This window comes from Brevibacillus reuszeri, assembly GCF_001187725.1.
Lineage (GTDB): Bacteria > Bacillota > Bacilli > Brevibacillales > Brevibacillaceae > Brevibacillus > Brevibacillus reuszeri.
Genome location: NZ_LGIQ01000007.1, coordinates 55,421 through 286,106, shown reverse-complemented (window position 1 = coordinate 286,106; position 230,686 = coordinate 55,421). Strand labels below are relative to the sequence as shown.

General features: G+C 45.6%; 243 protein-coding genes, 8 tRNA genes, 7 pseudogenes and 2 riboswitches (2 of these 260 cut by a window edge). Of the genes and pseudogenes, 92 read left to right on the top strand and 166 right to left on the bottom strand.

The features are described 5' to 3' along the window. A protein-coding gene (locus ADS79_RS11060; RefSeq protein WP_049738466.1) for a YktB family protein crosses the window boundary here: on the top strand, positions 1-401 show its 3' portion. 250 nt of this gene lie to the left of the window's left edge; 401 of the gene's 651 nt are visible here — the last part of the coding sequence; its start codon lies off the left edge, out of view; the stop codon is at positions 399-401. 225 nt (positions 402-626) lie between these two features. Here the strand turns inward: ADS79_RS11060 and ADS79_RS11055 are convergent, their stop codons facing one another. Beyond that, positions 627-1,598 (bottom strand): NAD(P)H-dependent flavin oxidoreductase, encoded by a 972-nt coding sequence (locus ADS79_RS11055; protein ID WP_049738465.1) that lies wholly within the window; start codon positions 1,596-1,598, stop codon positions 627-629. A gap of 167 nt (positions 1,599-1,765) precedes the next feature. Between ADS79_RS11055 and ADS79_RS11050 the strand changes: the two genes are divergently transcribed. Both ADS79_RS11050 and ADS79_RS11045 read left to right on the top strand, forming a co-directional pair. Further along, positions 1,766-3,238, top strand: a complete 1,473-nt coding sequence (locus ADS79_RS11050; RefSeq protein ID WP_049738464.1) for an aminotransferase class I/II-fold pyridoxal phosphate-dependent enzyme — start codon at positions 1,766-1,768, stop codon at positions 3,236-3,238. A 130-nt stretch (positions 3,239-3,368) separates the two neighbouring features. Next, complete coding sequence (locus ADS79_RS11045; protein ID WP_049738463.1) at positions 3,369-5,327, top strand: beta/alpha barrel domain-containing protein; 1,959 nt, start codon at positions 3,369-3,371, stop codon at positions 5,325-5,327. Positions 5,328-5,395: 68 nt separating this feature from the next. Here ADS79_RS11045 and ADS79_RS11040 read toward each other — a convergent pair whose 3' ends face one another. The 5 genes from ADS79_RS11040 to ADS79_RS11025 all read right to left on the bottom strand — a co-directional run bounded on the left by ADS79_RS11040 (position 5,396) and on the right by ADS79_RS11025 (position 9,706). Further along, positions 5,396-7,522: a TolB family protein gene (locus ADS79_RS11040; protein ID WP_049738462.1), complete on the bottom strand. Its 2,127-nt coding sequence runs from the start codon at positions 7,520-7,522 to the stop codon at positions 5,396-5,398. A 110-nt stretch (positions 7,523-7,632) separates the two neighbouring features. Then, entirely contained in the window at positions 7,633-7,758 is a 126-nt protein-coding gene (locus tag ADS79_RS34295) for a GapA-binding peptide SR1P (protein WP_084765805.1), read from the bottom strand. Positions 7,759-7,905: 147 nt separating this feature from the next. Beyond that, positions 7,906-8,697 (bottom strand): alpha/beta hydrolase, encoded by a 792-nt coding sequence (locus tag ADS79_RS11035; protein WP_049738461.1) that lies wholly within the window; start codon positions 8,695-8,697, stop codon positions 7,906-7,908. Between the two features lie 78 nt (positions 8,698-8,775). Further along, entirely contained in the window at positions 8,776-9,075 is a 300-nt protein-coding gene (locus ADS79_RS11030) for a DUF3055 domain-containing protein (protein ID WP_049738460.1), read from the bottom strand. A gap of 106 nt (positions 9,076-9,181) precedes the next feature. After that, positions 9,182-9,706, bottom strand: a complete 525-nt coding sequence (locus tag ADS79_RS11025; RefSeq protein ID WP_049738459.1) for a MarR family winged helix-turn-helix transcriptional regulator — start codon at positions 9,704-9,706, stop codon at positions 9,182-9,184. A 181-nt stretch (positions 9,707-9,887) separates the two neighbouring features. Here ADS79_RS11025 and ADS79_RS11020 point away from each other — a divergent pair, with 181 nt between their 5' ends. After that, the gene (locus ADS79_RS11020) at positions 9,888-10,316 is read left to right on the top strand and encodes a DUF1885 family protein (protein WP_049738458.1); all 429 of its coding nucleotides are present in this window, start codon (positions 9,888-9,890) and stop codon (positions 10,314-10,316) included. A 115-nt stretch (positions 10,317-10,431) separates the two neighbouring features. After that, positions 10,432-11,070 (top strand): glycoside hydrolase family 73 protein, encoded by a 639-nt coding sequence (locus ADS79_RS11015; protein ID WP_049739054.1) that lies wholly within the window; start codon positions 10,432-10,434, stop codon positions 11,068-11,070. Between the two features lie 163 nt (positions 11,071-11,233). Here the strand turns inward: ADS79_RS11015 and ADS79_RS11010 are convergent, their stop codons facing one another. The 5 genes from ADS79_RS11010 to dapD all read right to left on the bottom strand — a co-directional run bounded on the left by ADS79_RS11010 (position 11,234) and on the right by dapD (position 15,667). Then, complete coding sequence (locus ADS79_RS11010; RefSeq protein ID WP_049738457.1) at positions 11,234-11,596, bottom strand: DUF4912 domain-containing protein; 363 nt, start codon at positions 11,594-11,596, stop codon at positions 11,234-11,236. Between the two features lie 113 nt (positions 11,597-11,709). After that, a complete protein-coding gene (locus tag ADS79_RS11005; protein ID WP_049738456.1) occupies positions 11,710-12,306 on the bottom strand; it encodes a hypothetical protein in 597 nt (198 codons plus the stop codon). Between the two features lie 284 nt (positions 12,307-12,590). Next, positions 12,591-13,724, bottom strand: coding sequence for an N-acetyldiaminopimelate deacetylase (locus ADS79_RS11000; protein ID WP_049738455.1), 1,134 nt, complete (start codon positions 13,722-13,724; stop codon positions 12,591-12,593). Positions 13,725-13,727: 3 nt separating this feature from the next. Then, positions 13,728-14,942 (bottom strand): aspartate aminotransferase family protein, encoded by a 1,215-nt coding sequence (locus ADS79_RS10995; protein WP_049738454.1) that lies wholly within the window; start codon positions 14,940-14,942, stop codon positions 13,728-13,730. 14 nt (positions 14,943-14,956) lie between these two features. After that, positions 14,957-15,667, bottom strand: coding sequence for a 2,3,4,5-tetrahydropyridine-2,6-dicarboxylate N-acetyltransferase (gene dapD / locus ADS79_RS10990; protein ID WP_049738453.1), 711 nt, complete (start codon positions 15,665-15,667; stop codon positions 14,957-14,959). 161 nt (positions 15,668-15,828) lie between these two features. Further along, positions 15,829-16,017: riboswitch (Lysine riboswitch) on the bottom strand. A gap of 149 nt (positions 16,018-16,166) precedes the next feature. On the opposite strand from dapD, the gene ADS79_RS10985 reads away from it, so the two are divergent. Together ADS79_RS10985 and ADS79_RS10980 are read left to right on the top strand one after the other, a co-directional pair. Next, on the top strand, positions 16,167-16,610 hold the full coding sequence (locus ADS79_RS10985; RefSeq protein ID WP_049738452.1) for a flavodoxin: 444 nt from the start codon (positions 16,167-16,169) through the stop codon (positions 16,608-16,610). Positions 16,611-16,706: 96 nt separating this feature from the next. Further along, complete coding sequence (locus ADS79_RS10980) at positions 16,707-17,255, top strand: GNAT family N-acetyltransferase (RefSeq protein WP_049738451.1); 549 nt, start codon at positions 16,707-16,709, stop codon at positions 17,253-17,255. Between the two features lie 5 nt (positions 17,256-17,260). On the opposite strand, the gene ADS79_RS10975 is transcribed toward ADS79_RS10980, so the two are convergent. The 3 genes from ADS79_RS10975 to ADS79_RS10965 all read right to left on the bottom strand — a co-directional run bounded on the left by ADS79_RS10975 (position 17,261) and on the right by ADS79_RS10965 (position 20,403). After that, positions 17,261-18,070 (bottom strand): EcsC family protein, encoded by an 810-nt coding sequence (locus ADS79_RS10975; protein ID WP_049738450.1) that lies wholly within the window; start codon positions 18,068-18,070, stop codon positions 17,261-17,263. A 24-nt stretch (positions 18,071-18,094) separates the two neighbouring features. Beyond that, entirely contained in the window at positions 18,095-18,286 is a 192-nt protein-coding gene (locus ADS79_RS10970; RefSeq protein WP_049738449.1) for a hypothetical protein, read from the bottom strand. An 80-nt stretch (positions 18,287-18,366) separates the two neighbouring features. Beyond that, the gene (locus tag ADS79_RS10965; RefSeq protein ID WP_049738448.1) at positions 18,367-20,403 is read right to left on the bottom strand and encodes a hypothetical protein; all 2,037 of its coding nucleotides are present in this window, start codon (positions 20,401-20,403) and stop codon (positions 18,367-18,369) included. Positions 20,404-20,599: 196 nt separating this feature from the next. Here ADS79_RS10965 and ADS79_RS10960 point away from each other — a divergent pair, with 196 nt between their 5' ends. Both ADS79_RS10960 and ADS79_RS10955 read left to right on the top strand, forming a co-directional pair. After that, positions 20,600-21,370 (top strand): class I SAM-dependent methyltransferase, encoded by a 771-nt coding sequence (locus tag ADS79_RS10960; RefSeq protein ID WP_049738447.1) that lies wholly within the window; start codon positions 20,600-20,602, stop codon positions 21,368-21,370. A gap of 14 nt (positions 21,371-21,384) precedes the next feature. Then, entirely contained in the window at positions 21,385-22,074 is a 690-nt protein-coding gene (locus ADS79_RS10955; protein ID WP_049738446.1) for a hypothetical protein, read from the top strand. Between the two features lie 74 nt (positions 22,075-22,148). On the opposite strand, the gene ADS79_RS10950 is transcribed toward ADS79_RS10955, so the two are convergent. The 3 genes from ADS79_RS10950 to ADS79_RS10940 are packed head-to-tail and all read right to left on the bottom strand — an operon-like array spanning position 22,149 to position 25,892. Continuing rightward, a complete protein-coding gene (locus tag ADS79_RS10950; protein ID WP_049738445.1) occupies positions 22,149-23,684 on the bottom strand; it encodes an efflux RND transporter periplasmic adaptor subunit in 1,536 nt (511 codons plus the stop codon). A gap of 20 nt (positions 23,685-23,704) precedes the next feature. Further along, positions 23,705-25,168 carry an ABC transporter permease gene (locus ADS79_RS10945; RefSeq protein ID WP_049738444.1) on the bottom strand — a complete coding sequence of 488 codons (1,464 nt, stop codon included), beginning with the start codon at positions 25,166-25,168 and terminating at the stop codon, positions 23,705-23,707. 22 nt (positions 25,169-25,190) lie between these two features. Further along, positions 25,191-25,892 (bottom strand): ABC transporter ATP-binding protein, encoded by a 702-nt coding sequence (locus tag ADS79_RS10940; RefSeq protein WP_049738443.1) that lies wholly within the window; start codon positions 25,890-25,892, stop codon positions 25,191-25,193. Positions 25,893-26,112: 220 nt separating this feature from the next. Here ADS79_RS10940 and ADS79_RS35635 point away from each other — a divergent pair, with 220 nt between their 5' ends. Both ADS79_RS35635 and pdxK read left to right on the top strand, forming a co-directional pair. Continuing rightward, positions 26,113-26,283: a hypothetical protein gene (locus ADS79_RS35635; RefSeq protein WP_162839527.1), complete on the top strand. Its 171-nt coding sequence runs from the start codon at positions 26,113-26,115 to the stop codon at positions 26,281-26,283. Positions 26,284-26,524: 241 nt separating this feature from the next. Further along, positions 26,525-27,340, top strand: coding sequence for a pyridoxine/pyridoxal/pyridoxamine kinase (gene pdxK, locus ADS79_RS10935; RefSeq protein WP_049738442.1), 816 nt, complete (start codon positions 26,525-26,527; stop codon positions 27,338-27,340). Positions 27,341-27,443: 103 nt separating this feature from the next. Here the strand turns inward: pdxK and rarD are convergent, their stop codons facing one another. Continuing rightward, positions 27,444-28,352, bottom strand: a complete 909-nt coding sequence (gene rarD, locus ADS79_RS10930; RefSeq protein ID WP_049738441.1) for an EamA family transporter RarD — start codon at positions 28,350-28,352, stop codon at positions 27,444-27,446. Between the two features lie 261 nt (positions 28,353-28,613). Between rarD and ADS79_RS10925 the strand changes: the two genes are divergently transcribed. After that, positions 28,614-29,522: an EamA family transporter gene (locus tag ADS79_RS10925; RefSeq protein ID WP_049738440.1), complete on the top strand. Its 909-nt coding sequence runs from the start codon at positions 28,614-28,616 to the stop codon at positions 29,520-29,522. A gap of 164 nt (positions 29,523-29,686) precedes the next feature. After that, positions 29,687-30,163, top strand: coding sequence for a DinB family protein (locus tag ADS79_RS10920; RefSeq protein ID WP_049738439.1), 477 nt, complete (start codon positions 29,687-29,689; stop codon positions 30,161-30,163). Positions 30,164-30,288: 125 nt separating this feature from the next. Here ADS79_RS10920 and ADS79_RS10915 read toward each other — a convergent pair. The 4 genes from ADS79_RS10915 to ADS79_RS10900 form a co-directional block, all read right to left on the bottom strand. After that, positions 30,289-30,373, bottom strand: a tRNA-Leu gene (locus tag ADS79_RS10915). 28 nt (positions 30,374-30,401) lie between these two features. After that, positions 30,402-30,477 (bottom strand) — tRNA-His (locus ADS79_RS10910). 20 nt (positions 30,478-30,497) lie between these two features. Then, positions 30,498-30,574 (bottom strand) — tRNA-Met (locus tag ADS79_RS10905). Between the two features lie 10 nt (positions 30,575-30,584). Next, positions 30,585-30,658: transfer RNA gene (locus ADS79_RS10900), tRNA-Gly, on the bottom strand. Positions 30,659-31,091: 433 nt separating this feature from the next. On the opposite strand from ADS79_RS10900, the gene pdxR reads away from it, so the two are divergent. Further along, a complete protein-coding gene (gene pdxR / locus ADS79_RS10895; protein ID WP_049738438.1) occupies positions 31,092-32,522 on the top strand; it encodes a MocR-like pyridoxine biosynthesis transcription factor PdxR in 1,431 nt (476 codons plus the stop codon). A 24-nt stretch (positions 32,523-32,546) separates the two neighbouring features. On the opposite strand, the gene ADS79_RS10890 is transcribed toward pdxR, so the two are convergent. Together ADS79_RS10890 and ADS79_RS10885 are read right to left on the bottom strand one after the other, a co-directional pair. Beyond that, a complete protein-coding gene (locus tag ADS79_RS10890) occupies positions 32,547-33,290 on the bottom strand; it encodes a YggS family pyridoxal phosphate-dependent enzyme (protein ID WP_049738437.1) in 744 nt (247 codons plus the stop codon). Positions 33,291-33,380: 90 nt separating this feature from the next. Next, entirely contained in the window at positions 33,381-33,917 is a 537-nt protein-coding gene (locus ADS79_RS10885) for a pyridoxamine 5'-phosphate oxidase family protein (protein WP_049738436.1), read from the bottom strand. 271 nt (positions 33,918-34,188) lie between these two features. Between ADS79_RS10885 and ADS79_RS34290 the strand changes: the two genes are divergently transcribed. The 3 genes from ADS79_RS34290 (at position 34,189) to ADS79_RS10870 (ending at position 38,250) form a co-directional block, all read left to right on the top strand. Continuing rightward, complete coding sequence (locus ADS79_RS34290) at positions 34,189-36,165, top strand: AraC family transcriptional regulator (RefSeq protein ID WP_084765804.1); 1,977 nt, start codon at positions 34,189-34,191, stop codon at positions 36,163-36,165. Positions 36,166-36,253: 88 nt separating this feature from the next. Then, complete coding sequence (locus ADS79_RS10875) at positions 36,254-37,249, top strand: FecCD family ABC transporter permease (protein WP_084765801.1); 996 nt, start codon at positions 36,254-36,256, stop codon at positions 37,247-37,249. Continuing rightward, positions 37,246-38,250 (top strand): FecCD family ABC transporter permease, encoded by a 1,005-nt coding sequence (locus ADS79_RS10870; RefSeq protein WP_049738435.1) that lies wholly within the window; start codon positions 37,246-37,248, stop codon positions 38,248-38,250. The genes ADS79_RS10875 and ADS79_RS10870 overlap by 4 nt, the downstream gene beginning before the upstream one ends. Before the next feature lie 353 nt (positions 38,251-38,603). On the opposite strand, the gene ADS79_RS10865 is transcribed toward ADS79_RS10870, so the two are convergent. Together ADS79_RS10865 and ADS79_RS10860 are read right to left on the bottom strand one after the other, a co-directional pair. Further along, positions 38,604-38,677 (bottom strand) — tRNA-Glu (locus ADS79_RS10865). A gap of 4 nt (positions 38,678-38,681) precedes the next feature. Further along, positions 38,682-38,774 (bottom strand) — tRNA-Ser (locus tag ADS79_RS10860). Between the two features lie 603 nt (positions 38,775-39,377). Here ADS79_RS10860 and ADS79_RS10855 point away from each other — a divergent pair. After that, positions 39,378-39,581: a hypothetical protein gene (locus tag ADS79_RS10855; protein WP_049738434.1), complete on the top strand. Its 204-nt coding sequence runs from the start codon at positions 39,378-39,380 to the stop codon at positions 39,579-39,581. A 153-nt stretch (positions 39,582-39,734) separates the two neighbouring features. On the opposite strand, the gene thiM is transcribed toward ADS79_RS10855, so the two are convergent. Beyond that, positions 39,735-40,544 (bottom strand): hydroxyethylthiazole kinase, encoded by an 810-nt coding sequence (gene thiM, locus ADS79_RS10850; RefSeq protein WP_049738433.1) that lies wholly within the window; start codon positions 40,542-40,544, stop codon positions 39,735-39,737. Between the two features lie 26 nt (positions 40,545-40,570). Continuing rightward, positions 40,571-41,053 carry a hypothetical protein gene (locus ADS79_RS10845; protein ID WP_236699949.1) on the bottom strand — a complete coding sequence of 161 codons (483 nt, stop codon included), beginning with the start codon at positions 41,051-41,053 and terminating at the stop codon, positions 40,571-40,573. A 334-nt stretch (positions 41,054-41,387) separates the two neighbouring features. Between ADS79_RS10845 and ADS79_RS10840 the strand changes: the two genes are divergently transcribed. Beyond that, complete coding sequence (locus ADS79_RS10840; RefSeq protein ID WP_049738432.1) at positions 41,388-42,500, top strand: N-acetylmuramoyl-L-alanine amidase family protein; 1,113 nt, start codon at positions 41,388-41,390, stop codon at positions 42,498-42,500. 108 nt (positions 42,501-42,608) lie between these two features. Here the strand turns inward: ADS79_RS10840 and ADS79_RS10835 are convergent, their stop codons facing one another. From ADS79_RS10835 to ADS79_RS10800, 8 genes are all read right to left on the bottom strand, one after another. Continuing rightward, positions 42,609-43,262, bottom strand: coding sequence for a YitT family protein (locus ADS79_RS10835; protein WP_049738431.1), 654 nt, complete (start codon positions 43,260-43,262; stop codon positions 42,609-42,611). Between the two features lie 285 nt (positions 43,263-43,547). Continuing rightward, positions 43,548-44,114 carry a bifunctional adenosylcobinamide kinase/adenosylcobinamide-phosphate guanylyltransferase gene (cobU, locus tag ADS79_RS10830; protein WP_049738430.1) on the bottom strand — a complete coding sequence of 189 codons (567 nt, stop codon included), beginning with the start codon at positions 44,112-44,114 and terminating at the stop codon, positions 43,548-43,550. Positions 44,115-44,126: 12 nt separating this feature from the next. Further along, a complete protein-coding gene (locus ADS79_RS10825; RefSeq protein WP_049738429.1) occupies positions 44,127-44,909 on the bottom strand; it encodes an ABC transporter ATP-binding protein in 783 nt (260 codons plus the stop codon). 3 nt (positions 44,910-44,912) lie between these two features. Next, the gene (locus ADS79_RS10820; protein WP_049738428.1) at positions 44,913-45,950 is read right to left on the bottom strand and encodes a FecCD family ABC transporter permease; all 1,038 of its coding nucleotides are present in this window, start codon (positions 45,948-45,950) and stop codon (positions 44,913-44,915) included. A 1-nt stretch (position 45,951) separates the two neighbouring features. Next, complete coding sequence (locus ADS79_RS10815) at positions 45,952-46,947, bottom strand: ABC transporter substrate-binding protein (RefSeq protein WP_049738427.1); 996 nt, start codon at positions 46,945-46,947, stop codon at positions 45,952-45,954. A 131-nt stretch (positions 46,948-47,078) separates the two neighbouring features. Further along, positions 47,079-47,229: riboswitch (cobalamin riboswitch) on the bottom strand. 112 nt (positions 47,230-47,341) lie between these two features. Next, a complete protein-coding gene (locus ADS79_RS10805; RefSeq protein WP_049738425.1) occupies positions 47,342-48,295 on the bottom strand; it encodes an MBL fold metallo-hydrolase in 954 nt (317 codons plus the stop codon). Positions 48,296-48,299: 4 nt separating this feature from the next. After that, positions 48,300-48,431, bottom strand: coding sequence for a hypothetical protein (locus ADS79_RS36400; protein WP_255323493.1), 132 nt, complete (start codon positions 48,429-48,431; stop codon positions 48,300-48,302). A 157-nt stretch (positions 48,432-48,588) separates the two neighbouring features. Continuing rightward, positions 48,589-49,350, bottom strand: a complete 762-nt coding sequence (locus ADS79_RS10800; protein WP_049738424.1) for a MerR family transcriptional regulator — start codon at positions 49,348-49,350, stop codon at positions 48,589-48,591. A gap of 256 nt (positions 49,351-49,606) precedes the next feature. On the opposite strand from ADS79_RS10800, the gene ADS79_RS35630 reads away from it, so the two are divergent. Further along, on the top strand, positions 49,607-49,780 hold the full coding sequence (locus tag ADS79_RS35630; RefSeq protein ID WP_162839526.1) for a hypothetical protein: 174 nt from the start codon (positions 49,607-49,609) through the stop codon (positions 49,778-49,780). Between the two features lie 110 nt (positions 49,781-49,890). On the opposite strand, the gene ADS79_RS10795 is transcribed toward ADS79_RS35630, so the two are convergent. The 3 genes from ADS79_RS10795 to ADS79_RS10785 all read right to left on the bottom strand — a co-directional run bounded on the left by ADS79_RS10795 (position 49,891) and on the right by ADS79_RS10785 (position 52,639). Continuing rightward, the gene (locus ADS79_RS10795) at positions 49,891-50,823 is read right to left on the bottom strand and encodes a manganese-dependent inorganic pyrophosphatase (RefSeq protein WP_049738423.1); all 933 of its coding nucleotides are present in this window, start codon (positions 50,821-50,823) and stop codon (positions 49,891-49,893) included. Positions 50,824-50,965: 142 nt separating this feature from the next. Further along, positions 50,966-51,694, bottom strand: a complete 729-nt coding sequence (locus ADS79_RS10790; RefSeq protein WP_255323507.1) for a MerR family transcriptional regulator — start codon at positions 51,692-51,694, stop codon at positions 50,966-50,968. A gap of 183 nt (positions 51,695-51,877) precedes the next feature. Then, complete coding sequence (locus ADS79_RS10785; protein ID WP_049738421.1) at positions 51,878-52,639, bottom strand: SDR family NAD(P)-dependent oxidoreductase; 762 nt, start codon at positions 52,637-52,639, stop codon at positions 51,878-51,880. A 655-nt stretch (positions 52,640-53,294) separates the two neighbouring features. Between ADS79_RS10785 and ADS79_RS10780 the strand changes: the two genes are divergently transcribed. After that, positions 53,295-53,810 carry a GrpB family protein gene (locus ADS79_RS10780; RefSeq protein WP_049738420.1) on the top strand — a complete coding sequence of 172 codons (516 nt, stop codon included), beginning with the start codon at positions 53,295-53,297 and terminating at the stop codon, positions 53,808-53,810. Positions 53,811-53,945: 135 nt separating this feature from the next. Here ADS79_RS10780 and ADS79_RS10775 read toward each other — a convergent pair whose 3' ends face one another. From ADS79_RS10775 to ADS79_RS10750, 6 genes are read right to left on the bottom strand one after another with little or no spacing between them, the layout of a single operon-like run. Beyond that, complete coding sequence (locus ADS79_RS10775) at positions 53,946-55,127, bottom strand: M24 family metallopeptidase (RefSeq protein ID WP_049738419.1); 1,182 nt, start codon at positions 55,125-55,127, stop codon at positions 53,946-53,948. Positions 55,128-55,155: 28 nt separating this feature from the next. Further along, positions 55,156-56,124: an ABC transporter ATP-binding protein gene (locus tag ADS79_RS10770; RefSeq protein ID WP_049738418.1), complete on the bottom strand. Its 969-nt coding sequence runs from the start codon at positions 56,122-56,124 to the stop codon at positions 55,156-55,158. After that, positions 56,114-57,118: an ABC transporter ATP-binding protein gene (locus ADS79_RS10765; protein WP_049738417.1), complete on the bottom strand. Its 1,005-nt coding sequence runs from the start codon at positions 57,116-57,118 to the stop codon at positions 56,114-56,116. The genes ADS79_RS10770 and ADS79_RS10765 overlap by 11 nt, the downstream gene beginning before the upstream one ends. 14 nt (positions 57,119-57,132) lie before the next feature. Continuing rightward, on the bottom strand, positions 57,133-58,044 hold the full coding sequence (locus tag ADS79_RS10760; protein ID WP_141261026.1) for an ABC transporter permease: 912 nt from the start codon (positions 58,042-58,044) through the stop codon (positions 57,133-57,135). Positions 58,045-58,054: 10 nt separating this feature from the next. Then, entirely contained in the window at positions 58,055-58,972 is a 918-nt protein-coding gene (locus tag ADS79_RS10755) for an ABC transporter permease (RefSeq protein ID WP_049738416.1), read from the bottom strand. 46 nt (positions 58,973-59,018) lie between these two features. Next, the gene (locus ADS79_RS10750; RefSeq protein ID WP_049738415.1) at positions 59,019-60,599 is read right to left on the bottom strand and encodes an ABC transporter substrate-binding protein; all 1,581 of its coding nucleotides are present in this window, start codon (positions 60,597-60,599) and stop codon (positions 59,019-59,021) included. Between the two features lie 240 nt (positions 60,600-60,839). On the opposite strand from ADS79_RS10750, the gene ADS79_RS10745 reads away from it, so the two are divergent. From ADS79_RS10745 to ADS79_RS10725, 5 genes and pseudogenes are all read left to right on the top strand, one after another. Next, entirely contained in the window at positions 60,840-62,732 is a 1,893-nt protein-coding gene (locus ADS79_RS10745) for a helix-turn-helix domain-containing protein (RefSeq protein WP_049738414.1), read from the top strand. A 159-nt stretch (positions 62,733-62,891) separates the two neighbouring features. Continuing rightward, positions 62,892-63,679: pseudogene (locus ADS79_RS10740) on the top strand (cytochrome P450). 119 nt (positions 63,680-63,798) lie between these two features. Beyond that, the gene (locus ADS79_RS10735) at positions 63,799-64,179 is read left to right on the top strand and encodes a VOC family protein (protein WP_049738413.1); all 381 of its coding nucleotides are present in this window, start codon (positions 63,799-63,801) and stop codon (positions 64,177-64,179) included. Between the two features lie 284 nt (positions 64,180-64,463). Further along, positions 64,464-65,621, top strand: a complete 1,158-nt coding sequence (locus ADS79_RS10730) for a hypothetical protein (protein WP_049738412.1) — start codon at positions 64,464-64,466, stop codon at positions 65,619-65,621. Between the two features lie 175 nt (positions 65,622-65,796). Continuing rightward, positions 65,797-67,077 (top strand): amidase, encoded by a 1,281-nt coding sequence (locus ADS79_RS10725; protein ID WP_049738411.1) that lies wholly within the window; start codon positions 65,797-65,799, stop codon positions 67,075-67,077. A 69-nt stretch (positions 67,078-67,146) separates the two neighbouring features. Here ADS79_RS10725 and ADS79_RS10720 read toward each other — a convergent pair whose 3' ends face one another. The 5 genes from ADS79_RS10720 to fmdA all read right to left on the bottom strand — a co-directional run bounded on the left by ADS79_RS10720 (position 67,147) and on the right by fmdA (position 70,426). Continuing rightward, entirely contained in the window at positions 67,147-67,662 is a 516-nt protein-coding gene (locus ADS79_RS10720; protein ID WP_049738410.1) for an SRPBCC family protein, read from the bottom strand. A 24-nt stretch (positions 67,663-67,686) separates the two neighbouring features. Then, a complete protein-coding gene (locus ADS79_RS10715) occupies positions 67,687-68,031 on the bottom strand; it encodes an ArsR/SmtB family transcription factor (RefSeq protein ID WP_049738409.1) in 345 nt (114 codons plus the stop codon). A 170-nt stretch (positions 68,032-68,201) separates the two neighbouring features. Then, positions 68,202-68,822, bottom strand: coding sequence for an AmiS/UreI family transporter (locus ADS79_RS10710; protein WP_049738408.1), 621 nt, complete (start codon positions 68,820-68,822; stop codon positions 68,202-68,204). A 22-nt stretch (positions 68,823-68,844) separates the two neighbouring features. After that, positions 68,845-69,156, bottom strand: coding sequence for an FmdB family zinc ribbon protein (locus ADS79_RS34280; RefSeq protein WP_084765791.1), 312 nt, complete (start codon positions 69,154-69,156; stop codon positions 68,845-68,847). Between the two features lie 88 nt (positions 69,157-69,244). Beyond that, positions 69,245-70,426: a formamidase gene (gene fmdA / locus ADS79_RS10705; protein WP_049738407.1), complete on the bottom strand. Its 1,182-nt coding sequence runs from the start codon at positions 70,424-70,426 to the stop codon at positions 69,245-69,247. 315 nt (positions 70,427-70,741) lie between these two features. On the opposite strand from fmdA, the gene ADS79_RS10700 reads away from it, so the two are divergent. Beyond that, on the top strand, positions 70,742-72,178 hold the full coding sequence (locus ADS79_RS10700; protein ID WP_084765789.1) for a sigma-54 interaction domain-containing protein: 1,437 nt from the start codon (positions 70,742-70,744) through the stop codon (positions 72,176-72,178). Between the two features lie 137 nt (positions 72,179-72,315). Next, positions 72,316-73,038, top strand: a complete 723-nt coding sequence (locus tag ADS79_RS10695; protein ID WP_049738406.1) for a Crp/Fnr family transcriptional regulator — start codon at positions 72,316-72,318, stop codon at positions 73,036-73,038. Here the strand turns inward: ADS79_RS10695 and ADS79_RS10690 are convergent. From ADS79_RS10690 to ADS79_RS10665, 6 genes are all read right to left on the bottom strand, one after another. Next, positions 73,019-73,495, bottom strand: a complete 477-nt coding sequence (locus ADS79_RS10690; protein ID WP_161807278.1) for a DUF3830 family protein — start codon at positions 73,493-73,495, stop codon at positions 73,019-73,021. The genes ADS79_RS10695 and ADS79_RS10690 overlap by 20 nt on opposite strands. 17 nt (positions 73,496-73,512) lie before the next feature. Further along, positions 73,513-74,655: an NAD(P)/FAD-dependent oxidoreductase gene (locus ADS79_RS10685; protein WP_049738404.1), complete on the bottom strand. Its 1,143-nt coding sequence runs from the start codon at positions 74,653-74,655 to the stop codon at positions 73,513-73,515. Positions 74,656-74,682: 27 nt separating this feature from the next. Next, on the bottom strand, positions 74,683-75,465 hold the full coding sequence (locus ADS79_RS10680; protein ID WP_409362425.1) for an ABC transporter ATP-binding protein: 783 nt from the start codon (positions 75,463-75,465) through the stop codon (positions 74,683-74,685). Beyond that, positions 75,449-76,240 (bottom strand): M20/M25/M40 family metallo-hydrolase, encoded by a 792-nt coding sequence (locus ADS79_RS10675; RefSeq protein ID WP_049738402.1) that lies wholly within the window; start codon positions 76,238-76,240, stop codon positions 75,449-75,451. Before ADS79_RS10675 ends, ADS79_RS10680 begins: the two co-directional genes overlap by 17 nt. A 200-nt stretch (positions 76,241-76,440) precedes the next feature. After that, complete coding sequence (locus tag ADS79_RS10670; RefSeq protein WP_049738401.1) at positions 76,441-77,160, bottom strand: YebC/PmpR family DNA-binding transcriptional regulator; 720 nt, start codon at positions 77,158-77,160, stop codon at positions 76,441-76,443. A gap of 262 nt (positions 77,161-77,422) precedes the next feature. Further along, positions 77,423-78,187, bottom strand: a complete 765-nt coding sequence (locus tag ADS79_RS10665) for a hypothetical protein (RefSeq protein ID WP_049738400.1) — start codon at positions 78,185-78,187, stop codon at positions 77,423-77,425. An 848-nt stretch (positions 78,188-79,035) separates the two neighbouring features. On the opposite strand from ADS79_RS10665, the gene ADS79_RS10660 reads away from it, so the two are divergent. Next, the gene (locus tag ADS79_RS10660) at positions 79,036-79,428 is read left to right on the top strand and encodes a GNAT family N-acetyltransferase (RefSeq protein WP_049738399.1); all 393 of its coding nucleotides are present in this window, start codon (positions 79,036-79,038) and stop codon (positions 79,426-79,428) included. Positions 79,429-79,959: 531 nt separating this feature from the next. On the opposite strand, the gene rpiA is transcribed toward ADS79_RS10660, so the two are convergent. The 4 genes from rpiA to ileS form a co-directional block, all read right to left on the bottom strand. Then, complete coding sequence (rpiA, locus tag ADS79_RS10655; RefSeq protein ID WP_049738398.1) at positions 79,960-80,634, bottom strand: ribose-5-phosphate isomerase RpiA; 675 nt, start codon at positions 80,632-80,634, stop codon at positions 79,960-79,962. Between the two features lie 98 nt (positions 80,635-80,732). Next, positions 80,733-81,350: an NAD(P)H:quinone oxidoreductase gene (gene wrbA / locus ADS79_RS10650; protein WP_049738397.1), complete on the bottom strand. Its 618-nt coding sequence runs from the start codon at positions 81,348-81,350 to the stop codon at positions 80,733-80,735. Positions 81,351-81,448: 98 nt separating this feature from the next. Further along, positions 81,449-82,387: a ring-cleaving dioxygenase gene (locus tag ADS79_RS10645; RefSeq protein ID WP_049738396.1), complete on the bottom strand. Its 939-nt coding sequence runs from the start codon at positions 82,385-82,387 to the stop codon at positions 81,449-81,451. A 110-nt stretch (positions 82,388-82,497) separates the two neighbouring features. Next, positions 82,498-85,578, bottom strand: a complete 3,081-nt coding sequence (ileS, locus tag ADS79_RS10640; protein ID WP_049738395.1) for an isoleucine--tRNA ligase — start codon at positions 85,576-85,578, stop codon at positions 82,498-82,500. Positions 85,579-85,824: 246 nt separating this feature from the next. On the opposite strand from ileS, the gene ADS79_RS10635 reads away from it, so the two are divergent. After that, the gene (locus tag ADS79_RS10635) at positions 85,825-86,718 is read left to right on the top strand and encodes a LysR family transcriptional regulator (protein ID WP_049738394.1); all 894 of its coding nucleotides are present in this window, start codon (positions 85,825-85,827) and stop codon (positions 86,716-86,718) included. Positions 86,719-86,791: 73 nt separating this feature from the next. Here ADS79_RS10635 and ADS79_RS10630 read toward each other — a convergent pair whose 3' ends face one another. The 6 genes from ADS79_RS10630 to ADS79_RS34275 all read right to left on the bottom strand — a co-directional run bounded on the left by ADS79_RS10630 (position 86,792) and on the right by ADS79_RS34275 (position 91,513). Then, complete coding sequence (locus ADS79_RS10630) at positions 86,792-87,304, bottom strand: GNAT family N-acetyltransferase (protein ID WP_049738393.1); 513 nt, start codon at positions 87,302-87,304, stop codon at positions 86,792-86,794. 148 nt (positions 87,305-87,452) lie between these two features. Beyond that, positions 87,453-88,661, bottom strand: coding sequence for an MFS transporter (locus ADS79_RS10625; protein ID WP_049738392.1), 1,209 nt, complete (start codon positions 88,659-88,661; stop codon positions 87,453-87,455). Beyond that, entirely contained in the window at positions 88,654-89,091 is a 438-nt protein-coding gene (locus ADS79_RS10620; protein WP_049738391.1) for a hypothetical protein, read from the bottom strand. Before ADS79_RS10620 ends, ADS79_RS10625 begins: the two co-directional genes overlap by 8 nt. Positions 89,092-89,214: 123 nt before the next feature. Further along, the gene (locus tag ADS79_RS10615; RefSeq protein ID WP_049738390.1) at positions 89,215-89,412 is read right to left on the bottom strand and encodes a CDGSH iron-sulfur domain-containing protein; all 198 of its coding nucleotides are present in this window, start codon (positions 89,410-89,412) and stop codon (positions 89,215-89,217) included. A gap of 61 nt (positions 89,413-89,473) precedes the next feature. Continuing rightward, positions 89,474-91,309: an amidohydrolase gene (locus ADS79_RS10610; RefSeq protein WP_049738389.1), complete on the bottom strand. Its 1,836-nt coding sequence runs from the start codon at positions 91,307-91,309 to the stop codon at positions 89,474-89,476. Positions 91,310-91,345: 36 nt separating this feature from the next. Next, the gene (locus ADS79_RS34275) at positions 91,346-91,513 is read right to left on the bottom strand and encodes a XapX domain-containing protein (protein ID WP_083497024.1); all 168 of its coding nucleotides are present in this window, start codon (positions 91,511-91,513) and stop codon (positions 91,346-91,348) included. 268 nt (positions 91,514-91,781) lie between these two features. On the opposite strand from ADS79_RS34275, the gene ADS79_RS10605 reads away from it, so the two are divergent. From ADS79_RS10605 to ADS79_RS10595, 3 genes are all read left to right on the top strand, one after another. Beyond that, the gene (locus ADS79_RS10605; RefSeq protein WP_049738388.1) at positions 91,782-92,246 is read left to right on the top strand and encodes a Dps family protein; all 465 of its coding nucleotides are present in this window, start codon (positions 91,782-91,784) and stop codon (positions 92,244-92,246) included. 326 nt (positions 92,247-92,572) lie between these two features. Beyond that, entirely contained in the window at positions 92,573-93,211 is a 639-nt protein-coding gene (locus ADS79_RS10600; RefSeq protein WP_049738387.1) for a hydrolase, read from the top strand. A gap of 59 nt (positions 93,212-93,270) precedes the next feature. Then, positions 93,271-94,110: an alpha/beta fold hydrolase gene (locus tag ADS79_RS10595; RefSeq protein WP_049738386.1), complete on the top strand. Its 840-nt coding sequence runs from the start codon at positions 93,271-93,273 to the stop codon at positions 94,108-94,110. A gap of 175 nt (positions 94,111-94,285) precedes the next feature. Here the strand turns inward: ADS79_RS10595 and ADS79_RS10590 are convergent, their stop codons facing one another. From ADS79_RS10590 to ADS79_RS10565, 9 genes are all read right to left on the bottom strand, one after another. Continuing rightward, the gene (locus ADS79_RS10590) at positions 94,286-95,848 is read right to left on the bottom strand and encodes a response regulator (RefSeq protein WP_049738385.1); all 1,563 of its coding nucleotides are present in this window, start codon (positions 95,846-95,848) and stop codon (positions 94,286-94,288) included. After that, positions 95,841-97,745 (bottom strand): sensor histidine kinase, encoded by a 1,905-nt coding sequence (locus ADS79_RS10585; RefSeq protein ID WP_049739049.1) that lies wholly within the window; start codon positions 97,743-97,745, stop codon positions 95,841-95,843. Before ADS79_RS10585 ends, ADS79_RS10590 begins: the two co-directional genes overlap by 8 nt. Before the next feature lie 35 nt (positions 97,746-97,780). Next, positions 97,781-99,481: an extracellular solute-binding protein gene (locus ADS79_RS10580; RefSeq protein ID WP_049738384.1), complete on the bottom strand. Its 1,701-nt coding sequence runs from the start codon at positions 99,479-99,481 to the stop codon at positions 97,781-97,783. A gap of 450 nt (positions 99,482-99,931) precedes the next feature. Continuing rightward, positions 99,932-100,792, bottom strand: a complete 861-nt coding sequence (locus ADS79_RS10575) for a LysR family transcriptional regulator (RefSeq protein ID WP_049738383.1) — start codon at positions 100,790-100,792, stop codon at positions 99,932-99,934. After that, entirely contained in the window at positions 100,777-101,676 is a 900-nt protein-coding gene (locus ADS79_RS10570) for a LysR family transcriptional regulator (RefSeq protein ID WP_049738382.1), read from the bottom strand. Before ADS79_RS10570 ends, ADS79_RS10575 begins: the two co-directional genes overlap by 16 nt. Positions 101,677-101,819: 143 nt before the next feature. Next, positions 101,820-101,957 (bottom strand): hypothetical protein, encoded by a 138-nt coding sequence (locus tag ADS79_RS35270; protein ID WP_161807277.1) that lies wholly within the window; start codon positions 101,955-101,957, stop codon positions 101,820-101,822. A 31-nt stretch (positions 101,958-101,988) separates the two neighbouring features. Further along, positions 101,989-102,162 carry a hypothetical protein gene (locus ADS79_RS35265; protein ID WP_161807276.1) on the bottom strand — a complete coding sequence of 58 codons (174 nt, stop codon included), beginning with the start codon at positions 102,160-102,162 and terminating at the stop codon, positions 101,989-101,991. A gap of 712 nt (positions 102,163-102,874) precedes the next feature. Continuing rightward, on the bottom strand, positions 102,875-102,952 hold the full coding sequence (locus tag ADS79_RS36840) for a sunset domain-containing protein (RefSeq protein WP_457912072.1): 78 nt from the start codon (positions 102,950-102,952) through the stop codon (positions 102,875-102,877). A gap of 404 nt (positions 102,953-103,356) precedes the next feature. After that, positions 103,357-104,040 (bottom strand): TetR/AcrR family transcriptional regulator, encoded by a 684-nt coding sequence (locus ADS79_RS10565; RefSeq protein ID WP_049738381.1) that lies wholly within the window; start codon positions 104,038-104,040, stop codon positions 103,357-103,359. A gap of 124 nt (positions 104,041-104,164) precedes the next feature. Here ADS79_RS10565 and ADS79_RS10560 point away from each other — a divergent pair, with 124 nt between their 5' ends. Next, positions 104,165-105,673 carry an MFS transporter gene (locus tag ADS79_RS10560; protein WP_049738380.1) on the top strand — a complete coding sequence of 503 codons (1,509 nt, stop codon included), beginning with the start codon at positions 104,165-104,167 and terminating at the stop codon, positions 105,671-105,673. 253 nt (positions 105,674-105,926) lie between these two features. Here the strand turns inward: ADS79_RS10560 and ADS79_RS10555 are convergent, their stop codons facing one another. After that, entirely contained in the window at positions 105,927-106,919 is a 993-nt protein-coding gene (locus tag ADS79_RS10555) for a zinc-dependent alcohol dehydrogenase family protein (RefSeq protein ID WP_141261024.1), read from the bottom strand. 111 nt (positions 106,920-107,030) lie between these two features. Beyond that, the gene (locus ADS79_RS10550) at positions 107,031-107,264 is read right to left on the bottom strand and encodes a hypothetical protein (protein WP_049738378.1); all 234 of its coding nucleotides are present in this window, start codon (positions 107,262-107,264) and stop codon (positions 107,031-107,033) included. Positions 107,265-107,629: 365 nt separating this feature from the next. On the opposite strand from ADS79_RS10550, the pseudogene ADS79_RS36075 reads away from it, so the two are divergent. Next, positions 107,630-107,910 (top strand): annotated as a pseudogene (locus ADS79_RS36075) (transposase); the annotation flags it as partial. A gap of 150 nt (positions 107,911-108,060) precedes the next feature. Here the strand turns inward: ADS79_RS36075 and ADS79_RS10545 are convergent. From ADS79_RS10545 to ADS79_RS10525, 5 genes are all read right to left on the bottom strand, one after another. Then, positions 108,061-108,624, bottom strand: coding sequence for a GNAT family N-acetyltransferase (locus tag ADS79_RS10545; protein WP_049738377.1), 564 nt, complete (start codon positions 108,622-108,624; stop codon positions 108,061-108,063). Positions 108,625-108,879: 255 nt separating this feature from the next. Further along, the gene (locus ADS79_RS10540; RefSeq protein WP_236699947.1) at positions 108,880-109,626 is read right to left on the bottom strand and encodes a hypothetical protein; all 747 of its coding nucleotides are present in this window, start codon (positions 109,624-109,626) and stop codon (positions 108,880-108,882) included. A gap of 370 nt (positions 109,627-109,996) precedes the next feature. Further along, positions 109,997-112,120, bottom strand: a complete 2,124-nt coding sequence (locus tag ADS79_RS10535) for a beta strand repeat-containing protein (protein WP_152969577.1) — start codon at positions 112,118-112,120, stop codon at positions 109,997-109,999. 172 nt (positions 112,121-112,292) lie between these two features. Then, positions 112,293-112,718, bottom strand: coding sequence for a DUF2935 domain-containing protein (locus ADS79_RS10530; RefSeq protein ID WP_049738375.1), 426 nt, complete (start codon positions 112,716-112,718; stop codon positions 112,293-112,295). Between the two features lie 476 nt (positions 112,719-113,194). Continuing rightward, entirely contained in the window at positions 113,195-114,445 is a 1,251-nt protein-coding gene (locus ADS79_RS10525) for an aminopeptidase P family protein (RefSeq protein WP_409362440.1), read from the bottom strand. 572 nt (positions 114,446-115,017) lie between these two features. Between ADS79_RS10525 and ADS79_RS10520 the strand changes: the two genes are divergently transcribed. Beyond that, complete coding sequence (locus tag ADS79_RS10520) at positions 115,018-115,290, top strand: hypothetical protein (RefSeq protein ID WP_049738373.1); 273 nt, start codon at positions 115,018-115,020, stop codon at positions 115,288-115,290. Between the two features lie 162 nt (positions 115,291-115,452). On the opposite strand, the gene ADS79_RS10515 is transcribed toward ADS79_RS10520, so the two are convergent. Beyond that, complete coding sequence (locus tag ADS79_RS10515; protein WP_049738372.1) at positions 115,453-116,922, bottom strand: protein adenylyltransferase SelO; 1,470 nt, start codon at positions 116,920-116,922, stop codon at positions 115,453-115,455. 262 nt (positions 116,923-117,184) lie between these two features. On the opposite strand from ADS79_RS10515, the gene ADS79_RS10510 reads away from it, so the two are divergent. Beyond that, positions 117,185-117,625 (top strand): hypothetical protein, encoded by a 441-nt coding sequence (locus tag ADS79_RS10510; RefSeq protein WP_049738371.1) that lies wholly within the window; start codon positions 117,185-117,187, stop codon positions 117,623-117,625. 24 nt (positions 117,626-117,649) lie between these two features. Here the strand turns inward: ADS79_RS10510 and ADS79_RS10505 are convergent, their stop codons facing one another. Beyond that, entirely contained in the window at positions 117,650-118,309 is a 660-nt protein-coding gene (locus tag ADS79_RS10505; RefSeq protein WP_049738370.1) for a helix-turn-helix transcriptional regulator, read from the bottom strand. Between the two features lie 278 nt (positions 118,310-118,587). On the opposite strand from ADS79_RS10505, the gene murB reads away from it, so the two are divergent. Both murB and ADS79_RS10495 read left to right on the top strand, forming a co-directional pair. Further along, entirely contained in the window at positions 118,588-119,490 is a 903-nt protein-coding gene (gene murB / locus ADS79_RS10500; RefSeq protein ID WP_049738369.1) for a UDP-N-acetylmuramate dehydrogenase, read from the top strand. A 27-nt stretch (positions 119,491-119,517) separates the two neighbouring features. Beyond that, positions 119,518-119,877 (top strand): HesB/IscA family protein, encoded by a 360-nt coding sequence (locus ADS79_RS10495; protein ID WP_049738368.1) that lies wholly within the window; start codon positions 119,518-119,520, stop codon positions 119,875-119,877. 260 nt (positions 119,878-120,137) lie between these two features. Here ADS79_RS10495 and ADS79_RS10490 read toward each other — a convergent pair. The 8 genes and pseudogenes from ADS79_RS10490 to ADS79_RS10455 form a co-directional block, all read right to left on the bottom strand. Continuing rightward, positions 120,138-120,449, bottom strand: a pseudogene (locus tag ADS79_RS10490) (amidohydrolase); the annotation flags it as partial. Between the two features lie 363 nt (positions 120,450-120,812). Next, positions 120,813-122,858 (bottom strand): endonuclease MutS2, encoded by a 2,046-nt coding sequence (locus ADS79_RS10485; RefSeq protein ID WP_049738366.1) that lies wholly within the window; start codon positions 122,856-122,858, stop codon positions 120,813-120,815. A 396-nt stretch (positions 122,859-123,254) separates the two neighbouring features. Then, the gene (locus ADS79_RS10480; RefSeq protein WP_049739048.1) at positions 123,255-124,211 is read right to left on the bottom strand and encodes an ABC transporter ATP-binding protein; all 957 of its coding nucleotides are present in this window, start codon (positions 124,209-124,211) and stop codon (positions 123,255-123,257) included. Positions 124,212-124,231: 20 nt separating this feature from the next. Further along, complete coding sequence (locus ADS79_RS10475; protein WP_049738365.1) at positions 124,232-125,227, bottom strand: ABC transporter ATP-binding protein; 996 nt, start codon at positions 125,225-125,227, stop codon at positions 124,232-124,234. An 11-nt stretch (positions 125,228-125,238) separates the two neighbouring features. Continuing rightward, positions 125,239-126,144: an ABC transporter permease gene (locus ADS79_RS10470; RefSeq protein WP_049738364.1), complete on the bottom strand. Its 906-nt coding sequence runs from the start codon at positions 126,142-126,144 to the stop codon at positions 125,239-125,241. A gap of 15 nt (positions 126,145-126,159) precedes the next feature. Next, on the bottom strand, positions 126,160-127,080 hold the full coding sequence (locus ADS79_RS10465; RefSeq protein WP_049738363.1) for an ABC transporter permease: 921 nt from the start codon (positions 127,078-127,080) through the stop codon (positions 126,160-126,162). A 115-nt stretch (positions 127,081-127,195) separates the two neighbouring features. Then, positions 127,196-128,806 carry an ABC transporter substrate-binding protein gene (locus tag ADS79_RS10460; protein ID WP_049738362.1) on the bottom strand — a complete coding sequence of 537 codons (1,611 nt, stop codon included), beginning with the start codon at positions 128,804-128,806 and terminating at the stop codon, positions 127,196-127,198. A gap of 409 nt (positions 128,807-129,215) precedes the next feature. Next, complete coding sequence (locus tag ADS79_RS10455) at positions 129,216-130,607, bottom strand: M20/M25/M40 family metallo-hydrolase (RefSeq protein ID WP_049738361.1); 1,392 nt, start codon at positions 130,605-130,607, stop codon at positions 129,216-129,218. Positions 130,608-130,989: 382 nt separating this feature from the next. Between ADS79_RS10455 and ADS79_RS10450 the strand changes: the two genes are divergently transcribed. The 4 genes from ADS79_RS10450 to ADS79_RS10435 all read left to right on the top strand — a co-directional run bounded on the left by ADS79_RS10450 (position 130,990) and on the right by ADS79_RS10435 (position 133,378). Continuing rightward, entirely contained in the window at positions 130,990-131,649 is a 660-nt protein-coding gene (locus tag ADS79_RS10450; RefSeq protein ID WP_049738360.1) for a CPBP family glutamic-type intramembrane protease, read from the top strand. 81 nt (positions 131,650-131,730) lie between these two features. Next, positions 131,731-131,901 (top strand): hypothetical protein, encoded by a 171-nt coding sequence (locus tag ADS79_RS10445; protein WP_049739047.1) that lies wholly within the window; start codon positions 131,731-131,733, stop codon positions 131,899-131,901. A 185-nt stretch (positions 131,902-132,086) separates the two neighbouring features. Then, on the top strand, positions 132,087-132,614 hold the full coding sequence (locus tag ADS79_RS10440; protein ID WP_049738359.1) for a tetratricopeptide repeat protein: 528 nt from the start codon (positions 132,087-132,089) through the stop codon (positions 132,612-132,614). Between the two features lie 89 nt (positions 132,615-132,703). After that, positions 132,704-133,378 (top strand): O-methyltransferase, encoded by a 675-nt coding sequence (locus tag ADS79_RS10435; protein ID WP_049738358.1) that lies wholly within the window; start codon positions 132,704-132,706, stop codon positions 133,376-133,378. A 306-nt stretch (positions 133,379-133,684) separates the two neighbouring features. On the opposite strand, the gene spoIIP is transcribed toward ADS79_RS10435, so the two are convergent. The 4 genes from spoIIP to ADS79_RS10415 all read right to left on the bottom strand — a co-directional run bounded on the left by spoIIP (position 133,685) and on the right by ADS79_RS10415 (position 137,895). Beyond that, positions 133,685-135,436: a stage II sporulation protein P gene (spoIIP, locus tag ADS79_RS10430; protein ID WP_049738357.1), complete on the bottom strand. Its 1,752-nt coding sequence runs from the start codon at positions 135,434-135,436 to the stop codon at positions 133,685-133,687. 169 nt (positions 135,437-135,605) lie between these two features. Continuing rightward, positions 135,606-137,021 (bottom strand): alpha/beta hydrolase family protein, encoded by a 1,416-nt coding sequence (locus tag ADS79_RS10425; RefSeq protein ID WP_049738356.1) that lies wholly within the window; start codon positions 137,019-137,021, stop codon positions 135,606-135,608. 83 nt (positions 137,022-137,104) lie between these two features. Continuing rightward, positions 137,105-137,557, bottom strand: a complete 453-nt coding sequence (locus tag ADS79_RS10420) for a MarR family winged helix-turn-helix transcriptional regulator (protein ID WP_049738355.1) — start codon at positions 137,555-137,557, stop codon at positions 137,105-137,107. 155 nt (positions 137,558-137,712) lie between these two features. Next, positions 137,713-137,895 carry a hypothetical protein gene (locus tag ADS79_RS10415; RefSeq protein WP_049738354.1) on the bottom strand — a complete coding sequence of 61 codons (183 nt, stop codon included), beginning with the start codon at positions 137,893-137,895 and terminating at the stop codon, positions 137,713-137,715. A gap of 264 nt (positions 137,896-138,159) precedes the next feature. On the opposite strand from ADS79_RS10415, the gene ADS79_RS10410 reads away from it, so the two are divergent. Further along, positions 138,160-138,504 (top strand): YkgJ family cysteine cluster protein, encoded by a 345-nt coding sequence (locus ADS79_RS10410; protein WP_049738353.1) that lies wholly within the window; start codon positions 138,160-138,162, stop codon positions 138,502-138,504. A gap of 13 nt (positions 138,505-138,517) precedes the next feature. On the opposite strand, the gene ADS79_RS10405 is transcribed toward ADS79_RS10410, so the two are convergent. The 3 genes from ADS79_RS10405 to ADS79_RS10395 form a co-directional block, all read right to left on the bottom strand. After that, positions 138,518-139,363 (bottom strand): nuclease-related domain-containing protein, encoded by an 846-nt coding sequence (locus ADS79_RS10405; RefSeq protein WP_084765782.1) that lies wholly within the window; start codon positions 139,361-139,363, stop codon positions 138,518-138,520. 160 nt (positions 139,364-139,523) lie between these two features. Then, complete coding sequence (locus ADS79_RS10400) at positions 139,524-140,033, bottom strand: hypothetical protein (protein ID WP_049738352.1); 510 nt, start codon at positions 140,031-140,033, stop codon at positions 139,524-139,526. 96 nt (positions 140,034-140,129) lie between these two features. Next, positions 140,130-140,609 (bottom strand): GNAT family N-acetyltransferase, encoded by a 480-nt coding sequence (locus tag ADS79_RS10395; RefSeq protein WP_049739046.1) that lies wholly within the window; start codon positions 140,607-140,609, stop codon positions 140,130-140,132. A 185-nt stretch (positions 140,610-140,794) separates the two neighbouring features. On the opposite strand from ADS79_RS10395, the gene ADS79_RS10390 reads away from it, so the two are divergent. The 3 genes from ADS79_RS10390 to ADS79_RS10380 all read left to right on the top strand — a co-directional run bounded on the left by ADS79_RS10390 (position 140,795) and on the right by ADS79_RS10380 (position 142,536). After that, positions 140,795-141,091: a recombinase family protein gene (locus ADS79_RS10390; RefSeq protein WP_049738351.1), complete on the top strand. Its 297-nt coding sequence runs from the start codon at positions 140,795-140,797 to the stop codon at positions 141,089-141,091. A 152-nt stretch (positions 141,092-141,243) separates the two neighbouring features. Further along, a complete protein-coding gene (locus ADS79_RS10385; protein WP_049738350.1) occupies positions 141,244-141,753 on the top strand; it encodes a hypothetical protein in 510 nt (169 codons plus the stop codon). Between the two features lie 165 nt (positions 141,754-141,918). After that, complete coding sequence (locus ADS79_RS10380; RefSeq protein ID WP_049738349.1) at positions 141,919-142,536, top strand: hypothetical protein; 618 nt, start codon at positions 141,919-141,921, stop codon at positions 142,534-142,536. A gap of 132 nt (positions 142,537-142,668) precedes the next feature. Here the strand turns inward: ADS79_RS10380 and ADS79_RS10375 are convergent, their stop codons facing one another. From ADS79_RS10375 to ADS79_RS10370, 3 genes are read right to left on the bottom strand one after another with little or no spacing between them, the layout of a single operon-like run. Then, positions 142,669-143,106, bottom strand: a complete 438-nt coding sequence (locus tag ADS79_RS10375; protein ID WP_049738348.1) for an HD domain-containing protein — start codon at positions 143,104-143,106, stop codon at positions 142,669-142,671. Positions 143,107-143,133: 27 nt separating this feature from the next. Then, positions 143,134-143,304: a hypothetical protein gene (locus tag ADS79_RS35450; protein ID WP_162490617.1), complete on the bottom strand. Its 171-nt coding sequence runs from the start codon at positions 143,302-143,304 to the stop codon at positions 143,134-143,136. Positions 143,305-143,309: 5 nt separating this feature from the next. After that, positions 143,310-143,966, bottom strand: coding sequence for a DUF3885 domain-containing protein (locus tag ADS79_RS10370; protein ID WP_049738347.1), 657 nt, complete (start codon positions 143,964-143,966; stop codon positions 143,310-143,312). 125 nt (positions 143,967-144,091) lie between these two features. On the opposite strand from ADS79_RS10370, the gene ADS79_RS10365 reads away from it, so the two are divergent. After that, the gene (locus ADS79_RS10365) at positions 144,092-144,355 is read left to right on the top strand and encodes a hypothetical protein (protein WP_049739045.1); all 264 of its coding nucleotides are present in this window, start codon (positions 144,092-144,094) and stop codon (positions 144,353-144,355) included. A gap of 209 nt (positions 144,356-144,564) precedes the next feature. After that, positions 144,565-144,978 carry a DUF6173 family protein gene (locus ADS79_RS10360; protein WP_049738346.1) on the top strand — a complete coding sequence of 138 codons (414 nt, stop codon included), beginning with the start codon at positions 144,565-144,567 and terminating at the stop codon, positions 144,976-144,978. A 10-nt stretch (positions 144,979-144,988) separates the two neighbouring features. Here ADS79_RS10360 and ADS79_RS10355 read toward each other — a convergent pair whose 3' ends face one another. From ADS79_RS10355 to ADS79_RS10350, 3 genes and pseudogenes are all read right to left on the bottom strand, one after another. Then, a complete protein-coding gene (locus ADS79_RS10355) occupies positions 144,989-145,387 on the bottom strand; it encodes a hypothetical protein (RefSeq protein ID WP_049738345.1) in 399 nt (132 codons plus the stop codon). Between the two features lie 48 nt (positions 145,388-145,435). Continuing rightward, a pseudogene (locus tag ADS79_RS36640) lies at positions 145,436-145,651 on the bottom strand (protein tyrosine phosphatase); the annotation flags it as partial. Between the two features lie 38 nt (positions 145,652-145,689). Further along, positions 145,690-146,145, bottom strand: a complete 456-nt coding sequence (locus ADS79_RS10350) for a macro domain-containing protein (protein WP_049738344.1) — start codon at positions 146,143-146,145, stop codon at positions 145,690-145,692. Between the two features lie 501 nt (positions 146,146-146,646). On the opposite strand from ADS79_RS10350, the gene ADS79_RS36070 reads away from it, so the two are divergent. From ADS79_RS36070 to ADS79_RS10340, 3 genes are all read left to right on the top strand, one after another. Further along, on the top strand, positions 146,647-146,877 hold the full coding sequence (locus ADS79_RS36070; protein WP_236699945.1) for a hypothetical protein: 231 nt from the start codon (positions 146,647-146,649) through the stop codon (positions 146,875-146,877). A gap of 21 nt (positions 146,878-146,898) precedes the next feature. Continuing rightward, positions 146,899-147,123, top strand: a complete 225-nt coding sequence (locus ADS79_RS36065; RefSeq protein WP_255323709.1) for a GNAT family N-acetyltransferase — start codon at positions 146,899-146,901, stop codon at positions 147,121-147,123. A gap of 185 nt (positions 147,124-147,308) precedes the next feature. Then, positions 147,309-147,614: a hypothetical protein gene (locus ADS79_RS10340; protein WP_049738343.1), complete on the top strand. Its 306-nt coding sequence runs from the start codon at positions 147,309-147,311 to the stop codon at positions 147,612-147,614. 85 nt (positions 147,615-147,699) lie between these two features. Here ADS79_RS10340 and ADS79_RS10335 read toward each other — a convergent pair whose 3' ends face one another. Beyond that, the gene (locus tag ADS79_RS10335) at positions 147,700-148,164 is read right to left on the bottom strand and encodes a hypothetical protein (protein ID WP_049738342.1); all 465 of its coding nucleotides are present in this window, start codon (positions 148,162-148,164) and stop codon (positions 147,700-147,702) included. A gap of 381 nt (positions 148,165-148,545) precedes the next feature. On the opposite strand from ADS79_RS10335, the gene ADS79_RS10330 reads away from it, so the two are divergent. Then, a complete protein-coding gene (locus ADS79_RS10330) occupies positions 148,546-149,142 on the top strand; it encodes a DJ-1/PfpI family protein (RefSeq protein WP_049738341.1) in 597 nt (198 codons plus the stop codon). Positions 149,143-149,377: 235 nt separating this feature from the next. On the opposite strand, the gene ADS79_RS10325 is transcribed toward ADS79_RS10330, so the two are convergent. The 6 genes and pseudogenes from ADS79_RS10325 to ADS79_RS35260 form a co-directional block, all read right to left on the bottom strand. Then, positions 149,378-150,667, bottom strand: coding sequence for an insecticidal delta-endotoxin Cry8Ea1 family protein (locus ADS79_RS10325; RefSeq protein ID WP_049738340.1), 1,290 nt, complete (start codon positions 150,665-150,667; stop codon positions 149,378-149,380). 1,149 nt (positions 150,668-151,816) lie between these two features. Next, a pseudogene (locus ADS79_RS36060) lies at positions 151,817-152,013 on the bottom strand (group-specific protein); the annotation flags it as partial. A 145-nt stretch (positions 152,014-152,158) separates the two neighbouring features. After that, entirely contained in the window at positions 152,159-152,557 is a 399-nt protein-coding gene (locus tag ADS79_RS34260) for a DUF4183 domain-containing protein (RefSeq protein WP_084765779.1), read from the bottom strand. Between the two features lie 113 nt (positions 152,558-152,670). After that, positions 152,671-152,955 (bottom strand): DUF4183 domain-containing protein, encoded by a 285-nt coding sequence (locus ADS79_RS10315; protein WP_049738339.1) that lies wholly within the window; start codon positions 152,953-152,955, stop codon positions 152,671-152,673. Positions 152,956-153,585: 630 nt separating this feature from the next. Further along, positions 153,586-153,786, bottom strand: a complete 201-nt coding sequence (locus ADS79_RS10310) for a hemolysin XhlA family protein (protein ID WP_049738338.1) — start codon at positions 153,784-153,786, stop codon at positions 153,586-153,588. Positions 153,787-153,871: 85 nt separating this feature from the next. Beyond that, the gene (locus ADS79_RS35260) at positions 153,872-154,015 is read right to left on the bottom strand and encodes a hypothetical protein (RefSeq protein ID WP_161807275.1); all 144 of its coding nucleotides are present in this window, start codon (positions 154,013-154,015) and stop codon (positions 153,872-153,874) included. A gap of 1,567 nt (positions 154,016-155,582) precedes the next feature. On the opposite strand from ADS79_RS35260, the gene ADS79_RS10305 reads away from it, so the two are divergent. Next, positions 155,583-156,608, top strand: coding sequence for a copper amine oxidase N-terminal domain-containing protein (locus tag ADS79_RS10305; RefSeq protein WP_161807274.1), 1,026 nt, complete (start codon positions 155,583-155,585; stop codon positions 156,606-156,608). 785 nt (positions 156,609-157,393) lie between these two features. Here ADS79_RS10305 and ADS79_RS10300 read toward each other — a convergent pair. The 3 genes from ADS79_RS10300 to ADS79_RS10290 form a co-directional block, all read right to left on the bottom strand. Beyond that, entirely contained in the window at positions 157,394-157,636 is a 243-nt protein-coding gene (locus tag ADS79_RS10300) for a permuted SH3 domain-containing protein (protein WP_049738336.1), read from the bottom strand. Positions 157,637-157,735: 99 nt separating this feature from the next. Next, entirely contained in the window at positions 157,736-158,239 is a 504-nt protein-coding gene (locus ADS79_RS10295) for a hypothetical protein (RefSeq protein WP_141261172.1), read from the bottom strand. A 34-nt stretch (positions 158,240-158,273) separates the two neighbouring features. Next, positions 158,274-158,663: a hypothetical protein gene (locus ADS79_RS10290; RefSeq protein ID WP_049738334.1), complete on the bottom strand. Its 390-nt coding sequence runs from the start codon at positions 158,661-158,663 to the stop codon at positions 158,274-158,276. A 1,173-nt stretch (positions 158,664-159,836) separates the two neighbouring features. Between ADS79_RS10290 and ADS79_RS10285 the strand changes: the two genes are divergently transcribed. After that, positions 159,837-160,238 (top strand): hypothetical protein, encoded by a 402-nt coding sequence (locus tag ADS79_RS10285; protein WP_236699943.1) that lies wholly within the window; start codon positions 159,837-159,839, stop codon positions 160,236-160,238. A 337-nt stretch (positions 160,239-160,575) separates the two neighbouring features. Here ADS79_RS10285 and ADS79_RS10280 read toward each other — a convergent pair whose 3' ends face one another. The 4 genes from ADS79_RS10280 to ADS79_RS36055 all read right to left on the bottom strand — a co-directional run bounded on the left by ADS79_RS10280 (position 160,576) and on the right by ADS79_RS36055 (position 162,994). Beyond that, the gene (locus ADS79_RS10280) at positions 160,576-160,848 is read right to left on the bottom strand and encodes a hypothetical protein (RefSeq protein WP_049738333.1); all 273 of its coding nucleotides are present in this window, start codon (positions 160,846-160,848) and stop codon (positions 160,576-160,578) included. Between the two features lie 101 nt (positions 160,849-160,949). After that, the gene (locus ADS79_RS34250; RefSeq protein WP_236699976.1) at positions 160,950-161,042 is read right to left on the bottom strand and encodes a YjcZ family sporulation protein; all 93 of its coding nucleotides are present in this window, start codon (positions 161,040-161,042) and stop codon (positions 160,950-160,952) included. 331 nt (positions 161,043-161,373) lie between these two features. Next, positions 161,374-162,153 carry an alpha/beta fold hydrolase gene (locus ADS79_RS10275; protein ID WP_049738332.1) on the bottom strand — a complete coding sequence of 260 codons (780 nt, stop codon included), beginning with the start codon at positions 162,151-162,153 and terminating at the stop codon, positions 161,374-161,376. Positions 162,154-162,394: 241 nt separating this feature from the next. Continuing rightward, positions 162,395-162,994: a hypothetical protein gene (locus tag ADS79_RS36055; protein WP_236699942.1), complete on the bottom strand. Its 600-nt coding sequence runs from the start codon at positions 162,992-162,994 to the stop codon at positions 162,395-162,397. 1,106 nt (positions 162,995-164,100) lie between these two features. On the opposite strand from ADS79_RS36055, the pseudogene ADS79_RS36635 reads away from it, so the two are divergent. The 3 genes and pseudogenes from ADS79_RS36635 to ADS79_RS10260 form a co-directional block, all read left to right on the top strand. Then, positions 164,101-164,388 (top strand): annotated as a pseudogene (locus ADS79_RS36635) (Ig-like domain-containing protein); the annotation flags it as partial. Between the two features lie 503 nt (positions 164,389-164,891). After that, positions 164,892-165,062 (top strand): hypothetical protein, encoded by a 171-nt coding sequence (locus ADS79_RS35250; protein ID WP_161807273.1) that lies wholly within the window; start codon positions 164,892-164,894, stop codon positions 165,060-165,062. Positions 165,063-165,519: 457 nt separating this feature from the next. Then, the gene (locus ADS79_RS10260; protein ID WP_049738331.1) at positions 165,520-165,915 is read left to right on the top strand and encodes a hypothetical protein; all 396 of its coding nucleotides are present in this window, start codon (positions 165,520-165,522) and stop codon (positions 165,913-165,915) included. 73 nt (positions 165,916-165,988) lie between these two features. On the opposite strand, the gene ADS79_RS10255 is transcribed toward ADS79_RS10260, so the two are convergent. From ADS79_RS10255 to ADS79_RS10235, 7 genes are all read right to left on the bottom strand, one after another. Beyond that, the gene (locus ADS79_RS10255; RefSeq protein ID WP_049738330.1) at positions 165,989-166,477 is read right to left on the bottom strand and encodes a hypothetical protein; all 489 of its coding nucleotides are present in this window, start codon (positions 166,475-166,477) and stop codon (positions 165,989-165,991) included. Next, entirely contained in the window at positions 166,438-166,740 is a 303-nt protein-coding gene (locus ADS79_RS10250) for a zinc-finger domain-containing protein (RefSeq protein WP_049738329.1), read from the bottom strand. The genes ADS79_RS10255 and ADS79_RS10250 overlap by 40 nt, the downstream gene beginning before the upstream one ends. Positions 166,741-166,758: 18 nt before the next feature. Next, positions 166,759-166,923 carry a hypothetical protein gene (locus ADS79_RS34915; RefSeq protein WP_141261203.1) on the bottom strand — a complete coding sequence of 55 codons (165 nt, stop codon included), beginning with the start codon at positions 166,921-166,923 and terminating at the stop codon, positions 166,759-166,761. A gap of 14 nt (positions 166,924-166,937) precedes the next feature. Then, positions 166,938-167,654, bottom strand: coding sequence for a Rha family transcriptional regulator (locus ADS79_RS10245; RefSeq protein WP_049738328.1), 717 nt, complete (start codon positions 167,652-167,654; stop codon positions 166,938-166,940). Positions 167,655-167,674: 20 nt separating this feature from the next. Beyond that, a complete protein-coding gene (locus ADS79_RS10240) occupies positions 167,675-168,046 on the bottom strand; it encodes a hypothetical protein (RefSeq protein WP_049738327.1) in 372 nt (123 codons plus the stop codon). Positions 168,047-168,075: 29 nt separating this feature from the next. Then, positions 168,076-168,219: a hypothetical protein gene (locus ADS79_RS35245; protein ID WP_161807272.1), complete on the bottom strand. Its 144-nt coding sequence runs from the start codon at positions 168,217-168,219 to the stop codon at positions 168,076-168,078. 119 nt (positions 168,220-168,338) lie between these two features. Then, on the bottom strand, positions 168,339-168,536 hold the full coding sequence (locus ADS79_RS10235; RefSeq protein ID WP_049738326.1) for a hypothetical protein: 198 nt from the start codon (positions 168,534-168,536) through the stop codon (positions 168,339-168,341). A 243-nt stretch (positions 168,537-168,779) separates the two neighbouring features. Here ADS79_RS10235 and ADS79_RS10230 point away from each other — a divergent pair. The 4 genes and pseudogenes from ADS79_RS10230 to ADS79_RS10210 form a co-directional block, all read left to right on the top strand. Then, positions 168,780-169,088 (top strand): annotated as a pseudogene (locus tag ADS79_RS10230) (Ig-like domain-containing protein); the annotation flags it as partial. A gap of 138 nt (positions 169,089-169,226) precedes the next feature. Further along, on the top strand, positions 169,227-169,688 hold the full coding sequence (locus tag ADS79_RS10225; protein ID WP_049738324.1) for a GNAT family N-acetyltransferase: 462 nt from the start codon (positions 169,227-169,229) through the stop codon (positions 169,686-169,688). A 262-nt stretch (positions 169,689-169,950) separates the two neighbouring features. Further along, positions 169,951-170,145 carry a tautomerase family protein gene (locus tag ADS79_RS10220; RefSeq protein WP_012685646.1) on the top strand — a complete coding sequence of 65 codons (195 nt, stop codon included), beginning with the start codon at positions 169,951-169,953 and terminating at the stop codon, positions 170,143-170,145. A gap of 629 nt (positions 170,146-170,774) precedes the next feature. After that, complete coding sequence (locus ADS79_RS10210) at positions 170,775-171,263, top strand: SMI1/KNR4 family protein (RefSeq protein WP_049738323.1); 489 nt, start codon at positions 170,775-170,777, stop codon at positions 171,261-171,263. Positions 171,264-171,308: 45 nt separating this feature from the next. On the opposite strand, the gene ADS79_RS35625 is transcribed toward ADS79_RS10210, so the two are convergent. From ADS79_RS35625 to ADS79_RS10200, 4 genes are all read right to left on the bottom strand, one after another. Further along, complete coding sequence (locus ADS79_RS35625) at positions 171,309-171,473, bottom strand: hypothetical protein (protein WP_162839525.1); 165 nt, start codon at positions 171,471-171,473, stop codon at positions 171,309-171,311. 63 nt (positions 171,474-171,536) lie between these two features. Then, a complete protein-coding gene (locus tag ADS79_RS10205) occupies positions 171,537-171,944 on the bottom strand; it encodes a hypothetical protein (protein WP_049738322.1) in 408 nt (135 codons plus the stop codon). 39 nt (positions 171,945-171,983) lie between these two features. After that, a complete protein-coding gene (locus tag ADS79_RS35445) occupies positions 171,984-172,139 on the bottom strand; it encodes a hypothetical protein (protein WP_162490616.1) in 156 nt (51 codons plus the stop codon). 17 nt (positions 172,140-172,156) lie between these two features. Continuing rightward, positions 172,157-172,705, bottom strand: a complete 549-nt coding sequence (locus ADS79_RS10200; RefSeq protein ID WP_049738321.1) for a hypothetical protein — start codon at positions 172,703-172,705, stop codon at positions 172,157-172,159. Between the two features lie 377 nt (positions 172,706-173,082). Here ADS79_RS10200 and ADS79_RS10195 point away from each other — a divergent pair, with 377 nt between their 5' ends. From ADS79_RS10195 to ADS79_RS10175, 5 genes are all read left to right on the top strand, one after another. Beyond that, the gene (locus ADS79_RS10195; RefSeq protein ID WP_174769657.1) at positions 173,083-173,601 is read left to right on the top strand and encodes a DUF3231 family protein; all 519 of its coding nucleotides are present in this window, start codon (positions 173,083-173,085) and stop codon (positions 173,599-173,601) included. Between the two features lie 353 nt (positions 173,602-173,954). After that, entirely contained in the window at positions 173,955-174,335 is a 381-nt protein-coding gene (locus tag ADS79_RS10190) for a DUF1259 domain-containing protein (RefSeq protein WP_049738319.1), read from the top strand. A gap of 353 nt (positions 174,336-174,688) precedes the next feature. Beyond that, a complete protein-coding gene (locus ADS79_RS10185) occupies positions 174,689-174,988 on the top strand; it encodes a hypothetical protein (protein WP_049738318.1) in 300 nt (99 codons plus the stop codon). A 353-nt stretch (positions 174,989-175,341) separates the two neighbouring features. Next, positions 175,342-175,596 carry an Ig-like domain-containing protein gene (locus ADS79_RS36630; RefSeq protein ID WP_409362435.1) on the top strand — a complete coding sequence of 85 codons (255 nt, stop codon included), beginning with the start codon at positions 175,342-175,344 and terminating at the stop codon, positions 175,594-175,596. A gap of 704 nt (positions 175,597-176,300) precedes the next feature. Then, positions 176,301-176,615 carry a hypothetical protein gene (locus ADS79_RS10175; RefSeq protein ID WP_049738316.1) on the top strand — a complete coding sequence of 105 codons (315 nt, stop codon included), beginning with the start codon at positions 176,301-176,303 and terminating at the stop codon, positions 176,613-176,615. A 239-nt stretch (positions 176,616-176,854) separates the two neighbouring features. Here the strand turns inward: ADS79_RS10175 and ADS79_RS10170 are convergent, their stop codons facing one another. After that, a complete protein-coding gene (locus tag ADS79_RS10170; protein WP_141261131.1) occupies positions 176,855-177,517 on the bottom strand; it encodes an IS3 family transposase in 663 nt (220 codons plus the stop codon). Between the two features lie 225 nt (positions 177,518-177,742). Further along, positions 177,743-177,961 (bottom strand): hypothetical protein, encoded by a 219-nt coding sequence (locus ADS79_RS36045; RefSeq protein ID WP_236699941.1) that lies wholly within the window; start codon positions 177,959-177,961, stop codon positions 177,743-177,745. Positions 177,962-178,161: 200 nt separating this feature from the next. On the opposite strand from ADS79_RS36045, the gene ADS79_RS10165 reads away from it, so the two are divergent. Next, positions 178,162-179,265: a tyrosine-type recombinase/integrase gene (locus ADS79_RS10165; protein WP_049738315.1), complete on the top strand. Its 1,104-nt coding sequence runs from the start codon at positions 178,162-178,164 to the stop codon at positions 179,263-179,265. A gap of 3 nt (positions 179,266-179,268) precedes the next feature. On the opposite strand, the gene ADS79_RS10160 is transcribed toward ADS79_RS10165, so the two are convergent. From ADS79_RS10160 to ADS79_RS10150, 3 genes are all read right to left on the bottom strand, one after another. Continuing rightward, positions 179,269-179,344 (bottom strand) — tRNA-Val (locus ADS79_RS10160). 28 nt (positions 179,345-179,372) lie between these two features. Beyond that, a tRNA-Ile gene (locus tag ADS79_RS10155) sits at positions 179,373-179,449 on the bottom strand. A gap of 387 nt (positions 179,450-179,836) precedes the next feature. Beyond that, the gene (locus ADS79_RS10150) at positions 179,837-180,430 is read right to left on the bottom strand and encodes a phosphatidylglycerophosphatase A family protein (RefSeq protein WP_049738314.1); all 594 of its coding nucleotides are present in this window, start codon (positions 180,428-180,430) and stop codon (positions 179,837-179,839) included. A gap of 170 nt (positions 180,431-180,600) precedes the next feature. Here ADS79_RS10150 and ADS79_RS10145 point away from each other — a divergent pair, with 170 nt between their 5' ends. Further along, on the top strand, positions 180,601-181,305 hold the full coding sequence (locus ADS79_RS10145; RefSeq protein WP_049738313.1) for an alpha/beta hydrolase: 705 nt from the start codon (positions 180,601-180,603) through the stop codon (positions 181,303-181,305). A 2-nt stretch (positions 181,306-181,307) separates the two neighbouring features. Here ADS79_RS10145 and ADS79_RS35620 read toward each other — a convergent pair whose 3' ends face one another. Next, positions 181,308-181,466, bottom strand: a complete 159-nt coding sequence (locus ADS79_RS35620; protein WP_162839524.1) for a hypothetical protein — start codon at positions 181,464-181,466, stop codon at positions 181,308-181,310. Positions 181,467-181,613: 147 nt separating this feature from the next. Here ADS79_RS35620 and ADS79_RS10140 point away from each other — a divergent pair, with 147 nt between their 5' ends. From ADS79_RS10140 to ADS79_RS10120, 5 genes are all read left to right on the top strand, one after another. Then, positions 181,614-182,123, top strand: coding sequence for a YjcG family protein (locus tag ADS79_RS10140; RefSeq protein ID WP_049738312.1), 510 nt, complete (start codon positions 181,614-181,616; stop codon positions 182,121-182,123). An 80-nt stretch (positions 182,124-182,203) separates the two neighbouring features. Then, positions 182,204-182,656: a GNAT family N-acetyltransferase gene (locus ADS79_RS10135; RefSeq protein ID WP_049738311.1), complete on the top strand. Its 453-nt coding sequence runs from the start codon at positions 182,204-182,206 to the stop codon at positions 182,654-182,656. A 148-nt stretch (positions 182,657-182,804) separates the two neighbouring features. Beyond that, a complete protein-coding gene (locus tag ADS79_RS10130) occupies positions 182,805-183,320 on the top strand; it encodes a TetR/AcrR family transcriptional regulator (RefSeq protein WP_049738310.1) in 516 nt (171 codons plus the stop codon). A 134-nt stretch (positions 183,321-183,454) separates the two neighbouring features. Further along, a complete protein-coding gene (locus tag ADS79_RS10125; protein ID WP_049738309.1) occupies positions 183,455-183,877 on the top strand; it encodes a DUF3995 domain-containing protein in 423 nt (140 codons plus the stop codon). 88 nt (positions 183,878-183,965) lie between these two features. Further along, positions 183,966-184,724 (top strand): alpha/beta fold hydrolase, encoded by a 759-nt coding sequence (locus tag ADS79_RS10120; protein ID WP_049738308.1) that lies wholly within the window; start codon positions 183,966-183,968, stop codon positions 184,722-184,724. A gap of 134 nt (positions 184,725-184,858) precedes the next feature. Here the strand turns inward: ADS79_RS10120 and ADS79_RS10115 are convergent, their stop codons facing one another. Continuing rightward, complete coding sequence (locus ADS79_RS10115) at positions 184,859-185,701, bottom strand: PHP domain-containing protein (protein WP_049738307.1); 843 nt, start codon at positions 185,699-185,701, stop codon at positions 184,859-184,861. Between the two features lie 108 nt (positions 185,702-185,809). Between ADS79_RS10115 and ADS79_RS10110 the strand changes: the two genes are divergently transcribed. Further along, positions 185,810-186,172, top strand: a complete 363-nt coding sequence (locus ADS79_RS10110; RefSeq protein ID WP_049738306.1) for a hypothetical protein — start codon at positions 185,810-185,812, stop codon at positions 186,170-186,172. On the opposite strand, the gene ADS79_RS10105 is transcribed toward ADS79_RS10110, so the two are convergent. Then, entirely contained in the window at positions 186,142-187,062 is a 921-nt protein-coding gene (locus ADS79_RS10105; RefSeq protein ID WP_049739042.1) for an MBL fold metallo-hydrolase, read from the bottom strand. The two genes, ADS79_RS10110 and ADS79_RS10105, sit on opposite strands and share 31 nt — an antisense overlap. A 54-nt stretch (positions 187,063-187,116) precedes the next feature. Continuing rightward, entirely contained in the window at positions 187,117-187,785 is a 669-nt protein-coding gene (locus tag ADS79_RS10100; RefSeq protein ID WP_084765772.1) for a YitT family protein, read from the bottom strand. 295 nt (positions 187,786-188,080) lie between these two features. Between ADS79_RS10100 and ADS79_RS10095 the strand changes: the two genes are divergently transcribed. Continuing rightward, positions 188,081-189,400, top strand: coding sequence for a hemolysin family protein (locus ADS79_RS10095; RefSeq protein ID WP_049739041.1), 1,320 nt, complete (start codon positions 188,081-188,083; stop codon positions 189,398-189,400). Between the two features lie 112 nt (positions 189,401-189,512). Beyond that, positions 189,513-191,990, top strand: coding sequence for a UvrD-helicase domain-containing protein (locus ADS79_RS10090; RefSeq protein ID WP_049738305.1), 2,478 nt, complete (start codon positions 189,513-189,515; stop codon positions 191,988-191,990). Between the two features lie 133 nt (positions 191,991-192,123). Here ADS79_RS10090 and fabI read toward each other — a convergent pair whose 3' ends face one another. The 3 genes from fabI to ADS79_RS10080 form a co-directional block, all read right to left on the bottom strand. Then, the gene (gene fabI / locus ADS79_RS10085) at positions 192,124-192,897 is read right to left on the bottom strand and encodes an enoyl-ACP reductase FabI (RefSeq protein ID WP_049738304.1); all 774 of its coding nucleotides are present in this window, start codon (positions 192,895-192,897) and stop codon (positions 192,124-192,126) included. Positions 192,898-193,012: 115 nt separating this feature from the next. Further along, positions 193,013-193,168: a hypothetical protein gene (locus ADS79_RS35240; RefSeq protein WP_161807271.1), complete on the bottom strand. Its 156-nt coding sequence runs from the start codon at positions 193,166-193,168 to the stop codon at positions 193,013-193,015. A gap of 67 nt (positions 193,169-193,235) precedes the next feature. Further along, positions 193,236-193,958: a ZIP family metal transporter gene (locus ADS79_RS10080; protein ID WP_049738303.1), complete on the bottom strand. Its 723-nt coding sequence runs from the start codon at positions 193,956-193,958 to the stop codon at positions 193,236-193,238. 234 nt (positions 193,959-194,192) lie between these two features. On the opposite strand from ADS79_RS10080, the gene ADS79_RS10075 reads away from it, so the two are divergent. Then, positions 194,193-194,810, top strand: a complete 618-nt coding sequence (locus tag ADS79_RS10075; protein WP_049738302.1) for a MerR family transcriptional regulator — start codon at positions 194,193-194,195, stop codon at positions 194,808-194,810. Between the two features lie 323 nt (positions 194,811-195,133). After that, complete coding sequence (locus ADS79_RS10070; protein WP_049738301.1) at positions 195,134-196,222, top strand: HD-GYP domain-containing protein; 1,089 nt, start codon at positions 195,134-195,136, stop codon at positions 196,220-196,222. A 3-nt stretch (positions 196,223-196,225) separates the two neighbouring features. Here the strand turns inward: ADS79_RS10070 and ADS79_RS10065 are convergent, their stop codons facing one another. Further along, complete coding sequence (locus tag ADS79_RS10065) at positions 196,226-196,909, bottom strand: TerC family protein (RefSeq protein ID WP_049738300.1); 684 nt, start codon at positions 196,907-196,909, stop codon at positions 196,226-196,228. A 144-nt stretch (positions 196,910-197,053) separates the two neighbouring features. On the opposite strand from ADS79_RS10065, the gene ADS79_RS10060 reads away from it, so the two are divergent. The 4 genes from ADS79_RS10060 to ADS79_RS10045 all read left to right on the top strand — a co-directional run bounded on the left by ADS79_RS10060 (position 197,054) and on the right by ADS79_RS10045 (position 199,855). Then, positions 197,054-197,575 carry a hypothetical protein gene (locus ADS79_RS10060; protein WP_049738299.1) on the top strand — a complete coding sequence of 174 codons (522 nt, stop codon included), beginning with the start codon at positions 197,054-197,056 and terminating at the stop codon, positions 197,573-197,575. Between the two features lie 293 nt (positions 197,576-197,868). Then, positions 197,869-198,345 (top strand): chemotaxis protein CheW, encoded by a 477-nt coding sequence (locus ADS79_RS10055; protein ID WP_049738298.1) that lies wholly within the window; start codon positions 197,869-197,871, stop codon positions 198,343-198,345. A gap of 123 nt (positions 198,346-198,468) precedes the next feature. Beyond that, complete coding sequence (locus ADS79_RS10050) at positions 198,469-199,350, top strand: M23 family metallopeptidase (RefSeq protein WP_049738297.1); 882 nt, start codon at positions 198,469-198,471, stop codon at positions 199,348-199,350. A 76-nt stretch (positions 199,351-199,426) separates the two neighbouring features. After that, a complete protein-coding gene (locus ADS79_RS10045; protein ID WP_049738296.1) occupies positions 199,427-199,855 on the top strand; it encodes a pentapeptide repeat-containing protein in 429 nt (142 codons plus the stop codon). Positions 199,856-200,006: 151 nt separating this feature from the next. Here the strand turns inward: ADS79_RS10045 and ADS79_RS10040 are convergent, their stop codons facing one another. The 7 genes from ADS79_RS10040 to ADS79_RS10010 all read right to left on the bottom strand — a co-directional run bounded on the left by ADS79_RS10040 (position 200,007) and on the right by ADS79_RS10010 (position 206,339). Further along, positions 200,007-200,675 carry a hypothetical protein gene (locus tag ADS79_RS10040; protein WP_049738295.1) on the bottom strand — a complete coding sequence of 223 codons (669 nt, stop codon included), beginning with the start codon at positions 200,673-200,675 and terminating at the stop codon, positions 200,007-200,009. A 49-nt stretch (positions 200,676-200,724) separates the two neighbouring features. Then, entirely contained in the window at positions 200,725-201,321 is a 597-nt protein-coding gene (gene thpR / locus ADS79_RS10035; RefSeq protein ID WP_049738294.1) for an RNA 2',3'-cyclic phosphodiesterase, read from the bottom strand. A 91-nt stretch (positions 201,322-201,412) separates the two neighbouring features. Continuing rightward, entirely contained in the window at positions 201,413-201,901 is a 489-nt protein-coding gene (locus ADS79_RS10030; protein WP_049738293.1) for a hypothetical protein, read from the bottom strand. 150 nt (positions 201,902-202,051) lie between these two features. Further along, complete coding sequence (locus tag ADS79_RS10025; RefSeq protein WP_049738292.1) at positions 202,052-203,092, bottom strand: hypothetical protein; 1,041 nt, start codon at positions 203,090-203,092, stop codon at positions 202,052-202,054. 4 nt (positions 203,093-203,096) lie between these two features. After that, on the bottom strand, positions 203,097-203,897 hold the full coding sequence (surE, locus tag ADS79_RS10020) for a 5'/3'-nucleotidase SurE (RefSeq protein WP_049738291.1): 801 nt from the start codon (positions 203,895-203,897) through the stop codon (positions 203,097-203,099). A 78-nt stretch (positions 203,898-203,975) separates the two neighbouring features. Continuing rightward, positions 203,976-204,401 (bottom strand): tellurite resistance TerB family protein, encoded by a 426-nt coding sequence (locus tag ADS79_RS10015; RefSeq protein WP_049738290.1) that lies wholly within the window; start codon positions 204,399-204,401, stop codon positions 203,976-203,978. 114 nt (positions 204,402-204,515) lie between these two features. Beyond that, positions 204,516-206,339, bottom strand: coding sequence for an SgrR family transcriptional regulator (locus tag ADS79_RS10010; RefSeq protein WP_049738289.1), 1,824 nt, complete (start codon positions 206,337-206,339; stop codon positions 204,516-204,518). Between the two features lie 127 nt (positions 206,340-206,466). On the opposite strand from ADS79_RS10010, the gene ADS79_RS10005 reads away from it, so the two are divergent. After that, positions 206,467-207,690, top strand: coding sequence for an MDR family MFS transporter (locus tag ADS79_RS10005; protein ID WP_049738288.1), 1,224 nt, complete (start codon positions 206,467-206,469; stop codon positions 207,688-207,690). Positions 207,691-207,703: 13 nt separating this feature from the next. Here ADS79_RS10005 and ADS79_RS10000 read toward each other — a convergent pair whose 3' ends face one another. From ADS79_RS10000 to ADS79_RS09980, 5 genes are all read right to left on the bottom strand, one after another. Next, complete coding sequence (locus ADS79_RS10000) at positions 207,704-208,501, bottom strand: ABC transporter ATP-binding protein (protein WP_049738287.1); 798 nt, start codon at positions 208,499-208,501, stop codon at positions 207,704-207,706. Then, entirely contained in the window at positions 208,494-209,426 is a 933-nt protein-coding gene (locus tag ADS79_RS09995; protein ID WP_049738286.1) for an ABC transporter permease, read from the bottom strand. The genes ADS79_RS10000 and ADS79_RS09995 overlap by 8 nt, the downstream gene beginning before the upstream one ends. Positions 209,427-209,453: 27 nt before the next feature. Further along, positions 209,454-210,512: an ABC transporter substrate-binding protein gene (locus ADS79_RS09990; protein ID WP_049739040.1), complete on the bottom strand. Its 1,059-nt coding sequence runs from the start codon at positions 210,510-210,512 to the stop codon at positions 209,454-209,456. Positions 210,513-210,605: 93 nt separating this feature from the next. Further along, positions 210,606-211,616: an ABC transporter substrate-binding protein gene (locus ADS79_RS09985; RefSeq protein ID WP_049738285.1), complete on the bottom strand. Its 1,011-nt coding sequence runs from the start codon at positions 211,614-211,616 to the stop codon at positions 210,606-210,608. A gap of 192 nt (positions 211,617-211,808) precedes the next feature. Next, positions 211,809-213,134 (bottom strand): hemolysin family protein, encoded by a 1,326-nt coding sequence (locus ADS79_RS09980; RefSeq protein WP_049738284.1) that lies wholly within the window; start codon positions 213,132-213,134, stop codon positions 211,809-211,811. 144 nt (positions 213,135-213,278) lie between these two features. Here ADS79_RS09980 and ADS79_RS09975 point away from each other — a divergent pair, with 144 nt between their 5' ends. From ADS79_RS09975 to ADS79_RS09945, 7 genes are all read left to right on the top strand, one after another. Then, on the top strand, positions 213,279-214,943 hold the full coding sequence (locus tag ADS79_RS09975) for a DNA repair helicase XPB (protein WP_049738283.1): 1,665 nt from the start codon (positions 213,279-213,281) through the stop codon (positions 214,941-214,943). 52 nt (positions 214,944-214,995) lie between these two features. Further along, the gene (locus ADS79_RS09970; RefSeq protein WP_049738282.1) at positions 214,996-215,565 is read left to right on the top strand and encodes an RNA polymerase sigma factor; all 570 of its coding nucleotides are present in this window, start codon (positions 214,996-214,998) and stop codon (positions 215,563-215,565) included. After that, entirely contained in the window at positions 215,546-216,940 is a 1,395-nt protein-coding gene (locus ADS79_RS09965) for a hypothetical protein (RefSeq protein ID WP_049738281.1), read from the top strand. Before ADS79_RS09970 ends, ADS79_RS09965 begins: the two co-directional genes overlap by 20 nt. 197 nt (positions 216,941-217,137) lie before the next feature. Beyond that, a complete protein-coding gene (locus ADS79_RS09960; protein WP_049738280.1) occupies positions 217,138-217,617 on the top strand; it encodes a DUF6530 family protein in 480 nt (159 codons plus the stop codon). 1 nt (position 217,618) lies between these two features. Next, positions 217,619-218,827, top strand: coding sequence for an MFS transporter (locus tag ADS79_RS09955; RefSeq protein ID WP_049738279.1), 1,209 nt, complete (start codon positions 217,619-217,621; stop codon positions 218,825-218,827). Between the two features lie 18 nt (positions 218,828-218,845). Beyond that, complete coding sequence (locus tag ADS79_RS09950; RefSeq protein WP_049738278.1) at positions 218,846-219,988, top strand: AAA family ATPase; 1,143 nt, start codon at positions 218,846-218,848, stop codon at positions 219,986-219,988. A gap of 56 nt (positions 219,989-220,044) precedes the next feature. Continuing rightward, a complete protein-coding gene (locus ADS79_RS09945) occupies positions 220,045-221,058 on the top strand; it encodes a vWA domain-containing protein (RefSeq protein ID WP_049738277.1) in 1,014 nt (337 codons plus the stop codon). 75 nt (positions 221,059-221,133) lie between these two features. Here the strand turns inward: ADS79_RS09945 and ADS79_RS09940 are convergent, their stop codons facing one another. The 6 genes from ADS79_RS09940 to ADS79_RS09915 all read right to left on the bottom strand — a co-directional run bounded on the left by ADS79_RS09940 (position 221,134) and on the right by ADS79_RS09915 (position 225,909). Further along, complete coding sequence (locus ADS79_RS09940; RefSeq protein ID WP_049738276.1) at positions 221,134-221,394, bottom strand: DUF2573 family protein; 261 nt, start codon at positions 221,392-221,394, stop codon at positions 221,134-221,136. Between the two features lie 45 nt (positions 221,395-221,439). Beyond that, positions 221,440-222,123: a class I SAM-dependent methyltransferase gene (locus ADS79_RS09935; RefSeq protein WP_049738275.1), complete on the bottom strand. Its 684-nt coding sequence runs from the start codon at positions 222,121-222,123 to the stop codon at positions 221,440-221,442. A 34-nt stretch (positions 222,124-222,157) separates the two neighbouring features. Next, the gene (locus ADS79_RS09930; RefSeq protein WP_049738274.1) at positions 222,158-223,261 is read right to left on the bottom strand and encodes a threonine aldolase family protein; all 1,104 of its coding nucleotides are present in this window, start codon (positions 223,259-223,261) and stop codon (positions 222,158-222,160) included. Between the two features lie 211 nt (positions 223,262-223,472). After that, entirely contained in the window at positions 223,473-223,904 is a 432-nt protein-coding gene (locus tag ADS79_RS09925) for a small multi-drug export protein (protein WP_049738273.1), read from the bottom strand. Positions 223,905-223,988: 84 nt separating this feature from the next. Next, positions 223,989-224,972 (bottom strand): ABC transporter permease, encoded by a 984-nt coding sequence (locus ADS79_RS09920; RefSeq protein ID WP_049738272.1) that lies wholly within the window; start codon positions 224,970-224,972, stop codon positions 223,989-223,991. Then, on the bottom strand, positions 224,950-225,909 hold the full coding sequence (locus ADS79_RS09915) for an ABC transporter ATP-binding protein (RefSeq protein ID WP_049738271.1): 960 nt from the start codon (positions 225,907-225,909) through the stop codon (positions 224,950-224,952). Before ADS79_RS09915 ends, ADS79_RS09920 begins: the two co-directional genes overlap by 23 nt. A 129-nt stretch (positions 225,910-226,038) precedes the next feature. Here ADS79_RS09915 and ADS79_RS09910 point away from each other — a divergent pair, with 129 nt between their 5' ends. Further along, positions 226,039-226,827 carry a GDSL-type esterase/lipase family protein gene (locus ADS79_RS09910; RefSeq protein WP_049738270.1) on the top strand — a complete coding sequence of 263 codons (789 nt, stop codon included), beginning with the start codon at positions 226,039-226,041 and terminating at the stop codon, positions 226,825-226,827. Here the strand turns inward: ADS79_RS09910 and ADS79_RS09905 are convergent. The 5 genes from ADS79_RS09905 to ADS79_RS09885 form a co-directional block, all read right to left on the bottom strand. Beyond that, the gene (locus ADS79_RS09905) at positions 226,819-228,054 is read right to left on the bottom strand and encodes an MDR family MFS transporter (RefSeq protein ID WP_049738269.1); all 1,236 of its coding nucleotides are present in this window, start codon (positions 228,052-228,054) and stop codon (positions 226,819-226,821) included. The two genes, ADS79_RS09910 and ADS79_RS09905, sit on opposite strands and share 9 nt — an antisense overlap. A gap of 190 nt (positions 228,055-228,244) precedes the next feature. Beyond that, on the bottom strand, positions 228,245-228,667 hold the full coding sequence (locus ADS79_RS09900) for a hypothetical protein (protein ID WP_049738268.1): 423 nt from the start codon (positions 228,665-228,667) through the stop codon (positions 228,245-228,247). Between the two features lie 97 nt (positions 228,668-228,764). Further along, positions 228,765-229,397 carry a DUF2306 domain-containing protein gene (locus ADS79_RS09895; RefSeq protein WP_049738267.1) on the bottom strand — a complete coding sequence of 211 codons (633 nt, stop codon included), beginning with the start codon at positions 229,395-229,397 and terminating at the stop codon, positions 228,765-228,767. A 177-nt stretch (positions 229,398-229,574) separates the two neighbouring features. Beyond that, positions 229,575-230,315, bottom strand: a complete 741-nt coding sequence (locus tag ADS79_RS09890; RefSeq protein ID WP_049739039.1) for a GNAT family N-acetyltransferase — start codon at positions 230,313-230,315, stop codon at positions 229,575-229,577. A 200-nt stretch (positions 230,316-230,515) separates the two neighbouring features. Next, positions 230,516-230,686 carry the end of a CcdC protein domain-containing protein gene (locus ADS79_RS09885; protein WP_049738266.1) on the bottom strand. It continues 318 nt past the right edge of the window, so 171 of the gene's 489 nt are visible here — the last part of the coding sequence; its start codon lies beyond the right edge, outside the window; its stop codon occupies positions 230,516-230,518.

The window sequence follows — 230,686 nt, the reverse complement described above, 5'->3', positions numbered from 1 at the left end:
AAAAGCATCCACACTTTCAAATCGGTTTGTGGGGCACACATGTATTCGTATGGTACGCCGTGATTTATGAAGCTCCCGCAAAGACCGAAATCAGCAAAGCAATGAAGGAGCAGCTGGATGAAATGATGACCCTGGTTCCGAATCATTTTCACTGGTCTCCTGACCATACCCAGCCTGCCAGCACGTCTTCACAGGAGCTGGGAAAAGAAGGCGTCCTGAAGCTGGTGAATCGACTCGGTGATGTAAAAAAAGCAGAACTGCTATGCGGTATCACCATTGACCGTAACGATCCGGTTTTGACTGACGGAAATGCCTTTCTGCAACGTCTCGAGGAAACTTTTGCTGTGTTGACCAAGCTTTACAACCTCAGCAACACCAGTGCAACTATCGCCTCCCGATAGTTTTTTATTCACACTCTATCGAGTCCTATTCACGAAAATTCGCCACACGTTACGTTATATGCAAAAGAACAGGTCCGCTTTCTAATGAAAAGTGTCGGCCTGTTCTTTTTTGTGAATAACAACTCAACGTTTTCTATAAAGGTGGATACGACCGCTTGCGGTCAAACACAACCGTCATGACCGTTTTGTTATGATAACGCACCCATCGCAGGGAACAATACCTTATCATACGATTGGCTTTACGTATTTCCCAATACGGCCCCATGTCTCATCAAGATCAGAGAACATGCGCGTGAATAGCTCTTGTACAGAAGGAACGTCATGGATCAGGCCAATGACTTGACCCGCCCAGCCAAACCCATTTTGGTCATCACCGTCATAAATAAAGGTGCGGTTATTTTCTCCGCTGATAAAAGACTTTAATTGCTCGTAACCAGCCCCTTCTCTCTCAAGCTGGAGAATATGATCAGACCCTGAAGTCCGCACTACCCGAGCGGGCGCACCCAACGTCCGTTTAATAACAGCTGTATCTTGCTCTGTGCCTTGTAAAATCGCTTCTTGATATGCCGGATGTGCATGTACACATTCTTTGGTGGCGATAAAACGGGTTCCCATTTCCACACCTTCAGCACCCAGCGCCAATGCTGCGAGGATTCCTCGACCGTCTCCGATACCACCACTTGCCAGTACCGGTATTTTTACGGAGTCTACGACTCGCGGAATCAGTACAAACGTCCCGATATCGTCTCTTCCAAGGTGCCCGCCACCTTCTTGTCCCACTGCCATAACCGCATCGGCGCCAATCGCCTCCGCTTTTTGGGCTTGCCGAACAGAAGCAACCAGCACCAGCTTTTTCACGTCATGACCATCAAGTCTGCGGACCAGCGGTTCAGGATTGCCACCGGTAACAGAAAAAGCTTTTACGCCCTCTTCTATGGCGACATCCAGCAATTCCTCATACGGACGATTATGCTGGCCAATGGCAAAATTCACGCCAAATGGCTTATCGGTCAGGGACCGCACCTTGCGAATTTCTTCGCGCAGTGCTTCTGCCGACGGTAAAGACATAGCTGTTATTTGCCCGAGTCCGCCTGCATTAGACACCGCTGCAGCCAGATTTGCATAAGCTAGATAGGCCAATCCTCCTTGGACAACTGGATAGGTAATCTGAAGCAGTTCACTTACTCTCGTATTCATCCTTCATCACCCCATTTTTGTAAAGCTTCTCGTCCACATTTGCAAACTCCTGCTGCAACGCGTGATTTTGAATAAAAATTCGCTTGCTTTCCCCCCCTATTTTGCTATACTCAATTTGTTTGTTTTTTCCCTATTTATTCTGGATTAGTAAAGCGAGGCGATCGAAAGTGAGACAAATGAAAACTCCTCTGTTCAGCGGGTTGTTGGAGCACGCCAACCGGAACCCGATTCAATTTCACATTCCGGGCCATAAGAAGGGTATGGGCATGCATCCGGCATTTCGCGAGTTCATCGGGGAGAACGCTCTCTCGATAGACCTCATTAACATTGCGCCTCTGGATGACCTGCATCACCCGAAGGCAATGATTAAGGAAGCCCAAGTATTAGCTGCCGAGGCTTTCGGCGCTGACCATACATTTTTTTCCGTTCAAGGGACGAGCGGTGCCATTATGGCTATGATTATGGCAACCTGCAGCCCTGGCGACAAAATTATCGTGCCACGCAACGTGCATAAATCTATCATGTCCGCAATTATTTTTGCAGGTGCCGTTCCTATTTTTATCCATCCAGCGATGGACGAGCGCCTAGGTATCTCTCATGGGATTACAGTGAAAGCCGTGCAAAAAGCACTGGAAACCCATCCGGATGCAGCAGCACTGTTAGTCATCAATCCAACCTATTTCGGGATCGCAGGAGACTTGCGTGAGATTGTTCGCACAGCGCATAACTATGAAATACCGGTATTGGTGGATGAGGCCCATGGTGTTCACATTCATTTTCATGAAGAGCTGCCGATCTCTGCCATGCAAGCAGGCGCAGACATGGCTGCAACCAGCGTCCACAAGCTGGGCGGCTCACTGACACAAACATCGATCTTGAACGTTCGCGAAGGCTTGGTGGACGTCGATCGCGTCAAGACTGTGATGAGTATGCTGACTACGACTTCGACTTCATACATTTTCCTGGCTTCACTTGATATGGCTCGTCAGCATTTGGCACTGAACGGACATCTGCTAGCCGAACAAGCGATGCAGCTGGCTAACAAGGCACGCGATATGATTAATGAAATCCCGCGCATACACTGCGTTGGCAGAGAAATTCTGGGAACAGCTGCTACCTTTGCGATGGACCCGACCAAGCTGTTGATTCATGTACGTGATCTGGGTATTACCGGATGGGAAGTAGAGAACTGGCTGCGCGACAAGTACAACATCGAAGTAGAAATGAGCGATCTGTACAATATCCTCTGCTTCATCACAGCTGGTGACACAGAGGAGTCTATAAAAACGCTGGTTAATGCCCTTCGTGATCTCTCGGTAGAATTCGCACATGCCCAAGCGGAAGACAAACCGACCATTTCATTGCCAAACATTCCGATGCTCTCCACAACTCCGCGCAATGCTTTTTATTCGGAGACAGAGACTATTCCTCTCGTGGAAGCAGCGGGTCGGGTCATAACAGAATTTATCATGGTCTATCCTCCGGGGATTCCGATTTTTTTACCTGGGGAAGTCATTACAGAAGAAAACATCGCCTACATTCTCGAAAACATTCGAGTTGGTTTGCCTGTGCAGGGACCTGAGGACGAGACATTAAAAACGATTAAAGTAGTAAAAAGACAAACAGCCATTTCTGGCTAAGCCAACTACTCCTATTCAAAAGCTGCTGCCTCTTCCCTTGAGACAGCAGCTTTTTATTTCTTTGGATGAATCCACACATCTTTCTGGTAAGATGGAAAAGAGGAAAAAATAGGAAGGGTGTTAATGAGGTATGCCCGATTGGTCGTATCAAACGCTATTTCGACCACTTCTCTTTCTTTTGCCTGCCAAGCAGGCGCGCCGCCTTACACTGACCGCGATCGGCATGCTAGGCAAAATTCCTGGAGGATCACTCCTTATCGAGATCATGGGGCATATGAAGCCACCCGCTTCCTTGTCACGCTCACTCGCTTCTGTTCCTGTTTCGAGTCCAGTCGGTCTGGGTGCAGGTCTGGATATGGATTTACAAGCAACAGAAGCACTCTCCCGCTTTGGCTTTGGCTACATCGAAATCGGTCCAGTCACGCGGAAGCCACATGCAGATTATAACGAGGTGTGGCGAGAGCCAAAGGGTCTAGCCATTTCGTATTCCGATTCTTTGACGAATCCTGGAATCGACAGCTACGAGAAGTGCTTGCAGAAAATGCGTCACGTCGACGTTCCCCTAGGAGCGAGGCTCGGTTTTTGCCGTGGAGCAAGCGTACAGGAGGCTACTGCTGAACGAGCCGAATTGATTCGGGTCTTGGAGCCTTTTTGCGCTTTTTATACACTAGAGCTTTCTCCGAATGAAGCTATTAACTGGGGTACTCACGACTGGAGTGAGCATCTATCCAGCCTACGAGCCTTGACGGATCGCCCGCTCCTTTTGGTGATTCCACCCGACTTGCCAGAACCAGAGGCACGAAGGCTGGTTAAGATTGCACGCACAGAAGGTCTGAACGGTTTGGTTATAGCAGGTGGTATTACGCAACATACCCAGCGTGTACAACGCGACATTCAAGTGACAGGTCCTCCTTCTTTTGAACAAGCCATAGACATGTGCCGCGTGCTAAGGTCTACATGGACTGATGCGACCATAATTGGTTCTGGAGGCATACAGCAGCCTGCCGATGCGCTCACCTTTTTGGATGCAGGTGCAGATTTCGTTCAACTGCATAGTGGCTTGGTTTATTCTGGTCCTGGTTTACCCAAGCGAACGAATGAGTCGATTTGGCAAACGAGCTGTGTCCAAAGGCCTCCTGATGCGCTCTCGTCAGATACCGCTCACCGTGTAAAATCCTGGCTTTTCCCAGCATGGATGTGGGGCATTCTCTTGGGAATCGGAATGATGATTGGTGGTGGAGTGGCCTGGTGGGTTGCTGCTACCAGCGTAATGCTTCCCTATGACGAAAAATTTTTGGGAGCAAGCCCTGCCGATTTGGACATGCTAAATGCCCAACTCCTCGCCTTTATGTCGCATGATCGAATCAGCCTGGCAGGAACGATGCTCTCCATCGGGATTATTTACTTTCAGCTCTCCCGATATGGCTTGCGTAATGGTCTTCATTGGACACGAGTTGCATTTCTCTCTTCTGGAACTGTCGGCTTTGTCAGCTTCTTTTTATTTATTGGCTACGGGTATTTTGACTACTTACACGCGATTCTGTCATTACTGCTGTTTCCCATGTTTTTGCTCGCTTTACGTGAGCCCGCAAAAAAGCAGCTGCTCCCACTTCCGATTGATCTGAACAATAACCGTGACTGGAAAAATGCTTTATGGGGCCAACTGCTTTTTGTCATCATTGGTTTTGGTCTATCAGGTGCGGGCATGATGATTTCCATCATTGGAGTGACTGATGTATTTGTTCCGTCCGATCTGCTTTTTCTATGCGCTTCCGCTGAAACTATGCAAGCTTACAACGACCGGTTGATTCCGCTGATTGCGCATGATCGGGCTGGCTTTGGCGGAGCACTCATTTCGGATGGGATCGGCGTACTCCTGATTAGTCTGTGGGGCTTCCGGCGTGGTGAGAGCTGGGTATGGTGGACATTGTTTCTGGCGGGGATTCCTGGCTTTGTCTCCGGGATTGGCATTCATTTTGCTGTTGGTTATGTTGATTTTTGGCATTTGTTTCCTGCCTATATCGCTGCGTTGCTGTTTTTGATTGGTCTGGTTTTGACACGGCCTTTTTTAACGGCAAAAACATGGTAGTGCTCACGAGACGCTACAATAAAAAACCAGGCAGTACGGATGGTATACATCCTATTGCCTGGTTTTGCTTATTCGTAAATGCGAATCATGATATTATCGAGGTCATCACTGGTGAGTAGATCAATAAATCGGTCGAGGTCATCAATGGCTTCTTCGACGGAAAGCTTAACCTGATCTTTTGTATTTGCAAAGAATACGAATACAAATTTGTCAGGAGAGGTGCTTTTCATCTTTTCTTTGTAGGTTCCATCAGCCATCATGTCTACCAGTACGTATTGTTTGTAATCGCCTGGTTCTGGCTCAGGACCTGGTCCGCCATTATCATCGTCATCATCTTGTGGGCTACTAATGGCCATGGTATAAACAGCTGGCGTTTTATCACGCGTATCAATCCAGACGATACGGTTTCCACCAATGCGCGGTTCAGTTACCTCCGCTTTATCGTTCCAGGAAAGATCAACAAATGATCCATCCTCCACATCGTATAGCTCATAGTAAAAATTTTTGGCATTTGGCGATAGGCGATTGTCCTTGAAGAACACCATATTTCTGGAGGCTTGCGGATTCATTTGGTCACGATCTGTATAGCGCAGCAGATCTGTTGTTCTTTCACGACTGATATTGTACTGAAACAAATCCCAGGAATTGTTTTTATATTCGCTCCAAACAACAAAGTTGTCTCCGATTGCTGCATCTTCGACTTGTACGTTTTTGACAATATCTGTTTGTCTTTCTCTATTGATGTCATACAACGTAACGGTTGCTTTTTTTGAACCTGTTTCGATAACCCAGGAAGCATAATTTCCGTAGATATCGATGCTCAGCGGTTCACCTTTAACGGATGAGGCGCTCTTGTGCTCGCCTGTCTTGAGATCAGTGATCATCAGTTCAGGACGACGTCCGTCATTCATCCATAGCAATTGGCTTCCATCGATTTTAAAAATTTCATCACTTGGCTCTTGTTTATTATCTTCATCCGTGAGCTGTGTTTCCCTGCCCCTTTGGATATCGTAAGAAATGAGCGCTTTCTTGCTATAGTCGTACCAAACAACGTAGCGATTGCTTACTACAGGATGGTTCGGATCTGCATTGGTTTTACTAATGATCTGACTTGTCTTGTTTTTTGTATCGTACAAAACGACTGAGTTGTCGCGCTTTGATTCAGACAGGTAGACAACATAACGATCACTACCGTCTGGTTGCGAAGGCTCACCTACTACCGAGCCCAAAGATACTGCTTCTTTTTCTTTGATGTCGTACAGGTTCAGCTGCAGCTTTTTGTCACTGTTTCGCTTCGAGTACAGGACATAATTTCCATATACGCGCGGTGCATTCCCTTTAAAAATATACGAATCGATCTGTCTGCTTGAGGATTTACCTAAATCCGCACTTTTCAAATCCCCGTCATCTATGTACACATAGGAGCTTTTATAGAGATGAACGTAATTTTTATCGGTTGAACCGTCTGTAACCTTTTTGTTTTTGCCTGTTGTAATGTCGTATTCATAAATCTGGGTATTTTCAGCTGCTTCATTTTCATACAGAATCGTATCGGAATAGATGCTTGGGCGAATCTGATTACCTCGTCCGGTTACAGCTGCTTCTTCTTCTTTTGTATCAATGTCATAGTAATAGATGTCGGCATTACCATCCCGACTGTCTTCCCATGCAACATATGATTCACTCACAACAGGTCGAGTGGCTTTCCCGCTTGTCGATACTTTTTCTTCATCACCCGTATCAATATTGTACAAGTAAATGTCAGTACCCTTGCTAGTCTTATTCGACCAAACCACATGGTTGTCCGCAATTTCTACATCCGCGATGGTTCCTGAGCTCTCACTGATGCGCTTCTCTTTGCCTTTGGAGATATCGTATAGATTTACTGAAGAGTCTTCATCGATCCATACCACGTAATCCCCATCAACTTTTGGACTTGTCTTTTTCGAGCTTTTGCTTCCAATTTTGGTCTCCGTATTTTTACCCAGGTTGTATAGGGTAACCATATTTTCATCTTGGTTAATCCATACCGCATAGTCCTTTGCAATGTCGAAACCAGCTTGCGAGATTTCAGGTTGGCTTTGGTCTAGCTTTACTTCATCACCAATACTCTCTGCAAATGCCGGAGTCCCGCCCCACAGAGAGGTGACCAACAGTGCAGAGGCCAGCCAACCCTGGATCGGTTTTCGTTTCATGAAACAATTCCTCCTTTTTGCAACAATTTAAACATACAGTTCTATTATCATACATGTAGAAAAGGTTGTCAAAAAAAACAGGCCTAAAAATAGGCCTGGTATCATGTGAACTATTCTTTTTCCTGTCTCTCATCAGGGCGACAATCGCAGCTGCATACTGCATAAAGCGTTTTCACCTGATTACATTCAAAGTGCTCAATAATGGTCCCGCAAGATTGACAAACGATCGTTCCCATGTGTATTCCCTCCGCATCCACATTCTTATAGCAGTGTGTGATGGTCATATTCTCGTTAATGTAATGTTATATACATATTAATATGACACATCATTGGGAGTCAATACGGTAATTTTACTCATATTTTTATGAATTAGTATGTCATAATTAGATCTTTTCGTTCATCCATTCTCCTATTTGCCGGAGTATCTTGTCACGCTCAGGTTCATTCAAAATCTCGTGTCGTAAACCCGCTATGCGTTGAAACGTAGCATGTGGCCCTATCCCTTCCGCGAAGCGCTCCACAGCATCGGCGTTGATAATCGTATCATCTCCTGCCTGCATGATTAGTACAGGAATGTCTAGCTTGCCCCTCTCTTCCCATGCTCTCGTCATAGCTCGCTCAAGCTCCTGAAACCACCGCACGCTCACCTTTGGATAATTAAGCGGATCACTTTTATAGGCAGCCTGCACCTGCTCATCCCGCGAAACCATGTCCGGGGTTATTCCATTTGGAATCGTCAGTGTCGGCCACACACGATCCAACCAACGGGCCACCTGCGCCTTCCATTCCGGCACCACGAGCTTTAGCTGCATACACGGCGAAGTCAAAATAAGCCCACTTAGTTCATGTCTACGCTCAAAAACCTGGACAAATCTTGCAGCAATCAACCCTCCGAGACTATGCCCCATGATAAAAACCGGATACTCTCCGCTTATGTCTTTTAGCGCTTCTTCTGTCCACATTCGAGCTGTCTCTATGTATTGTGAAAAGGAATCGATGTGACCTCTAGCTCCAGTGGCGCGTCCCCAGCCTGGCAAATCCCCGGTATATACTGTCCAGCCCTGTTCATTGAGGTATGCCGCCACATGTTCGTACCTTCCATGATGCTCTCCTGTTCCATGGACGAGCACAACTGCTCCTCGCTGATTTTGACTTGGCCACTTATGCTTAAACAATGTAATCTCCCCTCACTGCTCTTGTAGCTAATCTCTTCCTATGTAAAAAACGAGCAGAAGAAATCTTCTGCTCGCTACCTAATACTGATTTTCTTCTAAAGATAAGCTTGGTAAATGCTCTTGGAAAAAGCTGGCGAGGGCCTCCGCTTCACTTTCTGAGTTCAGGCGGAATATCTTTTTCAGATACCCGGGATTGATGGCATCCTCTGAACTGAGAAGGGTTGATTGCCCTGTCTGCATACAGATCACCAACGGCTTTCCATAAAACTTATGCGTGAATACAATTCCAAAGTCGTGGCGAGTACCCTCAGATACAAATCCGAGAAAACGTACATTTGCGTTCTCCGAAACATCATATAAGTGGTCGTAGTGCTCCATCAGCAATCCCTCCTCGTCTTGAAATCGCCTCCAAATACTTTTTAAGTAAATATTCGGAGTAGTTATAAGTATACGCGAAAACCTATGCTTTTGCTACCCATTACACTCAACTTATCAAATGCCTAGGGTTTAACACTCGGTCTTCGCCCTCTTGAATCCATCTCACTTTTTCCGCCCCATGCAAGGATTGGGCGACAAACGAGAGACATTCAAAGAACAGTTCAACCACTGCTGTACTGTAGCGTTCCTCCATTTTCTCCAAGGCATACGTTAAACGGAAAATATCCGGAACACTTCGACGGCTTGCTTCCAGAACCTCTTTTCCTTTTTGAGTTGGATACACATGGACAACTCGCCCATCCAACTCCGATTTCTCGATTGTCACCATTCCTTTCTCCATCAATTTTTTAATATGAATGACGATAGATGAGGGGTGCCAAAAGGTCCAGTCCGCAATTTGGGTCACGCGTACACCTTCATAGCAGTAGATGATCCAGAGAATATTTAGCTGAACAGAGGAATCCAACTCAGCTTCCTTCGCTGCCTTCTCCCAGTCTTCTTTGTTCACAACATCAATGGCGCGCATCGTGTTCAGTGCTTCGAATACGTGTCTAATTGAGGCCTCCTGCATGGGTATACTCCTCCATGATCCTTGATCTTTCATTCCTCGACTATATAAATAGTAGTTATATTTTACACTTTTCAGAAAAGACACGCAATTACTTTTAGTGGCAAATTACCGGCATTGCCAAAGAGTGGAAGCAATGCTACACTAAACGCAGATATTCTTGGTACTGGGAGTGAGTACAATCGTGAAACTGCAATCGGCCTACATCTATTTCGTAGAGGGCTCTACAGCCACTCATGCAAGTATTGACGACGTGAAAGCCAAGTTTACGCGATATGTGGAGATGACCTCCAAAACGGGTCAGCAGCTTGGCTGGACTTATGCAGATGCCGCTTTTCCATATACGGTTGAGGAACGCCCAGAAGGAAAAGACTCCTGGTTTCTGTTGAAGGGGAAAGATCCCGACATGTATAAAGCCATCATCGTCGGAGTCGGACTGACCGAGGAGAACGGGAAGGAAAAACATTATGTGCAAATTTCTTTGCCCGAATCGGCTACACACGGTGATAAAAACAAGGCAAACGAGTACTGTCGTTACCTTGCTCGTACTTTTAAAGCTGAGCTTCATCTGTTTAATAACCGCGTTCAATACTTTCAACCACGCAAGCCATAAATCCGTCCAGCCCAAACAGCCGACCTGCCTCGGCTGTTTTTTTGTCTATTCGCCTCTTCACTGAAGTTCTCATAGTATGTCTAAAGAAGGAATGACAAAAGAAAGTGGGGACTTCATGGAACAACAAGCTTTTATTGATTTGGTTGCAGGCTCTGCCAGACAGTCGTACCTTACCTATCACCTGTTTCCGTCCATTACGATCGCACAAGCCATTCTCGAATCAGGTTGGGGCAAAAAAGTACCCGTAGATCCCGTTACAGGGCGCTCATCCTACAATTTATTCGGAATAAAAGGCACCGGTGTCGCTGGATCTGTGAAGGTCGTAAGCAATGAAGCCATGAACGGTCAAATGGTGCCTCGCACTTCTGAATTCAAGGCGTATTACAACTATCAGCAATCCATTGATGACCACGCGCAATTTTTGTTAAAGCCCGCTTACAAGAAGGTGATCACTGCCTCTACTCCCTACGAAGCCGCGCAGGCCCTCACAAAAGCCGGCTACGCTACTGACCCTGATTACGCTGCAAAGCTGACGCGCATCATCGACTCGTACAATCTCGCCCAGTATGACCAATTTTCGGCTGAGGAGCCTTCTCCTTATCCGGCATGGAAGCTGGACCTTGGAAAAAGAGCATTGAAGGAGGGACTTTTAACTTCCCCCGAGTGGCTCAGCAAGCTGGATGAACCGATGCCTGTGTGGGCTGTCCTCGCTGTTGCACTTCGCTTATTGGATAAGCAGCGTGAAGCCCCCTGAAAACAGAGAAAGACCCTCCATTGGAGAGTCTTTCTTTTTTCAAGTAAGAATGCTTACCTATCGATTGAGTCTTGCTTAAACCTTCTCAACACCTAAACAATTCGGGTAAAGAAGAGCAGCTCCCACGAAAATGAATAGAAGCCTGTTACCATGAGCACGTTGATCAAATCATTTGAGATCTCGATAGCGAGAAGAACCTTCCATCCACCATCCGAATGCCCAGATCTACGCAATATTCCAATCCTTGCGTCACTCCGTACAAAATCCATTCAGAAGAGCGGTGGTTGATATCAAAATCAGTGTAAAGGTCAGTGCCATCATCTCGGATCTCTTTGCGGTCAGTCACATCGAAAAGGCGTAAGACAAATGGCAGCTCGGCAAAAGGAATGGCAAACTTCCTCTCAACTTCCTGCTCGAACTCCTTCGTCATGTTCCACTCTGCTTGGATGGATTGCTCATCTTTCCAAGCAATGCATATACTCGGGCCTTCTACGTCTGTGGATGACCGCGGGGGATTTGTATCCATTCGCTCCCATCGTCCCTTTCTTTCATGTACTTGCTGTCACCAAATTATATTGGCTTTTCCATCTATTATACCATGGGAACTACTCGGGTGGAAACGCATCCAAGCCTTTATTTTTAGCGCCCAACTGTAAATGAATTTTCTCCCACAACCACGTATGACTTGAATTTGTCTGTTTTCATTTGTACTTGAACTTTATAAGTGCCATAGCTCTCTAGCTTGGTTGAAACGAATGGTTCCGAGAAATAAAAGCTGTTTGCATTTTGTGTTGAGTATTTCCATTCTTTTCCTTTATCAACTTCTTTACCGTCTGGTGCGATCAATACCAGCTGCATTCTCAGGTCTTTGGCAACCGGTGCTTCATCTACCTCAACAAAAACGTTAAAGGTACGCGGGATATTTTTGTCACTATAGCCTTTGACCGGATTGCTAAATACAACATTTTTATTTCGTGTCTGCTGAATTCCTTCGACGATCAACAGGTTAACAGTTGGCTTCACGATCTCCATTTTTCCTGTTTGCTGATCATATTCAACAAACCCACCCATCTTGTTCACAATCTCTTCCACCGACTCTGCATTCGAAGCAGGCATATTGGTCCCTACCTGCTCGCCACCGAGCAGAACGTGCATCGCACCTTCCCCCAAGGCAGTGGCAGTTCCCACACCTGCAACAGTCAACGCCAACAAGGCCGACAACCATGCTTTTTTCATGTTTTTAATCCTCCTGTATGTTTGCGCAGTCGCGCTTGTTCTGTCCGAAAGTTCTTCACTTTATTTTATACGTCTATTCAGGCAAATAGTTGTGGTCGAATCTCAAGTTTTTTCAACAATATCCACAATATCCACAGGTTAATCAAACCTAGGACGAAGGACTTATACACAACCTTTGTTAATAACTACTTAAAGCCCTTGACTCGAGTCATTCCGGAAAACGGACTCATACAGGCACAAAAAAAAGAGCGGCCTCAATAAGCCGCTCTTGCACATCTATTTACCTAAGACTGCTTGGAAAGCCAAGTGAAGTAACGGGAAACCAGATGGATGGCCACCTCAATCGCGTCTTCATTCGGTTCGATTTTCGCGTGATGCAAGCCATATGGAGTCTGAACACCCAGCCAAAATAAAAATCCGGGTATCTCCGTCAAAAAGTAGCCAAAGTCTTCACCCGTCATCGCTTCCTTGCAATGAACAAGCGTAACATCATTGCATTCATGTTGTACCCAATCCATAAAGTCATTCGTCAGCTGCTCATTGTTATACACCTGGCAATAGCCGCAGCCATAATCAATCGTAGCCGAGCACTCAAAGCCAGCCTCTATCCCTTTTACAAGCGATTCGATTCTGCCTTTGACAAGCGCCATAGATTCCATGGAAAAGGTCCGGATCGTACCTTCCAGTCTTGCTCTTTCGGCAATGATGTTTTGCTTCGTTCCACCCTCGATTTTGCCCACAGTAATGACAGCTGAGTCCAGTGGGTCAATATTTCGAGCAATTACAGATTGCAGCTGTGTCACCAAATGACTTCCAGCAACCACCATATCGTTTGCCTTGTGCGGAAACGCAGCATGACCGCCTTTGCCGACCAAATCAACAAATAATTCCGATGTGTTCGCAAATAAAATTCCAGGCTTCGTAGCGATATGGCCCACCGGGTACTCGGGAGCAATATGCAGGGCAAAAATACAATCAGGACGCCAGCTTGCGAACTCCTCGCCCTCCATCATCGGCAGAGCTCCACCGGGGCCTTCTTCTGCCGGCTGAAAGAGGAACAGCAGGTCATCAGCAATTGGGTTTTGAACAAAATGCGTCAGAAGTCCAAGGGCAATCGCCATATGCATATCGTGTCCACAGGCATGCATGTAGCCTTCATGTAGCGAACGAAACGGGTAGGAGGTCTCTTCTACGATCGGGAGTCCGTCCATATCTGTACGCCAGGCAATTGTCCGCTTTGGAGCGGTGCCTGCAATTTTGACCAAAATTCCTGTGCGCCACAGCTTGATCTGGAGCCGCTCTTGCGGGAGCTTCTCCAGATAATCAAGCAAGTACTTTTGCGTTTTTACTTCTTGAAAGCCTGGCTCCGGAATTTGATGCAGATCACGACGAATCTGAGCAAATGAGGAAATGGCCATGGCTTACGCACCCTCCCGTGTACCTGTGAGAGCTGCCAGTTGACGAGCAAAAACGTCCATAAAACGATCTACATCCGCTTTTGTCAAAGTCAATGGAGGCAGAAGACGAACGATAGTCTTTTGTGTCACGTCCACGAGTATGCCTTCCTCCAGCAGTTGCTGCTGCAGATGACTCGCTTCTTCAGAAGAGACACTGAGAGGGATACCGACCATCATGCCCTTCCCACGCAATGCCTGAAGCTGATCACCCAGACGCGCGCGCAGTGCCTCCAGCTGATTCCACAGGTACGCAATTACGTCATCCACGCCTTTTACAAATTCTGGATCAAGCAATTCGTCCATGACAGCATTCCCCAAAGCAGCCGATAGTGGGGAAGGAGCAAAGGTCGTTCCATGATCCCCCGGCTTGAACTGGTTCATCAGCTTGGTTCCGGCAATCACACCACCCAGTGGCAGGCCACCACCTACGCCTTTTGCAAACAAGATCAGGTCAGGAGTTACATTCGCATGCTGATAAGCAAAAAGCTTGCCTGTACGTCCCATCCCTGTCTGAATTTCGTCCATCGCAAGCAACATGCCTTCTTCCTGGCAGATCGCTGATACCTCTTGGAGGAATGTCTCTGATAGCGGAACTACACCGCCAGAACCAAGAACAGGCTCCATCAGGACAGCGGCAGGCTTAACTTTTTGGCAAAGCTCTCGCAGACCAGCAGTATCCTGTGCATCCAGCTCATAAACAGAAAAAGCAGGCTGCGGGAAATCCTGATAGACATGAGCTTGCCTGGTCAATCGAACCGCACCGAGCGTTCGGCCGTGGAAGCTGTTTTTGAGGACTACGATTCCCTCACGTCCAGCTCCATCAGCTTTTGTCCATTTATGAATCAGTTTGATTGCAGCTTCTGTCGCCTCCGCCCCGGAGTTGGTAAAAAACACTTTCCCCGGAATCGTATGCTCAACCAGACGCTGCGCCAAACGAATCGCAGGCTGGTTGAGAAAGACATTGGATATATGCAGGAACTGCTCTCCCTGCTCTCGAAGCGCACGCAAAATGCGAGGATGAGAATGACCAAGCACATTCACGGCGAGTCCCGTAAACAAGTCCAAATATGTTTTGCCATTGGTATCGTACAAATAGTTGCCTTCCCCTTTGGCGATTGCTATCGGCAGACGTTTGTACGTAGAGACGATGTATTGTTCATCAAGCGAACGCCAATCCATGAGTACACACTCCCTTAGAGCTGACGTAGTTCCTGTTTGATTTCTGTTTTGGAACGAGTCTTGTCGTCGATTTGCTTGATGACACGAGCTGGGGTACCTGCTACAACGACGTAAGGTGGCACGTCTTCAATTACAACCGCACCGGCTGCTACAACAGCACCTTTTCCTACACGTACACCCTCAAGCACTACAGCGTTGGCACCAATCACTACATCGTCTTCGATGACAACTGGCTGAGCAGAAGGCGGTTCAATGACACCGGCAATAACAGAACCTGCGCCAATGTGGCAGTTTTTCCCGATTGTTCCACGACCACCGACAACTACGTTCATATCAATCATAGTGCCCTCACCAATGACCGCACCGATGTTGATGGAAGCACCCATCATAATCACTGCATTGTTACCGATCGTTACTTGATCACGAATAATCGCGCCTGGCTCGATGCGCGCTTGAATTCCTTTGGTATCGAGCAATGGGATTGCAGAGTTGCGACGATCGCTTTCAACCACGTAGTCTTCGATCTTGTCCGCATTCGTAGCCAGAACAGGCTCGATTTCTTTCCACTCGCCAAACACGACACCAGTTCCACCTGTGATGAACGCTTTTGCACTTGCTCCGAAGTCGATTCCTTCCAGATTCCCCTTCACGTATACCTTCACTGGTGTTTTCTTTTCGCTTTTTTGAATAAACGCGATAATTTCGTTTGCATCCATCATGTTCACAGGTGAGTCCTCCTTTTAATTGACAAGCATGTAAGAATGAACGGCGGAATGATCATCTAGCTGAATCAGGAAGCATATACTTGCAGTTTACCCCTTCTGATTCACTAAAAAAAGCAATGAGTGCATACGCTAACTCATTGCTTTGGATACTCCGCAAGCAAATCGTAAATAGCGCTCCACAAAAGGCTTTTCACCTTTCATGACAGGATGATCATTCTTCACAATCCATCCCAACCATTGCTATTCAGGGGAACAGCAGCAGCTTCGGCGCTTTAGCCTTTCCCCCTTCTCCTGCCCCCTGGCAGATCACGAGAAGATGTACTTATCCTCGGCGCACCTCTATTTAGACTTCCAACTATTAATTTCATTTAACTCTACCAAAATCAATCCATTGTGGCAACAGCTTTATCAAAATGAATTTTGTGTTGACAACGATTCTCATTTTCATTATTTTGTTTATGAGAATGATTTTCATTATCTAACTGGAGGTTTTCTTTTTATGAGCTTTTTGATTGTATACGCGAGCATGTCTGGAAACACACAGGAAATGGCTGAGGCCATCGCAGAGGGAATTCGTTCTACGGGGGCTACGCTTGTGATAAAAGAAGTGATGGATGTCAGCGCACAAGAGCTGGAGTCTTATGATGGAATCGCTCTCGGCGCGTACACATGGGGAGATGGCGAACTGCCAGACGAGTGCCTGGACTTTTACGAAGAAATGAACGACATTGATTTGAGCGGTAAAAAAGTCATCGCTTTTGGGTCATGCGATTCCAACTATGAGCATGTAGGTGCTGCTGTCAATATTCTTTTGGAGAAAGCACGTGAGCGTGGAGCAGAGACTCCCCTGGAAGGGCTAAAGATCGAGCTTACCCCGAATGCGAAGGAAATCGAAAAGTGCAAAGCATTTGGCGTTTCTTTCGTAGAATCACTCGGAGTTTAAACCTTTTCTAGACTCTTTTTTACAAATTGCATTTCTTGCGAGGAGGAAACATGGTACACTATCGATCCACCACTTTTTCTCAGGGAGGATCGCTTGATGCAATTACATACCGATTCTATTTATTTACGCCCTCTTCGTGAACAAGACGCAGCCGAGCTACTGGAGCTTCGGATGAGTAATCAGAACTTCCTGGCGCCATTTGAACCGATCCGTCCTGCTTCTTTCCTGACATTGGAAGGACAACAGCAGCAAGTTGCTCAAGCCATTTTGGACTTCGAGAACGGGACCGGATTTGCTTTTGGCGTTTTTCTTTCTGAAAAAGATGAAATGATCGGTCGTGTCGCCTTGTCCAATGTCGTCCACGGCGTGTGGCAAAACGCTACATTGGGCTATTTTATGGACCAAAGCTGCAATGGACGCGGCTATACTACAGCCGCAGTTGGACTCGTTCTGCAATACGCCTTTACAAAAGCCAAGCTGCATCGCGTTCAGGCTGGGGTGATGCCACGCAATCTCGGGTCTATTCGCGTACTGGAAAAGAACGGATTTCGTTATGAAGGATTGTCTCTGCGCTATTTACAAATCTACGGCACGTGGGAAGACCACAACATGTATGCCATCACGACCGAGGACTGGCAAAAATAGTGCTCTTATTCTCCAGATTGACGCAACCGCTCCAGGATTCGCCGTTTTTGGTACAGCATCATACCAGCCTCGGCGACATCTTGTACGGTTGAACGATTGATATACGCCCCGAACAAAATCCCTGCGATTGGCACCATTTGAAACAGCTTTTTCCACCCAAAATTTTCTGTGTACGTGACAACGACTTCTCTCCAGCCTTGGAGCTGGGCGATGACGTCTTTTTCAGTGGCAGGTTCATCAAAGCGTGACAGCTCATCCAATATTGCCTTTTTGCCAACGATATCGGAGGAAGCGAATTGAAGGCATTTGACAACAAACAGGCGCTCCCGCTTCTCTTCCGGTCGATAGCCATAACACAGAGCCATTTCCTGCAAAATCTTGAGGGATGTGCCGAGCAAAAGCGGAATATCCAAAGCTAATGTAAAAATACCGCCCACACCTGTCGTTGCACCCTGAACTGTGGCAAAGGCGGCCCGTGATTCACTCATTTGGACCGCAACTGCATTCATCTCTGCAAGTGGTATCGTGGCGATCGTCTCTTTATTTAATGACATCGTTCCCGAATTCTTTTGACGGGCACGAAATTTGCTGTAAACAGTTTCATCGGAGACCAGATAGGTACCCCCGGTTTCCAAAAAAGCGGCCATTTCATCCACGGCTGCTCCAAGCTTTTCACGAATGAATTTTGGTGTCATACGATCCAATAATACAAACGGAAGTCTGCCTAATTTTTCCCAAAACCACAAATCCCGCTGCTTCGTTTCCCAGACCTCTACTTCCTTGAGCGCTGCCAGTAAAGACTCTCTTGACTCCATCCACGTTGCCCCTTCCAGGCTGCTTTATGGTTTTTTTCGTTTCAGCTGACATTGATTACGAAGAATTTCCTTCACAAATTCCTGCAGCTCCCTGGCTGTGGAAAAGGACATGAAATCCTCTATTTCTCTTACGATCCCAAGTTTGGAATGTTTCACTTTACCGTCTTCTAAGGAAAAGCCAAACTTCTCGAGAATGGCTCGTTGCTCTTCGGTCATCCTGTTTCCTCCCTGGTCAGTATAGCTGCTCCTATTTATACAAAAAACCCCCGTATAAAAACGGGGGATACTACCTCTTCCTATTGAACATCTATCGTTAGGGTAAGAAGCTCATCGCTTTCCACAAAATCCGTCTGCTTGTTATACGAACGATTCGTAGAAAGTATTTGGCAGCTTGTGTAGCCAAGCGTGTTCGTTACTCTGATGGTGTATTCACCGGGCTTGGCATCGTTGCCCGAAATGATTTTTTTGATGTTCAAATCACTGAGTCCATTGTCTTCATCCTCGCGCAGGCTCGGCTTTAGCGAGTAAATGAGCTTGCCATCGTAGAGCACCTCTACTCGGTTTTCCGAAGTCATTTGTGCCCCATTTGGAGCTTGGCGGGAACCAAAACCGATTTCTCCGTACGACCATTCAACTTTCGGCATATAGTAATTACGCCCATCTTGCTTTATTTTTTTTGTTCCCGTGCGCTCAACGTAGCTGGCTAAGAGAGTAACCTTTTGCCATTCATCCAAATCCATGCTTGACTCAATCATGATCTTTTCTTCATTTGAATACTTCGAGCCGCCCTTTGTCTTCAATGAAATCGGCTTGCTTGGCGGCGCTACCCCTGATTCCATCTGATCGCAAACCAATCCTGATCGTGCTGGAGCATTGTCCTCAATGACTTGCACGTACCCGCACCATGTTTGCTTCGGATCGCGCTTGCTGTAGTAGTTTATTTTATAACGCTCCGGCTTAAAAGTCGAAAGATCCAGGGCTGTGTGATCCCAATTTAACTTTGAATTTTCGACAATGGCGTTATTGACAGCCCAGACACCTGGTCCCTCATCGCTAGGTACCTCCGACCCTTGCAGAAAATGATCAGCAGCTGTTGACAACCAAAACACATGGATCGGCTTTTGATAAACGGTAACTGTGCTATTAGAAGAATACAGATTTTCCTTTTCTGCAATAAGGGAGGAGCCTTTATTTTTTTGAGTGAGCAGATCAAGCGTCACCTTTGGTTCTGTCGGCCCGCAGGCATTCGGTGTACCAGGAATCTGAATTTGGACACTCGCCACCTCACTTCTGCTTGTGCCCGGTGATGACTTGCTTGAAATCGGCTCAAATGTAACCGTCAGCGCCATGCCCGCAAACGTATCAGGGACTACTACATCAAAATATTGGGAGTCGGTCAGTGTTTGACCTGTGCCATTCACCCACCACCGTCCCGGGAACAATGAATACAGTTGAATTTGGCTTGGGGCAGCTGGGGCTGTTATCTTCTGATTCGGAGTGAGCTTCTGTCCGTTTGCATCTCTTCCCTGGTATAAATCAACCGATCCTACATGAATCGTCGTCGTCCACGATGGAAGGTTCACTTCTTCTGGTGTAAAGACAACTTCATATTGCCCTTCCATGATCGGACCCGCCTTATAGGTCTTTCCAGAAAAAGATTTCATCTCCTTCTTTGTGTCCTTTTCTACGTTATACAACGTCCAAGTACCGGTGACCGTACTTGTAAATATCTTCGTGCCATGCAACGCAAATATTCCCATTACTCCATCCGAAGGGATTGCCTCTCCCTCTGCTTTTTCACCTTCAAATACGCTGAAATCAGTACTGCGCGCTGCTACTTGAAAACGGACATGTACTGTGCTTTTCTGCCCTTTTACGTCCGACATGACAAAGGTTAATGTATGTACTCCAGCCGGTAACTGGGATTCAGGAATCGAAATCCGTGGGACCTCCCACCTCAATACCGCTTCCTCCGCGCGCTTCTCCCCAGTTAATGTCGGCATCGCCACATTATCTAGCAAAATCTCATACCGACTCAGATTGGCTCCATTTCCGTAGGTAGTCTGTACCAGGTCAATATCAAGCGGTGTGCCTGGAGGCAAAATGAACTCATCATTTTTCACCCAGTTCCATCCGTTTGCATCCACTCCGACTACTTGAACATTGTTAAATCCAATCTTTTCGTGAATTGGCTGTTGTGCGGGTTTGAAGTGCTGGCTATTTTGTTTCGTCTCGGAAGTGGTCACGGCACCTAATACAGGCGTTGCTACACCTGAGAGCAAGGTGCCAGTTGCCATGCACACGAGCAGTGCTGATACAACCCATTTTTTCACGTATTGTCCTCTCACTTTCTCTCTAAAACTAAACGTGCATACTTTATTCGACAAAAAAATCCAGTTCTCCTGTTAGTAGCAGGTCAGGAAATGACTTCCTTATTTGATATAGGAAAAAACTATGGATAAATAATTTTAAATAGTTTGCAATTATAGGCGATTTGCTGGTAAAACAATAGCTAAGGAGGGATACGATATGACGCAAACAAAGCAGTGGAATGCCGAACTCTATGACGATAAAATGAACTTCGTCTCTCATTATGGCAGAGGATTAATTGATTGGCTACAACCTGTTTCCACAGAACGTATTTTGGATCTCGGGTGTGGTACGGGGGATTTGACTGCGAGTCTGGCTGAATCAGGAGCAACGGTAATGGGTGTCGATTTTTCTGCCGATATGATTAATAGTGCCCGGCAAAAGTATCCTCATCTGCCTTTTCAGATCGCGGATGCGCATACGTTTCGTACCTCTGATTCCTATGACGCGATTTTCTCCAATGCTGCCCTGCACTGGATGAAACGACCTGAAGAGGTAATTGAATCTGTCTGGCTTGCTTTGGCTCCAAAAGGCAGATTTGTGGCAGAATTCGGCGGCAAAGGAAACTGTGAGCTTGTCATAAACGCTCTGCGCACTACCCTTGCACAAAAAGGCATTTCTGCTGATGAACGGATGCCCTGGTATTTTCCTAGCATAGCCGAATACGCAGCCTTATTAGAGCGACAAGGATTCCGTGTCGTCCTGGCCTCACATTATGATCGCCCTACGGTGATGCCTGATGGCGATCGAGGATTACGGCATTGGCTGGACTCATTTTGCAGTCCATTTTTTGCAGATTTGTCTGCCAGTGATATTGATGATGTCTGCTTGCAGGTAACCGAGCTGTTACGCCCCGCTCTGTTCCAGGATGGCAAGTGGATCGTTGATTACAAGCGTATTCGCGTGATTGCAAATAAATCAAGCGAATAGGAGGAATGCTGCACATGAAACGTATTGCTTGTCTGCATGGACACTTCTCTAATATTTCTTTACTTGCAGACGCTTTTGCCTCTGTGGCGATTGACATGGTGCATTATGTCGATCCTGGCTTACTGCTCAATTCAGAGGGGAAGAATGCGCTCTCTTACAAGCAGTCTCAGGCAAAATTACAAGAGCAATTAAACTGGATGCAAACAAGTGCTCCTGATGCGATGGTGATTACTTGCACGCAGTATGCAGCCTGTGTGACGGATGAAGTTGAGGCTGCCAGTGCCTTGCCGATTTTTACGATTGACCAGCCTTTTTTTCACGAGATATGCCATCGTGCAGAGCCGCAAATCCTCCTTTTCTCCAATCCGGCAACAGTCGATCCAACGATGAACCGCTTACGTGACTATGCACACTTACACGGATTGCATCCACAAATTGAAGTTAGCATCATCGAAGGGGCATTCACCCTCTTGCTGGATAATAAACAAGACGCCTACCGTGAAGCTGTGAAAAATGAGCTGCAAAAGCTTGCAACTGCTCATCACCACGCCTCTTTGGCAGTAGCCCAGCTATCTATGTCACCAGTCGCCCAACAATTTACCGCGGAAACGGGAATCGCCGTGTCGCATCCTCTCCGCAGCTTAGTTTCGCAAATGACTGAGAAGCTCGGTCTCACAAAGAAAGAGCACAGTCTGACCTCATAAAAACAGGCAAGCCCCGCTAGCACGTCACAGGAGACGGTCCAGCGGGGCTATTCTTTGTAAAAAATGAACAGAGATTACATCCCTTCTCCATTCATCAGCAATACTTCATCGCCTTCTTTTAGGCCATCGATAATTTCAACAAAATCCGTTCCTTCAACGCCTACTGTTACTTCTTTTGACGTAGGCTCTTCTGTGGTTGGGTCTTTTACCATTACAGATCCCTTGCCTTCCTCCAAAAACTCCACCGCATGGATTGGCAAACGTTTGACATTTTCTTTTTGTTCTACATAAATATCACAATCACCTGTCATCCCATGCTTCATATCTGTTGTATCACTGAGCTCAATCTTTACCGCGAAACGAACGGTCTTGTCTTCCTTTGTTCCTTCTTTTGGAAGCTCGGTCACTTTGCCTTTGAATGGCTTATTTCCAAATGCCGTTACATAAACATCTACGCTCTGTCCCAGCTTGATGGAGGGAATGTCAATTTCGTCAACTGCCGCTACGAAGTACACTGATGTCGTATCCATGATAATGACGGCTGGTTCGCCTGAGCCAGGTGATTCGCCTTCTTTTACATTTACCTTTGTAATGACACCATTGATCGGTGCCTCCACTTGCTTTTTCGCGATTTCCCGTTTCTTTTGCTCCATGGTCAATAGCGATTCTTTCAATGACAGCTCTTTTTCCTGCAGCTCGAGGTCAGATGATGTCATATCCATTTTAAACAGGAGCTGACCTGCTTTCACTTCATCATCCTTTTCAAAATTAACCTTTGCGATTTTTCCATGCGTTCCTGCCAATACTTCCATTTCATCCGGGAGCTCAAATGGTGTTGCCATTTGACTTGCATACAAAGTGCCTTTTGCATCAGTAAATTGGACTTCTCCCATATCTCCTACGTAAATCGCTCCCGGCTTTTTGACAAGCACCTCAACATTATGAACGCCGCCTAGGCCCGCTTCCTTTTTACCAACCAAGTCAATTGCTGTGACGACACCATCTACGTAATAGAGTGACGCTGTAATGAAAATCTTGACCTTTTGTCCTACCCGGAATTGCTCAGCCTCATATGCGCTAAACTTCCCCGTGATTTTCAGATAATCTGTGTTGGTAAGCTTGGCTACTACTGAATCGGGAGTAACAGTGTCCCCGTCCTTGAAAAGAATTTCTTTTACTTTCCCAGCCTTATCCGAGTGGATGCTGTCCTTCTTGTTCTTTAGTTCATCCAATTCTTTTTTGGCGCGAAGGATTGACAATTCCTGCTTTTGCATCTCCAATTGGGCATCCGCACTATCTACGGTAAATAGTACATCTCCCTTTTTAACGGTTTGACCTTCCTTCACCAGCAAACGCTGCACCTTGCCGCTAATTTCCGGCTTTACTTCCTCACGTGCTTTCGCTTCTACGGTACCAGACGAGAAGATGACCTTCTTTACTTCTCCCAGCTCGACTGCAGCTGTTGGAAAAGATGGCTTTTCCATTGGCGTTTCCTCAGTAGCTGCATCTTTGCCTGTAAAATACGTGTAGCCGTAGTATCCCCCACCACCAAGGACGACCGCAATCGCCGCTATGATGATCCATTTTTTCTTTGACTTTTTCTTCTCCATGTCTGCTTCCTCACATTTCTTTATTCAGATCGAATCGCTTGCAACGCACTCAAACGGGATGCCCGTATCGCTGGGAAAATACCAGCCAACAAACCAATGACGAAGGAAAATCCGATTGCAAATAATGCCAGCCAGCCAGGAATAACAGCCAATTTGCTAGGCTCAGCCTCGCCTCCACCGCGGCCATACCCCATATTCAAGCCATCCAGAAGTCCCCCTGAAGCGCCAAAATAGTTGACCAGCTCTACTGCTCCCCAAGCCATGCCCAAGCCAGCCAATCCTCCGATCAGCCCAATAAAACCAGATTCCATCAAGAACAGCCAACGTATATTGAGGACGGTTGCCCCAATAACCTTCATGATCCCGATCTCTTTGGTTCGTTCCAAAATCGACATGATCATCGTATTGACGATACCGATTGTCGCTACCAATAAAGAAATAGCTGCAATTCCGCCAAGCACCATCTGAATCACAAAGAAGAACTTGTTGATCGTCTCAAGCTCACGCGCAGGCGACCATACCTCGTAGCCCTTTTCCTTCAACGCTTTGACGACACTTTCCACCATTTCACGTGACTCTACCTTGACCGTCATCTGATCAAATTCAAATTTATCCTTTTTCGCCTCTTCACGTGTGCGCCGAGTATTCCCGCCCGAGCTCTCATCTCCCCGACTCCGGTTCACCCAATCATTCAGCTCTTTTACGACGCTTAGCGGAGCGTAAACGGCCGACGAGTAACGCCGATTTTCCGACTGCCGAAGCTGACCGACTACGCGTACACGCACTTCCTTTTTCTCGTACTTCGGCTCGTCGTCGATCCGATATTCCCGAGTGAGTACGATTGTGGCTGCTTTATCAACCAGATTAAATGCGGCTGTTTGCTCTCCGCCCCCCATATCAGGTGGCATGAAGGATGCTCCCGCTCCCCCGCCTGATCGATTGGAGTCCGCATTTCTTCTGCGTGCATCGCGTTTTTCCTTTTCTACATCGCGCATTTCACGCGGAACATCATAGGCTACGACAATTTCTTGTGGCGACCCTGACAAATAGGCCCCTTTTTCCACATCATTCTTCCGGTACTCTGCCGATTCGTTCACGTCCACCCCAATGAGCTCAACGTAGCCCTCGCGCCGTCCAACCTTGAGCTTGGCCTGTTCGTAAAGACGCTTCATCGGCATGACTGCTGCTATCCCCGGAATTTGCTTGAGCTCATGGACAGCCTCCATGTTCAGCTTTTTCCGCTCTTCCTCTGGAATCATCCGATCCTCTTCGTAGATGTAGTACATCGGTTCTACATCCATCTCGGTCAAATTCCCAAAATTCTCTAAACTCTTCACTGCACTTTCTTTCAACCCTAAGCTTAGTGCGATCATGGCAACAATGGCGGCAGTACCGATCATGACACCAACCGAGGTTAGTGCAGTACGCAGTTTCATCCGCCATAAATTTCGCCAGACGATTCGAAAAGAATCTATTATCTTCACAATGTGTTCACCTCGTACCCGCCTACGCTGGTCTTGTCCTTTTTTGTACTACCCGCCCGTCTTGCAAATAAATCACGCGGTCAGATTGCTCTGCTACTTCCTGCTCATGGGTAACGATGATGAACGTAGTCCCATTTTCTTTGTTCATTTGCTTCATCAAGTTCATGATTTCCTGCTCTGTCTTACTATCCAGATTTCCTGTCGGTTCATCCGCCAAAATAATTCCAGGCGAATTGACCAATGCGCGAGCGATACTTACCCGCTGCTGCTGTCCACCACTCAGTTCATTTGGCCTGTGGTCGATCCGTCCTTCCAGCCCGACTCGCTCTAAAATCTGTGTAGCTTTTGCCCGGCGCTTTTTCACGCTTTCGCCCGCAAAAATTAATGGAAGCTCGACGTTTTCCAGTGCTGTCAAATTCGGCAGCAAATTGTACGACTGGAAAATGAAGCCCATACTTTTCCGGCGAAACAGGCACAGCTGGTTTTCGGTGTAGCTGGAAATTTCCTCTCCGCTGACTGTTACACTACCCTCCTCCGGCTTCGTCAAACCAGCGAGCAGGTTGAGCAGGGTTGACTTCCCTGAACCCGATGAGCCGCACAACGCGACAAACTCGCCCTTATTCACGTGCAGGTTTATGTCAAACAGCACAGGTACCTTGATCTTGCCCGTTCCGTAGCTGTGATTGACCTCCGTGACAGTCAGTTCTCCTATTGCGTTAGCCATCCTTTTTTACACCTCATTCGCTCACGTAAAATGGAAATGATTAAAACATCTCATACTAAAGACGTAGCATATTCAAAAACGTAACGCACATTAGGAAACATTTTAACGTTCACACAGATGCAACATGTTTTTCAAAATTATGTAACAATCCTGTAACCATTCCCTCCCAGAATCCTGCTATGATAGAGGTGTCAAGAACAAATGAGAGGGCAGATAAAAAATGACCATCTACCGCTTTTTATTCGAAACCGCAACACGCCGATGGGTTGAAATCATCAAAGCTCCAAGTATGTTCGAAGCAGCGAAGCAAGCCAAGCAGCTTGCAACGAAGCGCTCCAAATCCATGTCCACAACTATTTCCTTCTCCTTTCATCACGCAACTTCGCGATAAGAGAATTAAAAATAGAGCTTTTTTTGAAACCGCTTTCTCCATGGAGGAAAGCGGTTTTTTCTTTGTCCCTGTTGGGGCCAGCTACACTCCGCCGTGCTGAATTTGGATCGTACATCTTTTTATTTCAGGGGATATTATTGACACCACCGATTTTTTCCTCTTAATATAGAAGGAGACAGTACAGCGCATGACAGTATAGCTCCGCAGCATCATGACTGCGGCACAAAGGGAGATAATCGAAATGACCATTCGTAAAGCACTGACCATCGCAGGCTCTGACACTAGCGGCGGAGCTGGCCAACAGGCCGATCTAAAAACGTTTCAGGAGCTGGGTGTTTTCGGGATGACCGCTCTCACCGTCATCGTGGCTCAAGATCCTCACAATGATTGGTTCCACGAGGTTTTTCCTATCGACGTGGCTATTCTGGAAAAACAAATCGAAACCGTTCTTGCCGGTATTGGAGTTGACGCAGTCAAAACAGGCATGCTCGGCACTACTGAGCTGGTCGAGCTCGCTACCCGCAAGATTGAACAATATCAATTGAAAAACGTGGTTGTTGACCCCGTTATGATCTGTAAAGGTGCTGAGGCACTCCATCCGGAAATCGCCATCAGCCTGCGCGAAGTATTGCTTCCACGCGCTACCGTAGCGACACCAAACCTGTTTGAAGCAGGAATTTTAAGTCAACTGGGTGCGCTCACAAGCGTGGAGGATATGAAAGAAGCAGCAAAACGCATTCACGATCTCGGTACAGCGTACGTCGTAGTCAAAGGCGGAAGCAAGCTGCAGGTTGGAAATCATGCTGTGGATGTGTTCTATGACGGACAATCTCTCGAGGTGCTGGAATCGGAGCGTTTCGAAACGACCTTCACCCATGGAGCAGGCTGCACATTCTCTGCCGCAATCTGTGCAGAGCTCGCAAAAGGAAATTCGGTACGCGAAGCAGTAGCTGTCGCAAAAGACTTCATCACAGAAGCGATTCGTCATTCCTTTGCCCTGAACAAATACGTAGGCCCTACTAACCACGGCGCATACCGCTTGAGCAAGCACTCATAAGCTATTACACGCAAAAACTCCTGACAAAGCCAGTCTTGCGATTGGTCTGTCAGGAGTTTTTCTATTGAAAGGAAATCTGATCTACTTTGTTATTCGCTCATGGTCAGGCTTCTTTTTTGATTGGTGCACCTGTTTTCATAGAGACCGAAGCAGGTTTTCTCCGCAGCGAGCTGATTGTAAAAATGATCAATGCGCTCCAGATGAGAGAGAAACTGATCAGATGAGTCGTCGTAAATGGCTCATGAAACAGGAAAATTGCCGACAACAGGGAAATGGTCGGTGATAAATACTGAATAAAGCCAACCATCGAAAGCGGCAGACGAATAGCAGCCTGGGCAAACCAATAAAGCGGCAAAGCTGTACCAACTCCTGCCAGTGTCAACAGCAGCACTTGCCACCAGGCCAACAGGGAAATCGTCTCTGTACCACTGATTTGAAGCCAAATCAGGTAGGCTAGCGCAATTGGTGCGACAAAAAGCGTCTCCCATGCCAAGCCAATGATCGCCTCCAGCTTTACCACCTTTTTGGCCAGACCGTAAAAGGCAAACGTCAAGGCAAGCGATAGGGCAATCCACGGAAACTCACCGTATTGAATCGTGATGTATAAGACCCCACAGGCTGCCAATACAAGTGAAACCCACTGTCCTACATGCATCTTTTCTTTTAAGAAAATGACACCCATCAATACAGTAATTAACGGGTTAATGTAGTAGCCAAGGCTTGTTTGCATGACCTGATCATTGTTTACAGCCCAAATGTAAAGAAGCCAGTTAGCACTAATCAAAAGGGAGCAAACAATCAATGCGCCAATCATTTTCGCACCCGAAACAGATTCTCTTAGCTTACGGATGCGCTTGGTAACAACGATAATAATGGCAACGAATAAAACAGACCAAATAATCCGATGGGCGAGGATCTCCCACGCCCCCATCGCTTGGAACACCTTCCAATACAGCGGGAGCAGACCCCACATAAAGTACGCAGCAATCGCGTAAAAAACTCCCTGTTTCATTTTCCTTTGCCTCCAAACGATTTCGCCTTCTTAATGTAATAGTAGTGTAACGGAATAATCACGAAACGGCTATGTATTTACAGGCAGAATACAGGCTTTGCTACACTTTCATTCACTACCAAGGTAACAAAGCAGTTAGCTATCTGATTACCATGTTACCAGAGTAAAGAGGTAGACAAAATTTTATTGTACCAATTTTATAGCTATAGTACAATAGTAAATATTCTTCCGAGTTTAGTCATAAGAAAGGATTTTTTACCTATGACATACTGGCGTTCTGTATTTTTGGTCATAAGCGGGGCCTGCAGCTATGGTGTCCTCTCCCTCTTTTTAAAACATGGATTTCAAGTTGGGTACACACCTTATGAGCTTAGCGGGAGTCAACTGATTTTTGGCGGCTTGATTATGATTGTTATGGCTTCCTTGTTTTCTCGGGAACGGTTTCGCTTCAAGTATTTGCTGATTCTCGCTCCGGTAAGTCTCATGATGGCATGCACTAGCATCTTTTATCATCAAGCTGTGAGTCGCGTATCCGCATCGCTTGCCATTGTACTGTTATTCCAGTTTACATGGATTGGCGTCCTGCTAGAGTCGCTCGTCGATCGCAAATGGCCCACCCTTGAAAAATGGGTTTCGCTGATTATGCTGGGCATCGGTACCGTGCTGGCGAGTGGGCTGGGTGAAAGTGGTTTGCAAAACGTAAGTATTTCCGGACTTATATATGGACTCTTATCAGGTGCTACCTTTGCTTTTGTCATTTTCTTCAGCGGTCGCATCCTGCCACAGATGAATCCTTACTTGCGAAGCGCGATTACGATCAGTATGGCTGCCGTGATGCTCTCTATCGTTTATCCGCCGAACTTTCTTTTGAATGGACAGCTTACCTCCGGGCTTCTGCCACTTGCATTATGTGTAGCTGTGTTCGGATCAGTTATCCCGATTTTTTGCTTGGCAGTTGGCGTTCCGCGTATCGGAAATGGACTGGCTACCATTCTCAGTGCGATTGAACTGCCAGCTGTCGTGCTGTTATCCAGCTTTGTTCTCCACGAGAATGTGACCCTCACACAATGGGGTGGCGTTTTGATGATTCTGGCAGCAATTGGTGTCCCGCAAATCAAATGGCTTCAGTTGTTTACATCCTCTCAGCCTCTCCAGAAGCGAAGTATGTAATGTCGCTTTCCAACCTGAAGACATGAAACAAAAAGACGTGCTGGCTGCTATCTTTCCGGCATGTCTTTTTTTGTTTCTTTGAGAGTTATCTGCTGGCAGGAACTTGCGTTCTCCTTATGGAACTACTTGGACATAAATATCCAAAAATAAGGAGGCCTCTCTAAATGGAAAAGCACCACATCGTCTTGTTCCAGCAGCTACAGGATTATCGCAGTGAAACCTTGCATGCGATCGAAGGCATGACAGAAGAGGAAGTCAATCTAGTACCTGTAGGGTTCAATAACGGCATCCTTTGGAATTTGGGGCATATCTACCTGGATCAATATTTGTGGATTTCGCACTTAACAAAGGAAGAAATATCGATTCCGCCGGGATTCCACGAGTGGTTCGCGTATGGCACTAAACCAGCTGACTGGCAAACACCCCCACCTTCCCTTGATACGCTTCGCCAGCTGCTTGCCAATCAGCCGGAACAGATCCGCACCATGTACGGTGAGCGTCTGGAAGAGGAATTCCCTGCAACGGAGTCAGGCATGCACACGATTTCTCAGGTTCTTGTACGAACGATTTTTCATGAGGGCCTGCATTTGGCAGCCATTACAGCGATTCGTCGCTTTCTGGGTAATACCCAAAACGTCTAACAGGGCATGACAGAACTTCTGCCTCCCTCTTGGTACTGGCACAAAGCAGAAAACCAAAAAAGCTCAGTAGCATCGCCATAACGGGCATTGCACTGAGCTTGATTATTTCTATAAAAAATGTAGGTTGGTGCGGTCGGCGAGACTCGAACTCGCACGGGTCGCCCCGCCACCCCCTCAAGATGGTGTGTCTGCCAATTCCACCACGACCGCAAATGACTGATTCAATTCGAGTAGAAAATGGGGCGATCGATGGGACTTGAACCCACGAGTGCCGGAGCCACAATCCGGTGCGTTAACCCCTTCGCCACGACCGCCACAAACTATCATCTTCTCTTGGTAGCGGCGGAGGGAATCGAACCCCCGACCTTTCGGGTATGAACCGAACGCTCTAACCAGCTGAGCTACACCGCCAAAAAATGGATGGAGCGGGTGATGGGAATCGAACCCACGCGACCAGCTTGGAAGGCTGGAGTTCTACCATTGAACTACACCCGCAAATCAAATGCATGACCACACTCGTACGCTTCCTGTAACATAGACTCCAACGAAAATGGCTACCCGAACTACTGGCAAGACTTACGCCGAGAGGTTCTTTGCTACACTTAATTGTAACACACGTGAAAATAAAGTCAAGAATATGAAATTATGATGCAGGATATTGCTGATCGGGCAAATGAAGGCAGAAGTACTAACACGAATTACAAACCCCGGGTTGTCGAACAAGTCCTGGTCGACTAGCATCAGACACTGATCTGTCTCGTTGTTTCAAAGTCATCATGAACTTCTTCCATTTGTTTGCTTCATTACGCTATGTTGCTAAAGCAAGGATTGTCATGCTAGTATACCAATCATTGGATTTCCATTTTACAGCCCGTCATTATCATTTGAAGCAATCCATAATGACAACACAAATACTGAAGGTGAACAAATGCTAAAAGTAAACCGAGATGACGCCCGGCCCATCTGGCAGCAACTTCTTGATCAAGCGATTCATAACATTTCAACAGGAAAATGGGCACCTGGCGAGCTGCTGCTCCCGTCCCGCGAACTCGCTCCATTGATTGGCGTTTCCCGTTCAACCATACAGATTGTTTACGAGGAGTTATACAGCCGCGGCTACACGGTAACCTCTCGTCGTGGTGGGACGAGAGTGAGCGAATGGATCTATGAAGCTCGTCCACCAGAGGATGCTTCGCCACAGGAACTTTTTCCGCCCGAGTTGCCTTTAATAAGCGACGCAGTCGGACAGCTGCACAGTTGGTTCGGCGGTAAAGAAAATCAAAAAGTAGAGATCGATTTTACTCCCCATGAGCCGTATTTAGATGAACATTTTCAAAGAACTTGGCGGCAATCCTTTTTACAGGCGACCGCAGAAACAAGCCTGGATAGTTGGGCTTACGGTGATCCCTATGGATTTCTACCGCTGCGCGAACAGATTCAACGCTATTTATCCCTCGAACGAGGCGTTCATGTAGATCGTGATCAAATCCTTTTAACCTCAGGTGCACAACATAGTCTTGATTTGATCGCCCAAGCGCTTTTGCATGAAGGCGAGACGGTTTCTGTAGAAGATCCCGGCTTCCCCGCTGCCTGGATGGCGATGAAGTATCGGCGCATGCAAGTTGTCCCCGTTCCGGTCGACGAGTACGGACTTTGTGTGGAACATATTCCTCCTGCGTCCAAACTTGTGTTTGTTACACCATCGCACCAATGTGCAGTTGGAGTCATTCTATCGGAGCCTCGCAGGCAACAATTGTTGCACATGGCTGCCGAGCATCGGTTCTGGATTGTTGAAGATGATTACGACAGTGAATTTCGCTATCGCGGTGATCCGCTCCCAACCTTGTTCAGTCAACGCCCTCAGAACACCCTGTACATGATGAGCTTTTCCAAAATGGTCGCTCCTGGCATTCGCCTATCAGCAATCATCGGTCCCAAAGCAGCTATTCGTCAACTTGCACGCGTCCAGGAATTAACTTATCGCCATCTTCCGATTATGGAGCAATTGACGCTTGCCCATTTTATCGAACACGGTCATTTTATGCGCCATATGCGGCGAGTTCGCAATGTGTATCGGCGCAGACACGAGGCTATGACGAAAGCCATCATCTCGACAGGTCTTGGCAAGCACTTCACATTAAGCGGCGTAGAAACGGGATTACATATGCTTCTTGAGGCTGATCAATCGTTTGGAGAAGAAGCCGTGGCGAAACTGGCGCTCGAAAAAGGAATCCGTGTTTATCCACTCAGCAACTATTGTTTGGCAAGCGATCGGAAAGGTTTTGTACTTGGTTTTGCCAAAGTAGATGAAATAGCCATTGTTGAAGGGATGAAGCGTCTAGCGGGAATGCTTTTATGATCCAAGCATCCCCGCCCACTTCTCCTAGTCATCCTGACGGGCATTTTCATTCCAATAATAACTGTCCGGTAAGTAGCGTTGGCCGAAAACTTTCGTTCCTACGCGAATGATGGTAGCCCCTTCTTCGATTGCTACGGTGAAATCACCGGACATTCCCATCGACAGGATATCCATTTCGACTCGCGAAAGCTTTTTCTCCCTTACCTGCGATTGAATCTCTTTTAGCAACCGGAAACAATGTCGGGTCTCGTCGTTTGTTGCATTCAGCTTTCCAATTGTCATTAAGCCTTTCACGTTTAGTGTTTCGAACTGCGACAATTGTTCGACCAGTTCCAATGCCGCTTCCGGTGGAGCACCGAATTTGCTTTCTTCGTAGGACGTGTTGATTTGCACCAGTATGTTCATCGTTTTGTTCTCTTTGAGAAGCTGCTGGTGCAAAGCTTGCCCCAATTTTAATCGGTCCACAGAATGAATGAGCGTCACATATTTGACCACATCCTTCACTTTATTCGTTTGCAAATGCCCGATAAAATGCCATTCCACCTGCTTGTACTGCTCCATAAGCGGAAATTTTCCCCGCAGTTCCTGCGCTTTGTTTTCTCCAAACAGCGTTTCCCCCGCTTGCATGGCCATCTGCAATTTTTCAAGTGGTACGGTTTTGGTTGCCAATAACAATTTCACGTCCTCGAGGTTGCGCCCCGAAGCTTGGCAAGCCACCTCCATCTGCTGCCGTACGGTTTTGAGATTCCCCGCAACGAGATTTTCCATATTCCCTGCCTTCTTTCTGATGTGGATTGGGATTGATGTGTTCCCCCGCGCCGGGCAAATTAGCCTATGTCTCTCTACTCTTCAAACCAATCACACCGTTTTTCCGGGCCTGAACATTTTTTCTACTTCCAGCGGATTTTCTTTTGCGGTGATGTGCAGTGGATCAATTCGATATACCTGTACCGGGCCACCGAATACTGCTGAACGGTATTTGTCTACGTGCTGCTGGGGCAACGGCCGATTATAGTAGCCGGGCACATATTTATGAATCATTTCTTGCAGCATGTGTGTCGCTTCATCCAGATCGGTGACGGATTCTGCCTTGCCAAAAACCATTACACTCATATACGCTGTGTCCGTCTTGGCTGGCACCGGATCCGTAATCGTTCCATATTCCTCACAAACCGTAAAACAGACCTCTGAATTCGCGCTCATCACCTGATTTCGTCTCCCGCCGGTCGCTCCATGGAAGTAAAGCTTCCCATTTGTCCAAACAAAATTGAGCGGAACAACATACGGAAGCTGACCGTCGACCATGCCAAGATGACCAACCCGCGCTTGCTGCAAAAAAGCCTCAATCTTTCTCTTGTCCAACACTTCTCTTATCTTGTAACGTACCCCATCCATTTTCTTCACTCCTACTGAATTGATGTATGATTTAGGCAAGTTTAGCAAGCATTGGAATGAATAGAAACGTCCATATATACTTAGTTTGAGCAATCCATAATGCAAAAACAGGTAGTATGGGACAAAATGATTCATTTCGTAATTATGCTGTCTTCTTTTTTTGTCTTTTTGTGGAATAGTCATTGTAATTGAGAATCATTATCAAATATAATAAATAGCGACGAACGTTATGAGCATGAAGCTTGGAGTTGGAAGGAGCTAGGCAAAACGAATGAAACTGGACGATCATCTGTTGCTATGGAATCAGGCCTCCGTAAAAGTAATGGATATACGACATAGAAGCATGGAAAGCGGTGAAGAGCTGCTCGCCTATCGGCTGCCAGCGAACGCGTTTCTGTATGCAATCCGCGGAAGCGCGCAAGTAAGACTCGACGGAGTCCTGTACAATACGCAGCGGTTTCATCTATTTCACGGGGGAAAGGGTGCTTGTCTAGATATTACGGCCAAGCAATCGTTCGAATATTACATGATCTTGTACAAGGCGTCGGCCTCCTTTCCGAGCCGTAAGGAATTTACGCGGCAAGTGGAGTTGGACGATCCGTTTCGCATGCAGTACGGATTTGCACCGCAATATCCCGTTTTCTTGCTCGATATCGCCGAGCGAATGGCGAAGGAATGGATCGCAGCCGGTCTTATCGACAAATTGCATGTGAAGTCGTTATTTTATCAATTCATCTACGAGGTCATGCGGCAGCTCGACAAGCAGGGGATCGAACCGGTCAAGCCGGACCCGGTCACCCAAGCTGTGTTGTTCATGAACCAGTATTACGCTCGGCCAATTACGCTTGAATCGCTCGTGGAGATGCTGGACTGCAATCCGCGCCAATTTTTAAGATGGTTCAAGAGACGCCACGAGACGAGCCCAATCGATTATTTAATCCAGCTTCGTATGGCGAAAGCGAAAGAGCTGCTACTTGGGACAGATTGCACGCTCAAAGAAATTGCGGAAAGCGTCGGTTACCAAGACAGCTACTATTTCAGTCGCCTATTCAAAAAAAATGTGGGTGTTTCGCCGACAGCGTTCAAAGAAAACGCGCAGAAGCAGGAGCAACGTCGAAAAAATCCATCCTTCATGTCGACATCTCCCATTGCCCGTCGAGGGCTTGGACGGTATAGTGTTCATGTAATTGATAATCGTTTTCAACAAGAGAGAGAGGGACATTTATCGATGCGCAAAAGGACCAGAACATCTATAGCCGCTACGCTGCTCTTTTGCTTCGCGTTGCTACTCAGCGCATGCTCGGGAGGTACGACACCGAACCCGGTGGCCGGAGGGACGGCAGGACAACAACAAAATACGGAGGCGACAGCACCGGCGTCCCAGACTGCGCCGGATAAAGAAGCGCCCCGCGTCATCAAGCACGCGATGGGCGAAACGACGGTGAACGGCACGCCGAAAAGGGTCGTCATTCTGACCAACGAAGGAACAGAAGCGCTGCTTGCGGTAGGCGTGAAGCCGATCGGTGCCGTCCAGTCGTGGGTCGGCACGCCGTGGTACAACCATATCAAGGACGAGATGAAAGACGTCACGGTCGTAGGCGACGAGCTGCAGCCGAATATCGAGATGATCGCGAGCTTGAAGCCAGATCTCATTATCGGAAACAAAGTCCGGCAGGAGAAAATATACGAGCAATTGAAGCAGATTGCGCCGACCGTATTCGCGGCCGATCTGGCTGGAGACTGGCAAATCAATTTCAGGCTGTACATGGAAGCGGTCAACAAGAAGGACGAAGGCGACAAGGCGATGACGGACTTCAACAAACGCGTGGCTGACGTAAAGGCAAAGCTGGGCAGCAAGGCGGAAACGAAAGTGTCAGTCGTCCGGTTTTCCGCGTCGCAGGTGCGGATATACCAGAAGCAGACGTTCTCCGGGGTGCTGTTGGATCAACTCGGTATTGCTCGTCCGCCCGCTCAGGACAAAGATTCGTTCATCGAGGTACTGACCAAGGAAACGATCCCTAGCATGGACGGAGACGTCATGTTTTACTTCGTGTCGGAACAAACTGGGAAAAGCGATGCGTCGAAGGTTGTCGAGGAATGGAAAAACGACCCACTGTTCAAAAACCTGAACGTTGCCAAAACGAACAAGGTGATTCAGGTGGACGAAGCAGTCTGGAACTCGGCAGGTGGCTACAAAGCGGCAAACTTGTTGCTCGATGAGCTGGCCGCCTATTTCGAAGTGAAATAGTATAAACGCTGGCCGGCGTCGGTTCAAAAATGACGCCGGTTTTTTCTTGTTCAGGATATTAAATGAGGTGAGGAACAATGGGATAGTCATGCGAAGCCGCAAGCGAAAATGGATCGGACTTGCCGCTGGTTGCGCGCTCCTTCTGTTCGGGATGCTAGCTGGCGTCCTATTCGGGCTGCAGAGATTCAGCCTCCACGATCTATGGCTCTCTTATACACAGTTTAACGGCTCGAACGAGCATCTGATATTGACAACATCACGTGTCCCCCGTGTGCTGATCGCCGCCTCCGTCGGAGCGAGCTTGGCCGTTGCCGGGGCGATTATGCAGGTGCTGACAAAAAACCCGATGGCATCGCCTTCTCTGCTCGGAATTAATTCCGGCGCCGTTCTGTTTATCGTTGTCGGCCTTGCCTTCACCGGCTCGTCTCTGCCGATGAGCGGCATGATCTGGGTCGCACTCGGCGGAGCGGCGATAACCTCCTTGTTCGTATACACGCTGAGCATGCACGGTGGCGGCGGTTTCGAGCCGATCAAGCTGACACTTGCCGGGGCGGCCGTTGCCGCCTTCGCGTCCTCGGTCACCTCAGGGATTATGCTCATTTACAAGCATTCGCTAGAAACGGCGCTGCTCTGGATGATCGGCTCCATAGCGGGCAGACAGCTGAGCCATCTGCTGTTCGTCTTGCCATACTTGTGCACCGGTTGGCTCCTCTCGATGCTGATCGCTGGCTCACTTAATGTGCTTGCCTTAGGAGACGACAGTGCGAAGTCACTCGGTCAGCGGCTGATACTAATCCGAGCCGTCTCCGTGCTCGCGGTCATCCTTCTGGCTGGCGGCTCTGTATCGGCAGCGGGACCAATCGCCTTTGTAGGACTCATCGTGCCGCATCTGTGTCGGTACATAGTAGGCAATGATCATAGCTGGCTGCTTCCTTACAGCGCTTTGACCGGAGCGATTTTGCTGGTAGCGGCTGATCTCGCCTCACGCTTCGTCCTTATGCCGAAAGAAGTCCCTGTCGGCGTAGCAACGGCTCTTATCGGCGTCCCTTTCCTAATCTTTGTGGCGAGAAGGAGGAGGTCATGAACAGACGTCCTGCATGGAAAAATGCGACGATCGTAAGCGCACTGGCAGCTGCTGCGCTCGTCCTGGCCGTTTTGTGCCTGTCGCTCGGCAGCATATCCGTTCCAATTCGGGACGTGATCCTGTCGCTTGTAGGCATGAATGAGGAAGGAAGCGATCTGATTATAAGACAGTTTCGTTTGCCACGCATCGTGGCGGCACTCCTGATCGGTGCGGCATTGGCCGTTTCCGGCAGCCTGCTACAAGGGGTGATCCGCAATCCGCTCGCTTCTCCAGATCTACTCGGCGTTTCGGGCGGCGCTTCGGTGGCCGTTGTCGCGTTTATGACCGTCTTTACCGGCTACAGCATTCATTTCGTGCCGGTCATCGCGATCGTTGGCGCCTTCGCCGTGGCTGTGGTCAACTACTTGTTCGCCTGGAAACAGGGAGTCACTCCCTCCAGACTCGTGCTAATCGGTATCGGCATCTCGATGGCGATGAGCGCCTTGACCATGTTTTTGCTGCTGAGCGGTCCGGCCTACCTCGCGGCTCAGGTGCTGAACTGGATGACAGGCAGCTTGTATGGGACGAACTGGAGCTATATCATGGCCATCTGGCCGTGGATCGTCGTTATAATCCCTCTTTCGCTGCTGTGGGCAAAGGAACTGGACATTCAGGCGCTCGGCGAAGAAACGGCGATCGGTCTCGGCAGCAGACTCCAGATGAGCCGACTTGCCGCGATGCTGCTTAGTGTCGCCCTCGCCGGGGTAGCAGTCGGCATCGCCGGCACAATTTCCTTCATTGGCCTGCTTGCCCCGCATATGGCGAGAAAGCTCGTCGGCAATCGCTACGGAATCGTCATTCCGACTGCGGCACTCATCGGCGCGATCGTGCTGCTACTGGCCGACCTGGCGGGAAGAATGCTGTTCCTGCCGCTCGATATCCCAGCGGGCGTGTTTACCGCCGGAGTGGGAGCTCCTTTTTTCCTGTACCTCCTGTTCAGGCGCAAACGGCCAAGATCTTAATCGACAGAATGGAGTAGGAGTCCGTGGGCTAGCCCCCGATTCCTACTCCTGTGATGGATGGGATTCCATACTACAAGAACAAATAGTCGGCAACTACACGCACATGGGTTACATCGCTACCCGTCCCGGTGCACTTTGGCATGAGAACGAAAGCCACGGTTTATTTGGAAAGCTAGACTTAGCAGCAGCCTAAAAAATTGTAAATAGAAAAAAGGTTCCTGCTCTGCCAGAAAAAGCAGAACAAGAACCTTTCGTTGATGAGGTAATGTGGTCGAGAGGACTTGAACCTCCACGGTGTTGCCACCACCAATACCTGAATCTAGCGGACTCTTTGCAAGATGCTATAACTTAGGTGACCCGTAGGGGATTCGAACCCCTGTATGACAGCGTGAAAGGCTGCTGTGTTAAACCGCTTCACCAACGGGCCAAGATGGCGGATGGAGTGGGATTTGAACCCACGAGACGGGTCGACCCCGCCTACACGATTTCCAATCGTGCTCCTTCGGCCGCTCGGACATCCATCCATTTTCATATGTGCCGCGATTTGATCACTTTGGCAAGAATTAATCTACCATATCTAAAAACCGTTTTCAAGGGAAATTTCATTAAAATAATTCCTGCCAAAAAACGGCCACTTGCCTAAAGCAACCACTTGGCATTCGCAATACTCTGGAGTAATACACTCGGTATGGTGGTGGTAGCAAGTGGCCAGAAGAAAAAATCGTAGCGGCCGAATCCCGTGTTTATACGGAAATTGGTGTGGACCAGGATGTTCAGGACCTGGTGCCCCGATTGACGATATTGATTTATGCTGTAAAAAGCACGATCTTTGCTACCAAAAGCGCGGTTATTTTTCTTGCAGCTGTGACCGCGAGTTATTGAGGTGCCTTTCCAATAAAATTAATTACTCCACAGAAAAAGGCCGAATGGCTGCAATGATTTCTTCCTACTTCTCTCGTGCACAATGTCTTCCCGACAAAGAGTAGATGCACTGAGATAAGTGTGTGACTCTCCCCTCACCTGATTCACAAATCGTGTAAAAATCGGACATAAATCTGACAAAATTCCTTTGCAATTCCACTGTATTTTTTTGGTACTCTATGGAGTGTCCAAGGAGGGTACGCAGCATGGAGTTGCACATACGTACAAGCGCCAGACATGCCTTGGCGCTACAGAAAGAAATAACCTGTCATGGCATCTGCATTTCCGCATTACGTCCGTTTGAAAATGATCAAGTAGAGTTTGTATTCCTTTCCATTTCCGAGCACCAGAAGAAGCTGATCTCATATACTTTACGTAACTACAGCTATACTCTAACATACCTATCCTAGTCGCAATCGCAAGATCATTTTCTCCCCCATGATTGGGGGATTTTTTAACGTATAAGAATTCATAAGCGCGACGCTTATGAATTCTGGAGCGCATGGAAACTTTCCGCTAAAACGCGGTCGCTCCTCTTTGGGGAAGCCTCGATAGAGGTTTTCTTATTTCCTTCTCTCTACTTTCCCCATGCGGTGGACGTCATCTGATGTCATCGTTGCCAATGTGTTTAAAAACGCAATTTGAAAGCTGCCTGGCCCCTCCTGCCCAGCTTTGTGAGCAGCAAGCTCAGCAGCAACCCCATAGCAGACCAAGGCATGTACACCCGCTGCCAGTGTATCCTTTTCCACTGCAGCAAACGCACCCATCACAGAAGTAAGCAAGCAGCCAGTGCCTGTCACTTTGGTCAAAATCGGATGTCCATTGTGAATGAGATAGGTTTTCTCACCATTCGAGATTACATCTGTTTTTCCAGTGATTGCAACGATGGTTTGCAGGTGCTTGGCAGCTGCGATTGCCAACGAGATAACATCCTTTTCACCCGCTCCGGCATCCACGCCTTTTATTTGCCACTCTTCCCCAATCGTATTGGCGATCTCTGCTGCATTTCCTCTGATGATAGAGATAGCTAGTTCGTTCACCAATTTTCTCGCGGTTTCTGTCCGATACGGGGTTGCTCCTGCTCCTACGGGATCGAATATGATCGGGACCCCATGCTCATTGGCGGATTTCCCTGCGATCAGCATCGCCTCCACCTCAAGCTCATTTAGAGTCCCCATGTTCAATACGAGAGCACCTGCGATTTTGGCCATGTCAGCTACTTCCTGCTTCGCATAGGCCATTACCGGGGAAGCCCCTAAAGCCAGCAATCCATTAGCGGTAAAATTAGTCACGACGACATTGGTTATATTATGTATGAGCGGATTATACTGGCGTACCCGATCCAGTGATTCTCCAATCCGATGAAGCTCCATGATTTCTGCCCCTTTCTGTCACATCTTCAGGACGCGGGAAGCATTTTATGTACAGTCAAAACTTCGCCGAGCTCTGGATGTTCTTGCCTTTCTCCTATGATGATATAGGAATGCTGCAGAAGAGGCAATTCTCGCATCGAAGCGAGGATGTTCCAGGTATTCTCTTTTTCACAGGTTACATGACTATGAAATAAATAATGACCCGCTCCTTCTTTCAGAATATGAATATGTTCCAAAAATGCCGTAATCTTGATGCGGTCGTCTGGATGAGAAATTCGGTTCTCTTCCACCCACTTTTCCTTCATTTCTTCGACTTTTAGCATTTTCCACTGATCCAAAAACTGCCAATCCTTGGAATGAGGAAAAATATGTTTGGTTTCTTCTAAAAAGTCGTTGTACTCCCCGTGCAGTTGATCGACATAATCCTCTACATCCTCAGAAATGACGCGAATCGAGTCTTCTCCACATGTACGAATATGATGTGCAAGGTACTTGAAGGATTCAATCATATCGAAATCCCCCCATCCCCAAGCCTGTTTGCCGAATACTCCCCCCCGGGTCCGGCATTTTGTGCAACTGAAGTAATAATAAGTAGACATGTAAAATCCCCTATCTCCCTTTTTTGTGTCTATTTCTGGTATCGGAAAAGGAAGCCGTGCAATTTATGTTACATTCGAACCTATTTTAAAAAATAATTTGTAAACTCGTGGATTTACCGGAAAAATTGCGCTCCCAATCGAAATTCCTACATAAAATCAGGAAAAAATACCCTATTAGAATAACGCAATCTTTCTTATCATTGTCCAGGTAAACAAATCAGTCATCACATGTAGAGGTATTTTTATGAATAAAGTTAATGGAAAAATTTACCTTATTATCTGTCTCTGCTTACTCCTCACCCTCCCCTATAGCTGGTTGTGGCCAGTGAGGGCAGCTGAACAAACCAGCGCAAAAGTACTCGCTTCCTCATTAAACGTGCGCAGTGAGCCCAGCTTTGAAGCAGCCGTCGTCGGTTCCTTGTCATATGGCACGATGGTCACCATCTCCAAAGAAGCGTACGGCTGGGCAAAAATAAGCTACAAGCAAACGACAGGCTGGGTGGCAGGCTACTATCTGCAAAAGTCAACGAATAAGGAGACCACCAAACCGTCTCCACCTGCCCCATCTACCGCCTCTTCCAGTGGCAACAAAGGAACGGTAACGGCAGACGCTCTACGCATGCGCAAAGGACCCGGATTAGATCAAGAGATCGTACAAGTTTTGACACTGGGAACTACCCTTGACATTATGGGCCGCAAGCAGGATTGGTTGCAGGTCAAAACCTCCACAGGAAAAACTGGCTGGGTCTCTGCTACCTATGTGAGTGAGAAGTCATCAAGTACAGTAACTCCAAAGAAGGGAACGTCACCTGGGCTGAAGGGAAAAGTCATCGTCATTGATCCGGGGCATGGCGGTAGTGATGTTGGAGCAATAGGACTGACGTGGAAGACAGAAGAAAAGAAGCTCAATCAAGACACAGCACTGAAATTGGCGAGCAAGCTGCGTCAACGCGGGGCACAAGTGATATTGACCCGAAATAGCGACAGCGAAAAGCCTTCCCTCGCACAGCGCGTTGCCGTGAGTGAAGCCAAAGCTGCGGATGCCTTCATCAGCATCCACTACAACTCCTCGATCAAGCCTAACCGAGGAACACTGACGTTTTTTTATTCGCAAACCAAGGATTATCCATTAGCCCAGTCTATCGAGGCTGGGCTGCGTAACAACCTAGGCCTCCCTAGTAATGGCCTTTCCTATGGCGACTATCATGTACTGCGTGAAAACGCGCAGCCGGCTGTACTCGTTGAGCTTGGCTTCCTCACACATGCAAAAGATGAAGCCATCATTCGCACGGCAAGCTATCAGGAAAAAGCAGCACAGGCAATCGCAGATGGTCTTGCTGACTATTTTGCTAACTGATGGGAATAAGGAAATACAAGAAAAGGGCCCTGTCGATTTACTGCCGACAAGGCCCTTTTTCTCAATCTATATGCATGTTTCACAACGATTACTATCCTTGATTTCATATTAACGGTGGGTCATCGAGACATTGCCATGTCCGTGTCCTTCTTCCTTAGCCGCCACATGCGATCCGGCTTCTACGGTCCACGTAATCACACGACTGGAAATGACAACAGCCAAAATGGTATACATCATCTCTTTCATCGGTACATACCAGAACGACAAGCAAAGCACCATGACGTCCAGCAAAAGAAAAATCGTACCAATTGACAATCCTGTGTACTTGCTGAGTAGTAAGGATAAAATATCGTCCCCACCCGTTGCGGCTCCATATCTGAGCACAAGTCCTGTTCCCAGTCCAGTCAATACACCGGACAACAAGGAAGCGACAGGCATCATATTATGGAGGTCCATGACAATCGGGGAATACTGCTCAAAGCATTCATAAAAGCCGGTGAAAGCCAATGATGCCACAATCGTATCCCAGATGAATTGACGCCCTCTAACCAGACATGCCACGATAAACAACGGAATGTCCAACAGAAGCATCATCATCGCCGGTGATAAGTCAAAGGCGTATTTCGCCAATAAGCCCAGTCCGACGAATCCACCCTCAGATAGGTGGTTTTGATAGTTAATGTGATAATACGCAAATGCCAGCAAACATGCACCAAACAAAATCAAACTGTAACGCTTAGAAGCTTGCAGCGCTCTCCTCATCTTGGTTTCCTCGCAATTTTGTCGATTTAGGCTTGGACGGCCAACCGACTACCGAGGAACTTCGTCGTAAGTTTAAGTCGCTACTCATACAAAATGCCCCGCTTTCGTAGTAGGTTGGTACGTCACTAGAGACGTTCGACTACTACGAAGCTAGATGTAGGAGGAGTCATACTGTTTCCAGATCGTCCTATGGGGACGCATGGTATCCTGATCCCTTCCATTGCTTTTCTTTTATTGTAACACAAAAATGGGGAAAAGACGAACATTCTTCGCCTTTCCCCCATTTTAAAAACGAAACGCCCTGCTCTTCAGCTCCACAGGAATTCCGGCAGTAACCAAAAAAACCTGGTCGCTGATCGAAGCCACGCGCTGATTCATCAGACCAGCCAGATCACGAAAAAGTCTACCCAACGGATACTCTGGCACAATGCCATCGCCCACTTCATTCGTGACGAGCAAAACGGTTCCCGGGTAATCTTCTAGAACCGCCAGCAGCTCTGCCAGCTTCTCCATGATGTGCTCCATCGGATTGTCCTTTTCAGCTTGCAACAACAGATTGGATAGCCATAAAATGAGACAATCAACGAGGATCACGCTCTCTTTTGCCACCACATCCGCACGGCTCTTGAAACTTTGCAATACGTCTGCAAGCAGATGCGGTTCTTCCACCGTTTTCCAGGCAAAAGAGGATTGCTCCCGTCGAAGCTGATGATGATTTACCCGTTCGCGGAGCTCTTCATCAAATACAGGGGAGGTCGCGATATAAATTCCCGCTGTACCGAGATGAGCAGCGTATTTTTCGGCAAACGTACTTTTTCCGCTGCGCGCCCCGCCAGTAATTAATACGACCACTCAGACCCCTCCCTATTTCCCCATCTCTGATTTCAAAAAAATCTGTGGTAATTGATGAACGGGATGCTCCATCACAATCGGTCTTGTTCCGTAGACGTCTTCAATCAGGCTGCTCGTCATAATTTCTCTCGGCCCGCCAACTTGTACTTGCTTTCCCTTGTGCAGCATCAAAATCCGGTCACAGTATAGCGACGCTAAATTCAAATCATGCAAGACCGCCACCACCGTCACACCAGTCGTCTTTTGCCAACCTTTCACGATATCCATCAATTGAATTTGATAGCCGATATCCAGGTAGGTCGTCGGCTCATCCAATAGCAGCAGCTTGGGCTTTTGGACAAGTGCCTTCCCCAGTGCAACACGCTGCTTTTCCCCACCGCTTAGCTGGTCAAGTGTCCGATCCTCCAGCGCGCTTAGGCCGAGCATCTCGATGATTTCATCAATGAGTGCCGTCGCATCCTCCGCCTCTTCTCCGAGCCAGTTTTGGAAGGGAAAACGCCCCATCTCCATCACTTCACGGACCCGAAAGCCTACTGGCGGTAAACCCTCTTGCTCCAGCACCGCCAAAATCTGCGCTAGCTCCTTGCGTGCATACTTGCGTAACGGTTTGTCTTGTATGACGATTTCGCCGACATCGTACGGGATCACTCCGGATATCATTTTCAGCAAAGTCGATTTTCCACTGCCATTCGGGCCGATGATACCGAAAAATTCTCCCTTGCACACCGAAAACTCGATCTCTTTTAAAACCGTTGTCTGCTGATATGCCTTTTGAATGCCATTCACTTGAATCATCGTCTACCTCCTGCCCAGCCTTTTGTTCTGCTTCAACAAATAGGCAAAAAACGGAGCCCCCAGAAAAGCAGTAACAACTCCGAGTGGTATTTCTGTCGGACTCAATAGCATTCTCGCCACGGTATCTGCCCACAGTACATAAATTCCACCGCAAATCGTCGCCATAGGAAGCAAGAGACGATAATCCGGCCCCACCAGCATCCGCACGAGATGAGGAACGACGAGGCCGACAAACCCGACAATCCCGGCAATTGAAACTGCCCCTGCCGTCAGCAGTGTAGAAACAATCAGTACAACCAGCTTGGTTCGATCCACGCTAACGCCCAAATGAGCAGCCTGTCTTTCTCCAAGCGCAAACAAATTCAGTGCACGAGCATAAGAAATGAGTACGATTAGCCCAACAAGTAAATACGGCAGCAAAACATATGTAAAATCCCAGCCGCGAAATGACAAGCTACCCATCAGCCAAAAGACGATCTCGTTCACCGCTTTATCCGAGAGCGAGACCATGAACGAAACTAGCGACCCAAGAAAAGCCTGTACGACGACTCCAGATAGCAGCAATGTCTCTGTTTGCAGTTTTCCCTGGGTATTTGCCAGTCGCAAAACAATCCACAAGCTGACAAAGCCCGTAAGGAAAGCAACAACTGGTATGGTCCATTGACCCAAAAAGGAAATGTGTAGTCCAAAAAGAATGAGAAAAGCTGCCCCAACAGCTGAACCGGAAGCAACCCCCATCGTATACGGATCAGCGAGTGGATTGCGCAGTACACCTTGGAACCCAGCTCCGGCAAGAGACAGACATGCCCCTACCAAAACAGCCAAAATTACGCGTGGAAACCGGATTTTCATGACGATTTGTTCAAAGGATTCTGGCCAACTGACGGGAATCACATCTGATAATCCCGGGAGCTGGTGCAAAAGGATCAACCATACTTGAGAAAGAGGGAGCTGTGCAGATCCCAACGAAATGCTGACGACCATCGATGCCAGCAAAGTGAGACACCCCGCTCCTCCCCATAGCAATAAACGCCTTTTCATTTTATTTCACCAGGTCAGGATAGATCGCTTTAGCTACTTCCTTCAAGCCTAGTGTAATGCGCGGACCAGGGCGGGACAGGATATTCTGGTCCATACCAAACACTTGTTTATTTCGAATTGCACTCATTTTTTCCCAGCCTTTTCGCGAAAGAATGATATCTTCCAGCTTTTTGGATGTCGCCTGGTCAACAATTCCTTCCGCATACAAAATGACATCGGGATCATCTTTTAGAATTTTTTCCTCACTGATTGCATTCCAGCCCTCTGTATCCGAAGCCACATTGGTTGCACCTGAGAGCGTAATCAGCTCGTCCATGAACTCGCCTTTTCCAACGGTCCAGCCTGGGGAAAACTCCAAGTACACTTTTTTCTTTTCTTCTGGCTTCAGACCTTTCACAGCCTCAGTCACTTCGGTTATATCCTGCTTCATTTGGGCAACCAGCTTTTCTGCCTGCTCCTGCTTATTGGTGATGACACCCATCGCCACGATATTGTTCATGATGTCATCCAGCTTTTTGGGGTGTGTCACATAGACAGGCATCCCGAGTGACTTCAGCTTGTCAGCAACGGCCTTATCCATCGAAATTCCGCCAATGACGAGATCTGGGTTATGTGACAAGATCGCCTCTTCATTTGGCGTGACGACTCCACCTACTTTTGGCTTGGACACGGCTGCTTCTGGGTAATCATCGTACTCAGATACCCCGACAATCCGATCCTCCAGACCAAGCGCAAATAAAATCTCGGTTTCAGCCGGAGAAGTAGAAACAATTCTTTCAGGTTGTTTTTGGAATGTCACTTCTTTTCCTGTAGCGTCCTTGACCGTAAGTGGATAGGTTGTCTCTTTTACGGTACTTGCGACAGGATTTGTTTGAGATGCTTCCTGCTTTGCCGGGCTTTGTGCATTTGGTGCGGACTGGCTGTTTCCCGCTCCCGAGCATCCAACCAGGCTCAAGGCGAGTAATACAGGAATAAATAGTGGCAGCGATCGTTTCATTTTGAAATCTTCCTTTCTATCCCTACTAAAAAACCCCTGTGCGACTTCTTTCGGCGCAAAGGGGCTGGCTGTTCAGGTTGGACCACATCAAGAGGAACTCCTGAGCTTGCCGTTCCTTTCCGCGAAGGCGCAGGCGCAAAAACAAACAGGCAGGTCTCCTGGCTTACGGCATATACGAATGCCGTTTCACAGTGGCGGGACCGCGCCGGATTTTCACCGACTTCCCTTTTCACCTCGTTTCTTCCTTAGGAGAAGCAAGGCACCTGTTTGTATCAAAATGATTTGGTTGTAAAAGCAGTTGAGACTCATCCACCATGATAGCACTCCTCAGAGAAAAAAAGAACGAAAAAGAAAACCAAAGACCTGAGCGGAATTTGGTTTCTCATTTTTTGTCTTATCCGTTTTGTGCCCTCTTTTGCAAATAGTCGAGTATTCCCATCGAGCATACTTCCAGATCAAGCTTCAGGATGCCAAAAACTTCATGCTGCTTTGATATGCCCGCTGTTTGCAAATCATCCATGACCCGATTCAAAAGACGTGAAGCTAGCTCTTCAAACCCGAGTCCTGCTGCCATAACCGCCTCCCCCTCGGAGACAAATACAGGCAGCCATGCTGTTACCTGGCGATAGACATCCTCTACCTGGTCGGTCATCCCAAAATGCCCAAAGTAGATACGATTCAGATTATACTCCCGATAACCAGCGATCGAATGCAGCATTTTCTCAGGATCAAACTGATTCGGAGAAGTTGAGGGCAAAACGAGATGCAGGCCCTCTTTTTTCAGCTGTGGATAGTGCACCCCTGCGGTATCCCCCGTAAACATTCCTTTACTGACCGGGTCGTAGATGCTGAAATGATGGTTCGCGTGACCTGGGGAGTCTAAAAATTCCAGCGTACATGCTGGACCAATTGCAAGCGTCTCCCCATCTGCCCGAATAAGCAACCGCTCCTCTGGTACAGGAACGATGGGATCAAATAAGGAATCAAACTGCTCCCGGTATACTGCCTTAGCTCCTTCGATGAGTCTGCTCGGGTCGACCAGGTGGCGAGCTCCTTTGGGATGGACGACGATTTTGGCATTCGGGCACTCTTGCATAAACAAGCCCGCACCTCCTGCATGATCAAGATGAATATGTGTAACGATTATGTATTTGACTTGCTCCAGAGAATAACCCAGCTTTGCCAGACCTTCACGAATATACGGAACGGATGGGCTCGGACCTGTTTCGATCAAGGTGAGCTCCTCATCCGCAATCACATAAGTCCCTGTACGCTCAGGCATGCCGAGGTCGAAGCCGTCAATCAGGTGAATGCGCTGTCCCAAATCGAGTGGTTCTTTTGTATTCATAGGATCAAACTCCTTCGTCGTTTTTTATCGGATGACTTGACTGGGTATCGCAAAATGGCTTTAATACCTCTACAATGACGTCTGGACGATCTAAATGAATGGAATGGGTGGCCTTCATTACAATCCTTTGACGCATCAGTCAAGCCCCCACCATGATATTCACTCGTTCATCCTGCCTCTGTCTCCATCTTACCACTTTATTTCCTGATTATTTTGAATGAATTTCATTTTGCATGAGAAAAGCTGCCCATCTGCAGGCAGCTTTTCTGACTTTAATTCGATTTAGAGATAAATTACGGTTTGCTTGTATAAATCACGACAGCATCCCTTAAAAACGCTGCCAGACCAGGCTGTTCTTTCTCGTAGTACGCCGTGAATCGCGGATCGTCGACGTACATCTGGGCGATCCCTGCATGTGCTTCCTTGCTGTAGTGATCCCAGTAAAAGCTCAGCCATTGACGATGCATGTCTGCTGCCTTCTGCGCCAGTTCACTACCAGGATCGCCAGTGGTGAATGCCTGCGCGAGAGTCTGTAACAAATCGGCACCTAGCTGCTCGACCTCTGCGTACTGCTCTTCCGTCATCCCTTTGATTTTCTCGTTTGCCTTATCGACCTGCTCGCTTCCGTATTTCACTCGAATTTCTTCGCCATATTGTTTTTCATTTTCATCTACTAAGTTTTGTTTGAAGCCTTCAAATTTTTGCTTGTCGCTCATTTTCCTTTTTCCCCCTCTTTCGGCTAAGGTCATTTCGACGTTGGCGATAAGTGCATCTAGCTGTGCACGTTTTTCCAGAAGTTTCGCGCGATGCTCCTGCAAAGCGTGGTCAGCGTCATAATGCGGTGAGGTGATGATTTCCTTGATTTCCTCCAAGCTCACACCCAGCTCACGGTAAAAAAGGATTTGCTGCAGTCGATCTACCTCTTGCTGTCCGTAGATGCGATATCCGGATGAATTGATTCTCGCCGGCTTGAGAATATCAATTTCATCGTAATATCGGAGTGTCCGGGTGCTGACACCCGCCAGGAGCCCTAGCTTTTGTACGGTATATTCCAATGTGATCCCTCCTGACAAATTCATCGTACACATTTACGTACCGTCAATGTCAAACACAAACTTGACGAAAAAAAGATCCATTTTTTCAAACGAGGATAATCAAATCCGACAACAATTAACAAACATTTCCTTTTTTATGATACAATTATGTAAGCATTAAAGCATGACAGCATGGACTGTAGGTGAGCGTGGGATGCGATACAGTACGCTCACTTCATAACCTAGCCTTTCGTTGAAAGGAAAAGGAGGAAATCCGATGCTTTATATTATTGGTTTTGTCGTAGCAGTAGTTGCCGCCGGCTACTTCTTTAGCGGCATGCTTAGTCAACGTGCCAGAGACAAGCATGCGATTAAAAATTACACTGACGATGCCTACGCCCAACAATACATTCAGCATAATTCTCATCATCAAAATCTCGGTCCGTTTTAATCTTTCCAAAAGAAAACCTAGCATCGCTATCCCTTTTGACGGGGGCGCGGTTGAATGCCAAAAAAGGCTCCCTAATGCGGGGAGCCTTTTCTTCATCGGAAAAAATGAAATTACAGCGCTTGGAATGTATCGGTCAGTACCGGTACAATTTGTTTCTTGCGGGACACTACGCCTTTGAGAACAGCTTTGTTGCCTGTGAGTGTCACATTGTATGCTTTTTCTACTGCTTGTGTTGCACTGCCCAAAGCAATCGCTACGGAATCGTTGTTCAAAATATCGGTTACGGCAAATAAGAACAGATCGAGTCCTTTTTCACTGATGATGCTATTGATTGCTGCTTCCAATTCAGCTTGACGTGCCAGTACATCATTTACGTCTACTGCATTCACTTGGGCGATTTCTACTTTTGCGCTACCCATTTGGAATTCTTTTGCATCAAGGGAAAGCAGATCGGCAATCGTTTTATCGCTCAGATCAGCGCCTGCCTTGAGCATTTCCAAACCGTACGTCTCGAGGTTCACTCCAGCAATCTCAGCCAACTCGTGAGCAGCAGCTACGTCTTGCTCCGTGCAGGTTGGGGATTTCAACAGCAATGTATCGGAAATAATCGCAGACAGCATCAGTCCAGCGATTTCTTTTGGAATCTCCACACCATTTTCCTTGTACAGCTTTTTCAGAATGGTTGTCGTGCAACCAACTGGCTCCGCACGGAAATAGAGCGGATTGCTTGTTTCAAAATTGGCAATACGATGGTGGTCGATTACTTCAACTACCTGCACTTGCTCAATGTCATTGGCGCTTTGTTGGCGCTCATTGTGGTCAACGAGAATGACTTCGTTGACTTCGTTCGCTACTGTTTCCACCAAGCGTGGTGCCTTCACTTGGAAGTAATCAAGTACGAATTGAGTTTCGCTGCTGATTACACCCAGGCGAACAGGCTCTACATCAGCACCCAGCTTTGTTTTCAAATCAGCGTATACAAGGGCAGAACAAATGGAATCCGTGTCTGGATTTTTATGACCGAAAATGAGTTTTTTTTCCATGATCCATACTCCTTAGACTTGTTTTGGCGACAAAATTATACCATAGGATAGAGGATATTCCCAAGTAACATTATAGGTTCAAAGTTGATGAATGAAAACAACGTTTTGCTGCATTCCCGCGTGCAGGATTCTTGTCCGCGCACTACAGCTCCCTCTCTTTTGGAAGCTGCTTGATGGCTTCCTCGATGAAATCAAGGAGCTTGCTATCGACTGGATAGTGCATGATTAGTTCAGGCGCTTCTTTTTGAATACGCCACAGCTTCTCCCGCAGCTCTTCTCTGCCGGCAAAAATACGGTCGCTTGCTCGCAAGAAGCGCTTTGCCCATGCCCTCGCCTTTTCCGAGGCAGGATCTCTATTTTCATCCGCTTTGATCTCCGCAAACAATTCAATGAATTCCTGTGTCCGCGAATCATTATCCTGAATACGGGGCAAATTCTTCTCCAGGAAATCAAGCTCTTCTTCTGTAAACAGATTGATTAAGCCAACCTGCCTGGCATCAGGCTTTGCTTCATATAAAAGGTGCAGGTATCGGAATAAGTGATCCCAATCCATTTTTCCTTCCAGCTTGATGGAGCGTTGCACAACCAGGATGATTTCCTGCATAAGCTTGTATGTTTTCATCTTATTTTCGATTTCTTCCAGCTGCTGCTGCAATAAGTCTTCCCACTCTAGTGTGGACTCTTCAAAAATGAGCTTGACCTGCTTCAGATTTAACCCGAGCGCTTTTAGCAGACGAATCTTGTATAGCTTTTCAATCTCATCCTCTGTATAGACACGATGACCGCCTTCAGACCAGGAAGACGGCGTCAACAGACCGATCTGGTCATAAAAGCGCAGTGTTCGCTTTGTGATTTGCAGGAGTCGGGCTATCTCACCCGTTCCGTATGTTTTTTCACCCAGAAAAAATCACCCTTTTCATTCGATCATTTTCTTATGTATGAGTCATGTGACGTAAGCTCGAAAAGAACTGAAAAAAGCTGCCGGCAAATCGCCAACAGCTCATTTGGTTGTTCTCTTATTATGGGCAAATTACTCTTTTTTCGTCAACTTTACTTAGCGGACCATAACTCCTCCACCATCGACCATAATGGTTTGTCCAGTGATGTAATCAGAATCCCGGGATGCAAGGAATACAGCTGTCCGTCCAATATCTTTTTCACAATCCCCGATTCGTTTAATCGGCAATTTAGCAAGCGACGCCTCGTACATTTGTGGCTCTTCTTTGGACCAGGCGATCATTCCTGGCGAATTCGCAAACGGACAAATCAGATTGACGTTGATGCCATATGCTCCCCATTCACGGGCAGCTACCCTGGTAAAAGCACGTACCCCTTCTTTTGCTGCCGCATAGGCAGCTTGTCCGTATTGGCCATCGATCGCCGCACCAGAGCCAAAGTTAATAATTTTGCCATAGCCTTCTTCTTTCATATAGGGCAGAACCCCTTTCATGAAAAAGAAGGTAGACAATGTACCAGTCGAGTAAGCCAAATGCACATCATCGGCCGTCATTTCTTCAAAGGTCTTTACTCTGGACGCCTGTGCATTATTGACGAGAATGTCGACCGTCCCCCATTTTGCAATGACGGTATCAATCGTATTTTTTACCTGCTCCTGGTCCGAGACGTCGCAAGCAATCCCGATCGCCTCTACCCCCAGCTCACGCAGCCCTTGTGCAGTGTTCTCGGCATTTTCTGCGTTCATATCAACAACGGCTACATGTGCGCCTTCTTTGGCCATTGCAATTGCTACACCTTGCCCAACACCGCGCCCCGCTCCTGTGACAATCGCTACTTTATTTTCTAAACGTTTGCTCATCATCTTATCCTCCGTTTCATCGAATCCGAGTAGGAATGAGTGTTTTGTGAGTGGTTCTTGTGCTTGAATTCATTGTAAAAGATGACGTAACGTCACTTGCAAGACGTGCCGCGATTTTCCTTTGCCTGTTCTTCCACCATCGTTGAAAATGCGACTGCCAGCGAGCCACATCTTTAAAAAAGAAGCGCGAGTGCCTTCTTCTGCCGAAAACTACGAAAGATGCCGATTGCTCGCCTCAGATAAGCATTCTTTGACTTTGCAGGTATACGTTCTCCTTCCGTATAATAAAAGCAGCCGAGATTTACCAGTCTCGGATACATATGAAAGAGAGCGTGAACCTTTGTGTAAACCATATCGTTTCTATACTACCTTTCTATTTTGAATCATGCAGAAGGAGAAACGATTTTCGTTGGAATTATCCAGTTGGAAAAATCTATTTTTTTGAATCTATCTATTCGTGACCATACAAACAGTGGTCACATCGGTAGTAACCCTGGAGATGAAAAACCCTGCACGTATTACGTTGATCGCACTCTCCAATCAGTCTATGGCAGCGGCATGCAGCGAATCAGATAATCGGAAATAACCTCAGGCACTCTACCACATGAAAGTAGAGTGCCTATTAGTTCATGAGAGCTTGGACGGAGAATAGTCTATGCGAAAAATGACAGTTACCCCGTATAACGAAACGTGGGTACACCAATTCTCACAAGAGGCGAAGATCTTACGTGGGCTTTTTGGCGATGAGTTGCTGGAGATTCATCATATCGGGAGTACGGCTGTCCCAGGATTAAAGGCAAAGCCCATCATTGACATGCTCCCTGTAGTCAAAAATATTGAACGAATCGATTCCTATCATGAATCAATGAGGCAGCTTGGGTATGTACCAAGAGGCGAATTTGGTTTAGAGGGCAGACGCTATTTTCCCAAGGGCGGAGACAACCGCACACACCATGTGCACATTTATCAAACGGGACATCCTGCGATTGATCGTCATCTTGCCTTTCGAGACTATTTGCGCGCTCATCCCGAAGTCGCGAAAGCATATGGGACGTTGAAGGAAGGCTTAGCACTCCGCTACCCCCATGATCCCGCTGCCTATGTAAATGGGAAGGAAGCATGGGTGCTCGCAACCGAGAAAGTGGCTTTGGAATGGTTTGCAGCTCAATAAGGCCATCGACACGTTTACTACTCCTGTCAACAAGCACGGCTCCTGAACACCTGCCAACAAAAAATGGCACCGCGTGATCATTTCTCTGACCACGCAGTACCACCCAATTGATTCCTTTGTAAAATATCTTTACCCCTAGATGCAAATCATCGATTCCAAATCACGCGGATAGTACGTCAGCATCTCAATCCCATCCTTGGTCACTGCCACTGTATCAGAATGACGGAAGCCACCCAGCCCGCGGACGTATATGCCTGGTTCAACGGTCAAAACCATTCCAGGTTGAATGATCGTATGATCTCCGAGGTCAAAGAACGGAGCTTCATGGCCGAGCAAGCCGATGGCATGTCCGGTATGATGTGCGGTCAAATGCTGGATTTCATTTTCCTTAAAGAACGCCTGAACCGCTTCCTCGACTTTTGACATTGGGATACCTGGTTTGATGTTTTGGAAGGCGATATCCTGCGCTTGAACCATGTAAGTAAAGTATTTTTCTTGCTCCTTGCTTACCTCCTGCACAAACATCGTCCGCTCCAGCTCACTGTGGTAGCCCCACACCTCACCAGCTGCACCTGTGACGAGTGTATCCCCCTTTTTCAGCACGAGGTTTTGTGTCACGGCATGCGGGAAAGCAGACATTGCCCCTACTTGCCCACGGAAAAGCGCATACGCTGTATTGCCATGAGGCTTGTAATCAGCGCCAAGCGTCTCGATCATCGCCATAGTCGCCTCGGAGCTCGCTCTCGTCGTAATTTCAATTTCGCTCAGACCTGGCTTGGAATACTTTTGCAGCAAGCGGTGAGCCAAATTTCCCCAACGGCATGATTCCTTAATCAGCTCGATCTCCGCTTGTGATTTGATGACCCGCATCTCTTCTCCCCAGCCATAAATCGATTGGAACTGCTGTGCCTCTAAGAACTGGCTCACTTTTGGCCCGCGATAGCCCATGGACGAACCATAGCCGTCTGCATCAAAGCCTACCCGTTTTCCAGCAAAGCCTGCTTCAAGCAATGCGTCCTTGAAATACTCCATCGGATGACGAAGTCCTGGATACTCTGGGTAGGAATGAACCTTGTCTACATACGCGAATTCCTCCGCATGCTCATGCTCAAGCGCCGGAACAAACAGATGAGTTTGCTGCTGTGGATCTATGAAAAAGCCAATCGGTCTTTCTGTCGGATGAAAATGAAAGCCAGTCAGGTAAAAAATATCCGTGACGCTAAATAAAATCGCACAATCTAGCTGATTTTGTTGCAGTCTTGCAAAAAGCTTTTGCTGACGCTCGAAAATTTCTGCTTTTGGAATGGCTAGTAACATGCGAATCTCCTCTTTTCATGGTTTGATTTTATGTGGAATAGATGTGGCAAGCGACGGTATGATTTCCTACATCCACAACGGGGGGCTTTTCTGTTTTGCAGATCATCATGCAATCCGGGCATCGTGGATGGAAGGTGCAGCCCTGCGGCGGATGGAGGGGACTAGGCACGTCTCCAGTCAAAATCACTCTTTCTTTCTCTTCGTCTGGATGCGTAATCGGAACCGCAGACAAAAGTGCTTTGGTGTACGGGTGCTTCGGATTGGCGAACAGCTCCTCCGTCTGCGCCAGCTCCACCAGCTTACCGAGGTACATGACGCCGACCCGATCCGTAATATGTCGGACGACACTCAGATCGTGAGAAATAAACAGATAGGTCAGATGAAAGTCTCGCTGTAATTGCAGCAGCAGATTGATCACCTGTGACTGAATCGATACGTCCAAAGCTGAAACCGGCTCGTCCGCAATGATCAGCTCAGGCTGGAGAATTACGGCCTTTGCAATCCCAATCCTTTGGCGTTGTCCCCCGGAAAATTCATGCGGATACGAATGCAGATGATATTCTGAGAGTCCGACGATTTCCAAAATTTCGATCGCTTTCTGAACACGTTCTTCCGGCGAATACAACCCATGAACACGCAACGGTTCTGTTAGAATTTGCAGGATCGTCTTTTTCGGATTGAGAGAAGCGTATGGATCTTGGAAAACCATCTGCATTTTGCGGCGCAGCTTCCGCATTTTTTCATAGGAGTGATCTGCAATATTTTCACCCTGAAACCAGATTTCTCCCGAGGTCAGTTCCTGCAATTTGAGAATGGCACGACCAGTCGTGGACTTACCGCAACCACTCTCGCCTACCAGTCCAAACGTCTCCCCTTTATACACGGTGAAGGACACATCATCGACAGCTTTTACTTGCTCCTTTGGCTGGAACCAGCCCGTTTTGACGTCGTAATACTTTTTTAGTTGCTTGATCTCTAGCAAAGGCTCAGGTAGCATGGGCAGCAACCTCCTGATGCTCGCGCACATATAACCAGCAGCGACATGACTGGTGAGGCAAGGAAAGAAGCGGTGGTCTCTCCTCCAAGCACCTGTCGATCACCTGCGGACAGCGCGGTGCGAAGGTGCATCCTTGTGGGAGCTCGTCTGGGCGTGGGACACTCCCCGGGATCGACTTGAGTTCCCCTTTTCGCTCATTGGCATTGGGCATCGATGCAAGCAGACCTCGTGTATAAGGATGCTTCGGTAAATGGAAGATCGTTCTTACGTCCGCATTCTCCACCACCTGACCCGCATACATGACAACGACGCGATCGCACATTTCTGCAACGACTCCAAGATCATGGGTAATCAGCAGAATCGACATCCTTTTTTGTTGCTTAATCTCTTTCATCAGCTGCAGGATTTGCGCTTGAATCGTCACGTCCAGCGCCGTTGTCGGTTCATCTGCGATCAAAAGCTTCGGCTCACAGAGCATAGCAAGCGAAATCATCGCCCGCTGACGCATGCCCCCCGACAACTGATGTGGATACTCATCGATGATCTGCTCCGCTCGGGGAATTCCTACTGACTTTAGCATCTCGATGATTTTGTAGCGGATTTCCTTTTTACTCAGGCGTGTATGCTGTTTGAGGGGTTCGCTGAGCTGCTGTCCGATCGTAAAAACGGGATTGAGCGATGTCATTGGCTCCTGAAAGATCATAGATATTTCATTGCCTCGCAGCTTGCGCATTTCTTTTTCGGAGAGCTGGGTAATATCCCGACCGCCAAAAACGATTCGTCCGCTTTCTATATACGCCATAGGCTTGGGCAGCAAACCCATCATGGATAACGAGGTGATACTTTTACCACAGCCAGATTCACCTACAATCCCCAGCGTCTCTCCCGCATAAACGGTCAGGTCGATCCCGTTTACAGCCTTGACGATTCCATTTGCCGTCTTGATATGTGTCTGTAACTGCTTCACTTCCAATAGCGGGGATTCTTTGCCCATCCTCGTCACCTCTTTCAATTTCCCTTCAGTTCCGGATCGAGAACGTCACGCAGCCAATCCCCGAACAGATTGACACCCAATGCCGTGAGCACAATCGCAATGCCGGGAAACGTAATCAGCCACCAGGCACTGAAAATATAATCCTTGCCTTCACTAAGCATGTTGCCCCAAGCTGGCTGTGGAGGTTGAACGCCAAAGCCTAAAAAGCTGATCGAGGCCTCCGCAATAATATACGTCGCGATTTGCAGGGACGAGAGGACAATAATCGGTGTAAACAAATTCGGGACAATATGCCGAACGATGATTTCCCAGCGAGGAACGCCTGTAGCAATGCATGAAAGAATGAATTCCTTTTCCCGCAAAGCAAGCACCTCACTGCGAACGACCCTCGCATAGATAATCCAGCCGGCAAACACAAGCGAAATGATAATATTTTGCAGACCTGCCCCCATCACAGCATTGATGACGAGCACTAGCAGCACAAAAGGAAAGCTCAGCTTCACGTCCACAATTCGCATGATAATGGTATCTGCCCAGCCACGGAAATACCCGGCGACGAGGCCAAGTGTTGTTCCAATCAGTCCGGCAAACAGAACCGTGCAGCTCCCAATAATAAGAGATACGCTGGTTCCATGAATCAATCTCGAAAAAATATCACGTCCGAGCTGATCAGTCCCAAGCAAATGCCCCTCAGACATCGGCGGCAGCAGCTTCTTGCCCAGCTCTGCCTGATTCGGATCATATGGAGCGATCCACGGGCCACAAATTCCGAGAAAAAGGACGCCAAGGATGATGACAAACCCGATGGTGCCTGTCGGGCTTTTCAGCAGCCGTCGCAAATAAACACGCCACTTCGGTTCCTTTTTACGGGATAGGTTCATAGAACGAGGGTTCACTTCTGACGAGGTTATGGTCGTTTGATTCATGTGGCACCCCCTATTTGAATCGAATTTGCGGATTGACATAGGCATAGAGCACATCGACCACAAAATTCATCACGGAATAGATGAAGGCGATCAAAAACACACCTGCCATGACGACCGGAAAATCCCGGTTTAAAAGCGACTGCATCAAGAGCCGACCCATTCCTGGCCAAGAAAAGACTGCCTCCACAATAACCGCTCCCCCCAGTAAAACTCCCAAATCTAACGCAACGAGCGTGATGATAGGAATCAGCGTATTTTTCAACGCGTACACGGAGAGGATTTTGTAAGTGGGTACCCCCGATGCCTTTGCTGTTCGAATATAATCCTTTCGCAAAACGTCCAGCATGGTCGAACGGGTGAAGCGTGCAAATCGAGCCACACTATACGCAGCCAGGGTCATCGCAGGGAGAATCAGATGAATCAGTGATCCTCCCCCTCCAGTTGGCAGCCATTTGAGCTGAACAGCGAACAAATAGATCAAAATGAGCCCCAGCCAAAAGCTCGGCAATGCCTGACCAAGAACCGTAAAGGCAACCCCTGTCTGATCAAGTAGCGTGTTGCGCTTGTACGCCGAAAGAATTCCGATTGGTATCGCGATCAAAAGGGAAAGTCCGAGCGAGGTAAAAGCAAGCTGAAAGGTCGCCGGTATCCGATCAAGCACCATCTTCAGAGCATCCTCGCGGGTTCGTAACGAATTTCCGAAGTCACCTTGGACGGCGCCCATAATGAACTCCGTATACTGGACGTATAGCGGACGATCAAACCCGAGCGTTTTCCGGAATTCCTCGAGCTGTTCGCGAGGTGCATCTGGCGGCAGAAAAAGTGCGGTAGGATCACCGGATAGACGGATAATGAAAAAGACCGTTGTCAGCGCTAAGAAAAGTACGATTACCACTTGACCCGTTCGTTTGATGACGTAATCTAGCATAAACCCCTCCTGCCTGCGTCAATCCACTTCCTTTACGAGCGCATGGCTACTGATTCCACTTCATCTCGAATACCATGAATTTCTCATCTGGTCTTGGTGTGAACTGCAGATTCTTGGAAACTGCGTACAAATCACCCTGCTGCCAGAGTGGTACCCATGCCGCTTCATCGACCAAACGATGCTGTAGCTCATCAAATGCTTGTTTTCGATCGGCAGGATCAAAAATCGGCAGCGCTTTTTGGATCATGGCTTCTACATCTTTGTCGTAAAAACCGCTATATGGAGCTTTTTCTGTAAACAGGTTTTCGATCGTTCCCTGCGCATCAAAGGCAGGACCCCAGCCGAGGATAAACATGTCCTTCATTTCGTGCTGGCGAATCTTGGCGAGATGATTTCCCCATTCGTTTGCCTGCACGTTAACCTGAATCCCAATTTTTTGCAGCTGTGAGGCAATCGCTTGCGCCACATGCGTGTCCATTGGATAGCGCCCGTTTGGTGTATCCAGCTGAAGCTTCAAGCTTTTCGGATCCATATTCGCTTCTTTTAGCAAAGCGATGGCTTTCTCCGGGTCATAGCCGTAATCTTTGGTCTCGGTATAGTCCTCGTTTACCTTGGAAAGTGGACCAGTCATTTTCGTTCCGTTGCCATTGAGTACCGATTTCAAAAGCTCGTCTACATCAATGGCGTAATTCAGAGCTTGCCGCACTCGCTTGTCTTTTAAAGGACCGTCGTAAAAGGTGTTAAGGGCAAGATAGTTGATCCGTGAAGAGCCGACCATGGCGATCGTCCCGTTGTCACTGTTTTTCACACGCTCGACGGAATCGACCGGGACATTCTTGAACAGGTGAATCTCTCCACTGAGAAAAGCAGAAAGGCGTGCGCTGAATTCCGGTATGATTTTAAAGGTCAGCTTCTTGATGGCAGGTGAGCCTTGCCAATATTCTTCATTTGCCACCAGCTTGAGTGAATCATCACGCGTCCATTTTTCAAATTTGTAGGCACCCGTTCCTACCGGATTCATCGCGGCTTTTTCCAAGCCCACTTCCTGCGTGTGCTTCGGTGCCATAATCAGCAGATCATCCGTAATTCTCAGGACAAGAGTCGGGAACGGTTGTGACGTAATAATGTGAATCGTATTGTCGTCAATCACTTTTACTTCCTTAATATCCTTCCAGCGAGAGCGGTAAAAGGAATTGTTCTTTTCATCCAAAATGTAGTCGATGTTGAATTTTACAGCCTCGGCATTGAACGGCTCTCCATTCGTAAACTTCACGCCTTGTCGAAGCTTGAACTCCCATGTGAGAGGATCGAGATTTTTCCACTCCGTCGCTAGACTCGGAATCAGCGCTCCTTTTTCATCCCGATCGATCAAGGGATCATAAATGTTGCGGATCTGGATATCTGTCACGTAATTGACATCCGTGTTTGCCAGCATGGTAGCGGCATCTGCCTCGAATCCAATAATCAGTTCTTGAGAAGGCGCGGCAGGGGACTCTGTACTTGCTGCTGGCTGTCCAGCAGGCTGTGTAGTCGCTGGGGCAGTACCGGCCGTTTCAGGCGTACAAGCACTGAGGAACACGGCAAAAAGGAGAAGTAAGACCAGGAACACATGATTTTTGCGTAACATTTTAATCCCCCTCTTCTCTAATAAAGACAAATATAACGAAAAATTCTGAATTAGTTAACATTTTATCAAAGAGAGGTTTTCTTTCTACGTATGTTTCTATGAATTTTGAATCATAAACTTGTATGATTTAACAAAAAAAGAGTGTCTAGCATTGTTTCGCTCTTTCTCCATTTTTATAATGAAAGATAGATCATCCTTCCAATCGTTCGTTACTACATTTTTCGAGAAAAAGGTGGGCCCATGAAACGAGAGCTGAGTCACAGACAATTGCAAATGCTGATTCAAGTATCAAACGCCATTAACTCCACTCTGGATCTCGATGTTGTCTTTCATACGATCATGAAAGAGACGCTTTCTGTTATTGAAGCAGCGGATGAAGGTTATTTGTTTTTGTACGATCCAAAAGAAGACTGCCTCATCGCCAAAAGCATCTTCCTGAAAAGCAATGATATTCTCTCTGTTGTTCGGCTGGGACCAGGGGAATCAATGACGGGCATCACCTATTTGAACAAAAAATGCACGTTATTTCCCGATCGTCAGAGTGTTTACGAGGCCACTCGCACCATGTCCGAGACGAATCAGGCCAAATTGCAAGCAGCAGATCCGATCTTCCCCTACTCCGCAGCCTGTGCCCCCATCCTGACAAACGGTGTATGCATCGGGGTCATTACCCTGGACTGTTTTCATCCTGACAAATCGTTTCAACCAGATGATTTGCAATTGCTTGAAGCCATCTCTCATCAGGCAGCTGTTGCTTTGGAGAAGGCCAATTTGTACCGCGCTCAGGAAATCTCGATTTCGTTACTGGAAGAAATGAACGTTCAAATGAACCGACAAAATCAATCCTTGAATCGATCGCTGGAAATTCATCGGCATCTGGCAGACCTGGTTCTACATGGGGAGGGCGTAAACGCGATTCTCGCTTACATTCAACAATTAATGGGAACACCTATCCTCCTTCTCGATCAGATGGGTGCGCTAATCGCCTCCTCTACCGGACCTCTCGCTACTGCCGAAGAAGAAAAGCTTACGTCCATTCGAAATGTCATCCATTCCTTGCCACTGGGAAGTACCACACGCCCGCTAGCCGAGGTAAGCGCGACTGCAAATGGCTTTAGTCTGCTTCCAATTGGTGCCAAAGCCAATTTACTTGGTTATTTGGCGCTACTTACCTCCGATCCAATTGATGAAATCGACAAGGCTGCTCTGGAGCATGCAAGCACCGTGATCTCCTTTGAGTTGGCAAAAGAACAGGCGATCTTTGAAACCCAGCAAAATTTGAAGGGACATTTCATCGAGGAGCTATTTACCGGAAAGATCAATCATCAGCTGATTGATCAGGCGAAGCATTTACAACTGGATGCACACCGCTCCTATCAGGTCCTGACGATTAAACTGGAGGGTACTCATCATGAATCATTTGATCTGTACAAGCGCATCCTTGCTGTTCGTCGAAATCTCACACAGGTTGCAACGGAGCTCTTTTTGCAGCGCTATCCCCACGGCATGATCGTGACCAAAAACGATCATCTCGTCATTCTGCTCTCCTATGGACAGTCCTTCTCAGTACTGGAAACGCAGCGTTTTCTAAAAGATCAGTGTCTGCTTTTTGGAGAATACCTGCAAAAGCAAAAATGGGGGCTAAAAGCTGCAATCGGAATCGGAAGTGTGAAGCGGGGGCTACATGAGGTCTATAAATCATCGGAGGAAGCTGCTAAATGTTTGCAATTTTTAAAAACGTATCAAACCGATTTGCAGTTTGTCAGCTATACAGAGCTTGGAGGCAAACGCTTGCTCCTGCAAAACTCGGCAGATGACCTCATCGCTTACGTATTCGACGTATTGGGCCCGCTGCTTGCCTATGAAAAGGCAAGAAAAAGGGAATTCCTGCTCACCCTCACCACTTATCTGGATAACAGTCTGAAAATGAAAGAAACAGCCCAAAGCCTCAATATTCATCTGAATACCCTCATCTATCGCATCAAGCGAACCGAGGAAATCTTGGGCTTTTCACTCACCAATCATAAGCATTTCATGGACGTATGTATGGCCATCCACGTCTATCAGCTGTTGGGGCAGCAAATCGAACAGCGCCTGACTATTCGTAGGACAAAAAGCAAATCTTACTCGTGAGAATTCATAAAGAAGTCGAATGAAAATTTCTCCGGTAGAGAAGGTTTTTCGCTATGGGCCTTTGATTGGAGACGGCAGAAATCCCTCCCATCCTGACAAAGAATAATAGAATCCTTTTTCAACCATCTTATAACCAATGACTTCATTGGAGGCAGATATATGCAGTCTGAAATTATTCAAAGAGCTGAGATAACCTGTTTTAAAACGAAGCCGAAGAATTTTTTTCCATTATCTTGGTATAAGAAAATGCTGGAGGAAGAACCGATTCTTTATCATGCCGGTACGGATACCTGGAATGTTTTCAGATACAATGATGTTAAGCGAGTTCTATCTGACTACGAGCTCTCTTCAAGTAAACGTACCCGTACGATCACCAATGTTGGATTTTCTGATTTGATTCAAGCCGTATTTGAGGGTGAAAAGTTTACCGATGAGGAAATTGTCCGTATGACAATGTTTCTTCTTGGAGCAGGTATAGAAACAACCAGTCATTTGTTAGCTAGTTCATTTTACTCCTTATTGTATGATGACCCTGAGCTTTACCAAGAACTCCGGAGCAATATCAATCTCGTACCTCTTTTTGTTGAGGAAATGCTTCGTTATCGCTTTCACATTAGCAAAATGGACCGTACTGTGAAGGAGGATAATCACGTCTTGGGTGTTCATATGAAGAAAGGCGATGTAGTGATCGCTTGGATGAGTGCGTCTAACATGGATAAGAATGTTTTCGAAGACCCCTTTACATTAAATATCCACCGTGAGAACAACAACCGTCATCAAACATTCGCAATGGGCCGCATTTCTGCCTCGGGGCACCTCTAGCAAGATTGGAAGCAAACAAAGCGTTCAAAGCCTTTATCGAAACATTCTCTCACATCGAACCAGTACCAGGCTTTGAATTAGAAGATAGCTTGCAGCCCTCAGCTGCAGGACAAGCCTTATCTTAATTACCACTGAAGGTTCAACGCTAAGCAAAAATCAATCGCCTTTATCGAAAAAGTAATCACAGAGTATCAGAAGCATCGGGTTTTTGGCATTACATTTCTTATAGGGAGTGGAAAAATCGATGATCAGCAAAGTCGGTCAAATTATGTTGTATGTAAATAACCAGAATGCAGCGGTAGATTTTTGGACGGAGAAATTAGGATTTAGCGTCATTTCTGAAGAAAACAACGGTCAAGGAATGAGATGGATTGAGATTGCACCAACCAAGGACGCACAAACTAGCATCATCCTGCACAATAAGGAATTCATGGCCAAAATGTCCCCTGGTTTAAATCTCGGTACCCCTTCGCTCCTGTTTTTTTCAGAGAATATCAATGAGCTGCGTAGCGAGCTATCCAATAAAAATGTGAAAGTCGGAGACATTGTAACAATGCCCTCTGGCCGCGTATTTAACTTTGCAGATAACGAAGAGAATTACTTTGCTGTGCTGGAGAAGAAGTAGCTTGCGGATCGTTTGACGAGTGAAGGATCATTGTCATTCGTTCTAATTGTGAAACCGAAAATGGAAATGGCTTTTCATAATAATGCGGCTGACAGGAATCGTCGGCCGCTTTTTTGTGCGGAATAAAGTCTTATCATCAATAGTTCAGCACATCCGAATGATAAAGTAATTTTTTACAGAAAACGAGAAACTTTTCCGTTTTTGATTTGTCTGAATCTGATGAGAACAATTTTTTCTGCTATGTAAAAGATCGAGAAAAGCTACGTTTCAATGGGAGGGAAACCATGAGAAAATTTTCGTTAGCTTGTAAGGGAGGATTATTAACATTCGCTGGCATCGCTGCTCTAGGTTGTTCGGCCGTGTTTGCAGAGGTCGCTATCAATATGGAGGAAACCCAGACTGAATTACCAGCTTATTTTGAGGATTATCCTTTTGAACGACGCTACATGAGCGATGCCTACATGGGGAGAAATTATCAGCTATTTCAGCCGTTTAAGTCCATGTCTGCTAAACGAATATTCGGTATCAGCAACAGACAATTTGAAAAGTATCATGACTATCTTTTCGTAATTGATCAACAAAATCGCTTGTATTTATCCACAGATAATAAGGCACCTGTACAAATCAAGGAGCTGACAGGAGCGAAAGAAGTGTACGCTTCCAGGTACGGAGGATACTACGTCCAATTAGTGAATGGATCACTTTGGTATGCTGATTTTGCAAAGGAAGGCTCGAAAACTTACCCAAAGCCCAAGCAGGTCGAAACAAAAACCAAACAGGTCGTTTTAGAAAAGGTGGATTATGGAAAAGAGGGCTACTTCATCATTGACAGCAACAATAACCTTGTTTTCGTGGATAGAAACCTGACGCGAAAAATGATCGATCAAGACGTTGCTCAGCTTGGAGCTGTTTTTGACCTCATGCCCCCTTATCCCAAAAATGATGAATTTTTCAATGGGATCTATTATGTGAAAAACAATCAACTATGGGCTTATACCCCTTTTCAGGAATCCGAGAAGCAACTGATATGTGACGAGGTCACCCAGCTATCTGATCGCTATTTTTATTGGAAGGACAGACATCGTAAGGTAACAGAAGTAACTCCAGGCTTTCACTTGGAAAGCTTTCTAATTGAGAAAGCCAAAAATCTCCCATCCACCTACAAGCAAGTGACATTTCAAGGTCCTTTCGGATATGCACGAGCCGAAAATGAAGAAAGGAAAGGACTATATACGTATATTATCCAGGAACAAGTAATGGGTGAGAGTGTGGTAAATGACACAAGGACTTTCCCCGATATCTTTGTAAATCCGTGGAGAACGTTACCTGAGCTCCAAAATATTCGCGATCTTACTTCGAATAACCAGCAACTCTTTCTCTTAAATGAAAAAGGACAGGTATTTTCATTAGGAAATGGGCAGTTCCACAAAGTCAGCCCGTGACTACGCCAATCCACTGAAAAGGCAACTGAATAGTTCGGCTGCCTTTTCTAATCGAACAAGCAGTCTACTTCCATAAAACGGAAAATCGTCATAGAACCATCATAAATCGCCGGGAGAGAAGCTCAGTCTGTGGTATCGTAAAATTGCAACAACCACTTTCTGGGGAGGGATATTCTTGCTTCATCATGATGCGTCTTTAGTGGACTTCATCAACCTTTCGCTACCTGATCGGCTCACATACTTTTATGAACGCTATTCTAGAGTTGAACCTTTTGTAAACGCTTTCGTTTCTGAAGAAAATTTCCAAGCTCGTCTAATGCATGATGCAGACCTTTTATCCGAGAAGTTCCCTTCTCATGAGGAGCGTCCCCCTCTTTTCGGTGTCCCCGTCGCGATTAAAGATTTGATTCATGTCGAGGGTTTTCCAACACGAGCAGGCTCTGAGCTGCCTTCTTCGGTTTTAACAGCAAGCGAGGGCTCGATGATCTCGAAGCTACGATCACTGGGCGCTTTATTTGCAGGGAAAACCGTTACGGAAGAGTTTGCTTATCACAGTGTAACACCTACGCGCAATCCTCATAATCTCGCACATACACCTGGCGGCTCAAGCGCGGGCTCCGCTGCTTCGGTGGCTGCTGGAATCTGTTCGCTCTCTGTCGGCACGCAAACCCTTCGCTCGATAATTGCTCCCGCTTCCTTTTGCGGTGTGGTTGGTTTTAAACCGAGCTATCAGCGTGTCGCCTTAGACGGGGTGATTCGACTCTCACCGTCTTTTGACACAATCGGCTTTTTCACACAAGACATGGACAGTGTGCAATTGGCAAGCTCTCATCTCCTTCCTGACTGGCGTCCTTTTTTCTCCGATCAAAAACCTACACTTGGTGTTCCGAATGGTATTTATATGAGTTTTATGTCCGATGAGGTGAGAAGGGTATTTGAGCATCAGCTTCAATCCCTGGAGAAAGCTGGATACACCATTCGCAATGTCGATATGCCTTGGGATGATGCTTTTCTCGCTGGTGATGCCATGATTCGAATGGTTCAAGGGGAAATGGCACAGCTCCATGAAGCCTGGTTTAAACAGTATGAGCATCTATATGGCCCTTCTGTAAAAGCGGCCATTCAAAAAGGACAGACGGTACCTGTAGAAGAATTGGAACAATATCGTGCAGGACAAATAAAAGTAAGAATGGATTTGGAACAGACCAAGCAGAAGAATGGAGTCGACGTGTGGGTTTCACCCTCTCAAGGCGGTGTGGCACCAAAAGGTTTTGAACGAATGGGCTGGTCAGGAATGACGGCAATCTGGTCGTATGCGGGACTTCCAACGATTAGCCTGCCATTGACCAAAATAGACGGCCTGCCTGTGGGCTTCCAATGCATCGGGAGCTTTGGAAATGATGAAGCCTTATTATTTTGGACAAAAGAAATGGAACAAAGCTTTTCTGCTCGCTAAGGGGGCAGCTTGATTGCAAAATAAAACAGCCGCCTGCTAAAAGCGTCAGGCGGCCATCTCCATTTTTTCTTATTTGACTTCGTTCAGACGCTCTTCCAAACGATCCCAAGTCTCGGTAATACCCTGCAACATGCCCATGTCCATCACGGTCTTGAGAGCTTCTGCCGATACATATTCACCGCGATTGACCAGCTTCGTCTTGCCGTCTTGATCAATGAATTCCAGGGTGACGTCAGTAGACGGCAGATCAGGGTTTGTATTGCCTTCTGCATCTGAGAAATAATCGGTGTAGCTGAACATCTCTGGCTCAACAATTTCCTTATAAACACCTTTACCCCAAGATTCCATGCCGTAAAAATCGCCTTGGTTTGGATCTACACATTTCATGCAATAGTGCCAAACGCCGCCAGGACGGAAATCAACGTTGCACACAGGAATTTCCCAGCCTCTCGGTCCCCACCAGCGCTTGAGATGCTCAGCCTCTTTGAACATTTGGAACACAAGCTCACGCGGTGCGTCAAAAACACGCTCCAGCACCAGTACCCGATCGTTTTCTACCCTCGAAACCATTGCATTTTTAGACATTCTAACTCCTCCTCTTGAATGATCTTATGGTTTTTCCTTGTTTTGCAGCTCACGCAAGTATTCTTCCAAATTGTCGAACCTGTCTTCCATGACGCGCTGGAAAGATTTTGCCCAAGCATCCAATGCTTTGAACGGCTCGGGTCGGAGCTTGTAAATCCGGCGGTTGGCTTCTGCCTTCACTTCCAAAATCCCGCTATCGCTTAGCACCTTCAAGTGCTTTGAAGCCTGGGGCTGACGAAGTTCCAGCCGTTCAGCGATTTCCCCTACGGTCAGAGGACCATCGCGCAAGAGTTCGACGATATTCAATCGATTCGGTTCCGCCAAAGCGTTCAGAGTCGTCATGTCCATGCCCGGATTCATCCCTGACATGTCACTCACCTCGTTCAGATATGGTCTCCCGGTATCATATCATCTCCTTCATCCGTTTGGTCATCTTCTTGTTGTTTCAAATATACACCATAGAGAATATTCCTGTAAAGGAATATTTAAAAATAAAAAATGACACCGGTTTTATCCGATGCCATTTCCCCCTGCGCCATTCAAGCAGGAACCGTTTCAGTTGGTTCCTTTCGAAAAACGGGCTTCGCTGCAAAGTACAAATATACAAAAGCAGCGACACATAAAAGCGTAATGACCCAGACGAGCCCAGACGGGATATCATTCCACAGACCCGTCATAGAAAGAAAAGCAGGAATAGCCGCTGTAACCCATGACTGGATTAAAGTAACGAAGCCCGTATATTTGCCAATGTCTCGCTTTAATCCGAGAAGAATAAAGAACAAGGTCCAAAGAAATGCCCACATCAACCAAATAATGCCGAACTTCACATCTCCAAACGTGATGAAATTGACCAGTGAAAACCCGATGGCGAGTATTGCGACCCACAGCGAGTACCAGCCGACGCCTGTCGTATCAAGGTTGCACAGATTGGTGATGCCTACGTACAAATAGGTGAAGCCAAACAAAAAGATTCCGGATGCACCTAATATAGCTGCTGTGTCCCCATTCGCTGTCATGATCAGGTAGAGCGGAGTAATGACTTGCAGAACTCCTACAAATAAATTAAAAATGCCTGCACTTTTTCCTTCCACTTTGCCAAGCAGCATGATGCTGTTGAGAAACAAAACACCTCCGACGTACAACAACCCTACATTTGACACCGGCATCCCTTCCTTTGACGCCTCAGTGCCCTACCATCCATGGGCGCTTTTGGGCGTGTTGATGGGTATGAGTGTGCTTCCCATGTGAATGACCGTGATGTGAGCAGCTACCTCCTTCATGGGAGTGCGATTCTCGCTTTACAATCTTTGGCTCTACGCCTCGTTCAATTCTTTGCCGAAGAGCTTGCGGAGTAAAGATCAGGCCCGGAGCAGAATACATCCGCTTTGACTGTTCCTGGCAATTCGGGCAGTCAACGCTATCTGTTAGTTCGCTTATTTTCAACCACTGAATGAATGGACCACACTCTTCGCACAAAAAGTCATATCTTGGCATCGTATCTGCTCCTTTACTGGGTTACTTGTTTGTCACGACTGACAATCAGACGGCACACGTCAGGGTTACCTATGTCCCATCCCCACTTCTATTTCGGTAAAATGTTTCGGTCGAAGATACTGGTTGGGATCGAAAGCGTGCAGCATGCATTCGGGATATCTACTACCCCTGCAATTCGCCCTTCGACAGGTGCTGTTCCGAGCAGCATATAAGCCTGCTCGCCTGTAAAGCCCATCGCTGTTTTCAAATATTCGATCGCATTCAGGCACGCATTGCGATAGGCGACATTCGTATCCATGTAATATTGCTGTCCGGTTGTTTCGTGGACGGAAATACCCTCAAATACGAGATATTCGGAATAGTGCGGCTCTACTGGACCGGGCTTAAACACCGGATTATTGACAATGTTGTATTTTGCCATTCCGCCTTTAATAACATCTACGTGCAAATCCATCCAGCCTGCCATTTCAATTCCGCCGCAGAAGGTTACCTCACCATCTCCTTGTGAGAAGTGCAGGTCACCCATCGAGAGCTTGGCGCCTTCCACATGGACAGGGAAGTAAATCCGTGTACCTTTCGAAAGGTTTTTAATATCACAGTTTCCGCCATTTTCACGCGGTGGTACTGTTCGCGCAGCCTCTTTGGCGATTCGCTCAAACTCAGCGCCTTGCAGTTTGCCGAGCACAGCGCTATGAGAGGTGGGCAGGTTCGCAAGCGGAGGAACACGCTCTGGATTGGTTGCGACTAGATCACGCTCACGTCTGTTCCATCTGTCCAGCAATTGATGGGAAGGAGCTGTTCCAATCAAGCCCGGATGGATAATACCTGCAAACTTGACGCCTGGCAAATGACGTGAGGTCGTATAAATACCGTGGAAGTCCCAGATCGACTTCGCCGCCTCCGGATAATGATCGACAAGGAAGCAACCGCCGTTTTCTCTGGCAAAAATGCCGTTGAAGCCCCATTCCGAGTTTTGCAATGCCCCGATATCCAAAATATCGACCACTAACAAATCGCCCGGCTCAGCACCGTTAACCCACACTGGACCGCTCAGGACGTGTACGCGGTTGAGGTTTACATCACGGATGTCGGAGGGATCGTCGTTGTTTGAAATTTGACCGTCTGTCCAGTCTTTACATTCGATCCGGAATACAGCTCCAGGGTTGACCGAGACGGTGGCGGGAATATCTGGGTGCCATCGGTTATGACCCGGGGTTTCCTGCTCCTCCATCGGCTTGTTCAAGTCAACGCGAAACAACACTTCTGGCATGCTACTTCCTCCTTTGTCTTCCGTAGATTCATGAGCCTTACATGGAAAGTAATCAAGCAAAAGACATGCCAATTGCCTGTTCGCCCACTTTTTCAAGAATTGCGCGTCTTTTTTCGCATGAAATGAGAATTCCTGCTAATTTCAAGCCTGTGATCACGTATACTAGTAGTAGGTTGGTTTGTAGCAAAATACATCAGGCACTTCTTTGACTTGCCCTCGTCACTCCCCCACAACGCTTGCCCTGCATCATTGCCAATTCGTAGTCTCGCATGATGTCTCAAAATCGGACACCCGTCTCAAGGTCGGACAAATCACTTGCCAAGAAGGGATGCGATACTCATTTTTGAAGTCGGCGCGCCACTCTCGTTACCCTTGATCCCCTCCGACACCAAGCGCTCTTTACATCGCGTAAACGCTCAAGCGTCTATTCATCCAGACCTTCCCTCAGATTCAACTACCCTTCCTTTTGCTATTGTCGGTCGAGACATCGTTGCCGAGGCCATTCCCTCAACCCAACAAGCTAATTCGGAAGCTGTGCCAGATTGGAAAGCTCTCTTACTCGCATGGGGTGAACAAAGTCAGGAATACATCATCGCCATTAGTCACATGCGTGTCGTGCTTTATGTAAGCCGAGCTGCCCGTAAGCCATTTTCCCTCCACCCTGGCTCCATCTTGGATGAAAACTGGGAGGAGGAGATTCTCCGCTTTTGGATGATCGAGATGGTGGACATCGGTACAAGCGCTGCGTTTCGCCTACTTCAATTCCGTCCGCGAACTTCTTATTATGCGAAGTCTACTGAGCTATTTCCGGCTATTCAGACGAACAGCTCTCTATTCCAAGCCCAATTGAAAACCGCTGCGGTCGCGGCTTTGTCTCAATCGAATACATTGCTGCTCGGGGAAACAGGCTCAGGAAAAGAAGTTCTTGCTCGCGCGATTCACGCAAGCAGCTCCCGCAAGAACGGCCCCTTCATCGCTGTAAATATGGCCTGCCTGCCTCGAGAATTGATCGCCAGTGAATTATTCGGGTACACAGATGGAGCTTTTACCGGAGCGAAAAGAGGGGGACATGTCGGGAAATTCGAGGCTGCCAGCACAGGAACGCTATTTCTGGATGAAATCGGGGAAATGCCTCTTGATCTTCAGGTGATGTTGCTTCGAGTACTGGAAGAGCGTAGTGTGATGCGTCTGGGGTCACATGACGAAAAACCACTGGATGTGCGCATCATTGCCGCTACCAATCGCAAGCTGGATGAGGAAGTAAGAGCCGGGCGCTTCCGAGCCGATCTCTATTACCGGCTAAACGTTCTTCAAATTTGCATCCCCCCTTTGCGTGATCGTAAAGAAGATATAGCCCCACTTGCTCAAGGTTTTCTAAAGCAGCTGCAAGACCAATACGCAGCAGGACCAACCGAGCTCAGCGGAGATGTTGTGGGCACTTTGCTCCAGCACACATGGCCAGGAAATGTACGCGAGCTACGCAATGCAATGGAGCGGGCCTTTTTGCTTGCTTTTTATGAAAAGGTGATTACCGCCGGGCATCTACCAATCGAATGGCGACCATCTTCTACACCTCCCCAAAACGATGCTTTCACCAAGGAGCATTCTCTCTTGCGGGATGCAGAGCGTCACACGATTCAGCAGGCGATCACAGAAGCGCAGACGCTTAGCGCTGCTGCCAAAAAGCTGGGCTGCGCAAGAAGTACGCTCTATCGAAAAATGAGAGAGCTCGGAATTAATCACTTCAACTAAATTGACAGCGAAAAGGGAGCCTTCTCTTTCGAAGGACTCCCTTTCATAAAGCTGGTTCCCCTGACCAATCCAGGCTGTGATATAATCCTTTCTAGCAACCTTGCTTTCATCATTTTCTAACAGCAGAGGTGGATACATTGTTAGAATCCATCAGAGATGTATATCAAGCGACCCCCTGGCTGGAAAACCTGCCAAGTCAATGGGATCTGTTGAAAAAAGTCGGAACCCCGATAGAATGCAAAAAAGATACGATGATCTTTGAGCAGGATGACAAAGCCGACTTCCTGTATCTGATTGCGAGTGGTCGAGTTTGCCTGTATGCCAGCACGCCATCTGGCGAAGAGAAAGCAATAGCCTTTATCGGAAAAAACGGCTTGATTGGAGAATACGACCCCTTAAGCAATCTCCCCCATACGACGAGCGCCATTACGGTGTCCAAAACGCTTCTCTACCGAACAAGCGTGAGTCAGTTTAGAGAATTGCTCAAAGAAAATTTTCATCTCGTAGAGCAGCTGCTCCATTTTGAGAGTCGCAAATATCGCCTGCTGTGTGCGCAAGCCCTGCAGCTCAGCTACAGTAAAGCTCCGCATCGCATTTGTGCCACATTAATCCAGCTGGCACTCAATTACGGGTCTCCTCTTGAACAGGGCCAGATCAAGATCACCACTACTTTCACACATCAGGAAGTAGCGAATTTGGTAGGCACGACGCGGATCACGGTGATTAATACACTCAAATGGCTGGAGCGTCACCATATTCTCGTAAAACAAGACAAGTATTATGTGATAACAGATTTAGACCGTCTGGAAGCACTTGTCCAGGATGACACCTGGAAGCTCACTAAGCACGCTGAAGCATGATGGTTTGCTGACCTTCCTGGATCGCCTTTGCCCCCATGTATGCAAAAGCCTCATGGTCGCTCGGCCGAATAACTGCAAACCGATTTCCTGGCACCCAGCCCATCGGGAAAAAGGTACGACAATCCTGACCGTAAAAGCACCCCAAATCATAGATCGCCTGTGGGATACCGTTCCAGGCATACGGCGGCATAAATGTAAACAAGAGGTCACCAGCCGCTGGAAAGCAGGTTTGATTTTCTGGAACAATCTCATGTAACGAGGTTGCAGCGCAGCGCTCCTGCGGCAATTGGATGGACAGCTCCTTTCCCGTATACATCGCATGCTTGCAAAAAATTTGCAGCGGGGTCTCGAGCACCTCCCAGATCGCTTTACACGTAACGGGTGCTTTTTCCGTCAGCAAGTCTGCCCATATCTCTACCTGATGTTCTGGAAAAGATAGCTTGATCTGTTTCGGCATGATTTCTCTTCCTTCCATTAGACCACCCTCGGTTCTGGAATCAATGCATTTTGGCGAAAACGGTTCAAATGGAGTGGCGTAATATCGATCACAGGAGTGTTTCCGATGATCGTATCAGCTATCGTTTCTCCGATCGCAGGGGCCATCATAAAGCCATGCCCGCTCATTCCAATCGCTTGATAATAGCCCGCTACCTCATCCACTCCGCCGAGAATTGCCTGATGGTCAGGAGTGCTGTCATAGGTTCCGTCCACATGCGTCCGGAACTCTACCTGCGCGAGAGGGGGGAACAGCTCCATGCCAACCTCTGCTGCTTTCATCTGATAGTTAAAGCTATGGTATGGGGGCTTCATATCACTGCCAAGATAGCTCAAATAAATGGTTCCGTCCGTAAGCTGCTTCGCTGCAAAGCCTTTTTCAAACGAGATGAGCAGCGGCTCCAGGATGCGCTCTTCAATCCGGTTTGTGTACAAAATCCGGCGAACTTCCGGCTCAATCGGAATGTCCACGCCAATCGTGGCAGCCAGCTCTTTTGACCCCAAGCCCGCCGCATTGACGACCACTTTGCAATCGATTCTGCCTCGCCCGGTTTGGACACCTGCCACGCGATCTTTTTCCACGAGGATTTGAGGCACCTCATCCAGAATAAACCGGACCCCAAGCCTCTTCGCTGCTGCGGCAAAGCTGTTTGTCACATGATAGGCATCATCAGCAAAGCCATCTGTGGGACAAAAGGACGCGGACAAAAAGGTATCTGTATTTACTCCAGGCACAATCGCTCTGGCTTCCTCGGGATTGATCATTCTGGTCGGAATGCCCAGACTGTTTTGCAGGTGCAGGCTCGGTTGATAGTATTGGGCTGCCTGCTCGCTATGGAACAAATATAAGTACCCCACCTGACGAAACATGATTTCATGTTCCGGCTCCAGCTCCTCGTTAATCCGCTCATAAAACTGGGTAGCTGCCTTGGACATCAGGCAATTGATTTCCGTCCCCCATTGCTGCCGCACACCTCCGGGACAAATCCCCGTGATTCCCGAAGAAATTCCTCCCTTATCTATCACAATGATATCCGAATATCCTTTTTTTGCCAAAAAGTAAGCAATAGAGCAGCCGATTACTCCCGCACCCACGATGACGATTTCTGCATGTTCTCTCAAGCTGATGCCTCCCTCTCCTAGTATGTATTAGCGAAAATGACAGGCGACGAGATGCCGATTCCCGATTTCCCTCTGTACAGGCTGAATTTCTTTACAAATGGCCCCTGCTTCGGGACATCTGGAGTAAAACCGACAACCCGCCGGCGGATCAACGGGACTGGTCAAATCCCCTTTTAACAGAATTCTTTCCCGCTTGATTTCCGGATTTGAGGATGGAATCGCGCTGATCAAGGCCCGTGAATACGGGTGCTGTGGATTTTGGAAAAATTCTTCCTTGTCTGCGATCTCCACAATCTGACCCAGATACATCACCGCGATCCGGTTGGAAATATGCTTTACCACACTCAAATTGTGGGTAATGAACAAATAGGTAAGGCCGTATTTTTGCTGCAAATCGGAAAATAAATTGAGCACCTGTGCCTGAACGGAGACATCCAGCGCCGATACCGCTTCATCCATAACCACCAGCTTCGGTCTGACTGCAAGTGCACGAGCAATTCCGATTCTTTGCCGTTGTCCCCCCGAAAACTGGTGTGGAAAATGATCCAGGAAGTGCTTTCCGAGCCCGACCTCATAAAGCAGTTCCTCCATGAACGCTTCTCGCTGTTTCTCACCGACGACCTGGTGCAGCTTGATTGCTTCGCCAATGATGCTACGAATGGTCAGCCGGGGATTGAGCGAAGCGTACGGGTCCTGAAAGACGATTTGCATGTCTTTTCGCTTTTCTTTCAGCTCTTTTTTGCTCAGACGATACAAATCCTGTCCATCGAGCAGGACCTCTCCCTCTGTCGCTTCAATCAAGCGCAGGATAGCCCTGCCAGTCGTTGATTTCCCACAACCCGACTCCCCGACAAGGCGATGAAGACGCCCAACGCATCTTGGTGACTCGTTGTATGAGCTGAGCCGCGGCCTTCATGGGCTGATTATCCACGTAATAGGGGGTCGATTGGCTGCTGGCCACATGAAAGGTAATCTGGCAATTTCCCTTTTGTCCCGTCTCACAAAGATAGTGAGGCACACCACTCACAAGAATAGGGAAGCCGCCTCCTTCGCTGATGACATGCTTGCCACGAAAGATTTCACCGTACTCATCCAACAGCCTCAAGAGGCCATATGTACTGCCACTCTCTTCGTCGGCTGTAGCTATCAGCAAAATATCCTTTGCGAAGACGCGCTTTTCCCTTTTTAGCAGGATGAGCGCCATCAGCTCCATGATCGTCAGCTGCTTGGTATCAATCGTGCCGCGTCCCCAAAGAACATCATCGACTATCTCACCGGAAAAAGGGGGAACCTCCCAATCCTTTTCATCTGCTCCCACTACATCGAGGTGTGAGAGCAGGAGCAATGAGCTGCTTGCCGGGTCTGTCATAACATGGGCTGCTTCCTGTTGGAACGAGATCAGCAGATTGCCACGCCCTTCGGCGGTCTCCTGGATGCAGGCATCCAGACCATTTTCACGGGCAAGCTCAGCCAAAAAGTGCGCGGCTGCCAGTTCATTCCCTGGTGGATTCGTCGTATTGATTTGGATCAACCTTTGCAAATAACTGGCGGCTTCCGCTTTCACTTGCTGCCAATGGATCGACATGAGATCAGTCCTTTGTGCACTGCATTCCTTGTAAGGGGTTTAAATATTCGAAAATATTTTAATTTTTCACGATCTTACCATAGCTGGATAAAGGGCATGGGTAAAATATTTTACATATATAAAAAACAAACAGCTTGGAGACGTCGCGTGCCCCAATGAAGGCAAAAAAAAGCAGACCTCTAAAGGTCTGCTCTCTTCTATTATTCGCTCAGATCAGCGTTGTGGAATACATTCTGTACATCATCCAAGTCTTCCAATGCGTCAATCAGCTTTTCAAATTGAGCTTGTACATCTTCTGGCAGCCCTACTTCGTTTTGCGCCAGCATGGTTAGCTCTGCTACGGAGAATTCTTTAACTCCCGCTTTTTTGACAGCTTCCTGTACAGCATGGAACTGGTCAGGCTCTGCATATACGATGACGGTATCGTCCTCTTCAATGATGTCACGCACGTCTACGTCCGCTTCCATCAAAATCTCGAGAACTTCGTCTGCTGACTTGCCTTCGAAGCCAATAACAGCCGTAGCATCGAACATATACGCAACCGAACCGCTTACACCCATGTTTCCACCATTTTTATTGAAGGCAGCACGCACTTCTGAAGCTGTGCGGTTTACATTATTGGTCAGCGCATCTACGATAATCATGGAACCGTTTGGTCCAAAGCCTTCGTAACGAAGCTCGTCGTAGTTTTCCTCTCCGCCGCCCTTCGCTTTTTCAATCGCCCGGTCAATGATTGCTCTCGGTACGTTATACGTTTTGGCACGCTCCAGTACAACCTTCAGCGCACGATTGGATTCCGGATCAGGCTCGCCCTGCTTCGCAGCTACGTAAATCTCTTTTCCGAACTTCGCGTAGACGCGGCTCGTGCTCGCATCCTTGGACGCTTTTTTCTCCTTGATGTTATTCCACTTACGACCCATACAGTCCCACTCTCTTTCCGTACACGATTAAATGAATGAAATAGAAACCAAGTCTCTCCTGTACTTTTACAAGAAAAGATTATACATCAATTGAAACACAATGTTTGCACTTCATCAGAAAAAAACTAGGGCATACGCCTAGTGTCCCTTCTTTTATTATATCATTATTAGGGGTACGTACTCTAGAGGCGGAGCAGAAAAACGCGCAAAGCCTATCTACTTCTCGTAGACTGGATTCGTTTGATCCACTGTCATTCGGAGATCAATCGTTTCCCTTTGCTGGAAGTGGAGGAAAGTCAGCACGGCTCCACAGCCACAGCGGTGTATGTACGTCTATTGGAGCGAAGCGGCTACCGCTAAGCGCTCTTTCCCACGCGCTGGCTACCGCTTCCCGATCTTTGGCTGTTCCGCGCAATACCTCGGGCAAGCACAGCCCGAGCTTGACTGTCGCCTGCAAAATATGTGTGTCCGGTGCAATCGTAATGAGCTCACGTGACTTCCAACTAATCCTCGCATACGACTCCATGACATACAGCCAGTAATGAAAGAGCTTTGGCCCTGATAAATAGGGAAAATCAGCTTTGCGCTGCACTTGCATAATCGTTTGCAGCTGTGCGATATCATAATCCGCTGACTCAATGAGCCCAAGTACATTGCCTTTTGGTGAGGATCCAGTAATCCCGCGAGAAACGCGATGCCAGATTTCTGGATGGCGGGTAGGCTGTAGAGCTACCCGATGCTGGAGCAAAGCGTCGCGTAAATCGTCTAAGCTGCTTTCAGCTACTTTTTGCGGATCAAAAACCCATCGCGAGCCTTCGTCCAAATAGCATTGAGCAACCATTTTCCATAATGTATATGAATTTCTTTGATAGTTGAGTGACATTCCGAGCGTTAGCACATTTGGCCATTCCTGCTCGGGGACTGTACCAATCAGGGCATCCTCGGGCATGACCTCACCACCTAATAAGCCCTTTTCATGCATCTGGATCAAAATCTCCAGCTTTTTGATCAAATCATCGTTTCTCATTCTACTCCCCCATGCTTTTTATCTTATACGAATACGTTCATTCTGGAAATGACTGTCTGCTGATCAAGGTTTCCTATAGTAGGTGCCGAAAGCATTTACATATTGAGTAAATTTGTGCACGGCATCACATCGTTCAAACCTCTTTCTTCACTAAGTAAAGGAAAAATACCCCACCTGAAAGGTGAGGTATTGCGACAAATTAGTAGTTTACGTAATACGTGATGGTCATTTTTTCACCACGACTATCCGCAACATCAAAACTAACGATAGTGCTACCACTACCCCCCATATACGTCAACCATAAAACATTATTACCAATTCTTGCATTTACATTTGGATTGCTGCTAGCCGCATTCGAATAGGTTAATGTGCCTCCATAACCGTCTGTAAAGATCTCAGCTAAATTAAAGTGCTGTATAGCGTGAGTTGTACCACTTTTATAAGAATCGTCGTTGATGGTGATATTTGGTCCGCTATTCTCGTTTTATACCTCTCTATCTCTCGGTTTTATCACGAGCCTACACCGTACAGGCGCCTTTCAGCGCATACGGCGTTCCATCACCAGATAAGGAAATGCTAGTCTTACAATGGGCATTTTCATCCTATCAAACGCGTCTCACAAAATTCTCACAAGAATCTCACAAAGGTTTAGGGAGCTAAACACCATTTGTCTTCTCACTCAAATTTCAATTTAACAAGATACACATTTTGATAAATTGCTTTTTTAGAAAGTCCATATACTTGAGTTTTGAAGAAAATGAGGTAATACTTTCACTAATGAACATTTAGGGGGTGTCTCAATTGAAGTTATATCCTCAGACATAGAAAATTTGAAAGCGAGGAGCTATATGTCATTTGAGATAATAGAACGCACCCCTACTCTTGATGAGTTTCATCAATTGTGCGTTTCAGTTGGTTGGGAAAAAATGATGAATTTCAAAATAATCAAAGACTCACTTGAGAATTCTTTGTATTCGGTTGTTGTTCTCTCTGAAAGTAAAATAATTGGTATGGGCCGCATTATCGGCGACGGGTATGTTTATTTTTACCTTCAAGATATCGTTGTACTCCCGGAGTTTCAAAGAATGGGGATAGGGACAATGATTATGGACAAACTCATGTCCTATTTAAAAAAGAATGCTCCCGATCAAGCTTTTATTGGTCTCTTTTCTTCTAACGATGCTAAGATACTTAAGCAGTTCCCTGCTTTAACAGGAATGTTTCGAGTAGCGCCAATTTAGTTAGTTACAGGCTCCTCCAAGTTTGGAGGAGTTTTAATTTTAAACAATTTATCATTCTGAGCAAAAAATTAAATGAAAATGTTACTCTTTTCGTAGGTTATTCTACGCTGTTTGGAAAAAATGTAATTTCCTCATTGAAAGGTTTTACTCTTCGGATGTAACTAACGATCCTCGATATGAATTATCGAACCGCATTAGCAGCGTGACAACGGTTCGTAGAAAATACAATTGTAGACTGTAGTTGCTGATTTTACGTGGTTTTCCAGGTTCAAAAATTGTCGGCTTTTGAGAAATTTGCAGCTTTTTTTAAATTGTTGTCATTTTATATACTTTTGACTGAAGTACAACGCCACACTTCTGTTAAAAAACATAGTTACATAATTGATATAAACATAGCAACATTTCAACGTGGACCACCTGATGAAAAAAACAACGCGTTGCCAATTTGACGACAGAAATGGAAGTCGTCACTGTACGTAGGGGAACATCATTCAAAGTAGTTACCCTGTAACGCGTAAGAGGACTTCAACCTCAATTTTTCTTAGACAATACTTTTAGCTCATTTGAGGTTCCAATGATCACAGTGTCGGCCATGGATATAAAAAGACCTGTATCAACAACACCGGGTAAAAGTTTAATTGTTCGCTCAAGTTTAGCTGGATTTTCAATATATCCAAAAGAACAGTCCAAAATATAGTTACCATTGTCAGAAACGTACGGGCAACCATTCACCCTACGTAATGTTGGAACGCAGTTTAACCCCTCGATCCGTTTGGCCGTAACTTCCCATGCAAAGGGAACGACCTCAATAGGTAGTGGGAATTTTCCGATTTTCTCGACAGACTTTGATTCATCTGCCACTATAATTAGACGATTAGAAGCTGCTGCGACTAACTTCTCGCGTACGAGTGCTCCCCCTCTCCCTTTAATCAAATCCAATGAGGAATTAAACTCATCAGCACCATCAATTGTCAAATCTAATTCTGTTGATTGTGCAAAAGTTACTAGTGGAATACCTAATTCATTAGCTAAATAACTTGTTTGTTGGGAAGTAGGGATGGCACGAATTTGTATTTCTCTCTGTTTTACTAATTCCCCCAACTTACGTATTGTCCAATTAACGGTAGATCCGGTACCTAGCCCAATTGTCATTCCATCTGTAATAAATTCCACTGCTTTCTCGCCTGCTAGTTTTTTTAAATTCATACAAGTCCTCCACCAAAAAATTATCGTTAGAGCCAAACAATTTAAAGGAAAACCACAGTAAAAACTGTGGTTTTCCAACAATGTATAGAGTTAATTTTTTATTGCATTCCTTTTTTGACCCATTCAGCCACCGTAACCACACGCTTGGCTTGATGTTTAACGGCCTTTTGATAAACTTCCTTATCTCCAACAATTTGATTGCTTTGATCGACAGATATACTTGTACCATATGGATTCCCTCCGGCAGCGAACAAGGAAGCATCAGTATATCCTGGAGCAACTACTATTGCTCCCCAGTGATACATGGAGGTGTATAAGTTAAGGATAGTCGCTTCTTGACCACCGTGAGCGTTTTGAGCGGAAGACATCGCACTTACCACTTTATTAACCGTTTTTCCATGGAACCAGATTCCACCTGTTGTATCTAAAAATTGTTTCATTTGGGCGGCAATGTTTCCGAAGCGTGTAGGCGTACTGAAAATAATGGCATCAGCTTCAACGATGTCATCCGGTGTAATAAGTGGAATATCTTTTGTGGCTTCCACATGGGCTTTCCAAGCCGGATTCTTATCAATCACTGCTTGAGATGCCAATTCTTGAACCTTAAAGATTTTCACATCCGCGCCGGCTTCCTTTGCCCCTTCCGCAGCCCATTGAGCTAATTGATAGTTAGTTCCCGTAGAGCTGTAATACACAATTGAAAGTTTGACACTCATGTAAAAAACCTCCTTGAATGATTCGTTAGATAACACACTCTACGATATCCATTTCATTCAAGTGGTAAACCTGTTTCGGAAGCAGTTCTCTTGGTAAGTTAGTCTAATTCTCTTACTTGAAATGGCTTCAACAAACGTTCAATCTGTGCTCGATGCGATTCATATTGTTCAGGTAACATCAGTTTTTCTCCCATGGTTTCATGTGACTCGTCGTGAGCGAAGCCCGGCGGATCTGTTGCGATCTCAAATAGAATTTCGCCGTGTTCTCTAAAGTAAATCGCATTAAAATAGTTTCGATCTTGTACAGGAGTTACACTATAGCCATGTGCTTCAACATAATTTTTCCAAACCAATTGATCTTGGTCGTGTAAAGCCCGCCAAGCAATGTGATGTACTGTTCCAACGCCCATAGCTCCTCTATCCATAGGTGATGATTTTAGATCAATCACATTTCCAATATCAGCTGTGGAACGATATCGGATGAAATCGCCTTCTGTGCCGATCATCTGTAGGCCCATCACTTTTTCCAATAGTTCTCCTGTTTTTTCCGGATGTAAAGATAAAAGTGTGGCTCCACCAAATCCTTTTATTGCGAACGCGGAAGTAATTTCACCAAAATTCCAGGTGTTAGCTTCTCCTTCTTCCCTTCCGACTATTTCCAAATGCAGGCCATGTGGATCGTCAAATTGTAAATACTGCTCTCCAAACCGTTCCATTTTTACAAAAGGGATTTGAAATTTCTCCAGTCTTTTTTCCCAAAAGTCCATAGCACCGTTCGGAACAACGTAAGAGGTTACCCCCACTTGACCGCCGCCGATTACTCCTTGGTGAGCACCTGGCCATGGGAAAAATGTGATAATGGTTCCCGGTTTTCCACTTTCATTTCCAAAATACAAATGATATGTTCCTGGATCATCAAAATTAACCGTTTGTTTTACTAAACGCAAACCTAATACTCCTGCATAAAAATCCACATTTTCCTGTGGATGACCTACAATTGCAGTAATATGGTGAATACCCATCGTTTTCATATTCATTTTGTACACTCCTTTGTCCAATTGGAATTTGCATATTTACTATAAGGTAAGGGTAGGAAATTCGGACATGTCGAATTAATATCGCTACATAGTCTTCCTTTTAACGTTTGTTATTCAATCAGTAACCCGAAGTTTTTGTCCCCAATCGAAACCGTCTCCATGCCTATTTTTTTACCAAATTTGACCTCCGACAATATTACGTTTTCCTGCAACACATGATCAAAACGTTCCAACGCTACTTTCATCTGGTCATCGACATCAAGAGTAAGTATCACTCGTTTTTCAATAGGGAAGTCCATTTTCTTACGGTAATCTTGAATCACGCGGATGACTTCACGAACCATCCCTTCCTGTTCTAGTTCCTCTGTTATCGTCGTTTCCAAAGCAACATTGATTTGATAACCCGAAGCAGTAGCGAAGCCCTGCTTACCATGCTTTTCTACGAGCAGTTCATCAAGCGTAATTCGGACGGCTTCGTCTGAAAGAATGACATCCAAGAACCCCCTGTCTATAACTTGTTTGGCTTCGGTGATGGATAGTTGCTTCAAACGATCTTGAATCGTTCCAACGAGTTTCCCGTATTTTTTACCGGCAACTTTTAAATTAAGTTTAAAGTGGTAGGTAATGAAGCTGCTGTCACTTTGCTCTACTCGGATTTGTTTTACGTTTATCTCATCTTTGATGATGTTCACGAACCTACTCATGTTGAACGGGCGGTCTATGAAGACGATAAGTTCGGACAGAGGCTGGCGTGTCTTGATTCCGCTTTCGTTTCTAATGTTCCGAGCTAGCTCTACGATTTGACGGGCGGTTTCCATTTCGCTTTCGAGAGTTTCGTCGATAACTGCCGTATTCACCTGTGGATAATCTGTTAGGTGCACGCTTTCTTCGCCGCCAAGATTTCTATAGATGTCATCTGCAATGAGTGGTGCATACGGTGCAATCATGCGGGCCACCGTCAATAACACCTTGTGTAGTGTTTGGTAGGCGGAAACCTTGTCCTCAGTAATCCCACTGCTCCAAAAACGGTTACGGGAGCGGCGAATGTACCAATTACTAAATTCGTCGATAAACGCTTCTATGTGCTTTGCCGGATTTAGAAAGTCGTATGATTCAAGCCCTATTACTACGTTTTGCAGGGTGGAATTCAGCCTCGAAAGCAGCCAGCGATCTAATTCGTTCTCAAACGCCTTCTGAGGGTAGTCCTCAGGCTTGTATTGATCGATCGTTGCATATAGCGAATAGAAAGCATGCGTGTTATGAATCGTATCGATCACTTTAGACTTCGCTTCGGCAACCATTCTTTTAGAAAAATGCTTGTTGCTCCACGGCGCACTGTCAGATAGCAGGGACCACCGGAACGCATCAGTCCCAAATTCCTCTATGACTTCCCAAGGATCGATACCATTCCCTTTACTTTTAGACATCTTTTGTCCGTTTTCATCAAGAACGTGCCCAGTTGAAATGACCGCTTTGTATGGCAATTTTCCGTTATACAGTGTGGATACCGCCAGCAAGCTAAAGAACCAGCCTCTTGTTTGGTCAATACCCTCTGAAATTATGTCGGCAGGATACTGCTCCTGGAACAGTTTCTCATCACCAAAGGGATGGTGGTATTGGGCAAATGGCATCGATCCACTATCAAACCAAACATCGATGACTTCTGGCGTTCTTTTCATGGTTCCGCCGCATGAGCAACGCAATTTGACATCATCTACGAAAGGTTTATGCAACTCCAGGTCTTCATTCACGACCTCGACTGACTTCTCACGCAGGTTTTTCAGGCTGTCTGGAGCATACTCAGTTCCGCAATCCTGGCAAAGCCAGATGTTCAAAGGAGTTCCCCAGTACCGATTCCGGCTGATATTCCAATCGACGAGATCTTCCAGGAATTTACCGAAACGTCCTTCTCGTAAATGGGAAGGGTACCAATCAATTTTCTTGTTGTTTTCAATAAGCTGTTCTTTTATCGCGGTCGTTTTGATGAACCAGCTTTCAATAGCATAGTAAAGAAGGGGAGATTTACAGCGCCAGCAAAAAGGATAGCTGTGCTCATAACGTTCTTTAGAGAACAGAAGATTACGGAACGACAGGTCTTTTACAATATCGACGTCACAATCTTTGACGAAGCGTCCGGCGTAGTCGCTGATTTGATCCGAGTATCGTCCAGCCAGATTAACTGCGTTAACGAAATCCAATCCGTGCTGAATGCATGTGCGATAATCGTCTTCCCCGTGCGCGGGTGCCGTATGAACGATACCAGTACCACTTGTATCGCTGACATAGTCAGCATCTACGACGATATGACCTTTATTTACATGAAAAAAACCAAACGGCGGCTCATAAGCTGTCCCTATGAATTCTGATCCTTTGTGCGTAGACAATACTTCATAGTTTTCTTTCATTACTTTCTCTACAAGATTTTTAGCAACTATGTATACCTCATCGTTCTGTTTAACCCGCGCGTATTCGATATCTTTGTTGATCGCTAAAGCCACATTAGACGGGAGAGTCCATGGCGTTGTTGTCCAAGCAAGAAAGATATCCTTCCCAGTCTTGCTTCTGAATTTCACCGTTGCACTCAAATCTTTGACGTTGTCATAGCCTTGCGCTACTTCATGAGAGCTTAGCGTCGTTTGGCAGTCAGGACAATATGGGCTCACGCGGTGTCCTTTATACAATAGACCTTTTTTATGGATGACAGACAAGATGTGCCAGACGGATTCGATATAATCGTTAGTCAGAGTGACGTAGGGGTCCTCCATGTCAGTCCAATAGGCTATGCCTTCTGTAAGTTCTCGCCACTGCTTTTCATATTCGAACACACTGTTTTTGCACTCTTCCACAAACTTGGCGACTCCGTAATTTTCAATCGCTTGTTTTCCCGAAATGCCAAGCTGCTTTTCCACGCCAAGCTCTACTGGAAGGCCATGCGTGTCCCATCCGGCTTTTCGGATGACTCTGAATCCTGACATTGTTTTATAGCGGCCGATGAAATCTTTAATCACGCGACCGAGAACATGACCAATATGAGGCAGTCCATTGGCTGTAGGAGGCCCTTCATAAAACACAAAGTTTGGTTTGCCCGCCCGATTATCAATTGATTTGCTAAAAGTATTCTCTTGTTTCCACTGATTCAAGACACGCAACTCTCGAACTCTGGCTTTTTCTTTCACATCCACTTTTCTCATGTCTTTCAACCTTCCTCCGTATATATTAAGATTGGGTAAAGCCCAGATAAAATTGCGGCTCCCCAAAATCTCGATATTGAATTAAGCACCGATATCATTTGTAGCGACTTTCTATACCTTGCTAGTGACTGGCGAAAAAGTGGACGATTTTTATGATCGCATTTGGTGATGATCGCATTTGAAGGAATCAGCTCGCCTAAGCCGCTAATTGGAATAGGAATGCTTATTGGGAGGAACAATCGATTTATGAATAAATCATTATTGCAATTAATGGTTAAAATTGCTGATACAAAGAGTTTCACACAAGCTGGAAAAGAATTGAATATGACTCAGCCAGCTGTAAGTAAAGCAGTCAACGGTCTTGAGACAGAACTTGGGGTGACTCTTTTGATTCGAAATCGTCGTCATGGAGTCATGCTTACACCTATAGGCGAACGCATCATGCGTATTTTTAGAGCCATTTTATCCGATTACGAAAAGGTTGATCAGGAAATTGCCCTTGAATTGGGACTTGAAAAAGGGCTAGTCAAAATAGGCGCATTTCCTGAGGCCTCCTCCTATTTCGTCCCTAAAATTATCAGCCACATAAATAAAAAATATCCTAATATCGAATTTACCATTTTAGAAGGAACTGTAACCGAAGTGAAAGGGTGGATCGATACCCAACGTATTGATATCGGATTTATCATTGCACATCCACCAGATAAGGAATTCAACACCTTTCCAATACACCAAGAAGAAATGTATGCCGTGCTAAACAAGGAACATCCTTTAACTACAAAGAATATGATTCAAGCAACAGATCTCTTGGATCAGCCTTTGATTTTTTGTAAATCAGGATTTGAAACTCCAGTTATAGATTGGTTTGAAAAATTCCGAGAGAATCCAAAAGTGAGATACGAAATCCATAACTATATGACAGGAATTAATTTGGTTCATGAGGGACTTGGTATCGCAATCATGCCCGAATTAACCCTGGCACATTTACCTGAAAACGTCCTTATACGCAAACTTGATCCCCCAGTGTATCGTAATATTCATATGGCCGTTTTGTCGTTTGAGGATAGTGGGATATCTGTAAAATTATTTATTGAAACAGCACTGCAATTATTTCCGCAATTCTTTGCTAGATTCGAATGATCTTCGTAAAAAAGCCGCGAAACAGCACAGTGCTGCGCGACTTTTTTACATCGTTCCTAGAACCTCTATTTTATTACAGCAATACATCCGCATAATCTTCATGGCGGTCAAATTGACTTTTGGCAAAGGGACATAATGGCATAATCTTAATCCCTTTCGTCCGAGCAAATTCGACTAATCTCTTTACTAGCGCCTGTCCTACACCTTGACCTTTTAGACTATCGGAAACGATTGTGTGATCTACTATAATAATATGCTTTCCATTTTGAACATAATGAATTTCAGCTTCTTTATTATCCTCTTCTCCAACATAAAAACCGTTCGTACCTTCTTTAATTTCGAACATTTGTTTCCCCCCATTCAAAAGGTTTGATTTCCATACATATTCCAACGCACCACTTGGACAATTATTAATTTGAGATGCTATTTTATCAGCCGTTTCTCCATCAACATGAACCCATGGTTTCTTTTTAATATTGAATACTTCGGGTAATCCACTAACACATTTTGCTGAATGAACGCATCTTCCTGGATGAAATATAACTTCGATATCTTTCCCTACATATCGCTTAGAATCATCACTCAATATCTTTCACTCTCCCATGAAATAAAATAAAGCAGAACGTTATCTATATCACGATTTCATATGCCCATAATACACTATACTTATGAATTACTAAAATGAATATAAATCATGATGTTCATATGCATTTGGTTATGTATCATGATTTCGTTTATTCGTTTTTCCCAAGTCCATGTCGTTCTTCCAAACGAATAAAAAAGGGCACGATCATACTTAAGAACAATAATCCCGCCAAGATTTCAAAAGTGAATAAATAGCCCCCGACATCTATCAGGTAAATGGAAAGGATCGACCCAAGAGAAGCGCCTATGAACACCATAAACATGTGAAACGAAACCGCAATCGCTCGGATTTCCCCAGCCATGTGACCGATTAGTGAGATTAATGATGGAAGAGCAATCGCTATTCCCAGTACAAATACAACACTCATCGATATTAAATAAATGATGTTAAGACTCAAACCTAACAATCCTAAGCCACTTCCAGCTAAGATTAATCCACACCATAATACGTTCTTGACACCAATTTTTGTAACCAGTCTTCCGGCAAACGGAGAAACTGCCATACCCAAAATACCAATCGCACGAACCCATAGAATATCTTGATGACTTAAGCCGAAGATCGGGCTGCTTAAATAACTTCCAAGAGTCGCGAAAAATCCGACAAGCGAAATAAAGAGTGAAGCGGAAACGATGTAGCACAGAGGCAATCCTTTTCGTTTGAAAATATCGCCTACTCGCAAAAAAGAAGTAACGAAGCTGCCCTTTGTTTGCTGTATTTTGTCATTTGGTATGAAAAAGGTAAGCAAGATAGAAGATATTCCATATATTGTGGAAAGCAGGTAGAATACATAGGACCAATCTCCTAACTTCAAAACAACAAAGCTGCTATATATTTGTCCAACGATGGTGGCCATTAGAAAAGCCGTACTAATGAACCCGATAATGGTTGCTCTTCTTTCAAACGGAAACATTTCCATCGCATAAGCCAAAACAGACGGAGGAAACATCGATGCCGCTAAACCTTGCAAGGCCCGAAGAGCAACAAGCCAAGAAAAACTGTCGACATTACCTATTAGTGGTGTTATTACCGTAAGCAATACTAACCCCGATAACATCATTTTTTTTCGTCCAAATCGATCTGATAAAACCCCAAACAGTAAACCACCACCTGCAAAAGCAAGCGAGAAGGCACTGCTACTCCAAGCAGCTTGCGAAGACGACACTTTGAATACATCTTCAAACACTGCTATTAATGGAATAGTTAAATACACACACGATACTACAGCTAATGTACACCAGAAAAGGATTCCGGTAATGAATGCGATATTTGACGATCTAATAAATTGTTCGTTACCCAAAATGTTCCCCCCCTGCCTTTTCCATGGAAACATTATCATTACGCTTATTTTGAAAATCAGACGCCTTTACGTTAGAAAAGACATTGATAGCAAATATCAAGATACCGGTTCCAGCCACAGCTTCACCAATACGCTTTAACATGATAATCCAATTCGGTGCATAGCCGTGGACCATTAAGGTTAGCGTGATAAGCATTAGGGGTAAGCCGAGGCCATGTAACCAGAAGTGCCATTTAGCCAGACGAGAGTTTGATGCTTTTGGAAAAAGTAAATAGGTAAACCCGCAAAGAGCCATTGTTGCCCACCCAAAAAGATTCGCATGAGCATGCACGCTCGTTAATGCAAAATTCAGTGTTGTACCCATGTAAATACCGATACTAATACCAACCAGAATATATATGACTGCCATTTTCAAAAAGCGTACACCCATTAAAATGCCCCCTGTTAATCATTAAGATGAAGTCAAGAAGCTGTTAGTGACCGCCTGACTTCAGTAAAGCCTTCTTGCAAGTATACGGGGTCAATAATGACCCCGCCTCGATCCCTTTTAGATTCATTTAGCCCGAGTAGTGCTTTCAAATTTACCTTTGTGTGTCAAGTCACAGAATGGCTTTTGATTTGATAATCCGCAGCGGCAAAGAATGAAAGATTCTTTTGTCTCAAAGCGGTTCCCTTCTGCATCCACCAATTCCACATTACCCGTTACACGCAACGGACCGTTGTCCATCACTTTAATCGTTATATTGGACATTCGCTCATTTCCTTTCTAATTCGAATCTTTTTTACTTTTGTGCAACCCATCTGAAGTTTCATCAGAACACGAAGCAATCCAAGTCGCAAAAACCGTTGCCGTGATGATGATTGCATTTATGATGGCTATGATGGCTATGGGGCATATGTAACGCTGCGCCACCACCGCCTCCATGATTTGAGTCCTTATAGTACCCACCAAAGTAATTGTGTGGTGCCCAGTCCGGACTGGCTTTAGGTGCCGCGGGTGATAGTCTTTGAAATTCAAGTGATCCATAAACAATCTTTCCGCCTACGACCGTAAATACCGATTCGATTCTCTTGATTTCTTCTTCTGGAACCTGGAGGAAATTATCAGACAAAATCGACAGGTCCGCATATTGGCCTGTTTTAATTTTTCCCTTTACGTCCTCCTCCCTCGAGAACCAAGCATTTCCGGATGTATACATACGAAGCGCTTGATGGCGGTCCAACCGATTAGAAGCAGGGTACAAGCTAAGCCCACCAAGCGTTTTTCCGGTAACCAGCCAGTAGAGGGCAACCCACGGGTTATAACTGGCTACCCTTGTAGCGTCTGTACCTACACCTACTCTCAATCCTGCCGTAAGCATCTTTGTAATGGGAGGAGAGCTTTCCGCTGCTTCCGCTCCATACCTATCAACGAAATATTCTCCTTGAAAAGCCATCCGGTTTTGAACGGCAATCGAACCACCTAAAGCGACGACACGTTCCAAATCCTTCTCACGAATCGTTTCAGCATGGTCTAAAATCCAGCGTAAATCTTTAAATGGAACTTCTTTATTCACACGTTCAAACACGTCGAGGAAGCGTGAGATCGACTCACCATACGTTGCGTGGAGCCGGAAAGGCCATCGTTGTTGCACCAGATGTCTGGTTACCCCGAATAAATCATTCTCCAACACAGCAGGCAATTCCGGACGGGGCTCAACGAAGTCTTCGAAATCAGCCGCACTGTAAACCAGCATTTCACCCGCGCCGTTGTGACGATAATAAGGGCTGCCTGTATAAGGCTGCGAAGTGGCTGTCCATGATTGAAAGTCTTCCAGTTCATGATTTGGATGTTGGGTAAAAAGATTGTATGCCGTACGGACGGTAATCTCCCCACGTTTATCCAGTTCCTCATAAACTTGATAATCATCAGGGTAGTTCTGGAAACCGCCGCCCGCATCAATTACACTCGTAATTCCAAAGCGATTTAATTCCCGCATAAACAGCCGTGTGGAATTCAGCTGATCTTCATAGGAAAGCTTTGGTCCCTTTGCTAGAGTGGCATACAATATCGTTGCATTCGGTCGTGCAATTAGCATTCCAGTCGGATTGCCTTTGCTATCCCGCTGAATTTCTCCGCCCGGCGGATTAGGAGAATCCTTCGTATACCCAACTACCCGCAAGGCTGCTTTGTTCAAAAAGGCTTGCCGGTATAAGTTAAGAATGAATACCGGAGTCTCCGGAGCAATCAGATTGATTTCATCCAATGTCGGCATCCGGCGCTCCTTAAATTGAAACTCTGTCCATCCGCCTACAACCCGAACCCAATGCGGTGCAGGCGTGCGGTCCACTTGTTTTTTTAACATACGCAAGGCGTCGGCAATCGATGGCACTCCATCCCAACGAAGTTCGAGGTTATAGTTCAATCCACCGCGTATGAGATGAATATGGGAATCATTTAATCCCGGAATCAGAAGGCGTTTATTTCCATCCACGACTTCAGTTACAGGTCCTTTATACTGCATAATGTCGGAATCACTGCCTACGGCTAAAAAACGGTCTCCCTTAATCGCTACTGCCGTTGCCGTGGGGTTAGATTCGTCCATCGTCAAAATGTTTGCGTTGAAAATCAATAGGTCAGCCTCTATCATGTTAGTCTCAATCGACATCCCTTTATCCCCTCCTAAGTTGAGTTATAAAGATGATTAATGATTCAGCAGCAGTTTAATCCACGGGATAAGCCGTTGTCCTAGGAACATGCCAATGAGCCCTATCAACCCTAACATTGGAGGGGCCGGCGACGGTATACGCAGGGATTGAAAAACAACTCCAATCACAATCCCGGTACCTAGCGCTAATAATATAGACCACATAAATGTGCCTCCTCTCTCGGAAGACTCTGGACTAAAAGGTTCTTCCACCCTGTAGCCCTGATTATATTAGCGTCATAAAGTATCCATCAATATGGATATATCTATATAAACGATAAGGAGAGCCTATGTTTCGATAGACTTTCAAACCATAGGATTTATCTATATCTTCTATATAGAAAACAGAATTGATTGAAGTATTTGGTTTTTAATACTATAAATACATGCGACGAAATGATGTCGTAAACCTTATATAACGGAGTGTTCCCACATGAAAACTGCGGCGGAAACTAAAACGATTCAAGAAATTCAGGATATGTTGAACAAACAAGTTTCAAACTGGAGCGTGCTGTATGTAAAGCTGCACAACTTTCACTGGTATGTGAAAGGCTCTCAGTTCTTCACACTGCACACAAAATTCCAAGAATTCTATGAAGCAGCGGCACTCTACATCGATGATCTTGCCGAGCGTGTGCTCGTTCTAGGAGGCAAACCAGAAGCAACCATGAAGCGCTATCTGGAGATCTCCAGCATTAAGGAGGCCAGCGGCAATGAGAGTGCCGAGCAGATGATTGATGCTTTGATTGAAGATTTCAACATTGTTATCGAGGAACTGAAAGTAGGGATGAAGATGGCTGGGAGGGCGAATGATGAAACAACAGCCGACATGCTACTTGCGATCCACAGCACGGTTGAGAAAAATGTATGGATGCTTAAAGCTTTCAACAACCGTTAAGATATGAATAACAATTCTTCATGTTAACACAGCATGGGTTGTCGATTCACGGATGACAACCTTTGCTGTGTTTATTTGTTGAGTTATCCGTAACATCTTCCAGAGTAATCCATTACGTAAGACGAAGCACCGATCTGGTCGTTGTGCACTCGATCGCCTGATACATCCTTATGCAAATACTTTATAGGTCTTTTGATATTTATAGTTTTCTCCTATGAAATATATAGAAAACTGAAGATTGTTTGCACAGTTGCATTTCAATAGACTGAGTACATGCAGCAGGAATTCCTGTTGTAATCATATTTGGAAAAGGTAGGGATATTAGTATGTTTAACGGGAAGAGAGATTTACTTACGGCTGATAACTCTGCAATTATTCTTGTAGATCACCAGCCTCAGATGCTCTTTGGTGTTCAAAGTGCTGACCGCCAAACCATCATTAATAATACGGTTGGATTGGCCAAGACAGCCAAAGTTTTCAATGCACCCATCATTCTTACGACCGTAGCTGCGGAAACATTCTCAGGCCCGATTCATCCGCTTATTCAAGAGGTATTTCCAGATCATAAACCGATTGACCGTACAACAATGAATTCTTGGGAAGACGAAAATTTCGTAGAAGCTGTGAAGAAAACAGGCCGTAAAAAGCTAATCATGGCAGCACTTTGGACGGAAGTTTGTCTTGCTTTCCCTGTAATTGCAGCCATCAAAGAAGAATATGAAGTATACATTGTAACGGATGCTTCTGGTGGGACGACTACGGAAGCGCATAACATGTCCATTCAACGCATGATACAAGCAGGAGCAATTCCCGTTACCTGGCAGGCTGTTCTGCTTGAGTACCAACGCGATTGGGCACGCGAAGAAACATATGAGGCAGTTATGTCGATCGTTATGGAACATAGCGGAGCATATGGTGCGGGTGTTGTTTACGCCCAAACGATGTTTGGCGGCCACGGGGGATAAACCTATTCATCCCAAAAACAGATTAATTACTAAAACCAATTCTATAGGAAGTGAAAAGTATGGCTAAATTAAAAGTCGGAACTGAAAACGGACACCCCATTGAATTGCACTTTGAGGATCTTGGCTCAGGCAAACCTGTGATTTTAATCCATGGCTGGCCACTGAGCGGGCGCTCCTGGGAGAGTCAAGTTCCAGCGCTCATCGAAGCAGGTTACCGCGTGATTACCTATGACCGCCGCGGATTCGGACAATCCTCCCAACCGTGGAACGGTTACGACTATGATACGTTTGCGATGGATCTTCATAAGCTAATTATACATCTAGACCTTAACGACGTGACACTGGTCGGATTTTCGATGGGTGGCGGAGAGGTTGCCCGTTATGTTGGCACATACGGAACAAGCCGTGTCAAAAAAGCCGTGTTGGCTGCTGCGGTTCCGCCGTTCTTTTATAAATCTGCCGAGCATCCGGAAGGCGGTCTGGATGAAGCCACCATTCAGGGCTTCCAAGAGGGTTTGAAAAAAGACCGTGTCGCCTTCCTTGATGGCTTCACTCACAACTTCTTTAAAGCTGGGGATAGAACCGACTTGGTGAGCGAGTCCTTCCGTGCATACAACCTTGATATTGCTACTTATGCTTCGCCAAAAGGGACGCTGGATTGCGTTGATGCCTTCGGCCGGACGGATTTCCGTGGGGATTTGGCGAAATTCAATATCCCATTGCTTGTTATCCATGGCGATTCTGATGTGATCGTGCCGCTTGAGGTAAGTGGTCAACTGTCCCACAAAGCTGTTGCAGGCAGTCAACTCGTCGTAATTGAAGGTGGACCACATGGTTTGAACGCGACCCACCCTGAAGAATTCAATACCGCTTTGATTCACTTCCTTAATACTAAATGAATGAACAGTCTCTGAAATCAAAGGTGTGAATTGTGCCCCATAAGAAGGACACTTTGACAAAAATGACCCCCTTGTGGGTCATTTTGTTTTCATCTAGGTATGTATGAGTCCGAGTCGGCCATCACGTACACACCTGCATTCAAGTTGGCAGCAGTAAGTTCAGTGCAATCTTTGCTCATACTTGGGTTTCAAACCGTCTTCGCTGGCTTCGGAATTCCAGCGCTGTGATGCCTTCAGTATCCTTGAATATTCTCGTAAAATGCTTCACATTTTCGAATCCAACCTGATCACTGATTTCGTACACCTTCAAATCGGAGTGCACCAGCAGTTCCTTCGCCTTGTCCAACCTTAACCGGCGAAGATAGTTCGAGAAACTCCCACCGCTATATTCTTGGAAAGCTTGGCTGAAATATGAGTAATTGAGTGAGAAATGGTTGGACACGACCGCCATGTTCAAATCTTCGGCATAATGCGTCTGCAAGTAGGTGAGAACTTTTTGCATCGTATTTTGTTCCGTCGGCGCTTGCTCTCTCCGATCTTGGATGAACCGATCCAGACTATCGAGAAGCTGCTCGATGGCTTTGTAATAATCTTCAAATCGCTCGAAGTTCCCGATGTGACCAGCATAGGCGTACGTACTTAATAGACAGAGTACCTTATACCCGTAGATGCGGTACAACTTGTCGAACAGCTCCTCATTGAGTAGCTGGCTAATACGTTCCAGATAGCCGATTTCACAGCTGCTAATAATCCGAACATCGAGGATTTGATCGAGAAGCTGTTTGATTTCATCCCGTCGTCCCATTCCAAGTTGATTCAATATTCGTTGAATCAACTCAACTGGAACGACATGCCGCTCATTGCGTTCATTTATAATGGTGTAGTCCAGCACATCGAGTTCTGGAAGCAGAATACCGTATTTCAAGGTTTGCTTCGCTTGGCTGTATGCCCACCTTATCTGCTCTATCCCTTGAACAGAATCGCTAATCGCCATTCGCAGCTGCGACTCATATACACTCAACCTCCACCGTTCCACCAACTGGTAGAACATAACCGGATCGCGTGCGATCATAATCGTTCCGCCTTTTCCATCACGCGTGAGCATCCAATCCATATGCCCTTGTAATAGCTCAGCGATTTGATTCCTGAAAGAAGCAGCATCCGTACTGCTAGCATGTGATCCTCCACCGCGTCGCGTAAGCAAGCCCAGCGTATATCCTGCATTCAACCAACTTAAGCCGGCCTGCATCAGTTTGTTCTGTGTTATCGCATCATCCACATCCTCCTGGGTCAAATGCATGGTAACTAGCTCGGCAGCAAAAAGGCTGGCATCTTCGCCCGCCTTGTCTGCTCGATCTTCTCTCATCCTTATGTCCCGCATTAATCGCTCCAGGACGGCAAACAACTCCTCCCGTATCACAGGCTTTATGAGATAATCCTTCGCCGCAAAGCGGATTCCTTTCTGCGCATATTCGAAGTCATTATACCCAGACAGCAATACTACCTCGGGTTTAACCGGATGGTCTTGCAACTGCTCGAGCAGTTCGATCCCATCCATAATTGGCATTCGGATATCTGTGAACATAATATCCACAGGCTCCTGGCGAAGCAGCTCCAGCGCCTCTTGTCCATTCTCTGCAAATCGGTAGTTGAACAGATTAGGAAACTGCCGCTCAATTATCGATTGCAAGCCCCTCCGAATGATCTTCTCATCGTCGACGATAAGCAAGCTAATCATAGATGTCCATTCTCCCTCCCATCATGACCCGATACGGCAAAGTCATGATTATGCGTGTATAGCTCCCTTCCTGACTCTCGATCTGAATCCCATATTCCGGCCCATAGCTCATCACTATACGTTGGTCCACATTACGCAGACCGATTCCATTGCTTTCCTGGTTATCCTTACGAACGAATAATTGCCGTACCTCCTGGTAAGCGGACTCTTCCATTCGTAGCATTCTATTCAATAAGCCTAGCTTCTCTTCCGGTATGCCGCAGCCGCTGTCAGTGATCTCTATGACACAAGCTTGATCACTCCGGACGGCAGAAATCGTAATGACAAGATTTCCGTCGCTGGAATGCATGCGGCTCATCCCATGCTTGATTGCATTCTCGACTGCGGGCTGCAATGACATTTTGAGTGATTCCTGCTTGAGGCATTCCGGTGCAATCAACAATCGGAGATCAAGTCTTCCATCATAACGAATGTTCATGACGGCTACATAATGCTGGACCTGCTGAATCTCATCGCTTAGCATCACGTAATCCCGCTTCCATTCCATCGAATATCGCATCATACCGCCAAGCGAGGTCATTATGTCCGATATAAGATACTGCCCTTCAATCTCCGCCAGCATCTTGACGTTCTCCAGCGTATTGTAGAGGAAGTGGGAATCTATCTGGTTCTTCAGCGCCCGAAGCTCGGCTTCTTTGCCTGCAGCATGTCTAGCTGCCTGCTCTTGAATGAGCTCGTTAATCTTCAGAATGAGCATACGGTAATGAAAAGCCAGCTCTCCTACCTCATCGGTACCGGTAATCGGCGGCATCTCAACGTTGAAGTTACCGCTTCTTACCTGTTGCATCGATTCTCTTAACGCCTTAAGCCTGCGCAAAATCATCGCCTGCATCGAGTAAGATAGCAGTACGAGAAATGCCACTAGTAACAAAATGAGTACAATATAACGAACTCTTGAATTGTTAATGCCTTCCATCGTCTCCGCAAGACTAACCATATTGACCAAATGTGCGTCGATAGACGGAATGTAGCTCTGAAATGCCAAGTAGGACTGCCCATTAACCTTGAACTGTACCGTCTCGATATCTGTATTGCTCGTCAGCTTCACACTGTTTATCAACTGCTCCGCGCTGTGCTGTTCGAACACAGGTGACTCCTTCAAGCTGAATACCTGTCCGCCCCTAGCTACTACGATCAGCTGAGAGTTCATGTCCTGCACGCTATCGAACGTTTGAGAAAAGAAATTCGACAACTTCATCGATATCTCTAGAATCCCGTTATGTGTTGCGTTGTCCGGATATTTGTATTCCTGCAAGTACGTCATGAAGGGCTCATTCTGCGATGGTTCGGATGGCGCACCAGTGAGGGCGACGTTCTCCTGTATCTCCCACCAAGGTACACCACTCTGCTTCATCACCTCATCATGCCAAGGCTTGTCCTGAATACGTGATTCCTGTAGAATAATGGGCCAAATCTCATTCACATAAAGGTTGCCAGTGAACAACCGGACATTCGCAATTCGTGGATTGTTGAACAGAAAATATTGAAAGCTGTTGACCACATCTTTCTTAATATGAAGAACATATGCTGTATCCTGCAACTGTTCAATTTGCAGATAATTGTTCATTTCCCGATTGGATAACGCAAGCTGACCGGTCCATCTCATTAGTTCTATGTTATTATCAATGTTTATCTTCTCTACTTCCAGCACATTCTCATTGTTCTCCGTCAATTCTTTCATTGCACTGGCGGCCTCTTCATTGAGCGTATACCAGGAGAATAGAACAACCGGTATGAAGATAACGAACACAAATGACAGAATCAATTTGACTTGAAGCGAAAGTTTAAACGTAAATGCACGTATCCCCAATAACCATCGGAAAACCGTGAATCGCATCTTCTGTTTCACATCCTGCTGCTTCCTCTATAGAACTATTGATTAAGCGACGACTTCAGCTTCTGTACATTTCGTTCATAGGCTGCTTGGCGGCTAGCTCGGATGAATTCATACTCGGGATCCTCGGTTGTGCTCTTCATGAATTTGGAGAACAGTTGATCGAATTCAGTATCCGACTTGGACATCAACAGCTTCGGCAGCGTCTCGGCCCAGAGCCGCGTGTTTTTTTCAAACGCAATACCTTCCTTCGTCGTCGGGTCCGGATCCAGATTTTCGAACTCGCTCATGCTAATCGTCATGCCCCTCGTCCAATCGGTAATTTGTTTGGAAGGCTCAGCATCCATCCCCGTCATCCATGCTAGATTCATGTTCGTATCCATTAGCATCCAGTACTTATAAGAACCGCCATATTTTCTATCGAACGCTTGGTGGTCGGTGTTGAGGAGACGCATGACCTCCGGCAGGAATTGATCTTTGCCGTCTATCGTATCGTAAGTAACGCCCTTCTCTCCTAAGAACAGATCCTTGTTTCCCTCTTCGCTGAGCAAATAGCTGAGGAAGGCAATTGCCCGCTTCTTATCCTTGACATTCTTCGAAATGAACGTCACCGTCCAACCGGAGACGCCATTTCCTGCAAGTGTTGGTGCATCATGCGCATCATTCGCCGGACCATCAATCGCGATATACACCTTATTCGGGTCCTTCTGATACAACTTTTGGTTAATCTCTGAAAAATCAGACCACTGATACAACATGGCAAAATACCGTCCTTGCGATATTTTTTCATCCTTTTCCCATCGTTTTTCATCAAGAAAGACATCTGTCGGCATCAGCCCATCCTCATTCGCTTGGCGGAACACTTTTAGCCATTTCAGATAGGTTGGATCGCTTCGACGGTCGTACAGTTTGCCGTTTTTCTGCTGCGGAATGGCAAGGAAGTTCTGAAGATACGATTCCAACGAATAGTTGCCGATTTCTGTAAATTCATGCAGGCCGATCGGAATGAGCGGCTGACCGTCCACTTCCGGAAACTTCTCCTTCGCAGCCTTCAATGCACCGAGAAATCCTTCCGGCGTGCTCATATCCGGCTTCCCAAGTGCTTCATATATGTCTTTCCGAACAACAAAGGTCTGATTAGACGTAAAAAGCTGACCATATTTTCGATAATCCGCAGGGGATGAAGATGCATTCGGGTAGCTATACACATTGCCGTCAGCCTGTGTGAACCAGCTAAGCTTCGTGGGGTCTGCGACTTTAAAGAAATAAGGATCATACTGATCCGCTAGCTCATTCAATGGAAGCACCATATCTCCATTAATCATCTTCTGCACGGCTTCCTCGTACCAGCCTAACGTGATGAAGTCAGGGAGCGACCTTGCTGACATCATCGTGTTGAGCTTCTCGCTGGCGTCGCCAGCAGGCACGATAAAGTTCAAACTGACGCCCGTCTTCTTCGTTATATAGTCGGAAACGACGTTTCCTCCCCACTTGCCGGTGAACCAATCGAAGTTGATATACCAGTCAAACGTGACCGGTGTCGTGTCCAGCTTCCAGGCAGGCTCATCCGAAGAAGGCTTTATTTGAGATCCATTTGCCTTCATAAGATTAGCTTTCGAGACCGCACGATCCTCAGCAGTCCCATTGTCCGACCTGGTAGTGTTCCCGGAACAAGCCGCTAACGCCCAACACACCGTCATAGCTAGTAACAGCTTTGCTGATTTACACATTTTATCCATTCATAATTCTCCTCGTACAGTGGTGAAATGAATATCCTATTATTGCATATATCCTTCTAGTATAAAAGTTAATGCAAGCAGAAGGAAAGAGCCCGCTCTCACTTTATATGTAGGCCAGATTTCCTATGCAGACAATGCGAATAAGCGAGCATGACAAGGGCTCGCTTTCGTTAGCTATGATGTTCTCGTTATAATTCATAATCTCCAACGTAGTAAAACGCTCTTTCCAAATATCAAGTGCGCCTACCGGTACGATGTATTACGACAATTTCTTCCTCTCTATACATTGTATCGCTAATATCTATATATCCAGCACCCTGATACCTATCTATCTTCCCTGCCGCCTCTTTCAGGCCTTTCGACTCCGTTGCATAAACCTTCCCTGGCTTAGAAGCTACTCTCAGCTAATGATCCCAGCCCGATTTGCGATGGGCCTGCCAACTTTTTTGATTATTCCAGAAAAAAATCGATACATTTCTGAACAGAAGGATTATTGTAATGATACTTTTTAAAAATAAGCTTGATCTCACGAACAGGCGTTGGACCGACGAGACGAATCATTTTCAATTGTTGACCAGAAAAGTTTTCAATTAAAGAAGTAGGTAAAATAGCTACCCCCATCTTATGTAGTACCATAGAAAGAAGAATTGCCGTGGAAGTTGACTCAAACTTTGATTGCAAGGATTTGGCGATTTTAGCGCTGAATGTATGGAGATGCTCGATTAAACTTATATCCCCAACGAATAAGGAAGATTCTAATTCTTCTAGCTCATGAAAAAAAACAAAGGTTCGATCTGCCCATGGATGATCCGCATAAACGACCAATGCTTGCTCTTCTTTATACAGGTGCATCATATGAATTTCTTTATTTGGATTATAATTGTCGGCAATGCCAATATCGATACTACTACTCAATATTTGCTGTGATGTATTTTCTGCACTGGCAAATTTTAATGTAATGTCAGGATACTGTTCATGGAATTTCAAAAAACGGGGTACTAAACAAGAAAAGTCCATGGGCGAAATGCCTATCGACAGTTTATTTGCCCGAGCATTGCGTAACTCGTAAGTTTCTTTCTTCGATTCATCAATGAGCCTCATCACGGAAAGAGCTTTTTCGTAAAGTATTTCCCCGTCAGCTGTAATCCTTACTCCTCTACCAACTCTCTCAAACAAAGGGGTTCCAACTTCTACCTCTAGAGAACGAATCTGTTGACTTAAAGTAGGTTGAGTAGTCATTAAAACTTCTGCAGCCTTAGTAAAGCTTCCTTCTTTGCAAATTTGAATGAAACATTCTAATTGCCTGAACATGAAAGATTCACCTCAACCTCTCTTACATACGAATTCATCTCTTCAATGAATATGCGTGCAGTGGACCTCATAGTTACAGTATTATGATATACAAGAGATATTTCCCAATAAGGAATATGGCCTTCTAATTTGACAATACGCAAAGAATCGTCCCATAAACTTTCGAGCAAAGATGTTGGTATAAGAGCTGCTCCAAGTCCATGACGAACCCAATGAATCAATACTGAAGTGGAGGAAGTTTCTATTATCGACTTCAAGGTAAAGCCCCAAGAGAAACAATACATATTAATTAATGATTTGTTTTGTTCTCTGAACATGATCGAATTCATTTGCTTCAAAGATCGAAAAGGAATCGAAGACTTATCGGCCAGAGGATGTTCTGAGTGAATCAATAGCGCCATTTCTTGTCTATACAAATAAGTAGAAATGACTGAAGCATCAGAAACTGGATATGCAGTAATTCCAAAGTCTACCTTTTGTTCCAAAACTTTATTCTCGGCATCCTCTGCATCGATAATTTTTAATAAAATATTCGGGTACTTTTGGTGAAATCTCATAAAGTAAGGAGCAAGATATTCAAGTTCAGTAGGACAACATCCAATAGAAATTGTTTCTGTAGATTTATTGTTTCGGCCATTTATTTCATTTCGCGCCTCCTCAAGAAGATTCATAATAGCGTTGCCCTTATTCAAGAGAATTTTTCCCGCTTCCGTTACTTCAACTCCCTTATTTCCCCGATCGAACAATTGAATATTATACTCATCTTCCAAAACCCGCATTTGTTGACTTAGTGTAGGCTGAGTCACACCTAATTCTTCTTTAGCTTTGGTGAAACTTCCTGATTTGCAAATTTGAATAAAATATTCAAGCTGGCGCAATTCCACAGTGTATCCCCCCTTAGTTAATCCAAATTAGGAAAGTGAAGATCAAATACAAACATCCACCAGTTCATTCATTAAGAGTCTGTCCGAACCTAGCGAGCGGAGTGATGGCGACGGTGAGCTGCGCCACTCCCGTCCACTTACCCCTATGCCTCTTGCATACTTTCCCCAATCGTCCGAGACAACAGTTCGCAAAGCTTGGCTTTTCGTATTGTATAGTCGATGGTATCGTCATCGATTATCTCCTTTAATTCGTCATTACTCGCGAGATTCCAAGTAGCCATTCATACTCCCCCTTCACGAAATAATGCTGGATCATTTCTGTGAGGTCGTTGTCGTTTCCGATATTACCCACCTAGGAGGTGCCTTGAATGGAGTCGGATTCGTCACGCATGCTTGCTTTTTGATCCAAGTTTCAATACGCAACTTCAATTCCGCGATTTCCGTTGGCGTGCCTTCGATCTCGATGCCGTATATTGTAGCTTTCATTGACTAATCCTCCTTTGATGGTTTTTCGCTTCCAGCCACTTATTCAGCCTACGAAATTCAGCAAAAAAATAAAAGCGGGAAAGCACCAACGCAGTTATGCATTTGCTGGTTTGTTTTATCCTTCGGTTTCTTTAACATAGCGATTACCAAGACACCTATATCCGCCTTGCTGGCCGGTACTTTTCTTGGGGCTTCCCGAACTGAATGTTCACCCGCTGGTGGTGATGAGCGTGATCGTGGTAATCGCTGGACTTTGTAAACATTATATGAGGAACCTATCATGTAATAAATCCGCTAGATTTCAGGTGAAGGTTACTAGATTTTAGGTAGGTGCGTGCTAGTAATCCTTTCATCTTTTGGACTTATAGATGACTTTGCTACGGGTTTAGAAAAATTTTCTTTCCTTGCAGAGGAGCGTCTCCCCAGTTCACATCATCCTTTCATACCATGCCAATTCCCTTACGCCGGAGGATTCTTCACTGCCGCTCCAAGTACTTAGCAGTTTCCGTGGTCTTCACCCATTGAAGCAAGGTTCGGCTTCCCCTTGTCCTAGCAAGATAAAAACAAAACCGCTCAGAATAAGAGCGGTTTTGTTTTTGTATATACCTTCATTTCAAGGATCACTACGATCAGGTATTATTGGTTGAGACAGTTTATATTTTTGAGCTTTCTTATATCCTGCCTTTTGAGCAACTACTTCAGAGCAGAACCATTAAATATTTGCTGTATTTTTGTCGTAAGATTGTCCGCCAGGGATATGGTATATCTTTGAATTTTTGTTCCCTTTTATTGTCGGTTTTTCACATGCCTTTGAAGGTACTTTAGCTGGTGTCGGGCTGGCTGGTTTAACCGGTGCTTGAGTTGGCGTAGCAGAAGCTGGTTAAGCGATCGTGTAGTTTACAGATTGAAAGTTCTTTGTGCCGTTCCACATTCTTTCGAACTGCTCATAAAAGGATTTTGCTACCGACGCATCCCTCACTACCATGAGCCGGTACATCAGGTCGCTGTGTGAGTTTATTTTGATCGGTATACCAGCGCTTCCAAAAACTGATTCCCTCTGTCATCTTCTCTTGTCATCATTAAATGGGGAAGTTATAAACTTCTTCAAGTGCAGAGACAATTCATCTTCAATACCGTTTATCATCGTATCTACCTCCTGTCTATCACGCCCAACCAGATGAGCTTTTTTTACTTTTACTTCTCCTGTTCCTTTATCACCTGCTCAATCCCCAACAAAATCACGTTCAAGCCGAACTCAAACGCTCCGTCAGTCCCCATCAGCTCGTACAGCCCGCTCTTGTACATCCTCCGGAACAATCCCGCATCCGTCTCGCTCATGGAGTCCAAAAGGCGGATTATTTCCCCGCCCGGGTGTACACCCTGGTCCTTAGTAAGGATAGCCGAGACATTGAGCTGATCTTGATAATCGTCCAGAACAAATCCCAAGACATAATTCGTAAGTGTAAAAACTGCTTGTAATTTTTGCTCTTGTTCAAGTGGAGTCGATTCCACGCAGAGGAGCATACGGTTTGTGAACCGGATGATGTCTGGCTCAAGGGGCAGCGTCAGCATCATGATCTGCGTAGAGCAGGGGTACCGGCAGAGCACAGTTCGTATCGTTACCGCAAACTTCGCCAGCTGATCCTTCCAGTTTCCATCAGAGTCGAACTCCTCCAAGATAATTATTGATACCTGGTTAGCCAAACGCTGGTAAAGTTTCTGCTTGCTTTTGAAGTACCAGTACAGAGAGGGAGCCTGAATCCCCAGCCGGTCGGCCAATCGCCTCATGCTGAATTTCTCGATGCCCTCCTCCCCAAGAAGCTCCCATGAGGCTTCCAATATCTTATCCTCCGAAATCTGAGGCGGCTGCTTCTTCATCGGTATCCTCCTTTTTATCTAACAGTGTAAGTTTATGCTTTACAGGTTCATAGGCCCATGATATCATCTAACACTGTAAGGCTCAACCTAACACCGTTAGACTATCTTGACGGGGGGATTGCACATGAAACAGACCAACAAGATGTTTGTCTTTATCGCCCTCATGATCGGCATGATCTTTTCGGGGCTCGATGAAACTGTGATTTCGACGGCGATGCCCACCATTATCCGGGATCTGCACGACATGACGCTGTACGGCTGGGTAGCCGGCATTTACATGCTGACGATGGCCGCCTGCATGCCCATCATGGGCAAGCTGTCCGACATCTTCGGACGCAAACGACTTTATCTGATCAGTATCACTCTCTTTATTCTCGGCTCCCTCGTGAGCGGCTCTGCTCCCACGATGGAACTCTTGCTTCTAGGCCGCGGTATCCAAGGGGTCGGTGCAGGCGGTCTGATGCCACTGGCCATGGTCATTTTCGGAGAAACCTTTACGTTGGAGCAGCGCGTCAAGCTGCAAGGACTGTTCGGCATCATGATGATTCTGCCCCAGCTGGTTGGTCCAATGATCGGCGGCTATGTGGTGGATCATATTAGCTGGCACTGGGTGTTCCTGATCAATCTTCCCGTTAGCTCGCTGGCTGCCCTTCTGATGATTATTGGACTGCATGAAGAAAAACTCCGTGAATCGCGCTCAGTGGATTACGCCGGAGCCCTCACTCTGATGGGAGCCATCCTGTCCTTGCTCCTTACTCCCGTATTAATCGAGAATAATGGCCTGACCTGGACCTCTCCGCTGGTGCTGACGTTGCTCGGTGCTTCCGGTGTCCTGCTTGTTCTGTTTCTACTCGTCGAACGCCGTGCCGCGGATCCCATCATTCCCCTTCGCATTTTGCGAAACCGCAACATCGTCGTCATGGCCCTCCTGATGTTCACGGTGATGTGCGGTATGATGGGGACTGCGTCCTCCTTTCCGTATTACGCTCAGATCGCCATGGGCTTCTCGGCAACGGTATCCGGCTACTTTACGCTGATGTTAATGGCAGGCTCCCTCCCGTTCAGACTAGCATGTAGCTACCTAATTTCCCGCATGCCCTATCGTACATTGTTCAGCGTTTCGTTTCTATTCCCAGTTGCGGGATTACTGATGGCCCTCAGGATCCATCCAGACCAAAGCTTCTTCTATCCTGCCCTCTGCTTCTTCATTTTTGGTATTGGCAACGGAACCCTGATGGCCGGGGATACCCTGCTCATTCAGGAATCCGCAGAAGAAGCGGATCGAGGCGTCGCGCAGTCCACTGTGCAGCTGTTTCAAAGCATCGGCGCCAGCATTGGCATGAGCGCCTTCGGAAGTCTGCTGGCCGGGCGGCTGAATAGCGGCTTGACCGCCCTGAAGGACGTTCTTCCCGGAGGCAACGCAGATTTCAATGTGAACGATCTAAATCTGCCGGGCTTGGCGCCTGAGATTAGGGAAAAGGTGACGGGAGTCCTGACAAACGCCTTCCATCATCAGTTCGGTCTCGCTCTTGCCTTCGCTATAGCCGCCGTCGTCATCTGCTTCTTCTTAGGCAAGGGCGTGCTTGTTTCAAAAGCTCCAGCCGCTCGAAATGATGACTCAGCTGTTATGTAGATGGAGAATCATCGAAACGAAGAAGAACATAGTCATTTTGCGTCGTACGGAAGTGTTCCCTCTGGCGCTCCTCTCTGAGAGGGGTGGACTTCTTTGGAGTTGCCCCGAACGCGTTTTTTACGGCTTAGATATGGTACTGTTCAGTGTTGGTGAGGAAAGACAATTCATTCGGAGATGTATTGACGGAAATAGAAAAAAGGGGCGGAGAACCCCTCTTTTTTTGTTGCCTAAAGACCACCTTTCACCTTCACATTTATCTGCTTGTCAAAAAGACTTTCCCTTTGGTTTTTTTAGCACCTTCGACAGCATCAATAGCTTTCTCTACGTCTAACAAGTCAAAGATTGAATCGACCATCATCAAACTCAATCTTTTATCTCTTAGCAACGTTATCAAAGTACGAAATGTTTCTTGCCATTTATCCGTCGATACTTGTGCATTCCAATTCCGTAAATGAAACATAGTAGCATTTACTTTTGCCTTATTTATAATTTCTGTCCAGTTAACTTGTATTCCTGATAAAAGTCCAATGGTTAAAAATTTCCCATTTGGGTGTACACAAAAAGCTAAATTGGTTCCAGATAAACCTCCAACAGAATCAATAGCAGCATCAGCACCAATTCCATTCGTTAATTCCATAACGGTTTCATGTAGTGGGTCTTTAGATGTATCGATTACATACCAGGCACCCAGATTAAGTAAATCCTCTGTGTATTGGTTATTTCTAGTAACCGCAATCAATCGAAAGCCAATAATTCTCGATAACTGAGCTAAAATATGCCCAATAGAAGAACCACACGCATTGACCAATAAAACATCATGCGGACTTAGTTTTAAAACTTCTGTACAAATCACTAACGCCGTAATTGGATTTATATACATCTGCGAAGCTGTGTAATCATCAATAAAATCAGGTATAGGAACTGCAAATTGAGCAGATGTCCTAACAAATTCTTGCCATGTACCTTCCCCACGCAAAGGCAAAACTCGTTTACCAATCAGATTTGGAGGAACTAGACGTCCTACATCTTCTACAATACCTACCCCTTCATAACCGGGGATATTGGGTAAAGAAATACGATGAGAATAAGAACCTCTTATTGGTATTAAGTCGGAAGGGTTTATTGGGCGTGCTAGCATTCGAACAAGTACTTCATTATCTTTCGGTGGTTCTATTTTTGTATATTCAATCTTTAATACGTCTTTAGGGCTACCAAACTCATAGAATTTAACAATTTTTGATTTCAAATCCATAAGTCTCCTTCATTTAAATCCCTATTGGATATGATTATAACATCATCTACTAATTCAACTCATGTACATGTTGTTCCACTCGTCAAATTGAATACTCATGCCTTTTTACCAATTGATGCCTACAAATCCACCTTTTCCTTCATTTTCTTGAAAAACCAAAATTGACTTACTTAATTCTTTATTCATTAAAACTACAGGAACTAAGTCACCCTTTTTCCTCACACTGATAAAAGACTCCAGCAAAGTATCATTAAATGAGGTTGCTTCTTCATCCCCCATTTTTTGTGTAATCTTATTGGTCTCAAAGTAATTGAATTGTAAATAATCTGTGGTAGACACCTTAAGTCGGTCTATTCCTATGGACCATGAACGCTTAATATCATCATCGAAGTCAAAAGTAGACTGATCATTATTTCTTTGCTGGTTTACAGTGTAAGTTCTCGTTTCAACAGGTATGTATGGCTTCGTTTGAGAAGAAGCAACCGGACTATTAATCGAATAAATAAGAGACATAGCAGTTGGAAATAAAATGACAATACATAGAATTTGAAAGAGATATTTAAAAATATTCCATATTCAATATCCCACTCCTTTTCAACCTTTTTGCTCCATTGAACTATCGAGCCCGTCGTATTATGAGATCAGCCAGTTTTTACTGGTTGACCTCGTTCATTTAAGAATTCGTACCATTATGGCAGCCGGGGTATGCAGGAGTAGAACCAATTGTATACTCGTCAGGGAAATTCACAGCAACAGCCAATCGCATTAACAAGCGAGGATCCAAACGACCTTAGATACGCCTTGTAACTTGTGGAGCTTTGATGGGCTAAGAAGCTCCTGCAATAAAAAACTAAAGGAAGTCTACGACTAGAAGCGTGAAGAAGGAAAACCGTACAGAGTGGCAGTTATAGCCTGTGTAAACAAACTTCTTCATTGGATCTATGCCGTATTAAGAAGTAAACGGTCTTTTCTTGATTTAGCTTAACTCCCAAAAAAGATCAACAAAAGAAAATCCTTCCACTAAGTTTCCGGAAGGATATTTGTCATGCGCATCTTTAGTAAATCATCGAGTTTTAAAGAATATAGAGATAATTATTGACAAGATATTAGCTGGTTTTAGTTCAGCCGTTCAGAGTCACCGCACAAAAAAAGCCTCGAGGCGGTTTTTAACTTCATGCCAATCCTCATCAATAATACTGAAAAAGACATGATCTAATCCATTATATTTCTTTCTTAAAATCCCTTCCCTTTTTGCCCCCAACCGTTCAATAGCTTTTTGAGAGCGGTTATTATTTGTGGTCGTTATTATTTCAACGCGAACAGCATTCCATTGTTCAAATGCATACTTTAATAATAGGTATTTACATTCCGTGTTTACAGCCGTTCTCCAAACCTCGGGGGAATACCACGTCCACCCGATATTAAGACTTTTGTCATTTGATGAGATTCGTAAATATCTCGTCATTCCAACTATTTTGCCAAGTTGTTTATCGAATACAGAAAATGGGAACTCTTCTCCACGTTGCCTGCCTAAAATTGCCGTAGAGATGAACTGTTGCATATCTTCTATTGTATGAATCTTTTTGGGGAGGTACTCCCAAATGCGGTCGTCCCTTGAGCATTGAAACAACGAGTTTGCATGTTGTAGTTCAAGTGGGACTAACGATATTCTATTGCCTTTCAGTTCAGTAAATGTCATGGTTATTTCCCTTCCTCTGCGGCTACTTTTGTTCCATTAATAATTCTTTGGCTGTTTAGAAAAACCTTCACATTCGCTCCGCTAAACTTCCCTATAGCTGAACAGGCTGCCGATCATGCAGGCAGCCTTGCGTTTTTGTGCTATCGTTCTCCTTTTAGTTAAACGACAAAATGGGCTTATCGAACCGTACTTTAAAATTGGCGTATTCTTCAGCCGTATTAAATGGGATCTGCTTTCCTAAGACGCCCTCTCCTTCTAGTCGATGACAGAAAAAATATGAAGCGGTCGATTCGGCGGCATATCGACCTCAAGGGGAATGTTCAGCTTCCATGCGGCTATATGCAAATTTTGCAGCAGCGTGAACCACTCCTCGTCCGAGCATGCATAATTTTTCGTTTTGGTGGTAAAGTTCCTGCCATCATGCTGTTGGAATATGATCTTTCTACATCCATTGTTTTCCAGGCTCGCATTGCAATCTACGACGATTTTCCTGATTTGATCTGCGGGCAATTGATTTTTTTCAGAAAAAATAATCCGATTATGCTCATAATCTACGACGATCCGCCGGGTCTTTATCGTGCTGTAAGTAAGTGTTATTCGAGTCGCGGGGGATATGGACGAATCTGTACTTGCTTGCAACTGCGCCGTTGCTTCAAGCGCCTCCAATCTCCGATTATTCAGCCGTTCATTTATTTGCAACAACCGATTCTCCACTTTATAATGGCCCTCAATATATCTAATCGGCAGTTTGATGACTTGCTCGGGCGTATATAGAATGTATTCTTGCAACCAGAAAAAACGGAAGCGTGCGATTCTGAATTTTTGCTCGACGCCGATCAGTTCATCGAACGCCACATCGTAGAGGCTGCCCCATTTCGAGAATTGAATCCGATCATGCGACATTACAATGGAATACGGTGGCCGCAAGTAGCCGGATAGCGCTGTTCCGCTCATGAACAAAAAAATGCCCAGGAACACAGCTGAAGCATTGATCGCCAGCATTTTCAGATCCCCCGACAGAAAGGACAACCATCCCATGAAGGGGAATTTGATCGAAAGGATCAGAGCCGAAAATATTCCAATTAAAAGAAGTGACACAAAAAGCGATGCCATTGCAGCAAATCCAAGAGATTTAAACAACGATTCCCGCCTCAGTGTTTCAGTCGGCGGTTGGCTCTCTTGCTCCCATTGCTTCCGTTTACGCTTATATTTCGTATTTATTTGTTTATTCATAGTTATAGTATGAAACCATAATTCGAACCTTTACTGCTGTTACTAAAATAAGTTGGTATTATTTCTTCATTTCTAATCGATTAAAAATTGAAGACGAACTAAAAAAGCGACCAATTCGGTGAATTAGCCGCTTTTACTTCTAAGACGTTAACAATGCCCCTGTAAAAGTAATTGCTCCGATTGCATTGGCTGTGCCAACTAGCGTCAATGCAACTAATGAATACGTAACATTTCCTGTCCCGGGAGTTAGATCTACATGATCAACACTCGTTGTACCAAATGTGTTATTACCAGCTGCATGCTGGTTGATGCTAAAAATCGTTGTAGTATCACGCAGGATTTGTAATTGAATAGCTGTCGTACCCGCAGTCGACTCCCATCCTACAATACCTGTTAACCAAACAATTTCTCCAGCAGCCACTCCAGAAACTGTGATCGTTTTTAGTGTTGTTGCTACAGTGGTAAGGGAAATGGCTGAACTTCCAGTTGTATTTGGGGAATTCTCGGATACCTGAAACTGTTGGATAGCCCCTCTTGGACCCGTGGCCCCCGTTAATCCGGTTATTCCCGTTGCGCCAGTTGCTCCCGTGGCTCCGGTTGCACCCGTCACACCAGTTGACCCCGTTACTCCGGTGGCTCCCGTTACACCAGTTGCTCCCGTAATACCAGTTGTCCCCGCGGTTCCGGTTGCTCCTGTCATACCAGTTGTCCCCGCGGCTCCGGTGGCTCCCGTTATACCAGTTGATCCCGCGGCTCCGGTTGCTCCCGTTATACCAGTTGATCCCGCGGCTCCGGTTGCTCCCGTTACACCAGTTAACCCCGTTGCGCCGGTTACTCCTGTAACACCAGTTGATCCCGTAGTTCCGGTTGTTCCCGTTACACCAGTTGACCCCGTTGCACCAGTGGCTCCAGTTACTCCGGTGGCTCCCGTTACACCAGTTGTTCCCGTAGTTCCGGTGGCTCCCGTTACACCAGTTAACCCCGTTGCGCCGGTTACTCCTGTAACACCCGTTGACCCCGTAGTTCCGGTTGATCCCGTTACCCCGGTGGCTCCCGTCTCACCAGTTGATCCCGTGACTCCGGTTGCACCCGTCTCACCAGTTGATCCCGTTACTCCGGTTGCTCCTGTTACTCCAGTTGACCCCGTTGCTCCTGTTGATCCCGTTACACCAGTTGACCCCGTTGCTCCTGTTGACCCCGTTACTCCGGTTGCTCCTGTCTCGCCAGCTAACCCCGTTACTCCGGTTGCTCCCGTTACACCAGGTGATCCCGTCTCACCAGTTAACCCCGTTGCTCCGGTTGCTCCCGTGATACCTATTGATCCGGTGACTCCTGCTGCTCCCGTGACTCCGGTTGCACCCGTCATACCAGTTGCTCCCGTTACTCCGGTTGCTCCCGTCTCACCAGTTGCTCCCGTCTCACCAGTTGACCCCGTAGTTCCGGTTGATCCCGTTACACCAGTTGACCCCGTTGCTCCAGTTGATCCCGTAGCTCCGGTTGCTCCCGTCTCACCAGTTGATCCCGCGGCTCCGGTTTCTCCGGTTGGTCCCGTTACACCAGTTAACCCCGTTGCTCCTGTTGATCCCGAGATTCCGGTTGCTCCCATCTCACCCGTTAACCCCGTGGCTCCGGTTACTCCTGTTACTCCAGTTGACCCCGTAGCTCCGGTTGATCCCGTTACCCCAGTGGCTCCCGTTTCACCAGTTGATCCCGTGACTCCGGTTGCACCCGTCTCACCAGTTGATCCCGTTACACCAGTTGACCCCATTGCTCCTGTTGACCCCGTTACACCAGTTGACCCCGTTACTCCGGTTGCTCCTGTCTCGCCAGCTAACCCCGTTACTCCGGTTGCTCCCGTTACACCAGGTGATCCCGTCTCACCAGTTAACCCCGTTGCTCCGGTTGCTCCCGTGATTCCTATTGATCCGGTGACTCCTGCTGCTCCCGTGACTCCTGCTGCTCCCGTGACTCCGGTTGCACCCGTCATACCAGTTGCTCCCGTTACTCCGGTTGCTCCCGTCTCACCAGTTGACCCCGTAGTTCCGGTTTCTCCGGTAGCACCGGTCTCTCCTCCTGGTGCTCCAGTTACTCCAGTTACTCCAGTTACTCCAGTTACTCCAGTTACTCCAGTCGCACCGGTCGCTCCAGTTGCTCCTGTTGCTCCTGTTGCCGGTGGGTCTGGGGGATCCGGTGGGTCTGGGGGGTCTGGGAGTGGTCCAGGATAGATTAGTGGACAACCAGGTGGAGGTATAATACTCCTCATTGGCCGTGACTTGCCATTCTCACTATTTTGGTGTTTTCCTATTTCTTATTCCCCTCCTTCCTCAAAGCTTTTAACTTTTAACGCTGTGAAAGTATTAAATCAGGAAGATGTTAAGAGATAGCTGTTCTTCCTGTACATTTCACGAAAAAGTCCTCTACCAATCTCTCGAAGGCTACTGCTCGTACAGCAGCGCTTGGGCAATCCCGATAAAATACTCCGATTCGCGGCGAATGTGGTTCAAAACCGTGATGGCCGTTGGATTATGCTTTAATGCTTCGCTCTCGGTACCCAACTGATCCAGCAACAAAATAAATTGTTGGCTTTCTTGTAAGGCAAACTTCACAAGATCCAGCACGTCCTTGTAAAACTCCGGCCGAAGATACTGTCCACCTCGTACAGCCGTTTCGATTTTTTGGACGAACTTGGCTTGAGTGCGCGACAAAGCCTGTTCCCAAGCTTGCAGAGCCTGAACAAATTGGGGCTCCAGATTGGGTACAAGCGCCCGTATTACCTCCGTATGTTCTGCCTCCTGAAGCTTCCAAAACTCGCCCTCATCCAAAATCCGCAGTGGCATTTGTTCTCCGTAATAATATCGCATCCCGATTCCCCTTCTGCGAAATTCGATTTTCACTGTAGCCTATGCACGTATGCCCAGAAGGTTAATGAATTCCCTCTAATAACTGCAAAGCCCACGGAAAATACTTTCGGAATAATCGAAATTAAGATAGCGTGAATATCACAGAATAGACGGCCTTTATTTAGAAATAATTTACAGCCTCATTTATTAGAGAGTCAGACACACCCTACCAATAAAACAGCGGTAGCCATGGACCAGAAAATAAAGTCCTAGACTCCCGCTGTTTTTTTGAACCAACGTTCCCCGTTCGTTTTATCGTAGACTTCATGCAAATTTTAGAAGTGATACTTTTTAAGACGAAGCTACATCCGAATCCCATTCCATACCCGCAACTGTACAGATTCTTAGAATTGCTAGAATCACCTTATATTGAAAACTAAGAGAGTTCGGAATCATAGCTGGTAACCGTCATGGATGAATCCATTCTCTCGAAAGCGTTATTCTTTTTTCCCGATCAGCAATTCTACTTCTTCGATGTTCTTCGGGATTTGCGATGAGAGCACCTCACAGCCATCTGCTGTTACTAGCACATCATCTTCGATCCGAATGCCAATTGCTTCTTCCTCGATGTACAGTCCAGGTTCAATCGTGATTACCATACCAGGTTGCATGGCAGCAGTATAGTCCGAGACATCGTGCGTATCCAGTCCAAGGTGATGAGAAACGGAATGATAGTAGTATTTGGACAGCTCACTGCTTTCTTGGATGAGACCCAGACGGAGCAGGCCATCTGTCAGGACTTGCTTCGTGACCTCATTTAGTTCTTGAAGAGTGACACCAGGCTTCACTGCTTCAATGGTTTTGATTTCTGCTTCGAGCACGAGCTGATAGATTTCTTTCTGACGTTCTGTAAAGCGACCATTCACAGGAAATGTACGCGAAATATCTGCCGCATAGTAGTTCGATGCTGCACCGAGGTCGAGGAGGACCAAGTCACCGTTTTCCGCACGCTGATTATTCTCTTCATAGTGCAAAACAGTAGCATTGATACCGCTAGCAATAATCGGTAAATAAGGAAGCTCGCGAACACCATGCGACTTTAACGTGAAATCATAATAGGCCTCCAGCTCGTATTCCATCATTCCAGGATGTGCATGTGACCACATGCGCCGGATTGCTTCATCCGTGATCGCAATCGCATGTCTGATTTCTTCAATCTCTGCCGGACTCTTCACCATACGCAGTTCTTTCAGCATTGGGCCCGCATCATGAATTTGCAGGGTTCGATATCTCTTTTGCGCGTCTTGGGCAAAAGCCTCTGCAGGAGTCAGCTCATCACTCCACTGATAACGATTCAAGTCAAGATGGAGCATGCCCTTCCCTTCACAGCGCCTCATAAAGGTTCCAAATGCTTGGTGCCACTCATCGAGATAGTCGAAGTGTTCGATACCAGACTGTTCTCTAGCCTCTTGATTTGATAAGACAGCTCCTGTCCATTTCGCTTCCAGTTCATTTGGCCGCTGCAGAAATAACGTTTCCGTCACGATGCCAGCTCGTTTTGTGATCATGAGAATGAGGTTACTGCGCGCAATGCCGGTTAGATAATAGAAGTTGCGGTTCGGTGAAAATGGATATTTATCGTCATTGCTGCGTGTCTTCACAACCCCCGAAAATAGCACAAGTACACTGTGATCTGGCATTTTTTCCGTGAGTTTTTGACGGCGATTGATGAACTCTTTAGAATCCATGGTTATTGTCATTTGATTTCTCCCCTTTGTTCGTGAGTTTTTTCAAGGCCTTATGCAGGATGTGAAAGGCGCTCTTGATCGCTTCTTGCAGAACGCACGCATACTGATCGACGATTTCACGCTGAAAAACCAATCAATCTCAGGATAACACCTATGAAATCCGGGGAAAGACCCGTCATTTATACTGCCTCTTTTTATTTTAGGATATTTCCATTATTTTAGAAACGACTTTCGCAATCACCCTTTCCAAGCAGTCACTTTCATAAAGTAGCTCCTTGTTTATTATCTGTTGATTGTCTTTTGATACGATGAACAAGCCCATTGTAAATTTCTTATGGAAGGAGAACCTTTTTATTTGTTGATAGCACGCCGTGTGCGATGAAAGTCGCCTGCACGGTGTAGGCTCGTTATAAATCCCTTGAGAGATTTAGGGATAAGACGAGAATAGCGTTAGTCTGATCGATGTAGCTACAAATGGTCTTATTGTTGCAGAAGATCCAGGTGCTGGAGATTGGCTCTTCGTACGGACTGGTCAACTTTGGGTTGAGACAGGTGTCTCTGTTGGAGATACGGTGCTTGTAACTGCTGGGGGCGAAACAGTAGGCTCCGTTTTAAATAATCATTTTATTACACTTTTAACTGGGGACTATGGATTACAACTCCTAGATCTAACTTCTGATGACTTTTTCTTTGTGAAATCAGACGGTGTAACCCCATCTGATTATGAGAGTTTTGATAAGGCTGTTGAAGTAGGAACTGAAATACGTATCCAATTGATGGACAGTCAAGGAAGGAAGACAGCTGGCACGATTATTCATGCGGTAGATGCCGATTCTCTACGATGATTAATCGAAAGCCTGCATTGAGTTTTCACCCAGTTTGAAATCCCTTGGGAAAAATCCTAAGGGATTTTTTTTTGCACTAGTGAAGACTGCCAGCGCAATTCCCTTATCACGGAAAAAAGACTTTCTTCTGCGGAAAGTCTTTTTCTCTCACTTATAGATCTATCAAGTGCCACAATACGTTTGATAAGGACGATTCGAGCATGCTGGCAATGCGGTGTATTCCACCTGCTCCGGGGTGTATGCGTACGGATCGGCAAGCACAACAAGAAGCTGCTCCATTACACTGTAATCTCCTTTTTGCACTGCCGCTTCCAAAGCCTCTTCTACCCGATGATTTCGCGGAATGACCGCGGGATTGCTGCTGCGCATGAGCTGTAGGGAGGAGGCTTTGGATTCTTCTTGTCTACCAAGTCTTGCTTGCCACTGCTTAAGCCACTGCGTAAATTCCTCTGTGCCAGATAAACCTGTATCCTCCGGCTTTTCCAAAGTGAGTGCACGGAAAGCATTTGTAAAATCTGCGCGTTCTTTTTGCATGATCGCAAGCAAACCTTCGATCAGGGATTCATCCTCTTGCTCCTCGTTGAAGATACCAAGCTTCGCTCTCATACCTGCCAACCAGTTGTCGCGGTACAGCTCTGCGAATTTTGCCAGAGCATCCTCACCGAGCTTAAGAGCCTTTTCTTCATTCGGGTCGAGTAAAGGCAGCAAAGTTTCTGCAAAGCGTGCAAGGTTCCACACAGCAATGTACGGCTGATTGCCATACGCATAACGGCCTTGGGCATCGATCGAGCTGAAAACTGTTTCCGGATCGTAGACATCCATGAACGCACACGGACCATAATCGATGGTTTCCCCGCTAATCGCCATGTTGTCTGTATTCATGACACCGTGAATAAACCCGACCAGCTGCCATTTGGCAATCAGCGAAGCCTGCCGCTTAATGACCTCTTTCAACAGGAATAGATAACGGTTTTCCTCCGTCATTCCTTCTGGAAAATGTCTTTCCAGCGTGTAGTCAGCCAAAGCTCGCAGTTCCTGCTCTGAGCACCATGCTGCGGCATATTGGAAGGTACCAACACGGATATGACTGGCAGCCACACGTGTCAATACGGCACCTGGTTGCACTGTCTCCCGATAGATCGGCTCACCGGTGGTCACCACCGCCAGACTTCGTGTTGTCGGAATTCCAAGCCCATACATCGCTTCGCTGATGATGTATTCACGCAGCATCGGTCCAAGTGCCGCCCGTCCATCTCCTCTACGCGAATAGGGGGTTCGACCAGAGCCTTTCAGCTGAATATCAAAGCGTTCGTCAGCCGGGGTAATCTGCTCACCAAGCAGTAAAGCGCGCCCGTCTCCAAGCATCGTAAAATGCCCGAATTGATGACCTGCATAAGCTTGTGCAAGTGGAAAAGCTCCTTCTGGTGTCTCATTTCCCGCAAACACTTCTGCAGCATATTCCAGCCCTTGGCTATTTAGCCCCAAGCTGGTTGCCAACGGTTTATTTAGGATGACGATCTCTGGTGAGCCTTGGGGATTTAGGTTGATCTTGGTAAAAAGAGAGGTCGGCAAACGTGAATAACTATTGTCAAAGTTCCATCCTGGCTCTATTCTCGTTTGATTATCCGTCATGGCAACTCCTCGTTTATGTATTTTTCTTTCTTTGCTTACGGTACCAATGTAAGGAGTCCGTATTAGTGTTTGCTTCTTCTCTTTTATTATAAGCCTTTTCCCATCAGTCGTCCCACGGTTCTCACTTTTGAGAGCACATCCCTTTATTGTTTTTCGTAATTCAGCGAATCCTCCCGAATAGATGATCGAATCCAGCTTCAGGAAACAAACTCTGCTTATTCCCGTCTCAATATACGAACACCAGTCAAAGGAGGCTTTCCCTTTGAAAAATTGGGTCATGCTCGCAGTAGCAGGAGTTCTCGTAATCCTGTTGGTTTTTACTTGGCTGAAATATTCCACGCAGCCAGATGAGCTTTCCTTGCAGGATTACCTTCACACCGATTTTTCCGGAATAACCAAAATTGCGTTACGGTATAGTGACGATAATCAAGTGACAATTGAAGACTCCGCCACCATTTACGGCATTGTTTCAACATTAAAAGAGCTGCGACTGCAACAATCATCTACGCCTGCACCGGTCGGCTTCTTGTACTATATGGATCTCTACGATGATTCCCAAGTCATGCGCTACAGTAGCACCCTCGTGGCTGATCAAGTGACATACCTATCAACCGCTCCAAAGGCCAAGGAATTGGATTCATTTATCGTAAAAATGGGTCGAGAAAAAATACCGGGGCTTTTATCGGGAATAACGGAGAAATAACTTCCTACTATATACAGAAGAAAACTACATGGCGCTGTCTGAGATGATTCTTTGTTCCCTCTCACGGATCAGGTAGACGCAACGTCCCGCTCCTTTCGCCACACACTCTGGCCGCTCCACCGCTGCCTCCAGAAGGGCTTGATAGGAGCTAAGCTCTCTTTCGCAAATCGCTTCATAGCGATTAGCAATTTTAAAATAAGGGCAGTTATGCTGAATCATCGCAAAGGCGCCCTCGTCTTGCTGTTCCCACTTAGTCATAAAACCATGGACATCCTGTATACCTGCGAGCTCTTCCACTCTCTCGGCAAGATTTTTGCCTCGCATTCTGTCCGCGTATTTCTCAATAAATCGGGCTTGCTGTCTTTTGAAAAAAGCGTCAAGCCTGTCTTCCCCTTCTTCTACTGCCATATGATCAAGCAACTCTACAGCTAATTGCCCATAATCACTCGGAAACTGCTCCTGCCCAAGCGGAGTCAAGGAATAGTAATGCATCGGTCTGCCGAGCTGATGACGTCCAAGCGTATATTGAACGAATCCATCCTTTTCCAAATGAATCATCTGTCTGCTTACTGCTACTTTCGTTAATCCCAGCCTGTTTTGAATTTCTTTTGTGCCCATCTGCCCGTTTGTTTTCAGCAATAAAAGAATATAGTCACGCGTCGATAGTCGCTTATTCATACTCATTCATCGACTGCCACAGAACCTCGACCTTTATGGCAGTCATCCCTCCCCCATGCTTATTAAGTCTGACATCCGCTTCCGGTAACCAGACCCATATTTGGGTTCGCGGAAATGTCCTTCAAGGATTCAGATACGCAAAATCTTGCCTCTCTCCTGCATAAAAACGGTGTTTGTCACAGCCAACACTTATTACTAAACTTTTTTATTGAATATGTATTATTTATTGTATTATACTGTTAATGAATTGTCGAGGAATCATTTTCCTGAAGGCAGGTGTGTTTATGTCGTTTGAGCTATCCTTTCGCGAGCTTGAAACGCAAATCATGCGCAATGAACCTTTGGCCCGTCACACAACCTGGAAAATCGGTGGCCCGGCGGATTATGTGATAACCCCTAAAACAAAATCGGGGTTGATCGAAGTCATTCAGACATTGACTGACCTGCGTATTCCCTGGATGGTGCTCGGAAAAGGCTCCAATCTTTTGGTCACGGATAAAGGCTATCGAGGTGCCATCATTAAATTGCACGAGGCATTGGATTATGCTCATTTCGAAGGGAACATCATTCGGGCAGGGGCGGCTTTTTCCCTGATCAAGCTGGCTGTACTCGCCGGCAAGCACGGACTTAGCGGTTTCGAGTTTGCAGGCGGAATACCAGGGACGGTTGGTGGCGCTGTCTATATGAATGCCGGGGCGAACGGGTCCGACATCTCCCGTATTTTCCAATCGGCTGAAGTGATCCTGGACTCGGGTGAGGTGCGCACCATGTTTGCCGACGAGCTTCAATTTGCATACAGACATTCCTCTTTGCAAAAGCAGCGAACCGCCGTCATCACAGAAGCGAGCTTTCAGCTTGTCGCTCAGGACAGCGACACCATTAAGAGACGACTGACTCAGAATAAAGAAACCCGTCTAAAAACCCAGCCCTTGCCTTTCGATTGTGCGGGCAGTGTGTTTCGTAACCCACCGAATGGATACGCAGCCAAGCTGATTGAGGAAGCCGGGCTTAAGGGCAAGCGCTTTGGCGAGGCTGAGGTGTCAAGCAAGCACGCAAACTTTATCATCAACACAGGTCAAGCCAGCGCTGCTGATGTTCTTGCCCTAATCTCGCACATCCAAGAGCAGGTGAGCAGTCAGTTTCATATCCAGCTCGTCCCCGAAATTATCGTGGTGGGAGAAAAATAAATAAGAAATGACAGGAGGGCACTTCTCATGATTCAAATTACAGAAACCGCTGTAGCCAGAATGAAGATAATGCTTGCCGAGGAAGACAATTCTGATCAGCGCTTCATCCGCTTTGGCGTCAAGTATGGTGGCTGCTCCGGCTTGACCTACGGACTCGGCTTTGATCATAACGAACAGGAAGGCGATACGACTATCGAGGCAAATGGCGTAAAACTGGTGGTCGATGCAGAAAGCTATCCCTATCTCGATGGTGTTGAAATTGACTTCATCGAAACAGGAATGATGGGTGGCTTTACGATTCAAAATCCGAACGCCAGAGTGACCTGTGGATGTGGCAGCAGCTTCCGCACAGCGTTGGACCGTGGCAAAAAGGAAAAATGTGATTAAAAAAGTATCTTCTACATCCGCTCCTTCCCGTTCTCTTTTTACTTCTCAAGAGGGCTTCGAATGGCAGCTGATTTAGAAGATACATTCATTTTCTTTGCTTTCTCCGGTCATGCCATGGGGTCAGTTACGCCCCAAACGTTCTTTGAACAAAGGCAGAAATTTCAGCGATAAATTTTTGCGGTTCATCGATGAACAAATAGTGGTAGCTTTCTTCAAAAACAACCAGTTCGCTATTTGGAATTTTTTTCTGCCATGAGAATAGCGTGCATGACACCAGGGGTTTTAGAAACAAAATCAAACGTATTTTCTTCCTGGATCGGCAACGCATCCATATCTGCGCGAATGCCAAACGTTTTTCCTGGCTGTGGGCCAATCAAGCGGGCCATCACACTATATTTGGTAGGACGGCTGACCTCCAGATTGCCAAAAGAGCACAGCGTGTCATAAACAAATTGCGATGTATTTTCTTCTTCAAAGGACAGCTCCGGGTTTTCATGGAGATAGCGTCTCCATTGAATAACCTCCTCTTTTACGCTTTCCACTGCTGCTTGTAATGTCGATGATTGAAACATAACTGCTTCCTCCTTTTTGAAAATGGCTTGTTCTTACTTCTGTGCACAGTACCTGTTCGTAACCGTTTTCATCTTTGCTGAACCATCATTCCCCTCTTTCAAAGCTGGCAATAAATTTGTAACGCGTATTTCTTGCATGTTTGGTGCCAACGCTTTTGGGAATGATGGAGCCTGTATAAAATCTTGCCATTCCGCTGGCAGAAAGACTTGATTAACAAGAGCTTCGCTACCATTGAATGTTTTATCGCGAATTCGGAAATTGCCTCTCTTTTAAGATTTGTCTGAATTATTTTTCCGTTCATTTTCGTTCCATGAAAAAAAGAGGGGGAAAATTTTCTCCCTCCCCTTATAAAAATTTTTACCCTATTGCCAGTCCTCCCGTTTTGTTTCGATCGAAAGTCCCTCCACGTATTTTCGGTTCATCATTTTCCGCTTTTTGCGGTTTTCCTTTGTCTCAAACACGATGTCCATATCATAATCGTTTGGATAAAGCTCTTTTTTCTCGATGTGCAAAACGATTCGTTTCTTGTTGATCTTGTATTTCTGGTTTTGTATCATGACGCCGACATTGCCTTTTGAATCCTCAGCTGCACACACAATCCCCGTCCTGCCCAAATAAGACACGTACACGCAATCGCCTACCTCAAAAACCTTTTTGAGTGGCGGGCTGGCTTCTAGTGCTTCGTCGGTTTGCTCTGCCTTCGTATCGTTGGCAGCTGGATTTTCCATACCGGAATCGGTTTTTTCAGGATCAGATGACTTGACCGCCGCAAGCAAGTCATCTCCTTTCGGTACATCATGCTGTTGGATAATCGGCTCAAATCCGTCAAGCGCGTCATCCTCTTCGCTTCCCTCCATCTTCGTTGACTGGGCGCCTGAGGAAAAGCCGTTTGCCGTAATCTCACGTGAGCGGCTGATCATTTCAGCTGGAATTCCCAATTTCAATGCGATTAAAAATGCGTAGCTCTGACCTGCCTCTCCGATTTTCAACCGATACAGAGGCTGCAACGTATCAGCATCAAATTCCATCCGAGCATTCTGAAAGCCTGGTGTAACCGAGGCAAAATTTTTGATTTCGTTAAAGTGGGTAGTGGCGATAACTGTCGCCCCTCTTTTTTGCAGCTCCTCCAATATCGCAATCGACAAGCCTACGCCTTCACCTGGATCTGTCCCCGAAGCCATTTCATCGATCAGTACGAGAGTGGAATCATTCGTGATCTTCAAGATCTCAATGACGTTGTGAATATGTGCCGAGAAGGTGCTGAGAGCGTGCTCGATGCTTTGACCATCACCGATATCGACTGCAAGATTGGAAAAGATGGAAAATGTACTGCCTTCCTGAACAGGAACGAGCAGCCCGGATTGCACCATGACAGTTAGCAAGCCAACGGTTTTCAGCGTGAGTGTTTTCCCGCCTGTGTTTGGACCGGTAATGACTAACGACTTGTATTTTCGTCCGATTTGGAAGTTCAGCGGAACCATCTTTTTACCGAGCAGTGGATGTCGCGCTTCGTGCAGAACCACGATGCCGTCCTCATTGATTTGCACATTTTTCGCCCCAAGTGCCAGCGCGTATTTGGCTTTGGCAAAAAGGAAGTCGTAGGCTCCAACCGTTTCTACATTGATCTGAAACTCGTGTGTGAACTCCTCTGCCAATGCGGACAATTGTATGAGGACCTTGGTTACTTCACGCTCTTCCTCCGACCGTAGCGCCGTAAGCTCAAACTGTAGTGTATTCACTTCTGTCGGCTCCATATAGACCGTTTGACCGCTCGCCGATTCGTCCAGCACCATACCGTTGACTTGCCTGCGGTATTCTTTCTTGATCGGCAGCACGTATCGTCCATTCCGTGTACTGAGCGTATTTTCTTGCAAAATCGTGCGGTACTTGCTCATCAAGGAATCCAGCTTGGTCTTCAGTCGTTCTTCAAAAACGGCGATGCGCTTTCTCGTTTTCAGCAAATCTTTGCTGGCCGTGTCTACCACTCGCCCATGCCGGATACACTGCTCGATTTCCGCTTTCAGCTTGCTCATCGGATACATCGAAGCGGCATACGTGCTGACTCGCGGTGCAATATCGGCTTTGGACGCCATGTACTTCATTAATTGCGTGACACTCGTCATGAATTGCGTCATATGCAAAAAGTCTTTTTCACTGAACACATAACCTGTTCCCAGTAGCGATACAATCTGCTCGATTCCTTCCAGTGAGGGGATCGGTACACTGGCTCCGTACTGGATCAGGTCTTTGGCTTCTGCTACTTCATCAAGTTTTTTTCGCAGGACTTTGCTTGAGGTCATCGGCATCATTTGTTCTACATGCCGTTTCCCGACGTACGAAATGGCGTGATCCATCAGTGCTTCCTTGATATTGTCGTACTCTAATCGTTGTAAGGCTTTTTCGTTCATGCTTGAACTCTCCTTTGGGAAAATGGTTAAAAATCTGTACAACAAAAAAGGGCGAAGAATGAACAAATGTCATTCTCCGCCCTTTTTTTGGTTACCTAAATAAACTCCACCCAAATAAAAAATCCGTGCTAAGCTTACGCACGGATGTGGGTGCAATGATTTTAGGTGTATACCTAAGGCATTGTATGATATCCGTTGTTCTTAACTAATCCCAAGGCCATTCACAAACCATTACAAATAAACTTTGCTAAACTAGCAAAATTTCGAAAAATGATTTATGGGAAGCCTCTATATGGAATTTGCTTTAGTTAAGAACTACCGCCGACATCAACATCTCTCCTTAGATAAGGTTACACACACTATAGCTTACAGCTTATGGAATCGTCAAGAGCACAGCTATTCCAGCGGAAAGTGACAGGCTACGCTTCTTCCCGCTATTTGCGTCAGCCCTGGCTCCTGACTCTTGCATCTATCCTGCACATACGGACACCTCGTATGGAAGCGGCAGCCAGCGGGAGGATTGAGTGGACTCGGAATATCCCCCTCCAGAATCAGCTTCTCTTTTTGTCTGGAGTGCGGGTCTGGGATCGGTGAAGCTGCAATCAAGAACTTTGTGTAGGGATGCATCGGGTTGTTGTACACTTCATTTGTTGGACCGAGCTCCATGATTTTGCCTAAAAACATGACACAGGTCCGATCAGATAAATAACGCACGACGTTCAAATCATGAGAAATGAATAAATAAGTCAAATTTTGCTGCTCCTGCAGCTTGCTTAGCAGATTAATGATTTGCGATTGAATAGAGACATCGAGTGCGGAAACCGGCTCATCACAAACCACGAATTTGGGATGGAGTGCGAGTGCCCTCGCAATGCCAATTCGTTGCCTTTGCCCACCACTGAACATGTGCGGATATCGTGAACCATACGCTTTTCGCAAGCCGACCAGCTCCATCAGCTCAGCTACTCTTTCTTCTCTCTCCCTTCGCTCCAGCGATTCATGCGTTACCAATGGCTCCGCAATAATGTCAGTCACTTTCATCCGGGGGTTTAGAGAGGCGAATGGGTCTTGAAAAATGATTTGCATCTGTTTTCGCAGCTCACGCATTTCTTGACTGTTTAATTTGAATATATCCCGTCCTTCAAAGAAGGCTTCTCCTTCTGTGGCTTCGAGGATGCGCAGAAGAGTCCTGCCGAGCGTGCTTTTCCCACAACCAGACTCCCCCACAACAGCCAGCGTCTCCCCCTCATAAATGTCAAAGCTGACATGATCCACAGCATGTACGATGCCCGCTTTCCTTTTGAACAGACCTTTGTCCACTGGAAAGTACTTTTTCAAATTGCGCACCTTCATCAGTTCACGAGCCACAAAAGTCACCCCCTCTCGTTTTTGTATTTCAGACAGCGTACCATGTGCCCATTTCCCGTATCGACAAGCTCCGGCTCCAGCACCCGGCAGGTGGCATCTGCATATTCACAGCGCGGGTGAAAGCGGCAGCCTTGTGGCAAATGAAGCAGATTGGGAACCATTCCGTCGATGCTGTACAATCCCTTTGCTTTGTTCTGATCGACATTCGCACGTGGAATCGATTTGAGAAGACCTTCTGTGTAAGGATGCTTCGGGTTGTCAAACAGCTCGTACACATCTGCCTGCTCCATGACTTTTCCTGCGTACATAACATAGACGTAATCGCACATCTCTGCGACAATGCCCAAATTATGCGTAATCAAAATGATCGAAGTATCGACCTCTTCCTGAAGCTTTTTCATCACTTTTAAAATCTGGGCTTCAATCGTCACATCCAAAGCAGTCGTTGGCTCATCCGCAATCAACAGCTTTGATTTGCAGATCAAAGCCATCGCAATCATCACACGCTGACGCAGTCCACCGGATAGCTGGTGCGGAAATACTGAGTATCTTTTTTCTGCCTCAGGAATCCCAACCTGCTTGAACATCTCGATTACTTTTTCCTTGGCTTCCTGCTTGCTGATACTGCTATCGTGCAGAAGCAGCGTTTCGGCGACCTGCTTGCCGACGGTGTACACCGGGTTTAATGAAGTCATCGGCTCTTGAAAGATCATGGAGATTTGATTGCCCCGAATCGAGCGCATCTGTGCTTTGGACAGCCCCACGAGATTGCGACCTTCGAAAAGAATTTCTCCATCCGCTATTTTTCCAGGCGGACTAATCAACTGCATAATCGAGAGCGAGGTCATACTCTTTCCACAGCCTGATTCTCCCACGATCCCGATGATTTGCCCTTTTTTCACCTTGATACTGACATCATCCACCGCAGGGATGACGCCTTTATCCGTGTAAAAATACGTTTTGAGGTTGTTCATTTCGAGAACAGTATTTTTATCTCCCATCCAAATCTCCCCTATGATTTCAAGTACGGATCAAGTGCATCACGCAGACCATCTCCCAGGAAATTAAACGCCAGGACGACAATTAAGATCGCGATGCCTGGAGAAATAGCTACCCAAGGGGCATTGAACAAAAACTCTTTTCCGTTTGATACCATAAGGCCCCAGCTTGAGGCTGGCGGCTGCGCACCTACCCCGAGAAAGCTCAGGCTTGCTTCGGACAAAATGGCACCTGGTATTTCGAGCGTAAATAGCACGAGCAGCTGGGGAATACAGTTTGGTAAAATATGGCGTATCATAATGATGTACGGCTTGACGCCGATCGCCTTCGCAGATTCTACAAACTCCTTGTTTTTTAAAGACAGGGTCTGCGATCTCACAACCCGCGCCGTCCCCGCCCAGCCTACGATACTGAGCGCTATAAAGATATTTAACAGACTTGCCCCGAGCGTATACATTACCACCATGGCGAGAAGCAAGGAAGGAAAGGAGAGCACCATGTCCGAGATCGTCATGATTGTAAAATCAGTCTTCTTGCCAAAATAGCCTGCAACAATCCCGAGAACGATTCCAATCGTCATTGTAATCAGGCTGGGGATAATCCCGATTAATAGCGAAATTCTGGAGCCGTAAATGATTCTGGACAGTACGTCACGGCCAAACATATCCGTCCCGAGCCAATGCTCGCCGCTAGGCTTTAGAAATTGCTGATCGAGATTGACCTCATATGGATCATGCGGTGCGATCAAAGGGGCGAATATCGATACGAGAATAAACAGTAGAATCACGATTCCGCCTGCTATCGCCATCCTGTCTTTGATCAGCGACTTGAATACATCCTGCCAAAACGTCTCTTTGACCAGCTCATCACTTGCTTCAATCAGCTCGCGCTTCGTAATGACATTTCGAACGACATTCATCTGCGGACACCTCCTTTAGTCATATTTAATTCGGGGGTCTAAAATGGAATAAAGAATGTCAGCTACCAGATTCCCGATAATGACGAGGACTGTCGTAAACATAACAGCACCTTGCAAAAGAGGCATGTCCCTATTTTGGATCGCATTCACGGCAATTCTCCCTATGCCGGGAATACCAAAAATACTCTCCGTGATGACCGCTCCAGACAACAGTCCAGCTACCTGCAGGGCCATCACCGTGACAACGGGAAGCATGGAATTTTTTAATGCGTGGTTGATGATTACTTTCAGTTCCCAATTTCCCTTTGCTCTGGCTGTTCGAATATAGTCATTGCGCATGACTTCCAGGAGGCTTGATCTCGTCAACCTCGCAATCGTTCCCGCCGCACTCCAGCCCAATACAATAGCTGGCATGATCATATATTCAGGGCCACTGAAGCCTGATACTGGTAAAATGCCAAGCTGCAGCGAAAAGATATACTGAAACAGCAGCCCTGCCCAAAATACAGGGATGGAAACCCCGAGCAGGGAAAAGCCCATGATCGAGTTGTCCAGAAACGAGCGCTTCTTCACCGCTGATAAAATGCCCGCTGGAATCCCGATCATCCATGAAACAAAAGCCGCTGAGATTGCAAGCATCAAGGTATTCGGGAAAGCGTCCATCAAGAGGGTCGAAACGGATCGATTCAGCTTGTAGGAAACGCCGAAGTCACCTTGGACCGCTCCCCACAAAAACCGAAAAAAGCGGACATAAGCTGGATCGTCCAGATGCATCTGTGCACGGACGCGTTCGACCACATCTGGGCTAATATGCTCTTTCATCATGAGCGCAATTGGATCACCAGGAATCACATTCAACAAAATGAACGTGATGAGTGCGATGCCGAATATGACAGGTATGGAAATCAGAATCCTTTTCGCAATATAGGCTCCCATCTTGCTCCTCCTTTTCCAGACCTGCTACGATGTAAAAATAACTACTTGTTGACAGTAGTTATTTTTACAAGGAGCATTTTTCTTTTGAGATAAAAGTAATTCACTATTCAGATATTTATTCCGTGATTTCGATTCCGTAGTAGTTCATCGATGTCCATCCGTTCCAAGACACTTGGAAGTTCTTCACTCTCGGCTGTACAACAAATAATTTATTGAGCGCAAACAATGGAATCCAGGCAGCGTCGTCTTGCGCGATGATTTTTTCCAGGTCCTGATAGATTTTGACTCTCTCTTCTTGGTTGACCATCGTTCTTGCCTTGAGCAGCTTTTCGTTTACGTCCAGATTTTTATAGTTGTAGGATCTAGCCACTGTATTTTTTTGAGAGAAGAACGTATAGAAAAAATTGTCGGGATCATTGTAGTCAGCTGACCAATCCGCATGATAGGCAGGAAGCTCTCCTACTTTTCGTGTAGCAAAATAAGCGGACTCGTCCATTTGCTTGATCTTCACGCGTATGCCTACCTTTTGCAGCATCGATTGAACCGTCTCATTGATTTGCAAAACGGTTGGTCTGTCAGAGATTTGTGCAATTTCCATATCGAATCCATCCGGGTAGCCTGCTTCTGCGATCAACGCTTTTGCTTTTTCCGGATTGTATTCAATTTTCGGCAAGTCCGGGTTGTATCCTAACAGTCCTGGAGGCGAAATTCCGTTTACCAGCGTGCCTTCACCGTGATACAGCTTGTCCAAAATGGTCTGACGATCCACTGCCATTTGCACCGCTTTTCGCACCCTTACATCATCGAACGGCTTGAGGTTGGCATTCAGCGAATAATAGTAGGTTCCGACGATCGGTCCTTTGACAATATTGTTTTTCCACTTGTCATTGTCTCTAAATTGTGGGATTTGGGAAGCGGATGAGCTCAAATCAAAAATGTCCAGCTTGCCGGTTTCAAACATGATTCTTTTGGTTTCCGCATCTGGTACGATTTTCATCTCAATGCCGTCAAACTTGGGGGCTCCCTGATAATAATCCGGGTTGGAGGCCAGTACAATCGTGTCGTTCAATGTCCACGATTTCAGAGAAAAAGGACCCGTACCAATCGTTTTGGAAGGCTCGATACCAAACTGATCTCCCGCTTCCGTGGTCGCTTTTCTGTTGTAAATCGAGCCTGGCGGTGTAGCAAGATTCGCTACAAACGGGGCAAATGCTTCTGCGAGTGTAATTTCAATCGTATTGTCATCGATCACTTTGATTCCGCTGACACTGTCTGCTTTCCCATCCATCCGTTCTTTGGCACCCGCGATCATGTCCAAAAAGTCGGTGTTCAACGCCTTGGTTGCGGGATTCAGCATCCGATCAAACGTGAACAAAACATCATCAGCCTTAAAGATTTCTCCATTGTGGAATTTCACATTTTTTCTGAGATGAAAGGTGTAAACAAGCCCGTCCGGCGATACATCCCAGCTCTCGGCAAGTCCAGGAACCAGCTCCGATTTCCCCGGTGAGACAGTTTTTGCTTCTACCAGACGATCGTAAATGTTCAAGGGCAGCGTATATTCCGAAGTCGTTAATTGTACATCTGCAGTTCCGGGATCGGTTGATTCTGAAATCGTCAGCATTCTGCTTCCGCCGCTGCTTTTTGCACAGCCACTTAATACACTTACCGCCAGCATTAATAAAATGATAGACAATGAGACCAGAGACTTCGCACCTTTTTTCATCGGCAAGCTCCTCACATTTTGAAGTATGATTCTCTCTCAAGCGACAATCGTATAAACAAACACTACGAAACGGAAGAGTAACTCGGCTGCCAGAGTGTAAAATGATAGATGATGGCTATGTAGATGAGAAAAACCACCTCCATCTCGATTTTTTACTACTATAATAAAATAGTACTCGTATTCTTCTATTGCGTCATTGCGCATTTTGTATAAATATTCAGATAAATTAAACGCTTTAAAACGATGAATTTATACAAATTTTATAAAAATTCTGTTTTTATAGACGACCAGGAATGGGTTGCCTCCTATTTTTTTACATAAATATCCATATGAAAAAGTATAGATTAAAACGCCAAAAACGGCAGACCGTATCACTGTCTGCCGTTTCGTTTGTGTGAAGCAACGACTCCTACTCAAAAGAAACGCTTGGGGAAGCTTCTGCTTGTTCATAGCTGATAAACAGTTCAACCATATATCGAATCGCTTGTTCAAAATCAGCTAGCCGAATCGATTCGTTGGGACCATGAATCTGATCGCCCCACCAGCTGCAGCCGATAGACACAATCGGCTTTTCCTCCCCTAGATATTGCCCGAACAAACTCATCGGACCTGAGCCGCCGAAATTCGGTAGAAGAGCAATGTGATTGTCCCCGTACACGCGCTGCGCTGTTGTAATCACTGTTTTTGCAAAAGGATGATGGATGTCAGAACGAAACGGCATCAGGCTGCTTAAAACACTGACCCGAATATCATCAAACCCGTGCTTATCCAGATGGGCACGGATTTTACTGGCGATGTCCTCTGGAGTTTGTCCCGGCACCAGTCTGCAGTCGAGCTTTGCCTGTGAACGTTTTGGCAGGATCGTTTTTGTTCCCTGACCCGTGTAGCCACTCTCGATCCCACAAACCGTCATCGTTGGTTCAAACAAAAAGGTATCCCTCGCGTTTTTTTCCTCGACGATGAGCGGTCGTTTCAAACCAAAGATTTCTTTGACTCCTTGGGCATCAAATGGATAGTCTCTGGACCATTGCCGTAATTCTTCAGCAGGTGGAACGATCTGGTCGTAAAAGCCCTCGACGGAGATGCGATTATCAACGGTGCGCATTGAGGAAAGCGCCTGAATCAAGCGCCATGCCGGGTTGTCCAGTACTGAGCCGTACTGCGAATGGATGTCGAGCTCTGAGCCTTCGCAATCCAATTGCAGGTAGCACATCCCCTTTACACCCATAATAATCTCAATCTTTTCGCCTTTATTCTTTTGGCTCCATTCCCAAATAGAAGCGTCGGCCTGGAATAAACCTGCATGCTTTTGCAGCACGTTTTCTAATGTGGGGGAACCAATCTCTTCTTCTCCCTCGATCAGAAATTTTACGCGGCAAGGCAAGCCCCCGTTATTTTGCAGAATAGAGATGGCCTGCAAGCGAACGATGAGGTCCCCTTTGTTATCCGAAACCCCACGTGCAAACATTTTTTCATCATGAATTTCCGCACCAAAAGGTGGATAGTTCCATTCCTCGATTGGCTCTGGCGGCTGTACATCGTAGTGATTATAAAACAAGATCGTCTTGTCTGGATCGCCATTTGGTCCCGGCTCAAAAACAGCATAGACGACTGGATTTCCACCACAATCATTGAGCAGTTGATACTTCCCATTCGCTTTGGTAATCAGCTCTGTTAAGATGTGAACGGTTTCTAGTATTCCTATTCCCTGGGCGCTGATACTCGGTTGCCTGCAATAGTCTTGCAGCACAGATATGGCTTCTGGCAGCTGCTCTTTGACCAGCTGTTCCCACCTCGTCATTCGATCACCTACTTTGTCGTTTTCTTTTTCCTTTATTCAATTGAATTCATGAATATGTATATTTAATGAACGCGTTTTTTATCATATCGACACCGCAAATAATTGTCAATACTTTCAGTCAATTCACCCTCATTCTTTACTTCTCCTGCTTCCTACACAGAAATGGTATTTTGTGGTATGGTCATAACAATTACTTATTTCTGGAATTCCGTTTATTTTCATACAAAGGAGCGTGCCATATGAATAACCAAGGACCGGATAAGCTGATCTTGTATGTAGGCTGTGGCCTCGTCGGTTTACTCGGTTTCTTCGTGCTTGTCGGAATCATCAATTTTATTTTGTCCGGAAGCAGGTAAATCCAATATAAATGGGGAGTTTCACTATGCATACCTGGTCAAAGGAACAAAAAATTCTGCTCATACTTGCCCCAACTCTGGTCGTCTTGCAAATTGTCTTTTTTCAATTGTTTGTTCATTTCTTCGGAGACACGTGGGGATATTTGCTCGGCTATGTCGTTTACTGGCTCGTATGGTGCATCCCGGTCCCTCTTCTTTTTCTGAAGCAAAAACAGAGCAGGTTGTGGACATTCCCTACGTCTGCATCAAAAAGCTGGGTACACATACTGAGTATCTCTCTGATTTCCTTACCTGTCATTGCTACATTTTTTGCTGTATTCGCTCCATACATATCGCTTGCAGGCTGGAAGATCGCACTCCTCGCGCTCTTGTTTGCACTTATCAATGCACCTCTCGAAGAGCGATTATGGCGCGGTGTCTTTCCCGTTTATTTTCCCCACAGCCGCTTGTTTGGTTTCCTCTACCCTACTCTTTTCTTTGGGTTGTGGCACTTGGCTCCTGCCTTGGCCAAGGATTCAGGAATGGATGGGGGAATACTCAGCTTTGTCGGCGGAGCATTGTTCATGGGGCTATTATGGGCATGGTATTCGTATCGTTTCAAAACGATCCTTCCCACCACTGTCGCCCACATTTTGACCAATACTTTTGCATTTACTGGTTTTCTCTATGTCAATTGGTTTAGCTGAGTTAGCGATTTTTTGTATAAAATGATCGTTTAGGAAAAAGCTATGACAATACCTGCTATGTCCAAGAAAGGTTGTGACAATATGGAGGTTCGTGAGGGATTAATTCCAGCCGTACTAGGGACTATTGTTACAGCAACTGGTTACGCCTTGAAGAACACGGAAAAAGTGAGCCCGACAGTGACGAACACGATCGTAGGCTTTGGACTCGCACACGTCGTTCTGGGCGCGATCGACCTGATCGAGCATAGGTAGGTAGAGCAGGGTGGGCAGATTGCTCGCCCTGTTTTCATTTTTAAATCGTAGCGAGTAAGCAGAAACAGGTATCAGCTGTAGACATGGTTCCGCCAGCCTTCCACTTTGCAAAACTATGGATCGATTTGTTTTCTGCTAAACTAAAGGGAGTATCAAATGTAGTTGCCAAGGAGGGAGGTGGCTAGATGCCCATGAATCAATTGCAGCAAATCTTAAACAAAGTAGATGCAACCCGCTCCATCCGTCAATCCGACGAAAGCAGCTTTACTGCCATGCTTGAGGCCGCAAGACAGGAACTAATTCAGCTTGCCAGCGAATTCCCTGCAGATGCGAAAGTTGCCTATGAATGCGCATCCGTTCATGATTCACTCGGTTTGGAAACGGAAGCGGTTCCTTACTACGAAAAAGCGATCGCATTAGATACACTTGACGTCGAAGATTTGCGTGGAGCCTACCTCGGACTGGGGAGTACATATCGTTGTATCGGACAAGTAGAAAAATCGATATCGCTGCTGACAAAAGGGATCGCACTCTATCCCGATGATCATTCCTTGCGTGTATTTCTTGCTCTCGCCAAATATAACGCCAAAGATTATGAAGGCTCTGTGCAGCTGTTGCTCGATAGCTTGATCGAAACCTCTTCCTCGGAGCATATCCAGCTTTATCGTCGCGCGCTCCGTTACTATCGCGATCATTTAGACCAGACCTTTTAGCAGCCTGCCTTTTTATTTGAAACATTTCCGTTATTGTCTTTTCCATTAACTGTTATACTATTGTTGTCAAATGTAAAGGAGTGGATCATATGTCGAAAGAAACCTGGACAGCTGTCGATCGTTACTTTACCGATTTACTTTTACCCACCGACCCGATTTTGGATGCTACGTTGCAGGCAAATGCCGAGGCCGGTCTTCCATCCATAGATGTCGCTCCTAATCAGGGGAAGCTGTTGAATCTGTTTGCCCAAATACAAGGTGCTCGCACCATTTTGGAAATCGGTACGCTTGGCGGCTATAGCACGATCTGGCTCGCTCGAGCACTTCCAGCCGATGGCCGATTAATCACGCTGGAAGCCAATCCCCATCATGCTCAGGTAGCAAGAAAAAATCTTGAGCACGCTGGCCTCGACCATCTCGTAGAAATCCGCCTTGGCGATGCCTTGGACTCACTTGCACAGTTAGACGCCGAAGGTCTTGGTCCGTTCGATTTGTTTTTCATGGATGCAGACAAGCAAAGTAATTCGGAATATTTCCAATGGGCTCTCAATCATTCTCGTAAAGGCAGCCTGATCATCACTGACAATGTGGTACGTAACGGCAGAGTTGTGGATGAAGCCAGCACGGATCCAAGTGTCTTGGGCGTGCGTCGCTTTGCCGAGCACGTCGCTGCCGAGCCGCGTGTGAGTGCTACCGCCCTACAAACTGTCGGTAGTAAAGGCTACGACGGCTTTGCCATTGCTGTCGTTACCGAAGAGATCTAAATATTTTTGCGCAAACCCGTTTCCGCCAGCATGGAGACGGGTTTTTCTTTCAGCGAATAGCGAGGTGATCGTATGAAAGGTCCAATTCGCTTGCAAAAAAAATCCCCACTCGCTCAAAGGCGAATGGGGTTACGTAAGGGGTAGTACGTAAAGAAAAAAATACGTGAATACCATTATAGTAGATGATTATCGCGTTATTGACTACAAGTATATATAGGTACAATTACCTATAGTTAGGAGAACATTCGCTCTACCCCTAAAAAAAAACGATTCTTCCCGCAATCATTGCGAAAAGAATCGTCCGTTTTACTTAAAGGCAATTTGGGATTCCAACATATAATTGGTTAGCACATCTGCAAATGCCTCTGCAGTATTGTAGCATTCTTCCAACGTATTGTTCGTTCCCCCAAATTCGAGTAGCAAGGCCCCACCGGAAATGGACTGATTGTACACGCCATTTCCTTCATTCGTTCCTTTTAAAATAATTCCACGAGACAAGCCTGGGTAGGAGGCCTCTAGCCGTGCGTGCAGATTTTCTGCCAGCCTTTTATTTTCGAGATGGTTTGGATTGGCTGTTCCAATCACAAACAGCATACGAGAATACGTTTTGCCATTCAAGGAAATGGCGACCGTGCTACGCGGTTCATCACTGTCGCGATGTATATCGAAAATGTACTTCAAGTTCGGACTTGTTGAAGCTGCTGCCGCAACCGCCTTGTACGATTCGGTATAGGACATCGAGTAACTCTTCTTTTGTTCAACCAGCTTCTGGGCAAAATCATCCTGATTCGCCATGGATGGGATGCCTCTAGCCTGCAACAGCTCACCTAATCGTTTTCCAACCAAAGTAATATTGATCTGCGGGTCGTCTACCGAGCTGCCCTGCTGGTTTTTTGCAACGTTTCGCCACGACTCGCGGTTATGGGTGTGGTAAATGTACACGGTCTCATTCCCAACCATTCCTTGGTTGTAGCCTACGCCAGAAGTCGGCGTTCCTCCCGTAACCGGCTGCCCGGTACTCGGATTCACTCGGTCAACGATCCAGCCTGCGATATAGGCCGTAGAATTGTCAGCCAGTTGAATCAAGTACCAGTCCCCTTCTGTTTGTACAATCGGAAACGTTTGTCCTGGTTGCACGGTACCTACAACAGCGTATGTGGTTCCTGGACCGTTGCGCAGGTTCGTATCGGCATTTTTTACACGAACGAGTTCTTGTGCTTGTCCAGTTGGGGGATCATAGCTGCCTGGAAACTCCCCTACTTGCCCTGGAGCTGGATTATCCTGACCAATCGGCTTGAATATGTACGCATAGGTGCCATTGAAATTGATCGTGTACCAGCCATCCGCATAGCCGTAGTGTGTGACCGCTGTACCACTATTGTACTGGCCGATAACCTGCCCCAAAATGTTCGGCTCGGCGTATACCTCATGCCACTCTTGCAGCACAAGCGTATTTCCCGCTTGTCCATTTCCTGTATCCACTGGCGGTACATATGGTGGCGGCTCGGGTACAGGTGTCGGTACTGGCGTAGGAACTGGTGTCGGTGTAGGAGTCGGGGGTGGCGGCGGAGTTGGCGCTGGTGCGGACGTTTCCGCCATGAACCGGGCATTGACCCAACCGTTTTTGTCATTGGACAGCTTGATTTGCACCCAATCCCCTTGTTTTTTCACTTGCAGAAACACACCATTTTGATCGATGATCTGCAAGATTTGCGCGGTAGCATTCGGTTCTGCCCGAACATTCAGCATGTCTACGGTGCTCTTCACATAAATCGTCCGTGGAATATCAATCATTTTGACATACTTATTGTTGAGCCATCCCGTCTTCCCATTAGGGAGCTTCACCTGTGTCCAGCCGTTGTTCTGTTGCTTAACGATTGGCAGTCTTGTAGCTTTCGTGATGGTTCCGACGATTTGGGTAGTTGTATCCGGTGCACTGCGAATATTCAGTTGATCAACAGTTATCTCGACATGTGTGGCAGCTTGAGCAGACGACAGCGGCACCAACAAGACCAGGGAACAAACAGCAGCAATGATGGATTTTTTTCGTGAAAACAACAGCCTCGTTCCTCTCTGTTCGACTCGATATGACTGGAAATTGCATCCTGTCAATTAAAAGGTTCTCGATTGAGTTACATAATCCTTCATTCTGCGACATATTTTCCTGATCAAAAGTCAAGAGTCCAAAAAATCCCGCTTGAAAACGAGGAATTATCATCCCCCTCTGCTACTGAAAACCTACAGTTTGACTACGAACCCCGGAATACTTCTGCGGGAGATATTCACAGGAAGCAGATGGGTCTTTTTTCAGATGGCGATTCATGAAGCACAGTGTAGCCTCGTTGATGATTTTGTGCTGTTCCTTCACATCTGGACTCAATAGCTCGATGAGAGGCGAGTAAAGAGGGATATCTGTGAAGCTAAGATGTCCTGCCTGCTCCAAATACAGGATGCTTCCTTTTTCGCCAAGCAGCTGCTGTCTTCTTTGTTGCTCCATTTGTTCCATTTCAGGTGGTGAAGCCAGCTCCTCTGGTTCAAATCCGCCACTTAGAATCATGACTGGACGATCCAGTGGCTTTGGCCGATCCTCCCCGTATAGATACCCGTCCATATTTATCGCAGCTTGGAAAGCAGGATTTTTATACAAAACATCTACAGCGGTAGCCCCACCTTGGGAATGTCCAATCACTCCGAGCCTTGCAAAGTCCATCCTGCCTAGTAAGGGACTCCCGGCATGGCTGGCTCCCAGCGCCTTCATTTGTTCCAGCACAAACTCAATATCCTTCCTCTGCTCGCGGATAGTCGGGATGGTAGCTTCATTTTGAACCTGATATTCCATGGGTAGGTGAGAGGTGCTGTCTACAAACGGCTCATACGTGCCATCATCATACGTTGTAAGCAAAGCCGTTCCCGGATGCTCCACTGCTACCACGACATAGCCATGGCTTGCCAGCTCGATCGTTTGAAACGAATTCGTAAACCGTGCCCCCAGCATATTCCCATGGGAAAAGAAAATGAGCGGAGCAGCCTCCAGCTCAGGAGCAAATGCTGCATCCTTGTATGCATTCGTTTTCACCAGCTCCAAGTAGCGAACCAATAACGACGGAAGTCCATATGCCTTTTGCATACCCTTAGAAAATTCCGGCATATCCGCGATGTATGCTTCTTTTGGCGCCGATTTTTCACTTACAGCAGGATACCAGATTTGCGTCTTTACCCTTCTCGGCTTCCCATCGGCGTTTGTTCGATTTACATCTGTCCATGTGTAGCTTACCGTCCCCACTTGATAGGGTCCGGTTGGCTCTTCCAGTGAGAATACAGGAAATACATTTGGGAGCAAAGCTGCTAGTAGCGTATACGGCAATGTGACGATGCTAAGCAGAATCGGCTTAAGTTTACCCGTACTCTTGATGCTCGTGCCTTTGCTCCATACTCCGTACCTGCATAAGACAATCAGTACACTGACATAGACCGGAGCCATTTGCCAGCGCCAGCCTTCTATGACGAGATGCGCTACAGTGAGCACGATTAGCAGCAAAGGTACACCTCGAAGGATAGAGATACCCGGCCGCTTCACAGACCAGATTACTTGCCACAACAGGAACATACTTGCGAGTAAAAGCAGGATTTCAAACAGCCTCATACATAATCCTCTCCCGTTTTGATTCAATCATTAAGTTATATAAATATTTAATTAAACTTAACTATTAATCAAAAAAAGAGAAACTACTTCTGCGTTTTCTCTTTTTCGATGATAACCTTGAACCTTGAAAAGATTCCCTTCAGGTTTTTCAGGTCCTCCACATCAAGCTTGGAATAAAAGCGGTCAATAATCGAAAGCTCAATTTGCTCACTATTTTCCATGTACTTGATCCCGGCACTGTCCAGTTCAACAAAAATCTCTCTTCGATTGTCCGGATTAATAAAACGCTTGATGTAGTTTGCCTTTTCCAGCTTATTGAGGCTTTGGCTGACGGCGCTTGGCGTAATGTTCATGATTTTCGAAAGCTCACCTGTGAGAAGACGTCCCTGTTGATGAAGATGCCCCAGCAAAACAATTTGGCTATTGGTGATATTTTCATCCTGCAAAGCATGATATTCCTCTGTCAGCATGGCATTACATGCATACTCAAGCTCGTTTATTTCACGAACAAAGGCTGTAAGCTCTTCTCTATTCATTTTATCACCATTAATAGTTAAGTTAACTTAACTATAATACCTCATTACAACCCTGTCAATTCTCTCTCCCATTGAGACAATCCTGTCATGAAATTCCTGGTCACGAAAGTAAAAAAGCCACCCGTTTTTTTGAGTGGCTACTGCTTGCCTTTACTCTATTGATCAGCCAGAATCCGAATATAGGAGACATTTTTTACATTGATCACAATGTCATCATATTGCAGCCAACCATCGTTTTGATTCGCAATCATTTGAATGATTTCTTCTGGTTCAGACGTTCTCACTGTAACCGTGTCACCTTCCGAAAAATGGAAAACGAGCCTTTTCACTTCTAACATACGATCCTCTCCTACTTCCATGTAGTTGGGTGCATTGGCTTCGTTCTTGCCGCTCCCCCCATCACTTGCTTCTTGATTAATATCGGAAGGAACCCCTTTTTCGTTGATACATTTCTTCCTTTTTATACCCAAACAAATACATTGACAAAAAATACTTTTCGTGTTATTATTAAATATTTTATTATTTACAAATCATTTACAACCTTTCATAATGTCAGTAAGAAAATCGAACGAGACATGATTTTTTAGAGGGGTTGTATGTAAATGCAAGCACTTCCTTGTCAAGGCTGCAGAGGTCTATGCTGTGGCCCTGTTCCTATAACAGAGAAGGAATACAAGAAAATCCAGAAAAAGGTGAAGTCCATGCCGCAAAAGATTCGTGATGGTCTGGAAAAACAACCTCGCCTTTATGGAACCTGTATGTTCTACGATCTGGATCGCGACCAATGCGGTATTCATGACGCCCGACCTGAAGTTTGCCGCATGTTTGGTTTTCATAAAGACATGGTCTGCTTCCGCAAGCCAGAGCTGGCTACGAAAGAGCCAGTGCGGTTGAAAGAGACAGTGATTGGGCATTTGAGTATTGATGTTACGTGGAAGGATGTTTAAAAACGCGAAATGCTTACAGTGCTTTTTGATGCTCGAAGCAATACACGTTCCCTTTAAATTTGGCTTGATTGGATAAACAGTAGGTTGCGATTTTTTCCGATACCTGCTTGCCACATGATGCACATTTCATTTCATCAACTACGCTGTTTTCTTGGCTTGGGATTGGGGCTGAGTTGTTGTTACCTTGTATCCCTTCAACATGAGCTACCCTTGCCTTTGCGTCGGTAATGTTTGCTTGCGCCAATGCTGCATACATAGACTCTACTTGCTCAGGTGTAAACCGCTGTTCTTTGTTCAACTCTTTCAGTCGATTTATTTTTCGCTGAATAAACTCCGTCAGCTCAATATCATACACAATCAAATCATTTGATCCCATTTTTCTTAGCTCCGGATCGACACTAAATGTACAGCGACGCGTAAATGAAACGAGAGAAACAATATGCTCTTTTTCGATCTGAATGATGCTTCGGACTGATTCTACATGCCCGTAATTTTGATAAAAGGGATTCATCATTTTGAAGCGCTTGTTTACAGTCCACTGTTTATCTTCTTTTCCACCTTTTATCTCACCCGAATAGTTTTTCGTTTCAATGATAAAGACGGCGTATGGTGTTAGAAGAACATGATCGATTTGTGAGTACCCTGATTTTGCCTTGGGGTTTGCGAGAAGTAAATCGGTCAAGTGCCTGTACTCTTTTGGCATCTGGTCCAGCTGTATGTTGACCTTGTACTCACCAAGCTCTCCTTTTCGGATTGATTTTTGCTGGTTTACTATTTTCGTTTCATTCTTCCTTTTGTCCTGTGGTTTGGCTTGTTTCTGATCGTTGCCTTTGAAAAAGGATAGCAGCTTGGAAAACATGACTTGATTCCTCTCCTTCATTTCGATTTCATGAAGAGAAGCGCATTTTGCACCTCGCACCCATTTTGTTATCCTTCTTCCCTTTTCTATATTTTCCAAACAATTACAGGCATTCGCATAATCTATCATCGCTGATGTTCTACTTCACCGTTTAATAGCCTCACGAATCATGACAAACCACGCATCCCCATTCACTCATCAGCGCATCATGACGGGGACACAACTGAAACCCTTCAGGGAAGCTTTCCTGAAAGATCTCTTTCCACTCTGCATAATTTTGCTCATCCACATACGTGATTTCGAACCGCTTTAACATGTCGTCCAATTTTTCTAATAAGGTAGCGACCCTTGCTTTATTCGGTTGGTAATCGAGGGTCAACCATCCTGCTTCGGAGACTGCTTCCCTGATGACTGACGCGAGAAATTGCTTTTCCGCCGGAAAGCTCTCCTTAGACCACGGAATTTCATTGAAGCTAAAGCCTACAGTCCCGATTCCCCTGATCGATTGATCTTGATAGGCCAGCCAGACGATTAGCTCTTTTTGTCTCTCCGTTACAGCCAGTCTGGAGCCTGCTAATACGAGGACAGAAATGATGACGGACGTCATTGCATTCGACATATGAATGCCTTCTGACTCTAGCCCGTCGTATAAATCAATATAATTTCCCATACCTATCCCTCATTCAGATCTCGAAGTCTTTTCTGCTAGAAAAGCGATGCCGCCTTTTCCCGGAAGCAAGTCCTCAAAATCACACGTTTACTTGCTTCATCCCAATTCCACTTTCATCTTCATGACGATAAAAGCAGTGCCATTATTTACGAAGGCTCCCGTTTGGGCAAATCCCATTTTTGAATAGACCTTCGTTGCCCTGATATTAAAGGCTGCCACACTCAATCTCAGATAGGCTGGTTGATACTGCTGGATGGCAAAATCGATTCCAGCCTGTAAAAATGTCAGGCCCAGCCCCTTGCCGGTCAGTTCAGGCATCATGCCGAGCCCGATATCGAGTATATTGTCGCCCGTGTACTGATGTTGATTTCGACCTTCTGGTACTTGTGCATTGCGTCCGTAACAAAAGAAGCCGATAAGCGGTTCATCCTGATCACGAACGGCATAGTAGGTACCGTCCAAAAGCTCCGCAAAAGTCTCTTCACTATCATCAAAATTGTAGAAGGAGTATTCCTCAGGATACTTCCAGCTTACGATCTCATGTGCATCTGTTGTTGTCATCAAATGAAAATTCAACTCATACCCCTCCACAAAGCCTTTTACGCTCAGTTCGTTTTTAGAAAAAGGATTTCCTGCTTGTCCCACGTTATTATTCGATCACTAAGCGATTTCATCTCTATTTAACTTCCGTAGCTCTATTTCAAGTGAAAGCGATTTGTGTTAAATTTGTTTGATAGTATCCATCTTTTGAGGTGATTCACATGGTCGCCGTTTTTGTCAGAACGGAATCCAATGACTTTAGTCATATTCAACAGCAAATCGAAAAGTGCTTACCATTCTTAGGGAAAAAAGAGCCAAAAATGTACTTGGAATTCTTCATGTCTGGCGATGCCGATGAAAGACTGGGCTTATCGCAGCTCATTGAGGATATTCAATCAGGAATGGTTACCAAGGTTATTTGCACAAGCTCAGAACGTATTTCCAGTGATCGGGTAGAATTAAACAAGTTTTTGCAGCTTGTCCGTGAAAAAAATATCGAATTGATTTTTGCCGGATGAAAGAAATATTGCTTGCCCCTCTTTCGGAAATTCCCTCGATCTCATAGTCTCCCCCTGTACACCACTGACTCCGAGGATGCGTATATAACCTTGACTGTTTCCATTCACCCAATCCTATTTTATGTCACTGAGAGATCGAGGCGATTGGCCATTTGAACACCATACTGACTCTACTCTTGTTTCTGGCATTACCGTTGAGTACTCCGCAACCTCAGCCTGCCGACATGGTTGATGCTTCCTCGTCCCCCAATCCCATCTCCACATTCACCTATGATCAAGCCCATATTCATCTAGACAGCATTATGGGTAAAATATCTGCTCATTCGGAAAATCTGGATCGGGGAGCTTACATTGGATTTCAATACGCGACGGGACAACTCTACAGTTACTTGCTCGCAATTCATTACAAAGACAAAGATATATTGGATGCCAACTACAAATACAAGTACAATGCACCATCCTTTGAGGATGTAATTGCTGCTTACCACGAAAATGTCGACTTTGCTTCTATTCAGTTAACTCAGCTCAAGCATGTCGAAAGCACGATCGAAATTGAGTTTTGCTATACAAACAAGAAAACAAAACGTGCCGCTTTCCTGCACTATCTTCTCGATTATGGCGTTCACGGCTTGACCGATAAATCGGTGTTTCCCAATCATTGATTCATACAGTCGCTGGTTATGTTCTTCAATCTGACCTCTGCACTTTCATACATAATCAGATTCATCACCAGTATCCATACACAGGCGGAGTCGTTGGTCATTTACTTGTCATGGGATTGACGTTTGTAAGTGTGTGGTGGTTTACCAGAGATAAAAAGGCGAGGCGTGTGGGGGCTCAAGCTAAGAGAAGTGAAAACCTGGGATATACAAGGATCTATTTTATATTTGATAAAATGGTATAATATGGATATCTTTTTTAGAAAGGTGGTGTCCATTTTGAAATACTTCCTCTTTCTCCTTCTTTTCTTGGTCATTGGATGCTCACAGGCTCCTCAAGTATCCACGAAAACAGATTTTGATAACTACATGGCGGAACTTACGAAGCATAATAAAAAAATGAATGAAAGTCTCCAGTCGATGTATTCCAATGGCAACTTCAAGCAGTTTTCTCAAGAACATTTTCTCGCTCTTGTCGAGGAGTACATTCAAAATATTTCCTCGATGAAACCACAAACCACAGAGGTTCAAGAATTGCAGCAGCTTCACTTAGAAGCGTTAAAGCTCCAATACGAGTTTCAAGCGTACTTTAGTGAATGGGCCGAGCAAACACCCGATGATGCGCGTGATGCGGCTATGTATCAAAAACTGGAGGAATCGAAACAAAAAACGTTGGAGTGGAGTCAGAAAATAAAGGCTTTATCTGAAAAATGGCAAGTGGATATCATGCAAGCTACACCAGAACAAAATGGTGGGCTCTTTCAGATGGTTGATCTTTCAAACTAAGCTGCATCCTATATTCACAACGCCATTACAAAAAAAAAGACTCCACTCATATGAGTAAGGTCCAAAATGATTTCTTATGTTCCTGGTACTGGAGGAACCGGTGGGAATGGTGGGAAAGTGACCTAACTTAAGTTAGGTTGAAGCAGAAAAATTTGAAAGCAGTTCGCTTCTTGCCCGCTTGTAACGCTCTACTCTTTGAAAATCCTCTTCGGTCGGATTGGAGAGACGTGTCAAATCGCAATTATCCTCCAAGTCAGCCAGCTTTACCGTTTTGGCGATTGAATTGCATTTTGCTCGTCTAATAAAGTCTGTATAAGTCTCACCCGCTTGCTTGGTCAAGGCAACTACGCCTTCTATGACTGCTTCTGAAATCCCGGCCTTCTTCAGGTCTTCAACCGTAACGTCCGTGTCTTCTAAAACATCGTGCAGAACGGCAGCGATCATCGTATCCTCGGTCCTCATGCGCAGCATAATCCGAAGTGGATGAAGGATATATGGACTTCCCCCTTTATCGACCTGACCTGCGTGCGCCTCTGTAGCGATCACAATCGCTTTCTCCAATGCATTCATTCACTCACGCCCTTCATGAATTCAGAATCAGGCGTAATATCCTCCTACTTCCAGGAATTCGCCCGTTTCCTTGTAATCCAGCTCAAACAATCCATCCCCGTGGCCACAGCTTCCATATCGATAATAAGCCAATGAGCCTTTACTAGAAACACGTTCAAATTCAACACAAATCGCCATCAGTGTTTTGCCCCATTTCATTTCCACTAAAAACCTTTAAATATATTCTCGATCCTTTCTCTGTCATAGTCCAGAATCCAGTTATTATACTTTTGATACAGGCTTCTAATCGAGAACGGATGATTCGATACGATATCGAGTCCCCTGTCATCATAGAGGTGGTAAATTACATGTGATCTCGGATTGATGAAGTACACTCTGTCACTGATATATGGCTGTTTAAAACTAGGGAAATCCTGATATCCGATTGCAATTAAGATTCGCTTGTAATCAATCTCATCTCGTCTACACCACAGACAGCTTTGATAGCTTATCCCCTGAAGCTTCCCGTCCTCATCGTATTCTCTTTCAAGCTCTGCACAATCCACATGGTCAACGATATTCTTATTTCTTATAAACGTTGGTAACACGTTGATCCCTTCATTCATAACTTCGAATCCATGAAGAGAATCATATGTATGTACAACGATACAAATTTCGTCCACCGCTTTGAAAATTTGCTCAAATAACATGATCGATCTCATTTTTACCGTTTGAAAGTAGGATGGATGTTCTATTCCCCTATAAGGCACACCAATTTCAAACCTGATCCCTACAGCAGAATGATAAAATAATGGTGGCTCCAGGTTTAGCTCAGGAAAGTTTGTACGCAGATAATTTTCAAGTCGGTTTATACTATCCACAATGTCCCTCCATATTTGTTCCACCACTCCTTGTATCCATATTTTACCTCATATCCAAAAGAAACGGTTTTTTCCACATGAAATTTGTTAAAATGAATGCAAAAAGGAATTTGTTGGTGATCTCTATGAAAAATAGACCTGTTTGGTTTCGTGTCATTTCGATTGTTGCTCTACTTATTGCGGTGGCGAACCTTTTCACAAATAGTACCTTGCAGAGAGAACTAACGATGCTCTGTCTGGCTGTAGTTATGGGCTCTTCCAGAATTTTAGAATGGAGAAAAAAACGCCGCTATGCAGCGATTGCGTTTTTGGGAGTTGCGGCATTTCAAATGTATGTTTTGATCGAAACGATTTATGTGTTTGCAACGATGAATGAAAGTGGTTCTTAGCATGTCGTAATCCAGTTTCGATGCATGACTTAGCATATCTCTTTGCTCCCTGTACATTCTGGTAAGCTTGTTGCAGGTTTTTAGATGGGAAAATCGGCTTGGATTGGCTTGTCTATTCCTTTTTGCACATTCATTTGATTCTGCATTCTATCTCTTCTCTTTTTCAAAGGATTCCGATAGCTTATAATTGGGAGAAAGGGGGGATTGTTATGGCATTCCACGAAATCAACCTACCTACTTCTACTTCCCCGAATACTCTTGAAACGAAAGAACCACCAGTGTTCGAAATGCCGGCGGACCCAAACCTCGCAAGCGAGTTTCACAAGCGATTGATCCACATGATTGCGGAGTTTGAGAGTAGTCTGGATGAACACCATGAAGTCGGTATACGTCTCGTTTCGTTTGGACAAAACGTTACTTTGCGTGTGGAGGGTATTGGGTATTTCGATCCTAGCCTCATTCGGTTCTTCGGAACTGCAGAGGGTGGGGCGTCTATGGAGTTAATTCAGCATGTAAGTCAGATCAGCTTTCTGTTAATGGCTGTGAAAAAGGCTGATCCAGCCAATCCTCCCAAGCGGATTGGGTTTAAGGTGGAGGAAGAGGGAGAAAGAGACGCAGGATAGCGTCTCTTTTTTATGGTAGTCTCTTGTTGTATTCTGGTCTCAATTTTTCAATTAATAACAATTCCAACGTTGCAATCCATTGCCAATCGTCAGACGGGAAAACGATCATTCCACACGTGACAGAATCATCTTTAATGACTGTGTCCCATCTATCGACCTCTCCAAATGCTTCAATCTGATTATAGATTCGCCTTCTGAGTCCCGTATCAAGATTAGCTTTGCCCACATACTTGATCACGTCATTTTGTACAAAGTAGTAAATACCTGGATGATGATTCCATGATTGTTTTTCACTTTTGATCTCTCTCAGTGTACGGATTAAATAACTTTCGTGTTTAACATTGAGATTTGCAATTCGCGATAGATAGATATTTACAATGGATTGAAGATGACCCTCTGATTGATTCATACTCTACTCTCCTAATTAAGAAAGTACATTCTTTTAGTCTGGAACATCAATGTGCTCAGACACCCTAGATTTTAGTATTCTAACGTGCTTTTTCTCCATGACAAAGATCAGATCCGCCCAACCAATATGACCACTGGTGACTTTTATTCGGGCATTCTCCTCTGTACCTGCAGATCTGACATCATAGTTTTGAAATCCATGGAAAACTTTCTCCGCTGTTAAACTGCGCCATTTATTTCTGCTGCAAACGAATAATAGTTTGATTGCCTTCTCCTCACAATCTCGGTTACATCGCTGAGTGATTAAAGCTTATACAGCGTCACATCATAGTCACTATAAATCTCTTCAATCATTTTGCTTACGACATCCCAAGAGCCATTCGCTAAGCCGCAGCCAATATTAAAAGGTAATGCAATACTTGAATTTGCTTTCCTTGCCCTGTTTTTTAGTTCATTTAGTGCTTTTTCTAGTGCTGCATAGTCCGTATATTGCTCTTTCCCACGACCATATTTAAGCTGCCCGAATAGGTTCGCAACCGTTTTTCCTTCTGCACATTCAACCAACTGACAGATGCCCAGCAATTCTTGTTTATCTACTATTTCGTTGCATTTTTCTTTGTAAACAGTAAACGCTTCGGGATATTTTTCCTTGATTAACTTTGCAACTCCGCTTCCCATAACCCCTTTGCAATTCACTTGATGCCCGATAATATCTTCTGATGCCGTGAGTAAATCGCCATTTATGATGATGACAGCCATTTTAGGAGCTCCTTTTTTGCAACTTTTTTCTGTGATTCGATATTTTTACAAAAGGAATAATCAATAGTATTCGAAAGGTCTTAAGTAAAGTCCTGTCGAAAACGGAATTTTATGTGGAACTGTTGAACAATTGGATAATTTTTTCAATCTGTTCTTTGCAAACGACTCATCAATGGATAGAAAGGACAGCATTGTTGTAATGAGTATGTAACCAAAGCTCAAAGCTTAGATCATTGAGTGGATATTTCATATCTAGGAAAGAAATACATAATGCTGTCTGAATGGTACCTTTTTCAACAAGCTTTATATACTCCTGAACGACTGATGGATCTAATGATTCACTTGTTTGAATGGGTACGAGATATTTCCTCCTCAGTATCTCTTTTCTTTCAAAATAACCGATTTGTGAAATTTAAACACGCTCTCCCCTAAACACGTTCTATTTAGTAAAATATTGAAAAACCTCACCGAATAAAGAAAAGCCAGCGAAAGGGATTGATAATGATGCAAACAGTCTGGAAACAGGAACGCTTTATGATATCAACCGATAAGCAACTGCTGGATAAAGAGATGATCTTTACTTATTTGCATAAGGAGTCCTATTGGAGCAAAGGAATTTCCCGCGAGATTTTCGAAACCTCTGTCGAGAACACTGCTTTTTGCTTTGGTGTCTATCAGGAAGAGATTGACCAAATGACTTTTCAGCAAGTCGGCTTTGCTCGCGTGATCTAGGACCGCGCTACATTTGCCTATTTGGATGACGTTTTTATCCTGCCATCCCATCAGGGACGAGGTTTGGCAAAATGGCTAGTGAGCGTGATTGTCGAACATCCAGAGTTGAAGCATCTCAACCGCTTTTTGCTGGCAACCCGGGATGCCCACGGCCTGTACGCCCAGTATGGGTTTCAACCTACCAGACCAGCAGTATATATGGAAAAGCTTCACAAAAGCCATCCAAATCGCAGTGTAAATCCTTGATCACTTAGGACTCACTTTGATTCAGCTAACGTTCCTCCCTAAAACTCTCCCAACATCCTGGATTTCATCGCCTAGGCAACCGTACAAGCAAATGCAGGTCGATTGACATATCATACGATTAGTGCCTGTGCTAAAGAGAAATTAGTTCCTTCTGTTCGGATCATGAAGGGAAAGGAGGAACGTCTTTGAGAAAACAGCAGCCAGCTTTCAGTCAGGACCAGCTCACTCCAGAATTCATGCAATGGCTCAAGCAGAACAACGTCACCAGAAGACAGCTGAAAAGAGACCCAGAAGCATTAGAACGGCATCATCAGGAATGGATGAAAACGCAGAAAAAAACTAGGTCGAGGAGACCGAGACCCTCATTGCTTCAAATGATGCCTAATCTATCAGACATAGACTTGGGCGCAGTCATAGGTAATGTACAAATCGCCAAAGAAATCTTCAAAACGTATCGCGTCTTGCAAGGAGCAAGCATTTTTAAAAAATAGAACGATATGACCCAGAGGGAGAGTTAATTCTCTCCCTTTTGCATGCGTGAAAACTGGACAAATACAAATAAATGAATCAAAGTCTTCAGCGTGAAGCACTCTGGTCTCGCTCCGCTTCTTGCTGCTCTTCCAGAAATGCCTGCTTCGCTTCTTTGGCCAAATAAACAAGCAGAACCAATACAAGAACATAAGCAAAGTCCAGAAACCAAATGAGGGTCATAGGATGAACTAGCATAGCCCCAAGCATGGGTGACATCATTCCTCCCATGATTCCAGCCATTACTCCTTCAATCGATGCGGTGAGAGAAACACTTTTTCCTGTAATAAACCCAACGACTATCCCAATTAAAATAGCAAGGATGGTGGCAAGTCCCAAGTCGTTTACAAGATACACTTGTATATTCAGTCCGAGAGTGAGACTAGACATGGCACCAAGTACCATTGCGAATATCATGCCATCCATACAAGCCAGCTCGGACCGATTTTTAAAGGTATAAAGCATGCTGCTTACCGTTAAAAAAATGAGAAAGACCATGTTCAGAAAGAGCATACCGGCCTCCTGTGATTACACGTTTTTTACTCTTACGATCGCTAACTTGCTTTTTCGACGACATCCACATCTGCAAAAAATCGTGCATCTACTTCCCCGACAAAGACACCTGTAAGCCAACTGGACCACCTCCTGCCATAACATATGAGTTCTGCAAAGAAAGTTGTCTAAAAGAGGGAGTGACATTTTCGTCAATTTTGCAAAAATGAGCCTTTTGCCTGCATCCAACGGAATACGAAAAAGGAGCCTTTGGTTGGCTCCCTGAAACGTATTTTTTTTTTACTCACCGCATATCGACACGGAAAAATTCGCATAACAAAAGTTGTAAATTCCGCTGTACAATAAACATAGATACGAATAGAAAAGAGGGATCCATCCCATATGAATAACAAACAGTGGAGAGTAGGAATTTTTTTATTTGACGATGTAGAGGTTTTGGATTTTGCAGGTCCGTTCGAAGTTTTTTCTGTCACAGAATTAGAAAACGGTCATCAGCCATTTTTAGTGGAAACCGTATCAGAAAAAGGGAACATAGTCATTGCTTGTAATGGGTTAAAGGTGCAGCCAGATTACAGTTTTGATACGGCACCTCCATTTGATCTATTAATTATCCCTGGTGGTATAGGTGCTAAGGAACGAGAAATACATAATGAGCATGTAATCAAGTGGATTACCAATCAAATGGAATCGGTGCAACTAATGACATCAGTATGTACGGGTGCTTTGTTATTAGCAAAGGCTGGTTTACTTAAAGATAAAATGGCAACGACTCACTGGGCAAGTCTTGACCGATTAGAAAAAGAATTTCCACAAGTCCTTGTACAACGGGAAGTTAAATTTGTAGATGAAGGCAATGTAATAACGTCAGGTGGAATCTCAGCTGGGATCAATATGTCATTTCATGTTGTGAAGCGATTATTGGGTTCTGATGTTGCTCGGGAAACTGCTAAAATGATGGAATATGATATTGTTATTTAAATCATGACTGTATGAGCAACTAAAACTCATTCACGCCTACTTCGCACCAGCAATGCAAATGTCTTTGTATTACAAAACAACAATATCCCCTAATTTACCAAGGGGTTTCACCACTTTCGGCGCCGTTATCTTCTAGAATCCGTTCCGTTAATGGCACAAAAACAGGACTTTACGGTTTGCGTAGTCCTGTTTTGTGTTTGATATAGGGTTTCTTGTAGCTTCAGTCATTAAGCCATTAATTACTATACTTAAATCCTAACTTTAAGACAGAAATACCTGTCGTTCCAGATGGTCCAGACCCCGTCTTATAAGCTCCACAGACAAGCTTGTAATTAGACTCTACAACTGCATCTACGTCGGTTCCACTCCAATTTTTACGATTTCCAAGCATGCCAGATGACGAGCCATCTGAAAATATAACTTCCACGCTACAAATAATTCCTGAAGAAAATCTCATCTTCATGCCCGCAACATACTTATCCTGTGTTGCATGTAAGTAATGAGGCTCTCCACCCTTTGGATTACCAATAAAATTGCCTGAATGATCGGTATAAATGAGCTGCATACCGTCAATGGAGTTGTACTCACGTATGTATACTTGCTTAAGTTCACCTGGTTGGTCTGTTACATTGACTGCATACGAAACCTTACTGTCATTTCCAAAGATGGATAAACTATATGGCCCCATCCAAATGGTTTCAAGATTTGGATCTACAATGGCTGGTTCATCCTCACGCCCAGGTAAGTAATGATGGAGTGTAAAAGTTGTTGCGATACTTGCTGCAATTTTCGCAATTGCATCATTCATCCAGCTTTCTTTGATCGCCTCGCAAACCCCTTGAAAAGTAGTTTCGATACTATTAAAATCTACGCGGTAATGAATCTTTCTTTCTACAAATGTATCGTTGGCATACCCATGAGCTGCCCAATAAAAAAATGGAGGGACTGTAGTAGGGTTCTTGTCTGTATACCACTTTATCTCGATTTTACTTTCTCTCCATGTCTTCCATTTCGGGTAAATCTCAAGGAAAAATTTATGATAGTCTTGATATCTCTTAGTCAAATCTTTTTGCCATACCGTCGTATTGTCCTCGGTATATATTTCTTTGCCGTGACTGAGTCGTTCTCTAAGAAGTGTTAGGTGTATATTGGCGATCGTGATGGTAAGGGGGATTAAATGAATGGAGTTAGTTGATTCCGTGAGTTTATGATGCATAATATTTAACTGTGTAAGCATGGAGGTCATGAAGCCGCCCTTTTCATGATTTCCAGCATCCACATATTGATTCATCGTATCATTTAAACCTTCAATCTCGTGCTTCCGTTCCTCCATCTCTTTGTCTAATATCGCTTGATCGACTAATCCCTTTACCTGATCCTTAATTAGACTAAAAATATCCGCTTTATCAGTTGGCCATAACTGTCCAATAGCAAATGAAACAATAGCTCCAACATACGGAATCTTTTTTGCGGCTGCCTCTGATATGCTTCTAATTCTATTATTCCAAGTATCAGCATGAATCAAATAATTGTTCCCCTCTCTTACATGGATGTATAATAGTTCTCCTTATGTTAAATTATTCCTCCCCCATGACCGGATCAGCTTACCCCGCTCGGTACGAGGCTGTCAGACTTGGTGAAAAATACCCCCACCTATGTAAGTGAGGTACGAATTTCATTTTTAATTTTTAGTATCCTATCCATCGATGACGGTATAACCGTCCTTACTTTTACCGCCTTGGCTATCGGTAATGTAGTAAGAAACTATCGAAGTGCCGCTGAAGAATCTCTCAATTGATAATTCTCCCTTGCAATCGTAAGAGTAACTTTCGTTGGACCACTACTGGTTAAATTAGCAAGGTTTACTTTCCCTCCGTAACCGTCGACTGCCAGCAAACTTAATGATATTGAAGTACTCGTTCGCTCTGGGACAGAAATAATAGATCCGTTTACAAACGCAGGATGAATGGTAACATTTGCACATGGTTGACTATTCTCGTCTTATACCTTAAGCCTTTTTAACGAGCCTTCAACGTGCGGGCGACTTTCATCGCACACGGCGTGCTATCAACAGATGAAAGGTTCTCCTTCCGTTAGAATTTTACAATAGACTTGTTCATCATATCAAAATACAATCAACAGAAAATAAACAAGGAACTCCTATGGAGTCCCAACTGTAGCTCCCATGAAAAAACATCCTCTCAATCTGAAAAGACGAACCCTACTTACAGTAATTGTATTAGGCGCTTATCCATAACAATTCGGTCAACCTTCACCTCTACTATTCTATCAATTTGGGTGCCTCCTCTCAGACCACTCTTTTAATTGGCTAAACTTCACAAAATCAGCTGGTGATACCTTGTCCAGTTCGGCTACCGCTTGCCTGATTCCCACCGCCGCGAACAAATAGAAGGTCAAAGCACTTTACGTCCATTCGCTTGACCTCCTACCAGTTGATAGCGCCGATTTCTTCTTTTGTTGTGTTGCCTCGATCTGTGACTTCATTCGAACCGGCGCCCCACACCCTGTCAATTTGATCTGACGAAATATTATAGGTTCATCTGGCTGCATAAAATGCATTACAGCGCGGTTTGTAATGAATCAATTTACCGTGAGTTTACCTGTTTTACTTAGCTACGTTGTCAAATTGGTTGTCAATGTTGTCAGTAGTTCATTACCTAGGCAGTTCTTTTAAGCACTGTTCTAAAAATGCTCTCGTCTCTCTGGCGGGGAAGTACCACTTATTCCTACCTTGTGTTTAGGAAAGCGTTTATCAAAGAAAAATTGCTCCTGAATAAAGTTCCAGCTCACATATGTCCTCCGTCGCAACTCCTTTGCATCCCAGAATACGAACTCTGTATCAACTTCCTTACCAATGTAAATTCCTACACCTTCTGCTACTATATGCATCTGTAAACGAAGGTGCCCCCACTTTTGTGGAGGCGTAATATATAGGAGGTTCTTTGTGTATAATTGTATCCTTCGTCTTTTATGGATTTGAATGTACAAAATCTTTTTACGATGTCGTAATTTTGATGAACTGCAAGATGAGGGGAACCCCCTGAATTGGAACGTCACTTAAAATCAATACGCCAGGTTGCACAGCGTACAAATTTGGAGGCTGAAGAATTCCATTTATAAAAAGATTAATAATAGATGCGGTGTTTGGATCGAGTATTCCAGAGGTACTAAATTGAACTACTGCATCTGTATTCGTATATGTGTTTTTTATTCCGTCAGAAATCGCTGTGTATTGAAATATCTCGGTTTCCAGTAAACCAGGAGTACAGGGACATGGGGGGCAGGTAGGACATGACTGTCCTGGAAAGATATCTGGACAACCCAATGGTGGAATGATTAGATAAGATGAATTTCCATACCTCTCTGTATTTTGCTTCGTTAAATAATATCTCATCTCGATCCCCTTTCTTGTAGGATGTCATAGAGAGCTTGTGTTTTACACCCAAGGACAGCAGACAAGCCCCAAGCGTACTTGGACAGCTCAGGGTTTGTCTTTTTGCTCTTTCTTCAGTTGACTACAAATTCTACAGTTACGGGGGTACCACCGTTTTCTGCATCTCCATCAGGAATCGTAATCGTAGTTGTGGTAACTGACGAAGTGTTTCCCTGTTGAAGAATACCGTTCACGTAGAGATTGTAATAAGCATACGTACTGGGAAACGCAGTTGCTGCAACTCCCGCATCATTGTTAAATGCAGTTGCAGCAATAGCAAATGTTGCGCCAGTGCCTGTCCCTGCTCCAATCGTGGAAACAAATCTCACTGAAGTGATAAAGGGTTTGATAATCGCCATTTCAATCACCTCCTCCAAATTGTAAATATAAGGAAAAACCTTATTCCTTAACAGTAAATGAATAGTATTCTATTTCTGACACGTACAAATAACATTGGAGATTCGTATATTTTAATGTTTATATAGTTGTCGTTTATCTCATTTTTCTTTTCTTTCCAGTCGCCAACCTCTTTTTACTAAAGTCTATCTCGGCTAGAGAATGACTTTGATTATAGACAAAAACCCGCTAGGACTTGTGCCGAAACGGGTTTTTGAGTATGTTATCTGATTTGAGAGCATTCGAATGCGGAAATATGAAATCAACTAATTACAAGGGAACACAAAATACCTTTTTAAGTCCAGCTACGGTATTTTACGCAGGCTTTGATAAGCGGTTGAACGTATACAAAATCGCTATCTTCTCCTGTAATCAGAGGCTTTGCTACTCCATAGAATGCCTTCTTATTGGTCGGCGGTACTCCCAGCTCAATAACACCTGATGGTCGTCTGTTCAAATGCGCCAGCCATCCAAAGCCCCCCTTACTCCAGCCTGCAATACTGACGTCTGCTTACGAGAAGTTGATGATCTTTACACACCCCTTTCCAGAATAGAGCAATCACCCCAGTTATGACCATGCCAATAACAGTCCTCTAGTGCCACTTCTGATTGTCCTTTATTTCGTCCAGACGCTTATGTGTTGACTTGCCATATTGTAATGCCTTGTTTGCTGTATCCTTTGCCTTTTCCGCGACTACTTGAACATCAGTTATAGAGTCGATCTTTGTCTCCATTCTTACAACCCGCTCTCGAATGTCACTGAGGATACTGCTGGTTTCTTGTTCGCTCGTCAAATCATCCCCACGAGGCAACTCAAATTCTTAGTGATAAAAAACACCCTCGGGATTACCCCCGAGGGCTGGTTGATGGAACTGATGATTACTCAATATATTTGCTTGTTATATTGGATATACCCGCTCGCTGCCCTCCCTCAACAATGATCCGGAAATAATAGGTCCCGGAAGCGAAGGACGGTAATTTTGCAAGTACTTCATCGGTTGTAGAAGTAATAGGGCTATCCACTTCCGCATCCTCCCATGCTTGTTGGTCTGTTGAATATTGAATTTTTGCCGAGGTAACCCCGGTTAGTTGGGAAAATGACAGAAATACAAATACATCGCCCAATTCATTTTTAGCGGTACCATAAGCATCTAAGTCAGTAATCGGTTTTGAGCTATTCTCGACTTATTCCCTACGCTTTGTGAGGGTTTTCGTTCGAGCATACACCGTGCAAGCGACTTTCATCGCACACGGCGTTCCATCAACGGATGAGAATATTTTTACAACGGGCATCTTCAGGTTAACCTAGCAACACACGTTGGAAACCTATCTAAAGTTAATACATTTTATCAGGTAGCCACAATAGCAGCTCCCTATTAATTTCAAATAAAATACCCCTTAGGATATTTCCTAAGGGATACTCTAGTAAATGAGATGCTTTAAGCTGGTGGTAATGCAGTGACAGTGATTTCATTAGAATATCCGGACTTACTACCACCTACTACTAACAATCTGTACTTCACCGGTATTCCTATGAACGCTGGTGCTGAGGCTGTGGTTGAATTTGCGTCTAATGGGAATGGCAAATCATTCCACACGCCATCTTCTTGAGACTGTTGTAACACTACGCTAGTAGCACCTACTGGCTTACTAAATGTGAAATTAATCATCAATACATATTGTGAATAGTCCAGATCTGAAATTGGAGTTACGCTATTCTCGTCTTATACCTTATGGTTTTATAACGAGCCTACACCGTGCGGGCGACTTTCATCGCACACGGCGTTCTATCAACAGATAAAAAGGTCTCCTTTCGTCGTCTGAAACTTACAATGGGCATCTTCATTCTATCAAGCTACAATCAACAAAGAATAAACAAGGAAAATTCTGATGGAGTACCGAGCTCCCTAAAAAATCCCTCTCCACTTGAAAAGAGCCTTACGCCAAAGGCTTACCGTCTGTACCCAGACCCATAGATTCCAGGTCAGTTTGTACAGAATCCTTAAGGTTTGCAGGAATCTAATCAAATGTACGGCGACCAGTGATAATCAAGCTTACCATACCAATACCATTGTTTTTTCACCTCCTTTCAAGCATAAAAAATAAGCCATAGCCATAGTCGTTGAAGCATATCACGTGCCTCCTTCTATGTGGGCTTATGCCTGTGGTTATGTGACCATTTCGTATAGTTGTAAAACTCCATTGCAGGCTGCAAAGTCTTGCGCGTATTGTCCATTTGCTATTTCAAGGCAGCCAACCGTCTCACGAACACGTTCGTTTGCTTAAGTTTTAGCATGTGTACCAAATTGTTTATGTATTACTACAGAGGTCAAAATGTTCGATCCCGATAACCAGCAAGTCTATTTCTCTCACGTGAATTACGTCCCCAACCTTGTGAGGTTGACGAAAGAGCCGGAATTCAGACTTAACCGTGACAATAATCGATCCTCTTCCACCTCTTTCCCTCCCTTGTTACAAAAGTAATGTTGAATTAACCATGAATTTAATGGTAAGATGACCAAATATGTATAATTTTGGAATAACGATTAGAAGCCTATTCCAGCTGATCAATGAAAGAGAGGAGCTTGTTATGTCATTTCATGTTACGTACTTCGGCAAGAGTAAAAGGGTGTTAATGACACTTCTACTATTGCTCATCATTATGTCGGCATTTGGTTACCATGGCGTTACCTTGGCACAAGAGAATACAACTACTGTTACTATCCTGATTGATGACAAAGAAGTTCCATCAGAAGGGCAAACATCTATATTAATAGGGGGAACAGTTTTTTTCCCCGCTAAATCGCTCTTTCAAGCATTATCCATTCATTTGAAATGGGATCAAACGACAAATACAGTCAAAGGGTATCGAACTAACGAACTTTGGATTGAAATCGACCCATCAAAAGAGATTGGAACCCTTGAAGGGAAACCTTTTTTGATAGAACCATCCCCAATGGTCATAAATGGTACACTTATGCTTCCTTCGACAATCATCCCACAGCTATTTAATTATGAAACAAATTATGAGCCTTTTACTCGCACGCTAAAAATCGATACGACTTCGTACGTCGGTATTAACCCCTATACAAGTTATCAAAAGAAGATGCAACGAGATTTAGATAAATCGTCTCCAGATAAACTCTTCGAAGATATATTGAGCCTTTATTTGGAGAAAACAATCTACTACCGGGGAGGTGGAGTGTACGATTCGAATGGCAATAAGATTTATTTAGACAACCTCACCCCCATGTCGATTGTAAAAGTAGATAAATCACAGCCAGATATTCGAACATTAACCCTTCTCTCAGGAAGCAAGACTTACACGTTAGATTTGTATAACGAGTTTGACATCCTGGATACATTCTTGTATTACGATCCGTACAAAAAATATAATTGGTCCAAAAACACTTGGGATCAAATAAAGCTCCGAAATGTTCACGTTGGTATGAATGTTGATATGGTATTACTAGCAAAAGGCAATCCACTCCAAAGAATTCCTATCCTAAACGATCAAAGCCAATCTGAACAATGGGTCTATCAAAACGGTACCAATGGATACTTGTATCTCACTTTTACAGAAGGTGTTTTGGCAAGCATTCAAAATCATAAATGACCCATCATTACCACCAATAAATAGGAATAGTATGAGTCTTGATATTTCTTTTATCACACCAATACTTGTAGAGATGACTTGTCCGTTAAAGTCAACACTGCCAGTATGCCAGTAATCAAGCCGATATTGGCAGTGCATTTACGTTTATAAAACCATACTATTAAGTTTACCCTTAGGTTAATTCCTAAGGGTCTTTCTTGACCCACTTGCTATTATTAACACCCCAGCACTTCTGACAGATCATCATTTCTCCACCCCATTTAACAAATCGATTGTTGTGATAACCTAATGATTTTTCCAAGGTATTGTTTTAAGATAATCCCAAAATCATCTGGAACAGGAACGATTTTAGGATTACATCTGCTGAAGAATTTATAAGACTTAGAACGAATAAAAATCCTGAGGAATATCTTCGTGCAGCTTGGGATGACGCCCTGCTGGATGTTTGGCATGAAGTAATTAAAAATTACCCCGACATGTCATTTTGGGTTGCTAAAATTAAATCAGTACCTGTTGAAATTCTTTGCATTTTGACAAGTCACCCAGAGGAGGAAGTTCGAAGCATGGTTGCTTCAAAAAGCAAGCTCCCTGAAGAATTGCAACCCAAGCTTGCGAGCGATCCCAAATTCTTTGTTAGACAACGTATTGCATATAACAAGAAAGCAACATTTAAAGCCCTGTAAATTATCAGTCAAGACAAAGATGATGAACTGAGAGCTCATGTTCTGAAACGGAGAGTCTGCAAAATCATTACGTACGCTTACTTTCAAATAAGTTGAGTTGGATTACTCTATTTTTACTTTGCTTCCATCGTTTATTAGCGTTTGTCCCTTATAAACGACTTTATCACTTTCCGCAAGGCCGGATATCACTTCGGCTTGTTCACTGGACATATTTCCTACCTTAATCTCCACTTTTTTGACGGTATCACCATCTACTTTATATGCATAATACTTGCTACCCTCTGCTAATACTGCTGTTTTCGGTATCACCATATTTTGCGCTTCAACAGATTTTTCTACGACCACACTCGCAACCATCCCTACTTTAATTTGTTCTCATTGTTTGGAATCAGTATCTCTACGGGATATGCTTTAGTCTCTTCATTCATAATGGGACTGATCGCATCAATCGCTTTTAAAGTCTTCCAAAGCGAGATATAATTCTTTCCATGTTTTATATTCCTGACTGATCGTTTCTCTCACTTGTTTTTTCGCTTCATCTAAAGAGATCTGAAGGATCTTTGCTTGATTTTGTTTAATCCTTCCCAAGACTGTATGCATGCGACTACAATCATCTATTATTTTTAGTCTTTTCAACTCGTATTCCAATTGAATTTTAACTTGCAAAATTTCTGGCTTACTTGCCATATTGACTTCAATCGCTTGTTCTTCTGTAAGAAAATTAGTTTCTTCCTCATGTTTTTCGCTGGTTAAGATCCATTTTTTAGAATCTTCTACCTTTAAAATTTCATTCAGCAACTTCTGTTCACTCTCAACTTTTTCAACAGCTTTCTGATATGAATCGCTCAAGATGTCCTGACGAGCTTTCAACTCGGATAGATCCTTTGTATGGTTGAACCGATTTGCTATACCGGAAATGTATGCCAACCTGCTTTGACGCTGTTTCACGAGTTCGAGCTCTGCCTCCGCTTGAACAAGATTGTTATACAAGTTTGTTGTTTTTTGAGCAACAGCATCCTCCCACTCGTTTCTGTTGCAAGTAGCTGAACTCCACTGACTGCTCGCGGTCATTCTTTAATTCAGACTTTGCCACTTCCATGTCAAAACTTTCGATGTCATCTGGGAATTCTTTATAACTCCACTTGGCAATCTGGTAAAGGTATTCGGTATTCTCAGAGAATAACAGACTTATCGCCACTTGAGTATCGGCGTTTATTGCGTACTCTATCGCTTTTTCCAGCGTTAGCACCTCAGGATCCGTCTCTTTATCTATTTTGGCTTCTGCCCTAGCCAGCGAAGGTGTCATATAAGCAAGTAGCAAAACAATGCACACAAGTGAATGTAGTTTGAGGTACGCAGGTTGAAAGCGCAACGTTATTCCCCTTTCAAGTTGTCAGTTATGGTGATCGTTAAATTGGCAGGCAAAAAGGTTTTTTTACAATCTGTACTGTATCGGATCCTTTTACGAGTACAAATAAACCGCTACCAGCTTCTCTTTAGCCAAGGATTATCTCGTCCAGCCTTTGCCCGCTTAGAACTTGTTCCTCCAATCAGCATAATGGGTTAATCGTTTTCAAATTGGAAAGCCCCTATATTGTTTTGCCTTTATGAATTCCCCCCGTGCCAGAGTAATTTGGATGTGAGCGATTGCATAAATCGTAATTACTCTGACTTTTTTTGAATAAATTGAAGTTAGCTTGTATTTTGCAGCATTCTTTTTTGTCCTTCAATATCTCACGATCATTCTGGCGTTAATCAGGTCGAAACTTATCGATTTGGCTGTTGATTCGATCCATTTTGATGATGATGGATTAAATCGATACTCTTGGAATGAAATTGTATGGAAGGAATTGGACTTTTGCTAGGCTTTTCTCTCGCAGATGTACTTAATCTAATAGGACGATTCAGCTAAGCTGCAACCTAACAATGTACGTTGACCACAAAACCGTTCTTGGCGAGTGGGGAGTTTTGGAAGGGGGGAAGATTCAGTTTATAGCAAAAAACCCTTGTATATCAAGGGTTTCAACGTTCTATGTATGGTGATCCGGACTGGGTTCGAACCAGCGACCCCCACCCTGTCAAAAGGACAGGGTATTCTTATTAGTACAGAGCCAATCTTTAAAACCCTTGATAATCAAGGGTTTTTCTCGTTCGTATCCGTTCGTACCCGAGTGAATTTTTGGGATTCCGAGTGAAGTTCGTCCCCATTTCGTCCCCAGCCGTCCCCTATCCTCTGTTGCTTGTGTAAAAGTAAAGTGCTGCCCCACTAATGTGGAGGCGTGAGCTGGGGTTCTTGGTGTATCTTTTTTATGTACCAACGCTGAAAATCCTATCCATTAAAACCCAACCGACGAATATAACATTACTAGCGAAAACTAAATGTTTTATGATCGCTCATCAAGTAGACAATTCGTTTTCTGTTCATAATTTTTGATAACGGCCAGATTGGTTACAAATAGGCCTGTGTATTGGTGCACTTTAATCAGGCAAATCCCATACAATAACGTGTCATTTGACTATTGCATCTTAATGTGGAGGGGACCAAGTGGCTAGTCATCCTACTGACCGTCAGATGCATCCGATTCTTATAGATGTAAGACAAATTGCTCCAAATCAAATTTTGATGATGTATGATCTGAGGACTGATTTAGAATCAGCAACTAACGTTGCTAATTACTGGATTAGAAGTAATTCTGTGCGTCCCACTGGTATTTCAAGCGTTGGCATGAGCCCTGCACTATCGGCAGCAAATGCAATACGCCCTGATATGGGAATGATTACTCCTGTCAACAACTCAAGAAGAAGATTCGTCATAACATTTAGGGAAAACGCCATGTCAGGTGTCCTACATGTGGTTCTCCCGTGTTTTGTCAACTTAGAGGGAAGGACAGGTTTTAGGGGAGAAAACTGGGGTACCTTCAGCAGTAACATGTTTATCAGCATGTAAATCCGATGAGGCAGTATTTGTTGTAACATCTTTTTGTTAGCTATGGGTACGATTGTTTAATAAACCAAAGCCAGTCTAAACTGAATTAGATCAACGACATCATTCCAACAACATTATTTTCTATGAACATTTACTCCTCTGATTGCATGGATAGGTACTTATTAATGAAGAAAACCCGTCTCCGCTTAAAACAGGGACGGGTCTGCTATTTCAAGGAAAGAACTCAGATTATTTGTGATATCTGCTTGAATAATAGTGATACTATTTTAGGGGTTTAAGTTGCTCAACTGTCTCTGATCATGAAAAAGGTATTCATAATGATTCATCATTTAGCCTATTAATTAATTTTAGATGGTGGAGGGAATTTACTCAAAACCTCATTTGCTATTCGTATACCTTTTACAATTGCATCAAAATCAATATTTATGTTAGGTAGCGAAAAAAGCGACTTTTTCTTAGGTCTTTCTTGTGTTTTTGACCATTCTTGATAATACTGGTCCAACTTTACAGGATTTTTTTTCATTTTTTTTATTGAGATCTTTTTTACCTTGAGCCAATTCAAAAATTCAGGAGTATAACTGTTACTTTTGTTAATTGATTGTTTACCCAAATTTTCAACCTCACCTCGATTCGTAAATAAATAATGCAAAAGGAGAAAAGCTACTCAATCTCCCTTTGCATTATTCTTGCTCCTTACAACGTCTCTATCAATTAATCACAACTACATGCAATAATTACCAACAAAATGAAAAGTACCAGGATCAGAGCAAAGTCATCAAACTCATTAAAGATTCCCAATTTCACTCCCCCCTTTCCATAATCATACAATATGTGCTTCGCTCCATTTTTGCCTGTATCATCACCCAAATAGTAAATGATTAAAATGAACTAATGTTGAAGTCCTTTGGGTATGAAAATGCCACGTGGGTGGGGATGGCTGCGAAGCCCAAAGAAGTATGTTTACAACAAGGTTTAACAGCGAACAACGGTTGATATCTTCTCGTTGATTAAGAAGTTGTTCAAATAAAAAATGCCCTCCCCGGATTTAACTGAAGGAGGGCTTCCGTATTAGTTTAAATGGTGGTTGCTCCATAGAAATAAGGTGTTATTCTGAAGGCAAGTTATTCAACTGGCGTTATGCAAAAGAAGATAATATTTGGTTGAATCTATCACGCTCCTCCAAAAAAGGGCAATGGCCGCTGTATTGGAATGGAACTAATCGCGAATTTTTAATCAGCTTATTCGTTTCCTGAGCTTGGGTAAACGGAACGACTTTATCATGAATTCCATGAATAATTAATGTGGGCACATCGATCTGTCCAAGATCGTTGTAAACATTCTCGTCTCTTAGCGTGACCATAATGGCGGAAGTCGACCAATTCGCAGCTTGTAAACCCATTAGAAAGAACCATTCGGATTTCGGTTCAGAAATGTACTGAAAGAAAAAAATCCCCGTTTGGTTTTGCAGCATTTTCGGACGGTCATTGTTTGTTTCTTCGATGATTTTATTCGTAAATTCTTTTGGAACGCTTGATGGAGACGCAGCGTCGATCAGGGCGAGTTTAGATACCCCGTACCCTTTGTAACGAGCCATATAACGAATCGAGATCGCTCCTCCGGTAGAGTGTCCTGCCAGTGTTATGTTTTTTAGCTGTAACGCTTCGATGACCATATGAAGATCATCTGCTAATCTGTCAAAACCGTAACCGTTGAATGGTTTATCCGAATTGCCGTATCCTCTCCAGTCCATACCGATACAACGATATCCGAGCTTAGGAAGGTAATTGAACTGATATTCGAACTGGTTATGGTTTAGCGGCCATCCATGAATAAAAAGTATCGTTTTATTTCCCTTCGGATTGATGTCCTCTATAAATACTTTTACGCCCGGTTCCACAGTAACGAAGTATCCCAAGTGTATCGCCTCAATTTTAATAAATGTACTTCCCAATTAAGATATTCGACCTAGGCAAGGTGAATGCCTAATTTCGGCGTCAAATTGGGTTTAGAAAGTGCGTAGAGATTTCTGAGGAATAACTTGAGTAAAAACAATTTCTTCAGATCATTGAGCTAACGGGACACGTTAGTTCAATCCTCGCGGAGCTGTACAAATAAAAATAGCCCTCCTCCGGACTTTTTATCCGAGGAGGGCTTCACTATTTCTGTAGTATTTTATCTGTCGCACGGTCAAGCAGAGTAAACACCAGCCAAGGCAACTCTTCAAGGACGCCTTTCGGGTCGTCCTTTAGCCGCTGTTTCCATTTCTCGGGTTCGTTTAGCAGCCCTTTAGCAGCAAGACTGTCAATCGCTTTTAAGCCTGCTTCTCGCTCCCATTCATCAAGCTTCAATCCAGCTTGACAGCTATTAACAGGTTTGTCCACTTGTTGTGGATTGGTATCCCACCAGCCCTCATTTCCCAATCCATCGTTTAAATCCACGTCATGTCCTGCAAGCGTCTGACCGTTCTTGTACTGATACAGATTGGCTGATTTGGACAACTGCCCCTTACTCCAAGCGTAAGTCTGCCAAAAACGCTGGCAGGCTCCTCTCTTTGCCATTTCTTCGACGACAGCGTAAGAGCCATACACACCAACAAGATAACCAGGAACCTCATTTGCAGCTGCTCTCAGGTACGCCTCAAGCGCTCCGCAATGGTGCCACGCCTCATCCTTTTTGCAGTGGTATCGACTTCTACGGTAGACCTTGCAAGTAATGAACCTGCTGAATAAGTTGACGATGGCACGTTTGTCTTTCATCTTCCTGCCCCCTTTCTACTTATTCTTGGATTTGCTACAAGACACATGAAATATTATGTTAAATACACATTTCACTATATTCAGCCCCTGCCTTCACTTGATTAAAGAGAAATTAGGGGACAACACATATTCGTGGAAACAGATGTATTTCCATGTAGGTTCGTCCAATCATTTTCTACTCTTTTCGATTACATATATGGTATGTAACGATGAGGAGGTGGAGTAGTGTCTGGTTTCTTCTTCCGTAGGCGCCGTCGATTTTTCTTTCGTCGGCGACGTCGTCGCTTCTTTTAAATAGAGTTAGCCCGATACCGTTCGAATTTATCAGTTCGGACGGTATCATTTTTACTCTTTTGTTAAAGAGTAAAAACGTTAGATTCACTTCCAATTGGTATTTTTTACCTCGAACATAACGCTTGTCCTAAGCATAAGTTAGGTATTGAGTAACGGGTTTGGCGACCCACGTTACTCAAGGGCTTATCATGATTCACCGTGGGGATGTGAGCCGTGAAGGATTGGTGGCCTAGCGGCTCACATCTAAATTATCCAAGCACTTGGAAACTCATATGTTGGTGGTTTAGGAAACATATGAGGAATACCGCTGTTCCAAGACCGAATCAACACAACACGTTATCGTATGCATTTTCATTAGTGACTGTTCCAACTTCATTAATCACCAATTCTCAACATTGATTTGAAGGATAGATCAAGGCTTAGGTAACATACGTAATGTTTTGTAAAATGCTGCTTTGATGCTGTTTAGCACTCTATAACAATTGCGAGTTTCTTNTTAAAGTGACTTTCTTACCTCACCTGCATAGGTGAGGTATTTTTTTATCAGGTCTGTAAGCTTCACAATTACCGTCTTGTTTAAAAATATCGTTGTATACACTTACCACATCGATTGGTTTGTAAAACTCTTTTACTGATGATTCTGTCGAAAAAATCATCTGTAAGTCAGGACATATGAGCGGTATAATTTGCTTGCCCATTGTAAATTTTCTTTCTTCTTCGTTGATGGAACGCCGTGTGCGATGAAAGTCGCTCGCACGGTGTAGGCTCGAACGAAAACCCTCATAAAGAGAAGGGAATAAGTCGAGAATAGCAATCATGCACCTGTAGTAGTAAGTCCCATTCCGGATCAAACGATGCTCCCTGGGATACCTATAATCACTGTTGACGTGGCAGGGAATTTTTCCGACCCAGATGGAGATTCTCTGACCTTCTTGATCTTCTCGATGGTTGGAAGTCCCGCTACAGCCACTTTAGATGCATCGGGAAGCTTAACAATTTCTAGAAATCCCATTCAAACTGGTTCCGTTACAGTGACTATTACAGCCATTGATGCCAAAGGAGCAATGGTCTGGGATGATTTCCAAGTCGATATGAGGTAGCTATTTCTGGTGCTTCAGGAACATGTAAAAGTAGAATTTCCACTAACGTCCTCTTGGGTTATCCCAGGGGGTATTTTTTTGGACACTGGGCTTGCCGCTTGCTCACCTCATTTAACAAATCGTGTGATGTGTTAATCCAAGTAATCTAGGTCCCAACTTGATAAATTACTAACTTTAGTTAGTAGACTTATCTATCACCGCATTTATACTGAAATTGCCCGTTGTAATTGTAAGTTTTCACTTTTTTATCCGTTGATAGAACGCCGTGTGCGATGAAAGTCGCCCGCACGGTGTAGGCTCGAACGAAAACCCTCACTAAAAGAAGGGGATAAGTCGAGAATAGCCAACTTGCAAATGTAACTATTGATCCTACGACAGTAGTTGAAGGCGATTACACTACATTTAACCATTATTTAGAGTGTACACTTACTATCAATGGAGACTCATTAAACGATGGTAATATATCGCTTGATTCAATCATCTTAGAAGGTGACTTTTCAGATTTGAGCATTGCGATTATGAGCAATTTCCCTGGAGGAAAAGTAATTGAACTGAAGCTTTATGGAAAATTAATTCGAAAAACAGGGAATGGAACCATTACCATTAAAGGTGAAGCACTTAAAAAAGGCAGTGACCTCTCCGCAACAATTCCAGTGCAGTGGTTTAAAGATTAAAAAGTGCTCCATCAACGGCCCTCGGGATAACCGAGGGTATTTTTTTCAACAAGCCCCTTACCACAATTACCGTTTTGTTATATGACCGCTCTTCGCAAGTAGCAGTTCCGAAAAGTATTATCATGTTTCAGGTACTGTGTATCAGAACACATTCCTAAATTCCAGAACCAGGCGTCCTATATTAATTTACGAATTATGTTAACGTTAACTATAAATAGTCAGTTACACTAACACCAAATCATCTCGGAAAAATATAATATTTTAGGCTAATGAAAATACTGTTCCATTAGTCTAGCCTCCTACCCTTTGGACGCCACCTACCCTGGCGTCCTTAATTATTGACTACTACTGCTATTTAACTAACTACACAATTTGTTAAATTGCCTCTTCCACACTCAAATGTTGCTAAATTCTTTTTATTGGTTATTATGTGAATATCTGAACTGGGGGTGGAAGTTTGTCCACTAATTACAATGAAATTATGGATATTATTTATTCTCTCGAAACAAACACGTCTAAGATGCCTGATCAAGAAATCATAAATAAAATTTTATCCTGGACTCCGAGTTATTCTTGTGAGAGCGCTGCAGAAGGATATTTTATGGTTGTGTCTACTGTTCTTCATTTTCGCCCCCACCTGGAAGAGCAATTGATAATAAAGGCCATCGAGCCTTTGTACTATCTTGGAATTGATAACCCACAAGACGTTATCGGTTGGATAAATCATTATCACCTCAGTAAGGGCCCCTATCGTCCTTGGAAGTATGGTTCACATTGGCTCGGTACAGCCCATACAAAAGTTGAAATTTTTCAGAGAGCACTTTTGCAGTTGTCAGAAGCAGAAGACGATTAATACCGGTTATCACAATGAATCAAGTGTGCTGCCCCCGAGTAACAAAGGCAGTTTGCCCAGCCTGGTCTTTTGCCTATTCACTAGGAACGGTTGTCACCTCTATGATTCCGCTCCTTACCCTGTAGTCCAGGTCGGAACCAAGAGCGAACAGTCCTTGTTTGATTAAGTCAGCCATTTGCTCATCTTCTGTTCTGATAGAAATATGACCTAGCCTTGTAAGCACCTCTTGAATAGTTGGGCCGTCACTAGGTTCTTGTTGATGTTCTTGGTAAATAGCTGCTTCTTCGGATAGTTTCTTGATTTCTTTTTTCAGTTTGATTATTTCGGCATCCTTCCGAGCGAGCTGCTCTTTAAAACTATCGCTTTCTTGTGTAGTCAACTTTGGCAGCTCTCCTTTCCCTACCTGTGGCAAAGCTGCATTACGCTTCCCCACGGTGATGCCCCATTTCTTTTTCTTTTGAATTAAAGTTTGAGAAGTCATATTGTATTGTTCAGCTATCCGGCGATCCGTCAACGTTCCACTTAGCTCCAGATACTTTTCTCTAATGAGCTGTTCTCCCATATCACCACCTTGTTTTGAGGCGAAAGCTCTTCTTCGTTTTCGTCCTTTGATTCTTTTCCAGCAAGCAAGAGTTGCCCTAATGCGGATAGTTCTTTTCCAACTTCACACTCCGCTGTGCATTTGCTTTGAGCCGCTGTTTGTCCGTACTCTTTGTAGTTTGCTGTGTAAACCGTACAACCTTTGCAATGTTTCTCTACCGTATCGTTTATTTTGATACGGATTGCTCTTTTCATCTGCCGTTTTAAATCTGTAGGTGAGCTCATCTGCTAACCACCTCGATTTCAACTGACCAAACCAGTTTTCTCTTCTTCCTCCATTGCCAGCTCATCCACATGCCCTGCTAAGCAGCCTAGGCAGCAGAAGTGTTCAACGGATGGCTTCTTACTTACCAGGATCCATTCAGGTTTGTCCGCCACGATCTGCTCATCACAAAATGTACAATTCACGATAACCTCCCCTTTCATGAAAACGACATTTGCCGGTTGGCATCTTCAATTTCTCGCAAGAGCTTACCTTGTGGCCTCCAGCTGCTGATGTACTCTTTTGCTTTGTCCATATCGAGGACGCGAGTATTCTTGTATGATTCGACGTTGAAATATCCCTTGAAGTCAGACCACAATGAAGAGAACACTTTCCCGCGCAGGCTCCTGTCCCTATAAGCTGGCCCGTCTTTGCCTTCCAGTATTGAAATGACTTGCTTTCTTCCCAAATTGGTCAGCTCCAGTTGCTGGCCATAGTCGACTGTCTTGCTGACTTCCAATCGTTCGACCCGGCTTTCGATCTCTTGTTGTTTCTGGTCCAGAAAGAAAATCGCCTTTACTTCTGGGCTTAGATTAGAAAATGGATTTTGAATAGTTTGCTCCATTTCCTCAAACTTTGTCACGTAGGCTGCCGTGAAGAGAACGCCTTTTTCTCCTGTCAACTTATTTGCAACCATTTCACAGCCTTTACGGGTAAGGAGGTAGCATTTCAATTTGCGTCCGGTGGTATCCTGATAGGTGCTTTCGATGAAGAAATCACTCACCCCAAAATTGGGGGCAGTGGATTTTGAAAGGATAGCAACATACCCGTCGATATCTCTCAATAAATGGTCATGTCTCTTTTCCACCTTTTCCCCAACTTCTCTACTGTCTACTAGCAATTGCCCATTCTGATTGATGATTGTGAGCTTATCCATACCTTCACTCCCTTCTGTAATTAATGAACAACTGTAAGGTTCGGTTTATTTGGCTCCAAATTTGCTATTCGTCCAAACTCATCAGTATGGGCCGTATATGTGGAAATAGCACCGAACGATTTTTGGAACGCCCCGAACATAGCGCCCGGGTTCTCATCGATGAATTTCATCACATCATGTAGGAAGTGATCAAACAGATAGCAATCTTGATCGTGTTCGATTTTGTTGAGAAAGACTGCATCCCTCAACGCTATAAAATCCAATTCATCGGGAAGTTCTGATATCTCTTGGTTTGATCGATTAGGAACTCCATCCCAATAGTGCAGTCGTTTTTCAAGCGTGATCAAAGAGAGGAAATCATTTTTTTTCATGCGATTTGTCGTAAACCACAACTCGATTTGCTCTCGAAAAGAAATCTCTTCTAATTCGGTTGTCTCTTTGAGATGCGTGCGTAATCTACGTACAAGAGCGCGTCGTTTACCCATTCTGATTGCAGTATTTTGGCGTATTTCATTGCGGCTTGGTTAAGCTGCAGTAGGGCAGCATTTATTTGGAGCTTGTTCATCCTCATCACCTCAAGGAATAATTTTTGGAATAATTTACGTTGATTTTGACAAAAGTCATTACAACCGTTTCGCCTAAAAATCGAGATTTTTACAACCAGTTACCACACGTGTGTTTTGGTTATGCGTGCTCTTCTTCCCGATCTTTAGCCACGATCACCAGCGAACCGACTGAATTCCCCTTATCAGCTACCTGCCAATGATCCACTTCTATGTGAAAGAGCGCGGATGCTGGCGATTTACCTTTCGCAAAGGCTTCAAACCGTTCACCAGGAGCCGTGCAAAGCCCGGCATAATCTGTATACAAATACAATTTCATCAACTACCATCCTCCCATTTAACAAATCGTGTGTTGTGTAAATGCAAGTAAATTTCAAATTGTTGCCTAAATCACATTTATTAATTGTCATTTGTGACATAATAGTATTGCCCATTGTAAATTTTCACCTTTTTATCCGTTGATGGAACGCCGTGTGCGATGAAAGTCGCCCGCACGGTGTAGGCTCGAACGAAAACCCTCATACAGAGAAGGGAATAAGTCGAGAATAGCAATCGACCACCTGTAGTAATTGAAGATAACAATGGAGTTTTCTTGACTGAAAGGGCTCCACAAAATACCATAGCTATGGGCATTCCTCTAATTCCCTACTTTTCTGATCCAGATTCAGATGCACTAACATTTACGGCGGTGTCTGATAATGCAAGATTTACAACTATGTTTTTTCCAGGTTATGCAAATTTAAATGTAAATTTTCCAAGCGACCCTGCCCCGAATATTGGGGACACTGTCACCATTACTGTTACAGCTAACGACGGTAAGGGGGGGATTGTTTCAAGCAAGTTAATTATCAAGATTGTTGAACCTATTTAAATTTCATCAACGATCCCTTAGGGAAACCTAGGGGGTCTTTTTTCACTGAATTACCGTTTTGTTAAATTTCCCCTAACCAAAATTTTCCTAACTCTTCCCACATGGTATAATTTTAAAAAATTCACAGGAGGTAGAGAAATGGATATAAAGTTTAGAGATTATATAGATGCTGACTATAATGACTTTCATGAAATGGTACGTTCTCTCTACAGCAATGATCTTGAAGGTCAACCAATGAACGGTACGAAAGTAACCTCTACTATCAATGAGGCGAAAAAAAATCCACAAAAGGTTAGGATTATAATTTTTCTAAACAACAATGAAATCGTCGGATATTCAATTCTTGTTTACTATTGGAGTAACGAGTTTGGTGGAAACATGCTATTCATAGATGAGTTATACGTTAAAGAAGATTCAAGAAGTAAAGGGATAGCTGCCTATTTTTTTACTAGTTTAGAGAAAATGGATAATATCGTCGCCCTTCAACTAGAAGCAAACACTTCCAATAGAAGGGTGTTAGATTATTACATGAAATTAGGGTTTGAAGCTGCGGGAAATACTCACTTGATCAAAATGAAGGATTCTAATACGTCAAGTTAATGAAACAAATTTAAAATTACTTCAAGTAAACAATGTGACCATTGATTTAACAGTGATGGTCACATTGGTGCTAAAATAACACATTTTGTTAGCGTTCTTCCCTTTGCCACATAGAACAGCTTGTGTGTCACGCTGATCTGTTCGACTTTTCTGTCTAACTATTAAGTTAAAAATCCCTGTCACTCAAACTGTAATATGATTGAAACTATTTGCTACCTTGTCCGTCTACGTTATAAAAGAAACTGATTGGAGATGTGGACAAATGCCATATATCAACCTTCAAATTACAAAAGGTGCAACCCGTGATCAAAAAGCTCAGATTGTAAAAGAGTTCACTGAAACTCTTGTTAATGTTCTTGGCAAAAAGCCTGAACATACTCACATCGTTATTGAAGAGATTGACGATGAAAACTGGGGGTATGCGGGCATTCTCACTGATGATTTCAGAAAACTTTAAGCATGTTTCGTAAAAGTTCCAGTTTGATACTGGGACTTTTTTTATTACACAATGTGTATACTTTGACCCGGTACCTCTACAAACATGGAACAAATTGGTTTATAATTTCATTAGTCATGTTTATTTTGGAGGTATGGGATTTGTTTGTTCTCCGTACACATATACCTCGTATACTGTTGTCCCTTATTTTCTTAGGTGCTGGATTTAACGGTTGGGTAGTTATCCTTGGTTTTGATCCCGTGTTTCCAACTAGCCCTAAAGCAATGGAGTTATTGACTGGGTACTTATTGGTACTTGAAAAATCGACTGAACTAGTTTGTGGATTGTTACTCCTATTGAATTTTTTCATCCCTGCGACTTTGGCGATCTTAGCACCAATTGTTGTAAATATTTTGCTTTTCCATCTCTTTGTTGACCCAACCTTATTACCACTGGTTATTATCGTTTGTGTGTTGGAAGCATACTTACTCTGGATTTACAGAAGTAACTATAAAAGTTTGTTCGAAAAAAATACTAGGTTGCATTTGTAATTTTCGAGCTGCCTGTAAAGGCGGCTTCTTTATTTCGGCTGAATTCCCCTCTTTTACATACTGAGCATTTAGTTAATGAACCTCTGGAGGGACGGTACCATGATAGAAAAATTGATCACACTAGCTTCGAACTTGACCAATTGCATAGTTCATCCGGTTGCCGGAACTCCCTTACTTGAACTGGTACCTCATTTACCTGAAGACCTAATTGCTTTCTATTCCGTATGTGGCGGAGTGGATCTTTTTGTTGATAGCGAATACAAGATTACGATTGTCCCTCCTAGTAAATTTGTGTTAGCAAACCCTTTGATCGTTGGTGAATTGTGTGAAGATGACATTTCAAGCAATTGGTATACCGTCGCCCAGTATGATAACAATGAGTTTATCTCCATCGATCTTTACGAGGGGAGACTCGGTAAATGTTATGACAGCTTTCATGAAACTCACGGTTTAGTTGGAGAAACACCTGTTATCTCCCTTTCTTTTACTGAACTTTTATCCAAGTTGCTTTCTTTAAAAGGGGAAAGGTATTTTTGGTTAGATGAAAGTTTTACTCCGTATGGCGACGCATATGATATCTTGATTTAACATATTTGAGCTTGTGTTAAGTCTCTTTTTTTGTCCCAACCGATTTCAACTGATCAAACCAGTTTTCTCTTCTTCCTCCATTACCAGCTCATCCACATGCCCTGCTAAGCACCCTAGGCAGCAGAAGTGTTCAACGGATGGCTTCTTATTAATCAGGATCCATTCAGGTTTGTCCACCACGATCTTCTCATCACAAAATGTACAATTCACGATAACCTCCCCTTTCATGAAAACGACATTTGCCGGTTGGCATCTTCAATTTCTCTCAAGAGCTTACCTTGTGGCCTCCAGCTGCTGATGTACTCTTTTGCTTTGTCCATATCGAGGACACGATCGTTCTTGTATGATTCTTCCATCGGCTTCCGGTTCAGATTCATTTGTTTCACTCGGCTCCTCCCCTTGCCCTTCTTTTGGCAGCTCATCAATGGTCATCTGATTAGCTGGGACAACTACTGTTCCATCCCCATTGACGCTGTACTGGAGACCTTCGTGGCTCTCCTCGTCAAGATCATCGATATCCATTTGCGAGCTGGAGATATGCACAAAGACTTGTCCACCCTTCAATTTATGCAAAGCAACGATTTTAGCATCTGTCATATCACCTTTGAGTTCGAATTTGAGGACATCCTTTTTCTCACCTGCGTTGAAATCTTTAAACAATGCTTTTACTTCCGTTTTCATAGAATATTCGCTCCTTTTAATTTTAAATGTGTTCTGTAGCTATTCGTGTTTGACTGCGTGATCTACACCAGAGAAATACCCATGAACCTTGTACAAATCTCGACCAAGGGTATCCTTTTTACCGGTATACTCTTTGATGATGAACTGCATCCCATCAGATTCTAGGTACAGGTTGTCTTCAATTTCGACTTTCACTTAGCCACCTTCTTTTGTTACTTTTTCTCTGGCGGATTGAGTACGGAAGACAGAACTTCAAGCTGGAACTGGTGGTATTGGTGGGCTGGGTTGTCTGCATTATGCATGCAAATCCCTTCTGCGATCTTAGCCAGAACAAATGCATCTGTCACGTTATCGCTGCCACTCTCAAAAACCCATCGCTTTAGCACCTGCTTGGCGACCTCGATTTTGTCGGCTTTGATTGCCTTTCCGTCTGGGCCTTTATTTCCAGTCGCCCCTGCGAATTTTTTCAATGCCATCGGAGCCGCTTCAAAATATTTGAAACCTTTTCGGTGCAGTGCCATTCTCACTCCCCAACCAATGTCTCCGAGCTGGATGGCTTGCTGCGAAGAAAACCCGAACCCTTCGATACAGATGATGTCCCCTGTTTGCATATGGTCCATGATCTCATCAACCAGCGTTGTCATTCGCAATGGGTCCTTGCTTCCGATGACAGTGAGTTCTTTCCTTCGAAGGACGTTACCTTGCTCGTCCAACGCGACGAACCCTGTTTTGGTAGACGGATCTATTCCGACAAAGCGCATCGTATCTATCTCCTTTACTCCCGAAATACTTTGTTAAATATCGCGATTTCTTTACTTTCATGCTATCATCAAAATATCCAACCATTACCAAATGGGGCGATATTAAAATGGAGTTAGTTTTTGGGATTGTTGTAATGATCTCAATTGTGAATTTGTATTTTCTGCTGAAGCAAACTAATCAACATTTACAGAGAATTGAAGACTTGATTACCAAGTTAATTTATAAGAGGGATTAACATAGTTCATCACAATTTCTCTTGTGTAAAATTGCCTTTATAAAACTCCCACTCCATGCAAACCTTATCATTGGGTCAAAATGAAAAGTCAGGAGAACCCACATGGATCTTACAACACTAATGAATACTGGGAGGACATTAATGGGAATCTTAAGTGGAAATCCGCAAAACGAACCAATGCATTACGGTGAAGTCTTTGGTGTATGGAGCTACCTAACTACAACCAAAGGACTGTTAGTGGCTTATCAAACTTTTATTAACCATACTGGTGACAACGATCTTAAAAAGTTCTTGGAAGATTTAACTGTCAGCATGAAACAAGAGATAGAACAAGTTGAGCACCTGCTAAAAGTAAATGGTGTTGGATTGCCCCCATCTCCGCCAGAGCGTCCGACTGCAAACCTTGAAAGCATCCCTGTTGGCGCAAGATTTAACGATCCCGAAATTGCAGCTGGCGTATCGTTAGACATTGCAGCAGGGTTAGTTGCTTGCAGTCAAGTTATTGGCCAATGTATTCGTGAGGACATTGCGATGATGTTTGGTCAATTTCATATGACGAAAGCCCAATATGGTGCTAGGTTACTGCGTATCAACAAAGATAAAGGCTGGTTGGTTCCGCCGCCACTTCATTTACAGACCCGTGAACTCGTTCACGCTTAACATCGACAACAAGAATAATACTTAGGTTTTTCCTTTCAAATATGCTTATACAGCCATTGTCTCTAATTTGGTCATATTTTGGAGATACCAATCCAATTTGGCCAGTGGACTCCAACCAATCACGAGTCCTACTTTAATGTACGCATCCTGTTAACCGTAAATAGTTAATAGCCCTAACACCAAATCATCTGGATGCTATGCTAATGAAAAATCTTATCCATTAGCACCCTACCTCTTGGACGCCACACCCTGGCGTCCTTTCCACTTGTATATTCACCTTTTTTTACCTTTGTCCAGAACCTCTTATTCTCTCCCACATAGAATGCATTAAAACAAGGAGAGGAGGAGAATCGATGAAGATACCAAAAAGTCTATGTGCACGTTTAGCTAAAATTTTGGGTGGGACAGGCATGTCAAACGATACCTGCTCAATAATGGTTAAGCGTAATCTAAATGCAAGAATCCTAGGTAAAAAATACGACACTGAACAAGAGATTGTTATTCAGTCTTTGGACAGACGCGGAAATACTCTGAACACGGCTGAAATTACGCTCTTGCAAAGGGAAGTTCAAAAGTTCATTAACGCTGCCCGTCGACAGGGACTAAGAATCACTGCCCTTCACAATCACTGGCTATTTGATAACCCACGTCTAATGTATTTGCATATCGAAACTGTGGAACCACCCATTCAGTTTGCAAAGAAACTACGGCGTGCATTAAATGTATTGAAATAACAGAACCATGTGGCGCACAAGCATAGTTTGGCTTGCGCCACTTTTTTATCCTTTGCTTTACTAATCGATTGGTTTGTTAGCTCCTTAACCGATGATTCTTTTGAAAACAACTACTGTAATTCAAGACATATGAGCTGTATAATTTGATTGCCCATTGTTAGTTTTCTTTTTTATCCGTTGATGGAACGCCGTGTGCGATGAAAGTCGCCCGCACGGTGTAGACTCGAACGAAAACCCTCAAAAAGAGAAGGGAATAAGTCGAGAATAGCTATACTGACCCAATATTCACTTTGCAAGACAATCTAAATGGTCAATATCCCTACCATTTCGTTGAAGGCTCCTCCCAATACCTTATGCCAAAATTTCTCACCACCCAGCCATTAAAAAACGCGACTCTAACTTTTGATTTGAATGATGTCTTCATTCCAGATGCAACCGATTTGTATTACATTGCTTCTGCTCGTAATGAAATAGGTGCTGATAAAATTAATGGCTCGGTAATTACGATTCCTAATATTACCCTTGGTAAAGGACAGTTAATCATTTTTGACTTAGGATCTTACACAATGCCTTCTGCAGGAACGTATAAATTTTTCGTTACTGTTGATTCAAAACACACACAAGAGATGGTATTGAATATTACTAAAAATTAATTATCCATCAACAGCCCTCGGGACAACCCGGGGGTATTTTTTCGTCCAAACCGAAAGCTCTCCCCTGCCGCAACTGCCTGACTATTTAACAAATCGTGTGTTTTGTAAAGCTCAGCTCGTTTATAACAGAGCCGCCAAAAGTTATAACTTTAGTTAGCAGACAGTTATAAATAGAATGGCGTATGTTATATGTGCCCGTTGTAAAACACTCTTTCTTATCTGTTGATGGAACGCCGTATGCGCTGAAAGGCGCCTGTACGGTGTAGGCTCGAACGAAAACCCTCGCATATAGAAGGGAATAAGTCGAGAATAGCAATCGAATTCCTGAAGTAGTAGTTTCCAATCAAATCATTATGCTTCAGACTCCATTAAGTTTCGTTAATTCCCCTTATGATTTTTCCAACTCTTTTACAGATCCAGATGGTGATCCTCTAACTTATTCCATCGCTATACTTGACAGCAGTATCGGAGAAGTTTCCATCAACAGCATAACTGGCGTTGCTACATTCAAACCTCTTAAAGTGGGCGAAACAACTGTTACTATTACAGCAAATGATGGAATTAGCGGTAAGGCATCATATAGTTTCACTTTCAAAGTTTTTGAATAGTTTCCATCAACGCCCTCGGTAACCCGAGGGTATTTTTTATTACGTGCATTTTTCAAAATTACCGTAGTGTTAAATTTACTGCTGCCATACATATTGCCTCTTGGATGCTGTATCGATAAATGTCTTGTAAAACGCTACCTTCTCTAGTCACACGGCATACTTTGAACGCCTTCGTGCCGATTCTCTAACTCAACATCGGTCATTTTGTTTAGGTCAGGCCCATGTCCTCGTACCATTTTGCCAATCGCTCTAATAAAGCTTGCCTCGTGGTTTCATCGCGCTTCCCTCCATAACTAATGTGATAAATGAATAGTTTCTTTCCTCTACGCTACCAAATGCATAAAATTAAGTTGATAGATTTTTCATTATTACTTGAGGTGATCGAATGAAAATATATGAGAATAGGAACAAAAGAAGAGTCGGCATCAATGGCATGAAAATTGGTGGTTGCATTTTGAAACAAATCTGTTCAGTTTGTAGAAAGAACCTTGTTTATTACGACAAATTTGATGCTGACTTTTGCCCAAGTTGTAATGAGTGGAAGCAAGAGAAATGCTTAGACATGAATTGTCATCATTGTTCTACTAGACCAACAAAACCTTTAAAAAGACGATAGTTATCTCTCCACACATTGTGTTAACTATCAGCAGTCTTATCTGTATAATGTTGTTAAAATCTTCCCCCTAATTTTTGGAGGCGTTTAGATGACACTGAATCAATTAGAAAAGAGATTAGAAGATTTGTGTCTCGAAATATTGTGCGATTTAAGACCATGTTCCATCGTTGACCGACAAAAATTTGATACCTTATACAATCTATTTGAAGAAATCAGTGTACATCTCGGTACAAAAACAGAAATAAGTAGAAGAATTGTACGTAACGTGTTTTGGATCATTAGCCAGCTTCAAACTCAAACTCAATATGCCACTAGTGAAGATTTCAAAAAACTAAATGAAGAACTTGATACACTTATGTACAACCTCCATACTGGCGGTTTATTCAAGTCAATTGATACATAATGAGCATTTTGTTAAATTACCCTGTAGTGCTTTTTCAGGAAAAAACTGTTAAAATGAAATTATTCTTGCTGAACGGTGGGGTAACAGATGTTATATCTTCTTGGTACTTTGGCAGCTCTAATCGTCGTCGCATGCTTTTTCCACAGAAAGAGAGATCTGAGAAAAAGAGATGAGTTTGCGGTAAAATATTCCGCTGATGACAACATTGCACATCAAACGCTAAGCCAAATAAATCCCTCTCAACAACAAAATCCTTTTTGGTCAAGACCCCGATATGTAGACATTGAGAAAAACCCCGGCCTTTTGGCCGATAGCTGACGCCTGAATTCTACGGGCGTCAGCTTTTTTAATTTTCTTTGCGGCCGATTATGGTTGTAAAGTTGGATATACTCTTCAATTCGTCTTTGTGCTTCATCCACGCTTCGGATATCATAAGGGTAGAGCCCTTCCGTTTTAAGATGGGAGAAGAAGCTCTCCATTGAGGCGTTATCATAACAATTGCCTCTTCGAGACATGCTGATTTGGGCGCCAACCTTTGGCAGCATGTCGTGGTAAGCGTGGGACGTGTACTGGAATCCTTGATCGCTATGAACGATCAGTCCAGTCACGTCTTCCGTCTTTTCAAAGGCTTTCTGGAAGGTCCGTAGGACCAACTGATTGTCATTACGAGCTCCCATTTGATAAGCCACAATTTCATTATTAAACAAATCCTTAATGGCAGATAGGTAGAGCCAAGTATCCGCAACACGATACTGTGTGACATCCGTTACCCATTTTTTATTAGGTGCGTCTGCATGAAATTCACGTTGAAGGACATTCTCGGCAACTCGTCCCCCTGTGGATGAAACCGAATGACTTCGATACTTGCGGCGTATTCGGGAACGGAGCCTCATATCTTGCATGAGACGTAGTACCTTCTTATGGTTGATCCACACTCCGTGGTCTTACAGTAGAAATAGTTGGATTTGTCTATATCCATATTTACTATCGTACTTCTTATAAACTGCCTTGATTAGGTCTTTCAACAAGCTTGTCCCGATCTGTTGCTCTACGTTTCAAATATGCGTAGTATCCACTTCTTGAGACTCCAAATAGCTTGCACAGCTCACTGATGGTATACTCACCAGCTACCTGCTTGATCGCTGTATACTTACCTCCTGCATCCAGATTTTTAAACACTTTTTTAGCATAGAGTTCTCTCGTCTGAGCTTTTGAACATATCGGTCTTGATCAATATATTCTTCACGTCTCCCTCGCTGATCCATAAGTCCAAATTCGCCTAATAGCTTGTATTTTTTCATCCATATTTTAAGCCTGTGTCGATCTGGAATCCCCAGATGTTCCATGATTCGGCGGTATGTCCAACCTTCCTCAATATGTAGTCGTACGGCTTCTTTTTTAATTCATACGGATAATTTCTAAACTTCTGTCCCTTTTTCACCATAAAAAATATACCCCTTAGATTTCATCGGATAAACCAGGGGCTTAATCCAATGTCTGTTCTAAGGGGTGCACTTCAAAAACAAAAAAAGAAGCTGAAGCTGCAATGACCAAAATACAAAACGAGCTGAATAAGGGGACATATGTTGAGCCTTCAAAAATGATGTACTCATCATTCATGGCTGACTGGTTAAAAGACAAGCAAACAAAAGTGCAACGGAGAACACTGGAGACATACTCTGGCTTGGTAAATAATCATATACTTCCTACGCTCGGACAAATAGAATTATCGAAGCTCACCCCGCGCCATATTCAAGACTTGTACAACGATTTATTTGAAACGGGTCGTCTCTCGGATGAAAATATACAAAAAGTACACACGATCATTAATGACTCCTTAAATAAAGCCGTAAGTTGGGAAATGGTTGCAAAAAATGTTGCTTCAGTTTTGGAGAGGCCCAAGGCTAGAAAAAAAGAAATGGAAGTTTGGGAAGTAGATGAGGCTCATGAATTCCTCAAAATTGCGGAGAAAGATCGCTACTATGTAGCTTTTCTTCTTGCATTAACAACCGGCATGCGGCAGGGAGAAATATTAGGATTAAGATGGAAAGACGTCAATCTAGATACTGGTATTCTCTCCATTACACAGACTCTTAGCCATGATGGAAAAGAAATGCAGGTTGGTGCAAAAACCGATTCAGGTAACAGAACAGTAGCTATCGATGCTGAGACTGTCAATGCACTTCGTAAGCTCGCGAAGAGAAGCAAAGCGGAAAGATTAGAGGCAGGACCAGGATCATTTCAAGATAATGGGCTAGTTATTTCGACTACAGTTGGAACACCACTTACTCCAAGAAATCTTATGCGTACTTTCTATCGCATAATTGAAAAAGCGGGTGTGAAAAAAATACGTTTCCACGATCTGCGCCATACTCATGCTACAATGCTCCTTAAAGCAAATGTTAATCCTAAAATTGTTGCTGAGCGAATGGGATGGTCTGATATCAAGATGATCGACCGATACGCCCATGTCCTGCCTAACATTCAGAAGGATACAGCGGATGCATTCGGCAAGTGTTCTTTCAAAATAAAGAAGCCAAATAAAAACATCATTCGCGCCAACTTTATAAATTCGCACCAACAAAACATATGTCTTTGTATTGATAAAAATCAAAAACCCCTTGTCTACCAAGGGATTTTAACGTTCTAAGTATGGTGATCCGGACTGGGTTCGAACCAGCGACCCCCACCCTGTCAAGATGGTGCTCTCCCAACTGAGCTACCGGATCATTGGGACTTGCTTATGTAATCATTTAATGGTGGGCCCTGTAGGACTCGAACCTACGACCAATCGGTTATGAGCCGACCGCTCTGACCAACTGAGCTAAGGGCCCGAATCGTCTCGGACGTCGATCACATTTATTACTATACAGCATCACGAAATCAAATTCAAGAGGAAATAATGATTTTTTGTAATTTTTTTCACTCGTACCAAAAGAACACTAAAAAACCCAAGAAAAACACCTTGCATGATCGCCCCCAAACCCTTTTTTCCAAAACATAAACTGCAAGGTTTCGCCCCTTACCCCTTACCCCTTACTCCCCAATCCCTCCAACCAAAAAAGCCACCCCCTCCGCAAAGCCACCTCATACCCAAAGCAGCTCACAACCCCGAACCGCCCCGCGTACAAATCGGACTCCACAAAGAAAATGGCTCTTCCTCCTCTAACCGCTAAAGATAGTTAGGTAACAATTCCCCCAAAGCAAAACCCCCAGCAAACCTACCCAGCCTGCTCAGTTCCTTTGCCTTTCTCCTCCACGCGCAGCTCGGACCCATGCTCACGCAGCGCCTCTGCTCTTGCCATCTCAGCCTCCTGCTCATCTCTCATCCGGTGAGCCATCCGACTGGACGCATTGGCAGCCACACTCGCAACCAAATCATCCAAGAACGTATGCACACGGCCCTCAGCCGTTTTTGTATCCAAACGTTTAATTACGCCAACCTTATGCTTATCCAAATGACCAAAGGTCGTCACCGCGATACTTCCATATCCAAATACGGACCCAAGTGCCAATGTCTCGTCGCAGCCAAACAGTCCTTCGTCTGTTGCAATGATAGATTGAAGCGGCTCGGACAAAAGTCCTTTTTCAGCGAGTGTATCCAGTTCAATTCCAACTAAAATGGCATGCTGCATTTCGCGTTTTTCCAGTACGGCTTTCACGCTTTCTATGCATGGCTCAATGGTCAAGCCTGGATGGTATGGTGACTGCATGAGATACACGATCTCTGCGATATCCTCTACTGTCACGCCGCGTTCTGACAGGCGTGCGAGAGCTGCATTTCTGACTTCGATGCTGTGAACTTGCTTCTTCATATAAGAGACAACCCCTTCCGCAAATCGAGTGAAGTCGTTTTTATCATAGTATCACACGATGGCAAAATTGCGACAATCTTTCATTCAAATCGAACACACGAAACACTTGGGCAAGCCTCCCCAGCTCCTGTATAATTAGCACCAGAACATCCGTTAAGGAGGACAACGCTGTGGCTCTTGAGGAAATCACTTTGGACAGTCGGCATCTCGGATCGCCGGAAAAGCTGATCGTCTACACCCCTGCCCGTTACTCGCCGCTCTATTCCTATCCGGTCATTTATGTACAGGATGGAGAGGATTACTTGTCTATGGGCAGAATGGCAACACTGTTGGACAAGCTAATCGAAGAAAAAAAGCTCCCTGATCTCCTAGCCGTTTTCCTGCCTGTGGATAAAACGAAACGGCAAAGCCGCTACCATCCTGATGGACAGGAGCATCTGTCCTACCGTCGTTTTCTAGCGGAAGAGGTGGTTAGCTACATTGATACGCATTATTCTACACACCCCCTCGGCAATGGCCGAACGCTCCTGGGCGAATCGCTCGGAGGTGTCGTTTCCCTTTTTACGGCTTTATCTTACCCGCATACCTTTGGCCAAGTAGCATGCCAATCTGCTGCGATGGACACATCTTTGAACGAGCGTGTCGCAGAGACTGACTTTATCGTTCCACTGAACCTGTACCTGGAAATCGGCACGGAAGAGACAGCAGTTCAATCTGGACGCGGAACTCTCGATCTCGTCTCTGCTAACAACGAATTACGGGATATTTTGCAAAAGAAAATGGCCACCCTGGTCTATGAGACCTTTGAGGGTGACCATACGTGGGGCTTTTGGCAAGCCAATCTACCGCGCATGCTGTGCACGCTTTACGGGTAAACTTACCGTGGCTGTTCTTCCTGCGGACCTTCTTCCTTCACTGCCGGTACGAGCGCGTCTTCGAAATCGCCTTTCCGTATTGCCGACAGGATGGTGAAAGTCAGTACAGACAGCAAGAGCAAGACGAGAAAAATGAATGTAATCATCATGGCCATATACATGCTGTACGGCACCTCCTTGCACTACACAGTCTTTCCCGTGGCCTCTGGAATATACGGACCCACGCGTAACATTACACAAATGAAGAATTTTCTGTTAAAATAGTAGGATGCAAGAGCATGAGAGATAGTGAAGGAGGAGTGGTTCTTATGATGTACAGTATCGTAGTTTTCCCATCCAGCAAGGTGCAAGAAGTCGCCAATTCTTACCGAAAGCGTTACGACCCGGCATATGCTCTGGTGCCTCCGTATATTCGCTTAAAAGAAGGCTTCGAACTGGACGAATCCAAACTGCAAGAGCTGGTTAGTCATCTGGAGCAGGTTGCCTCCTCAACTGATAGCTTTACAGCAAGTTTCCACCGTTTTTCTTCTTTCCATCCGACGAATAACGTCATCTATATGGCTGTCCAAAACAAGGAGCCATTTAACGAGCTGCACCAAAAAATCGTGAACCAATGTGTAAACGAAAAAGAGACCTATGCTTTCGTTCCGCATTTGACCATCGGACGTGATCTGTCCGACGATGAGCTACGGGATGTAACGGGTCAATTGAGCATGGCTAAACTCGACTTAACGAGTGAAATTGATCGCTTCCACTTGATCTACCAATTGGAAGATGGCATTTGGAGCGTTTATCAGACTTTCCTCTTAAAAAAGTAAAGCAAGACTGATAATACTACCCTCCCTGCTTCCTTACCAGCAGGGAGGAATCTTTTTTCTCAAAAAAGGAAGTGTACACGATGACCCAAGCTACCTACCAAATCCAGTCCGTCAGCACCGAAAAAGAAATGGAAGACGCCCTTTCCGTTCGCAAAGCCGTTTTCATTGTGGAACAGGAAGTACCTGCGGACTTGGAAATCGATGAACATGACAAAGCAAATAGTGGGACGATTCATTTTGTCGCCTACAAGGACCAGCTGCCAGTAGGATCGAGCAGACTGCGAACCTACGCACCTGGCGTTGGTAAAATCGAGCGAGTGGCCGTCATTAAAAATGAGCGCGGCACTGGACTCGGACGCGAGATCATGATAGCCATGGAAGATAAGGCCAAGAGACAAGGCTTTGAAACACTTAAGCTAAATGCACAGACGCACGCGCAGCGTTTCTACGAAAAGCTCGGTTACGAAACGCACGGAGATGTCTTCGACGAAGCTGGCATCGAGCATATCGCGATGGTAAAAAAACTACGCTAAAGCAAGCTCTCTACCACTTGCTGCATCCCCTAAACACCTTTGTTCACGCCATTTCTGCGCGGGCAAGGGTGTTTTTATTGACGAACGTCTCTCCATGAAATATGCTGGTAAAGATAAAACATACGCAAGCGTATCTTTGAGGTGAAATATGCAATATTTGCGCGAGGATTGGGTCCGGGCTGCACTCACCAAGCTGACTGAGACAGGCATCGAATCGGTTCGTGTGGAGGCACTCGCACGCGAGCTGAAAATTAGCAAAGGAAGTTTTTATCACCACTTCCAGGATCGTCAGGATTTGCTCGATTCGATGATTCATTACTGGGAGGAGCATGCAACAGAGAGGATCATTCATACCCCGGATTCCACGACCCAGACTTTGGAGCAGCTTCTTGGTGCGCTCTTTTCAAGAGAACAAAAACTCGAAGCGGCGATATATACATGGGCAAAGCAAAATGCTGACCTGCGCAAACGTCTCGTGGAAATCGAAAAGCGCAGAATCAACTACGTTGCTTCTTTGTATCAAAAGAAAGGAATCTCGCCAGATGAAGCCAAGGCACGGGCTGAGCTCGCCTATTTGATGTACGTCGGCTGGTTGGTACGAACAGAAATTCACGCCGAGCTGGACATCCAAGCCGCTATTGCTTTTTTTCTCACCTGGAAGTAACTGAAAACCTTGGCTTTCGATTTTCACCAATAAAAGAAAGCCAAAAGCTTTTTATCCCCAAAACATACGCTTACGTATCTTTTTCCATCAATCATGCATGCATACATCCAATAATGAGTGGAGGAGCAAAACACATGATCACATTTTTTATATTATCTTCCGCAACAATTTTGCTTTTCATTGCCCTGCTTCATGCGTATTGGGCAGCAGGAGGACGCTGGAGCCTGGGAGAAGTCATTCCACGTACCTCTGATGAATCTCGTCGCCTTTTTACACCAGGTAAAGGACCAACCATGATCATCTCTTTCTTGCTCGCATTGGCCGCTGTTTTGCTGTTGACCCAAAGCGGCTATTTTTCTCTGCCGTTTCCCGCTGGTCTTTTGAAATGGGGATGCGTGATTTGCGCAACCGTTTTTGTTCTCCGCGCCATTGGTGATTTCCGTTATATCGGCTTTTTCAAAAAGGTCAGACATACTCGCTTTGCCCATAACGATACATGGCTGTTTAGCCCGCTGTGCGTATGGCTTGGCTTCTCCTACGTTCTCGCCTTGCTTTAGTTGTCGTTCATGATGTTCACTTACAAAAAAAGGGATTAATAGTCACTTATCGAAATAAACCTCATGACAACTATTTGGGGGAGATAGAATGAGTGACACTGGAATAAATCAGGCGAGTCAAAAACTCGACATAGGTGGAGTTAAACTATGTTTTAAATATTACGGTGAGGTAAGTGATTTTCCTACGGTGGTTTTTGATTCTGGTTATGGTTGCACATGTAACTATTGGGCTTCGATTAGTGATGAAATTTCAAGCCAAACAAGAATGTTCATTTATGATCGGGCAGGTATAGGTGAAAGTGAGAACGATGAGAAACCTCGACACAGTCAGCAAATCATTGAAAATCTGAGGAGCTTGCTTCAGAAAGCAAACGTTCCCTCCCCTTATCTTTTAGTCGGGCACTCATTTGGGGGACTTAATGTTCGACTGTATGCGAGTACATATCCAGAAGAAGTTGCCGGAGTGATTTTATTAGATCCATGTCATGAAGATCAAAATAAAATCATGGTCCCGTTATTTTCAGATGAACTTAAGGCTGAGTACTATAGTCAGTTTGTTCTTGAAGGCTCTATTCAAGAAATAGAAGAAAGCTTTGAGCAAGCTCGAAAATCTAAATCACTTGGTAACCTGCCACTTTTTGTCGTAACCGGTACATTACAACCTCATCATAATTCTGAATCTATGTCTGCTTGGATCTCATTTCATAAAGAACTTACTAAATTATCAACCCGTAGTAAGCATATCATTGTTCAAAATGCCGGCCACGCGATCCATATTGATCAGCCAAATGTTGTAGTAGATATCGTTAAAGAAATGCTGCTCCTAAGCAAAGCTAAAAGCAAGTGAGGTCATTCATCATTCAGACCTAGCCATGTAATTAACGACCAAGTCTTCAGGCACCAAGCCTCCTGGAAAAACACAAACCCCGTCTGTATGGTTATAGACGGGGTTTTCTTCGTAAGCAGCCTCAAGACTCCGAACTATTTTCTTTTTGCCGCAATCGCACGCAACCGCTCTACTGCCTCATCTGGCGCTGTATGTAAGCCAAGCATGGCGTGGAAAGGCTCCTCTCCGCGCCAGCCATGGAAATCGGAGCCTCCCGTCATGACAAGGTCATTTTCCTGTGCCCAGCTGCGGTAGACTTTTCTTTGCTCCTCGGTATTGTCCGGGTGATTGACCTCAATCCCGTCCAGTCCAAATGCAATTAACTCCTGGACCAGCTCGTCATCGTCATAAAGTCCGGGATGCGCCAGTACTGCGACTCCCCCTGCATCCTGAATCAAACGGATCGCTTCCTGCGGGGTGATTCGCGGTGGATTCACATACGCTGCTGCCCCTTTGCCTAAGAATTTCTCAAAAGCTTCTTCCATCGTTGCCACAATACCGAGCTCAATCAGCTCTTCTGCGATATGAGGGCGCCCGATATTTTTATCCGTCCCCTGCTTGCGGCGGTAGACGTTTTCAAGCGTAATGGGAATTCCGAGCTCCTGCAGCTTTGCAATCAACAGCTGATTCCGCTCATGACGCGTCTCACGCAGACCAACCAAGCGTTCCTGAAAGGAGCTGTCCTCATACGGGATATAGTACCCGAGTACATGGATATCTTGTCCACGCCCAACTGAGCTGACCTCCACGCCCGGAATAACCTCGATCCCCAGCTCTTTGCCAGCCGCTAACGCCTCGGGAATCCCAGCAACCGTATCATGATCCGTGATGGCGAGAGCCTGCAAGCCTGCCTCCTTGGCGAGACGCACGTTTTCTGCTGGATCACACGTCCCATCTGAAGCTTTTGTATGGGTATGCAAATCTGCGCGTTGGTTCATCGTACGACCACTCCTTCATTTCTTTTTTCTCTACGTCTGAATTGTGAATACGCCACATAGGATGGTACCAAACCCGATTTCTCACAGGTTGAGCCGAGGAGGATGTCCATGCGGTTAAAAAACAAAACCCTGACCGGTGTCGTGCAGCCGCTCTCCTATGTCGACAAGATGTTGCGGCAACAAGGCTTTCGCCGATCAGGTGGGGATTCCATGCCCACGTATGATGTCGTCATGTACGACTCCGCAAGCAGCAGTACGTATTTCCTGCGCATCCCGACGAACTTCAGCAGTACAACGACTGGAAAAGGCGAGCTTACCGTCAAGCTGGGGCATCCGTATTTGGAAGCCAAGTTTTACATGACCACTGCTTCTGAAGAGCTTTTCTTCATTCCCAAAGCGGTTCGTGAAGCAGCGGAGCATAAACTCGCCGAAATCGCAGACTACCTCTCGTCCCCTACTGCACCATCCTGAACATCTGTACCAGCCTTTCTCCACAGCCACCGATTTTGGGCAAACCGAAAGACGACTCTCTCTTCTTTTTGAAGTCCAACAAGATAACCCATGAACGCCGTCCGAAACAGGACGAAACTGGAAGCGTTCTCTATGGAAATGTGTAAACGCTCACACAAGAGAGCAAGTGCATTCTCCAACGTATTTTCTTCTTCCAAAATTTCTTCCAAAACGGTATAGATTCGCTGATGCCACTCGATGTTTTTTTGTACGCTGTTGATCACGGAGGTGATATAGGGTCCGTGACCAGGTAAATATCCGCTATAGTTTGTCTCTTTCAGCTTAATCAGACTGAGCAGCGTTTCATGAGCATCTACAAGAAACGGGAGCTTATGCTTTTCCAATACCTCTTCACCTAAATAACTGTCGGCGGCAAAGCATATATTTTCACAAACGACACCGACTTGTTGCCAGCTATGTCCCGGCAGAGAAAGGATAGAGAACTCCATGCCATCAATCTGCACGACATCCTCAAGGGGAAGGAGGTGGTCCACCCGCGAAGCTTGGGCAAGTAGAAACTTGTTACGAAGGTCCGCTAGTGGTTCTGCCCCCATGTTCAAGTAGATTGGTTCCAAAATGGGATACCGAATAATAGCCTCTTCTAACGGTGGCGCCCAGACCTGTGCTTCGGGCCAGCATCCGAGCAGATAGGCGTTGCCCCCGAAGTGGTCGGCATGAGCATGTGTTTGAATGATGGCACACAAGGGCTGGGCGATGGCGTCCAGTCCTTTCTTGATTTTCTTTGCGGTCTGTGTATCCAATCCGGAGTCAATCAAGATCGCCCCCGTCTTCCCGATGACGATACCAATATTGACGTGACCGGGAAAAAAGCCGACACGGTCTGTGATCATTTGCGGTGTATTTGCAGACAAGACTCGTCCCTCATTTCATCCTTGTTCTTACCTTTATTTTCTCCATAATAATCGCCATCCCCTTCCTTCCTGGCGGATTTGTGTGCTTTTTACAGAGCCAAGTGGCCCAATCACAGAGTAAGGGAGCCGCTTTTTGCTGATCCCACTGAACATATGAGTCGTAGCTGCTACGGCAACAATCGTAATCAGAGAAAAAATCGTCCGCTCGATGCCAATCGTCCGTAGCGAGAGGGCAACAATCAATCCATCAATGGCCAGGATCAGAAGCGCCACAGGTATGTTGAAGCGTCTGGCAAAAAACTGGGCGAGCAAGTCTGTCCCACCTGTATTTGTTTCGTAGGCAAGCATTAGACCCACCCCCATTCCGATCATGACACCTCCAGTAACGGCAGAGCTGGATGTTGACAATAGATTCCATTGGCGCAAGTCAGACATCACATCAATGAAAAAGGAGGAGATGAGCATCCCGTGAAAGCTGTGATAAAACAGCCTTCGATCGAAAAAAAATACGATGAGATACATTGGGAGGCTAACAAAGATCATCACCATGCCAGGAGGCAGCTGCATGTAATACGTTGCCAAAAGACCAATGCCGATCATGCCGCCATCCATCAGTCGGTGTGGGACGAGAAACAGGTTGACCCCTACTGCTACCAGCATGCTGCCAGTAAAGATCGCCAAGCATTTATACAGCCAGTTCACGCTCCTCCCCTCCCTTGGACAGTTGCTCGTTTATGTTTATGATTCGGATGTTTCAGGTATGTCCATCCGCCTCTCTATCAGCACATATGGGAATCGGAACGTTTTGACTCTTCCGTTGACCAATTGGTATACTAACCTATAACAACGAATATACGAATGTTTACACAAATGATTTCGTACATTGAAAGTACATTTATAATAACGGAGGTGAATTCTCCACCTTTCGTACTGCGGGAGGCTGGAGGTATGCTTGGAGAGTCCGATAGGGGAGATTACGCTGAATCTGCTGCTCGTGATGTTTTTGGTTCTTCTGAACGGCTTCTTCGTCGCAGCAGAATTCTCGTTGGTAAAAGTTCGCCAAACCCGTCTGACCCAGCTCGTAAGCGAGGGCAATAACCAAAGAGCCCGCTACGCGCAAAAGGTCACGAAACAGCTTGACGCCTATCTGTCTGCCTGCCAGCTCGGAATCACGCTGGCATCGCTTGGATTGGGCTGGGTTGGTGAGCCTGCAATCGCCCATTACGTCGAGCCCATGGTAGCATTTTTCCACTTACCTCAATACTTGGGTGGCCCGATTTCACTCGCTATTGCCTTTGCGATCATTACTTTTTTGCATATCGTTTTAGGCGAGCTGGCTCCCAAGTCGTTGGCGATTCAAAAAGCAGAGGCAACCTCGCTTTGGACAGCCGCTCCACTCATGTTTTTCTACAAACTGAGCTATCCGCTCATCTGGTTTCTGAATGGAGCAGCAAATCTCTTAATCAGACGATTGGGAATCGAGCCGGCTTCTGAAAATGAATCCGCTCATACCGAGGAAGAAATCCGTCTACTGGTTAACCAGAGTCATAAAAGCGGGCATATCGATCAAACCGAAATGGCGCTTGTTGACAATGTTTTTGAGTTTTCCGAACGACTTGCCCGGGAAATCATGATTCCACGCATTGACATGATTTGTCTCTACGATGACAACACGTTCGAAGAGAACCTCCACATCATGAAGGAATCGCGTCACTCTCGCTTCCCTGTCGCTCACGAGGACAAAGACAGATTGATTGGATTTGTCCACATCTCCGATTTTTACCTGTCAGCGCTGAGCACAGGCAAGGCAGAATTGAAAAACTTCCTTCGCCCGCTCCTTACCGTGCCCGAATCGATGGAAATTAGTCACGTACTGCGGCTGATGCAAAAGCGCCGCTCTCAACTGGCGATCGTCATTGATGAGTATGGTGGAACGGCAGGTCTTCTTACGATGGAAGACATTCTCGAAGAAATTGTCGGTGATATTCAAGACGAATTTGACGAGAATGAACGACCAGAAATCGAGGAGAGCACCAACAACGCTCTCTCCGTTTCAGGAAAAACATTGTTGAATGAACTGAACGATTTTCTTACGATTGAAGTCGTCTCCGATGAGGTAGACACGATTGCCGGTTGGCTCTACAGCCAGTTAAATGAAGAAGTAGCAAAAGGAAAGGCAGTCATGTTCCAAGGCTATCTCTTCACCATCAGTGAGCTGGAAAATCACCGAATTACGCGGGTCGGCATTACCTATGTCGGTGAAGACGCCCCGGAAGCTCTACCTGAAGACACCGTGCTTTTGCACGCACAATCGTAACCACACGTATTTGGCAAGTGTCCCCTGCCGCCAGGGGGCACTTCTTCTTTCCATGTAAAGGCGAGCAAGCAGATACGCCAGAACATCCCTATCATCTTTTCGAGGTGTCATGATGAACTATGCACTACTAGACAACAAACCCATCCTGTTGCTACCAGAGACCTACAATCGCATACCGTTTTGGCGCATGGCTGCCCGGCAGGATCAGGTTCGGTGTCCAGCCTGCGCATCAGCGCTTCGTTTAATTGCAGGGATCAGCTTTGAGCCTTATTTTGCCCATCCAGAGGAAGCTGACTGTCCGATTTTGCAGAACGATGGTGCTGACTCCACGGCTTGGCTGCAAACACTGGATGAAACGGCCGCCACTGCCTTTCAAGCGGCTATCCGCAAAGAGACGAGCATAGATCTGGGACAAGCATACATAGCTGGACAATCCACACAAGACGCGAGCAACAGCGGCAGCCAGGCTGGTACCGACAATGCTGAGCTCGCTTTCCCTACCGATCAAGCTGGCATGTCACAAGCAGCTCCGTCAACGGAAGACGATGATTCGGTTATGATCGGTTCTTTTCGCATGCCCAAAAAAAGAACGATCGGCAGCAACGCAGCACCTTCTCCGCCACCGCCCAAGCCTCCGATCTTTCGCAAGCGCTTCACGCCCAAGAAAAGCATCCAGCATCTGCTGGAGCAAAAAAGAGATGAGCCCTTGCATCCGGGTCAACAACTGGCAGTTGACACAACAGATGGACCCTTGCTGATTCTCGCAGGGGCTGGCAGTGGCAAGACACGTGTGATGACAGCGCGCACCGCTTATTTAATCCGAGAATGCGGCGTAGAGCCAAAGCAAATTTTAGTGGTCACCTTTACAACCAAGGCAGCGGATGAAATCAGACAGCGCATCGCCAGACAGCTTCCTCCCCACCAAGCTCGTGAATTGATCGCCGGGACCTTCCACAGCATTTTTTATCGCATGCTTATGCACCATCAGCCTGATCGCTGGGATCAGCAGCGTTTGCTGAAAAAGGATTGGCAAAAATGGCGCCTGCTAAGAGAAACAGGAGCTCTGCTTGGCCATGACGACTTGATCGCCCTCAAGGAAAATGACATGCAGGAAGCACTGGGAATCGTCAGTCGATGGAAAAACGAATACCTGCTGCCTCATGATGTTGCCTATCGGGAAGCAGACAGTGCTGCGGAAAAACGTGCTCAGGCGCTCTATCCGATTTACGAAGCAACCAAGAGAAAGCATAACTGGTTCGACTTTGACGATATGCTGCTCGGTTGTTATGAGATGCTTCGTGAAGACAAGCAGCTATTGCAGCGCTACCAAAATCGAATTACCCACGTGATGATTGATGAGTTTCAGGATATCAACCGCATCCAGTACGAAACAGTCAAGCTGCTCGCCGCTCCGCAAAACAATCTTTGTGTCATCGGTGACGACGACCAATCGATCTACGGATTTCGCGGCAGTGATCCCCAATACATACTGGGCTTCACTAACGACTTTCCACAGGCCAAATCCATTACATTGGAAGTGAATTATCGTTCACACGCTTCTATCGTCAGCCTGGGCTATTCCTTGATCGGTCACAATCGTGCGCGTTGGGCAAAGGAATGTCTCTCCTTTCATAGCGAGGAGGGAGACACGTATTTATTCGAGCCGGAGGACGAGGAGGAACAAGCCTCTCGTATCGTGGATGAAATTCTTCACCGCCGTGAGCAAGGAGCGATTCTTGGGGAATGTGCCGTCCTTTATCGGACGAATGAATCTGCCCGTCCGATTTTGGAGCGGTTGAGTGAGGCGGGCATCGCTTTTCACTACACCCAGGAGGAAGACTCCTTTTATCAGCGGCAAACCGTACGTTGGACGCTGCACTATTTGCGACTCGCACTGAACCCCGATGATACGGACGCCTTGAAAGAAATATTGCCCACGCTCTACATCTCAGCCGAAATGTGGAATGTGTTGCGCAGCCAGGCTATTTTGGAGGATATTCCGATTTTGCATGTCCTCCCCCAACTCACACAGCTTAAGCCGTATCAGCGAAAGCATTTGCAGGCAGTTACCGAGATTCTGGCGGCTGCCAAGGATTGTCCGCCTGCACAGGCACTCGAGCTGATTTATGAGGACGGCAAGCTGCGAGATTATTTGAAAAAACGGGCGCGTGACCGGGAAGATGGCCGGGAGCGCTGGAGTGATGAGCTGCAACAAATTCTGGCGGCTGCAAAAAGGCATAGCACGGTCAGTGACTTTTTAGCCTATATTCAGCAGATGGCCCAAAAGGAAAAGGAGTGGCGCACACAGCGGCCACTCCCGGAAGAAGCTGTACATGTATTGAGTATTCATCGCGCAAAGGGGCTCGAGTACGATCATGTCTTTTTACCCGACCTTGTAGAAGGCGCTCTGCCGCATGAATACACGCTGGACGAGCTGCGCAAGGGTGTCAATGCAGCCCTGGAGGAAGAACGCAGACTGCTATACGTTGCGATTACCCGGGCTAGGCACAGCCTGAGTATCGGCATCCCCCGCGAACGATTCGGACGCAAGACCAGAGCCTCCCGCTTCATCGCCGAAATGGGCAGGTAAATATTGAAAGCCTCCACCCATGTAAATCAAAAATTCTTCCATGTTTGTAATTAGTGGAAACATAAAAAAGGCTCCCTTCCTCGTATACTACGTTTTTGTATAGTATGCGGGGAACAGGAGCCTGTTATTCATTTTAGCCGCCAATGATGCTATAGCCAGCATCGACGTGCAGAATTTCACCGGTAATACCTCTGGACAGGTTGCTGAACAAGAACAATGCAGTGTCGCCTACCTCAGATTGGTCAATCGTACGACGCAATGGAGCTTTTTCTTCAATTTCCTTCAGAACGGAGTTGAAGTTGCGGATTCCTTTTGCCGCCAGCGTACGGATCGGACCTGCGGAGATCGCATTCACGCGGATGTTTTCTTTGCCCAGGTCGTTAGCCAGGTAGCGTACAGATGCATCCAGCGCCGCTTTTGCAACACCCATCACGTTGTAGTTTGGTACAGCACGCTCGCCTCCCAGGTAAGTCATGGTCACGATGCTTCCTCCCTCAGTCATCAAAGGACGAGCTGCACGAGCTACCGCTACCAGAGAGTAGGCACTGATGTCTTGCGCCAGAGCGTAGCCATCGCGGGAAGTATTGACATACTCACCTTCGAGCTCCTCTGTTTTGGCAAATGCGATGCAGTGTGCCAAGCCGTGGATAACACCCACTTCTTCCTTGATCAAGGCAAAAGCTGCTTCTACATCCTCGTCTTTGGTTACGTCGCAGTTCACCAACAGCGAGTTTGCTCCGATTTTTGCAGTCAATTCCGCTACGTTTTCTCGCAGACGCTCTCCCTGGTATGTAAAAATCAGGTTTGCTCCCGCATTATGTAAAGATTGTGCGATACCCCAGGCAATGCTGCGATGATTAGCAACACCCATGATGACGATGTTTTTTCCTTGTAACAATGTATTCATTATGTATGCCCCTTTCCAACATATTCCCCTGCCATTATAACCGATCTCGTCCACGGTTACGAGAGGGACAGCGAAGGGATTTTCGCGGAAAACGGGCTGCGCTCCATACTTTTCCCTATTCTGTACTGGCTGGCTGGTCAATTCCAGTCGATTGCTTGTCGAAAGACCCCCATGATTCATCGAGCGGATTTAGCGATGTGCCGTTTGCCGGGAATTCTGGCTGTCTATGTATTTGCTCCTCCGTGCTTTCTGCCTGCTGTGCTGTTTTCATTTTCAGGACTCCTTTTCTCGAATAGAGACTGCCATTCTTTCCTTAGACTGGCAACGGAGTCAGGCATTTATACATGCACATGATTTCCCTGCAAATATGCCGTCAACACCATATAGACGAGAATTGCCCCTATAAAATAGGCACCCAGCTGCGCTTTCTTTGCACTGAGAATATAGGGAACGAGATGGCTGGCCGAGACGTACAAAAAAATGCCTGCCGTGAGTGCCAATATGACACCGGACCAGCTCGGAGGAAATATACGTTCTACCGCGCCCACACTACCTGCCCCGATCATCGTGGCAAGCCCGAGGGAAGATGCCCCCCAAAAAGCTTTTTGTCGAGAACGGGTAGCGGCAAGCAGCAGCGATGCCACCGTTATGCCATCCGGCACCTTATGCAGCAGCATCGCGACTAAAACCGATGCACCCACACCCGCATCCATCTGAAAGCTGGCGACAAGCGACATCCCCTCGACAAAAGCATGCAGCAAAAAACCGGTCAGCACGCCAATAACTCCTGTAGACCCAACCTCTTTGCCGGCTTTTCCAATCAATTCCAGTGTAAACATGAGCGCAAAGCCTATCAATACAAAAGGCAAGATACGCTGCCCTTCCTTTTCCAATACGTGTGGCACGACATCCAGCATGGTAATGGCAAAAAGCAGTCCGGCTCCGGCACTAATCATCGCAAACAAGGACTGGGTAGACCACGCGCGCAAGCATAACAGCAATCCGCCGACACTGCTCGCTATTGCTGCGGACAAAAAAACAATCCAGAACTCAGGCTGCATACGTACGGTCCTCTCCTCATCACTAGGTATGGACGTGTATTCCTTCCATATGTACGCGCATGTCCCGGTCATTATGAATCGCGCTCTTCCGTTTGACAAAATATGCGTAACTGTCCAAAACGGACGAAACTCCACTTCTTTTTAGAACCTTTGTCGATTTTCTCTTTCCCGGAAAAAAATGGTGCTATAATGAGGCCACCGGGAATACTGAGGGGAAAAAAGGAGTGATTCGGGATGGATGTACAAGTTTGGATGGCTTCGAAAGAGGTAGCTGATCGCCTTGACGTACATGTTCGTACGCTGCGTAACTGGCTGGACTTGTTTGTACCCTTACAAGAACGTCTGAAAAATCCGCAGGGTCACTATTTGATTAGCGAAAAAGGCTTTGAATTGCTGAAAGAAGTAAAGGAACGCAAGGATAACGGGAACAGCTCACTGAAGGAGATTCAAAAACAGTTCATCGAGGAAGGGCGTATTTCCGAAGATATGCTTTTCTCCGAAGAGTTCTCTCTCACAGAGGAAACAGCAGTCACGGTCAGCGCGCCAAACAAGCTATCTTCCGGCATGCGCGAAATGGAAATGACGGTGCAGGAAACGTTGGTACAGTTCCAAAACGAACTGACCCAGCTCTCTTCTTTAAATCATATGCAGGCAACCATCCTGCAAAAAATCGCTGACATCGAGGAAATGCAAGAGTCGCTACGATTGGAAATGCGCCGCGTTACTTTTGAAATGGATCTCATGCAGCAGCGTTTGACCCGGCGCAAGGAGCGCTATGCCCGTCACGAGCCGCGCTGGTCACTCAATCCATTCCGTTGGTTTACCAGATCGGATCGTGCTGCAGAACAGTAACAATCCCTTTATATGGAGCTATGTGTGTAAAGTCTGCCGTTTTTTAGCAGGAAAGCTTCCATGCTCCTTGAGGATTCTGAGTAGTTATTGCGAATATTATTTAGCGTTCAAATATTTTTTAAAAGAATGGGTCAAAGGTAGTCTCCCTCCTTTTCTTGTGGTATATTTGCACTAGGATAACTTACCAAAAAGTAGGACTATTCACATTAAAGGATATACAGCTGGCTGAGCCGTGTGTTTCTGGCGATGCCCGGTTGTACGTATACTGGATAGGCGTTTTAACCATTCCTATCCGTACAAAAAAAGGACAGGGGTCTTTCGCTGTGAGAAAACTGCATATTACCTCGGTCAAGCCGGGAGATGTAATCGCCAAAAGTGTGTTCCTGGAAAACGGAAACGTCCTCTTGGGACACGGGGTGGAATTGACCGCCCGTTACATTGAACGGCTTGTTCGATTGGGGATCGATACTCTCTACGTTCAGGACAAGCACACCGACGATATCATTCCAGAAGATGTCATTCGCGATGAGACTCGTAAGGATGCAGTAGATACGGTTTATAAGACAATGACCACATTGATGGATCAGCCTCATATGAAAGGTCGTACCTCTCTCCCTGACTTTGGGAGCAGCTTTCAAAAGGTATTTCGGGAGATCTTGACTGACCTGAGTAGCCGCCGAGATGTCCTGGTCAATTTGTCCAATCTCCACGTCTTGGATGGATATTTTTTTCACCATGCTGTCAATGTCGCTGTTCTGGCAGGTGTAGTCGGTCTCGCCAAAGGCTATAATCAGCAACAAATGATGGAGCTGGGTATTGGAGCTCTCCTGTTCGATATCGGGATGACGCAGGTCCCAAAAGAGCTGTGGACCATGCGAACCGAGCTGACTGCAGAGGATCGCCAGCGTATTCAATACCATACAGAGGACGGCTTCAATATTTTACGCCATCAGCACAATATCTCGGTCGTCTCCGCCCACTGTGCACTGCAGCATCATGAGCGCTACAATGGAACGGGATACCCTCGTCAGCTCAGTGAAAAAAATATTCATGAGTACGCCCGTATCGTCGCCATCGCGGATGTATACGATGCGTTGATTTCTCCCCGCCCTTTTCGCAAAAGCTACTCGCCCAGTGATGCCACGGAGTTTCTGTTTGCTTCCGGGAACACCTATTTTGATCTCGATTTGCTCAAAATTTTTCTCCAGCACGTTGCCATTTATCCGATTGCCACTACCGTTCTATTAAGTACGGGACATATCGGTGTTGTTTCCTATGTCAACCCGCTCGCCGTCAGTCGGCCGATCATACGCATTCTGCAGGAGGAGGACGGTTCACCTGTTGCCTCTCCTTATGAGATCAACCTGTACGACAAGGAATGGATGACTGTTACCATAGTGAAATCATTGTAGCGATTAGCGCTCGCTTTGATGCTCCCTGCTTCCCGAATGTGTACGCTGCCAGAGCCCCAAAAGCAAGATGAAGGTCACCATTGCTACTTTTACTGTCGTCTCTGCCCAGCCCTGACTTGCGACCCAATCACTTACGACCTGCTCCGTCAAAATCATGTTGGCAGCAGCCAGTGCAAGGACAGCGGCTCCCACGTACACGAGCCAGGCAAACCGCTCCATTGCTTTTAAAATGAGCTGACTTCCGAAGATCATGAGTGGAATGCTGATCAAAAGACCGAGAACAATCAAAAGGATGTTTCCCTGTGCTGCTCCGGCAATAGCCAGGACGTTGTCGAGCCCCATCATCACATCCGCGATAACAATCGTCTTTACGGCTTGGACGAGATTATCACTCGCGTCTATGTGTTCACTTTCCTCCTCTTCACGCAGCAGCTTGAAGCTAATCCAGAGCAAAATCACGCCACCCACCAAGTACAGATATGGGATTTGCAGCAAATAAACAGCAAGGATCGTAGCCATGACCCTGACGATAACAGCCAGAAATGTCCCCCACAAAACCGCTTTCTTCCGTTGGACAGCTGGCAGTTTACGGCACGCTACTGCGATTACTACCGCATTATCCCCGCTGAGTACAATATTAATCGTAATGATGAGTAACAGTGATGAGAAAAATGTCGATTCTAGCAAGCTGTACGCCCTCCTACTTCCTCTTGTGCTGTCAAATTCATCGATCTGGTGAAAAACAAACGATCTCCCCTGCACTCCCCCTGCTGTCCGGGGTTGTTGTCCATCGAGGATTTCAGTATGATGGTAACGAGGAGGGTTGTCGAAATGTCGAAACAATTCGTTATTGAAGCGATTATGCTGGCTATCTACGGGGAGTTGATGGCGCCATCGCAACCGGTAGAATACCTGATACCCGCGTCGACAATCTATGAATTGGACGAATTTATCCAAAGCCCAGAACCTATCATGCCCTACTCTGGCGACGATCAGTACGTGCGCCGGATTATGCAGGAAATGAGTCAGTTTTTTTCCGATCCATTCAATCGCAAACGACTGGAAAAAGGGTTGATCGCGCCTTGGTCCAAGGTGCCTTTTACTTTCCCAAACGGCGTTACCCTGACGGTCATCAAGGTTGAGGATAACGCGATGTGGGGAGAGATCTTTGATCCTGTCGAGACCCAGCTTCTGCTTACGTCCATACGATTTGAAGTTCCGCTGATTACCGATCAGCCAGACTATCAGGATCGGATTTTGGAATATATTGTACCCGTTCAATTTTACGATGTGGATGACTTTGACTTTGCTTTGGAGCAGGGCATATCACTCAACGATTTGCGTGAGCCTTAAGCTTTCTTGCAACTACGAAAATGAAAAAGGATGACAGACTGACAGGAAGTACTTGTCGGTCTTTTCCTATTATGGCTATATCTCCAAAGAAAATCGGCTCAACTTTTCTTTTTTATGCCTCGTTGGACTCGGTACCGATAGCCTGCAGCCAAATTCATTTCTTCCGGATGTTGAACAGGTCTTCGGGACCGGGACTGCGGACGTACTTTCAGCAAGAAAATCCTCACTAGATAGGTTTGTCCATGGTACAATATGGGTAAAGAATGGAAAGAGGTCCGGGGAGGAATGTTTGTATGGAACTGACACAACAAGGCAATTCAGCGGAATGGGGTACAGAAGGCGCAACGGCCCAATCTATTTTGTTCAAAATGGGAAATGAGTATTACGGACTTCCCATCTCTTTGGTACGTGAAATTATTAAGCCATTGCCAGTAACACGCTTTCCAAAATCACCGCCCTATGTAGAAGGAGTTATTGATCTGCGCGGACGGATTTTACCGATCATCAACCTGCCCAAAATGTTTGGTTTGGAACCATCAATGGAAACAGATGATACACGCTTCGTCGATTTGCAATTAGAAGGACTGAGTATCGGAATTATCGTAGAAGCTGTGTCAGAGGTCTTGAATATTCCTCAAAAGCTGATCGAGCCTGCTCCCCCCATCATCGCTGGGGTAGACGGCAAGTATTTGCAAGGAATTGCCCGTATGAATGATAAGCTGATCATGCTGTTAGATGTGGATGAAATTTTTGGACAGTGGAAAAAATAATACCTGTTTGTGAAAGTATGCCCAGGCCGATAATGGTTCTGGGTTTTTATATTCTGGAAACCTCCCTGCCATATCATCCGTACTATATGGTTGTACTTATTTGGACCCGGAGTGTGATTTGCAGTGCCGATCTATGATACATCCTCAATCGCCGAGCGAATTCCGCTCGCATGTACGACTGGACAATTTGGGTTGCTCTATGAGGCTTGCAGTATCTCTTTTCGCGAAGAAGTGAGTAAGGAGGAGTTTTGTTCTTACGCCTCTTCGTTTCATCACGATATCATCCGCTATCAACCCACGCCTGCTTCTGTTGTTTCTATGGGCGGGATTGTTCGCTATGTCTGGATCTCAGACAATAATCAAAAAGGCTTGTCAGCAGCCATAGATGTGTCAGGTACAATTATCGGCCTTCGCTTGGCACACCTAGCAGAGTATCCCATTACAGACCAGCTTAAGAGCCACTTTCGGTACCGATTCCCCTTTCATGGGGAGTGGTTTACGTATTGGGGTGGGAAAAATGATCTGGTCAATTATCATTACGCCTATGAAAATCAGCGGTATGCCTATGATTTTATCATCCTGGACCATGACTGTTCAGCAAAAGGAGATCCGCTCCTCAATGAAAGCTATTTCGCCTACGGTAAACCTATTTTGGCTCCATGTGCAGGCAGAATCGTCCGTGTGGTAGACAACATCCCTGACAATGTGCCAGGCCGAGTGAAAAACGAACAGCAGCCAGCTGGCAACTACGTGGAAATGGATCATGGTCATCACGAGTTCAGTCTGCTTGCTCATTTACAATACCACTCTATCACGGTCGTTCCGGGTAATTATGTACAAGCTGGTGATGTCATCGGATTGTGTGGCAACTCTGGCAACTCCAGTGAGCCTCATTTGCATTTTCAAGTCTCCAACGGTTCCGAGCTGCTTGCAGCCAAATCGATTCCATTCGTTTTTGAGAATGGCTTGGAACTCGTGCAAGGTATGACGGTGATAGGTAAATAGAGAATAGTATGGATAAAACAGAACAAACGTTCTATAATATAAATATGTACCATTACTTTCCATTAGGAGTGAGTTCATGCAAATAGAAAACGACAAAGCTGTCCTAACCGTTACGAATTCGGATGTATCCCAATCCAGCTTCCAAAATGTATGTGCGGAGCAGCTCAGTCTTCAATGCTGCAACCTAAGTGGAATGAATATGCTTGATGTCAATTTGACTGGACTTTGTATCGCTGATGCGAATTTGAGTGAGCTCCATGTTAAAGATGCTCAATGGGGCGGCGCCAAATTTGAAAGTATTGGTTTTGGCAACCCGAGCCAACCGGATGTTGAATTCAATTCGACTCCCGTACAATTTAGCAACTGCAATTTAAATCAAAGCGTTTTTCACGATTGTAATTTATCGAATATCAGGATGGACAACTGTAACATTTCTGGATTGGTGATAAACGGTGTGGATATAGAAAAATTAATCAAGCAGTACGGCACAACGGATCAAAAATAAAAAAACCTCTATCGAGGACTTTACAAAGATGAGCGACCGCGTTTTAGCGGTTGGTTTTTATGCGCTCCGGAATTCATAAACGTGCCGCTTATGAATCCCTACACGTTAAAAAGGGCGGGAGCTTTTCCCACCCTTTTCTTGTCCTTTCTGCTCACTCCCTTCCACCACTGGCCAAATACGCGTAATTGACCCACACCATTTCTTCGATTCCCAGAATCTCCTTAAACAGGTCAACTGAGTCGTATAACAAAGAAGCCCCGGTCTCGTCATCCACGTCAGTCAATAGTTGCAAGTCAAAGAGCGAGCGCAGCTGCTGTACCTGTTTGGGTCCCGTGATCCGGTTAAAGGATTGCGGCCTGATTCGGGTAATCCCTTTACCTACCTCTCGCCGATACAACTCCGAACGCACAACCCGATCCAATATGTCCTCATACTTTTGGCGAACGTCCTCGCTATCTGTAATCCTTTCCTGCAGGTTTACATCCGGATAGAGCCGGCCAAATTCCTCTTCTGCCATTTCAACGTCGAGCGAATAGCTGATCGTAGCAGAGGAAACCTCATAGCCAGCATCAAACAGCCGAAAACCCCAACCGTTGTCTTCCGCATCATGAAACCAAAGGAGCGGCACGTATTGCTTCGACAGCAGCAGCAAAAATTGCACCGTCGATGAAGTTTGCAGCCACTCATCCTGCAGGAAAAAAGCGTTCCAGTCGACGTTGACGTTTCGATGGAAGTATGATTGTTCGATTTTGGACAAGGCGATCAGTACTTTCGGTTCGTATTTGCGTGGATAAAGAATGCCGGTCGTGAACTCACCCATTCGTTTTCCACCGCTTTCTGGAAGGCTTTCCCTAATCACTCTTCATATTCTATTCAGGTACCGCTTGTTTTTTGCTGTGATCTTTATCAAACGTGCTCGTATGTATAATCGTATGCACTGCACCTGATGGCAACAGCTCGGATCGGTACAAATGCACATGCTTTGCCTTCCACTGAGGAGGTTCCATGGCCAGATATCTATCATTCCATTCATCGAGTGGCAATCCGTTTTCTTGCTCTTCAGGTCCGTGCGCCAGCGTAACATGTGGTCGATAGCGTTTTCGATCATAGGCTAAGCCCTGATGCAATTCAAATCGTTTTCCGAGCAAAAGATGCAACTGCTTCAACGAGCTTACCTGTCCTCGCAGCCCGAGCCACAATACACGTGGTTTATCCGCATGCGGAAAAGCGCCAAACCCTCCGACACGCAGGTTGAACGGATTGATAATCGCACTGACAATATCCATATCCTCGCATATCGCTGGCACCAAATCTTCTTTCACATCACCTAAAAAATGTAGGGTCAAATGCAAATTATGCAAAGGCTGCCAGCGCCGCACACTGACTTCCAGCCTGAGTCTTGACTGTATATCGGCCATGTAAGCTGCTGCTTCTTGTGGAATGTCTAACGCTATAAATAAACGCATGAGTCAATCACCTATCCTCTTTTGGACAAACTCTGCCTTATGAAAACAAATAGCCCTCCGTGATCGGAGAGCCATGATTCCATTGCTTCTTTTAAGCAGCGAGCATCTTTCCGGTTACGATGCCCAGGACACTGCGGACGTATTCACTTAGCCTGCCAGAACCCGGTTGATACATAAACCGAATCGTCAATTCGACGTGACCGATATGACCAGCAGGTGGAATGTTCCAGAAGAGATCGACTTCACCATACAAAATTTCTTCGATACGCTGTTTTTTCGCTTCCATATCCAGCGCAGGATCGTGTGACAAGGAGAATTTCATCATAATGGAAAAAGAATCCGTTTGTGTAAGAACATCATCTCGCACATTCAGCTTGCCATGGATGGCGACTAAGCCCGCTTCCCCCCACAACGTGTATTCTAAGAGTGCTTGGAATTGTGGATGGACTTGCAGTTCCAGAGCTGGAAATCCCCTCTCGATTGTAAGCGTATGACGCCCCGCCAATTGTTCGATCTCCTCTTGAAAACGGTGGGCGCAATCGGACACAACCTGAAACACATCGGGTTTAACAGCGTACATCGTCGTCACCTCTCCCCAGCGGATTATCTGTCCTACTTTAATTCGAAATCCTCTCTGTCGTATCCTTTGTTGAAAAATGACTTATTTACCCTTATTTCCTCGAAGCGCAAAAAATTCCTATGAAAATGTTTTTTCACAATGTTTCAACAATCACATGTACGGATTCAAAATCCCTGGGAACGCTTGCGTAAATAATTTCGCAAGATGCTGCTGAACTATTTCATCCAGCTCGAGATGATAGAGCTGCCCATTTTCATAGCGCAGCAGTGGAAATGCTCCAAGCTGTAAAGGAGCTGCGTCTTCGGTCTGCACAAATTCCGGCAGTGTCATCAAGAAGCGGGAAAATGGATTCGCTTCATCTTCAGACATGTGTACCACTTCGAACAAATGGGAAAGGCTCGGAGTCACGATCAGACTTAACCGCTCCGCCTGTTCCGCTGCCCATACGGTAAAAGAAGAATCCCTCACCTCACTGCGGGAATGTCGCCTCATCACCCAAACCGCTTGTTTCACGGTGCTCATGAGCAAATGCTGGGCTTCTTCTTCTCCATGCGTCGCCATCATTCGGTTGTATTCCAAAACAAAGGCCATCCCCGTCTCTTCGAGCACAGATGCTGGTAGTGACAAGGCGGAGATCGTCTGTGTATCTTCTTCGCGAACCTCTGCCTCCTCTGGCATCGACTCAGGGGTGCCGTCATAAAGCGAACGGATCATTCCGTTAGCGCGAATCCGTTCATCCGCGGAAAAATGGATGGCCTCTGAATAAATGTGTGTCATTTGTCCATTCTCATAGGCGAGATAATGAAGTGTCGTAAACGGCTGCTGCAGGATGGTCAGCGCCACGAATCTTTCATCCACTGCGCGTATATCAAAGCTGAGTGGAAAGCCGAGCGGCTGCAGGGGATCGGTCAGTGTCCAGATGACGGCCAGCAATTTATTTTGGTACGTCTTGAATTCTACTGAAACAGCATCTCTTGTTTGCTCGCTAAACGCATCCACGGTTTCAAATACGAGATATAGCTCGACTTCGCCTCGGCCATTTAGCCTCGCGAAATAAGGAAGGCCATCTTCCTCCACCAGCTTGTATACATCATGGAATTTTTCTTTGTCCAGAATTTCTCCTTGTGTTTGTTCATCAGGAGAAAGCAGGGTCGAATCCGGTGTCAGCTGCGGAAAAAACTCGTTCTCCATCCACTTAATCCTCTCGCTTTCCCCACTCTTTTACGAATGACCACTCGCCCATTTCCTGCAAAAACTCCCGATCTGTCGCATCAATATGGACAGGCGTAACTGCGATGTAGCCATGCTTGACCAAATCATAATCAAGCGGCTCCGCAAGCGGCATGACCTCAGGGTATTCACGTGTTAAAAAGTATCCCTCAGCCTCTTCATTGTACTTGTCCTCATAGTGGTGCAAGGAAAGCGTTGCAGGCACAATTCCCTTGATCTGGTTCAGTGGAACATGGGGAATATTGATATTCCAGAAAACATTTGGCGGCAGCTCTCTCTTTTCCGCTTTTTCTCGAAACTCCGATACCAACGGTTGAATCATCTGGACCACATCTCCGTAGTTTTCCTGATCGAACCAGTTATCATAGGATAAGGCAATCCCGGGAATCCCCAGTAAAACAGCTTCACGGGCACCGCTGCATGTTCCTGAATAATAAATATCTCTGCCCAGATTTGTACCGACATTGATTCCGGAAAAAACAATATCCGGCTTATGACCATCCTCAAATAGCAAGTAATAGGCTGATTTTACACAATCCGCAGGGTTTCCATTAACCGCCCATGCCTTTACCGGCAAACCATAAAAATCGTGCTTCTCTGGAGCAAGTGCACTCCGATAGGTCACACCATGACCTACCCCGCTTTTTTCTTCCACAGGGGCAACCACATAAATTTCTGCGCCTTCCAGGGTGAGTAACGCTTCGGTTAACCGTTTAATCCCTAGTGCATCAATGCCGTCGTCATTCGTAACTAAGATTCGAAACATACGTATCCTCCTTGCTCCTGTCTTCCTCCTATTGTACCAAAAAAAGTGAAAGGACCCCAATTCAAATGGGGTCCTTCCTTAGTCTCCTACAATTTCTTTCCACCGTTCGCGCCAAGCAATCCCTTCTCGAATCCACGCTTCTACCTGTGCCTGCTTTTCTTCTGATATGCCGATCAGGGAGGCGATCCGCGCAATTTCCTTCGTCTCCATGACAGACAGCTTGCGATCGATCAATGCCATATGGTACAGCTTGCGCATCATAACCAGCTTTTCATTTTGCGTGAGATCAACCAAATCTTCGACGATAACCTCTGGACGCTTTGGATAGTCCATATCATCCATCAATATTTGTCGCTCTTTTAATGTAAAATGTTCGGCATTCACAATATCATGAATCTGGTTAACTTCCTTGTTTCCTATATAACCGTCGGCATGTCCGACGCAAATCATCAAGCGAATTGATGCAAACAAAATATGTTTGTCCTTTTCCGTTCGTGTATACAACGCTCACTTCCTCCTCCAAACGTGATGATGTCATGTTATTGATAAGAATATCTCTCTACGTAATTATACGATGAAAAAGGAAAGCGGTTTCACACTAAATTGTGACACTTTTCGCTAAGCCTTGACAAATATCCGCGTAAAGTCCACCCAACCGAATGCATCCAGACTGACACCGGACAAACGAGGATGTGCAAGCATCTCTACTCGATTGGAATATAGCGGAACATATGTATCCATTTTATGCAGGAATGCCATCATTCTTGCCATATGCGCTTGCTTCTCCTCTCGTGTACGGGCTCGTCCGAGCAATCGATTGATTCGATCCACTTCTTCTTTTTGTTCCACATTCAGATGATGCGTGATGCTCAAGGCACCTGCATATAAAAATTCGCGCAAGGACAGTTCGCTGCGCTCGTCTACATTGGCGCTATCAATCACCATGTCCGCGGCTTCCAGCATCGCAGGCATGGCCAGCTCTTCTGGCTCTTCATAGACAAGCTCAATGGCAACTCCGTACTGCTTCGCCCTTCTTTGAATCCATTCTGCATCTTCGACGTGATCCAAATCGGGATAGGTGTACAGCCTGAGGATTTCTCCCTGGTATCCGCACTCTTCCCCTATCTTGAGCGTCTCTTCGGCGTGATCATTCTTTGCTTCACAACCTGCTACAAGAGTTCCGTGGTTCCCCCAGACAAATGAAGGCTCCCGCGGTCCCTTCAAATCCTCGCACAGCTCCTGTGCGGAAAAGATTGACGCCATCCTTCTTCGAAAGGCAGGATTTCGCAGCGGTCCTTCCTTTGCACTGTTGAAGCTGACGTACTGAAAGCACTGCTCCTGCCGTGCAAGTCCTCGCCATGATATTTCATCCTTCTCCAGCTCGTGATCTCCATGGGAGCCAGGCAGGAGAAGCTGCGAGCGGTCCAAGCCCTTCGCCATCTGTTTGTCTTCTGGCAATTCAGGCACACACCAGATTTCAATCCGATCTAAAAAAGGTCGCCCGCCAAAATACGGCTGAAAAGCCTCTAGGACCAGCATCGATTCATCGTTGCGAACGACTCGAAAAGGTCCTGTTCCTACGGGCATTTGCGCGAATTTCTCGCCCATCTGCTCCACATAATCCCGGGGAACGATCGACATATACTCCTTGCTCAAGGCGTGCAGGAAGAGCTCGTCCGGCTCATCGAGCGTAATCACTACGACATACTCATCTTTGGCGACTACGGACACGATTGAGCTAGTCAGCCAGCGATGCTTGGAGCTCTCCCCTTGCAATCGCTGCAAGGAGTAACAGACGTCACTTGCGGTAAGCAGACGTCCGTGGTGAAACAAAACACCTTTCCGCAAAAAGAAGGTCCACTCCCGTCCCGTCTCATCCACTTCCCAATAAAAGCTTAGGTTAGGCTCAATGCTCTTGGCAACTAAATCAAAGCGGACAAGACAATCAAAGAGATGCTTGACCAAATGTGTTTGAGAGCGGAGCAGGACGTGAATCGGATCAAGCCCCTGTAGCGAATGATCAAAGAACAGTCGCAGCGTGTCTACTCGGCTATTCTCCTTTTCCCTCGTAACACGAAGTCCAAACTGGCTGCTCATCCAGAGTGAAAAATCGTCAGCCAGAGCAGTCCACTGCTCTTGGTATTGTTCAATTAGCTCCCGAGAAGCTTTAATATCACCTCTTTGCACTATTTCCTTGGCAACACCGAGGACCACATCAGCAGGTGGAAGCAGGCACGTAAGAACAGAACGGTTTCCTCGCCCTCTTCCCGGCTGCCAAATGAGCCAGCCCTGATTTTGCATTTTTTTGAGCGTCAAGGTTGCATTGCGAAGGGTGCAAAACAAAATAGACGCCACTTCAGCAAGTGCTATTTCTTGCGGCTGCCCAAAAGCCTCCTTAGGACAACCTGCGCATAATCGATTGTACTGTTCAACTAACTGCACGCAACACACCACCATTCCATCGAAAAAACATGAAAAAATGTTACCCATAATCGTACGCTTTTTCTCCGTGCTGCGCCACCTTACAATTTTAGAAATCACAGCAGATATGATAGAAAGGACAAATCTCATGCACAATCCGATTCGCTCTATTCATCGCTTCATCCAATCCTATCCTCCGGTGATTTGGGTTCGCCTGTTCGGAGAATTGCTGACCTCGCTGTCCAGCGCAATGATCGCTCCTTTTTTGGTGCTCTATTTGAGCGAGAAAATCGGCAGCTCGATCTCGATGACCATGATTGTCATTGGGCTGCAGCCTCTTTCCGAAATCGTCATTACGATCGTCGCAGGCGGGATCACTGACCGCTTCCGGCGCAAGCCCGTCATGGTTATCGCGCTCTCGTTGCAAGCCGTGGCCATGCTTGGAATGGCTTGGGCTGATTCCATGCTTGCCTTTGCTCTCTTGTACCTGCTGAACGGTGCAGGCAGATCCTTATTTATTCCTGTCAGTCGTGCACACCTGGCAGACACCATTGCCTCTGCGCAAATGGCCAGCGCTTTTGCTTTGCTCAACACAGCTCATAGTATTGGGGCTGCCATCGGTCCATTAGTCGGTGTCATCATCTATCAGTTTGATCCTGCACTCGCCTTTTTGTTTACTGCAATCTCGCTCTTTCTGTACACGATTGCGGTTTTGTGGAAAATCCCAAATACCGAGCTGCCACAGCACACCGATACTGTTGCCGCAGATCAACCAGCTACCGGCTCCTTTCAGGCGTATCGACCTGCACTCGCCATCATGATGCTGTCATTGCCGGTCAGCCTGTTCTATGCACAAACGGAAACAAACCTGCAGCTCCATTTGAAAAATACATTGCCCAATTACCTGCAAACCTTGGCACTCCTCATCTCCGTAAAAGGGATACTGCTGCTCTGCTTTGAATTTTTGCTGGTGAAATGGACGCAGCATCTGAATCCCCGTCTGCTGATTGCGGGTTCGTATCTATGCTTTTTCGTAGTTGCACTCGGCTATGGCTTCCTGGACAGTGCTCCTGCGCTGATCGCCCTTCAAGTGCTGCTTGTCATCGGGGAGAGTATCGGAATCACTCAGCTCCTGGCGTTTGTCACCCGCATTTCTCCTGTATCTATGCGAGGAAGATACTTTGCCATTACAGGCACACACTGGGATATTTCCCGCTCTTTAGGTCCTTATCTGGGCAGTCTCGTACTGCTTCATTTTGGAGGTGCGATGCTGTTTACAATCGTAGCGGCCATTTTGCTAGTGGGAGCGTGGACAATCAATGCGTATCTTCGAAGCAAAGAAAAAGCCTTCCCGTTAGAACAGGAAGGCTGATCCAAGATTACGTTTACGTCAAAAGGAAACGATCTTCGTTAAAGCTTTCTCCACCGCGAGCCGTCTCAAACGCTCGCAGCAAATCCTGTGGTTTCATGGTGCGTTTTTTCTCGTCAGGAATATCCAGAATGATACCGCCATCGTGCAGCATGAGCAGGCGATTGCCCATATTGAGTGCCTGCTCCATGTTGTGCGTAACCATAATGGTTGTCAGCTGGAATTGCTTCACGACCTTTTCCGTCAGCTCGACAATCAGCGCTGCCCGCTTTGGATCGAGTGCCGCTGTATGCTCATCCAGCAACAAGATTTTCGGCTCTGTAAAGGTAGCCATCAAGAGACTAAGCGCCTGGCGCTGTCCGCCTGAGAGAAAGCCAACTTTTGTTTTCAAGCGGTTTTCCAGTCCTTGATCCAGCTGCTTCAGCTGCTCACGGAACAGCTCTCTTTTCTGGTTGTTTACCCCAAAGGACAGGGAGCGTCGTTTTCCCCGAGCCAAGGCGATTGCTAAATTTTCTTCAATCGTCATGTTCGGAGCGGTACCAGCCATCGGGTCCTGGAATACGCGACCGATAAGTCCTGCGCGCTGATGCTCCCCCATGCGGGTTACATCTTTGCCATCAATGGCAATCGTACCCTTATCGGGAATCATGCCCCCGGAGATCATGTTCATCATCGTCGACTTACCCGCACCATTACTACCAATCACGGTGATGAACTCACCGGACTTGACGTCGAGATTCACATTGCGCAAGGCGATCTTTTCGTTGACTGTCCCTGCATTAAAAACTTTGTTGACTCCAGAAATTTTAAGCATCGTTGCTTCCTCCCTTCACCGCGCGCATTGCTGGTTTTTTCCAAATGCCCTTGGCAATGGTCGGAACCGTCAATGCGATAATAACGATCAAGGCAGTGATCAGCTTCATATCAGACGGGTTCAGGCCCGCTTGCAGCGCCATAGCAATAACCAGGCGATACACGATTGAACCGAGAATGACTGCTAGCGTGACGCGGAAAATAGAGGAGCTTCCAAACAGCACTTCCCCCACAATAACAGAAGCAAGACCAATTACGATCATACCGATCCCCATACCGACGTCTGCAAAGCCCTGATACTGGGCTACCCACGCACCCGATACAGCTACAAGACCGTTGGACAGAGCCAGACCGACGATTGTTGTCGTATCTGTATTCACGCCAAAGCTGCGAATCATCTTTGGATTGTCGCCCGTAGCACGCAAATCCAGTCCAAGGTCTGTATGAAGGAACCAGTCAATAACAAGCTTGAGGACCATTACACCAATCAAAAATACCAGGGCAACTCCCGTAAGCAAGGTCACGCCACCGACTGTCAGATTCGGGATGCTAAGATTCTGAACGAAGGTAAAGAGTGTTTCCTCGCGTAAGAGCGGCAAGTTGGCTTTGCCCATGATTCGCAGATTCACCGAGTACAGTGCGATCATAGTCAGAATCCCTGCCAACAATGCGTTTACTTTGCCTTTGGTGTGCAAAATACCGGTAAAGGCTCCCGCCAACCCGCCGACGACAAACGCCAGCAGGGTGGCCAGAAAAGGATTGGTTCCATCAATGATAAACTTAGCTGCAATAGCGCCGCCCAAGGCAAAGCTACCGTCAACAGTCAAGTCAGGTACGTTTAGTACGCGGAAGGTAAGGTAGACGCCCAGGGCCAAAATCCCGAAAAGCAAACCCTGTTCGATTGCTCCCATTATTGCTAAATTCATGAAGAAGTCCTCCTGTTGCTGCGTTTATTACTCTACCACTTCTCCTGCGCGGTCGAGCATAGCTTGCGGAATGGTCACTCCCATTTTTTCCGCTGCTTTTTTGTTCAATACGAGTTTCATGTCTGCTTGCATTTCAACGGCCATGTCCGCAGGCTTCGCTTCGCCTTTCAGGATTTTAGCAGCCATATCAGCTGTTTGCTCGCCCAGCTTGGTGTAGTCGATACCGTAAGTAGCAATCGCGCCGCTCTTCACAGAGTTTTCTTCACCAGCGATGACTGGGATTTTTTGCGATTCAGCTACACCCAAAACTGCTGCGATGGAGGATACCACCATGTTGTCTGTCGGAACATAGAAAGCGTCTACCTTGCCTACCATGGATTCAGCCGCTTGTTTTACTTCAGTAGCACTTGTAATCGCTGCTTCACGGATAGTCAGACCAAGCTTGTCAGCAACTGCTTTTGCTGCATCGACTTGAACCTTGGAATTCACTTCACCGGAGCTATAAATAATACCTACTGATTTTGCATCTGCTTTCAGTTCCTTGATCAGCTTCAATTGCTCTTCAACAGGGTTCATGTCAGATGTACCTGTTACGTTTGCACCTGGCTTGTCCATCGCTTTCACCAGACCTGCTTCCACTGGATCGGTTACCGCTGTGAACAGAATTGGAATTTCCTTGCTTGTCTGAGCAGCAGCTTGAGCTGTAGGCGTTGCAATTGCAAGCACCAGATCTACCTTGTCTGCCTCAAATTTTTGTGCAATCGAAATTGCTGTATCCATGCTCGCTTGCGCGGATTTCACATCGATTTTCACTTGCTTGCCGTCTTCGAATCCATTTTTCGCCAGTTGCTTGACGAAGCCTTCACGGGCAGCATCCAACGCAGGATGTTCTACAAATTGAGAAATCCCGATGGTCAGCTGCTTGGTTTCAGTTGAAGGGGCCGGTGCAGATGTTTCGGTAGCAGGAGCCGCAGGTTGATTGTTTGCTGGAGCAGCACCCTGCTGACCACACGCGGTGACGGACAAAAGCACCAAAGGAAATAAAATACTCTGAATAATTTTGCGAGTTTTTTTCTGTTTCAACATCTGATAAATATCCCCCTTGAAAAAATTTTTTTCTAATCTTACCACGTTTAAAAAACTTTTAAAAGAATAAAAAGAGAGCATGAAGCTCTCTTTTTACTTGATGATTTCTTTCGCCTGCTGTTTGAGTGCCTCAGATACAGGGAGACCAAACTTAGCAGCTGCTGTTTCGTTGATGTATAAGTCGGCCTGCTTGGAAACCTCTACAGGTGTGTCAGCGACAACCTGACCTTTCAGGACACGCCCTGCCATTTCACCTGTTTGCTTCCCAATTTGATAATAATCAATACCATATGTGGCAACAGCACCGCGCTTTACGGTATCGGTGTCAGATGCGAAAACAGGAACTTTGTTTTGCTCTGCCACTCCCAAGACAGCTTCAAACGACGAAACTACCGTATTGTCAATGGGAATAAACATTGCATCGGTTTTTCCAACGAGCCCCTGTGCTGCCAGTTGCACCTCAGACAGCTGGGAAATACCAGCCTTGACGATTTCTACGCCTTCCTTGCTGGCTGCTGCCTCCAAGTCCTTAACCTGCACTTCCGAATTCACTTCGGATGTTGTGTAGATGACTCCCAGCTTTTTCAGCCCGGGCATGAAGGACTTGACGAGCTTCAGTTGTTGCTCCATCGATACTTTGTCTGACGTTCCGGTCACATTTTTGTCTGGTTTTTCCAGCGCATTGACCAGTTGAGCCGAGATTGGGTCTGTTACGGCACTGAAAAGCACAGGCTTATCAGATATTGCCTTCGCTGCAGCTTGTGCGGACGGTGTAGCAATCGCTATCACCAGGTCCTTTTTATCACCTGCATACTTCTGGGCAATGGAGACAGTATTATTCATATCACCGTGAGCGTTCTGCGAATCTACTTCCAGATTTTTGCCCTCTTCATAACCGGAGTCCTTAAGACCATCCAAAATTCCTTTGTGGATCGCATCCAACGCCGGGTGCTCTACGAATTGCGTCAATCCGAGCTTCACAGTTTGCTGCTGGCCGGAATTCGCTGCTGCCTGTTCTGTTTTTTCCCCTGTTGCTTGGTTACCACATGCTGCCAAAGAAAATGCCAGCAATGCTGTCAGTCCCATAGTTGCTACTCGTCTCATCTCTACTTCCTCCTCTAGGCTCTGCTTGCTTTGATTGCCCTCTGGCAATCAAGCTGATTTGTGTTGCACAAAGGCAACTTGTGTCCAATTATAGCATATTATTTCGCGTTGAAAAGTTCTTTTGCCCAACATTTTATGCGGTTTTCCCCAGAAAAAAAAGCCAGTCTGGTTCTTTTAGACTAGCTTGTCGAATCACTTTTCTTCTTCCTCGATTTTTGTCGTTTCTTCTTCCAATTTTTTCACCACTACCCGTGTAATTCGATAATGATCGACTTCGTGTACCAGAAACTCGTAATTCCCCTCGCGAACGAGATCTCCTACTTGTGGTGGATGATCGATTTGCATGTAAATCCAACCAGCCAATGTATCTACCTCGCTCGACTCCAGATCGATGTCCAGATAATCGCTTACTTCCTCCAGCAGCATCCGGCCATCAAGAGAAAGCAGGTCATCTCGTTGCTCGACTTCCGGGCGTTCGTCATCGAACTCATCCTGAATATCGCCAACAATTTCTTCCATTATATCTTCTAGCGTAACCAGCCCTGCTGTCCCGCCATATTCATCGATAATAATCGCCAATTGCCCACGCTGCTTTTGGAGCATGGTCAACAAGCGACTGATCGAGATCGTTTCTGGCACTGTCAAAATGGGGCGCATCAAAGTCTTCAGGTCGTTGCGCTCTCCCTCTAGGAGTCCAGTAAGCATGTCCTTGATGTGCAAGCTTCCAACCACATGATCTTTATCTCCATCCACCACCGGATAGCGCGTAAACCGACCGTTTTGTACCAGCTTCACATTTTCCTCAAAAGGATCTCGCACATTCAAAACGACCATGTCGGTACGCGGAACCATGATCTCCCGTGCCATCGTCTCGGAAAAATCAAAGATATTGTCAACCAGCATCAGCTCTGTATTGTCAATCAACCCGCTTTTGTGACTCTCATTGACCAAAATGCGAATCTCTTCCTCTGTATGTGCTTCCTGATGCGGCTCCATGGAAATATGAAAAAGAGCAAGAAAACGGCTAGCCGACCAATTGAGCAGAGCAATAAACGGATACATGACTTTATGAAAGAGCGTAATGGGCTTCGCAATTGCTAGCACCACCGTTTCTGTCTTCTGGATCGCCAGTGTCTTCGGCGCCAGCTCACCCAAAACAATATGCAAAAAAGTGATCAGCGAAAACGCCAATATAAAGGAAATACTCGTGACCAACGTATCGTTGAGGCCAAAATAGTGAAAAACTGGATGCAGCAGCTTCGCAATTGCTGGCTCCCCCAACCATCCAAGTCCAAGTGAGGCTAAGGTAATTCCGAGCTGACAGGCTGACAGGTACGCATCAAGATTGGAGATAACCTGCTCGACATGTACGGCCCTTTTATTTCCTTCTGCCACCAATTGAGCTATGCGTGATTCCCTCATCTTTACAACCGCAAATTCAGTCGCCACGAAAAACCCGTTGAGGAGGACGAGGATCACGACCAACACCAGATTAAACAAGCTTCCCCATATTGCCATGTCCCGCGTTCATCCTTTCCGTCGGTACTTTGGGTTATTCTTTCCCACGACGGGTCGAATGTTACCTGTTCGTTTTTCTTTCTTTTCGTGATTGTGATACCATAGTGCTGATTCACATGACGTTTTTTTAATGAGGTGAGTCTCTTGTCTTACCGTCCAGACCTACCGATGATCGTTCAGAGCGATCGGACGATTTTACTGGAAACACAGCATCCATTATTTAACGAAGCAAGACAAGCTATCCATGGCTTTGCTGAGCTCATCAAAAGTCCGGAGTACATCCACACGTACCGCATAACCCCACTTTCCCTGTGGAATGCGGCAGCAAGCGGCATGGAGCCTGAACAAGTGTCAGAAACACTTGGTACATATAGTAAATACGGTGTCCCACCGACCATTGTCAAAGAAATTTCCGAGACCATGCGAAAATACGGTCTGATCAAATTGGAACGATCTGGTGACACGCTCGTATTAACCAGCAGGGACCCACTCCTGCTTGCGGAGCTATTCTCCTATAAATCGATTGCAGAGCGATTTGACGAACCGTATAGATTGAAGCCCTATGCACGCGGCTTGATCAAACAGGAGCTGATCAGACTAGGTTACCCCGTTCAGGATGTTGCTGGATACAACTCGGGAGAAGCCTGTCCAATCCATTTGCGTGAGGTAAGCTCACAAGGCAGATCCTTTTCACTTCGCCCGTATCAGCAGGAAGCGGTCAGCGCTTTTTATTCTGGCGGTGAAGCCATTGGAGGAAGTGGCGTACTTGTCCTCCCCTGCGGTGCTGGCAAAACGGTAATTGGACTGGGAGCAATCTGCCAATTACAGACAGCCACTCTCATTCTGACTACCAACACGACTTCTGTTCGCCAGTGGATTCAAGAGCTGCTGGACAAAACCGGGATTGATCCAAACATGGTTGGTGAGTACACAGGTGATTGCAAAGATGTGAAGCCCATTACTGTGGCGACTTATCAAATTTTGACGTACCGTCCTACCTCTGAAGATGAATTTCCTCATATGAGACTCTTTTCAGAGCGTGATTGGGGCCTTATTATTTACGATGAGGTTCATTTATTGCCCGCTCCTGTTTTTCGGGTAACCTCTGGCATCCAGGCTACTCGGCGCCTTGGGCTGACGGCAACTCTCGTTCGAGAAGATGGACGGGAGGAAGATGTCTTTACCTTAATCGGTCCGAAAAAATACGAGATTCCCTGGAAGACCATGGAGGAGCAAGGCTGGATTGCAGAAGCGCACTGTCAGGAGATCCGTCTCCCTTTTGAAGCAAAGTGGCGAGAAGCTTATGCCCATGCCAGTGCTCGACAAAAATTTCGTATTGCTGCCGAGAATCCAAGAAAGCTAGAGGTGGTCCGTAAATTACTAGAGCGACATGCGCGGGATCGCGTGCTGATTATCGGCCAATATGTGGATCAGCTGGATCAAATGGCTGATGCCCTGCAATTGCCGCTCATCACTGGAAAAGTGCCAGAAAAAGAAAGAGAAGCTTTGTACAATCAGTTTAAAAAAGGGGAAATCACGCGCTTGATTGTATCAAAGGTCGCCAATTTCGCTGTCGACTTGCCGGACGCCAATGTAGCGATTCAAATCTCCGGTACATATGGCTCCAGACAGGAAGAGGCTCAGCGGCTGGGACGCATACTCAGACCAAAGACAGACGATAACAAAGCGCATTTTTATACATTAGTCACACGAGATACGAGAGAGCAGGAATTTTCGCTTCATCGCCAGCTTTTTCTCGTAGAACAAGGCTATCCATACGATATTATAGAAATGGAGTCGCTGGTCTGAAACGTTTCAAAAAAACCAGCGTCTCATAGAGGGAAGGGAGGCCGGAGATTCAATGCAATCCGACGCCGAAATCATTCAGCGGATTCTTCAAGGCGACATCGAAGGGTATCGCGACCTCATCCAGCGATATCAGCATATGATCTACGTATTTATTTACAAAATGGTGAACAATCGCTCCGATGCAGAGGATATTACACAGGAAGTTTTTGTAAAAGCGTATGAGAAGCTCTCTACGTTTCGCGGGGACAGTCAATTTTCGTCCTGGCTTCATACGCTGGCGCGAAACAAAAGTATCGACTTCCTGCGTCGACGGAAATTTCACGACTCTGACGAACAGCTCGCTTACGTACCGTCCAATACGCGTGACGAATCTCCACAGGAATCGCTCATGAACAAGGAACAACGTCGTGAAATCCAGGAAGCATTCTCCTTGCTGTCGGACTCCTATCGTGAAGTAATCGTGCTTCGGTGCACGCATGAATATCCGTTCGAAAAGATTGCAACTCTTCTCGGCATAGCCGAGTCTACCGCCCGCGTCCGCTACCTTCGCGCTCGCCAGGAACTCGCAAAATTGTTAACCCGCAAGGAAGGGGGGCTCGTACATGAACTGCCAGGCATTTAGAAAAGCATGGCTAGATCTAGATGACACGGATAGCGATACGCTCTCCCACATTGAAACCTGTGAGGATTGCATCGTCTGGATTGAGACACAAATGACAACAGAAGAGGAGGTGCAGTTCTTGAAAGAGGTTCCTTTACCACAAGCGAACCTGGAAGAGAGAATCATGCAGGCAATTTACGAGACTGCCGGGCAAGGTGTGCCCCCTCATGCTGCAACGGTATCTCTACAACCACCGACACCTATTACCAGCAAACGCAAGACCAAAGGCTTCCCTTCATTCGCCTGGGTCAGTGCAGCTGCTGTTCTGTTAGCAGTAGGATTCATGGGCTATCAACAGCTTCAATCGGATCAAATACAATCCGCTTCTCAGATCGAAAACAACCCAACTAACGCAGCAACAGGCGCTGCAGAGTACAAAATGGCTATTAATCAGCCTGAGACGGATGCACCTGCTTCTTCACTTCCAGAGGCAGCTACAGCAAAAAGTGCACCGCCAAGCGAAGCGCCTACACTGCAACAGCCGACGACACAGGAACATACTGCGATTGCACCGGACACACCACCAGCCGCACCAGCTCAAGCAAAAATTGCCACTTCCCCACTAGAAGGGGCGATTGCAATGGAAAATCAACAATCCAAGGTTGCTGCTCCAGAATCCCGTGCGACCATTAAAGAAAACAGAGTGCCCATGGCAGCACGCAATGCTGAAAAGCCAGCCTCTGAACCGAAAACAACCAGCCAGAGCTCAACTTCTGTCGCTCCAGCTGACAATCCGTCACCAGGAGCAACTGCCGATGCCAATCCATCGATAGCTGGCAGCGAGCAAGCTTTCGGTATTACTGCAGCAACCGTTCCTGATTCAAAACAGGACGTTTCGACTGAAAACGCTCTGGTAGGTCCACCTGTACCAGCAGCTAAACAACATATCACTTTGTCTACGTTTTCAGATGTAGATACGGCTGTACAAGCATCCGATATGCCCGTTCCGGTATTGTCGACTACAACAAATGGATTTGCGATGAGTGACATTTCCATTCAATACGAATCGGAAACGAGTACCAAGGTTGCTCACCTGGCAGCAAACTATACTCGGAACAAGGATTGGATTAAGGTCGAGGTCGTCCGCAACACACAAGGAAAACGAAGTCTATCCATTCCGGGTACATTTTCTGCTACCCAGCTGTTTAGTATTAATGGCGAGCAAGCAATCGGCGTATCATACGATCAGCAGGACAAAAAAGATTCCGCAGTCCAGCATGCCGTACATTTCAATGCACAAACAAATAATCAATCTGTCTACGTAGTCATTACTGCACATGGAGTTGCTTTGGATGAATTGATCGATGCATCCAAGCAAATTACCTGGAAGCCGTAAAGCGATTGCGAAAGGAAAAGGACACATCCCGTTTCATACAGGGTTGTGTCTTTTTTTGTTGCCAGCGCAAAAAGATCACGATTGAAATACCGAAATTGATTATTGACTTTTATAGACATTTAGTTAAAATGTTTATTAAATAACAAACTAAAAACACATTCGTTTGTTAAAAAAGTAATGGTGAGAGGATGAACAGAATGAATAAAATGACTGCCAGCAATCATAAACCGATTATCATCTCTGAAAACTACGATATGGTAGATGGCCGACTCGCTCGAAGCGCTGACGCGCAAAGCCTTTCTCTAGGTGTGGTCCAGGAAGGTAGTCTGCGAAGTGCCATGGTTACTGCCAAAGTATCCACAAATACAGAGGAGAATGAATCCACCCAATCACAGGTGCTGCCTCTCCATCGGGTACTTGATTTGTCCATTCTGATCTGCCGGACATTGACGCATTTTCGCGATGCCTATCGCTACGAGCATTTTTATGATCCGGAGAAACCCGTCCTTGATCGAATCGGCCTGCAGGGAGCTGCTCTCAATGTTGCCGTATGTACGGATAATGAGAACATTCATGAAGATATGAAACGATTTAGCCAGGCACTGATCAATGATGATGAGTTGATCGGCGAAAGGCTGCGTACGTTGTCAAGATTATTAGAAGAAATGGGGTATTAACGTGTTTTCCAATCGATACGTTCGAACGATTATATTCTCCAGGGTGCTGCTGCAGCTTGGAATCTGGATTCGAAATTATGCCGTCCTGCTTTTTATTACAGAACTAACCAATAATGATCCGATATCGATTTCCCTTATTTCCGTTGCCGAATTTTCGCCGATCTTTCTCTTTGCCATTATAGGCGGGACTTTTGCTGATCGATGGCGTCCAAAGCAGACGATGGTCTGGAGTGATCTGCTATCTGCCTTGTCTGTGGTAGCAGTAATGCTTGCGATTATGAATGGCGGATGGATTGCTCTTCTGATCGGATCGTTCGTTTCCGCCAGTCTGTCTCAATTTTCTCAGCCGTCAGCCATGAAGCTATACAAGCGGCATGTGCCAGGCGAACAATTGCCTAGCGTGATGGCTCTGTCTCAAACGATTATCGCCGTCTTTACTGTATTGGGCCCTGTGATCGGAACCTTTATTTTCATCCAGTTTGGCATCGAGGTACCTCTTATTTTGACTGCCGTACTGTTCTTGGGCTCATCCCTGGTATTATCTACACTCCCCCGGGACGAAGAAGAACCGAAATCCAGCAATGCATCCAGTTTTTTGCACGAAATGAAGGCAGGACTGGGTTATATCAAAAACAACCAATCCTTGCGAACACTTAGCGTGACTTTCGCGGCTGTCGGATTGGCAGCAGGTCTGACCCAGCCCCTGCACATCTTCATTGCCATGGAAAATTTGGGGCAAGACAAACAATTTCTGCAGTGGCTGGTGATGACCAATGGAGCAGCGATGCTTATAGGTGGGATCGCCATTATGGGAATAGCCAAGAAGGTGAAGCCACAGCTGCTGCTTATGATTGGCCTCTCCATCAACTCTGTCTGCACAGTTGGTATCGGCGTGTCCACAAGCATTTGGGTGACCATCGTCTTTTTAGTGATCAGTGGTCTGTTTTATCCTTGTATTCAAGGTGGAATCCAGACGCTGATTGTACGAAATACCGAAGGGCCATTCATTGGCCGTGTTTCCGGAACGATTACTCCCGTCTTTATGGGGATGATGGTGATCGGTATGTTCCTCTCCGGCTACCTGAAGGATGCTTTCTCCTTGATGACAGTATTTATTGTCAGTGGAGGTTTGACTGTAGTCGGGGCGGCGCTCTTGACGCCGATTATTGCCCAGAAAAGCACCACGGCACAAAAAAGATCTGCATCATGACGAATAGGAGCAATGTTTATGAATAACCACGAGCAATATGTGTTGTCCCCCGCACGACGTCTGACAGATGCCGAACAAAAGCTTGTCTGGAAAAAGCCTGCCTCGCATACGGTCAGCGAAGCAGAACAACGGATCAGTGCAGAAGTAAAACGCAACTGGAACCGCGAGGAAATGAAAATCACCAATATTTTATTAGAGGGTGACGCCGGTTCCGGGAAAACGCAGCTAGCCAAAGCGTTGTCGGCTAATTTCAGACTTCCGTATACAAAAGTGACTTGCTTTGCCGATATGGATAAATCGGATATTATCGGCGCTATTTTGCCGGTTATTTCCTCCGACCGATTAGAAAGGCTGGAGCATGCAGACCAACTTGCTTTGAAAACGTTATATGAAAGTGACAGTTTTCATAGTGCAACGCAAATCTTGGTGAATGTGCTGGGAATGACACATGAGGCTGCCGCCATAAAAATGAAGCAATTGCTGAAGCTGGCTGAGGAGACTACGGAAAACGAACCGGTAGAATATCGCTTCTATCCTTCCGAAATCGTAAGAGCCTATAAGAATGGCTACCTTTTGGAAATTCAAGAACCGAACGTCATTCGGGATGCCGCTGTATTAATGGCACTCAACTCTGCGCTGGAGCCAGATGGCAGCATCAATCTGCCAACAGAGATTGTCCACAGGCATTCAGACTTCATCACGGTCATCACAGCCAATCGTAGCTATGCCGGGGCAAGGCCACTTAACGAAGCGTTGCGCGACAGGATTCAGCATGCCGAAAAAATGGACCTGCCAACCAAAGAAATCATGATGGAACGGGCGATGTCCAAAACGGGTTATGAGGATGAAAAAGTACTGGCTGTTTTAGCCGACATCATTATTACCCTAGACAAAGCAACCCGGGCCAATGCGATTAAAGGTGTAGCTGGCATGCGCTCTTATCTCTACTGGACGGATGCAGTTGCCAGGGGCGCTTCGGCAAAAGAATCGCTTTATCACAAGGTCATTTACAAGATCACAACCGACAGTGAAGAAATCAAGCTTTTGGAAGAAGCTTTGAAAAATCACGGTTTGCTTGCCGCCTTGGAGGAAGCCTCGGTGGACGAAAAAAAAAACGAAACCGTGATGAGGAAGTCGAAATCAAATCATCGGGAAGTATAGACGATACCGCTTTTGACAAAGATGACCAAGCAGAGAAAAACGGGATCATTCTAAAAATGTCTGCGGATAGCGACGAAGGCTCTACTTTTTCTCCCGATGATACAGCGAAAATGGAAAGCTCAGATTCAGCAGGGAACGGCTCTCCCACCTATCATCAAACAAACCCTGAGCCGATCTCCGAGGAAGCGAAGCAAAAAGAACGTGATTTCCGCAAGAAGCTGAATCAAACAGCAAGAGAGATTGTCTCTGATTCCATTCACCAAAAAGTGAAGCTTATCGTTCATCGTCCAGAGTACGATCCGGAAAATCAAGAGGATTATGCTCGATTAAGCAAAGGACTCATGCCGGTTGTGCGAGAAATTGCCAAGGGGACACTCCCGCTGCTCGAACATGAAACGTCCTCCGAATTTGCGCGGAACCATTATTATGGGAGCAAATTTCAAGCGGACAGTGTTGCTTACAGGGATTATCGGTATTTTTCCAAGAAACGCCCTCCCACCGACTCCCCTTCCCTTGCTGTTGGAATAAGGGTTGATGAATCAGCCTCCATGTCCGCTTTTGGGAGACTGGAAGCAGCCAAGCGAGCCGTTATTGCGGTCTACGAGTACTGCCAGATGTGCGACATTCCCATCTTGATCTATGGTGATACAGCAGATGTTTCCAAGCTGGAGCAAATGTCGATCTTTGCCTATACGGACTTTGACAAGCCTGATGCCCAAGACCGATTTCGACTGATGAAAATTTCTGCCAGGAGCAACAATCGTGACGGAATGGCGCTGCGCATTATGGCAGAAAGATTAGCGGTACTGCCTCATCAAACAAAACTATTAATCAGCATTAGTGACGGTCAACCACGAGCAATGGATGATTATACCGGAAGTCTTGCCGCAAACGACATCAAGCAGACCATAGATAGGTATGAACGAAGAGGAATTACGTTTCTGGCAGCTGCCATTGGCCAGGACAAGAAGGTCATCAGTGATATCTATGGTAACGAGAGATTTTTGGACATTACCGATCTGCAAGAGTTTCCTGCCCGGTTAGTACGAGTAATCGCCCGGTATTTGTGAGTTCACAGCTTATGAAAAGCGAAACCACCAGTCCATGACAAAGTGTCGGACTGGTGGTTTTCCTATGGAAAGGCATTAATGCTTTTGATTTTTCGTCTGATTCCACTGCTTGATCTGTTCAATGATTTCCCGAATCTGATTGCGAGCTTCCTGATGGTCTGGCTCACTTGCCCAATGCTGAATGAGTGGCGGCATCGCTTTGGACATATGGGTGTACAGGCACCACACCTTGACCATTTCGACACGCTCAGGCGTAGCTTCCCCGGTTAGCAGCTCTGTGAATTTGTACAACAGATCGTCTAGTTCTGGGACTAGCGCTTCTTTTTTATTTTCCATAAATAATCCCTCGCTTTCAGGTTCTTGATCGAATCGTTTCTTTCATCACCTGTCTATCCGCGGTTTAGCTGTAAGGAGTAATGAGAGCGGTCTTCCCGTACGCGGATGAACAGGCTCCTGGCAACGAACAAGCTCAAGGCCAGCCTTTGGCAGCTCACTTAGCCAAGCACTCATTGTACGATAATACCAAGGCATCGCTGCTTTGTATCCTTCCCCCATCCCCACGAACGATTCCTCTCTCCACCCAATCTCATAGCGATCATCAGCGGCCAGGTTAAACGGATGTAACGTGTGGATGACGATGACCCCATTTGGTGCAAGGCTCGTGGAGAGAGCCTGCAACAGCTCCGTTATCTCTTCAGATAGAAGGGAAAAGTTGCAGACAGCTGCATCGAAATCAGTTCCAAATTGAGTCGGATTTTTGCTGAAATCAGCATAGCTGAGCTGATAAAAGCTTCCTCCCCCAGCTGACTGGGCTCTCTGAACCAACTCTGTGCTGCCCTCAATCCCTATTATCTCTATTCCCCTTGTATGTAAAGCCCTCGCAAGCCATCCCTCCCCGCTACCTACATCCATGACTTTTCGCGGGTGTAACGAGACGATTTCATCTATGATTGCCTGATCAGTGGCAAGCTTGCGGCTTTCAATCTGGTTTTGCCGAACGGACTGCGTCCATGCCTCAGCATTTGTGACCCAGCTTTCTTCTAATCGTTTCTCCTGCTCACTCATCGTCAGCTCTCCCTGTCTGGAATCTGCAAAAAGTCTATTTCTCCTGAAGCGCTTCTTGCAATTTCTGATTCAGTACGTGAAATGCTTGATGGATCACTTCTTTTGGAATACTTGCAAATTGGTCTCCGATGTTTACTTCACAATAGCTCGTTTCGTCATCGATATGATTCAGGCGCGTAATAAAGCCTACGCCCGTTTCTTCATAGACCGCGACCAAAACAGGCTCCAGCTTTGCTTTCGGTAGAGAGAAGTGGATATGGAACATATTGGATACCGGCACAACTGGGCGTGTCGTAGTTCCCTGACAATCATTATACAAGCCTGCCAGCTCTTTGGCACCTTCATAGTACTGTTGAAAGCGATCTTGTCTTTGCATAAAGAAATGGTCTGCACTGAGAACGTACGGGTACAAGCTGATCAAATCTCCACCATGACGTCTTTTCCAGATGACCGACTCTTTTACAAATGCTTCGTGACCAGCCAATATCGCGCCAGCAATTCCTCCGATTCCTTTATAGAAAGAAATGTACACGCTGTCAAAGAGGCTGCAAATTTGTTCCGCTGACTTTTCGTAGTAAGGAAGCACCTCAAGCAGTCTAGCGCCATCCAGATGCAGGATGATCCCTTTTTCCCGGCAAAAGGCAGAGATCGCTTCCAGCTCTTCATAAGAGGGCAGCTCTCCGCCAATCTCGCGCTGCGGTAATTCCAGCAGCAGGCAAGAAATATTCGTGTCCATATTCAAAACGTCTTCAAGCTGAATCAGACGTGTTTTATCTGCCAGCAGTAGGGATTCAATCCCGTGCAAATGCTTGAGTCCTTCTTCTTCATGTATTTCCAGATGGCAGAGCGGATGATAGGCCACTCGTTTGATTCCCTTCTTCTCAGACCAGATTCGCATCGCGATTTGCTGTGCCATGGTCCCGCTTGGAAAGAAGACGGCAGCCTCTTTTCCTAAAAATTTTGCAATCTTGTTTTGAAAGTCCTCGATGAGCTCCCCAGAACCATATACATCACTTTCCATTTTTCCGTCTAACTCACTAAGTACATCCTTCAACACTTGAATGTTTCTTTTTCCATGCCCAACGAGTGGATAGGCTGTTCGATTATACGCTTCGAATAATGAAATCGTACCGCTCATATTTACAGGCAACTCCTTTCTCCCTATACCGAATGAAGGAACATAACCTTTTTTCCATACAGAATCCATTTTTATTATACAACAATCTGATAGACAGCAAGCGCATTTAGAATGCCTGCTACACCATGTCATTTGGCAAAAGCCGCAGTTTCTTGCTGCACAAAAAAACCGCCTTTGCTCCTGATAGCCAAAGACGGTTCAACTGTGCTCTTTAAGGTGTCAAAAATTGCAGCAAGCCTAACGCTACGGCAATGGTAAGAATCACACTCCAAATCACGATCCCGATCGACATCCACCACATGAGCTTGCCCGTCGGAGCGCCCAGTGAAATGCCAATCGCTGCCCCCAGCGGTGCTCCGGTCAGCAACGGCGAGGTGAGTCCGAGGCCAATCACACCGTATTTTTCCCAAATACGTGCCATCTTGCCTTGTCGCTTCCCTTTTTTCTCAAGGCGCTGAAGCAGCCAGCTACGCAGGGACCCGCCCAAGAAAATGACGATACCGGCACTGGCAACCGCGCCAATCGCACTAAAAATCCCAATGAGCAGCGGAGGCAGCTGCAAGGCAAAACCAAGCGGGATCGCTGCCCAAAGCTCCATCATGCTTGTAACCACAACTGTTCCACACTTCCAAAGCATTTCCATCCGAATGAATTAAACTCCTCTCGTCTGCACGTCTCTACCTTGGTAATACGAACATCACGAGAAAAAGTTGCCATTTTTCCCAAATCAAGAGGTCACATCTCTCCTGGTAAAGACCAGGTAGGCAACTACTAGCGCCGCAATCGCCCAAACCGATAAGATCGTCAACGAAAATGGAAGTGTCATTCCTTTGATCGGCGGCAGCGTCCCATTCAAATAATCCGTCAATTGCAGATTCACCACAAATAAATATTTGGAGGATTCCCAGGAGGACGCCATCTGCGTGAGGATCGTTCCGCTGATGAGAGCAGCCATCATGATTCCCATTCCCGCTGCTGCACTGCGCACAAGTACAGAAACCATAAACGTTACCGTTCCTACCACTATGCAAACAAACCAGCCGAGTCCATATTGCATCAGGAGAAACTGCCACTGCGGCAGCATAAAGGCACCTGCAGTCGAAAGCTCTCCTCCTGCGACCTCAAAGCCTGTTAATATCGGAAGATCCCAGCCAGAGTAACCAAAAACCACTCCTGACATGAGATAAGCCAAAATAAGTGTCATCAGCACAGTCAATGACGTGAACAGCAGCAAGGTAATATACTTGCTCGTCAGTACCTTCCAGCGCCTGACCGGCCTCGTCAGCAGCAGCTTGATCGTGCCTTCGCTAAATTCCGCTGAGACTAGATCAACAGCTAGTACAACGATAATCATCGGTAAAAACATCGAGATGGCCTGATCCATAAAGCCGCGTGCAAAAGTAGGTCCACCTGGTGCCATCGGATTAATGTCATGATCGAGGTAATACTGCTGCTGCTGTATCCGGACTTTAATTAAATCACGCCACTCGTCAGGCAATCGGCTCGATGCCAGCCTGTTTTGCATATCGACAATCTGTTGGGTTAACAAAGGACGCCAATCTGTCGTGCCCATCCGCTCCTGGGCAGTGACGACGGATCGATATTGCGCGTATGTAAAAATCGGAATCAGGATCGCTAAAATCAGCACAACAACGAGAAAACGACGGCGGCGAAGTAGCTTTACCGTCTCATTTTGTACGAGTCCCAGCATGCTCTGTCTCAAGCCCATTGCCTCCCCCCGTCAAGGTCAGGAACAGATCCTCTAGCGTCACGGTCTTCGTCGCGATCCCGGTAACAGGTATTCCTTTACTGACCAATATCTGGTTCACCATACTGACCTGCTCGACATCCATACGTGTTTTCAAGCGTTCTTCCCCGCTTTGCCATACCTCTGTAACTGCTTCCATCTCACCCAAGACCGATACCGCTTGCTCCATATGATCCAGTGGAATCGTCCATTCAACCTGATCGGCAAACTGCTCCATCAGCTCCTTTACTACGCCCACAGAGATGACTTTTCCCTGACTGATAATCGCCACGCGGTCACACATCATCTCAATCTCGCTGAGCAAATGGCTGGAGATAAAGACAGCTAATCCCTCTTCTTCAGCAAGTCGACGGATAAACTGGCGCAGCTCGCGAATTCCTGCCGGGTCCAAACCGTTTGTCGGCTCATCAAGGATGAGGATTTTGGGTCGATGCAAGAGAGCTTGGGCAATACCGAGACGCTGGCGCATGCCGAGGGAATACGTTTTTACCTTGTCATCAATCGCTCGTTCCAAATCGACAAAACGAACAATCTCCTCGATACGCTGCCTTGATATTCCACCACTCATGCGCGCAAATTGCTCCAGGTTTTCTCTTCCCGTCAAAAACTTGTACAGCTCGGGATTTTCTACGATGCAGCCAACCTGCGCAATCGCTTCTGGAAACTGCTCCTGCAAGGAAATGCCGCCAATATGTACATCCCCGCCGTCCGCTTTTGCCAAGCCGACCAGCATCCGGATCGTTGTCGTTTTACCAGCACCGTTGGGACCTAGAAATCCGAAAACCTCGCCAGCATAAACGTCAAACGTAATATCGTGAATGATCGGCTTGCCCCCGATCGCTTTCTGTAATCCTTTTACCGTGAGGACTGTTTCGGCCAATGCGGGCCCTCCTATCCTTCTGTCGCCTCCTCGCCTGACGGAGGCATACTGTTTATGGTACACTGACAAAAGATGTCCAACCACATTATACCATGCAACACCATCCAACATCGAATAGGAGGGTACCCGATGCGCACATCCGGCCAACTCCTTTGGCGCACGGCAGGTCTTCTGTCCTTTCTTTCCTTTTTGCTTTTTGCTGTCGGCTTTGTACTCGCGATGAATCCACATCAACTGGCTCCTTCGAACACTGCTCCTCCAACCCAAGCGAGCAAGCCTGCTACCCCCTTACCGGAAAGCGGCGTTCACAAGGTTGTCGCATTGGGAGATTCACTCACACGTGGAGCCGGAGATGCCAATGGGCAAGGCTATGTGGGCCTCGTTCGCCAAGCATTAGAGAAGAAAAACGGCCAACCGATCACATTTACCAACCTCGCCATAAATGGCCAGGAGTCGACTAATCTATTGTCACAGATGTCCCAGCAACAGGTGAAGACACTCTTGAGCGAGGCTGATTTGATCTTGTTTACAATTGGAGGCAATGATCTTTTCCGCCAAACAGGAGGTCTGTACTCCATTGAAAAAGAAAAAGTGGCCGCAGCCATCAAAGGGCTAACGACCAACTATGAAGAGATCATTCGTCAAATTCGCTCGGTAAATAAAGACGCTACGATTGTGTATACATCGCTGTACAATCCGTTTGGAGATACTGAAACAGGTCTTGATACGATCAAGCCTGTGCTCGATTGGAACAATACGGCGTCACAGATCGCTGCCCGCTATCCGCACGTCATCGTGGTTCCTACGTATGATTTGTTTGTGCGTAAAGAACAAGCCTATTTGTATACCGACCATTTTCATCCGAATACGGAAGGGTATGCGCGTATAGCAACCCGCATCATGCAAGCATTAGAGTGAGTCCGCTCGTGAGTAATTGAGTGATTTTCCGGTGCTCGCCAGATAAACCCGCTGACCAGCCCATTGGAAGGCGGTACTGACCATGGAGAAGGCAGCAACGATCAGGAACAAAGTGGTGCCACCATACGCAGCGAGCAAAATCCCCCCCATCCACGGGCCGATAAATTGTCCCAGATTACTGAAGCTTTTCGCACCGTAATAGCTGCCACGCATTTCTTCTGGCGCCATTCGGTCAATCAAGACGTCACCGGCTGTGAAGGTCAAGATTTCTCCAAAGGTAAACAGCACCATCGCAATAATGAAAATCAGCCAAGAGCTAGCAAAGGCATAGCCGATGTCGCCAAGTGCATACATGACGTTTCCCACAAAAATCGCTGTGAGAGGCGTCTTTTTTTCTGCCCAGCTAGTCAATGGCAGCTGCATCAGCACGACGACGACCGCATTCACACTCATCAAAATTGCAAATAGCTCTGTACCGTTTACAACTGTCATCTCGGCGAATTTGGCCAAGGTAGAAGACATTTGCGAATAACCGACCGCTCCCAGAACACCTGCAATCATGTACAAACGAAACGCCTTATCCTTAACAACTACGCTGAACGCTTTGCCAAAGGTTACTGTTTCTTTTTTCTGCCCCTCGATTTGCTTAATGCCAAACTTGTTCAATAATCCTTGCAAGCTAATGACATAAAACAAATAAATGATGGCTGTAATCATGAAAGGTAGGGCAACAGAGGTTTTCGCCAGCACAGCTCCCGCTATCGGCCCTACGGCAACGCCTACGTTAATCGCTGTATAGCGCAAGCTAAATACGCGGAAGCGTTTCTCTGGCGGCGTCACATCCGCCATGAGTGCTTGTGAAACCGGCTCGTAAAAGGAACGACAGAGGCCACCTGCCATATTCAGGAGCAGCAGCACCATCGGATTTTTACTCAAAGCAAAGCCCACAAACACAAGCGTCCAGACGTACAATGCCCCCAGCATTACCCTTCTGCGGCCGATCCTGTCAGACAACGTCCCTGCGATAAACCCTCCGATAGTTCCAGCCAAAGGACCCGCTCCAATCGTCAACCCGATCATCGCCAGATCCATATCCGTGTTATTGGACAGGTATAAAAACAAAAACGGCATACTCATCGAGCTGGCCGCCCTGACAAACACAGTCCCGACTACTAATGACCAGACAATCGGGTGAAACTCCTGTAAACGCGTTCTCAACCAACTCATACTCTCTCGCACTCCTCGCAACTGTTCTGCATCTTCCTGTTTACCAGAACAGACGCTCTACGTTGTTCTTCATTGTAGTGAGGAGTCAGTGCTTCGTCAATCATCATTCAAAATTTTTCGATTATGAAAAATTTCTATGAGACTTATCGAAATTTCGATAGGGTGCAACAGAATGGATTGATGACCTGCATTACTTTACCCAATCTGCAATCCTTTCGTTGGGCTTTAGTTGATCTCTCTTGTAGTAATAAACGGTTTGAACTTGGTATTCCAGATCACTTACGGACAAATAAAATTTATGCCCGAAGTATGTATCTTCGAGACAAATCGTTACGCCTTCTTGGTAAGCATGGGAGATTTTATAAAGCATTTCTTCTTCAGCTTCGTTCGCTAACCGGATTCGATTTGCTTTGAATTCTGATCCCGGACAGGCTATAAAGGATACATTTTTGAAAAAAATCTCAATGTCATGGTAGTAACTAAAATCAAAACTGCCAGCCATCGTGAGCTCTTCATTATACTCGTATTTGATTATTCGGAAGTCACCTATGTTCCTCTGATCGATTTCTTTTTGTATAGCTTCTAGTTTTCTGCTTATCCTTCCTTTTTCCATTCTACCCTCCCTTGACCAAGTAAAGAAATGTGTGCTGCCACCTCTTTTCCAAGCTGACAATTCATCTGCTGAATTACACTTTTCGGCAGATAGCCTTTTAACCTTTCCGGTGATGATGACGCGAGCGAATCATTACTTCTACTATGACCAGATTAACGACCCAGGACATCCAGGCAACCATTTGATAAGCCGGGATAAAATTGCCATGAAATAGCAATAGCAGCACTGGCAGCAACAATCGCAGTGTTACAGCTGCAAACGTAAGCGCGTAGCTGCGCAGCATCCACTCACGATGTGCATGATTGTCTTTTCTACTTATTTTGTACACACTCATCCAGGTAAAGGCGACCCACATCACATCCAGTGTGAAAAAGCCGAGGCCTGCTATCCATCCGCCTGTAGCGAAAAAGGACAAATATATATTGACCAGCCCACTGATGGAAATGGAGATGACGTAAAGATAGCCCATGAGTCGATGCCACTTTAATCTAGTTGTGCCCGCTTTCGAAAGGAAAAGTTGAAACGGTCCAATAATGAGTGCCAGGACGCCAGTAATAATATGAACATACATCACATAGACCCACGGCTCCAGATGAAAATCAGGGTTTCTCAGCTTAATTGAGACAAGCCCTGCATCTTGCGGTTTAAAAAAACCGTATTGGATCACAGCATAGGCTCCGATTAAAAATGCCAGTAAATAAACGAGTACTCTGACTGCCCTTTTCCCCATCGCTTTCTCCTCCATCTCTTTATAAAATCGTATGATGTTCTTTTTGATTCACTCCCGTCACTCCTATGATTTTTTCCAACCACCTCATTTAACTAAAAAACCAAAAGGGCGCTAGTCATGCAACCCAAATCATTGCAAGCTAACGCCCAACTGAATCCCTATTACATATCATCCATATTAGAGGAAATGCTGCATCCAAACATTCGGTTCAACATATCGTCCTTCGTTCTTCTCAACATCAATCGTAACGGGAACAAGCCCCCCTGGCACAATGTATGTACCTGACTCGGGAAGCTTCATCTTTGCCCAGCTTTCCCACTGTGCAACGGTTCCATTAATGACCATGGATTCTGGAGCAACCTTGACCATTTTCGCCCCTGCTTTCAAATGAGTTCGTATCCATGGATCAAATGCATCTCCAGCGTCCGTTTTCCATTCCACGTATTTGTCCATCGGAATCAATGGATATTTCGATTTCAAAGAAGGTCTTACAGGTGCAAACATCTGCTGAATGGATTGCTTTTTAACCAAATCTTTTAATGCCCTTACCATGATACTGCTGATTCCTTTTCCCCGATAATCGGGATGTATCACGATAGCGAGAGCAGAAACTGTGTTTGGCACTTTGCCCTGTTGGTAATCCTCGATGCTTCTAAGGAATACGTCATCCCAGCCGGCTGGTAGTCCTTCCTCTGTACCATCCCAATAAAATGGGACAGAATTGCAGCAAGCGATTACAGCACCGCTGTCATCTGTGATACAAAATTGGAACTGTGGAAAAACTTCTACCACCTTGGGATAATACTGGATCGCCACTTCATCATATAACATGAACGCTGGCCAGCCCACTTCATTCAATTCATCAAAGCGGCTTGCCATTTCAGGATGGGTTTCTAATGTGAAGAGTTCATATTCCATGTTTTCGTTCCCTGCACGCTCGGGAGACTTCGTATTGAGAAGTGTCATAGACAGTCATACCCTTTCCTCTAGAAGTGAACAAATTTCCAAATGTTTCATTTCATTTTTAATTGTATCACAAAAAATCCATCTTTAGTGACTTCTTCCATTTTCTAAAAAAACAGACTACCGGGTATGGAAACCCGACAGCCTGCTGCCGATTACGTGCTCGAAATGGTTCTCGAAAATTTGATATAGCTACCAATTCTCCAGATCCCCACATACAGGACCCCCATACACATCATGAGAACGGACAATTCGACGACGTCTATGGCTTTGAAGTACTGCGTCAGCACGAGACGAATCAGTATGATTGCGATCAAGATGAACTT

Coding starts and splice junctions, on each gene's coding strand:
- ADS79_RS10795 (WP_049738423.1), bottom strand. CDS start 50,823: ATGGAAAAAAAACTCATTTTCGGTCATAAAAATCCAGACACGGATTCC.
- ADS79_RS10080 (WP_049738303.1), bottom strand. CDS start 193,958: ATGCAGCCTGAGTTCTGGATTGTTTTTTTGTCCGCAGCAATAGCGAGC.
- ADS79_RS10435 (WP_049738358.1), top strand. CDS start 132,704: ATGTCGAAAGAAACCTGGACAGCTGTCGATCGTTACTTTACCGATTTA.
- ADS79_RS10565 (WP_049738381.1), bottom strand. CDS start 104,040: ATGAAGAAGCAGCCGCCTCAGATTTCGGAGGATAAGATATTGGAAGCC.
- ADS79_RS10450 (WP_049738360.1), top strand. CDS start 130,990: ATGCATACCTGGTCAAAGGAACAAAAAATTCTGCTCATACTTGCCCCA.
- ADS79_RS10805 (WP_049738425.1), bottom strand. CDS start 48,295: ATGAATACAAAAGAACCACTCGATTTGGGACAGCGCATTCACCTGATT.
- ADS79_RS09905 (WP_049738269.1), bottom strand. CDS start 228,054: ATGAGTTGGTTGAGAACGCGTTTACAGGAGTTTCACCCGATTGTCTGG.
- rpiA (WP_049738398.1), bottom strand. CDS start 80,634: ATGAATTTAAAAAAACTAGCAGGCGAGAAAGCAGTGGAATTTATTACA.
- ADS79_RS09900 (WP_049738268.1), bottom strand. CDS start 228,667: ATGGAAAAAGGAAGGATAAGCAGAAAACTAGAAGCTATACAAAAAGAA.
- ADS79_RS11000 (WP_049738455.1), bottom strand. CDS start 13,724: ATGGCCATTTCCTCATTTGCTCAGATTCGTCGTGATCTGCATCAAATT.
- ADS79_RS09990 (WP_049739040.1), bottom strand. CDS start 210,512: ATGTTGAAACAGAAAAAAACTCGCAAAATTATTCAGAGTATTTTATTT.
- ADS79_RS10475 (WP_049738365.1), bottom strand. CDS start 125,227: ATGGGAGATAAAAATACTGTTCTCGAAATGAACAACCTCAAAACGTAT.
- ADS79_RS09965 (WP_049738281.1), top strand. CDS start 215,546: ATGAACTGCCAGGCATTTAGAAAAGCATGGCTAGATCTAGATGACACG.
- ADS79_RS10970 (WP_049738449.1), bottom strand. CDS start 18,286: ATGACCGAAGAGCAACGAGCCATTCTCGAGAAGTTTGGCTTTTCCTTA.
- ADS79_RS35620 (WP_162839524.1), bottom strand. CDS start 181,466: ATGTATATGGCCATGATGATTACATTCATTTTTCTCGTCTTGCTCTTG.
- ADS79_RS10875 (WP_084765801.1), top strand. CDS start 36,254: ATGCGAAGCCGCAAGCGAAAATGGATCGGACTTGCCGCTGGTTGCGCG.
- ADS79_RS10675 (WP_049738402.1), bottom strand. CDS start 76,240: ATGTCGATCCATTGGCAGCAAGTGAAAGCGGAAGCCGCCAGTTATTTG.
- ADS79_RS10075 (WP_049738302.1), top strand. CDS start 194,193: ATGGATGTACAAGTTTGGATGGCTTCGAAAGAGGTAGCTGATCGCCTT.
- ADS79_RS10955 (WP_049738446.1), top strand. CDS start 21,385: ATGAAACGTATTGCTTGTCTGCATGGACACTTCTCTAATATTTCTTTA.
- ADS79_RS10120 (WP_049738308.1), top strand. CDS start 183,966: ATGAGTGACACTGGAATAAATCAGGCGAGTCAAAAACTCGACATAGGT.
- surE (WP_049738291.1), bottom strand. CDS start 203,897: ATGTTTCGAATCTTAGTTACGAATGACGACGGCATTGATGCACTAGGG.
- ADS79_RS10605 (WP_049738388.1), top strand. CDS start 91,782: ATGAAAACTGCGGCGGAAACTAAAACGATTCAAGAAATTCAGGATATG.
- ADS79_RS10980 (WP_049738451.1), top strand. CDS start 16,707: ATGCAATTACATACCGATTCTATTTATTTACGCCCTCTTCGTGAACAA.
- ADS79_RS34280 (WP_084765791.1), bottom strand. CDS start 69,156: ATGCCAAGATATGACTTTTTGTGCGAAGAGTGTGGTCCATTCATTCAG.
- ADS79_RS10485 (WP_049738366.1), bottom strand. CDS start 122,858: ATGAACGAAAAAGCCTTACAACGATTAGAGTACGACAATATCAAGGAA.
- ADS79_RS10525 (WP_409362440.1), bottom strand. CDS start 114,445: ATGGATTCTAAAGAGTTCATCAATCGCCGTCAAAAACTCACGGAAAAA.
- ADS79_RS10610 (WP_049738389.1), bottom strand. CDS start 91,309: ATGTCGATTGAGACTAACATGATAGAGGCTGACCTATTGATTTTCAAC.
- ADS79_RS10420 (WP_049738355.1), bottom strand. CDS start 137,557: ATGAATAGAGAAGAGCTTACAGCCTTTGTTCGTGAAATAAACGAGCTT.
- ADS79_RS10245 (WP_049738328.1), bottom strand. CDS start 167,654: ATGGATAAGCTCACAATCATCAATCAGAATGGGCAATTGCTAGTAGAC.
- ADS79_RS10580 (WP_049738384.1), bottom strand. CDS start 99,481: ATGGATAAAATGTGTAAATCAGCAAAGCTGTTACTAGCTATGACGGTG.
- ADS79_RS10045 (WP_049738296.1), top strand. CDS start 199,427: ATGCAAATAGAAAACGACAAAGCTGTCCTAACCGTTACGAATTCGGAT.
- ADS79_RS10670 (WP_049738401.1), bottom strand. CDS start 77,160: ATGGGTCGTAAGTGGAATAACATCAAGGAGAAAAAAGCGTCCAAGGAT.
- ADS79_RS11055 (WP_049738465.1), bottom strand. CDS start 1,598: ATGAATACGAGAGTAAGTGAACTGCTTCAGATTACCTATCCAGTTGTC.
- ADS79_RS10815 (WP_049738427.1), bottom strand. CDS start 46,947: ATGAAACGATCGCTGCCACTATTTATTCCTGTATTACTCGCCTTGAGC.
- ADS79_RS10175 (WP_049738316.1), top strand. CDS start 176,301: ATGACACTGAATCAATTAGAAAAGAGATTAGAAGATTTGTGTCTCGAA.
- ADS79_RS10190 (WP_049738319.1), top strand. CDS start 173,955: ATGAAGATACCAAAAAGTCTATGTGCACGTTTAGCTAAAATTTTGGGT.
- ADS79_RS10470 (WP_049738364.1), bottom strand. CDS start 126,144: ATGAATGTCGTTCGAAATGTCATTACGAAGCGCGAGCTGATTGAAGCA.
- ADS79_RS10400 (WP_049738352.1), bottom strand. CDS start 140,033: ATGGGAAATTATATTGATTTATACGACGGGCTAGAGTCAGAAGGCATT.
- ADS79_RS10505 (WP_049738370.1), bottom strand. CDS start 118,309: ATGAGTATGAATAAGCGACTATCGACGCGTGACTATATTCTTTTATTG.
- ADS79_RS11030 (WP_049738460.1), bottom strand. CDS start 9,075: ATGGAGCACTACGACCACTTATATGATGTTTCGGAGAACGCAAATGTA.
- ADS79_RS10455 (WP_049738361.1), bottom strand. CDS start 130,607: ATGACGAGGTGGGAACAGCTGGTCAAAGAGCAGCTGCCAGAAGCCATA.
- ADS79_RS10780 (WP_049738420.1), top strand. CDS start 53,295: ATGCGAAAAATGACAGTTACCCCGTATAACGAAACGTGGGTACACCAA.
- ADS79_RS36070 (WP_236699945.1), top strand. CDS start 146,647: ATGATGCAAACAGTCTGGAAACAGGAACGCTTTATGATATCAACCGAT.
- ADS79_RS10195 (WP_174769657.1), top strand. CDS start 173,083: ATGGGAATCTTAAGTGGAAATCCGCAAAACGAACCAATGCATTACGGT.
- ADS79_RS10600 (WP_049738387.1), top strand. CDS start 92,573: ATGTTTAACGGGAAGAGAGATTTACTTACGGCTGATAACTCTGCAATT.
- ADS79_RS11005 (WP_049738456.1), bottom strand. CDS start 12,306: ATGAAAAAAGCATGGTTGTCGGCCTTGTTGGCGTTGACTGTTGCAGGT.
- ADS79_RS35635 (WP_162839527.1), top strand. CDS start 26,113: ATGACCATCTACCGCTTTTTATTCGAAACCGCAACACGCCGATGGGTT.
- ADS79_RS10440 (WP_049738359.1), top strand. CDS start 132,087: ATGCCCATGAATCAATTGCAGCAAATCTTAAACAAAGTAGATGCAACC.
- ADS79_RS10785 (WP_049738421.1), bottom strand. CDS start 52,639: ATGAGCAAACGTTTAGAAAATAAAGTAGCGATTGTCACAGGAGCGGGG.
- ADS79_RS09970 (WP_049738282.1), top strand. CDS start 214,996: ATGCAATCCGACGCCGAAATCATTCAGCGGATTCTTCAAGGCGACATC.
- ADS79_RS10745 (WP_049738414.1), top strand. CDS start 60,840: ATGAAACGAGAGCTGAGTCACAGACAATTGCAAATGCTGATTCAAGTA.
- ADS79_RS10235 (WP_049738326.1), bottom strand. CDS start 168,536: ATGAAATTGTATTTGTATACAGATTATGCCGGGCTTTGCACGGCTCCT.
- ADS79_RS10845 (WP_236699949.1), bottom strand. CDS start 41,053: ATGATTGAATCCTTCAAGTACCTTGCACATCATATTCGTACATGTGGA.
- ADS79_RS10615 (WP_049738390.1), bottom strand. CDS start 89,412: ATGTCCAATATAACGATTAAAGTGATGGACAACGGTCCGTTGCGTGTA.
- ADS79_RS10690 (WP_161807278.1), bottom strand. CDS start 73,495: ATGCCGAAACAGATCAAGCTATCTTTTCCAGAACATCAGGTAGAGATA.
- ADS79_RS10515 (WP_049738372.1), bottom strand. CDS start 116,922: ATGACGGATAATCAAACGAGAATAGAGCCAGGATGGAACTTTGACAAT.
- ADS79_RS10820 (WP_049738428.1), bottom strand. CDS start 45,950: ATGAAAAGGCGTTTATTGCTATGGGGAGGAGCGGGGTGTCTCACTTTG.
- ADS79_RS10360 (WP_049738346.1), top strand. CDS start 144,565: ATGGCATTCCACGAAATCAACCTACCTACTTCTACTTCCCCGAATACT.
- ADS79_RS10365 (WP_049739045.1), top strand. CDS start 144,092: ATGAAAAATAGACCTGTTTGGTTTCGTGTCATTTCGATTGTTGCTCTA.
- ADS79_RS11015 (WP_049739054.1), top strand. CDS start 10,432: ATGGAACAACAAGCTTTTATTGATTTGGTTGCAGGCTCTGCCAGACAG.
- ADS79_RS10620 (WP_049738391.1), bottom strand. CDS start 89,091: ATGGGTGTACGCTTTTTGAAAATGGCAGTCATATATATTCTGGTTGGT.
- fmdA (WP_049738407.1), bottom strand. CDS start 70,426: ATGCCAGAAGTGTTGTTTCGCGTTGACTTGAACAAGCCGATGGAGGAG.
- ADS79_RS10890 (WP_049738437.1), bottom strand. CDS start 33,290: ATGGAAAATCTCGTTGCGGGGAATCTCAAAACCGTACGGCAGCAGATG.
- ADS79_RS10305 (WP_161807274.1), top strand. CDS start 155,583: ATGTCATTTCATGTTACGTACTTCGGCAAGAGTAAAAGGGTGTTAATG.
- ADS79_RS10775 (WP_049738419.1), bottom strand. CDS start 55,127: ATGTTACTAGCCATTCCAAAAGCAGAAATTTTCGAGCGTCAGCAAAAG.
- ADS79_RS10425 (WP_049738356.1), bottom strand. CDS start 137,021: ATGAGGCTGTTTGAAATCCTGCTTTTACTCGCAAGTATGTTCCTGTTG.
- ADS79_RS36055 (WP_236699942.1), bottom strand. CDS start 162,994: ATGAAAGACAAACGTGCCATCGTCAACTTATTCAGCAGGTTCATTACT.
- ADS79_RS10590 (WP_049738385.1), bottom strand. CDS start 95,848: ATGATTAGCTTGCTTATCGTCGACGATGAGAAGATCATTCGGAGGGGC.
- ADS79_RS09950 (WP_049738278.1), top strand. CDS start 218,846: ATGAATAACCACGAGCAATATGTGTTGTCCCCCGCACGACGTCTGACA.
- ADS79_RS10210 (WP_049738323.1), top strand. CDS start 170,775: ATGATAGAAAAATTGATCACACTAGCTTCGAACTTGACCAATTGCATA.
- ADS79_RS09920 (WP_049738272.1), bottom strand. CDS start 224,972: ATGCTGGGACTCGTACAAAATGAGACGGTAAAGCTACTTCGCCGCCGT.
- ADS79_RS35240 (WP_161807271.1), bottom strand. CDS start 193,168: ATGAAAACAGCACAGCAGGCAGAAAGCACGGAGGAGCAAATACATAGA.
- ADS79_RS10750 (WP_049738415.1), bottom strand. CDS start 60,599: ATGTTACGCAAAAATCATGTGTTCCTGGTCTTACTTCTCCTTTTTGCC.
- ADS79_RS10925 (WP_049738440.1), top strand. CDS start 28,614: ATGACATACTGGCGTTCTGTATTTTTGGTCATAAGCGGGGCCTGCAGC.
- ADS79_RS09895 (WP_049738267.1), bottom strand. CDS start 229,397: ATGGGGAAAAGGGCAGTCAGAGTACTCGTTTATTTACTGGCATTTTTA.
- ADS79_RS10495 (WP_049738368.1), top strand. CDS start 119,518: ATGATTCAAATTACAGAAACCGCTGTAGCCAGAATGAAGATAATGCTT.
- ADS79_RS35270 (WP_161807277.1), bottom strand. CDS start 101,957: ATGGCTACTTGGAATCTCGCGAGTAATGACGAATTAAAGGAGATAATC.
- ADS79_RS35265 (WP_161807276.1), bottom strand. CDS start 102,162: ATGAAAGCTACAATATACGGCATCGAGATCGAAGGCACGCCAACGGAA.
- ADS79_RS11010 (WP_049738457.1), bottom strand. CDS start 11,596: ATGGATACAAATCCCCCGCGGTCATCCACAGACGTAGAAGGCCCGAGT.
- ADS79_RS10835 (WP_049738431.1), bottom strand. CDS start 43,262: ATGAGGAGAGCGCTGCAAGCTTCTAAGCGTTACAGTTTGATTTTGTTT.
- ADS79_RS10575 (WP_049738383.1), bottom strand. CDS start 100,792: ATGTTCAGGCAATTAGAATGTTTCATTCAAATTTGCAAAGAAGGAAGC.
- ADS79_RS10760 (WP_141261026.1), bottom strand. CDS start 58,044: ATGAATCAAACGACCATAACCTCGTCAGAAGTGAACCCTCGTTCTATG.
- ADS79_RS10545 (WP_049738377.1), bottom strand. CDS start 108,624: ATGACATTTACTGAACTGAAAGGCAATAGAATATCGTTAGTCCCACTT.
- ADS79_RS10115 (WP_049738307.1), bottom strand. CDS start 185,701: ATGAACCAACGCGCAGATTTGCATACCCATACAAAAGCTTCAGATGGG.
- ADS79_RS11045 (WP_049738463.1), top strand. CDS start 3,369: ATGCCCGATTGGTCGTATCAAACGCTATTTCGACCACTTCTCTTTCTT.
- ADS79_RS10090 (WP_049738305.1), top strand. CDS start 189,513: ATGAACTATGCACTACTAGACAACAAACCCATCCTGTTGCTACCAGAG.
- ADS79_RS10645 (WP_049738396.1), bottom strand. CDS start 82,387: ATGAATATGAAAACGATGGGTATTCACCATATTACTGCAATTGTAGGT.
- ADS79_RS10030 (WP_049738293.1), bottom strand. CDS start 201,901: ATGTACGCTGTTAAACCCGATGTGTTTCAGGTTGTGTCCGATTGCGCC.
- ADS79_RS09960 (WP_049738280.1), top strand. CDS start 217,138: ATGAATAAAATGACTGCCAGCAATCATAAACCGATTATCATCTCTGAA.
- ADS79_RS09985 (WP_049738285.1), bottom strand. CDS start 211,616: ATGAGACGAGTAGCAACTATGGGACTGACAGCATTGCTGGCATTTTCT.
- ADS79_RS11040 (WP_049738462.1), bottom strand. CDS start 7,522: ATGAAACGAAAACCGATCCAGGGTTGGCTGGCCTCTGCACTGTTGGTC.
- ADS79_RS10595 (WP_049738386.1), top strand. CDS start 93,271: ATGGCTAAATTAAAAGTCGGAACTGAAAACGGACACCCCATTGAATTG.
- ADS79_RS11025 (WP_049738459.1), bottom strand. CDS start 9,706: ATGCAGGAGGCCTCAATTAGACACGTATTCGAAGCACTGAACACGATG.
- ADS79_RS09935 (WP_049738275.1), bottom strand. CDS start 222,123: ATGAGTGAGCAGGAGAAACGATTAGAAGAAAGCTGGGTCACAAATGCT.
- ADS79_RS10715 (WP_049738409.1), bottom strand. CDS start 68,031: ATGTCAGGGATGAATCCGGGCATGGACATGACGACTCTGAACGCTTTG.
- ADS79_RS34295 (WP_084765805.1), bottom strand. CDS start 7,758: ATGGGAACGATCGTTTGTCAATCTTGCGGGACCATTATTGAGCACTTT.
- ADS79_RS10405 (WP_084765782.1), bottom strand. CDS start 139,363: ATGTTTTCCAAGCTGCTATCCTTTTTCAAAGGCAACGATCAGAAACAA.
- pdxK (WP_049738442.1), top strand. CDS start 26,525: ATGACCATTCGTAAAGCACTGACCATCGCAGGCTCTGACACTAGCGGC.
- ADS79_RS09925 (WP_049738273.1), bottom strand. CDS start 223,904: ATGGAAATGCTTTGGAAGTGTGGAACAGTTGTGGTTACAAGCATGATG.
- ADS79_RS10110 (WP_049738306.1), top strand. CDS start 185,810: ATGCGGTTAAAAAACAAAACCCTGACCGGTGTCGTGCAGCCGCTCTCC.
- ADS79_RS10060 (WP_049738299.1), top strand. CDS start 197,054: ATGTCGAAACAATTCGTTATTGAAGCGATTATGCTGGCTATCTACGGG.
- ADS79_RS10165 (WP_049738315.1), top strand. CDS start 178,162: ATGACCAAAATACAAAACGAGCTGAATAAGGGGACATATGTTGAGCCT.
- ADS79_RS10000 (WP_049738287.1), bottom strand. CDS start 208,501: ATGCTTAAAATTTCTGGAGTCAACAAAGTTTTTAATGCAGGGACAGTC.
- ADS79_RS10055 (WP_049738298.1), top strand. CDS start 197,869: ATGGAACTGACACAACAAGGCAATTCAGCGGAATGGGGTACAGAAGGC.
- ADS79_RS10140 (WP_049738312.1), top strand. CDS start 181,614: ATGATGTACAGTATCGTAGTTTTCCCATCCAGCAAGGTGCAAGAAGTC.
- ADS79_RS10390 (WP_049738351.1), top strand. CDS start 140,795: ATGGTCGCCGTTTTTGTCAGAACGGAATCCAATGACTTTAGTCATATT.
- rarD (WP_049738441.1), bottom strand. CDS start 28,352: ATGAAACAGGGAGTTTTTTACGCGATTGCTGCGTACTTTATGTGGGGT.
- ADS79_RS10940 (WP_049738443.1), bottom strand. CDS start 25,892: ATGGCTAACGCAATAGGAGAACTGACTGTCACGGAGGTCAATCACAGC.
- ADS79_RS09995 (WP_049738286.1), bottom strand. CDS start 209,426: ATGAATTTAGCAATAATGGGAGCAATCGAACAGGGTTTGCTTTTCGGG.
- ADS79_RS10540 (WP_236699947.1), bottom strand. CDS start 109,626: ATGCTGGCGATCAATGCTTCAGCTGTGTTCCTGGGCATTTTTTTGTTC.
- ADS79_RS10765 (WP_049738417.1), bottom strand. CDS start 57,118: ATGGGCAAAGAATCCCCGCTATTGGAAGTGAAGCAGTTACAGACACAT.
- ADS79_RS09890 (WP_049739039.1), bottom strand. CDS start 230,315: ATGGAATATGAACTCTTCACATTAGAAACCCATCCTGAAATGGCAAGC.
- ADS79_RS10885 (WP_049738436.1), bottom strand. CDS start 33,917: ATGGATGGGGTACGTTACAAGATAAGAGAAGTGTTGGACAAGAGAAAG.
- ADS79_RS10985 (WP_049738452.1), top strand. CDS start 16,167: ATGAGCTTTTTGATTGTATACGCGAGCATGTCTGGAAACACACAGGAA.
- ADS79_RS10720 (WP_049738410.1), bottom strand. CDS start 67,662: ATGTCTAAAAATGCAATGGTTTCGAGGGTAGAAAACGATCGGGTACTG.
- ADS79_RS10335 (WP_049738342.1), bottom strand. CDS start 148,164: ATGCTCTTTCTGAACATGGTCTTTCTCATTTTTTTAACGGTAAGCAGC.
- ADS79_RS34260 (WP_084765779.1), bottom strand. CDS start 152,557: ATGAGATATTATTTAACGAAGCAAAATACAGAGAGGTATGGAAATTCA.
- ADS79_RS10825 (WP_049738429.1), bottom strand. CDS start 44,909: ATGATTCAAGTGAATGGCATTCAAAAGGCATATCAGCAGACAACGGTT.
- ADS79_RS10660 (WP_049738399.1), top strand. CDS start 79,036: ATGTCATTTGAGATAATAGAACGCACCCCTACTCTTGATGAGTTTCAT.
- ADS79_RS10185 (WP_049738318.1), top strand. CDS start 174,689: ATGCCAAAATTTCTCACCACCCAGCCATTAAAAAACGCGACTCTAACT.
- ADS79_RS10125 (WP_049738309.1), top strand. CDS start 183,455: ATGATCACATTTTTTATATTATCTTCCGCAACAATTTTGCTTTTCATT.
- ADS79_RS10730 (WP_049738412.1), top strand. CDS start 64,464: ATGAGAAAATTTTCGTTAGCTTGTAAGGGAGGATTATTAACATTCGCT.
- ADS79_RS10330 (WP_049738341.1), top strand. CDS start 148,546: ATGAATAACAAACAGTGGAGAGTAGGAATTTTTTTATTTGACGATGTA.
- ADS79_RS10770 (WP_049738418.1), bottom strand. CDS start 56,124: ATGCTACCTGAGCCTTTGCTAGAGATCAAGCAACTAAAAAAGTATTAC.
- ADS79_RS10040 (WP_049738295.1), bottom strand. CDS start 200,675: ATGGGTGAGTTCACGACCGGCATTCTTTATCCACGCAAATACGAACCG.
- ADS79_RS10920 (WP_049738439.1), top strand. CDS start 29,687: ATGGAAAAGCACCACATCGTCTTGTTCCAGCAGCTACAGGATTATCGC.
- ADS79_RS10105 (WP_049739042.1), bottom strand. CDS start 187,062: ATGATCACAGACCGTGTCGGCTTTTTTCCCGGTCACGTCAATATTGGT.
- ADS79_RS10415 (WP_049738354.1), bottom strand. CDS start 137,895: ATGTTAGAAGTGAAAAGGCTCGTTTTCCATTTTTCGGAAGGTGACACG.
- ADS79_RS10150 (WP_049738314.1), bottom strand. CDS start 180,430: ATGAAGAAGCAAGTTCACAGCATCGAAGTCAGAAATGCAGCTCTCGCA.
- ileS (WP_049738395.1), bottom strand. CDS start 85,578: ATGAGAAAAGTGGATGTGAAAGAAAAAGCCAGAGTTCGAGAGTTGCGT.
- fabI (WP_049738304.1), bottom strand. CDS start 192,897: ATGAATACATTGTTACAAGGAAAAAACATCGTCATCATGGGTGTTGCT.
- wrbA (WP_049738397.1), bottom strand. CDS start 81,350: ATGAGTGTCAAACTTTCAATTGTGTATTACAGCTCTACGGGAACTAAC.
- ADS79_RS35450 (WP_162490617.1), bottom strand. CDS start 143,304: ATGAAATGGGGCAAAACACTGATGGCGATTTGTGTTGAATTTGAACGT.
- murB (WP_049738369.1), top strand. CDS start 118,588: ATGTCGTTTGAGCTATCCTTTCGCGAGCTTGAAACGCAAATCATGCGC.
- ADS79_RS09930 (WP_049738274.1), bottom strand. CDS start 223,261: ATGAGCGGTACGATTTCATTATTCGAAGCGTATAATCGAACAGCCTAT.
- ADS79_RS10560 (WP_049738380.1), top strand. CDS start 104,165: ATGAAACAGACCAACAAGATGTTTGTCTTTATCGCCCTCATGATCGGC.
- ADS79_RS10855 (WP_049738434.1), top strand. CDS start 39,378: ATGGAGTTGCACATACGTACAAGCGCCAGACATGCCTTGGCGCTACAG.
- ADS79_RS10355 (WP_049738345.1), bottom strand. CDS start 145,387: ATGAATCAATCAGAGGGTCATCTTCAATCCATTGTAAATATCTATCTA.
- ADS79_RS36630 (WP_409362435.1), top strand. CDS start 175,342: ATGCTTCAGACTCCATTAAGTTTCGTTAATTCCCCTTATGATTTTTCC.
- ADS79_RS10410 (WP_049738353.1), top strand. CDS start 138,160: ATGCAAGCACTTCCTTGTCAAGGCTGCAGAGGTCTATGCTGTGGCCCT.
- ADS79_RS10635 (WP_049738394.1), top strand. CDS start 85,825: ATGAATAAATCATTATTGCAATTAATGGTTAAAATTGCTGATACAAAG.
- ADS79_RS10975 (WP_049738450.1), bottom strand. CDS start 18,070: ATGGAGTCAAGAGAGTCTTTACTGGCAGCGCTCAAGGAAGTAGAGGTC.
- ADS79_RS09910 (WP_049738270.1), top strand. CDS start 226,039: ATGCGCACATCCGGCCAACTCCTTTGGCGCACGGCAGGTCTTCTGTCC.
- ADS79_RS10465 (WP_049738363.1), bottom strand. CDS start 127,080: ATGGGAGCCTATATTGCGAAAAGGATTCTGATTTCCATACCTGTCATA.
- ADS79_RS34275 (WP_083497024.1), bottom strand. CDS start 91,513: ATGTGGTCTATATTATTAGCGCTAGGTACCGGGATTGTGATTGGAGTT.
- ADS79_RS10250 (WP_049738329.1), bottom strand. CDS start 166,740: ATGAGCTCACCTACAGATTTAAAACGGCAGATGAAAAGAGCAATCCGT.
- ADS79_RS10350 (WP_049738344.1), bottom strand. CDS start 146,145: ATGGCTGTCATCATCATAAATGGCGATTTACTCACGGCATCAGAAGAT.
- ADS79_RS10460 (WP_049738362.1), bottom strand. CDS start 128,806: ATGAAAAAAGGTGCGAAGTCTCTGGTCTCATTGTCTATCATTTTATTA.
- ADS79_RS09980 (WP_049738284.1), bottom strand. CDS start 213,134: ATGGCAATATGGGGAAGCTTGTTTAATCTGGTGTTGGTCGTGATCCTC.
- ADS79_RS10950 (WP_049738445.1), bottom strand. CDS start 23,684: ATGGAGAAGAAAAAGTCAAAGAAAAAATGGATCATCATAGCGGCGATT.
- ADS79_RS10200 (WP_049738321.1), bottom strand. CDS start 172,705: ATGCGCTTTGTCGGAATAGATCCGTCTACCAAAACAGGGTTCGTCGCG.
- ADS79_RS10480 (WP_049739048.1), bottom strand. CDS start 124,211: ATGAAGGTGCGCAATTTGAAAAAGTACTTTCCAGTGGACAAAGGTCTG.
- ADS79_RS10375 (WP_049738348.1), bottom strand. CDS start 143,106: ATGAATGCATTGGAGAAAGCGATTGTGATCGCTACAGAGGCGCACGCA.
- ADS79_RS10170 (WP_141261131.1), bottom strand. CDS start 177,517: ATGCAAGATATGAGGCTCCGTTCCCGAATACGCCGCAAGTATCGAAGT.
- ADS79_RS10735 (WP_049738413.1), top strand. CDS start 63,799: ATGATCAGCAAAGTCGGTCAAATTATGTTGTATGTAAATAACCAGAAT.
- ADS79_RS10025 (WP_049738292.1), bottom strand. CDS start 203,092: ATGGAGAACGAGTTTTTTCCGCAGCTGACACCGGATTCGACCCTGCTT.
- ADS79_RS10530 (WP_049738375.1), bottom strand. CDS start 112,718: ATGCGATATTATTACGGAGAACAAATGCCACTGCGGATTTTGGATGAG.
- ADS79_RS10995 (WP_049738454.1), bottom strand. CDS start 14,942: ATGGATTGGCGTTCGCTTGATGAACAATACATCGTCTCTACGTACAAA.
- ADS79_RS10870 (WP_049738435.1), top strand. CDS start 37,246: ATGAACAGACGTCCTGCATGGAAAAATGCGACGATCGTAAGCGCACTG.
- pdxR (WP_049738438.1), top strand. CDS start 31,092: ATGCTAAAAGTAAACCGAGATGACGCCCGGCCCATCTGGCAGCAACTT.
- ADS79_RS10005 (WP_049738288.1), top strand. CDS start 206,467: ATGCACAATCCGATTCGCTCTATTCATCGCTTCATCCAATCCTATCCT.
- ADS79_RS10535 (WP_152969577.1), bottom strand. CDS start 112,120: ATGAGGAGTATTATACCTCCACCTGGTTGTCCACTAATCTATCCTGGA.
- thiM (WP_049738433.1), bottom strand. CDS start 40,544: ATGGAGCTTCATCGGATTGGAGAATCACTGGATCGGGTACGCCAGTAT.
- ADS79_RS09940 (WP_049738276.1), bottom strand. CDS start 221,394: ATGGAAAATAAAAAAGAAGCGCTAGTCCCAGAACTAGACGATCTGTTG.
- ADS79_RS10755 (WP_049738416.1), bottom strand. CDS start 58,972: ATGCTAGATTACGTCATCAAACGAACGGGTCAAGTGGTAATCGTACTT.
- ADS79_RS35630 (WP_162839526.1), top strand. CDS start 49,607: ATGCTTTATATTATTGGTTTTGTCGTAGCAGTAGTTGCCGCCGGCTAC.
- ADS79_RS34290 (WP_084765804.1), top strand. CDS start 34,189: ATGAAACTGGACGATCATCTGTTGCTATGGAATCAGGCCTCCGTAAAA.
- ADS79_RS10315 (WP_049738339.1), bottom strand. CDS start 152,955: ATGGCGATTATCAAACCCTTTATCACTTCAGTGAGATTTGTTTCCACG.
- ADS79_RS10585 (WP_049739049.1), bottom strand. CDS start 97,745: ATGCGATTCACGGTTTTCCGATGGTTATTGGGGATACGTGCATTTACG.
- ADS79_RS09945 (WP_049738277.1), top strand. CDS start 220,045: ATGTCTGCGGATAGCGACGAAGGCTCTACTTTTTCTCCCGATGATACA.
- ADS79_RS10665 (WP_049738400.1), bottom strand. CDS start 78,187: ATGAGAAACGATGATTTGATCAAAAAGCTGGAGATTTTGATCCAGATG.
- ADS79_RS10445 (WP_049739047.1), top strand. CDS start 131,731: ATGGAGGTTCGTGAGGGATTAATTCCAGCCGTACTAGGGACTATTGTT.
- ADS79_RS10130 (WP_049738310.1), top strand. CDS start 182,805: ATGCAATATTTGCGCGAGGATTGGGTCCGGGCTGCACTCACCAAGCTG.
- ADS79_RS35245 (WP_161807272.1), bottom strand. CDS start 168,219: ATGAACAAGCTCCAAATAAATGCTGCCCTACTGCAGCTTAACCAAGCC.
- thpR (WP_049738294.1), bottom strand. CDS start 201,321: ATGCGTTTATTTATAGCGTTAGACATTCCACAAGAAGCAGCAGCTTAC.
- ADS79_RS10225 (WP_049738324.1), top strand. CDS start 169,227: ATGGATATAAAGTTTAGAGATTATATAGATGCTGACTATAATGACTTT.
- ADS79_RS10220 (WP_012685646.1), top strand. CDS start 169,951: ATGCCATATATCAACCTTCAAATTACAAAAGGTGCAACCCGTGATCAA.
- ADS79_RS36045 (WP_236699941.1), bottom strand. CDS start 177,961: ATGGAACATCTGGGGATTCCAGATCGACACAGGCTTAAAATATGGATG.
- ADS79_RS10095 (WP_049739041.1), top strand. CDS start 188,081: ATGTTTTTGGTTCTTCTGAACGGCTTCTTCGTCGCAGCAGAATTCTCG.
- ADS79_RS36400 (WP_255323493.1), bottom strand. CDS start 48,431: ATGCGTCAAAGGATTGTAATGAAGGCCACCCATTCCATTCATTTAGAT.
- ADS79_RS10205 (WP_049738322.1), bottom strand. CDS start 171,944: ATGAAAACGGAAGTAAAAGCATTGTTTAAAGATTTCAACGCAGGTGAG.
- ADS79_RS10960 (WP_049738447.1), top strand. CDS start 20,600: ATGACGCAAACAAAGCAGTGGAATGCCGAACTCTATGACGATAAAATG.
- ADS79_RS10135 (WP_049738311.1), top strand. CDS start 182,204: ATGACCCAAGCTACCTACCAAATCCAGTCCGTCAGCACCGAAAAAGAA.
- ADS79_RS10840 (WP_049738432.1), top strand. CDS start 41,388: ATGAATAAAGTTAATGGAAAAATTTACCTTATTATCTGTCTCTGCTTA.
- ADS79_RS10255 (WP_049738330.1), bottom strand. CDS start 166,477: ATGGGAGAACAGCTCATTAGAGAAAAGTATCTGGAGCTAAGTGGAACG.